This is a genomic window from Pseudomonas sp. 67(2021) (genome assembly GCF_017491835.1).
Classification (GTDB): Bacteria; Pseudomonadota; Gammaproteobacteria; order Pseudomonadales; family Pseudomonadaceae; genus Aquipseudomonas; species Aquipseudomonas atacamensis.
In genome coordinates, this window is record NZ_JAFGYL010000002.1 from 225352 (window position 1) to 438233 (window position 212882).

Annotated in this window: 187 protein-coding genes, 10 tRNA genes and 1 pseudogene (1 of these 198 running past the window's edge); 86 read left to right on the plus strand and 112 right to left on the minus strand. The window is 60.3% G+C overall.

Annotated elements, in window-relative coordinates:
* From J5M66_RS04670 to J5M66_RS04705, 8 genes are all read left to right on the plus strand, one after another.
* On the plus strand, window positions 1–1299 hold the 3' portion of the coding sequence (locus J5M66_RS04670) for a transglycosylase SLT domain-containing protein (RefSeq protein ID WP_207807310.1). The gene continues 165 nt to the left of window position 1, outside the view; 1299 of the gene's 1464 nt are visible here — the last part of the coding sequence; the start codon falls outside the window, past its left edge; its stop codon occupies window positions 1297–1299.
* A gap of 332 nt (window positions 1300–1631) precedes the next feature.
* Window positions 1632–3464: an extracellular solute-binding protein gene (locus J5M66_RS04675; RefSeq protein WP_207807311.1), complete on the plus strand. Its 1833-nt coding sequence runs from the start codon at window positions 1632–1634 to the stop codon at window positions 3462–3464.
* Window positions 3461–5302 (plus strand): extracellular solute-binding protein, encoded by a 1842-nt coding sequence (locus J5M66_RS04680; RefSeq protein WP_122506907.1) that lies wholly within the window; start codon window positions 3461–3463, stop codon window positions 5300–5302. The genes J5M66_RS04675 and J5M66_RS04680 overlap by 4 nt, the downstream gene beginning before the upstream one ends.
* A 4-nt stretch (window positions 5303–5306) precedes the next feature.
* Window positions 5307–6380, plus strand: coding sequence for a microcin C ABC transporter permease YejB (locus J5M66_RS04685; RefSeq protein ID WP_016774154.1), 1074 nt, complete (start codon window positions 5307–5309; stop codon window positions 6378–6380).
* Between the two features lies 1 nt (window position 6381).
* Window positions 6382–7401 carry an ABC transporter permease gene (locus J5M66_RS04690; protein WP_016774153.1) on the plus strand — a complete coding sequence of 340 codons (1020 nt, stop codon included), beginning with the start codon at window positions 6382–6384 and terminating at the stop codon, window positions 7399–7401.
* Window position 7402: 1 nt separating this feature from the next.
* Window positions 7403–9013, plus strand: coding sequence for an ABC transporter ATP-binding protein (locus J5M66_RS04695; protein ID WP_039763245.1), 1611 nt, complete (start codon window positions 7403–7405; stop codon window positions 9011–9013).
* A 19-nt stretch (window positions 9014–9032) separates the two neighbouring features.
* Entirely contained in the window at window positions 9033–9827 is a 795-nt protein-coding gene (gene fabI / locus J5M66_RS04700; RefSeq protein ID WP_014339032.1) for an enoyl-ACP reductase FabI, read from the plus strand.
* Between the two features lie 150 nt (window positions 9828–9977).
* Window positions 9978–13100, plus strand: coding sequence for a hypothetical protein (locus J5M66_RS04705; RefSeq protein WP_207807312.1), 3123 nt, complete (start codon window positions 9978–9980; stop codon window positions 13098–13100).
* Window positions 13101–13339: 239 nt separating this feature from the next.
* Here the strand turns inward: J5M66_RS04705 and J5M66_RS04710 are convergent, their stop codons facing one another.
* From J5M66_RS04710 to J5M66_RS04725, 4 genes are read right to left on the minus strand one after another with little or no spacing between them, the layout of a single operon-like run.
* Window positions 13340–14302 carry a sensor domain-containing diguanylate cyclase gene (locus tag J5M66_RS04710; RefSeq protein ID WP_123441689.1) on the minus strand — a complete coding sequence of 321 codons (963 nt, stop codon included), beginning with the start codon at window positions 14300–14302 and terminating at the stop codon, window positions 13340–13342.
* Window positions 14303–14356: 54 nt separating this feature from the next.
* Entirely contained in the window at window positions 14357–14935 is a 579-nt protein-coding gene (locus J5M66_RS04715) for a hypothetical protein (protein WP_016774149.1), read from the minus strand.
* A 1-nt stretch (window position 14936) separates the two neighbouring features.
* Window positions 14937–17099: a xanthine dehydrogenase family protein molybdopterin-binding subunit gene (locus J5M66_RS04720; RefSeq protein ID WP_207807313.1), complete on the minus strand. Its 2163-nt coding sequence runs from the start codon at window positions 17097–17099 to the stop codon at window positions 14937–14939.
* A 22-nt stretch (window positions 17100–17121) separates the two neighbouring features.
* Window positions 17122–17577 carry a (2Fe-2S)-binding protein gene (locus J5M66_RS04725; protein WP_007937751.1) on the minus strand — a complete coding sequence of 152 codons (456 nt, stop codon included), beginning with the start codon at window positions 17575–17577 and terminating at the stop codon, window positions 17122–17124.
* Between the two features lie 248 nt (window positions 17578–17825).
* Between J5M66_RS04725 and J5M66_RS04730 the strand changes: the two genes are divergently transcribed.
* Window positions 17826–18656: an alpha/beta hydrolase gene (locus tag J5M66_RS04730; RefSeq protein WP_122746957.1), complete on the plus strand. Its 831-nt coding sequence runs from the start codon at window positions 17826–17828 to the stop codon at window positions 18654–18656.
* Window positions 18657–18966: 310 nt separating this feature from the next.
* On the opposite strand, the gene J5M66_RS04735 is transcribed toward J5M66_RS04730, so the two are convergent.
* Window positions 18967–19359 (minus strand): GFA family protein, encoded by a 393-nt coding sequence (locus J5M66_RS04735; RefSeq protein ID WP_206420570.1) that lies wholly within the window; start codon window positions 19357–19359, stop codon window positions 18967–18969.
* A gap of 167 nt (window positions 19360–19526) precedes the next feature.
* Here J5M66_RS04735 and J5M66_RS04740 point away from each other — a divergent pair, with 167 nt between their 5' ends.
* The gene (locus J5M66_RS04740) at window positions 19527–20360 is read left to right on the plus strand and encodes an AraC family transcriptional regulator (RefSeq protein WP_206420571.1); all 834 of its coding nucleotides are present in this window, start codon (window positions 19527–19529) and stop codon (window positions 20358–20360) included.
* A 143-nt stretch (window positions 20361–20503) separates the two neighbouring features.
* Here the strand turns inward: J5M66_RS04740 and J5M66_RS04745 are convergent, their stop codons facing one another.
* From J5M66_RS04745 to J5M66_RS04760, 4 genes are all read right to left on the minus strand, one after another.
* Entirely contained in the window at window positions 20504–21091 is a 588-nt protein-coding gene (locus J5M66_RS04745; protein ID WP_206420572.1) for a LysE family translocator, read from the minus strand.
* A 182-nt stretch (window positions 21092–21273) separates the two neighbouring features.
* A complete protein-coding gene (locus J5M66_RS04750) occupies window positions 21274–23511 on the minus strand; it encodes an ATP-binding protein (protein ID WP_073475323.1) in 2238 nt (745 codons plus the stop codon).
* Window positions 23508–24113: a biliverdin-producing heme oxygenase gene (locus J5M66_RS04755; RefSeq protein ID WP_123441697.1), complete on the minus strand. Its 606-nt coding sequence runs from the start codon at window positions 24111–24113 to the stop codon at window positions 23508–23510. Before J5M66_RS04755 ends, J5M66_RS04750 begins: the two co-directional genes overlap by 4 nt.
* Before the next feature lie 194 nt (window positions 24114–24307).
* A complete protein-coding gene (locus J5M66_RS04760) occupies window positions 24308–24583 on the minus strand; it encodes a hypothetical protein (protein ID WP_071171834.1) in 276 nt (91 codons plus the stop codon).
* A gap of 161 nt (window positions 24584–24744) precedes the next feature.
* Between J5M66_RS04760 and J5M66_RS04765 the strand changes: the two genes are divergently transcribed.
* Entirely contained in the window at window positions 24745–25863 is a 1119-nt protein-coding gene (locus J5M66_RS04765) for a carboxylate-amine ligase (protein WP_123441698.1), read from the plus strand.
* Here J5M66_RS04765 and J5M66_RS04770 read toward each other — a convergent pair.
* A complete protein-coding gene (locus J5M66_RS04770) occupies window positions 25845–26276 on the minus strand; it encodes a VOC family protein (protein WP_123441699.1) in 432 nt (143 codons plus the stop codon). The two genes, J5M66_RS04765 and J5M66_RS04770, sit on opposite strands and share 19 nt — an antisense overlap.
* Window positions 26277–26385: 109 nt before the next feature.
* Between J5M66_RS04770 and J5M66_RS04775 the strand changes: the two genes are divergently transcribed.
* Window positions 26386–27468, plus strand: a complete 1083-nt coding sequence (locus tag J5M66_RS04775) for a trifunctional transcriptional activator/DNA repair protein Ada/methylated-DNA--[protein]-cysteine S-methyltransferase (RefSeq protein ID WP_123441700.1) — start codon at window positions 26386–26388, stop codon at window positions 27466–27468.
* Window positions 27469–27526: 58 nt separating this feature from the next.
* A complete protein-coding gene (locus J5M66_RS04780; RefSeq protein WP_206420575.1) occupies window positions 27527–28144 on the plus strand; it encodes a DNA-3-methyladenine glycosylase in 618 nt (205 codons plus the stop codon).
* 44 nt (window positions 28145–28188) lie between these two features.
* On the opposite strand, the gene J5M66_RS04785 is transcribed toward J5M66_RS04780, so the two are convergent.
* Window positions 28189–29124, minus strand: coding sequence for a LysR family transcriptional regulator (locus J5M66_RS04785; RefSeq protein WP_125915926.1), 936 nt, complete (start codon window positions 29122–29124; stop codon window positions 28189–28191).
* A 296-nt stretch (window positions 29125–29420) separates the two neighbouring features.
* On the opposite strand from J5M66_RS04785, the gene J5M66_RS04790 reads away from it, so the two are divergent.
* Genes J5M66_RS04790 through J5M66_RS04800 form a run of 3 tightly spaced genes read left to right on the plus strand, consistent with a single transcriptional unit; the run spans window position 29421 to window position 31999 of the window.
* Window positions 29421–30119 (plus strand): CoA transferase subunit A, encoded by a 699-nt coding sequence (locus tag J5M66_RS04790; RefSeq protein WP_016774135.1) that lies wholly within the window; start codon window positions 29421–29423, stop codon window positions 30117–30119.
* Between the two features lie 21 nt (window positions 30120–30140).
* Window positions 30141–30806, plus strand: coding sequence for a CoA transferase subunit B (locus J5M66_RS04795; protein WP_016774134.1), 666 nt, complete (start codon window positions 30141–30143; stop codon window positions 30804–30806).
* 11 nt (window positions 30807–30817) lie between these two features.
* Window positions 30818–31999, plus strand: a complete 1182-nt coding sequence (locus J5M66_RS04800) for an acetyl-CoA C-acetyltransferase (protein WP_207807314.1) — start codon at window positions 30818–30820, stop codon at window positions 31997–31999.
* A gap of 220 nt (window positions 32000–32219) precedes the next feature.
* On the opposite strand, the gene cobF is transcribed toward J5M66_RS04800, so the two are convergent.
* Window positions 32220–32975, minus strand: a complete 756-nt coding sequence (gene cobF, locus J5M66_RS04805) for a precorrin-6A synthase (deacetylating) (protein ID WP_207807315.1) — start codon at window positions 32973–32975, stop codon at window positions 32220–32222.
* Window positions 32975–33385 carry a histidine phosphatase family protein gene (locus J5M66_RS04810; protein ID WP_306663001.1) on the minus strand — a complete coding sequence of 137 codons (411 nt, stop codon included), beginning with the start codon at window positions 33383–33385 and terminating at the stop codon, window positions 32975–32977. Before J5M66_RS04810 ends, cobF begins: the two co-directional genes overlap by 1 nt.
* A gap of 477 nt (window positions 33386–33862) precedes the next feature.
* Between J5M66_RS04810 and J5M66_RS04815 the strand changes: the two genes are divergently transcribed.
* From J5M66_RS04815 to J5M66_RS04850, 8 genes are all read left to right on the plus strand, one after another.
* The gene (locus J5M66_RS04815) at window positions 33863–34717 is read left to right on the plus strand and encodes a MurR/RpiR family transcriptional regulator (protein WP_130903236.1); all 855 of its coding nucleotides are present in this window, start codon (window positions 33863–33865) and stop codon (window positions 34715–34717) included.
* A 2-nt stretch (window positions 34718–34719) separates the two neighbouring features.
* On the plus strand, window positions 34720–35364 hold the full coding sequence (locus J5M66_RS04820; protein WP_206420579.1) for an isochorismatase family cysteine hydrolase: 645 nt from the start codon (window positions 34720–34722) through the stop codon (window positions 35362–35364).
* Complete coding sequence (locus J5M66_RS04825; RefSeq protein ID WP_122746967.1) at window positions 35361–36692, plus strand: glutamine synthetase; 1332 nt, start codon at window positions 35361–35363, stop codon at window positions 36690–36692. Before J5M66_RS04820 ends, J5M66_RS04825 begins: the two co-directional genes overlap by 4 nt.
* Entirely contained in the window at window positions 36676–37428 is a 753-nt protein-coding gene (locus J5M66_RS04830) for an N-formylglutamate amidohydrolase (RefSeq protein WP_206422201.1), read from the plus strand. The genes J5M66_RS04825 and J5M66_RS04830 overlap by 17 nt, the downstream gene beginning before the upstream one ends.
* Window positions 37429–37482: 54 nt before the next feature.
* A complete protein-coding gene (locus J5M66_RS04835) occupies window positions 37483–38832 on the plus strand; it encodes an APC family permease (protein ID WP_207807316.1) in 1350 nt (449 codons plus the stop codon).
* Window positions 38833–38950: 118 nt separating this feature from the next.
* The gene (locus tag J5M66_RS04840) at window positions 38951–39967 is read left to right on the plus strand and encodes an arginine N-succinyltransferase (RefSeq protein ID WP_207807317.1); all 1017 of its coding nucleotides are present in this window, start codon (window positions 38951–38953) and stop codon (window positions 39965–39967) included.
* Between the two features lie 49 nt (window positions 39968–40016).
* A complete protein-coding gene (astA, locus tag J5M66_RS04845; protein WP_016774124.1) occupies window positions 40017–41051 on the plus strand; it encodes an arginine N-succinyltransferase in 1035 nt (344 codons plus the stop codon).
* A gap of 154 nt (window positions 41052–41205) precedes the next feature.
* Window positions 41206–42075: an oxaloacetate decarboxylase gene (locus tag J5M66_RS04850; protein WP_024012471.1), complete on the plus strand. Its 870-nt coding sequence runs from the start codon at window positions 41206–41208 to the stop codon at window positions 42073–42075.
* Window positions 42076–42180: 105 nt separating this feature from the next.
* Here J5M66_RS04850 and J5M66_RS04855 read toward each other — a convergent pair whose 3' ends face one another.
* The 3 genes from J5M66_RS04855 to J5M66_RS04865 form a co-directional block, all read right to left on the minus strand.
* Window positions 42181–42483 carry a hypothetical protein gene (locus J5M66_RS04855; RefSeq protein WP_024012470.1) on the minus strand — a complete coding sequence of 101 codons (303 nt, stop codon included), beginning with the start codon at window positions 42481–42483 and terminating at the stop codon, window positions 42181–42183.
* A 392-nt stretch (window positions 42484–42875) separates the two neighbouring features.
* Window positions 42876–44114, minus strand: coding sequence for a M20/M25/M40 family metallo-hydrolase (locus J5M66_RS04860; protein WP_123441712.1), 1239 nt, complete (start codon window positions 44112–44114; stop codon window positions 42876–42878).
* A gap of 208 nt (window positions 44115–44322) precedes the next feature.
* Window positions 44323–45396: a diguanylate cyclase gene (locus J5M66_RS04865; RefSeq protein ID WP_123441727.1), complete on the minus strand. Its 1074-nt coding sequence runs from the start codon at window positions 45394–45396 to the stop codon at window positions 44323–44325.
* A gap of 188 nt (window positions 45397–45584) precedes the next feature.
* Between J5M66_RS04865 and J5M66_RS04870 the strand changes: the two genes are divergently transcribed.
* The 10 genes from J5M66_RS04870 (at window position 45585) to J5M66_RS04915 (ending at window position 56896) form a co-directional block, all read left to right on the plus strand.
* On the plus strand, window positions 45585–47039 hold the full coding sequence (locus J5M66_RS04870; protein ID WP_207807318.1) for an NAD(P)/FAD-dependent oxidoreductase: 1455 nt from the start codon (window positions 45585–45587) through the stop codon (window positions 47037–47039).
* Window positions 47040–47060: 21 nt separating this feature from the next.
* Window positions 47061–47987 carry an alpha/beta fold hydrolase gene (locus J5M66_RS04875; protein ID WP_016774118.1) on the plus strand — a complete coding sequence of 309 codons (927 nt, stop codon included), beginning with the start codon at window positions 47061–47063 and terminating at the stop codon, window positions 47985–47987.
* Window positions 47988–48150: 163 nt separating this feature from the next.
* Window positions 48151–49650, plus strand: coding sequence for a glycolate oxidase subunit GlcD (glcD, locus tag J5M66_RS04880; RefSeq protein WP_207807319.1), 1500 nt, complete (start codon window positions 48151–48153; stop codon window positions 49648–49650).
* Window positions 49650–50699 (plus strand): glycolate oxidase subunit GlcE, encoded by a 1050-nt coding sequence (gene glcE, locus J5M66_RS04885; protein ID WP_207807320.1) that lies wholly within the window; start codon window positions 49650–49652, stop codon window positions 50697–50699. The genes glcD and glcE overlap by 1 nt, the downstream gene beginning before the upstream one ends.
* 2 nt (window positions 50700–50701) lie before the next feature.
* The gene (gene glcF, locus J5M66_RS04890) at window positions 50702–51922 is read left to right on the plus strand and encodes a glycolate oxidase subunit GlcF (protein WP_123441718.1); all 1221 of its coding nucleotides are present in this window, start codon (window positions 50702–50704) and stop codon (window positions 51920–51922) included.
* 88 nt (window positions 51923–52010) lie between these two features.
* Window positions 52011–53390: a VOC family protein gene (locus J5M66_RS04895; protein ID WP_123441728.1), complete on the plus strand. Its 1380-nt coding sequence runs from the start codon at window positions 52011–52013 to the stop codon at window positions 53388–53390.
* Between the two features lie 175 nt (window positions 53391–53565).
* Window positions 53566–54108: a hypothetical protein gene (locus J5M66_RS04900; protein ID WP_148046964.1), complete on the plus strand. Its 543-nt coding sequence runs from the start codon at window positions 53566–53568 to the stop codon at window positions 54106–54108.
* Between the two features lie 257 nt (window positions 54109–54365).
* Entirely contained in the window at window positions 54366–55295 is a 930-nt protein-coding gene (locus J5M66_RS04905; protein WP_123441729.1) for a DUF6708 domain-containing protein, read from the plus strand.
* Window positions 55296–55413: 118 nt separating this feature from the next.
* Window positions 55414–55911 carry a hypothetical protein gene (locus J5M66_RS04910; RefSeq protein WP_123441720.1) on the plus strand — a complete coding sequence of 166 codons (498 nt, stop codon included), beginning with the start codon at window positions 55414–55416 and terminating at the stop codon, window positions 55909–55911.
* A gap of 157 nt (window positions 55912–56068) precedes the next feature.
* The gene (locus J5M66_RS04915) at window positions 56069–56896 is read left to right on the plus strand and encodes a glycosyltransferase (protein WP_207807459.1); all 828 of its coding nucleotides are present in this window, start codon (window positions 56069–56071) and stop codon (window positions 56894–56896) included.
* 324 nt (window positions 56897–57220) lie between these two features.
* Here J5M66_RS04915 and J5M66_RS04920 read toward each other — a convergent pair whose 3' ends face one another.
* The 6 genes from J5M66_RS04920 to J5M66_RS04945 form a co-directional block, all read right to left on the minus strand.
* Window positions 57221–57805, minus strand: coding sequence for a hypothetical protein (locus tag J5M66_RS04920; RefSeq protein ID WP_073474317.1), 585 nt, complete (start codon window positions 57803–57805; stop codon window positions 57221–57223).
* An 86-nt stretch (window positions 57806–57891) separates the two neighbouring features.
* Window positions 57892–58092 (minus strand): hypothetical protein, encoded by a 201-nt coding sequence (locus J5M66_RS04925; RefSeq protein WP_122610224.1) that lies wholly within the window; start codon window positions 58090–58092, stop codon window positions 57892–57894.
* Between the two features lie 11 nt (window positions 58093–58103).
* Entirely contained in the window at window positions 58104–58346 is a 243-nt protein-coding gene (locus tag J5M66_RS04930; protein WP_016774112.1) for a hypothetical protein, read from the minus strand.
* Window positions 58347–59008: 662 nt separating this feature from the next.
* Window positions 59009–60076, minus strand: a complete 1068-nt coding sequence (locus J5M66_RS04935; protein ID WP_207807321.1) for a lipocalin-like domain-containing protein — start codon at window positions 60074–60076, stop codon at window positions 59009–59011.
* Window positions 60066–62537 carry an ABC transporter permease gene (locus J5M66_RS04940; RefSeq protein ID WP_207807460.1) on the minus strand — a complete coding sequence of 824 codons (2472 nt, stop codon included), beginning with the start codon at window positions 62535–62537 and terminating at the stop codon, window positions 60066–60068. Before J5M66_RS04940 ends, J5M66_RS04935 begins: the two co-directional genes overlap by 11 nt.
* Window positions 62534–63187, minus strand: a complete 654-nt coding sequence (locus tag J5M66_RS04945) for an ABC transporter ATP-binding protein (protein WP_016774109.1) — start codon at window positions 63185–63187, stop codon at window positions 62534–62536. The genes J5M66_RS04940 and J5M66_RS04945 overlap by 4 nt, the downstream gene beginning before the upstream one ends.
* A 138-nt stretch (window positions 63188–63325) precedes the next feature.
* Here J5M66_RS04945 and J5M66_RS04950 point away from each other — a divergent pair, with 138 nt between their 5' ends.
* Window positions 63326–65299: an alkyl sulfatase dimerization domain-containing protein gene (locus tag J5M66_RS04950; protein WP_207807322.1), complete on the plus strand. Its 1974-nt coding sequence runs from the start codon at window positions 63326–63328 to the stop codon at window positions 65297–65299.
* A 337-nt stretch (window positions 65300–65636) separates the two neighbouring features.
* Here the strand turns inward: J5M66_RS04950 and J5M66_RS04955 are convergent, their stop codons facing one another.
* Window positions 65637–66488, minus strand: coding sequence for an AraC family transcriptional regulator (locus J5M66_RS04955; protein ID WP_123443226.1), 852 nt, complete (start codon window positions 66486–66488; stop codon window positions 65637–65639).
* A 97-nt stretch (window positions 66489–66585) separates the two neighbouring features.
* On the opposite strand from J5M66_RS04955, the gene J5M66_RS04960 reads away from it, so the two are divergent.
* Both J5M66_RS04960 and J5M66_RS04965 read left to right on the plus strand, forming a co-directional pair.
* Window positions 66586–67530, plus strand: a complete 945-nt coding sequence (locus J5M66_RS04960; RefSeq protein WP_123443225.1) for a LysR family transcriptional regulator — start codon at window positions 66586–66588, stop codon at window positions 67528–67530.
* Window positions 67527–68546 (plus strand): AraC family transcriptional regulator, encoded by a 1020-nt coding sequence (locus tag J5M66_RS04965; protein WP_123443224.1) that lies wholly within the window; start codon window positions 67527–67529, stop codon window positions 68544–68546. Before J5M66_RS04960 ends, J5M66_RS04965 begins: the two co-directional genes overlap by 4 nt.
* Before the next feature lie 140 nt (window positions 68547–68686).
* On the opposite strand, the gene J5M66_RS04970 is transcribed toward J5M66_RS04965, so the two are convergent.
* Window positions 68687–70384 (minus strand): sulfatase-like hydrolase/transferase, encoded by a 1698-nt coding sequence (locus tag J5M66_RS04970; RefSeq protein WP_207807323.1) that lies wholly within the window; start codon window positions 70382–70384, stop codon window positions 68687–68689.
* 388 nt (window positions 70385–70772) lie between these two features.
* On the opposite strand from J5M66_RS04970, the gene J5M66_RS04975 reads away from it, so the two are divergent.
* The 17 genes from J5M66_RS04975 to J5M66_RS05055 all read left to right on the plus strand — a co-directional run bounded on the left by J5M66_RS04975 (window position 70773) and on the right by J5M66_RS05055 (window position 89254).
* On the plus strand, window positions 70773–72125 hold the full coding sequence (locus J5M66_RS04975; RefSeq protein ID WP_123443222.1) for a UDP-glucose/GDP-mannose dehydrogenase family protein: 1353 nt from the start codon (window positions 70773–70775) through the stop codon (window positions 72123–72125).
* Window positions 72122–73156, plus strand: coding sequence for an NAD-dependent epimerase (locus J5M66_RS04980; RefSeq protein ID WP_123443221.1), 1035 nt, complete (start codon window positions 72122–72124; stop codon window positions 73154–73156). The genes J5M66_RS04975 and J5M66_RS04980 overlap by 4 nt, the downstream gene beginning before the upstream one ends.
* A gap of 14 nt (window positions 73157–73170) precedes the next feature.
* Complete coding sequence (locus J5M66_RS04985) at window positions 73171–73917, plus strand: sugar transferase (RefSeq protein ID WP_016774101.1); 747 nt, start codon at window positions 73171–73173, stop codon at window positions 73915–73917.
* The gene (locus tag J5M66_RS04990; RefSeq protein ID WP_024012451.1) at window positions 73917–74564 is read left to right on the plus strand and encodes a CpsD/CapB family tyrosine-protein kinase; all 648 of its coding nucleotides are present in this window, start codon (window positions 73917–73919) and stop codon (window positions 74562–74564) included. The genes J5M66_RS04985 and J5M66_RS04990 overlap by 1 nt, the downstream gene beginning before the upstream one ends.
* Before the next feature lie 21 nt (window positions 74565–74585).
* Window positions 74586–75608: a polysaccharide biosynthesis/export family protein gene (locus tag J5M66_RS04995; protein ID WP_016774099.1), complete on the plus strand. Its 1023-nt coding sequence runs from the start codon at window positions 74586–74588 to the stop codon at window positions 75606–75608.
* Between the two features lie 16 nt (window positions 75609–75624).
* Window positions 75625–77217, plus strand: coding sequence for a Wzz/FepE/Etk N-terminal domain-containing protein (locus J5M66_RS05000; RefSeq protein ID WP_056784537.1), 1593 nt, complete (start codon window positions 75625–75627; stop codon window positions 77215–77217).
* Entirely contained in the window at window positions 77214–78305 is a 1092-nt protein-coding gene (locus J5M66_RS05005) for a glycosyltransferase family 4 protein (RefSeq protein WP_207807324.1), read from the plus strand. Before J5M66_RS05000 ends, J5M66_RS05005 begins: the two co-directional genes overlap by 4 nt.
* Window positions 78302–79669 carry an O-antigen ligase family protein gene (locus J5M66_RS05010; RefSeq protein ID WP_024012448.1) on the plus strand — a complete coding sequence of 456 codons (1368 nt, stop codon included), beginning with the start codon at window positions 78302–78304 and terminating at the stop codon, window positions 79667–79669. Before J5M66_RS05005 ends, J5M66_RS05010 begins: the two co-directional genes overlap by 4 nt.
* Window positions 79666–80634 (plus strand): glycosyltransferase, encoded by a 969-nt coding sequence (locus J5M66_RS05015; protein WP_207807325.1) that lies wholly within the window; start codon window positions 79666–79668, stop codon window positions 80632–80634. Before J5M66_RS05010 ends, J5M66_RS05015 begins: the two co-directional genes overlap by 4 nt.
* The gene (locus J5M66_RS05020) at window positions 80627–81763 is read left to right on the plus strand and encodes a glycosyltransferase (RefSeq protein ID WP_207807326.1); all 1137 of its coding nucleotides are present in this window, start codon (window positions 80627–80629) and stop codon (window positions 81761–81763) included. Before J5M66_RS05015 ends, J5M66_RS05020 begins: the two co-directional genes overlap by 8 nt.
* A 13-nt stretch (window positions 81764–81776) precedes the next feature.
* The gene (locus J5M66_RS05025; protein WP_024012445.1) at window positions 81777–82778 is read left to right on the plus strand and encodes a polysaccharide deacetylase family protein; all 1002 of its coding nucleotides are present in this window, start codon (window positions 81777–81779) and stop codon (window positions 82776–82778) included.
* On the plus strand, window positions 82775–84082 hold the full coding sequence (locus J5M66_RS05030) for an oligosaccharide flippase family protein (RefSeq protein WP_207807327.1): 1308 nt from the start codon (window positions 82775–82777) through the stop codon (window positions 84080–84082). Before J5M66_RS05025 ends, J5M66_RS05030 begins: the two co-directional genes overlap by 4 nt.
* On the plus strand, window positions 84079–85998 hold the full coding sequence (locus J5M66_RS05035; RefSeq protein ID WP_123443215.1) for a hypothetical protein: 1920 nt from the start codon (window positions 84079–84081) through the stop codon (window positions 85996–85998). Before J5M66_RS05030 ends, J5M66_RS05035 begins: the two co-directional genes overlap by 4 nt.
* Window positions 85999–86059: 61 nt before the next feature.
* Window positions 86060–86749, plus strand: coding sequence for an N-acetyltransferase (locus J5M66_RS05040; protein ID WP_207807328.1), 690 nt, complete (start codon window positions 86060–86062; stop codon window positions 86747–86749).
* 4 nt (window positions 86750–86753) lie between these two features.
* Window positions 86754–87944 (plus strand): GNAT family N-acetyltransferase, encoded by a 1191-nt coding sequence (locus tag J5M66_RS05045; RefSeq protein WP_207807329.1) that lies wholly within the window; start codon window positions 86754–86756, stop codon window positions 87942–87944.
* Complete coding sequence (locus J5M66_RS05050; protein ID WP_056784508.1) at window positions 87941–88633, plus strand: hypothetical protein; 693 nt, start codon at window positions 87941–87943, stop codon at window positions 88631–88633. The genes J5M66_RS05045 and J5M66_RS05050 overlap by 4 nt, the downstream gene beginning before the upstream one ends.
* 312 nt (window positions 88634–88945) lie before the next feature.
* A complete protein-coding gene (locus J5M66_RS05055; protein ID WP_016774087.1) occupies window positions 88946–89254 on the plus strand; it encodes an addiction module antidote protein in 309 nt (102 codons plus the stop codon).
* Window positions 89255–89369: 115 nt separating this feature from the next.
* On the opposite strand, the gene J5M66_RS05060 is transcribed toward J5M66_RS05055, so the two are convergent.
* Entirely contained in the window at window positions 89370–90167 is a 798-nt protein-coding gene (locus J5M66_RS05060; protein ID WP_207807330.1) for a class I SAM-dependent methyltransferase, read from the minus strand.
* A gap of 308 nt (window positions 90168–90475) precedes the next feature.
* Between J5M66_RS05060 and J5M66_RS05065 the strand changes: the two genes are divergently transcribed.
* A complete protein-coding gene (locus J5M66_RS05065; RefSeq protein WP_130902641.1) occupies window positions 90476–90667 on the plus strand; it encodes an antitoxin in 192 nt (63 codons plus the stop codon).
* Window positions 90657–90926, plus strand: a pseudogene (locus J5M66_RS05070) (type II toxin-antitoxin system RelE/ParE family toxin). Before J5M66_RS05065 ends, J5M66_RS05070 begins: the two are co-directional and overlap by 11 nt.
* 72 nt (window positions 90927–90998) lie before the next feature.
* On the opposite strand, the gene J5M66_RS05075 reads toward J5M66_RS05070, so the two are convergent.
* The gene (locus J5M66_RS05075; protein ID WP_024012435.1) at window positions 90999–91898 is read right to left on the minus strand and encodes a LysR family transcriptional regulator; all 900 of its coding nucleotides are present in this window, start codon (window positions 91896–91898) and stop codon (window positions 90999–91001) included.
* A gap of 215 nt (window positions 91899–92113) precedes the next feature.
* Between J5M66_RS05075 and J5M66_RS05080 the strand changes: the two genes are divergently transcribed.
* Both J5M66_RS05080 and J5M66_RS05085 read left to right on the plus strand, forming a co-directional pair.
* Window positions 92114–93136: an alpha/beta hydrolase gene (locus tag J5M66_RS05080; protein WP_207807331.1), complete on the plus strand. Its 1023-nt coding sequence runs from the start codon at window positions 92114–92116 to the stop codon at window positions 93134–93136.
* A gap of 108 nt (window positions 93137–93244) precedes the next feature.
* Window positions 93245–94672 (plus strand): mechanosensitive ion channel family protein, encoded by a 1428-nt coding sequence (locus J5M66_RS05085; protein ID WP_073474277.1) that lies wholly within the window; start codon window positions 93245–93247, stop codon window positions 94670–94672.
* Window positions 94673–94715: 43 nt separating this feature from the next.
* On the opposite strand, the gene ycaC is transcribed toward J5M66_RS05085, so the two are convergent.
* The 7 genes from ycaC to J5M66_RS05120 all read right to left on the minus strand — a co-directional run bounded on the left by ycaC (window position 94716) and on the right by J5M66_RS05120 (window position 102249).
* Window positions 94716–95339: an isochorismate family cysteine hydrolase YcaC gene (ycaC, locus tag J5M66_RS05090; RefSeq protein WP_016774080.1), complete on the minus strand. Its 624-nt coding sequence runs from the start codon at window positions 95337–95339 to the stop codon at window positions 94716–94718.
* A 68-nt stretch (window positions 95340–95407) separates the two neighbouring features.
* Entirely contained in the window at window positions 95408–97246 is a 1839-nt protein-coding gene (locus J5M66_RS05095; protein WP_073474275.1) for an amidohydrolase, read from the minus strand.
* A 40-nt stretch (window positions 97247–97286) separates the two neighbouring features.
* Window positions 97287–97913 carry an antibiotic biosynthesis monooxygenase gene (locus J5M66_RS05100; RefSeq protein ID WP_016774079.1) on the minus strand — a complete coding sequence of 209 codons (627 nt, stop codon included), beginning with the start codon at window positions 97911–97913 and terminating at the stop codon, window positions 97287–97289.
* Window positions 97906–98319 (minus strand): DoxX family protein, encoded by a 414-nt coding sequence (locus J5M66_RS05105; protein ID WP_136493985.1) that lies wholly within the window; start codon window positions 98317–98319, stop codon window positions 97906–97908. Before J5M66_RS05105 ends, J5M66_RS05100 begins: the two co-directional genes overlap by 8 nt.
* Window positions 98320–98431: 112 nt before the next feature.
* Complete coding sequence (locus J5M66_RS05110; protein ID WP_207807332.1) at window positions 98432–100174, minus strand: Ig-like domain repeat protein; 1743 nt, start codon at window positions 100172–100174, stop codon at window positions 98432–98434.
* A 113-nt stretch (window positions 100175–100287) separates the two neighbouring features.
* Entirely contained in the window at window positions 100288–101211 is a 924-nt protein-coding gene (locus J5M66_RS05115) for a LysR family transcriptional regulator (protein WP_207807333.1), read from the minus strand.
* A 54-nt stretch (window positions 101212–101265) separates the two neighbouring features.
* Complete coding sequence (locus J5M66_RS05120) at window positions 101266–102249, minus strand: MBL fold metallo-hydrolase (RefSeq protein WP_130899487.1); 984 nt, start codon at window positions 102247–102249, stop codon at window positions 101266–101268.
* Between the two features lie 236 nt (window positions 102250–102485).
* Here J5M66_RS05120 and J5M66_RS05125 point away from each other — a divergent pair, with 236 nt between their 5' ends.
* Together J5M66_RS05125 and J5M66_RS05130 are read left to right on the plus strand one after the other, a co-directional pair.
* Window positions 102486–102917, plus strand: a complete 432-nt coding sequence (locus J5M66_RS05125) for an AraC family transcriptional regulator (protein WP_207807334.1) — start codon at window positions 102486–102488, stop codon at window positions 102915–102917.
* A gap of 134 nt (window positions 102918–103051) precedes the next feature.
* Window positions 103052–105976, plus strand: a complete 2925-nt coding sequence (locus J5M66_RS05130; protein ID WP_207807335.1) for a winged helix-turn-helix domain-containing protein — start codon at window positions 103052–103054, stop codon at window positions 105974–105976.
* Here the strand turns inward: J5M66_RS05130 and J5M66_RS05135 are convergent.
* Together J5M66_RS05135 and J5M66_RS05140 are read right to left on the minus strand one after the other, a co-directional pair.
* Window positions 105941–107413, minus strand: coding sequence for a winged helix-turn-helix domain-containing protein (locus J5M66_RS05135; RefSeq protein WP_207807336.1), 1473 nt, complete (start codon window positions 107411–107413; stop codon window positions 105941–105943). The genes J5M66_RS05130 and J5M66_RS05135 overlap by 36 nt on opposite strands.
* Window positions 107414–107503: 90 nt before the next feature.
* On the minus strand, window positions 107504–108454 hold the full coding sequence (locus J5M66_RS05140) for a GlxA family transcriptional regulator (protein ID WP_207807337.1): 951 nt from the start codon (window positions 108452–108454) through the stop codon (window positions 107504–107506).
* Window positions 108455–108674: 220 nt separating this feature from the next.
* Here J5M66_RS05140 and J5M66_RS05145 point away from each other — a divergent pair, with 220 nt between their 5' ends.
* A complete protein-coding gene (locus J5M66_RS05145) occupies window positions 108675–109397 on the plus strand; it encodes a pirin family protein (protein ID WP_207807338.1) in 723 nt (240 codons plus the stop codon).
* 41 nt (window positions 109398–109438) lie between these two features.
* On the opposite strand, the gene J5M66_RS05150 is transcribed toward J5M66_RS05145, so the two are convergent.
* Window positions 109439–109924, minus strand: a complete 486-nt coding sequence (locus tag J5M66_RS05150; RefSeq protein WP_243432885.1) for a hypothetical protein — start codon at window positions 109922–109924, stop codon at window positions 109439–109441.
* Between the two features lie 181 nt (window positions 109925–110105).
* Window positions 110106–110981 (minus strand): LysR family transcriptional regulator, encoded by an 876-nt coding sequence (locus J5M66_RS05155; RefSeq protein WP_207807339.1) that lies wholly within the window; start codon window positions 110979–110981, stop codon window positions 110106–110108.
* 111 nt (window positions 110982–111092) lie between these two features.
* Here J5M66_RS05155 and J5M66_RS05160 point away from each other — a divergent pair, with 111 nt between their 5' ends.
* The 3 genes from J5M66_RS05160 (at window position 111093) to J5M66_RS05170 (ending at window position 114410) form a co-directional block, all read left to right on the plus strand.
* Window positions 111093–112292 carry a YbfB/YjiJ family MFS transporter gene (locus J5M66_RS05160; RefSeq protein WP_024012420.1) on the plus strand — a complete coding sequence of 400 codons (1200 nt, stop codon included), beginning with the start codon at window positions 111093–111095 and terminating at the stop codon, window positions 112290–112292.
* 61 nt (window positions 112293–112353) lie between these two features.
* Complete coding sequence (locus J5M66_RS05165; protein WP_207807340.1) at window positions 112354–113352, plus strand: NAD(P)H-quinone oxidoreductase; 999 nt, start codon at window positions 112354–112356, stop codon at window positions 113350–113352.
* 113 nt (window positions 113353–113465) lie between these two features.
* Entirely contained in the window at window positions 113466–114410 is a 945-nt protein-coding gene (locus tag J5M66_RS05170; protein WP_016774066.1) for an alpha/beta hydrolase, read from the plus strand.
* 30 nt (window positions 114411–114440) lie between these two features.
* On the opposite strand, the gene J5M66_RS05175 is transcribed toward J5M66_RS05170, so the two are convergent.
* Window positions 114441–114770, minus strand: a complete 330-nt coding sequence (locus J5M66_RS05175; protein ID WP_024012417.1) for a hypothetical protein — start codon at window positions 114768–114770, stop codon at window positions 114441–114443.
* A 186-nt stretch (window positions 114771–114956) separates the two neighbouring features.
* On the opposite strand from J5M66_RS05175, the gene J5M66_RS05180 reads away from it, so the two are divergent.
* Together J5M66_RS05180 and J5M66_RS05185 are read left to right on the plus strand one after the other, a co-directional pair.
* Complete coding sequence (locus J5M66_RS05180) at window positions 114957–115232, plus strand: hypothetical protein (protein ID WP_136493983.1); 276 nt, start codon at window positions 114957–114959, stop codon at window positions 115230–115232.
* Window positions 115233–115359: 127 nt separating this feature from the next.
* On the plus strand, window positions 115360–115575 hold the full coding sequence (locus J5M66_RS05185) for a hypothetical protein (RefSeq protein ID WP_016774063.1): 216 nt from the start codon (window positions 115360–115362) through the stop codon (window positions 115573–115575).
* An 83-nt stretch (window positions 115576–115658) separates the two neighbouring features.
* On the opposite strand, the gene J5M66_RS05190 is transcribed toward J5M66_RS05185, so the two are convergent.
* From J5M66_RS05190 to J5M66_RS05200, 3 genes are all read right to left on the minus strand, one after another.
* Window positions 115659–115946, minus strand: coding sequence for a hypothetical protein (locus tag J5M66_RS05190; RefSeq protein ID WP_207807341.1), 288 nt, complete (start codon window positions 115944–115946; stop codon window positions 115659–115661).
* A 173-nt stretch (window positions 115947–116119) separates the two neighbouring features.
* Entirely contained in the window at window positions 116120–117148 is a 1029-nt protein-coding gene (gene rtcA, locus J5M66_RS05195) for an RNA 3'-terminal phosphate cyclase (protein WP_207807342.1), read from the minus strand.
* A gap of 161 nt (window positions 117149–117309) precedes the next feature.
* A complete protein-coding gene (locus tag J5M66_RS05200; protein WP_123443196.1) occupies window positions 117310–118536 on the minus strand; it encodes an RtcB family protein in 1227 nt (408 codons plus the stop codon).
* Window positions 118537–118731: 195 nt separating this feature from the next.
* Here J5M66_RS05200 and rtcR point away from each other — a divergent pair, with 195 nt between their 5' ends.
* Entirely contained in the window at window positions 118732–120336 is a 1605-nt protein-coding gene (gene rtcR, locus J5M66_RS05205) for an RNA repair transcriptional activator RtcR (protein ID WP_207807462.1), read from the plus strand.
* 417 nt (window positions 120337–120753) lie between these two features.
* On the opposite strand, the gene J5M66_RS05210 is transcribed toward rtcR, so the two are convergent.
* The 10 genes from J5M66_RS05210 to thrS form a co-directional block, all read right to left on the minus strand.
* Window positions 120754–120969: a hypothetical protein gene (locus J5M66_RS05210; RefSeq protein WP_073474334.1), complete on the minus strand. Its 216-nt coding sequence runs from the start codon at window positions 120967–120969 to the stop codon at window positions 120754–120756.
* Window positions 120970–121178: 209 nt separating this feature from the next.
* A tRNA-Pro gene (locus J5M66_RS05215) sits at window positions 121179–121255 on the minus strand.
* A gap of 89 nt (window positions 121256–121344) precedes the next feature.
* Window positions 121345–121701 (minus strand): MerR family transcriptional regulator, encoded by a 357-nt coding sequence (locus tag J5M66_RS05220; RefSeq protein WP_003179985.1) that lies wholly within the window; start codon window positions 121699–121701, stop codon window positions 121345–121347.
* Window positions 121682–121984, minus strand: a complete 303-nt coding sequence (ihfA, locus tag J5M66_RS05225; protein WP_002553164.1) for an integration host factor subunit alpha — start codon at window positions 121982–121984, stop codon at window positions 121682–121684. The genes J5M66_RS05220 and ihfA overlap by 20 nt, the downstream gene beginning before the upstream one ends.
* Before the next feature lie 3 nt (window positions 121985–121987).
* Window positions 121988–124366 carry a phenylalanine--tRNA ligase subunit beta gene (gene pheT, locus J5M66_RS05230; RefSeq protein ID WP_207807343.1) on the minus strand — a complete coding sequence of 793 codons (2379 nt, stop codon included), beginning with the start codon at window positions 124364–124366 and terminating at the stop codon, window positions 121988–121990.
* Between the two features lie 26 nt (window positions 124367–124392).
* Complete coding sequence (gene pheS / locus J5M66_RS05235; protein WP_003226365.1) at window positions 124393–125409, minus strand: phenylalanine--tRNA ligase subunit alpha; 1017 nt, start codon at window positions 125407–125409, stop codon at window positions 124393–124395.
* Between the two features lie 109 nt (window positions 125410–125518).
* Window positions 125519–125875, minus strand: a complete 357-nt coding sequence (rplT, locus tag J5M66_RS05240) for a 50S ribosomal protein L20 (protein WP_002553161.1) — start codon at window positions 125873–125875, stop codon at window positions 125519–125521.
* 27 nt (window positions 125876–125902) lie between these two features.
* Entirely contained in the window at window positions 125903–126097 is a 195-nt protein-coding gene (gene rpmI, locus J5M66_RS05245; protein ID WP_002553160.1) for a 50S ribosomal protein L35, read from the minus strand.
* Between the two features lie 60 nt (window positions 126098–126157).
* The gene (gene infC / locus J5M66_RS05250) at window positions 126158–126709 is read right to left on the minus strand and encodes a translation initiation factor IF-3 (protein ID WP_169432615.1); all 552 of its coding nucleotides are present in this window, start codon (window positions 126707–126709) and stop codon (window positions 126158–126160) included.
* A complete protein-coding gene (gene thrS, locus J5M66_RS05255; RefSeq protein WP_024012407.1) occupies window positions 126709–128631 on the minus strand; it encodes a threonine--tRNA ligase in 1923 nt (640 codons plus the stop codon). Before thrS ends, infC begins: the two co-directional genes overlap by 1 nt.
* Before the next feature lie 370 nt (window positions 128632–129001).
* Between thrS and J5M66_RS05260 the strand changes: the two genes are divergently transcribed.
* Both J5M66_RS05260 and J5M66_RS05265 read left to right on the plus strand, forming a co-directional pair.
* Window positions 129002–129304 (plus strand): hypothetical protein, encoded by a 303-nt coding sequence (locus J5M66_RS05260; RefSeq protein ID WP_016774048.1) that lies wholly within the window; start codon window positions 129002–129004, stop codon window positions 129302–129304.
* Window positions 129305–129594: 290 nt separating this feature from the next.
* The gene (locus J5M66_RS05265) at window positions 129595–129807 is read left to right on the plus strand and encodes a cold-shock protein (RefSeq protein WP_003179963.1); all 213 of its coding nucleotides are present in this window, start codon (window positions 129595–129597) and stop codon (window positions 129805–129807) included.
* A gap of 64 nt (window positions 129808–129871) precedes the next feature.
* On the opposite strand, the gene J5M66_RS05270 is transcribed toward J5M66_RS05265, so the two are convergent.
* Both J5M66_RS05270 and J5M66_RS05275 read right to left on the minus strand, forming a co-directional pair.
* Window positions 129872–130189 carry an I78 family peptidase inhibitor gene (locus J5M66_RS05270; protein WP_016774047.1) on the minus strand — a complete coding sequence of 106 codons (318 nt, stop codon included), beginning with the start codon at window positions 130187–130189 and terminating at the stop codon, window positions 129872–129874.
* Between the two features lie 166 nt (window positions 130190–130355).
* The gene (locus J5M66_RS05275; RefSeq protein WP_123443194.1) at window positions 130356–130658 is read right to left on the minus strand and encodes a hypothetical protein; all 303 of its coding nucleotides are present in this window, start codon (window positions 130656–130658) and stop codon (window positions 130356–130358) included.
* Between the two features lie 130 nt (window positions 130659–130788).
* Here J5M66_RS05275 and J5M66_RS05280 point away from each other — a divergent pair, with 130 nt between their 5' ends.
* Window positions 130789–130989 carry a hypothetical protein gene (locus J5M66_RS05280; protein ID WP_016774045.1) on the plus strand — a complete coding sequence of 67 codons (201 nt, stop codon included), beginning with the start codon at window positions 130789–130791 and terminating at the stop codon, window positions 130987–130989.
* A 34-nt stretch (window positions 130990–131023) separates the two neighbouring features.
* Here J5M66_RS05280 and J5M66_RS05285 read toward each other — a convergent pair whose 3' ends face one another.
* The 8 genes from J5M66_RS05285 to J5M66_RS05320 all read right to left on the minus strand — a co-directional run bounded on the left by J5M66_RS05285 (window position 131024) and on the right by J5M66_RS05320 (window position 138636).
* Window positions 131024–132052: a nucleoside hydrolase gene (locus tag J5M66_RS05285; protein WP_016774044.1), complete on the minus strand. Its 1029-nt coding sequence runs from the start codon at window positions 132050–132052 to the stop codon at window positions 131024–131026.
* 31 nt (window positions 132053–132083) lie between these two features.
* The gene (gene rbsD, locus J5M66_RS05290; RefSeq protein ID WP_123443193.1) at window positions 132084–132488 is read right to left on the minus strand and encodes a D-ribose pyranase; all 405 of its coding nucleotides are present in this window, start codon (window positions 132486–132488) and stop codon (window positions 132084–132086) included.
* Window positions 132485–133402 (minus strand): ribokinase, encoded by a 918-nt coding sequence (rbsK, locus tag J5M66_RS05295; protein ID WP_123443192.1) that lies wholly within the window; start codon window positions 133400–133402, stop codon window positions 132485–132487. The genes rbsD and rbsK overlap by 4 nt, the downstream gene beginning before the upstream one ends.
* 24 nt (window positions 133403–133426) lie before the next feature.
* The gene (locus J5M66_RS05300; protein ID WP_123443191.1) at window positions 133427–134446 is read right to left on the minus strand and encodes a LacI family DNA-binding transcriptional regulator; all 1020 of its coding nucleotides are present in this window, start codon (window positions 134444–134446) and stop codon (window positions 133427–133429) included.
* Window positions 134447–134449: 3 nt separating this feature from the next.
* Entirely contained in the window at window positions 134450–135427 is a 978-nt protein-coding gene (locus J5M66_RS05305; protein ID WP_016774040.1) for an ABC transporter permease, read from the minus strand.
* A complete protein-coding gene (locus J5M66_RS05310) occupies window positions 135424–136977 on the minus strand; it encodes a sugar ABC transporter ATP-binding protein (RefSeq protein ID WP_122610295.1) in 1554 nt (517 codons plus the stop codon). The genes J5M66_RS05305 and J5M66_RS05310 overlap by 4 nt, the downstream gene beginning before the upstream one ends.
* Window positions 136978–137032: 55 nt before the next feature.
* The gene (locus tag J5M66_RS05315) at window positions 137033–137989 is read right to left on the minus strand and encodes a sugar ABC transporter substrate-binding protein (protein WP_122610296.1); all 957 of its coding nucleotides are present in this window, start codon (window positions 137987–137989) and stop codon (window positions 137033–137035) included.
* Between the two features lie 197 nt (window positions 137990–138186).
* On the minus strand, window positions 138187–138636 hold the full coding sequence (locus tag J5M66_RS05320; RefSeq protein WP_016774037.1) for a hypothetical protein: 450 nt from the start codon (window positions 138634–138636) through the stop codon (window positions 138187–138189).
* 336 nt (window positions 138637–138972) lie between these two features.
* Between J5M66_RS05320 and J5M66_RS05325 the strand changes: the two genes are divergently transcribed.
* The 3 genes from J5M66_RS05325 to J5M66_RS05335 all read left to right on the plus strand — a co-directional run bounded on the left by J5M66_RS05325 (window position 138973) and on the right by J5M66_RS05335 (window position 141222).
* Window positions 138973–140061 (plus strand): asparaginase, encoded by a 1089-nt coding sequence (locus J5M66_RS05325; RefSeq protein ID WP_122747214.1) that lies wholly within the window; start codon window positions 138973–138975, stop codon window positions 140059–140061.
* A 197-nt stretch (window positions 140062–140258) separates the two neighbouring features.
* Complete coding sequence (locus J5M66_RS05330; protein ID WP_122610297.1) at window positions 140259–140528, plus strand: DUF1654 domain-containing protein; 270 nt, start codon at window positions 140259–140261, stop codon at window positions 140526–140528.
* 4 nt (window positions 140529–140532) lie between these two features.
* Complete coding sequence (locus J5M66_RS05335) at window positions 140533–141222, plus strand: endonuclease I family protein (protein WP_024012402.1); 690 nt, start codon at window positions 140533–140535, stop codon at window positions 141220–141222.
* A gap of 82 nt (window positions 141223–141304) precedes the next feature.
* Here J5M66_RS05335 and J5M66_RS05340 read toward each other — a convergent pair whose 3' ends face one another.
* A complete protein-coding gene (locus J5M66_RS05340; protein ID WP_207807344.1) occupies window positions 141305–141670 on the minus strand; it encodes an SPOR domain-containing protein in 366 nt (121 codons plus the stop codon).
* Between the two features lie 250 nt (window positions 141671–141920).
* Between J5M66_RS05340 and csrA the strand changes: the two genes are divergently transcribed.
* Entirely contained in the window at window positions 141921–142115 is a 195-nt protein-coding gene (gene csrA / locus J5M66_RS05345) for a carbon storage regulator CsrA (RefSeq protein ID WP_003179932.1), read from the plus strand.
* Between the two features lie 219 nt (window positions 142116–142334).
* On the opposite strand, the gene J5M66_RS05350 is transcribed toward csrA, so the two are convergent.
* Both J5M66_RS05350 and J5M66_RS05355 read right to left on the minus strand, forming a co-directional pair.
* A complete protein-coding gene (locus J5M66_RS05350) occupies window positions 142335–142790 on the minus strand; it encodes a DUF2214 family protein (protein ID WP_122881504.1) in 456 nt (151 codons plus the stop codon).
* Between the two features lie 465 nt (window positions 142791–143255).
* Window positions 143256–143332, minus strand: a tRNA-Val gene (locus J5M66_RS05355).
* Window positions 143333–143515: 183 nt separating this feature from the next.
* On the opposite strand from J5M66_RS05355, the gene J5M66_RS05360 reads away from it, so the two are divergent.
* Window positions 143516–144799: an FAD-binding oxidoreductase gene (locus J5M66_RS05360; protein WP_123443189.1), complete on the plus strand. Its 1284-nt coding sequence runs from the start codon at window positions 143516–143518 to the stop codon at window positions 144797–144799.
* A gap of 129 nt (window positions 144800–144928) precedes the next feature.
* On the opposite strand, the gene J5M66_RS05365 is transcribed toward J5M66_RS05360, so the two are convergent.
* The 23 genes from J5M66_RS05365 to leuC form a co-directional block, all read right to left on the minus strand.
* A complete protein-coding gene (locus J5M66_RS05365) occupies window positions 144929–145900 on the minus strand; it encodes an XdhC family protein (protein WP_123443188.1) in 972 nt (323 codons plus the stop codon).
* A gap of 1 nt (window position 145901) precedes the next feature.
* Entirely contained in the window at window positions 145902–147137 is a 1236-nt protein-coding gene (locus tag J5M66_RS05370; RefSeq protein WP_123443187.1) for a cytochrome c, read from the minus strand.
* 2 nt (window positions 147138–147139) lie between these two features.
* A complete protein-coding gene (locus J5M66_RS05375; protein ID WP_123443186.1) occupies window positions 147140–147679 on the minus strand; it encodes a (2Fe-2S)-binding protein in 540 nt (179 codons plus the stop codon).
* Window positions 147672–150503 (minus strand): xanthine dehydrogenase family protein molybdopterin-binding subunit, encoded by a 2832-nt coding sequence (locus J5M66_RS05380; RefSeq protein ID WP_123443185.1) that lies wholly within the window; start codon window positions 150501–150503, stop codon window positions 147672–147674. The genes J5M66_RS05375 and J5M66_RS05380 overlap by 8 nt, the downstream gene beginning before the upstream one ends.
* A 477-nt stretch (window positions 150504–150980) precedes the next feature.
* Window positions 150981–151057, minus strand: a tRNA-Asp gene (locus tag J5M66_RS05385).
* Window positions 151058–151150: 93 nt separating this feature from the next.
* A tRNA-Asp gene (locus tag J5M66_RS05390) sits at window positions 151151–151227 on the minus strand.
* Window positions 151228–151282: 55 nt separating this feature from the next.
* Window positions 151283–151358 (minus strand) — tRNA-Val (locus J5M66_RS05395).
* Between the two features lie 280 nt (window positions 151359–151638).
* Window positions 151639–152415: an SDR family oxidoreductase gene (locus J5M66_RS05400; protein ID WP_071171659.1), complete on the minus strand. Its 777-nt coding sequence runs from the start codon at window positions 152413–152415 to the stop codon at window positions 151639–151641.
* The gene (locus tag J5M66_RS05405) at window positions 152412–153623 is read right to left on the minus strand and encodes an O-succinylhomoserine sulfhydrylase (RefSeq protein ID WP_016773944.1); all 1212 of its coding nucleotides are present in this window, start codon (window positions 153621–153623) and stop codon (window positions 152412–152414) included. The genes J5M66_RS05400 and J5M66_RS05405 overlap by 4 nt, the downstream gene beginning before the upstream one ends.
* A gap of 71 nt (window positions 153624–153694) precedes the next feature.
* Entirely contained in the window at window positions 153695–155200 is a 1506-nt protein-coding gene (gene purF / locus J5M66_RS05410; protein ID WP_016773943.1) for an amidophosphoribosyltransferase, read from the minus strand.
* A 41-nt stretch (window positions 155201–155241) separates the two neighbouring features.
* Window positions 155242–155802, minus strand: coding sequence for a CvpA family protein (locus J5M66_RS05415; protein ID WP_016773942.1), 561 nt, complete (start codon window positions 155800–155802; stop codon window positions 155242–155244).
* A 98-nt stretch (window positions 155803–155900) separates the two neighbouring features.
* Window positions 155901–156563 (minus strand): SPOR domain-containing protein, encoded by a 663-nt coding sequence (locus J5M66_RS05420; RefSeq protein WP_125918414.1) that lies wholly within the window; start codon window positions 156561–156563, stop codon window positions 155901–155903.
* Window positions 156547–157854: a bifunctional tetrahydrofolate synthase/dihydrofolate synthase gene (gene folC / locus J5M66_RS05425; RefSeq protein ID WP_206420689.1), complete on the minus strand. Its 1308-nt coding sequence runs from the start codon at window positions 157852–157854 to the stop codon at window positions 156547–156549. The genes J5M66_RS05420 and folC overlap by 17 nt, the downstream gene beginning before the upstream one ends.
* Window positions 157851–158771, minus strand: coding sequence for an acetyl-CoA carboxylase, carboxyltransferase subunit beta (accD, locus tag J5M66_RS05430; protein WP_016773939.1), 921 nt, complete (start codon window positions 158769–158771; stop codon window positions 157851–157853). The genes folC and accD overlap by 4 nt, the downstream gene beginning before the upstream one ends.
* Window positions 158772–158970: 199 nt before the next feature.
* Window positions 158971–159603, minus strand: a complete 633-nt coding sequence (locus J5M66_RS05435; RefSeq protein ID WP_206420690.1) for a phosphoribosylanthranilate isomerase — start codon at window positions 159601–159603, stop codon at window positions 158971–158973.
* A 64-nt stretch (window positions 159604–159667) separates the two neighbouring features.
* Window positions 159668–160492, minus strand: a complete 825-nt coding sequence (truA, locus tag J5M66_RS05440; protein WP_016773937.1) for a tRNA pseudouridine(38-40) synthase TruA — start codon at window positions 160490–160492, stop codon at window positions 159668–159670.
* A gap of 266 nt (window positions 160493–160758) precedes the next feature.
* Window positions 160759–163419 carry a FimV/HubP family polar landmark protein gene (locus tag J5M66_RS05445; protein WP_207807345.1) on the minus strand — a complete coding sequence of 887 codons (2661 nt, stop codon included), beginning with the start codon at window positions 163417–163419 and terminating at the stop codon, window positions 160759–160761.
* Between the two features lie 209 nt (window positions 163420–163628).
* Window positions 163629–164639 (minus strand): aspartate-semialdehyde dehydrogenase, encoded by a 1011-nt coding sequence (locus tag J5M66_RS05450; protein WP_207807346.1) that lies wholly within the window; start codon window positions 164637–164639, stop codon window positions 163629–163631.
* Window positions 164640–164886: 247 nt separating this feature from the next.
* Window positions 164887–165999, minus strand: a complete 1113-nt coding sequence (asd, locus tag J5M66_RS05455; RefSeq protein WP_016773934.1) for an aspartate-semialdehyde dehydrogenase — start codon at window positions 165997–165999, stop codon at window positions 164887–164889.
* A 66-nt stretch (window positions 166000–166065) separates the two neighbouring features.
* A complete protein-coding gene (gene leuB / locus J5M66_RS05460) occupies window positions 166066–167148 on the minus strand; it encodes a 3-isopropylmalate dehydrogenase (RefSeq protein ID WP_016773933.1) in 1083 nt (360 codons plus the stop codon).
* A gap of 55 nt (window positions 167149–167203) precedes the next feature.
* Window positions 167204–167971: a class I SAM-dependent methyltransferase gene (locus J5M66_RS05465; RefSeq protein WP_207807347.1), complete on the minus strand. Its 768-nt coding sequence runs from the start codon at window positions 167969–167971 to the stop codon at window positions 167204–167206.
* A gap of 94 nt (window positions 167972–168065) precedes the next feature.
* The gene (gene leuD, locus J5M66_RS05470; protein WP_207807348.1) at window positions 168066–168710 is read right to left on the minus strand and encodes a 3-isopropylmalate dehydratase small subunit; all 645 of its coding nucleotides are present in this window, start codon (window positions 168708–168710) and stop codon (window positions 168066–168068) included.
* 2 nt (window positions 168711–168712) lie between these two features.
* Complete coding sequence (leuC, locus tag J5M66_RS05475) at window positions 168713–170143, minus strand: 3-isopropylmalate dehydratase large subunit (protein WP_116657799.1); 1431 nt, start codon at window positions 170141–170143, stop codon at window positions 168713–168715.
* A 139-nt stretch (window positions 170144–170282) separates the two neighbouring features.
* Between leuC and J5M66_RS05480 the strand changes: the two genes are divergently transcribed.
* The 3 genes from J5M66_RS05480 to J5M66_RS05490 all read left to right on the plus strand — a co-directional run bounded on the left by J5M66_RS05480 (window position 170283) and on the right by J5M66_RS05490 (window position 176301).
* Window positions 170283–171173 carry a LysR family transcriptional regulator gene (locus tag J5M66_RS05480; RefSeq protein WP_024012384.1) on the plus strand — a complete coding sequence of 297 codons (891 nt, stop codon included), beginning with the start codon at window positions 170283–170285 and terminating at the stop codon, window positions 171171–171173.
* Window positions 171174–171236: 63 nt separating this feature from the next.
* The gene (locus J5M66_RS05485) at window positions 171237–174515 is read left to right on the plus strand and encodes a PAS domain S-box protein (RefSeq protein ID WP_123443177.1); all 3279 of its coding nucleotides are present in this window, start codon (window positions 171237–171239) and stop codon (window positions 174513–174515) included.
* 94 nt (window positions 174516–174609) lie between these two features.
* Window positions 174610–176301, plus strand: coding sequence for a molecular chaperone HscC (locus J5M66_RS05490; RefSeq protein ID WP_207807349.1), 1692 nt, complete (start codon window positions 174610–174612; stop codon window positions 176299–176301).
* Here the strand turns inward: J5M66_RS05490 and J5M66_RS05495 are convergent.
* The 13 genes from J5M66_RS05495 to uvrB form a co-directional block, all read right to left on the minus strand.
* The gene (locus tag J5M66_RS05495) at window positions 176298–178988 is read right to left on the minus strand and encodes a DUF805 domain-containing protein (RefSeq protein ID WP_207807350.1); all 2691 of its coding nucleotides are present in this window, start codon (window positions 178986–178988) and stop codon (window positions 176298–176300) included. The genes J5M66_RS05490 and J5M66_RS05495 overlap by 4 nt on opposite strands.
* Entirely contained in the window at window positions 178985–179680 is a 696-nt protein-coding gene (locus tag J5M66_RS05500) for a DUF1266 domain-containing protein (protein ID WP_207807351.1), read from the minus strand. Before J5M66_RS05500 ends, J5M66_RS05495 begins: the two co-directional genes overlap by 4 nt.
* Window positions 179681–179868: 188 nt before the next feature.
* On the minus strand, window positions 179869–180315 hold the full coding sequence (locus J5M66_RS05505; protein ID WP_016773925.1) for an Hsp20 family protein: 447 nt from the start codon (window positions 180313–180315) through the stop codon (window positions 179869–179871).
* Window positions 180316–180434: 119 nt separating this feature from the next.
* Window positions 180435–181394 (minus strand): tRNA-dihydrouridine synthase, encoded by a 960-nt coding sequence (locus J5M66_RS05510; RefSeq protein WP_016773924.1) that lies wholly within the window; start codon window positions 181392–181394, stop codon window positions 180435–180437.
* A 175-nt stretch (window positions 181395–181569) separates the two neighbouring features.
* A complete protein-coding gene (locus J5M66_RS05515; RefSeq protein WP_150635759.1) occupies window positions 181570–182013 on the minus strand; it encodes a thioesterase family protein in 444 nt (147 codons plus the stop codon).
* 46 nt (window positions 182014–182059) lie between these two features.
* Window positions 182060–182893, minus strand: a complete 834-nt coding sequence (locus J5M66_RS05520; protein ID WP_016773922.1) for an alpha/beta fold hydrolase — start codon at window positions 182891–182893, stop codon at window positions 182060–182062.
* Window positions 182894–182923: 30 nt separating this feature from the next.
* The gene (locus tag J5M66_RS05525; RefSeq protein ID WP_016773921.1) at window positions 182924–183463 is read right to left on the minus strand and encodes a TetR/AcrR family transcriptional regulator; all 540 of its coding nucleotides are present in this window, start codon (window positions 183461–183463) and stop codon (window positions 182924–182926) included.
* Between the two features lie 182 nt (window positions 183464–183645).
* Window positions 183646–183721 (minus strand) — tRNA-Glu (locus J5M66_RS05530).
* A gap of 80 nt (window positions 183722–183801) precedes the next feature.
* Window positions 183802–183877, minus strand: a tRNA-Ala gene (locus tag J5M66_RS05535).
* Window positions 183878–183930: 53 nt separating this feature from the next.
* Window positions 183931–184006 (minus strand) — tRNA-Glu (locus J5M66_RS05540).
* A gap of 79 nt (window positions 184007–184085) precedes the next feature.
* Window positions 184086–184161, minus strand: a tRNA-Ala gene (locus J5M66_RS05545).
* A 188-nt stretch (window positions 184162–184349) separates the two neighbouring features.
* On the minus strand, window positions 184350–185831 hold the full coding sequence (gene gltX, locus J5M66_RS05550) for a glutamate--tRNA ligase (protein ID WP_207807352.1): 1482 nt from the start codon (window positions 185829–185831) through the stop codon (window positions 184350–184352).
* A gap of 197 nt (window positions 185832–186028) precedes the next feature.
* Window positions 186029–188044 (minus strand): excinuclease ABC subunit UvrB, encoded by a 2016-nt coding sequence (gene uvrB, locus J5M66_RS05555; protein ID WP_024012378.1) that lies wholly within the window; start codon window positions 188042–188044, stop codon window positions 186029–186031.
* A gap of 337 nt (window positions 188045–188381) precedes the next feature.
* Here uvrB and J5M66_RS05560 point away from each other — a divergent pair, with 337 nt between their 5' ends.
* Both J5M66_RS05560 and J5M66_RS05565 read left to right on the plus strand, forming a co-directional pair.
* Entirely contained in the window at window positions 188382–189578 is a 1197-nt protein-coding gene (locus J5M66_RS05560) for an amino acid aminotransferase (RefSeq protein WP_016773918.1), read from the plus strand.
* Between the two features lie 223 nt (window positions 189579–189801).
* Window positions 189802–190002, plus strand: a complete 201-nt coding sequence (locus J5M66_RS05565) for a hypothetical protein (protein ID WP_016773917.1) — start codon at window positions 189802–189804, stop codon at window positions 190000–190002.
* Here the strand turns inward: J5M66_RS05565 and J5M66_RS05570 are convergent.
* Window positions 189999–190229 (minus strand): hypothetical protein, encoded by a 231-nt coding sequence (locus J5M66_RS05570; protein ID WP_207807353.1) that lies wholly within the window; start codon window positions 190227–190229, stop codon window positions 189999–190001. The genes J5M66_RS05565 and J5M66_RS05570 overlap by 4 nt on opposite strands.
* 219 nt (window positions 190230–190448) lie before the next feature.
* On the opposite strand from J5M66_RS05570, the gene J5M66_RS05575 reads away from it, so the two are divergent.
* A tRNA-Asn gene (locus tag J5M66_RS05575) sits at window positions 190449–190524 on the plus strand.
* 112 nt (window positions 190525–190636) lie between these two features.
* On the opposite strand, the gene J5M66_RS05580 is transcribed toward J5M66_RS05575, so the two are convergent.
* Entirely contained in the window at window positions 190637–192160 is a 1524-nt protein-coding gene (locus J5M66_RS05580) for a nucleobase:cation symporter-2 family protein (protein ID WP_024012376.1), read from the minus strand.
* A gap of 252 nt (window positions 192161–192412) precedes the next feature.
* On the opposite strand from J5M66_RS05580, the gene J5M66_RS05585 reads away from it, so the two are divergent.
* Together J5M66_RS05585 and J5M66_RS05590 are read left to right on the plus strand one after the other, a co-directional pair.
* Window positions 192413–192697, plus strand: a complete 285-nt coding sequence (locus J5M66_RS05585) for a BrnT family toxin (protein WP_024012375.1) — start codon at window positions 192413–192415, stop codon at window positions 192695–192697.
* A 3-nt stretch (window positions 192698–192700) separates the two neighbouring features.
* Window positions 192701–193036: a BrnA antitoxin family protein gene (locus tag J5M66_RS05590; RefSeq protein WP_076567077.1), complete on the plus strand. Its 336-nt coding sequence runs from the start codon at window positions 192701–192703 to the stop codon at window positions 193034–193036.
* On the opposite strand, the gene J5M66_RS05595 is transcribed toward J5M66_RS05590, so the two are convergent.
* The 10 genes from J5M66_RS05595 to J5M66_RS05640 all read right to left on the minus strand — a co-directional run bounded on the left by J5M66_RS05595 (window position 193033) and on the right by J5M66_RS05640 (window position 207594).
* Window positions 193033–193866 carry an arylamine N-acetyltransferase gene (locus tag J5M66_RS05595; RefSeq protein WP_206420697.1) on the minus strand — a complete coding sequence of 278 codons (834 nt, stop codon included), beginning with the start codon at window positions 193864–193866 and terminating at the stop codon, window positions 193033–193035. The genes J5M66_RS05590 and J5M66_RS05595 overlap by 4 nt on opposite strands.
* A 100-nt stretch (window positions 193867–193966) precedes the next feature.
* Window positions 193967–194761 (minus strand): exodeoxyribonuclease III, encoded by a 795-nt coding sequence (gene xth / locus J5M66_RS05600; protein WP_207807354.1) that lies wholly within the window; start codon window positions 194759–194761, stop codon window positions 193967–193969.
* 83 nt (window positions 194762–194844) lie between these two features.
* A complete protein-coding gene (locus J5M66_RS05605) occupies window positions 194845–196287 on the minus strand; it encodes a mechanosensitive ion channel family protein (protein WP_130911611.1) in 1443 nt (480 codons plus the stop codon).
* Between the two features lie 326 nt (window positions 196288–196613).
* Complete coding sequence (locus J5M66_RS05610; RefSeq protein WP_197890945.1) at window positions 196614–197480, minus strand: pirin family protein; 867 nt, start codon at window positions 197478–197480, stop codon at window positions 196614–196616.
* Between the two features lie 158 nt (window positions 197481–197638).
* Window positions 197639–200845: a transporter substrate-binding domain-containing protein gene (locus J5M66_RS05615; protein WP_207807355.1), complete on the minus strand. Its 3207-nt coding sequence runs from the start codon at window positions 200843–200845 to the stop codon at window positions 197639–197641.
* Window positions 200846–200855: 10 nt separating this feature from the next.
* Window positions 200856–201488 carry a response regulator transcription factor gene (locus J5M66_RS05620; RefSeq protein ID WP_206420700.1) on the minus strand — a complete coding sequence of 211 codons (633 nt, stop codon included), beginning with the start codon at window positions 201486–201488 and terminating at the stop codon, window positions 200856–200858.
* A 125-nt stretch (window positions 201489–201613) separates the two neighbouring features.
* Window positions 201614–202048: a hypothetical protein gene (locus tag J5M66_RS05625; protein ID WP_016773907.1), complete on the minus strand. Its 435-nt coding sequence runs from the start codon at window positions 202046–202048 to the stop codon at window positions 201614–201616.
* Window positions 202049–202264: 216 nt separating this feature from the next.
* Window positions 202265–204964 (minus strand): magnesium-translocating P-type ATPase, encoded by a 2700-nt coding sequence (gene mgtA, locus J5M66_RS05630; protein WP_207807356.1) that lies wholly within the window; start codon window positions 204962–204964, stop codon window positions 202265–202267.
* Window positions 204965–205640: 676 nt separating this feature from the next.
* Window positions 205641–206978: a SidA/IucD/PvdA family monooxygenase gene (locus tag J5M66_RS05635; RefSeq protein WP_207807357.1), complete on the minus strand. Its 1338-nt coding sequence runs from the start codon at window positions 206976–206978 to the stop codon at window positions 205641–205643.
* Window positions 206979–207111: 133 nt separating this feature from the next.
* Window positions 207112–207594, minus strand: a complete 483-nt coding sequence (locus tag J5M66_RS05640) for a sigma-70 family RNA polymerase sigma factor (protein ID WP_016773904.1) — start codon at window positions 207592–207594, stop codon at window positions 207112–207114.
* 279 nt (window positions 207595–207873) lie between these two features.
* On the opposite strand from J5M66_RS05640, the gene J5M66_RS05645 reads away from it, so the two are divergent.
* From J5M66_RS05645 to J5M66_RS05655, 3 genes are read left to right on the plus strand one after another with little or no spacing between them, the layout of a single operon-like run.
* Window positions 207874–209037: an efflux RND transporter periplasmic adaptor subunit gene (locus J5M66_RS05645; protein WP_024012365.1), complete on the plus strand. Its 1164-nt coding sequence runs from the start codon at window positions 207874–207876 to the stop codon at window positions 209035–209037.
* On the plus strand, window positions 209038–211008 hold the full coding sequence (locus tag J5M66_RS05650) for a MacB family efflux pump subunit (protein WP_207807358.1): 1971 nt from the start codon (window positions 209038–209040) through the stop codon (window positions 211006–211008).
* 7 nt (window positions 211009–211015) lie between these two features.
* Window positions 211016–212410, plus strand: coding sequence for an efflux transporter outer membrane subunit (locus J5M66_RS05655; RefSeq protein WP_207807359.1), 1395 nt, complete (start codon window positions 211016–211018; stop codon window positions 212408–212410).
* Window positions 212411–212882 lie beyond the last annotated feature (472 nt).

Here is a 212882-nt window from a genome sequence, read left to right on the forward strand (position 1 = left end):
ATCTGGCTGACCGAGAAGCCCACTCCCGTGGCGCCCCAGGACATCTGGGAACGCATGCGCCAGGGCTTCCAGTTGCAGGAAGGCCTTGGCGTCAATCCGCGCATCGAGCAACAACGCCTGTGGTTCGCCAGTAATCCCTCTTTTCTCGAGAATGCCGGCGAACGCGGCAGCCTCTACATTCATTACATTGTCGAACGCCTCGAAGAGCGCAACATGCCGCTGGAACTGGCCCTGCTGCCGGTGATCGAGAGCGCGTACAACCCGATGGCCTACTCCCGCGCCGATGCGGTCGGCCTGTGGCAATTCATTCCGTCCACCGGGCGCTACTTCAACCTGCGCCAGACCCGCTTCTACGACGGTCGTCGCGACATCACCGCTTCGACCACGGCAGCGATGGATTACCTGACTCGCCTGCACGACATGTTCAACGGCGACTGGCTGCTGGCTCTGGCGGCCTACAACGCCGGTGAAGGCACCGTCAGCCGCGCGATCGAGCGCAACGAAAAGCTCGGCCTGCCCACCGACTACTGGAACCTGCCGCTGCCGGCGGAAACCCAGGCCTATGTGCCGAAGTTGCTGGCACTGTCGCAAGTGGTACTGGCGCCTGAAGCCTACGGCGTCAACCTCAACCCGATCGCCAACGAGCCGTACTTCCAGGTCGTCGAAATCAACCAGCGCATGGACCTGTCCAAGGTCGCTGCGGTGGCGAACATCGATGAAGACGAACTGTTCCAGCTCAATCCGGCGTTCAAACAGCGCACCACCATCGACGGTCCGCAGCATTTGCTGGTGCCAACGTCCAAGGCGCAACTGCTGACCGCCAGTCTGCAGACCATGCGCCCGGACGAACTGATCAGCCCGCGCTCGCTGAAACCGGTGTTCGAAGGCGCCGATCCGTCGGAAGTGGCACAGCTCAAACGTGCTTATCGGGTCAAGCGTGGCGACAACCTCGGCTCGATCGCCAAGGCCAACAAGGTCGAAGTCAAGGATCTGCAGCGCTGGAACAAGCTGACCGGCAAGAACCTCAAGGTCGGCCAGACCCTGGTCATGCAGGACAACACCAAGCGTGCACCGGCGCGCAAGTCCGGCCGGGTCAACGCCGTGGTCGCGGCCAATACCAAGAGCAAAGGCAAGGACGAGAGCAAGCAGCAGACCCGGTACAAGGTCAAGCGTGGGGACACTCTGTACGTGGTGGCGAAGCGCTTCAACGTTGAGATGCAACATCTCAAGCGCTGGAACCCGGGTGCGGGCAAGGCACTCAAACCTGGGCAGATGCTCACGGTTTATCAGCCGCACTGATTGAAGAGCCCCTGAATTCAGGGGCTTTTTATTGCCGATTGCTTTGTGCCAGGCGAAACACTGTGGCGAGGGGATTTATCCCCGCTGGGGTGCGCAGCGACCCCGTTTTTTTCGGCATCTTGAAGAAGGGGGACTGCTGCGCCGTCCCAGCGGGGATAAATCCCCTCGCCACAGATAAATCCTCCTCGCCGCAGATAAATCCCCTCACCACAGGAACAAATCAGCTCAACATCGTGTAGCGATTAACCCGGCATTAACCCGCATCTTTTTCCTGTCCAGACAAGCTGTTACTGTACGGCCCACAAAGCCCAAGCCGCTGGATCGGATCTGACTTGAAGCGTGCCCTCTCCCTGCTCCTGATCAGCCTGGCCTTGAGCTCACCCGCAAGCGCGACGATTACCGAAAGTCACGGTTATGCGCAGTTCGGCACGCTCAAGTACCCGGCCAGATTTACCCACTTCGACTGGGTCAACCCGCAAGCGCCCAAGGGCGGTACGTTGCGGGTGATGGCGTTCGGCACCTTCGATACGGTCAATCCGTACACTTTCAAGGGCACCAGCCCGGTCACCACCGCCAATTTTCTCCAGTACGGCATCAACGAGCTCAACGAGCCGCTGATGGTTGGCACCGGGCAGTATTCGCCGTCCGGCGACGAACCCGCGTCGAGTTACGGGTTGATCGCACAATCGGTGGAGTACAGCGAAGATCGCAGCTGGGTCGTCTTCAATTTGCGCCCCGAAGCGCGCTTTCACGACGGCGCGCCTGTCACCGCCTACGACGTGGCGTTCTCCTATCGAACGCTGCTCAAGGACGGTCATCCGCTGTATCGCACGGCCCTGCAGGAAGTGCTGCGGGTCGACATCCTCAACAAGCAGCGCATTCGTTTCGTGTTCAAGCGCTCGGGCAATCCGCTGTTGATCCTGCGCCTGGGCGAATTGCCGGTACTGCCGCAGCATTACTGGAAAGACCGCGACTTCAAAGCCACCACCTTCGAACCGCCGCTGGGTAGCGGGCCGTACCGCATCACGTCGGTCACGCCGGGTCGGCAGCTGATTTTCGAGCGGGTCAAGGATTACTGGGGCAAGGACTTACCGGTCAATCGCGGCAAGTACAACTTCGATCGCATGGAAGTCGAGTTCTACCGCGACAGCGATGTCGCCTTCGAAGGGTTCAAGGCCGGTGAGTTCGACATCTACATCGAGCATCAGGCGAAGAACTGGGTCAACGGTTACAACTTCCCTGCTGTACGTCGTGGCGAAGTGATCAAGGTGCAGATCCCGCATCAGATCCCGACCCAGACTCAGGGCCTGTTCATGAACAGCCGCCGCGCGACCTTCGCCGATGTCAGGACGCGCGAAGCGTTGGGTCTGATGTTCGACTTCGAATGGACCAACCGCGCGCTGTTCAGCGATGCCTATAAACGCACCACCAGCTACTATCCCAACAGTGAATTCAGCGCCTCGGGTTTGCCGGTCGGGCATGAATGGCTGATGCTCAAGCCTTACAAAGAGCAGTTGCCAGCCCGGCTGTTCACCGAGCCGTTCACCCTGCCGAAAACCGACGGCCGTGGCATCCCGCGCGAGACCATGCGTAAAGCCCTCGCCCTGCTCGCCGAGGCCGGTTGGAAGCTCCACGGCCAGCGCCTGCAAGACAAAGACGGCCGACCGCTGCGTTTCGAACTGCTGCTGGTCAATCCGAGCCTGGAGCGGCTTTATCAGCCGTACATCGAGAATCTCAACAGCATCGGCATCGACGCGCGCCTGCGTACCGTCGATCGCGCCCAGTACAAACAGCGCCTCGACCAATTCGATTTCGACATGATCTCGATGACCCTCGGCCAGACCTTAAGCCCCGGTCTTGAGCAGTGGCAGTACTTCCACTCCAGCCAGGTAAACGTCAAGGGCAGCAAGAATTACGCGGGCATCGCCAACCCGGTGGTCGATCACCTGCTCGAACAATTGCTCGCCGCGCGCACCCGCGACGAGCAGGTCGCCGCCGGCAAGGCGCTCGACCGCGTGCTGCTCTGGCAGCACTACAGCATTCCCAACTGGTACCTCAATTATCACCGTCTGGCCTACCGCAACCGGTTGGCCTTTGTCACCACGCCGCCCTACACCCTGGGCCTGAGCGCATGGTGGCTGAAGTCTTCGGAGAAAGATCGATGAACGCTGTTCGCACCCTGCTCGTGCAGGCCAGCGGCTTGCTGTTCGCCGGGCTGGCCTGGGCCGCCCCGCAACACGCCGTGACCCTGTACAACGAGCCGCCGAAATACCCGGCCGATTTCAAGCATTTTGACTATGTGAATCCCGATGCGCCCAAGGGCGGCGTGTTTCGTCAGGCCGGGTTCGGCGGCTTCGACAGCCTCAACCCGTTCATCAACAAAGGCGTGCCCGCCGATGACATCGGCCAGATCTACGACACCCTGACCAAACACAGCCTCGACGAGCCGTTCACCGAGTACGGCCTGATTGCCAGCAAGATCGAAAAAGCCGACGACAACAGTTGGGTGCGCTTCTACCTGCGCCCGGAAGCACGCTTCCACGACGGCCACCCGGTGCGCGCCGAAGACGTGGTGTTCAGCTTCGAGACGTTGACCAAGGAAGGCTCGCCGATGTTTCGCGGCTATTACAACGACGTCGCCGAAGCCATCGCCGAAGACCCGCTGAAGGTCTTGTTCAAGTTCAAGCACAGCAACAACCGCGAGCTGCCGCTGATCCTCGGCCAGTTGCCGGTCCTGCCGAAACACTGGTGGGCCAGCCGCGACTTCAACAAGGGCAATCTGGAAATCCCGCTGGGCAGCGGCCCGTACAAGGTCACCCAAGTGAAGGCCGGCCGTTCGGTACGTTACGAACGGGTCAAGGATTACTGGGGCAAGGACTTGCCGGTCAACCGTGGCTTCTACAACTTCGACACGATGACCACCGACTACTACCGCGACAACACCGTCGCCCTCGAAGCGCTGAAGGCCGGGCAGTTCGATTATTGGCTGGAGATGACCGCGAAGAACTGGGCCAGCGCCTATAACGTTCCGGCGGTCACCGAGGGCCGTTTGATCAAGGAACTGATCCCCAACAGCAACCCGACCGGCATGCAAGGCTTCGTGTTCAACCTGCGCCGCCCGGTGTTCCAGGATGTGCGCGTGCGTCAGGCTCTCGGGCTGCTGTTCGATTTCGAATGGACCAACAAGCAATTGTTCAACGGCGCCTACGTGCGCACCCGCAGTTACTTCGAGAACTCGGAAATGGCCGCCACCGGCCTGCCCGACGCCGAGCAACGGAAGATCCTCGAACCGTTCCGCAGCAAACTGCCGGCTCAGGTATTCAGCGAAGCCTTCGAAAATCCCAAGACCGACGCCAGCGGCATGATCCGCACCCAGCAGCGTGAGGCCTATCAACTGCTGCAAGAGGCCGGCTGGAAAATCGTCGATGACAAAATGGTCGACGCCACCGGCAAACCGGTGGTGATCGAATTCCTCCTCGCCCAGACCGAATTCGAACGGGTGCTGCTGCCGTTCAAGCGCAACCTCAGCGACCTCGGCATCGATCTGGTGATCCGCCGCGTCGACGTCTCGCAGTACATCAACCGCGTGCGCTCGCGGGATTTCGACATGATGGTCGGCAGCTTTCCCCAGTCCAACTCTCCGGGCAACGAGCAGCGCGAATACTGGATGAGCGCCGCCGCCGACAAACCGAGCAGCCGCAACAGCATGGGCCTCAAAGACCCGACCGTTGACCAACTGGTGGAAAGCCTGATCAACGCCGACTCGCGCAAAAGTCTGGTGGCCCACGCCCGCGCGCTGGATCGCGTACTGCAATGGGGCTACTACGTGGTGCCGAACTGGCACATCAAGAGCTGGCGCGTGGCTTACTGGAATCATATAGGCCACCCGAAAACCTCGCCCAAGTACGACATCGGCATCAACACCTGGTGGGTCAAGCCTGACGCCAAGCCTGCCGTAGAAGTCGAAACCCAACTGCAAGCCGACCCTGCGGGCACGGAGTAATCAGATGCTGGCGTATATCTTTCGGCGACTGCTGCTGATCATCCCGACCCTGTTCGGCATCCTGCTGATCAACTTCGTGATCATCCAGGCCGCGCCCGGCGGGCCGGTCGAGCAGATGATCGCCAAGCTCGAAGGTTTCGAAGGCGCTACCAGCCGGATTGCCGGCGGCGGTGCCGAGGTCGCGGTGGCCGGCTCGTCCTACCGTGGTGCGCAGGGGCTGGACCCGGCGCTGATCAAGGAAATCGAGCACATGTACGGGTTCGACAAATCGGCCCCGGAACGTCTGTGGATCATGGTCAAGAACTACGCGCAGCTGGATTTCGGCGACAGTTTCTTCCGCGACGCCAAGGTCATCGACCTGATCAAGGAAAAGATGCCGGTGTCGATCTCGCTGGGGCTGTGGAGCACGCTGATCATGTATCTGGTGTCGATCCCGCTGGGCATCGCCAAGGCCACGCGGCACGGCAGCCACTTCGATGTCTGGACCAGTTCGGCGATCATCGTCGGCTATGCGATCCCGGCGTTTCTGTTTGCGATCCTGCTGATCGTGGTATTTGCCGGCGGCAGTTATCTGGACTGGTTCCCCCTGCGCGGGCTGACTTCGAATAACTTCGATGAGCTGAGCCTGGGCGGCAAGATCCTCGATTATTTCTGGCACCTGGCATTGCCAGTGACGGCGCTGGTGATCGGCAACTTCGCGACCATGACCCTGTTGACCAAGAACAGCTTTCTCGACGAAATCAACAAACAGTACGTGGTCACGGCCAAGGCCAAGGGTCTGACCCGCCATCGCGTGCTTTACGGCCACGTGTTCCGCAACGCCATGCTGCTGGTGATTGCCGGTTTTCCGTCGGCATTCATCGGCATCTTCTTCACCGGTTCCCTGCTGGTGGAAGTGATCTTCTCTCTCGATGGCCTCGGCCTGATGAGTTTCGAGGCGGCGATCAATCGCGATTACCCGGTGGTGTTCGGCACGCTGTTCATCTTCACCCTGCTCGGGCTGGTGGTGAAACTGATCGGCGACCTGACCTACACCTTTGTCGATCCGCGTATCGACTTCGCCAGCCGGGAGCATTGAGATGAACCTGTCCCCTCTCAACCGCCGGCGCTTCGAACTGTTCAAGGCCAACAAGCGTGGCTGGTGGTCGCTGTGGCTGTTTCTGATCCTGTTCGGCCTGAGCCTGGGCGCCGAGCTGATTGCCAACGACAAGCCGCTGGTCGTGCATTACGACAACAACTGGTATTTCCCGGCGATCAAGCGCTACCCGGAAACCGCGTTCGGCGGCGAATTCCCGCTGGAAGCCAACTACAAGAGTCCGTACATCCGCGAACTGCTCAAGGCCAAGGACGCGTGGATTCTGTGGGCGCCGATCCCCTACAGCTACCAGAGCATCAACTACGACCTGAAAGTCCCGGCCCCGGCGCCCCCCTCGGCGGACAACCTGCTGGGCACCGACGATCAGGGCCGCGACGTGTTGGCGCGGGTGATCTATGGCTTCCGCATTTCCGTGCTGTTTGCGCTGACGCTGACCGTGCTGAGCTCGATCATCGGCGTGATTGCCGGAGCGCTACAGGGGTTCTACGGCGGCTGGGTCGATCTCGCCGGGCAACGTTTTCTCGAGATCTGGTCGGGGCTGCCGGTGCTGTATCTATTGATCATCCTCGCCAGTTTCGTCCAGCCGAATTTCTGGTGGCTGCTGGGCATCATGCTGCTGTTCTCGTGGATGAGCCTGGTCGATGTGGTGCGCGCCGAGTTCCTGCGCGGGCGCAATCTGGAATACGTGCGCGCCGCCCGCGCGCTGGGCATGCAGAACGGCGCGATCATGTTCCGCCACATCCTGCCCAACGCCATGGTCTCGACCATGACCTTCATGCCGTTCATCCTCACCGGCGCCATCGGCACCCTGACCGCGCTGGACTTCCTCGGCTTCGGCTTGCCGGCCGGCAGTCCGTCGCTGGGCGAACTGGTCGCGCAAGGCAAATCCAATTTGCAGGCGCCTTGGCTGGGCATGAGCGCGTTTGCCGTGCTGGCGCTGATGTTGAGCCTGCTGGTGTTTATCGGCGAGTCCGCTCGCGATGCCTTCGACCCGAGGAAGTGAAATGAATCAGGACAATCTGATCGAAGTGCGTGACCTCGCCGTCGAGTTCGGTTTCGGCGAGCGCGTCCACCGCGTGGTCGAGGGCGTGAGCTTCGACATCAAGCGCGGCGAAACCCTGGCGCTGGTTGGTGAATCAGGCTCGGGCAAATCGGTCACGGCGCATTCGATCCTGCGCCTGCTGCCCTACCCCATGGCGCGGCATCCGGCCGGCAGCATCAATTACGCCGGGCAGAACCTGCTGGATTTGAGCGAGAAGACCATCCGCCACATTCGTGGCAACCGCATCGCGATGATCTTTCAGGAGCCGATGACCTCGTTGAATCCGCTGCATTCGATCGAGAAGCAGATCAACGAAGTGCTCGGCATCCACAAGGGCCTCAGCGGCAAAGTCGCAACCAAGCGCACTTTGGAGCTGCTGGAGATGGTCGGCATCCCCGAGCCGCACAAGCGTCTCAAGGCCCTGCCCCATGAACTGTCCGGCGGCCAGCGGCAGCGGGTGATGATCGCCATGGCCCTGGCCAACGAGCCGGAATTGCTGATTGCCGACGAACCGACCACCGCGCTGGACGTGACCGTTCAGCTGAAAATCCTCGATTTGCTCAAGGATCTTCAGGCTCGATTGGGCATGTCGCTGCTACTGATCAGTCACGATTTGAACCTGGTGCGAAGAATTGCGCATCGCGTATGTGTCATGCAGCGCGGTTGCATCGTCGAACAGGCATCGTGCGCAGAGCTGTTCCGTTCGCCGCAGCATCCGTACACTCGGGAATTGCTCGGCGCGGAGCCCAGCGGCGGCCCGGCGAGCAATGAAATCGGCGCGCCGCTGCTCGAAGTCGAGGACCTCAAAGTCTGGTTCCCGATCAAGAAAGGCCTGCTCAAGCGCACGGTGGATTACGTCAAGGCAGTGGACGGCATCAATTTCAGCCTGCCGCAGGGGCAGACCCTGGGGATCGTCGGCGAAAGCGGTTCCGGCAAATCCACCCTTGGTCTGGCGATTTTGCGGCTGATCGGCAGCAAAGGCGCGATCCGCTTTGAAGGCAAGCAGCTAGACTGCCTGACGCAGAGTGAGGTTCGCCCGCTGCGGCGGGAGATGCAGGTGGTGTTTCAGGACCCGTTTGGCAGCCTGAGCCCGCGCATGTGCGTCAATGACATCGTTGGCGAAGGCCTGCGGATACACAAGATGGGCACCGCGACCGAACAGGAAGCGGCGATCATTGCGGCATTGAAGGAGGTAGGTCTGGATCCGGAAACCCGGCACCGCTACCCCCACGAATTTTCCGGAGGGCAACGGCAGCGAATCGCCATTGCCCGGGCCTTGGTGCTGAAACCGGCGCTGATCCTGCTGGACGAGCCGACTTCGGCGCTCGACCGCACGGTGCAGCGGCAAGTGGTGGAGCTGTTGCGTTCACTGCAAGCCAAGTACAACCTGACGTATTTGTTCATCAGCCATGACCTGGCTGTCGTCAAAGCGCTGAGCCACCAGTTGATGGTGGTCAAGCATGGCCAAGTGGTCGAACAGGGAGACGCGCAAAGTATCTTTGCCGCCCCCCAACATCCGTATACACAGCAGTTGCTGGAAGCCGCTTTTCTGGCACCAGCCACTGCGCAATAACCTGAAAGAGGAGCAACACATGGGTTTTCTCGCCGGTAAGCGCGTACTGATCGTCGGTGTCGCCAGCAAGCTGTCCATCGCATCCGGCATCGCTGCCGCCATGCATCGCGAGGGCGCTGAGCTTGCCTTCACTTATCAGAACGACAAACTCAAGGGTCGCGTCGAAGAATTCGCACAAGGCTGGGGTTCGAGCCCTGAGCTGTGCTTCCCGTGCGACGTGGCCAGCGATGAAGAAATCGCCAAGGTCTTCGAACAACTGAGCAAGAAGTGGGACGGCCTGGACTGCATCGTGCACTCCGTCGGCTTCGCCCCGGGCGACCAACTGGACGGCGACTTCACCGAAGCCACTACCCGTGAAGGTTTCCGCATCGCTCACGACATCAGCGCCTACAGCTTCGTGGCCCTGGCCAAAGCCGGTCGCGAAATGATGAAAGGCCGCAACGGCAGCCTGCTGACCCTGTCGTACCTGGGCGCTGAGCGCACCATGCCGAACTACAACGTGATGGGCATGGCCAAGGCCTCGCTGGAAGCCGGCGTCCGTTACCTGGCCGGTTCCCTCGGTCCGGACGGCACCCGCGTCAACTGCGTATCGGCTGGCCCGATCCGCACCCTGGCCGCTTCCGGCATCAAGAACTTCCGCAAGATGCTGGCTGCCAACGAAGCGCAGACTCCGCTGCGCCGCAACGTCACCATCGAAGAAGTCGGCAACGCCGGCGCCTTCCTGTGCTCCGACCTGGCGTCGGGCATCAGCGGTGAAATCATGTACGTCGACGGCGGCTTCAACACCACCGCGATGGGCAACATCGAAGAGTGATCTTCCTGTAGCCAATAGAAAAACCCGCCGGATCCGGCGGGTTTTTTTATGCCTGCAGAACGGTTGCCGCACTACATATGTACCGCCACCGACCCTGCCCTGCCTTTGATACTCGGCGCTCGATGCTTATCAGCCGCCAGGGAGGCGCAGATGAACGACACACCGGTACATGAACAGACGCTGATCCACAATCTCATCGCAGAATTGACCGCCGTACCGGTGGTCACCGCCGCCACGCCGGCGCGCACGCTGGAGGTTCCTCGTCCATGCCTGCTGCGCGAATGGATGGAGCTTTACTGGACCGCCCTCGAACGCCCTGAGTTTCTCGACTGGGCCAGTCGCTTTCACATCGACCTGGATACCTTGCAAATCAAAGGCGACGTTCTGCAAGCGCGCACACCAGCGAATGGCACCTCCGACGTACGCACCTTCACCCTGGAGGACGACTCTGGCTGGTGGCAGGTGGCGCCGATGCTGCAATCGATTTCCCAACGCATCGACCCTGCCGGGTTGGGCCTGCCTTATATCGGCGGCAAGTCCGCCAACCCGCTGTATCGCTTTCCACGGCAAGTGGTGCTGGCGTTCTACGGTTACCCGGAACCGCAAAACCAGATTCAGGCCCGCGTCATCCTCACCGAACTGAAGAAAAGCGGGCTGGCTGCCATCGATGAAAACGGCCACAGCACGTCGGCTGTGGTGAAGGAACGCAACGCGCAACTGGAGGACTTTCGGGCGATCGCCGATCGGATCGATGCGGTGTTGCTGGCGAGCGATCCGTTTGAGCAACGAGGCTTTCTCGATACGCCGGTAACGCTTGCTTCGGCCTCTGTTTCCGCTCCTGTCAGAGGCCCGCGTCTGAAATTGGGCGAGCTGCTGCGTCGCTATGAATTTGCGCTGCCGGAAGATGCGGGACAAGCCAAAGCGCTTGCGCAACGCCTGCGACAGCACAGTTGGCCTGAGCTGCCCTACGTCAGTGACTACGTGCAGACCGGCACCCCTATCCGCAGCTATCGCGAAGACTTCGGCGATCTGGAGGACGTCCGGCATATTGGGCGACGCCTGGAAGTTTTGAGCTGGAACAAGGCACCCAAAGCCAGAATCGATTACGAGGAATTCAGCGAGCCCCATCCGGATTCCACGCTCGCGGTGCAGATGGCGCTGGGCCAGGAGCGCTTGCAGATATTCAGCTCCAATGCGGATTTTCAAGCCATCTTGCAACAGCACGGGTTGCCCGCCGACAGTCCATTGCTGGTGACCGAGTCCGGTCATGTCGGCACGGCCAGCGCCAAAGGCTGGGTCAACCTGACGACTGAAGTGGAAAAGCATTCCGATCTGAAACTTCATCGCGACCAGCTTAAAGCTCAGGCAGGCGAAGCCGGCGGCGCCCTGCGCTCGAGCGGTAAAGTCACCCTCGGGCAAATGTTGCGTTTCTACGAGCTACCGTCGCCAAAAACTGTCGAGCAAGCCCTCTCCCTGGCGAAATGGGACAAGATCAATCTGCACATGCGTCCCGGGCACATGAATCAGTGGTATCTGCTGGGTCAACCCTGGACGAAGACCGAGCGGTTCACCGCGCAGCAACGTCAGAGCATCATCGACACCACCCAGGCTTTTTTGCCCGAAGACTCGCCGCCACTGATCGACTACCTCAGTGAAGGGGTCGACACCGATCTGCCGCTCAATACCCTCAAGGCAAAAGCCGACTACCTGATCAGTCGTATCCTGATCACGTCGCGCGCACGGACGCTGGGCAATCAGTTGGTGAAGAACCTCGGAGCGCCGTCTCACAAAAAACGCCTTCTGGCCACCAACCGCGAGCGCCTGTTGCTCGCTGCATTGATTCTCAGCCTGGAACCGAGCGCCGGTGAAGACATAAACCGAATCGTCGCCCAGCGCCTGGAGGGCAGTGATTTCTGGGGCGACAGTTATGACGAAGTGCGCCGGTTCATCGACCGGCAACCCCAACTCGCACTGGTCAAGAACAAGACATTGGCGACCCACCTGTTATTGTCCGGCATCTCGCCGGAGTTTCTCATCCGGGGCATTCCTCGATCACTGCCTTATATGAGTTGCCTGCGCTGGGTGAGGCTGAAACAGGTCGTGCTGTATATCGAAAGACGCCTGCCGGGCGCGGCGCGCTTGATGACCTACGAGCAATTGCGCGAGCTGACGAAAGGCCCGGCGCCGGCTGATTTCTACAAGTTTCTGCGCGAGGAGCCGTGTGCCTCGGTCGTAGTGGACTGGGCGGTTGCACGAGGGCTGATCCAGCGCGATGCCGACTTTCAAGTCACGGTCTATGACGCCGCCACGCTCAAGCAAGCCGATCTGCTCTTTCGCAACCACAATCGTCTGATTTACGATTTTTACCGCCGGGCCTTCCAGTCGTCACCGCCCACCCCCGCCACTATTGCCCTCGCGGATCTGCGCAAGATCTTCGCTGATTCCCCTCACCTGACAGAGAAGGCACTGTTTGTTCCAGCCTCGGACGCTGATACAACCGGGCCACATTATTCCCTGAGCCAATTACACATTGCCGGCAAGCTAACGGGTGACATGCAGGGATGGCAATCGAGCAATGCACAATTGCAACTGCCATCGATGATTGCCTCGCTGCCCAGACTGAACAACGTGGCAAGCGCTTTTCATGCAGCGCTGGCGGCGCGCCTCAAGCATATGAAGGACGCGCATGTCGCGATTCTCAAGGAAGCGTTCTGCCGGTTGCCGTTGGCGCAACGGCTCGACCTCGAAGACAACACGCTGGAATTGCTCGCGCTGCGGCCAGTATCGGCAGCCACGGACAAACTTGCCAAGGCCGGCACGGCGCCGTTTGGCATATTGGCACTGCTGCATGGGCGGCCAACCAGAGTCTTCGAGATTTTCACCAGCAGAGATGAAGTGGTGCTGCGTCGCGATATCGACATTGCATTACTCAAACCATCGGTGGCGAAAGAAGCGGCGAAAACGCTGCCCCTCGACGCCGAAGCCTATAAAAACGGCTCCAAGCCTCGCTTGAACGCCACCTGCAAGGCGTTCATTACTCGCCTCGATATTGAGGGCGCACCACTGGCGCAACAGGCACGCACCGCCGTGCCCGATACCTTCGCCTCCAACAGAGTCAACGCCATTGCCAGCACCGCCGTCCGGCATCTGTTCGATGCTTATGAAGCGAAAGCCTTGCAAGACGCGTTGCGCATGCCCGAACTCGAGGATGCCGCGGCCAGTCACGAGAAATGGCTGGCGTTTTACCAGAAGCTGAGCCCGCCCAAGCGCTGAGCACTGGCGAATCCGGCGATGAATCGGCTGACGCCTTCGCGAGCAGGCTCGCTCCCACAGAGATGGTGCTGAACTGAAAAATTCTCCGCGCCATCGAAACCTGTGGGAGCGAGCCTGCTCGCGAAGACATTCGATCAGCCAGCATCAAATTGCCTGACCCACCGCCATCGCGGGCAAGCCCGCTCCCACGGGATTCAAGGGAGTCTGTGGGAGCTGGCTCGCCAGCGATGGTGGCGGTGCTAGCAGCCTTTCAGAGCTTGCTTGTGCGCATACATCGCGCCATCCGCATCGGCCAGCAGCCGATCAACGGTTTCGTGGCGCGTGGGGTCGTATTCGATCTGGCCGACGCTGAAGCGAATCGCGTAACCGCGGTGCAGTGTGGCGTTGCGCTCTTCGAGGATTTCCTTGAGCCGCGCCATGATCCGCGTGGTTTCAACGTGGCTGGAGCCGGTCAGCAACGCGACAAACTCATCGCCGCCCAGGCGTCCGACCACGTCGCTTTCACGAAAGGCAATGCGCAACACATCGGCGAAGGTCTTCAGCGCACTGTCGCCTTCGGCATGGCCGTACAGATCGTTGATCTGCTTGAAGTCGTTGAGGTCGAAAAACAGCAGCGTCGCCGGCCGGTTCAGGCGCGCGCACGCATCCAGTGCATGCTGGGCCAGTTGCTTGAAACCACGGCGATTGGACAGCAGCGTCAACTCATCCATGCTCGCCATCTGCACCGCCATCAACTCTTGCTCGGCCATCTCCGCGAGGTCACGCAGCAGCGCGCGCTCTTCGTCATCGAGATGGCGAGGTTTGGTATCAATCAGGCACAAGGTGCCCATTTTGTTACCGTCCGGCACGGTCAGTGGGTACCCGGCGTAAAAGCGAATATTCGGCGCGCCGGTAACCAGCGGATTGTCATGGAAGCGCAGATCTTCCAGCGCATCGGGGACCAGCATCAGCTCGTTCTGCAGAATCGCATGACCGCAGAACGAGACATCGCGGGACGTCTCGGTGGCATCCAGCCCCACACAGGACTTGAACCATTGGCGATCCTTGTCGACCAGCGTGACCAGAGCGATCGGCACGTTGAACAAACGCTTGGCCAAGCGCGTAAGGCGATCGAAACGTTCCTCTGGCTCCGAATTGAGATTCAGGCCATGCAGCGCGTCGATACGTGCAGCTTCATTGGCAGGCTTTCCGGGCACCAGCATGCGCACACTCCGTAGACAGTCATGCGTTGAGCGTAGCGCTAAATCGCCGAGGCTTCACATTTGCGCCACCGGACACGGCCCGCCGGCATCGGCCCAGAGTTTGAATTGCGCGACGAAAATATCGTGCGGCACTGGCACCGGTGCGCGCCCTGCCCCGGGATTCCAGCCCCAGAGCACCAGTTTGTCTTCGCTGACGTGTTTTAACAGCGCGGCGAAATCCCGGTCGCCATTGCTCGCGCGGTCCTTGATCATCGCGCAGAGCTTGTCCGATGGCAGGCCGATCCAGGCCATTTTGTGCGCCGCCGGCGGTAGGCTCCAGTGCGGCGCACCCGGCGGCGCATGAGGGCCGTAACTGGCCGGCGGGTTGCTTTCGGCGTGGCAGGTCGCGCAGGGCAAACCGGCAGCGCCCTTGCCGTCCATGCCGCGCACCACATTCATCGCGTGCGGGATGCCGGCGTCGAACTGCAACGGCGAATCGCCGGGAATGTGGCAATTCTGGCAGCGCGGGCTCTGAAAGACTTTCTGCACCGTGCCAAAGGCTTTCAGAGCTTCCTGATCCTCGGCAAACAGGTCCGAGGCGTAGCCACCGAGACCGAGCAACACGACGGTGCCCAACACAAGATGTCGTTTCATCTCACACCCCCGACAGTTGCAGTGGCAGTTCGCGCAGGCGTTGCCCGGTCAAGGCGAACACGGCGTTGGCCACGGCCGGCGCGGTCGGTGGAACACCGGGCTCACCGATGCCGCCGGGTTTTTCGCTGCTGGGGACGATATGCACTTCCACCACCGGCATTTCGTTGAGCCGCAACACCTGATAATCGTGATAGTTGGACTGCACGACGCCGCCGTCCTTGACGGTGAGTTTGCTGTGCAACGCCATGCCGAGACCGAAGGTGATGCACGATTCCATCTGCGCGGCGATGCTCTGCGGATTCACTGCAATGCCGCAGTCCACCGCGCAGACCACCCGATCCACGCGGATCGCCAGATTGTCCTGCGACACCTCGGCGACCTGCGCCACATAGCTGCCGAACGACTCGTGTACCGCCACGCCCAGAGCATGCCCGTCCGGCAACGGTGCGCCCCAATTGGCCTTCTCCACCGCCAGATTGAGCACGCCGAGGTGGCGCGGGTGCGCCTTGAGCAGCGTTCGCCGGTACTCCACCGGATCCTTGCCCGCCGCCGTCGCCAGTTCATCGATCAGCGATTCCATGACGAAACCCGTGTGGGTATGGCCCACCGAACGCAGCCACAACACATTGATGCCGGTCTGCGGCGAATGCAGGTCGACCTGATGATGAGGCAGATCCTTGATGTACGGACTGTCGGCCACGCCCTCGACCGAGGTGGCATCGATGCCGTTCTTGACCATCGTCGCCTCAAGCATCGTCCCGGCCATGATCGACTGCCCCACCAGCACATGCTGCCAGCTCATCGGCAAACCATCAGCGCCCAGCCCGACCTGCGCCTTGTGCAGATACATCGAGCGGTAGTAGCCGCCGCGAATGTCATCCTCGCGCGCCCACACAGTTTTCACCGGCAAGCCCGCTGCTTTCGCCACTTGCACGGCTTCGGCGACGAAATCCGAAGTCGGATTGGCACGGCGACCGAAGCCACCGCCGAGAAATTCCGTGTGAATTTCGACCTGCTCGGGCTTGAGCCCGGTGATCTTACTGGCGACCATTTGGTCGAGGGTCTGAAACTGCGTGCCGGTCCAGATCTCGCATTTGCCGGCGCTGATTTTCACCGTGCAATTGAGCGGTTCCATCGGCGCGTGGGCCAGGTAAGGCACGCTGTATTCGACCTCGATTTTCTTCGCGGCTTTGCCGAAATTGGCCTTGGCGTCCCCCGCCTGCGTGGCGGAAGTACCCGGCGTCGCTGCCAGTTTGCGGAAACTCTCCAGCAGTTTTTCACTGCTCATGTCGGCCAGCGGCCCAAGATCCCAATCGACCTTCAGCGCATCACGGCCCAGCTTCGCCGCCCAGAAATGCTCGGCCACCACCGCTACTCCGCTGGGCACCTGCACCACCTTGTGCACGCCGGGAATCGCCAGCGCTGCGGCGCCTTCGAAGGATTTCACCGTGGCACCGAACACCGGGGCGCGGGCGACCATTGCGGTCATCAGGCCTTCGAACTGCACGTCCATGCCGAACTTGGCGCGGCCGGTGATTTTCTCCGGGGTGTCGAGGCGCTTGGTCGGTTTGCCGATGACTTTCCAGTCCTTGGCTTCCTTGAAAGTGATGGTTTTCGGATCCGGCACCGGCAGTTGCCCGGCGGCATCGGCCAGTTCGCCGTAGGTCGCGCGTTGGTCTCCGGCGATCACCACGCCGGACTCCGTGCGAATCGTCGACGGCGCGACGTCGAAGCGTTTCGCAGCCGCTTCCACCAGCATCTGCCGCGCCGTCGCCCCGGCCAGTCGGTAGCGGTCGAATTCCATCCAGGTCGACGTCGAGCCGCCGGTGATCTGCATGCCGCCAAACGCCGGCAAGCCGTAATCGGCCGCCGAGGCTGGCGAGTGTTGCACGCTGATTTTCGACCAGTCGGCGTCCAGTTCTTCGGCGATCAGCATGGTCAGGCCGGTCCAGATGCCCTGGCCCATTTCCGAATGGCCGAGCAGCACGGTGACGCTGTTGTCCGCCGCGATGCGCAGGAACGCGTTGGGCGCGAAGGTCTTGTTCTGATTTTCTGCCGCGCGGGCAAAGCGATTGGCCCCGGGTACCACGAACGCCACCATCAAGCCGCCGCTTAACAGTGCGCTGCCCTTGAGAAACCCGCGACGCGATACGGGACTGTTCATCGTTCCTCTCCCAGAGAATGACTCAGCCGATTTCGGCGGCGCGTTTGACCGCAGCGCGTATGCGCGGATAGGTGCCGCAGCGGCAGATATTGCCGGAGAGCGCCTGATCGATATCGCTGTCGGTGGGCTTGGGAATTTTCGCCAGCAATGCGGCGGCGGACATGATCTGCCCTGACTGGCAATAACCGCACTGCACCACATCCAGCTCGGCCCAGGCCTGCTGAACCGGGTGCGAGCCATCACTGGACAAGCCCTCGATGGTGAGGATTTTCTGCCCGTGGGCGACGGCAGTCGCCGGGGTGATACAGGAGCGCAAAGGCGCGCCATCAACGTGCACGGTGCAGGCGCCGCACTGGGCCATGCCGCAACCGAACTTGGTCCCGGTCAGGTGCGCGACATCGCGCAGAACCCAGAGCAGCGGCATGTCGGCGGGGACATCGAGCTCCTGATCCTTGCCATTGATATTCAGGGTCAGCATCGGCGGATTTCCTCAGGCTCACGGGGGTGCGAAGGGGCGTCGCTGTGGTCGGAAAAACCTACGGAAGCCCGCGCTTATCCCTTTCAGCAAAGCCTAATTTGCGCTTGAAGCCAGACGTTGTGACCAGCGGTCATGCAGACCCCGGCATTGCTCCTACAGTTGATAACGGCTCGCACTGAGTCGTCGTACCTCTGCGCAAACGGTCCGCGTACATCGCGGTTGTCCATCACAGGTCAGGAGTAACGAATATGGGCTTTGTCACCACTCGAGACGGCGTCGATATCTTCTACAAGGACTGGGGCCCGCGCGACGCGCCGGTAATCCACTTCCACCACGGCTGGCCGCTCAGTTCCGATGACTGGGATGCGCAGATGCTGTTCTTTCTCGCGCAGGGCTTTCGGGTGATTGCTCATGATCGACGCGGGCATGGCCGATCCAGCCAGGTCTGGGACGGCCATGACATGGATCACTACGCCGACGATGTGCTGGCAGTGGTCAATCATCTGGGTACGAGCAACGTTGTGCACGTCGGCCACTCCACCGGCGGCGGCGAAGTGATCCACTACATTGCCCGACATGGTCAGGACAAGGTCAGCAAAGCGGTATTGATCAGCGCCGTACCACCGCTGATGGTGCAGACCGAAAGCAACCCGGGCGGTTTGCCGAAATCGGTGTTCGATGGCTTTCAAGCGCAGTTGGCGGCGAATCGCGCACAGTTCTATCGCGATGTGCCGAGCGGCCCCTTCTACGGCTACAACCGCCCGGGCGCCGAGCCGGCGGAAGGGATCATCGCCAACTGGTGGCGCCAGGGCATGATCGGCGGCGCCAAGGCGCATTACGACGGCATCGTCGCGTTCTCGCAGACCGACTTCACCGAAGACCTGAAAAAAGTCACCGTGCCGGTGCTGGTCATGCACGGCGAGGATGACCAGATCGTGCCCTACGCCAACTCCGCACCGTTATCGGCGAAACTGCTGCCCAACGGCACACTGAAGTCGTATCCCGGCTTCCCGCATGGCATGCCGACGACGCAGGCTGAAACCATCAATGCGGATTTGTTGGCGTTTATTCGCGGCTAACAGAGCTGAGGATGTACCCATAGCAGCGGACACCACAAAACAAATTGTGGGAGCGGGCCTGCTCGCGAAAGCGTTCGTTCAGCCACTTACGTATTGACTGACCCAACGCCTTCGCGAGCAGGCTCGCTCCCACAGTTGAAATTGGGTATACCCGTCAGAGACTGGTCGGCTGGAAGGCCGCCATCGCTGGCAAGCAAGCTCCCACAGGGATCAGGGTAGATCCGCTGCACACTCGTATCTCTGAGATAGCTATCGCGAGCAAGCTCACTCCCACAGAAATTGCAAGCGTGCTGAAGGCTGAATCAATCCCCTACCCCTCTGCCCGCCCTTTGCGTTCACGATCACCACGGTAATGCCTGGCCAGCGGAAAATCCGGCAACCACGATTCACGCCGCACAATCCAGCTCTCATAGGTCGGCTTCAACTGATCCGGCGCATCCAGCGCGCCGAGGTTCACCTCGACCTCATCACCACTGCGGTTGAACACCGAAGAACCACAGCGCGGACAAAAGTGCCGCCCTTGATACTCATGGGTTTCACCGCTGATGGTCACCGCGTCCTCAGGAAAAATCGCCGAGGCATGAAACAGCGCGCCGTGGACCTTGCGACAGTCCAGGCAATGGCACAATCCAACCCGGTAAGGCTCGCCAGAGGCTTGAAAACGCACATCGCCGCACAGGCATCCGCCGGTAAATGCAGTCATGGTTCAGCTCCATCGCGCTCGTGGTGTCATGCCCCCAGAGCCTATAACAGTCGGTGCTGCAATGCAGGCGATGTTTCAGATGAAAAAGCTTGATGTGGCGACACTGCAACGGGCATTCACCGGCCAGAGCTAATACACTCAGACGCTGACCTGCCGGGACGATCACGATGAAACACCCCACAGCGAAAAACCCCGAGAAAGCCCCGCGCTTCTGGCGCGACGACGCCCTGCCCTTCATCGAAGCGCGGGCCATCGCGGATGGGCGTGAAGTCTGTTATGCGCGGCATTCCCATGCGCATTTTTCCATCGGCGCGATCACCGCCGGGCGCAGTACCTATGTGCATGAGCAGGCGCAATTTGAGGTGGCGGCTGGCACCGTGGTGCTGATGAATCCCGGCGATGTGCATGCCTGCAATCCGATCGATGATCAGCCTTGGTCGTATGTGATGTTGTATGTCGAAACGCCGTGGCTGACGGATTTGCAGCATCAATTGGGGTTTGCCGGGGAGCTGGAATTTCGCCGATTTTCCGACACGCATCTGACTGATGCCGAGCTGTTTGGCAAATTGATGGGGTTGTATGAGGTTCTGCTCGACGACCAGGTGGAGGCGCTGGCGAAACACAGCGCAGCGGTTGAGTTTTTCAGTGATTTGCAGGTCCGCCTGAATCCAGCGGACGAGCCCGTTGCCGAGCCGAATTTCAAGCTGGAGCGCGCCGCTGATTTCATCCGTGGACATTGCACCGAAGTGCTGAGCCTCGAGGCAATTTGCGCGGCGGCGCAACTATCGCCGTCATACCTGATTCGTGCGTTCAGGCAGCGTTACGGGATGACGCCCCATGCCTTCCTGGTCAACCAGCGCATCCAGTTCGCCCGCGAGCGCTTGCGCAGCGGCCAGTTGATTGCCGACGTCGCGCTCCAGGCCGGGTTTGCCGATCAGGCGCATTTTCAGCGAGCGTTCAAACAGCATCTGGCGGCAACGCCGGGGCAGTATCGCGGCTGACTTCATACTCGAAGTTGAACCCAGCCCCCCTTGTGGGAGCGAGCCTGCTCGCGAAAGCGGTGTGTCATTCAACACTTCACTGACTGATCCATCGTATTCGCGAGCAGGCTCGCTCCCACAGGGGGTTGTGGTGGGCCTGTGAATCAAGTGAACAGCAAATAAAGCGCACTCACCGCCAGCAACAACGCCATCAATCGATTGAACCAGCGCATCCCCGCTGCATTGCTCAGATACCCGCGCAAGAACGTCCCGGCATACGCCCAGCAGCCCACCGACAGATAGCAGATCACCAGATACACCGCCGCAAACTGCCAGACCAGCCGCGCCTCGCCATCAGCGACAAACGCGCCCATGCCGGCCACGCATGCCAGCCAGGCCTTGGGGTTGAGCCATTGCATCACCGCGCCATAGAGCAGCGACGGCGCGCGGCCGGACTCGCTGGCGTGCAACTGGCCGTCATCGCTGGCCAGTTTCCAGGCCATGAACAACAGAAACGCCACCCCGGCCCATTGCACCACGCGGGTCATGAATGGCCACAACTGCAAGACCTCATGCAGGCCCAGGCCCATCAGCACCAGCAACAGCACAAAACCCAGCGTCGCCCCGGCCACGTGCCGTTGGCTGGCGCGGAAACCGTACTGCGCGCCTGAACTCAAGGCGACGATATTGACCGGCCCCGGCGTGATGGATGCGGCGAGGGCAAACGCCGCCATGGAAAGAATCAGACTCATTGCACACCTGCTTCAAACGAGGAACGAGGTGGCTACGGTAGCAAGCGGGGGATTTGCGGTATTGAAGAAAATGACCCTGAGGCTGCAAATCTGATCGTTCCCACGCTCTGCGTGGGAATGCAGCCCGGGACGCTCTGCGTCCCATTCAGAGCGTGGGAACGATCGAAACCTACAAGGGGCAATCAGGCCAGGCGCGGCACGGTGAAGCGGAATTCGCTGCCCTGCCCCGGCTCGCTCTCGGCGACGATCTGCCCGCCATGGGCTTCGACGATGCCTTGGGTGATGTACAAACCCAGGCCCGTGCCGGTCGGGTTGCCTTCCTTCATCGTCCAGTAACGATCAAACACATGCGGCAAGTGCTCCTTGGGAATGCCTTCGCCACTGTCACGCACGATAAATACAATCTCATCGCCCACCGATTTGGCGTGCACGCCGACCGTGCCCATGCGCGGGGTGAATTTGATGGCGTTGCCCACCAGGTTCGACAGCACCTGAAACAACCGCTCAGGGTCGGCGTGGATGCGCAGGTCAGGATCGGCCTGGAAGGAAATGCTGATGTCCTTGTCATGGGCCAGCGGCGACAGCAACGCTTGGGCCTCTTCAAAGATGTGCCCGACCTCCAGCGCCTGCGGGGTGATGGAGTAGCGCCCGGCGTCGATTTTCGAGGTATCGAGCAGGTCTTCCAGCAACGTGTTCATCCGCGCCGTGGCCTGCTGCATGGTGTCGATTGCAGTGGAGATACGCCGCGAAGTGTGCGCGCCTTCCGAGCTGAAGGCTTTCTGCATCATGCCGCAGAGCATCGAAATCACCGTCATCGGGTTGCGCAGGTCGTGGGAAACCACCGCCACCAGATCATCGCGCGCCTGCACCGCCGCCTGCTCACGACGTACCTGACGGGCCAGATCGTTTTCCAGCGCCGAACGGCGCAGGTCATTGGCGGCGAACCGGTCACCATGGCTCCACTTGGTGGAGATCCCGGCCATCTCGACCTTCCAGATCTCGAACGAGGTACGCGGACGCAAGCGCATCCCGGCGTCGGAGTTTTCCAGATCCAGCGGCTTGCGCGGGTCACCGCTCCAGTTGATGTTTTCCTTCACTTCCGGACGGAACCACAACACGCCGTTGTCCACTGGCTTGGGCAGGCTCATGGCGAGCACACCGCTGGCCACCGACTGATACTGCGCCGCCGGCGGATAAACGCTGGACAGGTGATGGCTGGCAAACACCGGCTCGCCGCGCGCCTGCAACCACTTGTGCAGCGCGCGAATTTCTTCCGGTTCAGGGCAGTTGCCGTAACGATGCAATTGCTTGTCTTCGATGATCGCGATGCCGCCGGCATTGACCAGCGCCATCAGCGTCGCTGGCTGCTGGGCGAGGCCGTCGAAAACATTTTGCGGCGAATCGACCATCGCCTGATTGAGCCGCGCCAGCGCTTCGACCTTCTCTTCACGCTGGCGGGTCAGTTCAAGGGTTTCCATGGCACTGATCTGCAATGAAAGGACCTGGCCGATGGTCTGGCAAGCCATGCGCAATTCATGCGGCACGTGCAGCGGCTGGCGGTTGCCGCAGCTGATCAGGCCCCAGAGCTTGTCGCCCTTGAGCAGGGAAATGCTCATCGACGACAGCACGCCCATGTTCTTCATGTACTGGCAGTGAATCGGCGAGACGCTGCGCAGCGTGGCGAAACTGAGGTCCAGCGGCGTCTGCGTGTCCGGGCGCAGCTTCGGCACCAGCGGCACTGGCTGATAATCGGCGTTGGGGATGATCCGCAGCCAATTGGTGCGATACAGCTCGCGCGCCTGCTCGGGAATGTCCGAAGCCGGGAAGAACAGGCCGTTGAACACTTCCATCGATGGATCGGACGCTTCGGCGATGACCTGACCGTGGCCCTCCTCCTCAAAGCGATAGATCAGCACCCGGTCGTAACCGGTCATCGCCTGGATTTCCTTGACGCTGATGTCGTACAGGGCCTGCAGAGTGGTCGCCGCTTGCAGGCGCTGGAGCATGCGGCCCAAGTGAGTATTGACCCCGGCGACGTTGCGCGGCTGGAAATTCTTCACGTGAATTTCCAGCTCGAGAATCAGCACGCCCTGATGGCGGTGCAGCAAACCTTCGAATTCAGTGCCGTTAAGCTCGAAACGCAGGGGCGCCGCCTCGGAGAACGTCGCCTGTTGCAAGGCTTGCAGCACTTGCGCGGTGTGTTCGGCGCCGATCAGGCTGTGCAGCGGCTGGCCGATCAAGGATTCGGGCGCGCGGGCCAGCAGGGTTTCGACGTTGGCGCTGACCTGGATGATCTGCAGCGCAGGCTCGGTCAGGGTCAGCAGCAGACCATGGGGCTGGATCGCGCCGGGAAAGCGGATCGGCTCGTCGGCACAGTTGGCCAGCAGTTCTTCAAAGGCTTGTGGGTCTTGCGGGTTCATGCCAGTACCTCCTGGCGCTCGAGCCACTGCTCGAAACAGCTGAATGTGATTTGTGCTGCGCTGACCACGGCCGCGCGTTCGCCGGCCGCCATGGGCCGGTTGCTCAGGTATTCGATGAACTCGCGCCAGCGCCGCCCGGTGGCCGCGCCGTAGACATCGAGGAAAGCAGCGCCATTATCGGCGTCCAGATTCAGCCGCGCGGCGATCTCCCGACGCAGGATCTGCCCGCCGAGAGTCGCGCCTTCGAGCACGTACAAAACGCCGAGACTGGCGGCGCTGGAGTCAATGACTGGCAGATCTTCACACAGCGGCAAATCATCAGCGGTTGCCCCCAGTGCGCGCAGGTCCGCACGCAGGGTGTCAGCCTTCAGACGAGGCAGCAGATTGAAATCGTCCGGGACCGCGCCACTGGCGAGCAACGCCTGTTCGAGCGGCTGATAGAACCCGTAATAGGCCTGCATCAAGCGCTCGAAAGCGGGGGTATCGAGGGTGTCGGAGAAAAAAGGAAGGCGTTTTTCCAGTGCAATGTGCAGTTCGGCTGTGCCGGCCCGCAGATCTTGCAGCACCGGTGGCACATAAACCTCACGGGCCTTTGCTTGCATGTAGATCGCTCTTGGTGGGACCCGGCAGGGGCCATTCTGGGTGGGCTCGACGTGGGGGGAATTTATCACGCCACGCAGCTTTTTCTGCCTGCCGAAGCGTTTTTTCTGTCGAATTGCGACCCTATGACAGGTTCAGAGTGGCGCCGGATCAGAAAAGTTCGACCGACGCCATTATCCTGCCACTGCTGACCACCTCAATCAGCGCCGTCGTTCTGCACCGATGGATCGCCGTTGGCCGGTACGCTGCTGTCGACAACGGGTTTCGAAGGATTGTTTTTTTCGGCCCCGGGATAACCGGGCAGACCGCGAGTATCGTCCGGCGTCATGACATCCTCGTTATCGCGGCTGACATCCCAGTCGGTGGTGGCGTTGGGGTCTTCATCGCGCCCGGCCGTGCCGATGGCGAAGCCGTCGTCGTTGGGATTGACGGTTTGGTTAAGCGCTTTGTCGTTGCTGGATGGGTTGCTCATGTCTGCCTCCAGAACACGTTGATCGGACTAGTTTGGAAACGTCCTGGCCGCTCAAGTGCAATGGACAAGACCAACGGTGCATTCGCGGGGCACTGGTCGCCTGGCGTGAACCACCGCAACGGCGCACGGTTCTCAAGAGAAACACTTGCTCGAGCACTGTCATGAGCCACCCGCGATTCGGCATTGAGGAAGAGTACTTTCTCACTGACCTGCAGAGCCTGCGCATGATCGGCAGTCCCCCGCCACAGGCCATCGAGGCTTGCGGGGCGGCGCTGGGTGTGTGGTTTGCCACGGAGATGTTTCAGGGCCAGATCGAAGTGGCTTCGCCGGTATTCAGCGATTTCGAGCACGCCAGCGATTTTCTGCGAGGCAGCCGTCAGGCCTTGCGCGCGGCCCTGGAGCCATTTGCTCTGGGCATGCTCAGCGCCGGCAGTCATCCGTTGGCCGACTGGCGCGAGCAGGTTCCGACCGACGAGGACCATTTCCGGTATCTGTTCGAACGCTACGGCCATGTCGCCCGCCGCAGCGTGCTGTCGGGCCTGCATGTGCACGTCGAGGTGGCAGAGCCGCTGGATCGCATTGCGGTGATGAACGAAGTGCTGCCGTGGACGCCGCTGCTGTTGGCACTGAGCTGTTCGTCGCCGATCTGGGATGGCGCCACCAGCGGCTTCATGAGCTATCGGCAGACCGTGTGTGACGAGTGGCCACGCATGGGCATCCCGCCGCTGTTCGCCGATCAGCGCCATTACGACGAGCACTTGGCGTTTCTCACGCGCATCGGCGCGATCAGCCAGCCCGGCGAGTGCTGGTGGGGCGTGCGCCCGGCCGCGCGTTTTCCGACCCTGGAACTGCGCATGACCGACGCTTGCCCTCGGGTCGATGATGCGCTGACCCTGGCGGCGTTTTTCCGCGTATTGGTGGCTCATGCCAGTGCGCAGCGGCGGCCCGGTTTGCTGTACGACCAGACCGCGCGTTCGATGCTGGAGGAAAATCGCTGGCGCGCCAAACATCAGGGGATTCATGCGCGCTTTCTGGTCGAAGGCATCGACGGCGACTGTTCGCTCGCGCAGTGGCTGGAGCTGGCCGAGCAGCGCTTTGCCGAGACGGCGCAGATACTGGGTGCAGCGCAGTTGTTCGAGCGTGCCCGGGCGATCATCGACAGCGGCACCAGCGCCGATCGGCAACTGGCGCTGTTCAATCTGGCGTCTGAACAAGCGCAAAACGGCCGTTCGGCCCTCGGGCAAGTGGCCGAGCAGCTGCTTCAAGAAACCGCTGGCTGATCGCTCTCGGACGGGCCTTTGAGTTCGACCTGATTGCCGTCCGGGTCAAAACAGTACAGCGACAAGCCGTAACCCTCGGCGCCAAAACGCCTGGCCGCTTGTTCAACGGTCAGCCCGAACGATTGCAGGTGAGCGATGAGCGCGGCTTCGTCGAACGGTTCGATGCGCAGGCAGAAGTGGTCGACATTGCGTCGCTGCGCCTGCGCCGCGCCACCGCCCTTGCGCCCAAGTTCGCCCGCCAAATCGACGAGATCGATCATCGACGTACCGGCCCGCAAATGCACCAGCCCCAGCGCCTGGTTATGCCTGACCACGTCGGCGCCGAACACCCTGGCGTAGAAATCGATGCTGCGTTGCAGGTCGGCGACGCGCAGGACGATGTGATCGATGTGCTGAATGGAAAAGGGATGCATGGTTTGGCTTCCTCGAAAGCGGCGACCCGCTCATTGTGCTGCACAAGGGAAAAAATTCACTGTCGATTTTTCGGTGGAGCCATCGACAAAGCGGATTTACTCTCACGTCATGAACATACCAGCCGCTGCCCTGCCGCCCCACGCCGAAATGGTTCGCGCCATGCTCGAGCGCGACACTGCCTATGAAGGCGTGTTCTTCACCGCCGTGAAAACCACCGGGATCTTTTGCCGTCCCAGTTGCACGGCGCGCAAGCCGAAACCGGAGAACGTCGAATTCTTCGCCCACGCCGACGAGTGCCTGTGCGCCGGTTACCGCGCCTGCCTGCGCTGCAAACCGCTGGACGCAGCGGCCATCGCCCCGGACTGGGTGCAGCGCCTGCTCAATGCGGTGGACGCCGATCCCGAACGGCGCTGGAGCGATGCGCAATTGCTCGCCGAGGGTATCGAACCGCTGAAACTGCGGCGCTGGTTCAAGCAGCATTTCGGCATGACCTTCCACGCCTGGCTGCGCACACGGCGCCTCGGCATGGCCCTGGGCGGGATCAGGCAAGGCACTTCGATCGATCACGCCGCGTTCGACTCCGGCTACGAGTCGCTCAGCGGTTTTCGCGATGCGTTTCAGAAGTCCTTCCACATCACCCCGGGCCGCGCGGCCAATAGTGAACCGTTGCTGTTCACTCGCCTGACCACGCCGCTGGGGCCGATGATCGCCATGGCCGAGCGTCGTGGGCTGGTGTTGTTGGAATTTCTCGATCGCCCGGCCCTGACCCGTGAAGTCGAAGCGCTGCAGGACCGTTATGGCTACGCGGTTGCGCCGGGTCACAACGCCCACTTGCAGCAGATCGAGGTGCAACTGGCGGATTACTTTGCCGGCAAACTCACTCAGTTCAGCGTGCCGCTGCACCTGCCCGGCAGCGCTTTTGCCCGGGAAGTGTGGGCGGCGCTGCTGCAAATTCCCTATGGCCACACCAGCACGTACGGCGCCATCGCGGCAGGCCTGGGCAAACCTGGCGCCAGCCGTGCCGTCGGCCTGGCCAACGGGCACAATCGCCTGTCGATCGTGGTCCCGTGCCACCGAGTGATCGGCGCAGACGGCTCGCTGACCGGTTATGGTGGCGGACAACCGCGCAAGGCGTTCCTGCTCAGGCTGGAAAACGCCGCACTGCAAATGACTCAACAATTGGCTTTTTGAGCCATGCAATCCAACGCGCAAACAGGGATTTCGATGGGTATGTCCGAATCACCGCAACATGGCTGACATGTATGAGATGGCCAGCGCTTTTCTGGCCGCGATAGACACTGACTGGCAGCGCCATGTCAGCGCCGTCGGCCCGTGCCTGCATCAACCACATCCAGCGCGCGATCCCTATGAATCGCTGGTCCGGGCGATTGCCTATCAGCAACTGCACGCCAAGGCCGGCGATGCGATCCTTGGGCGTTTGATGGGGTTGTTCCCCGGCCAGTCGTTTCCGCGTCCGCAGCAGATTCTGGCTACCGAGGTCGAGCGACTGCGTGCTTGTGGCTTTTCAGCGCGCAAGATCGCGACGATTCAAGGGATTGCCCAGGCGACGCTGGACGGCGTGGTGCCCGATTACCCGACTTCACGGGCGATGGACGATGAAACCCTGATCGAACGCCTGACCAGTTTGCGCGGTGTCGGCCGCTGGACCGTGGAGATGCTGTTGATCTACAGCCTCGAACGCATGGACATCCTGCCGGCGGATGATTTTGGCGTGCGTGAGGGATATCGGCGCTTGAAGGGACTGGAGGTGCAGCCGACGCGCAAACAGATGATCGAGATTGGCCAGGCGTGGAAGCCTTATCGGACGGTTGCAGCCTGGTATCTGTGGCGCGTGGCCAAGGCTTAGACCGCGTTATCGTTCTTCGCGAGCAGGCTCGCTCGCACACTGAATCAGCGTTCGGCGCTCTGTTTCCGCGCTTCTGGAGTGAGGGGGAAATCGAACTGGCGCTGCAAATCTTCAGCCTTGAGAATCTCGAACAACGCCTGCGCCGCCGCCGACAGCTCATTGCCCGGCTCGGTCAACACGCCAATCGCCCGTTCGACAGAATCATTCAAGGTCAGGCAATGCGCACCGAGCTCGCGCATCTGCCCCGCGCACAATGCCGGCACCGCGCTGACCCCAAGCCCGCTGGCAACCATTCGCCCGACGGTCGCCAATTGATGGCTCTCGAACTCCACCGGCAACTTCATTCCGCGCGCCTGCAAATGCTCTTCGAGCATGACCCGCACGGTCGATGGCCGCTGCAGGGTGATGAACGGTTGCTCCAGCAAGGTATGCCAATCGATATCGGCGCGACCGGCCAGCGCTGAATCGGCCGGCACCACGGCGACAAAGCGATCGACATACAGCGGCGTGAACGTCATCGATGTGCTCTGCATCGGCGCGAACGCCACACCGAGTTCAACCTGACGATCGCGGACCATTTCCAGCACTTGCTCGTTGATCACGTCGTTTACCGTGACGTTGACGTTCGGATAACGCGCGCGGAAGCTCTTGAGAATCGGCGGCAGCAGATTGCCGGCAAACGACGGCATCGCCGCCAGCGTCACGCGTCCGCGTTGCAGGCTGAAACGCTGGCGCATCTCGTCTTCGGCATTGTCCCAGTCGGCGATCAAGCGGCGCGCCAGCGGCAGCAGGGACTCGCCTTCCGGGGTCAGCGCGACATTACGCGTGTTGCGGCTGAACAAGCGCCCTCCCAGCCCCTCTTCCAGGGCTTTGATGGTCAGGCTCAGCGCTGACTGCGACAGGTGCAGACGCTCGCAGGCCACGGCGAAGCTCAGGCTATGGGCCACGGCGAGAAAGGCACGGATCTGTTTGATGGTCATGGTCGCTTTGCTCCAGTTGCAAGCTGCAAGCGTCAAGCTGCAAGCCGTGATGCGATGGCCCTGATCGTTCCCACGCTCCTGCGTGGGAATGCAGCCCGTGACGCTCCGCGTCACTGGACGCGGAGCGTCCCTGGAGGCATTCCCACGCGGAGCGTGGGAACGATCATCCCCGAACGCGTATTAGTGAGCTTTATCAATCAATCAACCGCAAAAATCAACTTAACAAATATATTCCGCAGAGAGACACTCCAGTCATTCGGCTAGCCAGCCGCCCGCAAATAATAAAAGAGGTGCCTATGGCAGGTTTCGACAAGCGTGTGTATTCCTACGAGGAAGCGATGGCCGGGCTGGAAGACGGCATGACCGTTATCGCCGGCGGTTTCGGCCTGTGTGGCATTCCGGAAAACCTGATCGCCGAGATCAAGCGCAAGGGCACCCGTGATCTCACCGTCGTTTCCAACAACTGCGGCGTTGATGGTTTCGGCCTTGGCGTGCTGCTCACCGACCGCCAGATCAGCAAAGTCATCGCTTCCTACGTCGGCGAGAACAAGTTGTTTGAAGAGCAACTGCTCAAGGGCGAGATCGAAGTCATCCTTACCCCGCAAGGCACCCTCGCCGAAAAAATGCGCGCGGGCGGCGCCGGCATTCCGGCGTTCTTCACCGCCACTGGCGTTGGCACCCCGGTTGCTGAAGGCAAGGAAGTGCGTGAGTTCAAGGGGCGCAAATACCTGATGGAAGAGTCCATCACCGGCGACTTCGCCATCGTCAAAGGCTGGAAGGCCGACCATTTCGGTAACGTCGTTTACCGTCACACCGCGCAGAATTTCAACCCGCTGGCCGCGACCGCCGGCAAGATCACCGTGGTCGAAGTCGAGGAAATCGTCGAGCCCGGCGAACTCGACCCGACGCAGATCCACACCCCGGGCATCTACGTCGACCGGGTCATTTGCGGCACGTTCGAAAAACGCATCGAACAGCGCACCATCCGCAAATAATTCAGGCCTACGGAGAACAACATGGCACTTACCCGCGAACAAATGGCTCAACGCGTCGCCCGCGAAATGCAGGACGGCTACTACGTGAATCTTGGCATCGGCATTCCGACCCTGGTTGCCAACTACATCCCCGAAGGCATGGAAGTCATGCTGCAATCGGAAAACGGCCTGCTCGGCATGGGCCCGTTCCCGACCGAAGAAACCATCGATGCCGACATGATCAACGCCGGTAAACAAACGGTGACGGCACGGATCGGCGCCTCGATATTCAATTCCGCCGAATCCTTCGCGATGATCCGTGGCGGCCACGTCGACCTGACCGTGCTTGGCGCCTTTGAAGTGGATGTTGAAGGCAACATCGCTTCGTGGATGATCCCAGGCAAACTGGTCAAGGGCATGGGCGGCGCGATGGATCTGGTGGCCGGCGCCGACAACATCATTGTCATCATGACCCACGCGTCCAAGGACGGTGAGTCCAAGCTGCTGGCCAAATGCAGCCTGCCGCTGACCGGTGCCGGCTGCATCAAGCGCGTGCTGACCGACCTCGCCTATCTGGAAATCGAAAATGGCGCTTTTGTCCTCAAGGAACGCGCTCCTGGCGTCAGTGTTGAGGAAATCGTCGCCAAAACCGCTGGTAAACTGATCGTCCCGGATCACGTACCGGAAATGCAGTTCGCTGCCCAGTGAGGAATTCGCACATGCAAGACGTCGTCATTGTTGCCGCCACGCGTACCGCGATCGGCAGTTTTCAGGGCTCCCTGGCCAATGTATCCGCAGTAGACCTGGGCGCGGCGGTGATCCGCCAGCTGCTCGAGCAGACCGGCCTCGACGGGACGCAGGTCGATGAAGTGATCATGGGCCAGGTGCTCACCGCTGGCGCCGGCCAGAACCCGGCACGTCAGGCCGCGATCAAGGCGGGGCTGCCCCATGCCGTACCGGCCATGACCCTGAACAAGGTTTGCGGTTCGGGCCACAAGGCTCTGCACCTGGGCGCGCAAGCGATCCGTTGCGGCGACGCCGAGGTGATCATCGCCGGCGGTCAGGAAAACATGAGCCTGTCCAACTACATCATGCCGGGTGCGCGCACCGGTCTGCGCATGGGCCACGCGCAAATCGTCGACACCATGATCAGCGATGGCCTGTGGGATGCGTTCAACGATTACCACATGGGCATCACTGCCGAGAATCTGGTCGACAAATACCAGATCAGCCGCGAACAGCAGGACGCCTTCGCTGCCGCTTCCCAGCAGAAAGCTGCCGCTGCGATCGAGGCCGGGCGCTTCGTTGATGAAATCACGCCGATCCTGATCCCGCAGCGCAAAGGCGATCCGGTGGCGTTCAAGGTCGACGAGCAGCCACGCGGCGATACCAGCGCAGAATCTCTGGCAAAACTGCGTCCGGCGTTCAAAAAGGACGGCAGCGTCACCGCTGGCAACGCCTCGTCGCTGAACGACGGTGCCGCTGCTGTGATTCTGATGAGTGCCGAGAAAGCCAAAGCGCTGGGCCTGCCGGTTCTGGCGAAAATTGCTGCGTATGCCAACGCTGGCGTCGACCCGGCGATCATGGGCATCGGCCCGGTATCGGCGACCCGCCGCTGCCTGGACAAGGCCGGCTGGAACATCGACCAGCTCGACCTGATTGAAGCCAACGAAGCGTTCGCTGCGCAATCGCTGGCCGTGGCCAAGGACCTGCAATGGGATCTGGACAAGGTCAACGTCAACGGCGGCGCCATTGCCCTCGGCCACCCGATCGGCGCATCAGGTTGCCGCGTGCTGGTGACATTGCTGCACGAAATGCTCAAGCGCGATGCGAAAAAAGGTCTGGCAACCTTGTGCATCGGCGGCGGTCAGGGCGTGGCTTTGGCGCTGGAACGCGGCTGATACGGAGTTCAAGGTTGACGGCGGATCCACGACATCCGCTGTTGGCTGGCAACAAAAAACCCGGTGCGATTTGCGTTGCACCGGGTTTCTTTTTGCCTGTCTACGATCGGTGGTGAATGTTCTGGCCCCTTCGCGAGCAGGCTCGCTCCCACATTCTGCAACGCATTTCCCTGTGGGATCGAGCCTGCTCGCGAAAGCGCTTGTTCAGGCAGCCAACCACTCAAGGCTTGCGCAACAGATAGGTATCCATGATCCACCCATGCTCCGCCCGCGCCGCTTTGCGCACCCGTTCGATCTCATCGGCGACATCCGCCAGCCGGCCGCTGAGCAGAATCTCGTCCGGCGTGCCCAGGTAAGCGCCCCAGAAAATCTCGGTCTGCCGATCCGCCACCCGCTGGTAGGAATCCTCGGCATCGAGCATCACCACCAGACTGTCCGCTTCACTCACCTGCCCCGCCGCCAATCGCCGGCCTGTGGTGATTTCTACTGAGCGACCAATCGTGTTCAAAGGTATTTTGTGCTGCGCAGCCAGGGCCTGAACGCTGGTGATCCCCGGTATCACTTCGTATTCAAACTGACAGCGGCCTGATGCCTGAAGCGCCTCAAGAATCCGCAATGTGCTGTCGTATAACGCCGGATCGCCCCATATCAGAAACCCGCCGCACTGGCCGTCGGACAATTCTTCATTGATCAACCGCTCGAAGGTTTGCTGCTTGGCGCGATTCAGTGCATCGACGCTCGCCGTGTAGTCGACATCGCCGCGCTCGCGCTCCGGGCTGCTGGCTTCGACAAAGCGATAAGCGTGGTCGGTGATGTAGCGCTCGCAGATCTCCCGGCGCAGATCGATCAGCGTCTGCTTGCTCTGGCCTTTATCCAGCAGAAAGAACACATCGACCCGATTCAGCGCTTTCACCGCCTGCATGGTGATGTAGTCCGGATTGCCGGCGCCAATGCCGATGACCAGCAGCTGTTTCATCAGAATTCCTCGTCAAGGGCCATGCCCGGCAAGCGTAGTCGCCAGATGCCATTGAAGCGCAAGTCGATCATCCCCAGAGGCTCGATGTCGATTGCATTGAACGCCGCGCCTTGCAGCACCTGCATCAGCGCCGCGCGCATGACGAACGGATGGGTGACCGCCGCTATATGCCCTGGGGTTTCGGCGATGGTGTCCAGCCACATTGAGACCCGCTGCGTCAGTTGCCTGACTGATTCGCCGCCATGGGGCGCCGCTTCAGGATCGGCCAGCCAGGCTTGCAAAGCCTGGTTTTCGTTGGCTTGCAGATCCTTGATCGACTGGCCGTGCCAGCGTCCCCAATCGCAATCGCGCAGGGCTTGATCAATCTGCGCATCGACGCCAAACCATGCCGCCGTTTGCTGAGTTCTCAACTCCGGGGCACACACCAGCCGCCGTGTTACCGCCAATCGCGCCCTGAACGCGTCGGACGGAACAGCCAGATTTTCAACAGGCTCGTCCGTAGGAAAACGCGCTAGTTTCTGTGCGACGGTTCGCGCATGGCAAATCAGTGTCAAACGGCTACTTGGCACAAGCAGGTTCTCGGTCGAAAGATAAAACAAACAATGGCACATGGCCGATATGCGTCGCATTGTGCCGCAAAACCTCGGCGTTCAGGGTTGTCACCGGCCCGTCGCTGAGCTTGGGATAGGCAATGTCTGACACAGCAATCGGCAAAGGACTACAACAGTGCGCTACTTCGACGTAGCCCTTATTACACGGGCACCTTGCACAGTTTTGGTGCTCGAAAAACCTGTACAAAAATTAGCTAGACATGTAACACCCATTACATAAATACTCGTTTAACGGATTGTGAAACGAATTCGACACCCCATCCAGCAGGAGCCCGGATGCCCCCTCTCAGAGACCTGATCACCGATCCCGGCCTGGAACTGACGCCATCGGAGCGCAAAGTCGTTCGCGCCCTGCTCGATCAGTATCCACGCAACGGTCTCGGGCCTATGGCGCGACTGGCCGAACATGCCGGCGTCAGCGATCCGACCATCGTGCGTCTGGTGAAAAAGCTCGGTTTCGGCGGTTATGCCGAATTCCAGGAAGCCCTGCTCAGCGACATGGACCATCGCCTGCGTTCACCGCGCACGCTGTTGCAGCCGCGCTCGCAGCAGAACAAGGACGATGCCTGGGCGCATTACCTGGCGGACAGCCAGCGCTTGCTGATCGACACCCAAGCCCTGACCCAGCCTGAAGATGTGCGCATCCTCGTGGAATGGCTGCTCGACAGCCGCCATCAGGTCTACTGTTTCGGTGGCCGCTTCAGCATTCTGCTGGCCAATTACCTGCTCAACCACTTGCGTCTGCTGCGTCCCGGCTGCTTCGCCCTGGAAGATAACGCCCTGCTGCCCGACCGTTTGTACGATCTGCAACGTCAGGACGTGGTGCTGGTGTTCGACTACCGGCGCTACCAGACCCAAGCTTTGCGCGTTGCGCAGGCGGCGAAAAACAACAACGCGCGAGTGGTGTTGTTCACCGATGTCTACGCCTCGCCGCTGCGCGAATTGGCCGACCTGATCATCAGCGCGCCAGTGGAATCGGCGTCGCCGTTCGACACCATGGTACCGGCGCTGGCGCAGGTCGAGGCGTTGATTGCCTGCCTGACCTTGCGCGTGCCGGACCCGGCCGATCGCCTGGAAGGCATCGATGCCCTGCGCAACGATTTTGCGACTCACCTGCTGGAGGACAAATAAGGATGTTCAGCCTTCCCCACCGCTCGCCTCGGGATCTGCCGTTTGCGACCGACCACACCGCTTTGTTGCTGGTGGACATGCAGCGCGCCTGGCTCGAACCGCAATTCGACCCACACCTGAGCGAGCCGGATGCCGAGTATTTTCTCCAGCGCACGCGCAGCCAAGTGGTGCCCAACCAACAGCGTCTGCTGGGCGCCTTTCGTCAGGTGCAGCAGAACGTGCTGCACACGATTATCGAAAGCCTGACCGCCGACGGTCGCGACCGCTCGCTGGATCACAAACTGTCGGACATGCACCTGCCCAAGGGCAGCGTGCAAGCTGAGGTCATCGCTGAGCTGACCCCGACCGAAAACGAAATCGTGCTGCCGAAGACCTCCTCCGGGGTGTTCAACTCGACCAACATCGATTACGTGCTGCGCAATCTGCAGACCCGCCATCTGATCATCGCCGGCATTGTCACCGACCAATGCGTCGACATGGCCGTGCGCGATGCCGCCGACCGCGGCTATCTGGTCACGCTGGTGGAGGACGCCTGCGCCACTTACACAGCTGAACGCCATCACGCCTGCCTCAACGCGATCAAGGGTTATTGCTGGATCACCGACACCGACACTGTGCTCGGGCGTTTACAGGAGATGCAGCCATGAGCCCGCGCCTGACGCCTTTACCGATGACCACGCTGGTGACAACCGATCTGATCGGCATCACCCGGGGCCGCTCGTTTCCCAGCGATGAGCTGGAGCACTACCAGGCAGCGGGTTGCGGCTGGGTCCCGGCCAACAGCGCGTTGACGCCGCAAGACATCATCGCTTCGAGCAATCCCTGGGGCGCGTATGGCGACCTGCGGCTGATTCCCGATCTGAGCAGCCGCGTCACTGTCGGCAGCGGTCCGGATGCCAATGCGCCGGTGCTGGATTTCATTCACGCCGACATTCGTGAGACCGACGGCCAGGCATGGGGCGCCTGCCCGCGCACATTGCTGCGCGATGAAATCGAGCGCTATCACGATGAGTTGGGGTTGCAAGTCAACGCCGCCTTCGAACATGAATTCAACCTGCACGCAGGTATTGCCGAACACGCGGCGTTCTCTCTCGAAGCGCAGCGTCAGGGCGCCGAATTCGGCGGCTGGCTGCTCAGCGCCCTGCGCGCCGGCGGCGTCGAGCCGGAAATGTTTCTGCCGGAATACGGCAAGCACCAATACGAAATCACCTGTCGACCGACTCTTGGCGTAGCCGCAGCGGATCGCGCAATCAACGTGCGCGAAATCACCCGGGAAATCGCCCGGCAAATGGGCCTGGATCTGAGTTTTGCGCCGAAGACCGCCGCCGAGGCGGTGTGCAACGGTGTCCATCTGCACGTCAGCCTGCTCGATCTGGCCGGCCAGCCGATGCTCTACGACGCTGGCACCAGCAACGGCCTGTCGAGCATCGGTCAGCACTGGGCTGCCGGAGTCCTGCATTTTCTCCCGGCGCTGTGCGCATTCACCGCGCCGACGCCGCTGTCCTACCAGCGTTTGCAGCCGCACCACTGGAGCGCGTCGTACGCCTGCTTGGGGCAGCAGAACCGTGAAGCGGCGCTGCGCATCTGCCCGACTGTGACCTTGGGCGGCAAGTCCGCCGCGCAGCAGTTCAACCTGGAATTCCGCGCCATGGACGCTACCGCCTCGCCGCATCTGGCCATGGCTGCGCTGCTAATTGCCGGGCGACTGGGCATCGAACAGCGTCTGGCGCTGAACGCGGTTACCGATGAAATTCCCGATTCACTCAACGACGAACAACGCAAGGCCCGGGGCATCGTCGCCCTGCCCGCCTCGCTGGCCCAGGCGCTGGATTGCCTGCGTGACAGTGCAGCCTTCAACGAATGGCTGCCCAAGCCGTTGCTCGACACTTATTACGCCCTGAAAACCGAGGAACTGGCGCTGACGGAACAGCTCTCGCCCGCTGACCTGTGTGAGCACTATGCACGCCTGTACTGAATCCGCCGAGCTTGGGTTGTACACCCGCCCGGTCTACAACCTGAGCCGCGAGGACTCGACGAACCCGTTGATCCTGGTGTGCGAACACGCCAGTCGCTACATCCCCGACGCCCTGAACAATCTGGGCCTGGACGAGGCGGCCGCGCGCGAACATATCGCTTGGGACATCGGTGCGCTGCAACTGGCCGAACAGTTGTCGGAACAACTCGGCGCCACGTTGCTCAGCGCCAATTATTCACGGCTGCTGATCGACCTCAACCGCCCGCGCCATGCGCCGGACAGCATCCCGCTGCAGAGCGAGATCTACCCGATACCTGGCAATCGCGAGCTGGATGAGGCGACCCGCGAGTACCGGCGCCAGACGTTGTTCAAACCGTTTCACGCGCGCTTGCAGACCTTGATCGACGAGCGCATTGCCAAAGGTCTGCCGGTGCGGGTGGTCGGTGTTCACAGTTTCACCCCGGTGTATTACGGCCAGCCGCGACCACTGGAAGTTGGCGTGTTGTTCGGCCAGGCCCAGGACTATGCTCAGCGCCTGCTCGACGGGCTGCAAGCGCACCCGCTGAAAGTCGCGGGCAACCAGCCGTACAAAATTGACCCGCTGGGCGACATGACCGTGCCCGTGCACGGTGATGCCAGGGGCCTTGAGGCAGTGCTGATCGAGGTGCGCAATGATCTGCTGCGCAGTCCCGAAGCGGTTTCGCGCTGGGCAGGTTACCTCGCACCTTTGCTGTAAACGATGGACCGATAAAACATAAACCGACCGATGGCTGACAAGGAGTTGCGCTTCATGGAAATTGAAGAATTCGGCTACAAGCAAGAGTTGAAACGTAGCCTGACGCTGACCGATCTGGTGGTGTACGGGATGATCTTCATGATCCCCATCGCCCCGTTCGGTGTGTATGGCTACGTCAACGCCGAAGCACCGGGGATGGTGCCGCTGGCGTACATCATCGGCATGGTGGCAATGCTGTTCACCGCGCTGAGTTACGGCAGCATGGCCAAGGCCTTTCCGATTGCCGGCTCCGTATATTCCTACGCCCAGCGCGGCCTCAATCAACATGTCGGTTTCATCGCTGGCTGGCTGATGCTGCTCGATTACCTGCTGATTCCACCGCTGCTGTACCTGTATTCGGCGATGGCGCTCAACCATTTGTACCCGGACATTCCCAAGGTCGGCTTCATCCTGGCGTTTCTGGTCAGCGCGACGTTCGTCAACCTGCGCGGCATCACCTTCACCGCGCGGATGAACATGCTGTTCCTGCTGGCACAACTGGTGGTGCTGGGCATCTTCCTGTTCTACGCCTGGAACGCCCTGCACAACGGTGGCGGTAACGGTGAGCTGACGCTGGCGCCGCTGTATCACCCGCAAACCTTCAACTTCGCCCTGCTGATGCAAGCCGTGTCGATCGCCGTGCTGTCGTTCCTCGGCTTCGACGCGATCTCCACCCTCGCCGAAGAAATCAAGGAAGATCCGGGCCGCAGTGTCGGCAAGGCAGCGCTGATCACTCTGGCAGTGATGGGCACGATTTTCGTCGTACAGACGTGGATTGCCACCGATCTGGCGGCGGGCATGGGCTTCAAATCCGCCGACACCGCGTTCTATGAAATCGCTGAAATCGCCGCCGGCAGCTGGCTGGCGACCCTGACCGCCGTCGCCACGGCGCTGGCCTGGGGCGTAGCGGTGGCGATCACCTCGCAGGCCGCCGTCTCGCGTCTGCTGTTCGGCATGGCCCGCGACGGCAAGCTGCCGAAGGTGCTGGCCAAGGTCCACCCGAAACACAACACGCCGTACCTGAGCATTTATCTGGTGGCGGTGTTGTCGCTGCTGATCTGCTACCTGTTCATCGACGCGGTCGACATTCTCACCTCACTGATCAACTTCGGCGCCCTCAGCGGTTTCATGCTGCTGCACCTGACGGTGATCAACCACTACTGGCGTCGGCAGAAGTCGGGGCAGTTTGTGCGCCATCTGCTCTGCCCGGTGATCGGCTTCGTCATCGTTGCCGCCATCATGTACAACATGGGCGTCGATGCGCAGAAACTCGGCCTGATCTGGATTGCCTTGGGCCTGGTGTACCTGTTCTTCCTCAACAAGCTCGGCGCCAGCACAGCGCTGCCCGATCCGAGCAAAGGCTGACAAGAAAAAGAGCGGCGTCTGACAACAAATCAGGCGACCGCCGATTCAACGCGTGGAAACCGACAGTGATAGTCAGGTTCGGCGAATGGGCCGAACCTTTTGATACAGGAGTACATCCATGCTGGTCTTACGCCCAGTCGAGCAGAATGATCTGCCCCAGCTACAGCGCCTGGCCCGCGAGAGCCTGATCGGCGTGACCTCGCTGCCGGATGACAGCGAACACCTGCGCGAGAAAATCGCCGCGTCGTGCGCGTCCTTCGATAGCGCCGCCCAGGCGCAGGGGCCGGAGAACTACTTCTTCGTGCTGGAAGATCTCGAACGCCGGCAATTGGTCGGCTGCTCGGAAATCCTTGCCACCGCCGGCTTCAAGGAGCCGTTCTACAGCCTGCGCAACCGCCATTTCACCAGTGCTTCGCGGGAATTGAACATCGAGCACGGCGTACCGGCGTTGTCGCTGTGCCATGACCTCAGCGGGCATACCTTGCTGCGCGGTTTCCACATTGACGCCGCGTTGGTGCGCACGCCGTTTTCCGAACTGCTGTCGCGGGCGCGCCTGCTGTTCATTGCTGCGCATGCACAGCGGTTCTCCGAGGCGGTGATCACCGAAATCGTCGGCTACAGCGACGAGCAGGGTCATTCGCCATTCTGGGATGCGCTGGGCAAGCATTTCTTCGACCTGCCCTACGCCGAAGCCGAGCGTCTGTGCGGTTTGCAAAGCCGCACGTTCCTTGCCGAACTGATGCCGCAATACCCGATCTACGTACCGATGCTGCCGCCAGCAGCGCAGGACTGCATCGGCCGCGTGCACCCGGATGGCCAGGAAGCCTTCGACATCCTCGCGCGGGAAGGCTTCGAAACCAACAGCTACATCGACCTGTTCGACGCCGGCCCGACCCTGTATGCGCGCACCGTAAATATTCGCTCGATCGCTGGCAGCCAAACGGCCATCGTCCGCCAACAAGCATCGACCGACGCCCGTGGCCGTTACCTGCTGAGCAACGACGCCCTGCATGACTACCGCGCGATGGTCACCGAACTCGACTATCACCCCGGTCAGCCGCTGTCCCTGACACCCGCCATCTGCGCGGCGCTGAAGGTCAGCGATGGCAGCTCGATACGGCTGGTCGCTCTGTGAGCCGCGTTAGCCATCCGCGCCTGAATCGGTCCGCCAAAGGAGTTGGAGCATGATTGTCCGTCCGGTAAAAGTCAGCGACCTGCCTGCCTTGATGACCCTCGTCGAACAGGCAGGGCCAGGTTTCACCACCCTTCCTGCCAACGAGGACCGCCTCGCACATCGAGTGCGTTGGGCACAGCGCGCATTCGCCGAACAGGTGGAACGCGCCGATGCCGATTACCTGTTTGTCCTCGAGGATGATGAGCAGCGCGTGGTCGGTGTCAGCGCGATGGCCGGCGCCGTTGGCCTGCGCGAGCCCTGGTACAACTACCGGCTCGGCGTCACCGTCAGTTCGGCGCCAGATCTGGGTATTCAGCGGCAGATTCCGACGTTGTTCCTGAATAACGAGCTGACCGGCCAATCAGAGCTGTGCTCGCTGTTTCTGCGCCATGACCAGCGCAACGGCAGCAATGGCCGCCTGTTGTCGCTGGGTCGTCTGTTGTTCGTCGCCGAATTTCCGCACCTGTTTGGCGAGAAGATGATCGCCGAACTGCGCGGCAGTGCCGATGAAAACGGTTGCTCGCCATTTTGGGACAGCCTCGGCCGGCACTTCTTCCAGATGGATTTCACCCACGCCGATCACTTGTCCGGCCTGGGCAACAAAGCCTTTATCGCCGAACTGATGCCGCGCCAGCCGCTGTACACCTGCCTGCTCACCGAACAGGCGCAGGCGGCGATCGGCCAGACGCATCCGAACACTCAACCAGCGTTGAAAATTCTTCAAGCTGAAGGCTTTGCGCACAAAGGCTACATCGACATTTTCGACGGTGGCCCGGTTATCGAAGCGCCGATCCGCAGCATCCGCACGGTACGCGACAGCCTCGAACTGACCCTGAGCCTCGGCACCCCCGACGAGCAGGCGCCGCTGTGGCTGATTCACAACCGCCGGCTGGAAAACTGCCGCATCACCGCGGCCCACGGTCGACTGGTGGGCAACAGCCTGGTGGTTGATCGTCTCACCGCCAAGCGCCTGCAACTTCAGCCGGGAAATTCGGTGCGCGCGGTGCTCCTGCCCCATCAACAGCAACATGCCGTGGCGGCCTGATATTTCCGGCACGGGAGATTAAACCTTTCAGCCGCCAGTCCTGCCGCGCAAATTCGTCATGATTCTTGACCCATTCGCGTGATAGCCTTTTCATTCTTCGGCGTTGACACCTTTGCTCAAGCCTTTCCATTCCTTATGTATTGGTGGAACTCGTATGACCAGGCTTTCCCATCAAGATTTGCGCCGCAATTTCCGTCAGCTGCTGGCCTCCGACACCTGCTACCACACCGCTTCGGTGTTCGACCCGATGTCGGCCCGCATCGCCGCTGACCTGGGTTTTGAAGTAGGTATCCTCGGCGGTTCCGTGGCCTCGCTGCAGGTGCTTGGCGCACCGGACTTCGCCCTGATAACCCTCAGCGAATTCGCCGAACAGGCCACGCGCATCGGTCGCGTCGCCCAATTGCCAGTGATCGCCGACGCCGATCACGGCTACGGTAACGCTCTTAACGTGATGCGCACCATCGTCGAACTGGAACGCGCCGGCGTCGCTGCACTGACCATCGAAGACACCCTGCTGCCCGCGCAATTCGGGCGCAAATCCACCGACCTGATCACCGTGGCCGAAGGCGTCGGCAAGATCCGCGCGGCGCTGGAAGCCCGGGTCGATACGGAAATGGCGATCATCGCCCGCACCAATGCCGGCATTCTGCCGAACCAGGAAATCATCAGCCGCACCCGCCAATATCAGGCGGCGGGCGCTGACGGTATCTGCATGGTCGGCGTGCAGGACTTCGATCAACTGGAACAAATCGCCGAGCACCTGACCGTGCCGCTGATGCTGGTCACCTACGGCAACCCGGCGCTGCGCGACGACAAACGCCTCGCCGAACTGGGCGTGCGCGTGACCATCGACGGCCACGGCGCCTACTTCGCCGCGATCAAGGCCACCTACGACAGCCTGCGCGAACAGCGACAGATCTTCACCCAGGCCGCCGATTTGAGCGCGACCGAGTTGACCCACACCTATACCCAGCCGGAGGAATACATCCTCTGGGCCAAGGAATACATGAGCGTCAAGGAGTGACGCATACGCTGCACCGGCCCCTTCGCGAGCAGGCTCGCTCCCACAGTTGAAATGCACTCCCCTGTGGGAGCGAGCCTGCTCGCGATAGCAACAGCCGCTACACCGCTAAACCGGCGTCTTGTAAGCCTCTTCCCGCTGCGCCGCCCGCGCCTGAATCACATTCAGAATCGCGCAACCCTCGCGCATCAGCAGATGAACCGCGCTGGTCACCCGCGTCAGATCACAATCGGAGATGCCCTTGAGGTTGAGGCTGGCGAAAGTGTCAGCCAGATCACGCACGACCACAAACCGGTGCATCGCACAGGCGGCCATGTCGCTGAGTTCAGTGTGGGTATTGATGAAGAGCACCGGGGATTCGGCGTCGTAGGTGTCGATGGGGAGATAGCGCGGCATTACTTGGTCGGTCATAAAGTTCACTCCAAAGAGGGGTCTGGTGCTGTATTCGACCGGCCAAGATCGTCGCAGAGTTATCTGCGAACGGAGACTATAAAAGTCGCGCCCAACGGCCGCAACCAGAGCTTCTGTCGGACTTTTCGGTATTTTTTGTACGCCGCCCTCGACTTCCACACTTCCCACAAAAAGCCCCTCACCCTAGCCCTCTCCCAGAGGGAGAGGGGACTGATTGGGGGATGCTCTGGATCTACGCCGACGTGAGAGATCGCGTTGAATGCGAATTTGAATTCAACTTGATCTGGCGGTTGCCACATGGACCACAAACAACGCGGTCAGTCCCCTCTCCCTCCGGGAGAGGGGCCGATTTTTCTGGCACCCCGCCCGGCCTCGTCACACCGCAAACCCCATCACCGCGGCTTCGCCAACTCCATGATCATCCGCGACAACAGATAAATCCGCGGTGCCACACTCGCCACTTCGGCATATTCCTCAGGCGTGTGAATATTGCCGCCGACAATGCCGAAGCCATCCAGCGTCGGCGTTCCTACGCCTGCGGACAAACTGGCATCCGCCGCGCCGCCGCTGCCCTCCTCGGTGAGCTTGCGGCCAATTTCGCCGTAAATGCCTTGGGCCATGGCCATCAAGCGATCCGACTCAGCGGTCTGCGGCATCGGCGGCAATCCGCGCTGCAAGGAGGTTTTCACTTCGGTATCGGCAATCAACTTGTCCTGCGATACCCGCGCCAGATCCTTCTCGATGCGATCAAATTCCTCCGGCACTGCCGCGCGCACATCCGCCTTGGCCGTGGCCTGATCAGGAATCACGTTGGTGCGATCGCCGGCCTTGAGCACGGTGAAGTTGATGGTGGTTTTCTTCGCTTCATCGCCGAGCTTGCCCAGTTGCAGAATCTGATGCGCCGCTTCCATCGCCGCGTTCCGTCCAAGCTCTGGCGCGACGCCGGCGTGGGCGGCCTTGCCTTTGACTTCGACCAGCGCCGTCGCACTGCCCTTGCGCCACACCACCAGGCCATCGGCCGGGCGGCCCGGTTCGAGGTTGAGGGTGACGTCGTGCTGTTTGGCGGTTTTCTTGATCAGGTCGGTGGCGACGTCCGAGCCGGTTTCTTCGCTGGCGTCCAGCAGGAAAGTGATCTGCGCGTAGTCTTTGAAGTCGAGGTTCTTCAGCACTTTAAGCGCGTAGATGCCGGCGACGATGCCGCCCTTGTCGTCCATCACCCCCGGCCCGTAGGCACGCCCGTCCTTGATGTGGAATGGCCGCTCGGCCGCGGAGCCTTCCTTGAACACCGTGTCCATGTGCGCCATCAGCAGGATTTTCGCCTTGCCGGTGCCTTTGAGCGTGGCCAGCACGTGGTTGGATTTTTCCGGGGTGTTTGGCACCAGTTCGATAGTTGCGCCGAGTTTTTTCAGCTCATCGATGGCGATCTCGCTGACCTGTTTCAGGCCCGGTTCATAACCTGAACCGGAGTCGATATTGACCAGCCGTTCCAGTAACTTCAGGGCTTCGGGCTGATACTGCTCGGCATCGGCGAGCACTTGTTTATGCGGTTCGGCGAAAGCGCTTACGGCCGAGAACGCGAGGGACAGACCGAGACTGGCAGCCAGCAGTGAGCGGGGAAATGAGAACGTCATGAAGCAGTCCTTGTTTCGTGTCGGGGGACTTCAACCGTAACCGACATCGGCGCGAGGCTCTATAGCGGATGCGACACTGATCTAACCGACAACACATACCCCGGTGGGAGCGAGCCTGCTCGCGAAGGCGTCGTGGCAAACGATATTGATACCGCCTGACCCAGCGCTTTCGCGAGCAGGCTCGCTCCCACAGGTATCAGCTCGCCCGTTAGACCGAATCCAGCAGCGCCTGCCTCGGCTTGTTGTCGCTGTTGCAGATCACCCGATTGCGCCCACTGGCCTTGGCTTCGTACAACGCCTGATCGGCCTCATCCAGCCAACGCGTGGCGTCGGCATGGCTCGGGTCGTAGGCGGCCAGACCAATGCTCAGACTGACCTTCAACGCCGGGTTCTGCTCGTAGCCCATCACCGCGAAGCGCTCGCGCAAGGCTTCCATGGCCTGAGCGGCATTGAACAGCGGCAGCTCCGGCAGGATCACGCAGAACTCATCTCCGCCATAGCGCCCGGCCACATCCGTGGCGCGCAGATTCTGTTTGAGCAGTTTGCTCAACTGGCGCAGGACGATATCGCCGGCGACGTGGCCGTAGGTGTCATTGATCGCCTTGAAGTGATCGATGTCGATCAAGGCAATCGCCGCGCCCTGCTGCTGGCGTTTGCAGCGCTGGAACGCGAGGTTCAGTTGATCCTTCCACGCGCCGTGATTGAGCAGGCCGGTCAGGCTGTCGGTGCGACTCAACGCCAACAGCTCACGCTTGTGCCGACCGAGGGTCGAGGCCTGACGAAAGCAGATCCAGCCCAGCGCCAGCGGATACAGCAACAGCAGCGGCAAACAGGCGTACAACTGCAGCGGCGTTGTTGGCGGGATGAACGTCGGCGCAAACACCACCAGCCCGACGCCGATGCCCAATAGCTGCGCCGCCGTGCCCGCCAGCAAAAACCGCCCACCGCCAATGGCGACGTTGTTCATCGCCATCATCGAAATCGTGGTCGCGCTGGGCAAGGGATTGAACTGCATGGCGGCGACCCAGAAGCCGCCCATGAATGCGTCGATCAGCAAATTGCGGTGTTCGGCGCGAAACGGCACGCTCGAGCGGCGCGCCCATTGAAACGCCAGATGCGGCCAGATCAGACCATTGAACAGCATCAGGCCCCACACCCACAGCGGCGGATCGAGGGCATACATCGCCACGCTGACACACATCAGCCCGAGCAGCAGCCCGAACACCCGCGACCTGTAAAGCCTCCTGGCCAGTGAAAGTCCCTTTCCTCGCGTATTTCCCATAAGGGCCTCGACCGCGCGATGCATGGTTACATCCCGACAAGGATGTGTCCGGAGTCTATCAGGGCGCCGTTAAATAGCCATCACCGGCCAGCGGCCTGAATAGAGCGCTATCAGCGCCGCACGCGCGGCCCAGAGTTGGCTATAAATGAAAGAGGGGAAATGGAAAAACAACTATAAAAAGGGGGCACATGCATACCTACGCTGTGTTGATCATCGGCAGCGGTTTCGGCGGCCAGTGCGCGGCGGTCAACCTGCTCAAGGCCGGAATCGACGATTTTCGCATTCTCGAGCGACGCGATTTCTTCGGCGGCACCTGGTGCCAGAACACCTACCCCGGCGCAGCGGTGGACGTGCCGTCGCCGCTGTATTCGCTGTCATTCGCGCCCTACCGCTGGTCGCAGATGTTCGCCGAACAGGCGGAACTGCGTCACTACACCGAACAGCTGATCGAGCAGTTCGGTTTACGCGAGCGCGTGGAACTGGGGGCCGATGTCGAGCGCGTCGAGTGGGACGAAGCGGAAAAGCATTGGTTGGTGCACACCCGCGCCAGAGGTACTTTCCGAACCCAATTCCTGATCAATGCTTCCGGGCCATTGAGTCAGCCGGTCATCCCCAACTTTCCCGGGATGGATCGCTTTCAAGGCAAGACTTTTCATACAAATAATTGGGATCACAGCTACGACTATCGCGGTAAACGCGTGGCGATCGTCGGCAGCGGTGCCAGCGCAGCCCAGGTTATTCCGGCGATTGCACCCCAGGTCGAACATCTGCATGTGTTCCAACGCACGCCGCATTGGGTGCTGCCGCGTGCCGATCGCAAATTCGGCCGTTTCCAGCGCTGGCTGCTTGGCCTGAAGCCGGCGTACAAGCTGCTGCGCTGGCTGATTTACTGGCAATTCGAAACCCGGGTGATCGCCTTCAAATACTCGAGACCGGCGATTCATCTGGTCCAGCGACATGCGCTGCGGTTCCTCAAGCGTCAGGTTCCAGACCCGGTACTGCGACAGAAACTCACCCCGGACTTCACCATCGGCTGCAAACGCGTTTTGGTGTCCAGCACGTACTACCCGGCGCTGAGCCGCGCCAACGTCACGTTGCACAGTCGCGAGCACGGCATCGCTTCGATCGACGATAGCGGGATCAACACCGTGGACGGCGAGCATCTCGATGTAGACCTGATCATCTGGTCCACCGGTTACGACGCCACCGACGGGGTGATTTCCTACCCGGTCAGCGGTAAAAACGCGGTGCAACTCAGAGATGTCTGGGCCGAATACCCGCGCGCCTACCTCGGCACCAGCCTGCCGGACTTCCCCAACCTGTTCATCGTCACCGGGCCGAACACCGGCATTGGCCACACTTCGGCGCTGTTCATCATCGAATCGCAGATGAACTACATCCTCGACTGCATCCGCACCGTACGGGCCAAAGGCGTGCGCAGCATCGAAGTGCGCCGTGACGCAGAACGTACCTACACTGCAATGATCCACCGGGAAATGCAGCGCACGGTGTGGAAGTCCGGCGGTTGCCACAGTTGGTACCAGAGCAAGAGCGGTCATGTGATCGCGATGTTTCCCGGCTTCAGTTTCAGCTATCACCTGCTGACCCGGGCGCTGAAACCGGCCGACCATATTTTGTCCTGAACACGTAAAAGGAAGACGTCGATGCTTTTGCTGTTTGTCGCACTCGCGGTTTTCGTGGCCTGGAGCTGGTTGAGTTACCCGGCGGTCGGCCATTGGTTGTACAACCTGGCCATGGCCAGCGAGGCCAGGTTGTACAAATTGCACAAGATCGAAGTGCCGATCGCCGAGATGACCGTGTCGACCTGGCAAGGCGGGCCGTACGAGGCGTCCAGCGCGATCCTGATGCTGCACGGCTTCAGCGCCGACAAAAACCTCTGGCTGCGCTGCGCCCGGCACTTCGTCCGTCAGTATCGGGTGATCATTCCGGATCTGGCCGGCCACGGTGAGACTGGCTTCAAGGCTGGCGGCGGTTATGACATCGCGGTTCAGGCCAAACGCATGATTCAACTGCTCGATGTCTGCGGCGTGGAGAAAGTCCATGTCATCGGCAATTCCATGGGCGGCTATATCGCCGCGTGGCTGGCGGCGACCTATCCGGAGCGGATCGCATCGCTGGCCCTGATCGACCCGGCCGGCGTCACCGCACCGGAGCCGAGCGACATGGAGCGCCATCTGGCGCGCGGGCATAATCCGTTCCTGATCAACTCCCGCGAAGAATTTCAGCGCTTTTATGCGATGACCATGGAGTCGCCGCCGTGGGTACCGAAGCTGGTGCTGGACGCCGTCGCCCAGCGCTATGAGCAACAACGTGACGAGCTCGAAGAAATCTTCCGCGACTTCCGCGCCAGCCCGCCGATGGAGCCGAAACTGGCCGAGATCAAATGCCCGGCGCTGTTGCTGTGGGGGCGCAAGGATCGCCTGATCGACGTCAGCAGCGTGCCGGTGTGGAGCAAAGGCATCGCCAATCTCGAAGTGGATGTGTGGGATCACGTCGGGCACATGCCGATGGTCGAACAGCCGGGAAATACCGCGCGGCTGTACGGGGAGTTTCTGGAACGACAGCGATGAAGATGGATATTCGCAATGCCCCAGGTGGCGCAACTGATCGTTCCCATGCTCTGCGTGGGAATGCCTCAGGGGACGCTCTGCGTCCAGTGACGCAGAGCGTCACGGGCTACATTCCCACGCAGAGCGTGGGAACGATCAACGGAGACAGAAGGTTGGCGTTCCCATGAACATTCTTTACGACGAACGCCTCGACGGTCCGTTGCCCAAGGTGAACAAGGGCGAATTGCTCAAGGCCCTGCAACAAGCCCTGCCGGACCTGGACATCCTCTGGCGCGAAGATGAACTCAAACCCTACGAATGCGACGGCCTCTCCGCCTACCGCACCACGCCAATGCTGGTCGCCCTGCCCCGGCGTCTGGAGCAAGTGCAAACCCTGCTGAAACTCTGCCATCAGAACAATGTGCCCGTGGTCGCGCGGGGTGCCGGTACGGGATTGTCCGGCGGCGCGCTGCCACTGGAAAAGGGCCTGTTGCTGGTGATGGCGCGGTTCAACAGCATCCTGCACATCGACCCCGCTGCACGTATCGCGCGGGTTCAGCCGGGGGTGCGCAATCTCGCCATCTCCCAGGCGGCGGCCCCGTTCGGCCTGTATTACGCTCCGGATCCGTCATCGCAGATCGCCTGTTCAATCGGCGGCAATGTCGCGGAAAACGCTGGGGGCGTGCATTGCCTCAAGTACGGCCTGACCGTGCACAACGTGCTGAAAATCGAAGTGCTGACCATCGAGGGCGAACGTCTGACGCTAGGCTCCGAGGCGCTCGATTCAGCCGGTTTTGACCTGCTCGCCTTGTTCACCGGCTCCGAAGGCCTGCTGGGGATCATCACCGAAGTCACGGTGAAACTGCTGCCCAAACCGCAAGTTGCCAAGGTCCTGCTCGGCAGTTTCGACTCAGTGGAAAAGGCCGGCCGTGCGGTTGCCGAAATCATCGCTGCCGGTATCATTCCGGGTGGTCTGGAAATGATGGACAACCTCGCCATCCGCGCCGCCGAAGACTTCATCCACGCCGGCTATCCGGTCGACGCCGAGGCGATTCTGCTGTGCGAACTCGACGGCGTCGAAGCCGACGTGCACGACGATTGCCTGCGCGTACGGGAAGTGATGACAGCGGCCGGCGCCACTGAAGTGCGCCAGGCCCAGGACGAGGCTGAACGCGTGCGTTTCTGGGCCGGACGCAAAAACGCGTTCCCGGCGATTGGTCGATTGTCGCCCGATTATTACTGCATGGACGGCACCATTCCGCGCCGCGAATTGCCCGCTGTGCTGCAAGGTATCGCCAGCCTCGGCGAGGAATATGGCTTGCGCGTGGCCAACGTGTTCCATGCCGGCGACGGCAACATGCATCCGCTGATCCTGTTCGATGCCAACCAGCCGGGGGAGCTGCATCGCGCCGAGGCATTGGGCGGCAAGATCCTCGAACTGTGCGTGAAAGTCGGCGGCAGCATCACCGGCGAGCACGGCGTCGGCCGCGAAAAAATCAATCAGATGTGCGCGCAGTTCAACAGCGACGAGTTACTGCTGTTTCATGCGGTGAAAGCCGCGTTCGATCCGCAGGGCCTGCTCAATCCCGGCAAGAACATTCCGACCCTGCATCGCTGCGCCGAATTCGGCGCGATGCACATTCACGCCGGGCAACTGCCCTTCCCCGAGCTGGAGCGATTCTGATGGCTGATTTCGATGCCGCCAACGCCCTGCTCGATCAGGTCAACGCAGCGCGGGCCAATGCCACGCCGCTGAAGATTCAGGGCGGCAACAGCAAGGCCTTTCTCGGCCGCGAGGTGGCTGGGGAAGTGCTCGACACCCGCGCCCATCGCGGCATCGTTCAGTACGACCCGACCGAACTGGTGGTCACGGTGCGCGCCGGCACGCCGTTGTCCGAGCTGCTCGCGGCGCTGGATGACGCCGGGCAAATGTTGCCCTGCGAACCGCCATCCTTTGCCGACAGCGCCACGGTCGGCGGCATGGTCGCCACGGGACTGTCCGGACCACGCCGGCCGTGGTCCGGCTCGGTGCGCGACTTCGTTCTCGGCACGCGGGTGATCACCGGCCTCGGCCAGCATCTGCGCTTCGGTGGCGAAGTGATGAAAAACGTCGCCGGTTATGACCTGTCGCGGCTGATGGCCGGCAGTTTTGGTTGCCTCGGCGTGCTCACCGAAGTGTCGCTGAAAGTCCTGCCGAAACCACGCCAGTGCCTGAGCATTCGCATCGACATCGACTGCGCTCGGGCCTTGAGCAAACTTGCCGAATGGGGCCAGCAACCGCTGCCGATCAGCGCCGCGTGCCACGATGGCCGGAGCCTGTACCTGCGCCTGGAAGGTGGCGAAGGTTCGGTAACGGCGGCGCATCAACGCCTCGGCGGCGAGCCGCTGGATTCGGTTTTCTGGCGCGACCTCAACGAACAGCGCCTGAGTTTCTTCGACGAAGGTTTGCCGCTGTGGCGCCTGTCATTGCCGAACAACCTCGGCCCGCTCGAGCTGCCCGGCGAGCAACTGATCGACTGGGCCGGTGCGCAACGCTGGGTGAAATCCGAAAACCCTGAGATTCACGCACTCGCCCATTCCTTGGGCGGCCATGCAACGTGCTTTACCCACGGGGCCACCGATTCGCCGTTCCAACCCTTGGCGCCAACCCTGCTGCGCTACCACCGGCAACTCAAGGCGCAACTCGACCCGCAAGGGCTGTTCAACCCCGGACGAATGTACGCGGAGGTCTAGCCATGCAAACCACCCTGAGCGAGCAATCGCGGCAATTGCCCCGGGCTGGCGAAGCGGAAAAGATCCTGCGCACCTGCGTGCATTGCGGTTTCTGCAACGCGACATGCCCGACGTATCAACTGCTCGGTGATGAACTCGATGGGCCGCGCGGACGCATTTACCTGATCAAGCAAGTGCTGGAAGGCGCACCGGCCACCGAGCAGACGCAACTGCATCTGGATCGTTGCCTGTCGTGCCGCAACTGCGAAACCACCTGCCCGTCCGGGGTCGATTATCACAACCTGCTCGACATCGGCCGTGCGGTGGTCGACAGCGCGGTGCCGCGCCCGGCCGCCCAGCGCTTGCTGCGCGAAGGCTTGCGCGCGTTGGCGCCGAATCCGGCTGTGTTCAAAGGCTTACTGCGCATGGGCGCGACCTTTCGGCCTCTGCTGCCGCGCCTGCTGGAAAGCAAACTGCCGCAGCGCTTGGGTGTTATGGGAGCGCGCCCTGCTCCTCGGCATGCGCGCCGGGTGTTGTTGCTCGAAGGTTGCGTGCAACCGGGTCTGTCGCCGAATACCAATGACGCGACCGCGCGGGTGCTCGATCGCCTGGGCATCAGCGTCACCCCGGTGAGCGAGGCCGGTTGCTGCGGCGCGCTCGACTATCACCTCGACGCTCAGGGCAAAGGTCTCGACCGCGCTCGGCAGAACATCGACGCCTGGTGGCCGCATCTGCAGAACGGCGCTGAAGCCATCGTGCAGACGGCCAGTGGTTGCGGCGCGTTCATCAAGGATTACGGGCATTTGCTTGCGGACGATCCGATCTACGCGTTGAAAGCCCGGCGGATCAGCGAAATGACTCGGGATCTGGTGCAAATAATCGCTGAGGAACCACTGGAGCAAGTATGCGCCGCCAGCGAACGGCGCATCGCCGTGCATTGCCCGTGCACCTTGCAGCACGCACTGAAACTCGGCGGCGCCGTGGAAACAGTGCTGACCCGACTCGGCTTCAACCTCACATCGGTGCCGGACGGCCATTTGTGCTGCGGCTCGGCGGGCACCTACTCGCTGACCCAACCGGTGCTGGCGCGGCAACTGCGCGATCAGCGCCTCAACGCCCTGGAAAGCGGCCGGCCTGAGTTGATCGTCACTTCCAACGTGGGCTGTCAGAGCCATCTGGCCAGCGCCGGGCGCACGCCGGTCAGGCACTGGATCGAACTGGTGGATCAGTCGTTGGCAGAATGAAGTTCGTAGGATTCTTCGTTTGCCCGCCTGGGCGAAGGCTGCGATCTTTTCCGGCATCCATTTCGTCACCGTGGCAGGAATTTTTTTCATGACCGTGCAGCCGTTCGTCAGCCCCGACCTGATCCGCCAACGCTTCTCCCGAGCGATGTCCGACATGTACCGCGAAGAGGTGCCGCTGTACGGCGCGCTGATGGAACTGGTGGAGAAAACCAATCGCGAACTGCTGGCACGTCAGCCTGAGATTGCCAGACAGCTCAAGCGCACCGGCGAAATCGAGCGGCTGGACATGGAACGCCACGGCGCCATTCGCGTCGGCACCGCGAGCGAACTGGCCACCCTCGCCCGCCTGTTCGCGGTGATGGGTATGCAACCGGTGGGTTATTACGACCTGACCCCGGCCGGTGTGCCGGTGCATTCAACGGCGTTTCGCGCGGTGCATGAAGAAGCGCTGCAGGTCAGCCCGTTTCGCGTGTTCACCTCGTTGCTGCGCCTGGAGCTGATTGAAGATCCTGAATTGCGTTCGTTTGCCAAGTCGGTACTGGCCCGTCGTTCGATTTTTACTGAAGAGGCGTTGCGCCTGATTGAACAGGCGGAAACGGCAGGCGGACTGAATGAAGCGGAGGCCGTGGAATTCGTCCGACAGGCACTGGAGACTTTTCGCTGGCACCACAGCGCCACGGTCAGCGCCGCGCAATACCAGAAACTCAGCGCCCAGCACCGCTTGGTCGCCGATGTCGTTGCGTTCAAAGGCCCGCACATCAACCACCTGACCCCTCGCACGCTGGACATCGACACCGTGCAGGAGCAGATGCCTGCCCATGGCATCACACCGAAAGCGGTGATCGAAGGCCCACCGCGCCGCGACTGCCCGATCCTGCTGCGCCAGACCAGCTTCAAAGCGCTGGACGAGCCGATCGCCTTCACCGATCAGCCCGAAACCCGTGGCAGCCACAGCGCGCGTTTCGGCGAAATCGAACAGCGTGGCGCCGCCCTCACGCCCAAGGGTCGCGCGCTGTATGACCGCTTGTTGAATGCCGCTCGCGATGAATTGGGCGACTTCCCTAACGAAGCCAATGCCGCACGCTACGACGCGCTGATGACTCAGCACTTTGCCGAATTTCCTGACAGCATCGAGGGCATGCGCGAACAGGGGCTGGCGTACTTTCGTTATTTCGCTACGGAAAAGGGCTTGGCCGCTGAAGGACTTGGTGAGTCGTCCCTGGAGGACTTGCTGCGCGATGGCTATGTGAAAGCGGAGCCGCTGGTGTACGAAGATTTCCTGCCGGTGAGCGCAGCGGGGATTTTTCAGTCGAACCTCGGCGATTCTGCGCAGACGCATTACGGCGAACACTCCAATCGACAGGCTTTCGAACAGGCGCTGGGGCGTTCGACCATTGATGAGCTGGGGTTGTATGCCGAGACGCAACGGCGGTCGATTGAGGAGTGTTTGACCCGACTCGCGCGTTAAACATTAAAAGATCGCAGCCTACGGCTGCTCCTACAGGGGAAACGCATTCCAAATGTAGGAGCTGCCGCAGGCTGCGATCTTTTGATCTGAAGCTATGAGGCAATCTTTGCCTCTGGACGACTTGCAAAAATGGATGGAGTCCAGCGTCTGGGGGAACAAAACTAAGAATCGCAGCATGCAGGACGAATGGAACGAACTGGCAAAGGTCGTGCAAAAACCTACTTGTGAAATGATTCGCGATGCCAAGCAGACCTATCTGAAGTTTATAATTCCAGGCGTTAGCACGCAGGAAATGGATACTCGAAAATTGCAATTGAAAGCGTACCAGCAATATCGCGATGCTCCAAAGAAAGGGGGTTACGCGCCCGGCCCTTTTCCCTTGAGATGGCGGGAGTGCACGACAACCTGGATTAGTCGATTAGTCGTAGCCAGTAAAGGCAGCGAAGCGTTGACAATTCATTTGCCGATCAGTGACTCATTGCAGACCACAGATTTTTCCTTGGCATTGACCATCGCTTATCAATTGGAAGCTGAACGTGACGTAATGCACGAAACCTGCTTTGTGCTGCGTGACCTGCATATTGTTAGCTCACCTTATAGGCGCGATCCAACGCGCGGTGTCTTTAAGCTTGATTCTGCTGACTCGTTGCCGATTGGCACAAGTAAATCCCAATTCATATTGTTCAAAAAAGAAGATTTGGGGACCATCGATGCTTAAAAGCCTTTTCAAGCGCGGCGCTAAATTCACTACTTCTGAAGCCGCAGCGGACATCCGTAGCGAGAGGCCAAGGGCTGGAGAAGTCCGCGTCCGTGGAATGAATGAAACTCTGTTTCTATCGCCATTACCGGTCTATACAGGGCAAACTCAATCCTCTCGCCGGAATTTTTCAGGGATGAACGAAGTATTCCTGGAACTCGGTGGAAGTAATTGCGGAATGGTTGAACAAGGAAAAGTAACTTGCCGCTGGAATTTGGATGGCATTGACGACAGCATTCATTGCTCCGGTGCTTATCTGTGCTTGGCTCGCACTTTTCAGCCCTCACGGAATAGATCGAAGGTTCGTCGACCTAATTGGTGACTCGTTACTGGTTTTTGCTAGCGGCTCTCTACTGTTTATTCTCCCTCTTGGTGCGTACTTATACGGAATGCTCTCCGGCGTCTTTAAAGCAGCAAAAACCTACCCCGTCCGCTTCAACCGCCAACGCCGCGAAGTCTGCTACATCGACAGCAAAACCCGCCGCGTCCTCATCGTACCTTGGGAAAGCGTCGTCGCCTGGGTCTCCAACACTCAGGGCGTGACCAGTTATGGCGCTACTCGCCAGTACACGTTCGGCATGGGTCTGGAGGATGAGGAGCAGGACAAAGGGCAATTCCTCCTGCTACCACAACCCAGCGATGCACATGCTTTAGGGATGTGGACTTCAATTCGTAATTACATGGAAGACGGTCAGCTGGTAGATGCTCCAAACCCGATGCTCAAGGCACTGGGTTTGACTCCATCCGGTGATCGGCTCAAACCGTACGAAGGCCTACACACTTTTGAAATCGAACGCGAAGACGCACGCGCGATGGGGTCGCTGGACGAGGGTGGCGACGAACTGACGCCCGAGCAGCGCGAGCATTACGGTTACTCGAAAAAATCCCGTTGGCCACTGCGCCGCTGGTACATGTGGCGCGTGCTGAGCTTCTGGAAGATGCCTTACATGCTAGCCGAATGGGCGCATCGCAAAGGGCGGCCTACCCTTCCGGAGCAAGTGCAGACATGGTCTGAGGCGTTGCCACCAGAGCAATGGGCCAAGCCCACCGCTGCATTGGTGAAAGCCAATCAAATGGTCAAGACTGCCATGGACAAAAAAGGCACCACGTTCGTCGAAGCGTGCAAAGCGGCGGGTTTGCATGGATGAAATGTGAGCAACCAAGTTCGTCTATTTCTTTGGATTTTTAACATCTGTTAAAACGTAAAGCCGATTTTTTTCGGTTTATCCGACACCATAAATCGGAAATCTCGAGTCTGAAAACCCAATGAATACCCGTCAGATAACGCTTGCCAATCGATGGACCGCAACCTTTCAAAACATCGGCGAGTTTCGCATGGGCGTCGAGGGCTGGGGCTTGCTTCTACAGGGGCCGAATAACCAGACGATCAAATACTTCGCAGACCAGATTGTTCTAGCGAACGACGAGGACGGCAACCAAGCCAACACCTGCATCCTGCTCTCGGTCGATGGTGTTTACGGCTGTTTGCATACGGCCGTAGACGGCGACTGGGTGATCGATTTTGCGCGAGGGATGATTGCCCCTCATCGAGTAACGATTCGCCACCATCACGATGCTTACGACGAAAGCCTTTCAGTATACGAACAGCCGGCCTTCAAACGTGCGCGCCAGTACGTCAGTGTTGTCGGAAAACACATCTACCTGACTTTTCCGCTAACCAGAGATGAGGACTTTCCCAAGGTATGGGACGAATACCTGGCAATCCGCAAGCGCCAACTGGATGAGCTTTACTTCGCAACCTGATGAACGCATGGCTACATCCGGTACGCATCCCAACCGTTTTACGTCCTCACACTTCTCCAGTGTCCGACCCTGCCAAATTAAGCTTCACCTAAGCTTCCCCCGCTAGCATCCCGGCTCATCAACCTGTCGTCTTGAGCCGTGGATGAGTCCCTCCGACATGAAAGCCTTTGATCTACCTACCCGACCGCATCCCAACTTCAGTCTTGTTCTGGTCAATTACAAAACCCCGGACATTACCCGCATGTGTCTGGAGCTGTTGCGCGAGCATGTTCAGGCGCAGGGCATTGCAGTGTGGGTGGTGGACAACGATTCGGCGGATGCCAGCCTCGATTATTTGCGTTCGCTGGACTGGATCAATCTGATCGAGCGGCCGTCGCCGGGCAAGGAAATGGGGCATATCGCCCATGGCAAGGCGTTGGATCTGGCCTTGGCGAAAGTTGAGACCGATTACTTGTTTCTGCTGCACACCGACACCTTTGTCTACGACATGGAAGTGTTTGCGATGATGTTGCGCGAATGCACGAAAAATGCGGACATGGCGGCGGTGGGTTGTGTTGAGCAACTTGATCGTGGGTTACTGCGTGATACCTGGCGTTTAACTTCGCGGTTCTGCAAACATCATGTTCGTCGGCTCAAAGTTCATCTTGGCCTGCGTTCGAAGCCGCCACGCCCGTATATAGAAACCCATTTGAAAAGTTTCTGCACGCTGTGGAATGCGCGGCTGATGAAGTCGCTGGGTTTGCACTTCTGTATGGATGAGGAGGTGCCTGGTTACACGCTTCAGGATCGAATGGTCGGGTTGGGCTATGGCGTCAGGTTCCTCTCGCCGCGGAAGATTTTCCGCTATCTGGACCACATTCAGGCCGGCACCGTCGCGGCGGCGGGCACGTATGGCAAGGATCATCGCCGCACAAAAATGTACCAGCAGACCCTCAAACGCTTGCAGGGGCAGCACGGCAAAGCCGGCATGCAAGCTTCGACTTGATCGAAAACAATAAAAAAAGGGCGACTAAAAAGTCGCCCTTTTTGTTTGCAGATTCTGTATACAACTTTTGCAAGTAATGGAGTTCGCCCAGTGTAATGGCCTGGCAATCCTTGCACCGGTAAAGAGCCCTGACACTGGGCGAACGCCGAGGATTTTAATTCAAACAAGTGGACCTGTCGTCATGGGCAAACATGAAATTTTTGGACTGAAAAGTTAAAAACTGTGTTTTGCCGATTTATCCCGGGAATTGTCTTACAAAAACCTTTATATGATTGCTCTCATACATAAAGTTGTACAAGAGCAATAAACTTGTAGAGTTAATACTCAACTATCGTGCTGACTGGTCACTTTCAGGATATCGGTATAAGTGACAATAACGCTCTGCCCTACTTTCAGATCTTTCAACTTGGCCTGAATCTCCGGCTTCTTCACATCGAGCGTCTTCGATTGTCCGGACGGATCTTGGAGGGTGACCTGATTGGTCTTCAAATCGATTTTGCTGATTTTCAGCTGCACCTGAACCTGACGATAGGCCTCGCCGCCCGGGTTATCGCTGCCCGGGGCCTTGCGCAGTTCGCCGGTACGTTCGGTGGTGCCTGGCAGACCTTTATCCACGTCTGTATCGAGATAAGCGGCGACAGATCGCTGCACTTCGATCTTCACCAGGTCCCCTACTTTGAGATTGGCGAGATTTTTCGCTTTGTCGCTGAGCTGAACGTGGACCTGGCGTCCCTCGGGGCCTTCCAGCACGACCTGGTGATTGGCCGGGTCGACGGCGAGCACTTTGGTGGTAACGGAATCGGCCTCAACGACGGCGGATAACGGAATGTCGGCAGCCAGAGCGCCGAAACTCGTGACAGAAAGCAGCGTTGCGAGAGTGATGGCCTTGGCCAGAGCGTCGAGCTTCATATGCATTACTTTCCCTGTGATGAAATGGCGACACCCGCCACCGAAAACACTTCAGCGGCGGGCGTGCCAGTGAGCATAGACGCTGTTCAGGGCTTGACTTGGGTTTGTGGGCCTCGGGTGTGTGGCTTGGCGGTCTCCTGCGCAGTGGATTCGCCACTCGGCGTGCCTTTGCCGCTGTCCTGCCGCTGCTTGGGATCGGTCGGGCGCAGCGCATCGTTATCGCGTTCGGTTTCGCCGGCCGGGCGCGGTTCGTCGGGATTGTCGTTCTGGTTGCTGGTCTTGTTCATGGCAGAAGTCCTCAGGCTTCGGGATCGTCGAGTTCGCGGGCGACGTTGACCTCGGGTGACTGCTTGTGCAGATCATCGGCTTTGGCGCGCAACAACTGCCATTGCTCAAGATCAATCGCGCCTTGGCCGAGCAGGTCATCGGCGATGCGCTGCAGATCGAAATAGTGAGCGTCGGGCGATTGCTGCCAAAGCGTCTGATCGTCGAACAGGCGTTGCCAGGTGTTGAGGTCTGGGAGTTGCACGTCGTCGCTCATGGGTGAGTCCGAAAATGGCGGGTTTCTGGGTAGAGCCTTTTGGCGAAGGGAGAGTTCCGAGCGGTTTGATTAGTGGCGACCTTGCTGACGCCATCGCTGGCAAGCCAGCTCCCACAGGGATTGGGGTTAAGCTGTAATTCATCGGTGTTTTTGAGATAGCTATCGCGAGCAGGCTCACTCCTACAAGAGCAAGAGCAAGAGCAAGAGCAAGAGCAAAAGCAAAAGATCGCAGCCTTCGGCAGCTCCTACAGTCCCACGTTCACCTATAGGCCGAGTGTCAGCTCGCCTGCTCTTGATCTTGATCTTGATCCACCGGCGACGTCGGAAGGCTGAGTGGAGGGATTGATCCGGGCGCGGGAGTGCAGCGACCGTCTGGCGAAGCCAGACACAGCGGAAGGAGGTGCAGCGAAGCAAACCGTAGCCGCTACGCCCGGATCGATCCCGCAGCGAAGGAACCCGAGCCTGCGAGGGCCGAACGTAGGAGCTAGCGTTTTTTGCTTACTTTTTTTGGCGCTTGTAAAAAAGTAAGTCGCCGTAAGGGCGAAACCCTAAGCAGCCGTTACCGCAGCAACGGATATGTACCCGGTCAAGCAGAACAAATCATCGCTCGACAAAAAGCCTTCGCGAGCAAGCTCGCTCCTACAGGGAAACTGCACCTACCGTTAATATCCGGTCATTTCCAGATAGCCCTGGCCAGGATGGCTGCCGTCAATCTTCACCGGCCCCTCCCAATACGGAATACGCAAATCCATCCAGGCATTGCGGTTGATCGCGTCAACGCTGATATCGAGTTGCTTGTCGGGAATGCGGATCGACCATTTCACCGGCATCGGTCGATCAGCCACCTTGGCCGTATCCTGAGGAACGAGGCTGATCTGCTCGCTGTGCAATGTCTGAATCTGCCCGTCAGCGGCGATCCAGGTGCCGGTCAGATAAGGCGCGCCGTCCTTCTGCCGCATGCGGTAAAGCATCACATGTTCGCCGCTGTCCAGATGCAGGGAGAACCAGTCCCAGCCCGTCTGATTGGCGGTGAGTGGCTGACTGCTCCACTCGCGATCGAGCCACGCCGGGCCGCTGACGCTGTAGGTCTGGCCGTCGATCTGCAGCGTGCCGCTGGCCTGGAAAAATGGCTGGCTGTAGTAATACGAGGCCTGACCTTCTTCGGATTTCTGGCTGAAACCGTTGTCGCCTTGCAGCACCAGCGGGCGGCTGGAGGTGAGGCGCAGTTGATAAGCGAAATTCTTGTCACGAGCACTGAGTTGCATATCGCGCAACGGATCCTGCGCCTGACTGGCAAACATCCAGTCATCGATCCACGCCTCGAACGGCGCCAGGCGCACGCCGGCCTGGCCTACTCCGCCCCGGGCGTAGCGCTCGGCGGCGTGGTGCACCGAGGGCGAGGTGACTGCCGCATGGCCCAGCCAGATCGTTTGGTTGCCCCAACCGGCCTGCTCAGCGACTGGTTTCAGGGCGCTACGGAACAGCGTCCATTGCACGCCAAAATCATTGCCCTGTTGATCCTTGAGATTGGCGGTGACGTACCACCACTCGATGCGAAAACCATCATGCGCGCCGTGATCGGCCGGGAAGCTGAACACCCGACCGGGCACCACCGGGGTGAACGATTGCGCCTGATCGCCCATGCCGGCAAAACCCTTCTCCTCGGGTGCAGGCTGATCGCAGCCAGCGAACAGCAGCGCAATCATCAGCACGAGCCATTTAGTCCTCATGGGCAAACGTCCTCAGCAAGTCCGCCGGTTGCGTGCGGTACAGCGAATACAGCGGCCATGCCGAGGCCAACAGAGTCGCCAGCAAGGCCAGGCCCATCAGTTGCAACAACTGCAAAGGAAACACCCGCAACGGCAAGCGCCAGCCGAATGCCTGCACATTGATCACCGCATCCAGGCACCACGCCAAAGCAATGCCCAACGGCAGCGCCAACAGCAACGTCAATACGGCGAGCAGCCAGGTCTGGCCGAGGTTGAGCAGCATCAATTGTTTGCGCGTCACGCCCAGCGCCCACAGCGGTGCGAGTTGACTGAGGCGACTCTGGCTCTGGGTCAGCAGACTGATGAACAGCGCCACGCCAGCCACGGCCAAGGTCAGGCTGTTCAACGCCGCCGTCGCGGCAAAGGTGCGTTCGAAGACCTGCACCGACCAGCCCTTGAGCCGCGCCTGATCGACGATGCGGTTGTCATCCAGCGCAAAACGCGCCTGCAAGGCGTTGAGCAGCGCCGGAATCTGTGCTGGATCGATACGCAAATTGAAGCGATTCGGCGTGAGTTGCGGCCAGCCGCGCAGCAGGTGCTCACTGCTGATCAGCAGGTGCCCTTTCGGATTGCCGTAGTCAGCGTAGATGCCGACGATACGCGGCGACCACGTACCGTTTGGCGTGGGAATGTTCAGATGCTCGCCCGGCCGCAACTTCAGGCGTCGTGCCAGTTGTTCGCTGAGCATCACCGCATCATCCGTGGCCAGTTTGCCCCACGGATGGCTGCCACTGCTGTCGAGCAACGGCCAATGCTGGCGATAGTAAGAGTGGTCGATGATGCCGTAAACATCGGCCGGCCAGCCTTGCAGTGTCACCGAAACCTGCCAGTTGGGCAGCACCGCGGTCACATTGGGCTGCTGCTTGAGCCAATTGTGCATCTCGCGGGCCTGCGCCGGATTGGCGGGGTTGATGTACAACTCGGCGCTCAGGCGTTGTTCGAGCCAGTCGTTGAAGGTCTGGCGAAAGCCGGCGGTCATGCTGCCGGCGCCGATGTTGGCGGCGAGCGCCAACAGCAGCGCCATCAGCGCCAGACTCAGGGCTGGCAGTTGCTGGCGGCAGTCGGCGAGAAACCATTGGCCGAGCACCGACCGACTGCGCCCGAGCAACGGGTTCAACAACGCGCTGAGCAGCACCGGCAAGGCCAGCGCGGCACCGAGCAACAGCCCGGCCATCAACACGAAACCGCTGCTCAGGCTGTCGCCCCAGATCAGCGCCGCCAGCGCAATCGCCAGCAGCACCATCGCCAGCCAACCCTGCCGGCGCAACCAGCGCGAATACTGTTGATGCCAGGCCTGCGGATCGGCCACCGCCAGCAACGGCAGGCGCGCCGCCCGCAGCAGACTGTTGGCCCCGGCCAGCAAGGCGCCAAGCAGGCTCAGACCGATGCCGCTGAACCACCACCAGGGGCTCAAACGCAACTGCCCCGCCACTTCCGCGCCATACAGACCGCGCAGGCTGGCGGCGACGTCCGGCAGCAGCACGCTGGCCAGCCAATAGCCGCTGATCACACCGAACAATCCACCGATCAGCGCCAGCACACCCAGTTCAACCACCAGACACGCAATCAGCATTCGCGCACTGACGCCACAGGCACGCAACGTGCGCAGCAAGCCTCGACGCTGTTCCAGAGCGAGGCCGATGGCGGCGTGGACGATAAACAAGCCGACTAGAAACGATAGAAATCCAAGGGCATCGAGATTGAGGTGAAAGCTCTCGGTCAGCCGCGCGAGATTGTTTTCTTCACCGCTGCTTTTGAGCTGCAAGCGATCGGTGAAACTCGCTGGTAATTCTTGATGAAAGTCCTTGGGCAGCAGCAATCGCGACAATTGCTCGGGTTGGTCGAGCAGTCTTTGCGCTGCGCCGATGTCGACCAGTAACAGGCCCGGCGCCATGTCCTTCTGCGCGAGCAGCGGCGGCAGGGTCTGGCCGTTCACGGTTTGCGGTGTATCGCCTTCGCGCAAGCCGAGCATTTGCATCGTGTCCGGGGAAATCCAGGTGCTGCCCGGCGGGCTGAAAAATTCGACGATGCGCTCGATCGGCATCGCCTGCCCGGCTACCGCGGAATCCGACGGCAGCGACACCGGCTCGATGCCCATCACCTGAATCCGCTGGTCTTCGTGGCCCTTGAGCGTCAGCCGGCCCTGCAACACCGGTGACACCGGCCAGCCCTGACGGCGCAGCTCGATAAACCAGCGCTGGGGAAACAGTGCCCCATTCGGCGTGCTGAGGCTGGCCTGTGGTTCGCCGCCGATCATCTGGCTGGCCCGCGCGTAGCTGTCGCGCGCCTGACTGTTCAGCGCCTCGACGCCAGTGAGCAGACTAGTGGCCAGCCACAGCCCGGTCAGCACACTGAAAAACTGCACGGGATGGCGCCGCCAGTGGCTGAGCAGCGCGCGCAGGGTTTGCCGCCAGATCATCAGGCGACCCGTCCGTTCGACAACACCACGCGCTGAGCCAGACGCGCCGCAACGCGCTGACTGTGAGTGACCATCAACAAAGTCGTCGGCGTGTCATCGAGCAATTCCAGCAACAGCCGCAGCACTTCATCGCTGGTCGCTTCATCGAGGCTGCCGGTGGGTTCATCGGCCAAGAGCAATTTCGGCTGCGAAGCCAATGCGCGGCCCAATGCGACTCGTTGCTGCTGGCCGCCAGAGAGTTGCTCGGGATACCGCGAGAGCAGATCGCCCAGACCCAGACGCTGCACCAGATGCGCTTGCCAGCGCGGCTCATGGCGCCCGGCGAGGCGCGCCTGAAAGGCCAGGTTGTCTTCCACGCGCAGGCTGCCGATCAGGTTGAACTGCTGAAACACCAGACCGATTTCCGTGCGCCGCCAGTTCGCCAGTTGCGCTTCGCTCATGGCTTCCAGGCGATGTTCGCCGCTGCGAATGCTGCCGCTGTCGACCTTGTCCAGCCCCGCCACCAGATGCAGCAGCGTGCTTTTGCCACTGCCCGACTCGCCCATCAGCGCGAGGCTGCCACCGGCCTCCAGCGTCAGGTCGACGCCTTGCAGCACCGGCAACAATCCCTGTGGCGTGGCATAGCTTTTGAAAACGTCGCGAACCTCAAGCATGGGCAAACCCGATCAGTGAACCTGGGCCTAGGATAGCGGCCCTGAATGGTTTTTGTCCGCTGATGATCATCGCCAACTCCGGGACGCGCCATACGCTGCTGGCTGTTCGGCCATAACGATAAAAAACCGGAGACACCCATGCCCCGTTTCATCCTGAGCCCGCGCGGCCTGCTGACCTGCCTGATCACCGCTTGCCTGAGCCAACCGTTGCTCGCTGCTGACGGTCCGGTTGCGCCGAGCATGCAAACCGCCGCAAGCAACGCTGCCGTGCTGCAAACCCTGCCTTTCAGCGACCGCACCGATTTCGAATCCGTCAGCAAAGGCTTGATCGCACCCTTCAAGGGTCAGATCAAGGACGCTGCCGGCAAAGTCATCTGGAACGTCAATGCCTATGATTTCCTCGCCAAAGACAAGGCGCCGGAATCGGTCAATCCAAGCCTGTGGCGACTGGCCCAGCTCAATGCCCACGCCGGTCTGTTCGAGGTCAGCCCCAAGCTCTATCAGGTGCGCGGCCTCGACCTGGCCAACATGACCATCATCGAAGGTGACGACGGGCTGATCATCATCGATCCGCTGACGATGGCCGAAACCGCCAGGACTGCGCTGGATCTGTACTACGCCCATCGCCCGCGCAAACCGGTCGTCGCGGTGATCTACAGCCACACCCATGTCGATCATTTCGGCGGCGTGCGCGGGGTGATCGACGAGGCCGATGTCAAGTCCGGCAAGGTCAAGGTCTACGCGCCGGTCGGCTTCATGGAACACGTGATGAGCGAGAACGTCATGGCCGGCAACGCCATGAGCCGCCGCGCGCAGTACCAGTTCGGCAGCCTGTTGCCGCGCAGTGAAAAAGGTCAGGTCGATGCCGGCCTCGGCAAGAGTGCGCCCAGCGGTGGCACGGTCACGCTGATCGCGCCTACCGATCTGATTGCCGAACCGTTGGAAACCCGCACCATCGCTGGCCTGCAAGTCGAATTCCAGCTGACCCCAGGCACCGAAGCGCCAGCGGAAATGAATCTTTATCTACCGGGGTTGAAAGCCTTGTGCATGGCCGAAAACGCCACGCAGATGATGCACAACATCCTCACCCCGCGCGGCGCGCAAGTGCGTGATGCCAAAGCCTGGTCGCAATACCTCGACGACAGCCTCATGCGCTACGGTGACAAGGCCGACGTGCTGTTCGCCCAACACAACTGGCCGACCTGGGGTGGCGAGCGGATTCGTACTTTGCTCGCCGATCAGCGCGACATGTACGCGTTCATCAACGACCGCACCCTGCACTTGCTCAACCAGGGCCTGACGCCGCTGGAAATTGCCGAAGCAATCAAGAAACTGCCCGGCTCGCTCGATCAGAAGTGGTACACCCGTGGTTATTACGGCTCGCTGAGTTTCAATACGCGCGCGGTGTATCAGCGCTACATGGGTTTCTACGACGGCAACCCGGCCAACCTCAATCCGCTGCCCCCGGTGGATGCGGCTAAACGCTCGGTCGAGGCCATGGGCGGTACCACGTCGGTGCTGGAGAAAATGCGCAGTGCGATGGCCAGCGCTGACTACAGCTGGGCCGCGCAGTTGGGCAACCAGTTGCTGTTCGCCGATCCGGACAACGCGGATGCCCGCACCGCTCAAGCCGAGACGCTGGAGCAGTTGGGTTATCAAAGCGAGAACGCCACCTGGCGCAACATGTACCTGACCGGTGCGATGGAACTGCGCAACGGCGTACCACCGCAGTCTGCCAATACCGTATCGGTGGACATGGTCCGGGCGATGAGTCCGGAAATGTTCTTCGACTACCTCGCGGTACGCCTGGACAGCGACAAAGCCGTGGCCCATGACCTGACGCTGAACTGGACGTTCGACGATGTGCAAAGGGATTTCACCCTGACCTTGCGCAACGGCGTGCTGACTCACCGCGCCGGCTTGAATCCGGCGGCGGATGCGAGGGTAAGCCTGAGCCGCGATACGCTGGAGAAGATCAGCCTGAAACAATTGGACTTCCCGACGGCGATGCAAAAAGGACTGGTGAAGTTGCAGGGCAATGGTCAGAAATTCGGATTATTGATGGGCAGCCTGGATACGTTCGGGCCGCAGTTCAATATCGTCACGCCTTAAGTCAAAAGCCCCTCACCCTAGCCCTCTCCCGGAGGGAGAGGGGACCGACCGAGTTGCATGTACGAGATACGCCGACGTGGGATAACGAGTTGAATGCAATTTTGAATAACACGCACATCAGCTCCCATGATTCATAAGCCCCCTTCCCGGAGGGAGAGGGGACTGACCGTGTTGGACGTACGAGATACGCCGACGTGGGATACCGAGTTGAACTCAGATTCCGACCGCCATGAAGATCGGCTCCCTTTCCCCCTCGCCCCCTTGGGGGAGAGGGCTGGGGTGAGGGGGTAAATCTTGCTGACACCCTCGATAACGATCAATCACCTCAATCCTGCTTTCAACAAACCTGCCCCGGATTCAACCGAAACTGCTTCGGCGTAATCCCGAACTGTTTGCGAAACGCGCGGATAAAGTTGCTCGGCTGGCGATAACCCAGCCGCTCAGCTATCCGTTCGATCGGTTGATCACCCGCCGTCAGCCAGTGCCGCGCCATTGTCAGATTGTCCTCACGCGCAGGTGCGCGAGTTTCAGCGTGCCAGTGACGCAGCATGCTCTGGTGCAGAAACGGGTTGGTGCCCAGCAAGACCTGATCGAGGCTATATCTCGGCAAGGTCAGGCACAGATGTTCGCCCTGCTCCACCGCGATACCCACTCCACGCAGCCAGCCACCGGCCAATTGCGCCGGGCGCAGGCTGACACTCACAAACAAATCTCCAGGCGCCCCGCCCAATCGACGGGCAATGTTGCGCACCAGCGTTATCACTGCCGCATCCAGAGCGAAATGATGCAAATGCCCCTGCTGCGAACGCAGGCGCAAATGAGCCACGTCGCCCGCCTCGACGAGTTCCACCGCAACGTAATTGATCACCCTTGGCAAGCAGTCGATGAAGCACTTCAGACTGGCCCGCAAGGTCGCGGACGAGTCGAGCAGGATATTCAGTCCTTGCAGGCAATCGGTCGCCATCCCGTCGGCCAGTTCACAGCCAAACGTCGGCGCTACCCCTGACCACTCACACTCACACCACAACTGTTCAAGCGCTTGTGCGGCGATCAATTGATGCTGCCCGGCGAGCACTGACGGGCAGATCCCGACGCGCGCCATCAAGCGTTGCGGGCACAGTCCGGACTGGCGAGCATGCGCGAGAATCGTGCGGGTAAAGGCGCTTGAGGCGAACAGAGGCTGAGACATGAAGGCGTGCCATCGAAGAACAGGCGTGTACTTATGCCAGCGGACGTGCTATCGATCCAATGCATTAAAAGTATCCGCAAAATGCAGGAGACGCATGATGGATCTTCGCCAGCTTCGCCACTTGGTCGCCCTCGCTGATTACCGCAACTTCGGGCGCGCCGCCGAGGCGATCAACCTCAGTCAACCGGCGTTCAGCCGCAGCATCCAGACTCTGGAGCGTGATCTTGACTGCGAGCTGGTCGAGCGCAGCAGCCGCGAATTTCGCCTGACCGGGCAAGGCGAGCTGGTGCTGCAACATGCGCGGCGCCTGCTCGCTGGCAGTCAGGCGCTGCACAACGAATTGACGCAATACAACGGCCTCACCGGCGGCGAACTGCAATTCGGTTGCGGTCCGTATCCGGCGCAGGTGCTGGTGCCGGAAGCGCTGGCCGACTTCATTGATGCGCATCCGGCGATTCGCACGCGGTTTCATCAGGGCGACTGGCAGCAATTGACGCTGTGGTTGCGCGAGCAGCAGATCGAGTTTTTCGTCGCGGACGCGCGGCACTTTGTCAGCGATCCGCAGTATCAGGTGCACCTGCTGCGCACGCGGCCGGGACGGTTTTTCTGTCGCGCCGGCCACCCGCTCCTCGCGCAACGAGACCTGCGATTGCGCGCCCTGCTCGATTACCCGATCGTCGGCACGCGCATTCCACCGATGATCCGCAAGGTGCTCGCCGATATCCTCGGTGAGCAGGACTTTACCCCGAGCGTCGAGTGCGCACAATTTGACGCGATCCAGCGCGTGGTCCTGCGCTCCGATGCCGTGGGGCTGGCCACGCTGGAGTCCTTGCGTGAACAACTTGATCGCGGCCTGATCGAGCTGCTCGACTTTGTCGACGTCCCCCATGACGAGCCGGCGCTGCAACTGGGTTATGGCATCGTCAGCCGCGCCGGTTTTACCCTGACGCCAGCAGCGCGGGCGATGATCGAGGCGATCCTCAGCGTCGATCAGCGTTTGCTGGCGGCTAACGGAGCGACGGGAGACGCGCGCACAACATGAGCAAAATCCATCCGCAACCCGCCAACGCTTTTTACGCGCCGACCCTGCTGCCGGCCATTGAAGAATTGCTCGCGCGCGGCATTAGCCAAGGCGCAATCGAAGCACAACTGCGCCGCAGCCTGTCCGATCTGCGCACGCCGTTCACGCGCATGCCGCTGCTGATGTCACGGCGCTTCTGGGCGTTTGCCGTGGAACAGAGCGGCGATCCACTGATCGGTCTGGCGGCGGGTGAACGCTTCGTTTCGACGGCCACCAATGGACTGACCTATCTGTTCGATGTCGCCGTGTCGCTGGAACGTGCCTGTGAGTTTTTCGCCGAGTACTTTGCGTTTTTCAACGGACACTTCCGTGTGCAAATCCTGCGTGAAGATGGCGGCGTAACACTGCGCCTGGTCGAAGCCGGCAGTCTTGATGCTCCGGCGGCGCTGACCGATTACATCCTCGTCAGCCTTTGCAGTCTGGTGCGGCGCAAGTTGCTCGCCAGCGGCGTGCCCGATGATCCGGTGCTGGGTGTGGCACTGGCATCGGCAAGCCGCGAGGAACATGCATCGGCGTTGCGCACCCCGGTGAGCGCAGAGCAGTCATGGGCGGCGATTTATCTGGATCCTCAGCTGTTCGTAATGCCGTTGACACCGGGTAATCCGGGATTGGAAACAACGCTTGTCGATCTGCTGGAACAGACCCGACGTCTCAGTGAATCGACCTTCCTCGGACAGCTCAGCGATTATCTGATCGAAGATCTGGCGACAGCGGATTGGCAGCAGTTCTGTGTTACACAGCATGTGCTTGAGCGCACGGCGGCAAGGCGTTTGAAGGCGTTGGGCTGGACTTTCAGCGAACTGCTTGATGAGCATCGCCGCTATCGTGCCGAGGACCTGTTGCAATCCGGGGCGCTGGAGCTGGTCGAAGTGGCGGATCGGTTGGGTTACAGCGATGTGCAGGGATTCAACCGGGCTTTCGCGCGCTGGCTGGGGTGCGCGCCTGGGGAGTATCGGGCGCGGTGGCTGAAGCTTTGAATTGGCTGATGTCAGTGCTGGTCCCATCGCTGGCAAGCCAGCTCCCACAGAGGCCAGTGCTGACACAGGATTTGTGAACAACCTCGAACCCTGTGGGAGCTGGCTTGCCAGCGAAGAGGCCCGCCCGAGCAACCCAAAACTCACTGCCCCGAAGCCACACTCGCCGGCGCCCGCTCAGGCGTAACGATGCTGCCCAGATCGATATGCTTCCACTCAGGCTTGGCGCCCAAACGCGCATTGAAGCGGTAGTTGAAGGTGAACTCATCCGCCGTCGGCACGCTCAGCGGTTTGCCATACACCGCTTCGATTGCGCCCAAGTCGTAGCCCATCACCTGCAACAGTGTCGGGAAGATGTTGTAGTGGCTGGAGCGGTCCTTGTTTGCCGGCAGATTCGCCGCCCAGTCCGGCGCCTGCAATCCACGACCCTGGATCACCACCAGCGGCACCAACCCCTCCTCTTCCACCGGGTCGCCGCCGCAATGGGTATTCAAGCCCGGGTTGCCGCGCTCATGCAGATCCTGGCCATGATCGGAGGTGTAGATCAGCAGCGCGTTGTTCAGGTTGGCCTGGGCAAAGACCCTGGCGAAGAACTCGCCGACGTTCCACAACAGCGTGTTCTTGTAGGCGTTGCGATACAGCACCCAGTCATCCGGATGGCCGTTGAAACCGGTGCGTTCGCCAGTGTCGGCGACTTCGGTGAACTGTCCGCGGGGCAGCGTCGGCCGGTAGGCCATGAACGCGTCCGGGTATTTGTCATGCACCGGAAAATGCGCGCCGACCTTGTTGATCACGATCAGCTCGGGGCGATTGTCGTTGAGCAGTTCAATCAGCTTCGCCGCTGCCGCCATGTCGCGGTCGCGCACGCTGGTCTGGTCGAATTGCACGAAACTGTCGATGTCGTTTTTCTCGGCAGCGGTCATCAGGTTCTGCAGGTTGCCGGCGGTGCGCTGGGCATCGATGTAGACCGTGCCGAGCCCGGCCTTTTTCGCGTACTGCCAGATCGACGGCAACGTGCTGTTGATGCGTCTGTAGTCGGCGCGGGTGCCGCCGTAGCGCAAGGTGACGTTGGTGTCGGCGCTGCAATTGGCAATGGACGCGGCATAACCGAAGTTGAAGACATCGACCCCGGCCGGCGCTTGCTTGAGGTTGCTGTGCACGCCGAACGGCGCGTTGATGTCGAGGTAATTGCCGGAAATGCTTTCGTCAATGATCAGCACAATGTCATGGCCGACGGCGGGCGTGGCGCGCGCAAGCGTCACCGCTTCACGGGGGCCAACGGTATCGTGTAGCGCCTCGTAGGCAAACAGGTTCAGGTAGGCCAGCGGCGTGTACATGATCGGCAGGCCACGTGCGCCCTCACCCGCTCGTACAAACAATAATCCGCTGAGCATCAATACGCCGACGAGGGGCGCCGCGACCCGCAACGTGTTGGGTATGAACAGCGCATGACGCGGCTTGAGTCCGATGCCGAACAACAGCAGCAAGCCACTGAGCACCGCGCGCAGGATCGCATCGCGATACTGATAGGCCGCTTCCTGAATGAAGCCGCCGGAGTACACCAGCGAGACAAAATCGCTGTACCTCAGGTAATCCGCGGTGACACGGGTGTAAACATCAAAAAAAACTGCTGCGGCAAACATCGTTAATGCGAATGCATGTCGAACGAGAGCCTGACGTATATAGGCAGTTAGATATAAAGCAAAAGTAAGCGCCAAAAACATCGCGCCAAAAACAAGTACATTCAAACCCCACCCGATAGCATTTAACCGATCAAGGTAATAGTCGGAAAAGAGCAATAGATAGGCAACTAAAAGCAGTTCCTTGGCGTATTTGAACATGGCGATACCGGCCGTCCGAAATGGGAGGTTGTCAAAGCTTTGTCGGTCAGAACCTGACACTAGCACCCGGCCATCAAAGCGCAAGAAATGACTGATAGCCGGATAAAGCGTCAAAAAAACGGTGACTCAAATCTGACACACCTGTAGCGATTAAAGCCTTTGATTTCGGGGACTTAGACCGTCTGTCGGTTAAATAAAATCTGAACAAATCTGCAAGAAAACAACAAATTCAATCGCAGCAATGACTTGATGGCCAATCGCCAAAAACGCCTCAAGTGTTATACCCGTGCAACATGTCATTTTGCTGACACGCTTTCCAAACCCTGCGCTATACCCCTTTAACAATCTCATCCGTAATTAACTTTTCTGGTTTTATTGAGGTGCGCAGATGGACGTGAGCGTATTTGGCACTGGCTATGTCGGACTTATACAAGCCGCTGCACTTGCCGATGTCGGCCATCGGGTTTTATGCATTGATATTGATCCGAACAAGATCAAACAACTGCAACAAGCGGTGCCGCCCATCAGTGAACCAGGCCTGTCCGCAACACTTGAAGAAAACATCAAGGCCGGGCGCTTGTTGTTCAGCACTCAGGCCAGTGACGCGGTGGCTCACGCCGAGCTGATTTTCATCGCCGTCGGCACCCCGGCGGACGAAGACGGCTCTGCCGACCTCAGCCATGTGCTCAACGTCGCCCGGCAGATTGCCGGCCTGATGGAGGCTGATCGCACGCTGATCATCAAATCCACGGTGCCGGTCGGGACTGCCGATCAGGTTCTGGCCACGGCCACCAGCGAATTGCTGTTGCGCGGCAAAACCGAGCTGCAGGTGCGGGTGGTATCCAACCCGGAATTTCTCAAGGAAGGCAGCGCCCTCGCCGACTGCATGCGCCCGGACCGGATCATCATCGGCACCCGCGACGACGCTGCCCGCGAGCAGATGAGCGAGCTGTACGCGCCGTTCTGTCGCAACCACGAAAAACTGATGTTCATGGACAACCGCAGCGCCGAGCTGACCAAGTACGCGGCCAACGCGATGCTCGCCACCCGCATCAGTTTCATGAACGAACTGGCCAATCTCACCGAGCTGCTCGGCGCCGACATCGAAGCGGTGCGCAAAGGCATCGGCTCCGACCCGCGCATCGGCTACCACTTCATTTATCCGGGCTGCGGCTTCGGTGGCTCGTGCTTTCCCAAGGATCTGCGGGCCTTGCTGCACACCGCCGAACACAACGGCATGCCGCTGAAATTGCTGCGCAGCGTCACCGACGTCAATGACAGCCAACGGCACATCCTGTTCAGCAAATTGCGCGCGCAGTTTCCGCAAGGCCTGGCCGGCAAATCCATTGCGGTCTGGGGCCTGGCGTTCAAACCGAACACCGACGACATGCGCGAAGCCCCCAGCCGTTATCTGATGGATGCATTGTGGGCCGAAGGCGCCAGCGTGCAGGCCTACGATCCGGAAGCCATGTCCGAGTGCCGGCGCATCTACGGCTACCGCAACGACCTGCATCTGTGCGCGACCCGCGACGACACCCTCGAAGACGCCGACGCGCTGGTGATCTGCACCGAGTGGAAAAACTTCCGGGTGGTCGATTTCGAGCTGCTCGCCGAGAAGCTGCGTTCGAAGGTGATCATCGATGGGCGCAACCTGTATAACCCGGAACAGGTTGCCGCCGCCGGCCTGCATTACAGCGGCATCGGTCTGCGCCACATCGCCCCTGAAGGGCTGCGGCCATGAAGATTCTGGTGACCGGTGCCGCCGGTTTCATTGGTGCCCATTGCGTCCTGCGCTTGCTGCGCGACGGGCATTCGGTGGTCGGCCTGGACAATTTCAATCACTACTACGACCCGCAGCTCAAGCACGACCGCGTGCAGTGGGTGCGCGAGCAGGTCGGCGATTTTCCGCTGGCCACGGTGGATCTGGCCCACGCTTCGGCGATCGACGCATTGTTTGCCCGCGAGCAGCCGCAAGTGGTGATTCATCTGGCCGCGCAGGCCGGGGTGCGTTATTCGCTGGACAATCCACGGGCGTATCTGGACAGCAACCTCAACGGTTTCCTGAACATTCTCGAGAGCTGCCGGCACCACCCGGTCGAGCACCTGATCTACGCCTCGTCGAGTTCGGTGTACGGCGCCAATCAGCACACGCCTTACTCGGTCAAGGATGGCGTCAACCATCCGCTGTCGCTGTACGCCGCGACCAAAAAAGCCAATGAACTGATGGCGCACAGTTACAGCCATCTGTTCGGCATTCCCTGCACCGGCCTGCGTTTTTTCACCGTGTACGGGCCTTGGGGCCGGCCGGACATGTCGCCGATCCAGTTCGCCCGGGCGATCAGCGAAGGCGAGCCGCTGAAGCTGTTCAATTACGGCGAGCATCAGCGCGATTTCACCTACATCGACGACATCATCGAAAGCATCGCTCGCCTCATCGATCAGCCACCGCAAGCCAATCCGCAGTGGGATCGCGAGCAGCCCGACCCCGCCAGCAGCATGGCGCCGTGGCGCCTGTTCAACATCGGCGGGCAGCAGCCGGTCACGCTGAAAACCTACCTCGCGCTGATGGAAAAACATCTCGATCAGCAAGCCATTGTCGAGCTGCTGCCACTGCAACCGGGCGACGTGCTCAACACCTGCGCCGAGGCCAGCGATCTGGCCCAGGCCACCGGATTCCAGCCCCGGATAGAACTGGATGAAGGACTGGGCCGCTTCATCGCCTGGTTCCGCGACTACTACCCCACTGCCCGTGCGCCGCTTGCGGCTGATTGAATGCGGAGGACGCCATGACTGGACATGAAAGAAGTGTGTCGATTGCACAGATGCGCCCTGACAAGCGCGTCGACCCGGAACATCGCATGCGCCTGGACGCGGCGATCCACCGTCAGGGTCGCGGCTGGCTCAGCGGCCGCGATGGTGGCCGCCCATGGCAGCTGTCGCGGACCAACCGGGTGGTCGCCTGCCTCGGCGCGCTGACGATTCTCGTGCTGATCTCGCCAGTGCTGCTGGGCCTGGCCCTGGCCATCAAGCTCACCAGCCCGGGGCCGGTGCTGTTCGTGCAGAAACGCACCGGTTATCGCGGGCGCAAGTTCGGCATGTTCAAGTTCCGCACCATGGTCAGCAACGCCGAAGAACTCAAAGAGTCGCTGCGCCACCTGAACAAGCACGGTGCAGACGCCATCGACTTCAAGATCGACAAAGACCCGCGCGTCACCGGCATCGGCAGTTTTCTACGGCGCACCAGCCTCGATGAGCTGCCGAATCTGATCAACGTGGTGACCGGCGACATGCGCCTGGTCGGCCCTCGCCCGACCTCGTTCAACGCTTACCGCTACAAGGACAATCACCTCGCGCGTCTGGCGATCTACCCCGGCATGACCGGTCTGTGGCAGATCTCCGGACGCAGCAACATCGACTTCGACCAGCGCGTTGAGTTGGACCTCAGCTACATCGCCGAGCAGAGCCTTCTGCTTGATCTGAAGATTCTGTTGAAAACCCCCTTCAAAGTATTCAGCGGCCACGGAGCAAGCTAATGGACGGTTCAACCAATAAAAGCCTGAGCATCGCCAGCCCCAGCGAATCGAATCTGACTTCGACCGTGCTGGATCTCGATCTGCGCATTCTGTTCCTGACCGCCGCCAACCCCGGCGCCGGCACCACCACCAGCGCGCTGGCACTGGCCAGTCAACTGGCGCAGATGAGCAGCGGCCAGGTGCTGCTGGTCGATGCCAGCCAGTCGGCGAACAACCTCACCCAGCAGATGAACCTCGGCAAGGAGCGCGGCCTGCGCGACCTGCTGTTCAACCCGGGCAACCCGCCGCTGTTGCAGGACTGCGTGGTGCAGGTCTCGAGCCTGCCCTTCCATGTGCTGCCCAACGGCCGGCCGATCCGCACGCTGGAACACCTGACCGCCGAGCGCCTGAGCCCGTTGCTCGACCAGTTGGGCAGCCAGTACCGCTTTGTGGTGATCGACGGCGACGCGGTGTATTCCGCCGCCGACACCCTGGTCATCAGCACTCAGGTCGACGGCGTGGTGTTTGTCGTACGCGCCGAAGACACCCGCTGGGAAGTCGCCCAGGCCGCTGTGCAACGCCTGACTCAGGCCGGGGCGAAAGTGGTCGGCAGCGTGTTCAACCGGCGTAAGTACTACATGCCCAAATGGCTTTACAAAAACCTGTAAGCGAACGCAAAGGATGACGCCATGAACGCCAGAATGCTTGTCCTGCTGTTGCTGCCGCTTGCGGGCTGCACCAGCACTTCCGAGACCCGCAACATGCCGGTGAATATTCTCACCGCCACACCGGCCAACGCCCAGGCCACCGACATGCCGCGGGTCGAACAGACCCTGCGCCCGAAAGACGTGCTGGATGTGATCTTTCACATCAGCACCAGCGGTTCGGACGCTTACCGCGTGCAATCAGGTGACCAGATCGGCCTGAATTTCACCGCCGCCAGTCAGCTCAACGGCACGCAACTGGTGCTGCCCGACGGCACTATCGAACTGCCGGGCGCCAACACCTCGGTGAAAATCGCCGGGCTGACCAGCGAAGAAGCCCGTCAGGAAATCCAGCGTGCGTATCAGCGCAAGCAACTGTTCCAACCCAACCGCAATCAGCTCTCGGTACAGATTCTCAGCCCGCTGAGCAACGAGCAGAACCTTAAAAGTGCGCTGAACCATCCGGCCACCGGCATGAGCCGCGAGATCACCGTCGGCACTGATGGCTACGCGAGTTTTCCGGAAATCGGCGCGGTGCCGCTGCAAGGCATGACCGTCAATCAGCTGGAAACCTTCCTCAATCAGAGATACGCGCAACTGCCGGGCCGCATGACTGTGGATGTGCTGCTCAAGTCCACCGCCGGCAACGAGATCTACGTGCTCGGCGAAGTCGCACAACCGGGCTCCTACCCGATCCGCCGGCCGGTGTCAGTGCTCGAGGCGCTGACTCTGGCGCGCGGCACCAACGTCAAGGCGCGGCTGGATTCGGTGGTGATCATGCGGCGCAACGGCAATCAGGTGCAGGCGATGAACTACGACGTCGAAAAGGCCTTGTCCGGGGACGCGCCACAAATCGCCTATCTGCAGCCGGACGACATGCTCTACGTGCCAAAAACCAAACTGGCCAGCGCCGGCGAACTCGCCCGCCAACTGGCTGATGTGGTGCTGTTCCAGGGCGTCGGTTTCAGCTTCGGCTACCGCGTCGACAACAAAGGCAGTGACAACTGACTCTCAGGTGACCGACATGAACCCAAAAGAAAATTACCTGCACGAGTTCTTCAGGATTTTCTTCGCCAACAAGCAAACGGTGAAGCGCATCTTCCTGACCTTTGCAGTGATCGCCCTGCTCCTGCCGTTGTTGCTCAAACAGAGCTTCGATATCACCGCGCAGGTCATCGTGCAGTCGAAAAAGCTGTCTCAGGGCGATGCGACCACCTCGCTGACCCAGGACAGCGCCACCTTCATTCCGCCGTCGCTGGCGGACATGGAAACCGAAAGCAACATCCTCCGTTCGCCGGCGCTGATCCGTCAGACCATCAGCGAACTGCGCGACATGGGTCAGTACAACCCGCCGCCGGGGATGCTCAGCAAGCTGGCGGGCGAGCCGTTCAAGCGTTACGTCAGCACGCCGCTGCGCGAATACGTGATCAATCCGCTGCGTGATGCGCTGGGCATGCAAACCGATCCGGTGCGCGACACGGCACTGGACGGTTTGACCCAGGACGCCATCGACAACCTGAAGATCGAAACCCTGCCGGGTTCCAATGTGATCTCGATCGTCTACAGCTTTCCCGATCCGGCCCAAGGCACAACGTTTGTTGCCGCGTTGCTGCAGAACTATCTGGTCGATCGTCAGGCGTTGCAATCGATCGAGCTGCCGCATTCGTTCTACGAAACCAAGAAGCATCAGTATCAGGTGCGGCTCGATGGTCTTGAAGGCGCGCGGCTGAGCCTGCTGGAAAGCGTCGGTTCTTCCGACCCGAAAGAGGAAATCACCTTTCGCCTCAACGCGATCAACACCGAAGAGCAGGCACTCAACCTGTATCGCGATCGCTTGCTGCAGAGCCAACGCTGGCTCGATTACCTGAAAACCAGCCTGGCCGCCGCCAACACCAACAAGCTCAACGACTACACCTTCCCGTTCACCTTCACCACGACGGTGGACAACATTGCCTTCGAGGACCGCGAGATCAGGCAGATGGGCGAGGCGCTGACCACTCAGGTCAGCCGCTATATGAATGACCTGGCGGTATTCCAGCCTGGCAGCGAGCCGATGTTGCTGGCCCGCGAGCAAATTGCCCGCACCCGCCAACAGTTCCTCAAAGTGGTCAACAACCGCATCCAGGAACGCACGATCGACCTGTCGGTGGTGAGCCAGGTCATCGAGCAGAAAACCGCGCGCATTGCCGAGTTCAAGAATCGCATCCATCAGTTGCAGCAGACCCAAAGCAAGCTGCGCCAGATGGACACCGAGATCGGCGCCTTGCACGCAGCGTTTTCCACCTATGCGCAACGCTTTGCCGAAAGCAGCACGACACGCGCTTTGGACAACGACTTGTCCAACGCCCGGGTATTGAGTCCACCGTTCGAGCCGACCGAAGCGGCTTTTCCCAAGCCGATGCTGATCATTCCATTCGGGCTGTTCACCGGGCTGCTGCTGGCAATCGCGTTCGTCTATGTGCGTGAGTTCTTCGACCATCGCTTCAAGCATCCGGCGCAAATCAGCCATGAACTGGGCGTGCCAGTGTTGTTGGTGCTCAACGAAGAAACGTCGCAGCCGGGCAATCCGCACAAGAACTGGACCATGCCGAGCCTGGTTCACTGGGTGCGCAATTGAACGCGGTGTCCACCCCAATCGTCGCCCTGCCGATCATTCATTTGCTCAGCAGCGGCGGCTTCTACGGGGCCGAACGGATGTTGCTGGATCATTGCCTGGCCACGCCGGGGCAGCACCAGGTGCTGTTCCTCGACGCGCCGCCAGAACTGATCGCGCGCTTTCGTGAGGCCGGGGTGGACGCTCGCGCTTGTGCCGGGCTCGGCGAATTGCTGCGGCACTTGCGTCAGCGCCGTGGCGACAAACCGTTGCTCAACACCCACAACTTCAAAGGGCTGTTGTTCGGCTGGGTCAGCGCCACGCTGTTGCGCCTGCCGCTGGTGATCACCCAGCACGGCTTCACGCCGCGCAGTCGCAAACAGAAGTTCTACACCTGGCTGAGCCTGCAACTGTGCCGCACGGCGTCGGTGAAACGGGTGGTTTGCGTGGCACAAAGCATCGCCACGCTGCATCTGAAGGCCAGCGTCAGCGCGGAGAAGTTGCAGGTGATTCCCAACGGTTTGCCAGCGGCGCCAGCGATGCCGCCGCTGGCAGAGCGGCAACGCTGGCTGGCCGGTTACGTCGGGCGGTTGAGCAGTGAAAAAGGCCCGGATCTGTTTCTCGATGCGCTGATTGCGTTGTGTCACCAGCATCCGCAACTGGACGCGGTGATGCTCGGTGACGGCCCGGAACGCGAGGCCTTGCAGGCGCGTATCGACGCTGCCGATTTGCAGCAGCGGATTCGCCTGCCGGGCTATCAGACGGCGATGCAAGGCTGGTGGCAACAACTCGATGCGCTGGTGATCAGCTCGCGCACCGAGGGCACGCCGATGATTCTGCTCGAAGCGATGCAGGCCGGCGTGCCGGTGGTGGCGTTCGCGGTCGGCGGCATTCCTGATGTCCTGCAGGACCGTCACAACGGCCTGCTCGCGGCGCCGACGGATACCGCCGCCCTCGCCCGCCAGCTCGACACACTGCTGGCCGAACCGAAGCTGGCCGCGCAGTTGCGCGACAACGCCAGACGCACCCAACAGGAGCGCTACGACCTCAAGGCTTTGGCCGAACGCTGGTCGCAGCTGTACATCCACACGGCACGGGAGACACGCGCATGATTTTCCCGCTCTCGATCGTCAGTCTGTTCGCCCTGGTCAGCCTCGGTCTGCTGGCCAGTCCCTGGCCGTATCTGGCGCCAGGGGCGGTGATTGGTCTGGTCGGTTTCACCGTTCTGTACCGCAAGCCGACCTGGGGCCTGCTCGGCATTGCTGCGCTGGTGCCGTTCGAAGGTTTCTTCAAGGACAGCTCGGTATCGGGCAGCAAATTGATCGGTGCTTCGCTGGCGGTAATCGTGATGCTGCAACTGGCGCTGCATCAGATTCCGTCGCAGCGCCTGCGCAGCAATCTGTGGCGCTACCTGATCGGTTTCATGGCGCTTTACCTGCTGAGCCTGTTCGCCAGCGACAATCTGGGCATGTCGCAAACTCATCTGCGGGAACTGAGCGTGGGTCTGGTCCTGTTCGTGATCACCCTGTTGATCGGCCGTGAGTTGAATCTGGATCTGTTCGCCCGACTGGTCACGCTCAGTGTCAGCGCGACCTGCGCGATGGCGATGTTTTCCAGCCGATTCCAGGACAAGGGCCGCGCCGCCGGCCTGCTCGAAGACCCGAATGCCTTTGCCCTGCTGATCGCTTTCGCCGTGCCGCTGGGCCTGCTGCTGGTGATTCGCAGCCCGAACCTGCTGCACCGTTTGTTCTGGGCTGGCTGCTGCCTGTTGCTGCTCGGCGGCATGACCAAAACCGAGTCGCGCTCAGGGCTGGTCGTACTGGCGTTGAGTCTGGCAATCGGGGTCTGGCACTACCGCCAGCAGTTGACCCGCATTCGTCCACGACATTTCGGCTTCGCCATGCTCGGTGCTGCGATCATCCTGCCCTTGGCGATCTATGCGATGCCGGCCGGTTATCTGGCACGTATTCAATCGCTGAGCATCCTCAGCGCCGGGGCCAAGGCCCAGGACGAATCCCTCGGCCGTCGCGCCTCCTACATTGTCGTTGGCAGCCAGATCATTCGCGAGCATCCGCTGCTCGGCTCCGGCCCTGGCACCTTCCCGCTGCACTACGCGACCACCGGTTATGCCAAGGCGTTCTCGGCCAACCGCAAGATCGGCGACCTGTATCGCCGGGCGCATAACACTTACCTGGAGATCTTCAGCGAACTGGGGATCCCCGCCGGCCTGCTGTTTGTCGGCATGCTGGTGCAGGGTTTCTACAACCTGATCCGTGCACGACGCACGTGGTTGCAACGGCGCGAGTGGCAGCACGCAGGCATGGTTACCCATCTGGGCATGAGCTTTCTGTCATTGACGCTGTTCCTGATGTTCCTCAGCGCGCCGAACCTGAAATACCTGTGGATCATGCTGGCGCTGACCTGGGTGCTGCGCCTGAAAGCCGAGCAGGCAGCGCTGACGGAGGCCAAAGCATGAGCCGGATCAGCATTGTCATTCCGATGTACAACGAAGCCCGGCACATTGGCCGAACGCTGCTGGCCGCCAGCAAGGCCGCGCACGCAGCCGACATCGACTGTGAACTGATCGTCGTCGACAACGGCTCCACCGACGAAGGGCCGCAGATTGCCCGCGCATTCGGCGCGCAGGTTCTACTGCTGCCCGGGCTGCTGATCGGCGCCTTGCGCAATCGTGGCGCAACGGTTGCCCGTGGTGAATGGCTGGCGTTCATTGATGCCGATATCGAGATGCCGGAAGACTGGCTGAAGCAGATGTTGGCTTTGGCTGCGGACGACCGGGGCGACGTCTTCGGCCTCGACCTGCACACCCCTGCCGCCGCGCCATGGTTCGCCGCCGCGTGGCAGCGCCGCTCTTTGCGGCCGTCGAGCCGCGCCACGCGCACCGTGCAATGGCTGCCCAGTGCCAACCTGCTGATGCGCAAACAGTGGTTCGACAAGGTCGGCGGTTTCAACGAAACCCTGCGCACCGGCGAGGACAAGGAATACACCCTGCGCCTGCACAGACACGGTGCTCGCCTGCTGTCGGTCAATACCAGCGTCGCTCTGCATTGGGGCTACGAAATGACCTGGCGCGAGTGGGTCGGCAAGGAACTGTGGCGTCAGGGCAGTCATCTGCAATTGGTCCGGGCCCACGGCATGAGCTTGCGTCTGCTGCGGTTTCCGCTGCTCTCGTTACTGGTGTGGCTGCTTGATGCTCTGGCGATTCTTGCGTTGCTGGGCGGCTACGCGCAGCAGGCGTTACTGCTGCTGATGGCAGGCCTGCTGCCCAGTCTGCTGCTCAGCCTGCGGCAAAGCATTCGCCAGCATAACCTCAGCCTGACCTTGCAGCTCTGGGGCCTGCACTGGGTGCGCCTGCACTTGGCAAGCGCAGCATTGATTCTCGGTCTGTGTCATTGGAATGCAAGGAGGCCTGCCCGTGGCTGAACTCATTTTTTGCCTGTGCCTGTTGTTGCCAGCATACGCCTACATCGGCTATCCGCTGCTGCTCACCTTGCTCGCGCCACTGTTCCCGGCCTGGCGACATGCCCCCGCACCGCCGCTGAACGTCAGCATCGTGATCGCCGCGCACAACGAGGCACGCCATATCGAGCACAAGCTGCGCACGCTGCTGGCTCAGGACTATCAGCCGGCCGCGTTGCAGATCATTCTGGCCAGCGACGGTTCGACCGATGACACCGTGGCTTGCGCGCACAAAGTGATTGATCCGCGCATCACCGTGCTCGACCTGCCGCGCCAGGGCAAAGCCGCCACCCTGAATGCCGGCGCCGCCCTGAGCACCGGCGACATTCTGGTGTTCACCGATGCCGACAACCAGTGGTCGCGCGACACCCTCGGCCACTTGCTCGCGCCCTTGAGCGATCCGCAGGTCGGCGCCTGCGCGGGGCACATGGTGATCCCGGTTACCGGTGGCGGCCTGAGCATCGGCGACAGTCTGTATCGGCATTACGAAGGCTGGTTGCGCCGGGTCGAGAATCGCACCGGCTGCATGGTCTCCGCCGACGGCGCCCTGCTCGCCTTGCGTCGCGAGCTGTTCCAGACCGTGCCGGCCGAGGTCAACGATGATTTCTTCATCAGTACCTGCGCACCGGTGGCGCATAAACGCATCGTCTACGTGCCCGAGGCGCAGGTGATCGATAAGGGCGTCGACGAAGCGGACAAGCAATGGCGTCGTCGCCAGCGGGTCACCGTCGGTGGCCTGCAGAGCCTGGCGCAACGCCGTGAACTGCTCAATCCCTTCAAGCACGGCCTGTATTCGATCGCGTTGATCAGCCACAAACTGATTCGTCGACTGGCGCCGGTGCTGTTGCTGCCGCTGCTGCTGAGCAATTTCTGGCTGTGGAACCAGCACGGTTTCTATCGCCTGAGCCTGATCGCGCAATTGCTCGGTTACTCGATTGCCATCGCCGGCCTGCTGGATTCGCAACACCGTTTACCGAAACCGTTCCGCCTCGCGGCCTTCCTGCTGGTGACGCTGGCAGGCATGAGCGTCGGCCTGTGGCAGTTCCTGCGCGGGCAACGGTACGCACAGTGGAATCCTGACCAGAATCGTTGAGAGGGCGCATGCCATGGCTATCAAACAACTGATAAAACGCACCAGCGGCTGGCTCTATCTCAACTCGTCCGTGGGGCGCAGCCAGTTGCACGGGGCCGGGGTCATCCTGATGCTCCACCGAGTGCTGGCCAACGACCGTGCGGCCAACCTGCCGCACCGCAATGAACTGTGTGTCGGCCCGCAGGCGTTCGAACACTTGCTGATATGGCTGCGCAAGCATTTCGATTGCGTGCCGCTGATGGAGTTGTTGCAGCCCAACGCCCTGCGCACCGAGCGCCCGCGCGTGGCGCTGACATTCGATGACGGCTGGCGTGACAACGCGGTCAATGCCTATCCGCTGTTGCAGAAATATCAGGTGCCGGCGAGCATTTTTCTTTCCACCGATTTCATTGGCAGCCGGCAACGTTTCTGGTGGGAAAGCGTCGGTGAAACGCTGTGGGGCAGCCATGGCGAAAAGGCCCGTATGCACCTGATCGAGCACCTGCGCATCACCGGTCATCCGTTGCCGGTGTTGCTCGACGATATCGATGTCGACCGGCGCAGCCTGGCGCTCCTGCATTACCTGCAAGGGCTGAAGAGCCTCGATCCGCAGGAGCTTGAACGTCTGACCAATGAGTGTCCGCCGGATTCTCTGCCGCAAGCGCTGGACTGGCATCAGGTGCGCGCCATGGAAGCGTCCGGTCTGGTGCGCTTCGGCCCCCACGGCGCCAGTCATGCGATCCTCACTGGCCTGGATGACATGCGTCTGCACGAAGAAATCAGCCGCAGCCGCGACGCCCTGCACAACGGCTGCAATCGGCCACTGCCGGTGTATTGCTACCCCAACGGCGACAACGATGAGCGCGTGCGCGAGCAGGTCGCCAATCACGATTATCCGTTTGCCCTTGGCACGTCCACCGGACTCTATCGCGGCGCCGGCGATCCGCTGAACCTGCCGCGCTTCGGCGTCAGCCAACGCACCGCGCGCAATCCGGAGCTGCTGTCGCTACGGATCTTTCGCGGGGCACGGCCATGAGTCGCGGCAGCTACATCAAGCACCTCGCCCTGAGCATGGGCACCAAACTGGCGATGATCGCCCTGCGCCTGCTGCGCAATGTGTTGCTGGCGCGGATTCTCGGGCCGAGCGAACGCGGTCTGTTCGCCCTGCTCAGCACCCTGCCGGATCTGATCAGTGCGGCCACCAGCGGCGGCTTGAATTCGGCAGTCGGTTATCAAGCGGCCAACCAGCGGCCGATGGGGCTGTTGCTCGCCCAGGTGCTGGTGTTCGGTTGTCTGCTGGCCGGGCTGCTGACGTTGCTGGTGGTGGCGCTGGCGCGAGAATTTGGCAGCGAACTCGACGTCACGATGCAGCTCGGTCTGCTGGCGTGGCTGTTGCTGCTGGCGGTACCGCTGACCGTGCTCAAAAGCGGCCTGCTGACCTTGCACAACGCGTCGGGTGGCGTGGTCGCCTTCAATGTCCTGCGCCTGATCGAATCGCTGGCACCACTTCTGCTTTTTATTGCGCTGTTCTGGATGTGGAAAGAGGCGGCACTCGAAGCGGCGCTCATCAGTTGGCTGGCCGGTATCAGCCTGGTGGTGCTGGTGGGCTGGATGTGGCTCAAACGCGCTCAGCCGCTGCAACTGCAATGGGATCGTGCAAGCCAGAAGGAGCTGCTGAAATTCAGTGCACGCAGCCATCCGGACCTGCTGTTCCAACAGGTGATCCTGCGCTCCGATTACTTGTTCATCGGCGCCCTGCTCGGTAGCAGCGCGCTCGGCCATTACGCCATGGCCAGCGCCGCTGCTGAACTGTTGCTGATCGTTCCGGAAGCGGTCACCACACCGCTGATGAAGCGTCTGCTGCAACAGGACAAGGGCATGGACAAGGTCACGCCGCTGGCGCTGCGCCTGACCGCGACGGTAATGCTTTGCGCCTGCATCACCATGGCGCTGATCGGCGAATGGCTGATCATCACCCTGTTCGGCGTCGCCTACCAACCCGCGTATCCGGCACTGCTGGCTTTGCTGCCGGGGCTGTTGGGCCTGTGCTACGCAAGCATTCTGCGCCTGGACCTGATCGGCAAGAACCGCCCTGCCACGGTCTCGCTGATGATGGGGGTTGGGGCGTTGCTTAACCTGGGCCTGAACCTGCTGCTGATCCCCAGCTACGGCATCGTCGGAGCAGCGGCGGCGTCCTCGATCGCCTATCTGGCAGTGACCCTGGCGATGCTGGTGCTTTATTGCAGGCTGAGCGGCGTGCCGTTCTGGCACACGCTGTTCATTCTGCCCGGTGACCTCAGCCCGATGTGGCTGATGCTGCACCGCAGGAAAGCCGCATGAAGCGCCTGGCCCTGCTGCTCGGACTCGGCATGACGCTGAACGCCTTCGCTGCGCCGATGCAGTGGGGCGACATTCGCGACGGCAGCCTGTATCTGCAAGCCGACCGCCCGGATACAGTCACCGTGCGCTGGGTTCCGGCGTGGCAGGCCGAGGCCAATGAAGAGCATATCTATCTGCTGGACGGCTATGGCCGCTTGCAAGGTGATCGCTTCATCAAGGCCAGTGAGGTTCGCGGTTCGCAAAGCTGGCCGCTGGTGCCGGGAGCTGCCGGTTATCGCCTGGAGATTCCCGGCTACAGCTTCCGTAGTTACCGCGTCGAGCATGACGCAACCACCGTGGCGCTGTTCAGTCCGGCCAAAGTGCATTTCAGCGTCGAAACCCGCAATGGTACTGAGCTGTTTTTCCAGGTCGCACCGGGAGAGCATGCGGTGCTGAACGGCAAATACCATGGCGGCGTCAACGCGCTGCAAGCACAGCGTGTAGACGATGGACAACAGCTGTCGCTGGCCCTTAAGCCCCACCGCGCCTATTGGCAATTCGATCAAGTGGCCTTGCCGGTCAGTGACCGGCCTCAGACCTGGCGCTTGCGCCTGCAGGGCAGCGGCAAAGCGGCGTTCTGGCTCGATGGCACGGCCAACCTGTTTGCGCAGAATCCGCAGCAGCTGCAGCCAGTGCATGAAGAATCGGGTGAGGTCAGCCTGACCCTGCACGCCAAGGTACTCGGGCGCACTCCGGACTTGGGCATCGCGCTGCCCAATCTGATGCCGCCCGCAAGTAGTCATGCCGTACTGGATGCGTTGAAACCGAGCGCGGCGAGCTACTACAGCTACGTTGACATAACGTCGAAAAGTGCCCGCTTCGAAGACCCGGTTCGCCAGCTTTATCAGACGCGCTTCGGCATCCGCCAGGACATCACCCTGCTCGCCGGCACCGGGCGTCAGGCCAATCTGCGCGCCGATGTACAAAGCAGCAGCGGCCTTGAGACATGGCTCGCCGGTACTCGTGCCTTGGGTGGTCAAGGCACGCACTACATCGGCTTCGCCGACGAGCCGAACCTCAACTATTCGAGCTACGACGAATACCGCTCGATTTTTGTCAGCATGGCCCGCCAGGTGCGCAGCAATCCGGCCAATGCCAGCGCCGGTGTGCGCATCGCCATGCCGGCCACTTCGCGCTTGGTCAACGGCCCGTTCGCCAATAACGCCGCAGACAAACGCGGGATCGATTGGGCACGGCGTCTGCTCAGTGAAGCGCCCGATCAGATTGACGCGTTGGCCTGGCACGAGTGGATGATCCGCGACCTGCTCGCCACTCGCGTCTACCGCGACAGCGTGCGCCGCGCCGCGCAACTGGTCGGCCTCGACGCAAAGGGTCAGCCGCGCAAAGCATTGCTACTCGATCAGACCAATCTGTCCAGTGGCTCAAGCCTGAGTCCGTACGACCAGGAAACTCATTACGCCGCGCTGTGGTGGGCATCGGTGGTCATCAATGCTTCTCAGGACGGCTTGCTGAGCATGCTCAACTGGTTTCAGGCGGCCGACGAACCGCCCTACGCCAAGGGCATGGTGCGCGTATTGGGCGGCGATCGCTTCGAGCTGAAACCGGTGGGCCTGGCCCAGCAATTCATCGCCCGGCATTGGCTGCCGCACGTGCTGCAACTGGATAACGACGCCTTCGAAGTGGACGTACTGGCGATGGCCGGCGACGAGCAGCGCACGTTGCTCGGGGTGAACAAAGGCACGCGCCTGCAACGCGTTGCTCTGAGCGGTGCCAAGTGCCCGCTCAACCAAGGCGCCCTGCATTTCTTCGGCGCTGACAATCGCGCCCGCGACGCACCATTTGCCTGCGAACACGGGCGCGTGCGTTTCGAATTACCCGGGCAAACCCTGTTTGCCCTGAACTGGAACGCTTCATGAACCGCCCCTCCGCCCTGCGAGCGTGATGCTGCGCGCGGCACTTTCATCAGGAGAAGAGACCATGGATATCTTTAAAAAACTCAGCGGACATATCCGTCGCAAAGGTCTGCGAGCGACCTTGGCGAAGATCCGCAGAATGTACATTTTTTCCCATCGGCAACTGCTGTGGATGGAACGGGATCTGGTCAGCCCCGTGCCGCCGCACAACCTCAAACCATACCCGCCACTGCGATTAATGCGGATCACCGCAGACAACGCCAGCGCCTTCACCCGTTACTTCGGCGACCGTGTCGGCGTCATGGCCGAACTCGCCAATGAAGGTCACACCGGGCATATGCATGTCGACGAGCATGGCGATGCCGTGGCGTTTATCTGGGGCTCGCCGCGTGATTATTTTGATCGGCATTACTACGGTTGCCGGTTCCCGGTGAAACCTGGCGAGTTTTTCGAGTTCGGTGGCGAACTGACTCGCGCCTACTGGGGCACCGAATTGTCGGTAGATCTGCAACTACGCTTATGGAAAGCCATGGCCGTGAAAGGCTGCCGCAAAGTGGTCGATGTCTGTGAATCGACAAACATCCCGGCGCTCAAGCTGCACCTGCGCATGGGCTATACCGAACAACAGCGGATCATGAATATCTACACGCTGTTCGGTCGCTGGCGCTTTTATCGCGAAACCCGCTACAGCGGCTCGCGCCTGGAGGCACTGCGGAAAAATTCTCGTCCACCTGTCCCAGCAACGGCGGTCTGAACCTATGGTGATGCGATTTGAATGGCGCACCTCCCTGTGCGCTGCCGACTTCCCGGCAACCGCGTATGAAACGCTGCGCCTTCACGTAGCCGATCACACGCCGTTCAACCACCTCGGCTGGTTGTGCGCAGCAGAGCAGGCGTTGGAAGAGAATCAGTGCCTGCACGTTCTGCTCGGCTGGGAAGCAGAGGCTTTGCGCCTGTGCCTGCCCCTGGTGTCCAGCCGCGAACGCTTCGCGGGCGTGCCATTTCGCGTCTTGCGCCACTTGGGTTATCCGCTGGCCGATCGGTTGGCCCTGCTGTCGTTGCTCGGCGCAGAGGATATGCGCGATGCGCTGATGCTGATCCGTCAGCGCCTGCCCCATGCGCTGCTGCAACTCAACGAACTGTCGGAACCTGCCGGGGAAGAAAGTGCCCTCACCGATTGGATGGCGCGTAGCTCCACCGCTGAACGGCGCCTGAGTTGCCGGGTGCCGGTGCATCTGATCAGCGACGCCGACCAGCAGGAAGTTTCCGGCGACCCGCGCTACAAACTGCGTCGTGCGCGCAAACGGATTGCCGCGTGCGGCGCCCAAGTGCGGCGAATCACCCCCGATGCGCTGTCGATGCCTACGGTTTTACAGGCGTTGCAAGAAGTCGAGTCGGTCAGTTGGAAAGGTGACGAGGGCGTCGGCATTTTCGCAACTGACCACAGCCGTCAATGGATACAGAGCGCCTTCACCGCCCTTGCCGCTCAAGGGCTGGTGCGAGTGGTGACACTGGAGCTGGACGGCCGCTGCATAAGTTATCGGCTGGGCCTGCTCGAGCAGGGCCGCCTCTACGACTACAACCTGGCGTTCCTGCCGCAACATGCCGATCTCGGCAGCGGTCGAGTGCTGCTGGAGGAATGGATTCGCTGGGGCCTGGACGAGCAATGGCACTGGATCGATGCCTCGCGGGTCAGCCTGGATAACTCCAGTCATCAACTGCACGAGCGCATGACCGGACAACTGGAACACTGGCGCTGGAGCTTCTACTCATGGCGCCCCAGTGGCTTGCTGCTGGGCCTGGGCCTGCGTCTTTGGTACTGCGTCAAACCGGCCCTGCAAAAATGGCGCGCACAGCGTGCCGGCAAACCGAAAGCGGCAAATACCTGCGCAACTCAACCGGCAACATCATCCACCACACCAGGGCTAGCGCCTCGGAGAGCATCATGAACGTCATCGACAAACTGCTTCTGCGCATCAAACAAAAAGGCCTGCGCCGCACCCTTGGCGCTTTCGGCAAACGTTATGTCTTCGCTCACCGTGAATTGCTGTGGATGGAGCGCGATCTGGTCACGCCGATCGCGCCAAACAAACTGCGCCCCTGTGAAGGTTTACATAGAGTCGACATCACCGAGGACAACGCCAAGGCTTTCGGCAAGTACTTTGGTGACCGTGTGCAGACCATGGCCGAATTGGCCGCTGAAGGGCACACGGGGCACATGTACCTGGACCAGGAAGGCCACACCGTCGGGTTCGTCTGGGCCAGTACCCGCGACTATTACGATCGGCACTTCTACCGCTACACGTTCACGATCCAGCCCGGTGAGTACTTCCAGTTCGGTGCCGAAATTGCCCGGCCCTATTTCGGCAGCACCTTGACCGTCGACGCACAGACCGCACTTTGGCAAGTCATGGACGCCGGGGGGTATAAAAAGGTGGTGGATATCTGTGACAACGCCAATATCCAGGCCCTGAAGATGCATGTGCGCCTGGGCTATAAGGAACAAGGGCGGATCACGCATGTTTACGACCTGTTCGGCCACTGGCGCTTCTTCCGCGAAACGCGCTACAGCGAGTCGAGGCTGGAGGCGCTGCGCAAGCCGGAAAGACCAGTAGTAAGTACGCCCGCGCAGGCTTGATTCAGGCTGAATATTTGCGGCGGTTTTGATACCGCCATCGCGAGCAGGCTCGCTCCCACACTGAAATGCGTTTCCCTGTGGGAGCGAGCCTGCTTGCGATGAGGCCAGTAGCTGCACCCGCAGCTCTCACAAGCGATTGGCTGGTTGCCTACAAACTGTGACGACACTTCCAACATCCAGTAAAGATCTGGCCGACTGATTATCCATGGCCATCTGGTTAAAGTCGGCCAGCTACGCAACTGTCGGAGGCGACAAATCCTCACAAAGCGCAGACATCCGACGCGCACAAAAAATGGCAAAGGAGGTTTAACCATGAGCCAGACTTTGACGAATTTCGACATGGTCGCGCTGCTCGACAGTGATGAAGCCATCAGTGAGTACCTGTCACAGGTTCTTGCAGACGCAGACAGCGAAGAATTCCTTCGCGCAATCGGTTACGTTTTGAGAGCGCGAGGAATGACGCAGATCGCCAAGAATTCAGGCATGGGTCGCGAAAGTTTGTACAAAGCTTTTGCTCCCGGAGCGAAGCCGCGCTTTGACACAGTGTTGAAGGTGATTCATGCGCTGGGCATTGATCTTTATGCGCAGCCGGGGCACGTAGTCAATCACGCCGTTCCCTGAATTTTCTGGCGGTCACAAGGCCGCCATCGCGAGCAGGCTCGCTCCCACACTGGAATGCGTTTCCCTGTGGGAGCGAGCCTGCTCGCGAAGAGGCAAGCCGTCGCAAAAAAGGTTTTCAGGCCTTGCTCGCCACCAGGCTAAAGCACATCGGCAGCTGCGCCTGCTGGTTCAGGTAGCAGTCATACACCTCTTCCCGGTTCGAATGCGCATATTCCTGAAAATCAACGATGCTCAGCCCCGCTCCAATGGCGCCGCTGAAGATCGCGCCCAGCGTATGCACGTACCAGTACGACTTCGCCGCCGGCTGCTCGACCTTGCCGACATACACAATCGGTTCTTCCTGCACAAACGGCTCGACACGGAAATACGAGCTGGCGAGGCGGTAGGGATCTTCAGCCTGCGGATCAACCATTTCCAGAAAAGGATGGGTTTCGTAGATCACCAGTTTGCCGCCTGGCTTCAGCACCTGCGCGACATGATGGAAGAATTCGCCGATGTCAGGCATCCAGTTGAGTACACCAATGGTAATCAGGGCTACGTCGAAGCGGTTATGCAGCGATGCGGGCAGATGGTGGATGTCGCTCTCGACGAATTCGGCAGTATGCGGCGAGCGGCTGTTGAACTCGCGGGCCTGCTCAAGAAACGCTGCCGATTGATCGACGCCGACGACACTGCGCGCACCCAGCGCAAACAGCGACAGGCTCTCCCGACCGTTATTGCAGCCCAGTTGAATCACGTCTTTGCCGTCGACGTCCAGCAAGCCGCGCAAAGTGTCATCAAGGCAGCAAAACTCTGCCTGCGCGACATCGTTGAGCAATGCCTGCCAGTCCGGCGAATCCTGATGATGACGGGCAGAATCGTTCCACGCCTGTCGATTGCTTTCGATGGCGGTTTTGGGGTTGGGCACTTCCATGGCGCTACTCCGGGTGAGGCTCGTGATTGAGCGGCGTGAGTCTAGAACAGACCCGGGGTGGCGGTTGTTCCAATGTTGTAATCACACTGCGCAGTCCTCTTCAGCGAGTCCTACAGAAAAAGGAAGGAACTCGGGAAACCCCAACCGCTTTCCTACATCTTCCGTCGGTTGGCCGTCGGAAGCGCTCAGTCTAGGATTTGTCGAACTACAAGTACTCATGGAGCTCGACCCAGATGCAGTTCATCCAGACAACGACGACAGCAATCCCTGTACCGAATAGACTGCCAGGCATTGAACCCGGAGGCACTATGGACGGCAAAATCTTTCCCGACGATTCAGGGTTTGAAAACGACAAGCAGGCTGCCAGTCATGATCGCTGGTTGCGAGCCAAGGTGCAGGCGTCCAGAGATGATCCCCATCCGAGTCTCCCCCATGAGGACGTGATGGCGGACATGCATGCCTTGATCGAATCCATGCGAAAAAAGGCCGATGCAGATTGAGTGGCGGCCCGAAGCCAAGGCCGATCTTTCGAACATCCTCAGATACATTGGCTAGAGAAACTTTGCAGCCGCAGTGAGTCTCTCGAAATCCATCGAAGAATCCACAACCTCACTCTCCGTACATCCCCATCTCTACCGTAAAGGTCGATCTCCCGGCACCCGGGAAATCGTTATACATCCTAACTACGTAGTGACTTATGAGGTGACGGATCGAATCGAGATACTTAGCGTTTTGCATACCCGACAGGAATATCCATAAAGACATCGCAGGAAATAACGGTGTGACGTTTGCCCGATCGATAACACGCCGTTTGCCCAGCAGGAACCACTATCAAAGATTCACATGACTCTGGTTAAGCCGCTCACGCAAAAACTCCACCAGCGCCTGCACCGGCCGTGAAGCCTGGCGATGCTGCGGATAAACCGCCGACAGGGTCAGCGGCTCCGGGCGCAGGTCATCCAGCACCGGCACCAGCCGCCCGTCCTTCAACGCCGCACCGACGATGAAGGTCGGCAGATAGGTAATGCCCATCCCCTGCACCGCTGCGTCTCGCAGCAGTTCGCCGTTGTTGACGCGCATGCGCCCGGTGACGTTGATCAGCAGCGGTTTGCCCGGTGCTTCGTTGAAGCGCCATTGCACCGAGCGACCGTGGCCGTAAGGCAGGCAATCGTGGCTGTGCAGGTCTTCGGGTTTGAGTGGTGTGCCGCGTTCGGCGAGGTAAGCCGGGCTGGCGCAGTAGACCCGTTCGATGCTGGCGATGCGCCGGGCGATCAGTGTCGAATCTTCCAGCACGCCGATGCGCAGGGCCAGGTCGTAACCTTCGCCGAGCAGGTCGACCGGGCGATCGCTTAAATCGACCTCGACGGTGACTTCGCGATAACGCTGCAGGAACAACGGCAGCAGACAACCCAGATGCGCCACCGCGAACGACAGCGGCGCGCTGAGGCGAATCGTGCCGCGCGGCTCGGCGGTTTCGCCGGCGATGCCCTGCTCGACCTGTTCCACCTCACCCAACAAGCGCAACGCCGATTCGTAATAGCTCTGCCCCAGCGGGGTGACGTCGAGGCGGCGGGTCGAGCGGTTCAACAAGCGCACACCGAGGCGCTCTTCCAGTTGCATCAAACGGCGGCTGACGAATTGCTTGGACAGGCCCAACTGATCGGCCGCAGCGGTGAAGCTGCCGGAGTCCATCACCTGGCAAAAAATACGCATGTCTTCGAACGGGTTCATTGTCACTCTCTGGTGGACAGTTAAACGCTTTATAGCCGCTTTTTCGCTTTTCAGCAGCCCATTAATCTGTGCTCACGGTTTGAAAACAACCCTGAACACAAAGAGCTGCCGAAGGCAGCCATCTGATCGTTGGGACGCGGAGCGTCCCCGGCTGCATTCCCACGCAGAGCGTGGGAACGATCAGAAAATCAAAATCATTCAAAAGGATTTCCACCATGAACATCGTCAAGAAAACCCTCGCCGCGTCCCTCCTCGCCCTGTCCGTCAGCAGCGCTTTCGCCGCTGGCAGCCCTGGCGTCGAACACAACACCCAAGCGTTCCTCGATGCCCTCGCCGCTGGCGGTGGTCGTCCGCTGGAGCAACTGAGCCCGAAAGACGCCCGTGCGGTACTGACCGGTGCGCAGGCTTCGGTGAACGTTGATCTGTCCGGTGTGGAAGTCAGCGACAAGGCGATCAAGGTCGATGGCCAGACCCTCAACCTGAAAGTGGTGCGCCCGGCCAAGGTCAAAGGCGAGCTGCCGGTGTTCATGTTCTTCCACGGTGGCGGCTGGGTACTGGGCGATTTCCCGACGCACCAGCGCCTGATCCGTGATCTGGTGGTCGGCTCGGGCGCTGTTGCGGTGTATGTCGATTACACGCCATCGCCGGAAGCGCAGTACCCGACCGCGATCAACCAGGCGTACGCCGCGACGAAATGGGTGGCCGAGCACGGCAAGGACATCGGTGTCGATGGCAAGCGGCTGGCGGTCGCCGGCAACAGCGTCGGCGGCAACATGGCGGCGGTCGTGGCGTTGATGGCCAAGGAGCAGCAAACCCCTGCCCTGCGCTTCCAGCTGTTGATGTGGCCGGTGACCAATGCGCAGTTCGACGACGGTTCGTACCAGCAATTTGCCGAGGGCCATTTCCTCACCAAGGGCATGATGCAGTGGTTCTGGGACAACTACACCACCAACCCGGCCGAGCGTGCGCAGATCCATGCCTCGCCGCTCAACGCTAGCAGCGAACAGCTCAAGGGCCTGCCCGCTGCGCTGGTGCAGACCGCCGAGTTCGACGTGCTGCGTGACGAAGGCGAAGGCTATGCGCGGCATCTGGATGCAGCCGGCGTGCCGGTGACCTCGGTGCGCTACAACGGGATGATTCATGACTTTGGCCTGCTCAATCCGCTGAGCCAGATTCCGGAAGTCAAAGCAGCGGTGCGTCAAGCGGCGGCTGAACTGAAGACTCATCTGAATCCATAAAAGCGAAAGATCGCAGCCTGCGGCAGCGCCTACCCTGGAATACGATTCCCTGTAGGAGCCGCCGCAGGCTGCGATCTTTTTTCTCATCAGCGTCGCGGAGTACCGGTCATGACTCTTTTCTACGCCCACCTGCTGTCCTGGAGCGCCGTCCTGCTCCTGCTCGACGCCGCACTCTGGCACTTCTCGCCTTTCAGCCACCGCGCGCCGCGAGTCGGCGTGCGTCTGGCGCTGTTTCTGGCGTTCAGCGCGCTGGTGATCAATGCCGGTGTCAGCCCGTTGCAGGCTCCGCTGTTCGCTGATGATCGCGTGGCACAACTGGGGGCGACAGCGCTGGGGATTCTCTGGTGGCTGTATGCAGCACGGGTGCTGACCGAAGTGATTGGCCTGGCGCTGATGCGCCGCATCGGTCACAGCGGACGCTTGTTGCAGGATGTCATCGGCGCGCTGGTGTTTCTGGTCGCGATTGTCGCGGCGGCCGGTTACGTGCTGGAACTGCCGGTCAAAGGTCTGCTGGCCACTTCCGGGGTAGTCGCCATCGTGGTCGGTCTGGCGCTGCAAAGCACCCTCGCCGACGTGTTTTCCGGCATCGTCCTCAACACCACCAAGCCGTATCAGGTGGACGATCTGGTGATGATCGACGGCGTCGAAGGCAAGGTCTTCGATATCGACTGGCGCGCCACGCACCTGCTGACCAGCGCCGGCACCATGGCCGTCGTACCGAACTCGGTGGCGGCCAAGGCGAAAATCGTCAACCTCAGCCGGCCGAGCAACATGCACGGCGTCTCGATCAGTATCAAAGTGCCGAACCACATTCGCCCGCGGCGGGTATTGGATGCCCTTGATCGTACCTTGCAGGGCAGCAGTTCGCTGCTGCTCAGCCCGGCACCGAAAGCCGTGCTCAAAGAGGCCGGCGAAACCATGTCGGAATACGTTGCCAGCGGTTTCATCGCTGAGCTGGGCAAGAAGAGCGAAGTGCGCAATCAACTGTTCGACCTCGCCCACCGCCATCTCGAAGCGGCGGGTATTTCGCGCCATCCCGACGGCGTGATCGAACCGTCGAGCCGTGCTCGTGCATTGCTGGATGAGGTGAAGATTTTCCGCTCGCTGAGCAGTGAAGAACGCGATCGCCTCGCTGAGTCGATGGTCGCGCAGCAGTACACGGCCGGTCAGGTGGTGCTGGATCTGGACGAGGTGCCGGACAGTCTGTTCGTGATCGCCACGGGCGTGGTCAGCGCGACGGTGCCGGACGGCAATGGCCAGACCGAGGCCGGGCGCATGGGGCCGAGCGAAGTCATGGGCGAACAGAGCATTCTTGCCGATACTCCGTCGCAGGCGACGTTCACAGCGCTGACGTCGAGCATCATCTATCGTCTCGACAAACAGTTGACCCGTGAGTGCATGGACAAGCGCAGCGAAGTCGGCCGGGCCTTGAACAAGTTGCAGGCGGTGCGTCAGCAGAACAGTCGCCTCGCGTTGATGGCCAAACCGGTGGCGGTGAAAAAAGGTGGTTTTTTGGGGTGGTTGCAGAAGCGTTGAAAGCAATAGATCGCAGCCTGCAACAGGCTGCGATCTTTTTGTCTTACTTGGCAGTGAACTTGGTGTAGCTGTTGATCAGGTTGCGATAGTTAGGCAGACGCTCGGACAGCAGATGCGCCAGGCCTTCCATGTCGTTGCGCCAGTCGCCCTGCAGCTCGCAGGCCACAGCGAACCAGTTCATCAGATGTGCACCGGCGGCGGACATCCGCGCCCACGCCGCTTGTTGCACGGTGGTGTTGAAGGTACCCGACGAGTCGGTGACGACGAACACTTCGAAGCCTTCAGCGATCGCCGACAGGGTCGGGAAAGCTACGCAAACGTCGGTCACTACACCGGCGATGATCAGTTGCTTGCGGCCGGTGGCCTTGATCGCTTTGACGAAGTCTTCGTTGTCCCAGGCGTTGATCTGGCCTGGACGCTGGATGAACGGCGCGTCAGGGAATTGCTCGAGCAGCTCTGGCACGATCGGGCCGTTTGGACCTGCGTCGAAGCTGGTGGTCAGAATGGTCGGCAGCTTGAAGAACTTGGCGATGTCGCCCAATGCCAGCACGTTGTTCTTGAACTCGTTCGGCGAGAAATCCTGCACCAGCGAGATCAGACCGGTCTGGTGGTCGACCAGCAGGACGACGGCATCATCTTTGTTCAGACGCTTGTAAGGAACGCTCATGGCAAAACTCCTGGATGGATGGTTGTTGCGGTAAGCGCCGGCCCTGATGACCGGCGCTTTTTTCAAACTCAGAACGCGAAGCAGGAACAGCCGAACGCGCCCCAGAAACCGGCGAAATCGCTGACCGGCGCATTCGACATCCGCGCTTTTTCATGGCTGTGGGTGTGCACGGCGCATGGCCCGCTGCACTGGTGAACCTGCGCTTGCAACGGCGAGTTCGGGCGCCAATGGCCCGGGACTTTGACTACCGGCGACCAGTCCGGCAGCACCGGAATCGAGCGCGGGCCGAGGTCTTCGAAGTCGCCGGCGGCGTAGACAATCTTGCCGCCGACCACCGTCATCACCGACTCGATCCACTTGATCGCTTCTTCTTCAACGCTGAAGAAGTCCGCGCTCAGTGCAGCGAGGTCTGCCAGTTGGCCGACACGGATCTGGCCTTTTTTGCCCTGCTCCGAGGAGAACCAGGCGCTGCCGTGGGTGAACAGTTCCAGCGCGGTGCTGCGTGGCAAGCCTTCTTCGTAGAGGGCCAGACCGCCAACGGTGCGGCCGCTGACCATCCAGTACAGCGAGGTCCACGGGTTGTAGCTGGACACGCGGGTGGCGTCGGTACCGGCGCCGACCGGCACGCCTTCGGCGAGCATGCGCTTGATCGGTGGCGTGGCTTCGGCAGCTTGTTTGCCGTAGCGATCGACGAAGTATTCACCCTGGAACGCCATGCGATCCTGAATCGCAATGCCGCCGCCTAGCGCCTTCACGCGCTCGATGTTTTGCGGGGTGATGGTTTCAGCGTGGTCGAAGAACCACGGTAGACCGTTGAACGGAATGTCGCGGTTGACCTTCTCGAACACATCGAGCATACGGCTGATCGATTCGTTGTACGTGGCGTGCAGACGGAACGGCCAGCGCTGTTCGACCAAGTGGCGCACCACCGGCTCGAGTTCCTGTTCCATGGTTTGCGGCAGGTCCGGACGCGGTTCGAGGAAGTCTTCGAAGTCGGCGGCGGAGAACACCAGCATTTCGCCGGCGCCGTTGTGGCGCAGGTAGTCGTCGCCCTGATGCAACTTGACGCTGCCGGTCCAGTTCTGGAAATCGGTCAGCTCTTCTTTCGGCTTCTGGGTGAACAGGTTGTAGGCGATGCGAACGGTCAACTGGTCGTCTTTGGCCAGTTGTTCGATTACTTGGTAATCGTCCGGATAGTTCTGGAAACCACCGCCGGCGTCGATCGCACTGGTCAGGCCGAGGCGATTGAGTTCGCGCATGAACTGGCGGGTCGAGTTGACCTGATATTCCAGCGGCAGCTTCGGCCCTTTGGCCAGGGTCGAGTAGAGAATCATCGCGTTCGGCCGCGCGACCAGCATGCCGGTCGGGTTGCCGTTGCTGTCGCGCACGATTTCGCCACCCGGCGGGTTTGGCGTGTCGCGGGTGTAACCGGCCACCCGCAGGGCGGCGCGGTTGAGCAGCGCGCGGTCGTAGAGGTGCAGGATGAACACCGGAGTATCCGGCGCGGCCTGGTTGATTTCTTCCAGGGTCGGCATGCGTTTTTCGGCGAACTGGAACTCGTTCCAGCCACCGACCACGCGCACCCACTGCGGGGTCGGCGTGCGATCGGCCTGGTCCTTGAGCATACGCAGCGCGTCGGCGAGCGATGGCACACCTTCCCAGCGCAGTTCGAGGTTGTAGTTCAGACCGCCGCGAATCAGGTGCAAGTGCGAGTCGTTGAGGCCAGGGATGACGCAGCGGCCCTTCATGTCGACCACTTGTGTGGCGTTGCCTTTGAGGGCCATGGCCTCGGCATCGTTACCGACGGCGACGAAGCGGCCGTCCTTGATCGCCACCGCACTGGCCAGTGGTTTTTCCCGGTCTACGGTATGAAACTGGCCATTGAATAAAATCAGATCGGCGCTCATCGCAGTTCCTCAAGCGAAAGTGAAAAGAAGCAAACCCCGCTCAACGCGGCGAGGTTTCTTGGGAATCGAGGTGTTCATGGGCCTGACTGGCTTCCAGCCACGGGGTGAACAGACGGGTGACCGGCGGCATCACCACGTAGACCACCGAGAGGACGATGGTCAGGGTGATCAGGAACGTGGCGACCACGTAGTTGGACAGAAACGGATGCAGCGCCAGCAGCGGGCCCCAGATCAGCGGCACCAGCAAGGTGTGCGGCAGAATCACCAACAGCGTGACTACGGCCTGCTTCCAGCGCGGCGGTGGCGAGCCGGCTTCGGCCAGCGGTGTGAACCAGAACTCATTGACCGGCGCGACTTCGGTCTGATCGCCGTCGGCCAGCATCGGTGCGGCTTCAGCCACCAGCGCCTGACGCTCGGAGGATTCCAGCCAGCCCTGCATCGCTTCGGTGGAGCTGAAGCGCAATACGCACGTGTAAAAATCCAGACGCCCGCGCTTGCCGCGCACCACGTCCACCCCCAGATGCCCTTCGCGCTGCCCGGCAACGCGCACGATGTTGCGCAGCCATGCTTCATACGCCGATTCGAAACCGGCCTTGACCGAGTGTTTGATGATCAACGTGACGGTCTCATCGGCCCCCGGTGCTTGTGAATTGAGGACTTCAGGCATAACGCAGCACTCCGGGCAAACGAACAGGAATCGCCAGCCGTCCGGGCCCGGCGATCAATACGGTGGTGAAAAGAATCAACAGCAACCAGCCGAACTGCCCTTCGGCCACACTCCATTGCGGGTGCACGACCAGCAGCGCCACGAGCAGTACAAAGAGAATAGGCAGGCAGGCCAAACGCGCCAGCACACCGGCGACGATCAGCAACGGGCAGAGGACCTCGGCGAAGATCGCCAGGATCAGCGTCAGGTGGGCGCCGAGGTGGAACGGGTCTTCGATCAGTTGCAGCTGCGCGGTGAAGTCGAGCAACTTGGGCAAGCCGTGCACCCACAACAGAAACAACCCGCTGCTGACCCGCAGGAACAGCAACCCGATGTCGCGCGCCTGTTCATCCCTCGTAGCAATCATGACCCGACCCTTTGAATGTCATTGACGGGAAGCATGCCAATGACGGGCGCAGTTAAATTGCATGAATGTGCTCAGTTGCTACAGGTATCGAGACTGGCGGGTGGCGTCGGTTTCAAGGTAGTGAGCGAATGGTGTACTCCCGCGTTTGAAAGACCGTTGCCGCAGCCTCGTTCGGCACCTGATCCAGATTGACCATGAACCGGATTGAAAGCTTGCTGCCATCTTTGAGTAACCGCAGATAATTTGCCGAGATAGAAGCCACATAGCCGCCGTTTGTAACCCATGCTGCATGTACCATATTCGTAGTCACCACCCACATTCGCAGGTTATGCGCGCCAGTTGCGCTCTGCCCTTCCAGATAGAGCGAGATTCGCTGACTCCGGGAAATGTGCGGCCAGACTCCAAACTGCAGACTCCCCCCCGCTTGTACGTCTTTCAGATCAAGAATGTCACCATTGGCCTGAGTAATCACCGGCGCTACAAGATGTTCCAGTGCAATTGGCAGCACGTTGAGACGCAAGGGTCTTGAGGTCACCGGATCAGCACTGCCTCTTATGTACGAAAAAGTAACATTCATTATTTTTCCGATGCTGAATGCCACCAGCGATACAGGCAGCACCGTGCGGATCGGACGCGCAGTGCCGGCCGCAATCGGCGTGGTGCTGTGTGAGCCCGCAGCGGGCGTGCCCTCAGCAGCTGTTACCGTCACGAAAACCATGTCAGTGGGCAGCAAGTCGTCATTGACCACCGCTGTGAAAGTCGCGACTGCTCTCAGCGGATCAAGGGTGATGTTGTCGGGAGCCTCGGCAATCATCAGCGTCAGGTTTGACAGCACGACATTGATTCGCCTCGGACTTGAGGCACTTCCGGTTCCATCTGCCAACCGGACCGTAAATGCATGAGATCCCGCGTCCAGGTCAGCCGTGTTGTACGTCCAGTTACCGGCGACAGGATCGACCGTGTCGATGCGAACAGGACCATCGAACACATCGATTGCGCCAGGGGCACTGCCGCTTAGAGTGACACGGGTGTAACGGGTATCCGCGCCATCGGGTACTTCTCCGTCCTGATCGCGTACCGACAATATTTGCGGCGCATCGGACGATTCTGTGAGGACGATGTAGTTACGATGGGCAAAGGGTTCGGCAAGGGATAGCTCCTCGCTGCCCTGCAGGCCGGCCATGAACTCCAGCGTCAGCACGCTGCGGTTTGCCAATCCTTGCAGTGGTGCGGCGGGAAAGTTCTGTTCGAAAAAACCATAGCGGTTGAATTCGTCATCGACCTTATTTTCCGGTGTTCGCCAATAAGGCGCCTCGAAATCGCTGCCATCGGCATTTGTGCCCTTGAGCCTTAGCCAGAAGGGGTTGCCGCGCCTGCCCAGCAGCCACGCATTGATACGCAAGGTGAAGTCGACCAGATCAATGACTTTCAGCTCGCGTCCCTGCCCGTCGTCTTCGGCCTGGCGGATGAACGGACGTGGTAGATCCAGTTGATTGATACGGGTTATGAACAGCGCTAGAGGCTCTGAAACAACGGGCGTCTCGGTGCCACGATAAAGGGTATAAGTGAAGCTGACCGTTCGGTTGAAGTTGAAGGCGATCAGGAGGTTATCAATGTGGGTCTGAAAGGGCCGTGCAAACCCTCCGATCGGTATCTGCGGAGACAGGTAAGACCCGAGGCCTGGCGTACCAGCGCACTCAATAGTAATGACGTCTCCTTTCTGCCAGGGAAAGTCCACGCCCACCGTCAGGTTAGATCGAGCAGCATGCGGATCCAGCAAACCGTCCGGGCGACTTTCCTTGATCGAGGGTGGCGGCAAGTGGTCACTGTCAAGTGCAGGAATCAACGTGTCCATGTTCATGTCCTTTGAGGGCTAGCCTTCGGGGCTTCAGCCATCAGACATCGGAAGACAAAAATGCGCCACTGTCAGAACTAACAGGTTAAGCCGCCTTTCAGACGAGCGGTTGTTTACGCCACAGGAATATCCAGCGGCGCCGACATGAACTGGCTAATGCGCGAGCGCAGCCATTTCTCTGCCGGGTCGTTGTCGTGCACCCCGCTCCACGCCATGGACAATTGCGCGGCATCGATCGGGAATGGCGGGTCTTCGGCACGCAGGGCGCAGCCTTCGACCAAGGCACAGGCGGCGTAATCCGGCACCGTGGCGATCATCTCGGTACCGGCGAGCAAGGCGCGCAAGCCGCTGAACTGCGGCACACCAAGAACTACCCGGCGGCAGCGGCCGATCTTGGCCAGATCCAGGTCGATATTGCCGCTCAGATCACCGGAGAACGACACCATTGCATGCGGACGCGCGCAATATTCGTCCAGCGTCAGCGGCCCCGGACGGTCGTCGCCGCGCAGCACTTTGCAGGGAATATCACGCAGCTTCTTGCGCTTGGCATTGGCCGGCAGATCCGTGGTGTAGCTGACGCCCACGGAGATTTCGCCAGAGGCCAACAGCGCCGGCATCAACAGGTAGTTGGCGCGGCGTACCACCACGACAATCCCCGGCGCCTCCTGCTGAAGCTGGCGCAACAGCGGCGGAAACAGACCGAACTCGGCGTCGTCCGACAGTCCGATGCGAAACACATCGCAACTGCTCGCCGGTTCGAATTCCTTGGCGCGGCTGACTGCACCGGAAATCACGTCCATCGCCGGTTGCAGCTCCTTGAGGATCGCCAGCGCCCGCGCCGTCGGTTCCATACCGCGACCGTTGCGCAGCAGCAACGGATCGTCGAACAGATCACGCAAGCGCCCCAGCGCAGCACTGACCGCCGGTTGGCCCATGAACAGTTTTTCGGCAACGCGGGTCAGGTTCTTTTCGAACATCAACGCTTCGAAAATCACCAGCAGGTTCATGTCGACGCGGCGCAGATCGTTACGGTTCATGGGCGTGGTTTCCTTATCGGTGTCAGACGCTTTTTGCCACTGGCGCTGGGCACTTTACTCGATCAACGGCACTTTCGCCGCGCGTTTGTAAGGGCCGTATTCCACCGGCACCCACTGGAAATGTTTGCCCTCGGCGGCGATGTGGCCGATGCCCGGGAACGGCAGATGCGCTGCCGTCACCCAGGTCTTGCTCGCTGCCGCAGCACTGAACACTGCCTGCCGACTGGCGATCGCTTGCTGACTGTTGACGTCGAAACCGATCGAGACTTCCGGGTGCAAGAACTGCACCGCGAGGTTGTGCACCAGATCGCCCATGAACACGATGCTCTGCTGCTGCGAGGTGAGGCGGTACGTGGTGCTGCCCGGCGTATGCCCGGCTTCGAGGGTTGCTTCGACCAGTCCCGGCAATGGCGACTGCCCGGCGGCGAACGTCTTGAAGCGGCCAGCGGCAACATAGGGCGTCGTAGAGTCCTGGGCTATCTTGAAAAACTCTTTGGCGCCGGCCGGAGCCTTGGCCAATGCTGCCGGATCAAGCCAGTAATCGGCCTCTGCCTTGGCCGCATAGACGGTGGCATTGGCGAACAGCGGCTTCTTCTCTGCATCGACCAGACCACAGACGTGATCAAGGTGCAGGTGGGTCAGCAGAATCGTGTCGACCTGCTCGGGCTTGTAACCGGCGGCCTGCATGTTGGCCGAGAGTTGGCCTGCGGTGGCGCCGATGCACTGCCCTGCGCCGGTGTCGACCAGAATCAGTTGTGTGCCGGTGTTGACCAGAAAGGCATTGAACGCCGTCTGCACGCCCGGGGTTTCAATCGAACGGCGTGCGAGCAGCGCGCGAATCTGACTCTGGCTCATGCCCTGCAACAACTTCGGCGACAAATCGTTGTAACCGTCGAACAACGCGGTGACTTCGTAATCGCCCACCGCCAAGCGGAAATAACCCGGCGCCTGAGTGCCCACCTGCGGTGCCTGCGCCATGGCGCCGGACATTGCCAGCATGACCGCCAGGGTCGTTGCTGCTTTCACCAAGCCTTTCATTGCATTCCCCTTTGAACCTAGCCAACGGCGGCCGTGCTTTGTCGACATCGTCGCGCAAAGCACCGGGCGCTGACTTGCAAGGATGTGCTGAGTTCCAGCCTGAGCGAGGAAATTAACAACGATTAACTCGTCAGCCTCACGCCCTCGCCCAACAATGAAGCTCTCTGCGCAGCGTTGCTTTTTTGACCTGAGGGAATGCGCCGACCGTGCCTTCCCCACCGACACGGACCTTGGCCATGGCTTATCTACAGCAAACCGTCGCCCTCGCCCCTGCCTGCGAACCGCGGAAAAACACGACTGGCGGACTCAGTCCGCAGCGCGAACGCCAGATCAAACAGTTGATCCTCGATCGACTGGGCGAAAGCCTGGAAGTGGCGGAACTGGCCCGTGCCTGCTCACTGTCACGCAGTCATTTCTCCCGCGCATTCAAGTGCAGCACCGGCCTGTCGCCACAGGACTGGATCCGCGCCCAGCGCCTGGCCCGGGCCAAGTTGCTGATCCAGCACACCGACCTCAGCCTCACGCAAATCAGCCTGGAATGCGGCTTCTGCGATCAGGCGCACTTCTGCCACATGTTCACCCGCAGCGAGGGCATCAATCCCTTCGCCTGGCGCTGTCGAGTCATGGATAAACCGAAAAACACCGCAGCACAGCCTGCGGTGTTTTGACTGCTGCCGTTACGCCACCCGTTGCACTGATGCTCAAACCTGAGGATTATGCCCGGACACCCCGGATCAGAAGGCCTGCGCATGCGCCAGGGACTGATTCGCCCTGTCCGCCGCATCACCGCAGGAGCGCGCTGTTGAGTTTCTCCCCGAATCAGGCCATTGCGTTTGGCCCCTATCGGATTCATCCCGGGCAACGACTGCTAATTGAAGGCCAACAGCCTCTGCGCCTGGGACGGCGGGCGATGGATATCCTCCTGATTTTGCTGGCCCACGCCGGTGAAGTGGTGAGCAAACAGCAATTGATGGCCGGCGTCTGGCCAGACAGCGTCGTCGAAGACATCAATCTGCGCGTGCACATGGCGGCCCTGCGCAAAGCGCTTGGCGACGGGCAGAACGGCCAGCGCTACATCGTCACCGTGGCGCAGCGCGGCTACAGTTTTGTCGCACCGATCGTGCTCGACAGCATCGAACAAAAACCGGCGATGCCCGTCGCCAGACACAACCTGCCGCTGCGTCGTACGCGGATGATTGGGCGCCAGCCCGTGATCGATCACCTGATCGCGCAACTGCCGCGCCGACGCTGCATCACTCTGGTCGGTCCCGGCGGCATTGGCAAGACCACCGTCGCCCTGCGCGTCGCCGAACAATTGCTCGACCAGTATCGCGACGGCATCCGCCTGGTGGACTTGGCGCCCATCGCCGATCCCGCGCTGATCGGCTCGCATCTGGCGACGCTGCTTGATCTGTCCGCGCCAGAAGGCGATGCGCAGGCTGGTCTGGTCGACGGCCTGCGAGAACGGCAAATGTTGTTGGTGATCGACAACTGCGAGCACTTGATCGATGCGGTCGCGTCGCTCAGCGAGCAGATTCTGCGGGGAGCGCCAAAGGTGCATATCCTCGCCACCAGCCGCGAGAGCCTGCGCGCGGAGGGCGAGTTCGTGCAGCGTCTGGAATCGCTCGAATGCCCGTCAATGTCGACGCCGATGGAGCCGGCTCAGGCGCTGGGCTTTGCTGCGCTGCAACTGTTTGTCGAGCGCGCCACCGCGGCGCGGGAAAGCTTTCAACTGAGTGGCGCCGAGCTACCGCAGGCGATCGAAATCTGCCAGCGCCTGGACGGCATTCCGCTGGCGCTGGAACTGGCCGCCGCACAGGTCAGCGAATTGGGCATGGACGGATTGCTCAAGCAATTGCGCGAGGGTTTGCCGCCATTGTCGGCCGGACACCACAGCAGCGCCGAGCGCCACCTGACCCTGCGCGCAACGATGGACTGGAGCTTCAACCTGCTCAACGCCTGCGAGCAAACCTGTCTGCGGCGACTGGGAATTTTCCGTGGCAGCTTCACCCTCGCCTCGGCGGCAGCGGTGGTCATCGGCCAACAGATCGACCCCGGCGCGGTGTTCACCGCTGTCACGCAACTGGTGGCCAAATCCCTGCTGAGCGTCGAAGTGGGCGACGAAGATGTTTTCTACCGGTTGCTCGACACCACGCGCCACTACGCACTGGAAAAACTCGAACAGGCCAACGAGCTCAGCGCAACCCGCCAACGCCACGCCGAGCGCTGCCTGACACTGATGCAGCAGGCGCAGGCGGATTGGGACAATACTCCAACTGTATTGTGGATGGAGCGCTATGCTAGGGGGCTGGAGGATTTGCGCGCGGCGCTGGACTGGAGCCTCGACGGGCCGGGACCGGATGAGCTGGGCGTGCAACTGGCAGCCGCGTCGGCACCGTTGTGGCAGGAGCTGTCGTTGCTGCGCGATTACAGCCGCTACGTGCGCCGGGCACTGAGTCTGCTGGAGGCTTCGCCAGCAGGCTCGCTCCTGCCGCCCTGCCCTCGCCTGCAAATCGCCTTGAAACTGGCGCTCGGCAGCGCCAGCTATCACACCTGGGGCGGCACGCCACAAACCATCCAGGCCTTCATCGACGCCTGCCGCTTGGCCGAAGAACACGGTGACTTGGCCGGGCAACTGCGTGCGATATCGGGGCATATGGCGGTCAATCTGAGTTGCGGGCATTACCGCATGGCGCTGGCGCAGAGTGAGCAATTTGATCGCATCGGCGTGCACGGCGAGCCATTGCTGTCGCTGAGCACGCATCGCTTGCGCGTGCTGGCCCTGCATTACGCCGGCGACCAACCGCAGGCCCGCGTACATGCCGAGCAAGTGCTGCAACGCATGGCCCACAGCGGCCATCTCAATCGTTTCACCCATGGCTTTGGCGTGCAGTACGACCAGAGCGTCGCTTCGCTGACGGTACTGGCCCGCGTGCTATGGCTGCAGGGTCTGCCAGAACAGGCATGGCGCGCGGCACGGCAGGCGCTGGATATTGCCGTGCAGATCAATCACGGCACATCGATCTGCTACACCCTGGCGCTGGCCAGTTGTCTGATCGCCCATTACAACGGCGACGCCGCTAACGCCCGCGCGCTCCTGCAATTGTTGCTGGAGCAGTCGCAGAAGCATTCGGTGCTGCTGTTCAATAATTGGGCGCGGCACTACGCGCAGGTGATCGATCCGGATAATGCCGCGCCGATATCGACGCAGAGCAGCGGTCTGATCCGGGAAGTGATGGTTACGCTGGATGAGCGTTTTGTCGATGAGGCACTGGTGGAGCGCGCGCGCACCGGGGATGCGGGCTGGAGTGCAGCGGAGATATTGCGGGCACGGGCGGCGGCATTAGTGAAGGGTTCAGAGTGGCCCCTTCGCGAGCAGGCTCGCTCCCACAAGGGGTCGGTGTCGGGCGCAAATTCCGAGTTGTGCTCTGTTTCCTGTGGGAGCGAGCCTGCTCGCGAATCGGCCCGTTCAGACACCGCTGAAACTCGAGAAGCCGAACAAATCCTGCAACAAGCGCTGACCATCGCCAGAAGCCAAGGCGCGTTGGCCTGGGAACTGCGCAGCGCCACGGACCTTGCTCAGTTATGGCAACGCCAGTCCCGCCATCGCGAAGCTTTGGATTTGCTCAGCCCCCTCTACCAGCACTTCACCGAAGGCTACGCCACACCGGACTTGCGCAAGGTCCGCCTGCTACTCGACAGCCTGCGCGAACAGTGTCCGGCCTGACGCATTGCGCGTGTGGCTGAGATAGCGCGCATGACGCTGTTGCAGTTCGAGCCTGTCGTCGCTGCGCTCAAAGCGATCACGGGCATAGCGGCGCACGGTGTTGAGCATCCAATAGCGCGCCGTTGCCCGGTTGGGTTCTTGAATGAGCAACGACTTGCGCGCCAACCCTTCGATAATTGCGCTCAACCTGGATCCCGCCAGATCCACGCTGCTGATCACGCTAAGTGCAGCCTCCAGAGTAAAGCCCGTGCTGAACACCGACAGACGCAGCAGAACACGCTGTTCCATTTCCGTCAGGTACTGGAAGCTCCAATCGATCGCAGCAGCCATCGACTGATGGCGCGGCTCCGCGGTGCGCCGTCCTTGGCCAAGCAACTGCAGACCGTTTTCAACCTGTGCCTGTAAACCGATCAAGCCCAGCGCGTCGATCTGCGCAGCGGCGAGCTCGATCGCCAGCGGCAGACCGTCCAGTTGACGGCAGATCTCGCGCACGCCTGACAAATCCTGTTGACGCAAACTGAAGCCCTGTTGCCGCGCTCGCGCGCGATTGACGAACAACTGCACCGCCGGATAGCCCATGGCTTCCTCGACGGAGTTCAATGTAGAGCGCTTGGGAATCGCCAGCAGCGGCACGTAATGAACGGCTTCCTGTGGAATGTGCAAGGCTTCGCGGCCGGTGACCAGAATCGACAGGCGAGGCGCGGCATGCAACAGGGTCTCTACCAGAGTCGCGCAACTGTCGCGCCGGTGATCGCAGTTATCCAGCACCAACAAGGCGTGCCGACCGGACAGTGTGAAAAAGTCTGTATTCAGGGCGTGCAACAGGTGGTCGAGCAAGGGTTTGTCATCTTCGAGCATGGCAAGGTCGACCCACCAGGCGCCATCACGAAAGTATTGCAGCAGCAACTCCGCCACGCGCAGTGCCACAGTGGTTTTGCCAACACCCGGCGCACCGGTAATGGTCATCAAGCGGCACACCGGCATTTGTCGAACCAGACTACCGATCAGGGCGTCGCGCCCACTGACTGGCGTCAGTCGTGCCGGAAGATTGTGCAGTGGCGTGAGGGCGGCAGCGGGCATGTGCAGCGCATCACTTGTGCCCTGCTCCACCGGGGCGACAAAACTGTAGCCGCACTGCGCCACGTGAATGATGTAACGCTGGCCGTTGGTGCCGTCGCCCAGTGCGCGGCGCAACGCCGCGATGTGCACCCGCAGGTTGATCTCTTCAACGATCGATGTCGGCCACACACGAGCAATCAACTGCTCTTTGCTGACTACCTCGCCCGCGTGTTCGAGCAGCACCTGCAGAATGTCCATGGCGCGCCCGCCCATGCGTAGCGGCTGCTCCCCTGCAAGGACCAGACGCTGGCGCACATGAAAGGCGTAGGGGCCAAAACGCAGCACCGAACCTTGGCTTGTGTCGTTGTGATTATTCATGCCAAACATCTTGGCACTGTTGCGTGACGATACAACCGCCGGAGCCGACGCAGCACGGACATCCGACTGCGTCAGACGGACAGAACCGCTCTAGCTGAACTGTTCGCGGTATTGTAACGGCGTAAGACCGAGCTTTTCGGCGAACAGCGAGCGCATGTGCCGGACGCTGCCGAAGCCGCTTTTGTAGGCGATGGTCTTGAGCGGCAGATCGCTGGTTTCCAACAGGTTTCGCGCGCAGTCAATGCGGGCATTCTGCAGAAACTCCATGGGAGTCATGTTGACGTCACGGGCGAACAGGCGAGCAAAGTGCCGTCCGCTCATATTGGCCAATCCGGCCATGCGCTCCACTGTGAAGGGCTCATCCAAGTGTTCAAGTACGTAATTCTGCGCGCGGGTGATGGGCGTTTCTTGCGGTGAGACTGCCGCCATCAACGGGCTGAACTGCGCTTGCCCGCCCTGGCGCTTCATGACCACCAACAAGACCTTGGCGACGTCCTGGGCGATTTTCTTGCCGTGATCCCTGGCCACCACCGCCAGCGCCAGATCGATGCCAGCGGTCACGCCCCCCGAAGTGATGAGATTGCGATCCTCAACGTAGATCTGGTCGGTGGTCACCGTGGTTTTCGGGAAAGCCTTGATCAGGCGCTCGGTGTAGTTCCAGTGCGTGGTGACGCGATAACCATCAAGCAGGCAGGCATGGCCGAGGATGAATGCGCCGGTACAAATCGAACCGTAACGCTCCGCGCGCGGCACGGCTTTTTTCAACCAGCCAAACAGCTCGGGAAATCTCTGGTTATAGGCGCCGGGGCCGCCGGGCACCAATAACAGGTCATAGCGCTCCGCCGCTTCGTCGATGTGCAGATCAGCCTGAACCTGTACCCCATTGGAAGCCTTGAGCAAGCCGCGCTCCGTCCCTAGTGTCGTCAGTTGATAGTGCAAATCAGGTTTCAGATAACGGTTGGCGACTGAAAACACTTCCAGCGGCCCGGCCATGTCGAGCATCAGAAAGTCGGGGAACAGCACCATTGCCACGGTTTTCATGGGAGGCATCACACATATTCAAGGGTCAAGACGCACGTTACAGCCGGGACATTATGGCCAACTGAGTCGTGATGAGCGTAATCGAATACGTGAACCATAACGCAAAACTGTCAACCTGAGCCGGACAGTCTTTCAATTTCCATCTACTTATTGCCTCCCAAGGTAACCAGTAACCTTCTCCTCACTCGGACGAATTCACGTCCAGCCAGGAGATTTCATCATGCTGACTCTTCGCAAAGCCTCCGATCGCGGCCTCGCCAATCACGGCTGGTTGAAGTCGTTTCACACCTTTTCTTTCGCCAGCTACCGCAACCCGCGTGAACAGGGTTTCTCCGATCTGCTGGTGATCAACGATGACCGGGTCGCCGCCGGCAAAGGTTTTGGCCAGCACCCGCACCGCGACATGGAGATCTTTTCCTATGTGCTCGAAGGCGCGCTGGAACACAAGGACACCCTCGGCACTGGCTCGGTGATCCGTCCCGGCGACGTGCAATTGATAAGTGCCGGCAGCGGGGTGGCGCACAGCGAGTTCAACCACTCGGCCACCAAGCCCGTGCACTTTCTGCAAATCTGGATCGTGCCGGATGTCAGTGGCGCCAAGCCGCGCTATCAACAGGAACACTTCAGCGCGCAGAAAAAACGTGGTCGCCTGCAACTGATCATCTCGCCGGACGGTAGCAACGGTTCTCTGAAAGTCCGTCAGGATGCGCGGGTCTATGCCGGATTATTCGACGGCAACGAGAGTGCCACGCTGAAATTGCCGGCCAATCGTTACGCCTACGTCCACGTTGCGCGTGGCAGCGTCGAACTCAATGGCCAAGCCTTGCAGGAAGGCGACGGCGTGCGGGTTCGTGAAGAACAGCTGCTCACTTTGAGCAACGGGGTCGATGCCGAAGTGCTGGTGTTCGACTTGCGCCCTCAGGAGTTGCCGGAAATGCCATGATCTGGCGCGATGCAGAACGGCCTTCCAATGAAGGCCGTTTTTTATTGCGGCGGCACTGTTGAGGGCTGTACGACAGGTTTGGGTGACGATACCTCTTTGCCAATCTGAATCGCTGCCAGCGTGGTCTGTATGGTGGTCAACACCGCCGCCTGATTGGCGAAATGTGCGCCAACCAGTGAGGAAGCCACGCCGAGGAAATGCACAGTGGTGGCCGCCCAGTAATTGGCCTTTACCGTCGATGCCTGCCTGATCGCTTCCCGCGATTCGTCGGCAATTTTCTGCACGCCCATCCACATCACGTCATAACGCTTGTCCCGCTCCTGCAGGGCCTTGTCCCGCTCTGCCTGAGCAGCCAGGAACCCGCGAATGTCGGCGCGCATTTCTGCCACGCGGCCGTCCATCCTCGTCTCGATGGTCTCTATCCTGGCATCGAATTCTTCGCGACTTATGCTGCTCATGGTTTGCCTGTCCCGCCCTGCATTCGATCTGTCCGTGACCGCATATTGATTCACTTCCCTGATTTTCAATTCGGCACCTTTCTATGGCTACGCGGCCTTCCCTGGCTCTTCGTTTCGATGCGTAACTGAGGTCTGCATCGAGCTGTAGTGACAATAGAACTCATCACGGACTACAACAAGCCGGCCCATTCTGTCTCGGACGTAGGCTGTTTCGTCAGCAGTTGTAGCCTCGGGCAAAACCCTGAACCACTTATTCGTTTTCCAGCGCAAAGGCCTCAACGATCTGCTCGATGACCGCCCGTACCCGCGCGGTGTGACGCAGGTCGGCATGGGTGACCAGCCACACTTCATACGGCAGCGGCCGGGTCCGCTCCGGCCAGAGTCTGACCAGGCCGTCGCGTTCGCCCATGTACACAGGAATCTCCCCTACCCCGAGGCCGGCGGCAAGGGATCGACGCACTAGAAGGCTGGAGCTGAGCGTGGCGACGATGCGTCCGCGGGTCAACGGTTCAGAGACCAGCGTAAGGTCTTTTTTGCTCTGTAAGTACGGCTGATAGACCACCAGATCATGGCCCTCGAACGCGCTGCCGGGCTGCGGTTCTCCATGGCGATCGACATAGGCCTGCGCAGCGAAAAGTCCTACAGGCCAACGGGCGATCCGTCGAGCGATCAGATCAGGGTTATCCGGCCGGGTATTGCGCACCGCGATATCGGCCTCGCGCTTGGCCAAACTGAGGATTTGCGTCGACGCATCCAGCTGGATCTGCACATCTGGATGTTGATCATGCAGGCGCGCCATCGCCGGAATGATGAAGTCAATGGCCATCGAGTCGGTGGTGCTGACCCGTACGTTACCGGTAAGACGGTCATCCAGCCCGTGGATGTGTCGCTCCAGTTCCAGCGCCGAATGCTCCATTTTTTCCACACTTTCACGCGCCGCTTCACCAACGGCGGTCAGCGCATAACCGTCGGAGGTACGCAGGAACAGCGTCGCGCTCAATGCCTTCTCCAGCGCAGTAATGCGCCGTCCGACCGTGGCCTGATCGACGCCCAGAACACGCGCAGCCCCGCGCAATGTCGACTCGCGACAGACCGCCAGAAACACTCGCGCATCATCCCAATTCATACGGATCCTCTTTGAAGCATTTTTGCATCATTGTGCCGCTTAATCGCTGCATATGCGCAGCAACGATAGCCGATAAGCTGAGCGCCATACACCTCTTGTGAGATCGCGATCATGCGTACTGCAAACTCTACCGGCATCTGGCTGCCGATCTTCGCCGGACTTTGCGCCAGTCTGGTCAGCATTGGTCTGGCGCGTTTCGCTTACACGCCATTGATCCCTTCTCTGATTCAGGCGCAGTGGTTTTCGGCCAATGATGTCGTCTACCTCGGCGCGGCCAATCTGGTCGGCTACTTGATCGGCGCCCTGCTCGGTCGGCCCATGGCTCACCGAACAGGCAACCGCAACGCCTTGCGCCTGATGATGCTGGCGGTCACGGCGGCATTTTTTGCCTGTGCTTATCCGCTGTCGGTAAGCTGGTTCTTCGGCTGGCGTTTGCTGTCCGGGATTGCTGGTGGCGCGATCATGGTGCTGGTGGCGGCAACCGTGCTGCCTCACGTTCCGGCTGCTCGCAGAGGCTTGGCCAGTGGCGCAATCTTCCTCGGCATCGGCCTGGGGATTGCCGGCTCCGGCACCATCGTGCCGCCACTGCTGACTCTTGGCTTGCAGGCAACATGGCTGGGACTGGGCGCGCTGGCGTTGTTGCTGACCGCGGTGAGCTGGTTCGGCTGGCCTGCGGATACCACGCATGCCGTGGCTGCGCACGCAACGTCGGCTGATGAGCCAACACCGTCGGGCGTTTACCTGTTATTCGCTCAATACGCGTTCATGGCCGCCGGGCTGGTGCCTGCAATGGTGTTTCTGGTGGATTACGTAGCGCGCGGATTGGGTGCCGGGGCGCATATCGGCGCAATGGTCTGGGTCATGTATGGCCTGGGGGCGATTGTAGGGCCGGTGACTTACGGGTTTCTGGCTGACCAGCTTGGCGCCCGTACTGGTATTCGACTGGTGTTGGTAGTGCAAGCCATCGCCCTCGGTTTGCTGGCCGTCTCCCATTCATTTCTGGCGCTGGCTTTACTGGCGGTGATTCTCGGCTCGTTCCCGCCGGGCATCGTGCCGCTGGCCTTGGCCAGGGTGCATGAACTGGTGCCGTCGCATCACCGTCAGCAGATCGCCTGGAGCCGCGCCACTGTGTCATTCGCAACCTTTCAGGCGCTGGCCGGGTTTGCCTATTCGGCATTGTTCAATGCCTCGGGCGGCCAGCACACGCTGCTGTTTGTGATCGCCGCTGGCGCGATCGTCGTCGCTCTACTGCTGGAGCAAGCCATGCGCTGGCTGCCCTCTACAACTGAACCCCGTTGCGCGGCGAACTGAAGGGAATCATTGCGCGCTGCCAGCGCTCCCATCTACACGACCTTTTTCACAGGAATCGACAATGTCACTGCCCAACGAAATGACCCGTATTGAAATCACCGAACCCGGCGGCCCTGAAGTATTGCAAGCCAGGCGCGTGCCTCTGCCGACCGTTGCCGAAGGCCAAGTGCTTATCCGCGTTCACGCTGCCGGCATCAATCGTCCGGATGCCTTGCAGCGCGCCGGCAAATATCCGATGAAACCCGGGATGGACCCGATTCCCGGCCTGGAAGTGGCTGGCGAAGTGGTTGCACTGGGTCCCGGAGTAACGCGGTTCGCGGTCGGTGATCGAGTCTGCGCACTGACCAATGGCGGCGGCTACGCGGAGTATTGCGCGGTACCAGCCGGCCAGACTTTGCCTGTGCCGGATGGAGTCGATTGGGTCCAGGCCGCCGCGATTCCGGAAACGTTTTTCACCGTCTGGGCCAACCTGTTTGGCCTCGGCGGTGCCAAGGCCGGCCAGCGCGTGCTGATTCACGGCGGCACCAGCGGCATCGGTACCACCGCGCTGATGCTCTGCCGTGAATTCGGTATTGAGGCGTTCGCGACCGCCGGCAGTCCTGAAAAATGCGCCGCAATCAGCAAACTTGGCGGGCAGCCGATCAACTATCGGGAAGAAGATTTTGCCAAGGTCATTGCCGAGAAGACCGCAGATCAAGGCGTGCACGTGATTCTCGACATCATGGGTGGCTCGTATCTGAACGGTAACATCAGCGCACTGGCGATGGACGGCCGACTGGTGATGCTCGGTTTCCTCGGCGGCGCCCGCGCCAACGACATCGATCTGCTGGCGATCCTCGGCAAACGCGCGGTGGTCACCGGTTCGCTGCTACGCGCGCGTACCGCTGCGGAGAAAGCCGCCATCGCCGATCAACTGCAAGAACACGTTTGGCCTGCCCTCAGCGCCGGGCGCTGCCTGCCGATCATCGACAAAATTTACCCGCTGGCTGACGCGGCTCAGGCCCATGCCCGCATGGAGGGCGGCGATCATATCGGCAAGATCGTACTGCAAGTGGCGTGAGTGATTGCAGCATCTTGTAATCGTTGCACATGAACGGTGGTCGAAAATAATCACGCGCAGACCGAGGCATCTGGTAAAAAGCGTTCTTTGTCTGCGCCGTGGTGAAACGATTAATGTTCCTGTCCTTGCTGACTCGTCTGCGACGCCGCCGCCTGGCGTTCGCCATGATGGCCGCGCTGATCATCGGCGTGCCGACGAGTTGTGCGGTGCTGGAACACACCGAGCGCAAACTGCTTTTTCGCATTGAGCCGGGCACTGCCGGCTGGTATCGCGGACTGCCCGGGAGCGTTCAGGAACTCGATCTGCAACCGAAGAGTTTCAAAGCCGGGCAGAACATCCATGCCTGGTGGTGGCCGGCTGAACGTGCCAATGCCCCGGCAATCCTTTACTTGCATGGCGTGCGCTGGAACCTCACCGGGCAACTGTTTCGCATCGAACAACTGCGAGCGGCGGGCTATTCGGTGCTGGCCATCGATTATCGAGGGTTCGGCCAAAGTAAGGGTGATTTACCATCCGAAAGCAGCGTTTATGAGGATGCCCGCGTGGCGTGGGAGCGCTTCCAGTTGCTGCAACCGGACCCGAACAAGCGCCTGATCTACGGCCACTCTCTCGGTGGCGCGGTGGCGATTGATCTGGCGGCCGAACTGGGACAGAACGCGGCGCGCAACCACACACCTCTGCCGGTTCGCGGTCTGGTCATTGAATCGACCTTCACTTCTCTCGCCGACGTAGCTGCCGCCGTGGCCAACACCTCGCTCCCGGTGCGCTGGTTGCTGTCGCAGAAATTCGATTCCATCGACAAGATCGCCGATATTCATATGCCGCTTTTGGTGGTGCATGGCCTGGCTGATGCCTTCGTGCCGCCGCGCTTCAGCGAGCAGCTGTTCAATGCCGCTGAGCAGCCCAAGCGCCTGTTGCTGGTGCCCGGAGCTACGCACAACAACAGCATGGCGCTTGGCGGTCAGGGGTATCGCAAGGCTCTGGATGCGTTGATGCAGAGCAAGCCGTTGCCGCGGGTGGCCGGGCCGGCAGTCGCCAAGGGTTCTGGCGATTCCTAAGCTGTGTTCCCAGCGCTGGATAAAGGGGCATCAGCGCCGAGCCAATTCGTGGCGTACGCATTGCTCATAATAGGTCTGCTTGACCGCTGCCGGTTTGAGCTTGGAACTGCTGTTGTAGGTCTGCTCGGTAATCCCCATCGCGGTCATGCGCATCCATGGCTGCTGGAACCGGCGAACCTGCAATTGCTTGCGCGCGCCATACAGTGAAACTCCAGACAATTTCGATCGCTGCGCCCCGGCAGCGATATCCGAGCCCCAAGTGCAGGCAAAGCGATGGCCCTTGCTTAACTCTTTTGCCTGCACTCCCGAGGCGATCAAAGCCAGGGAAAGCATCGCAACGGTGATGACAATCGTCCGCATATAGCCAACCTAACCTTTTGAAAAAAGGCGATTTTGCCGGGGCGAAATGTCTCTGGGGGCCAGCAATTTGCCTGCTGTCGGGATTTTTTTCATCAGGGTGAAATTCGCCGCTCGTCCAGTACCGCGCACCTTCGCCAGACAGGCCTATCCAACGCTGTACATCCCACCGCGCAGAAGGCCCACGTGATGAACAAGAAAATTTTCGCCCTGTCGTTTTTCAGCCTGTGCCTGATCGGCCCGATTCATGTTTCGGCAGCCGAATCTACGGCGGGCGCCGCCACCCCTGCTACGGCCCTGCCCGGCGTCAATCATGCAGAAAGCTCTCGCGACCATGACGAGAAGGCGAACAAGAAAGGCGAAGAATCCTCAGGCGCCAACGCGGGATCAGAGCCGCATGAGACAGAGAAGGATGCGGCGACGTCGAGCGATTCCGAAGACCTGGATAAAGAACCCGCTCAGTAAAGGTGGATTCGCTTTTAGTAACGAAAATCCGACAGCGAAACTAGCGCAACACCGGGTGATATCAATATGATGCGCGCACTGGCCGCCATAGAGGGCGGCCAGAGGAAAATACATCCAAGGAATGCAAATGAAAGATTTCGTCATCGGCGTCAACAACATCGTTCTTTACATCGCATTGGCGGTCATCCTGATCGTTTCCCTCTTCATGATGAGCCAGAGCTTTCTCTCGGGTCTCGGTATGTTCGTAGGCGGCACCCTGGGCTGGTGCATCGTCTCCGGCTTCTGGTTCGTGCAATCGGCAACCTATGAAGAACTGCGCAAGTTGAACTCGAAAACCAACTGATCTGCGCCGAGTATTCGTTAAAGAAAAAGGCCAATGTCATCGACATTGGCCTTTCTTTTTTTAGCGGCGAAGAGACTGGTTCGTCATTGCTTGGTGCACTGAGCGCCCAGTCCCATGCCCATGGAACCCAGAGCTACCATCGGGCCGCTCGGCAGCTCGCACGTATATTCACCGCTTTCGGTTTGAGCGGTATAGAACGTTGTATTGAAGTCGCTGCGGATGTTGGAAACCTTGATCACGGGTTTGCCGATAGTGGTCTGTGCGCGATTCTTGAGATCACTCTCCCCCGGCTTTACGGTCTGGCATCCAGTGACCGCGAGGACCATTGTTGCGAATAAAGCGAGAACCGGAATAGTCCTTGATGAGTTCATTGCAGATCGACCTTTTTGATTTCGTACCGGAAAAATTTGACAGTCAGCTGCCAAGCGACAGGACTTTAAGGTCGAGCCGGAACAGGGGCAATTAGGTCGGATGTGCTAATGGCTGAAGGCTAGTGGCGCTCTCAGTGAAGTTTTGCGACTGCCTTCGGGATCGCAGGTCGCTACTAATGAGTTTGTGAAACTGCTATCCGCAAGCGATCACCGCCCCCCTCCTGGCAATCGATACGGACGGGCAAAAACAGCTGGATGACTTCAATGTTGCTGCGCAAATGATCAGTCATGCGCGGCGTGGTGAACGATCCACCGCCGGCCAGCGCCATCGGCAACAGCAACTGATCGGCCAAGTGCTCAGCGACCGCAGCATCACTGCGCAGCCAGTCAGCAGCCTGATTGATCGCGGCATCCGCTACTTTCTCAGCGCGTAACGACACTTGGCCAAATGCGCTGAACACTTCAGTGACGTGTTCGAAAACGTACTCCAGCAATAACACATTGCCCGGGCCGCGCGCCGGATCAAGCGTCACCGCTTGCAGCGCCTCCGCAAGCCAGTTCAACCGCTTGGCCACTTGGCTCAGTTCTCGCTGAGCGACGGTAGGCGCAAGTCCGGCAGTCAGCGCCAGAGCCTGCCGTGAAATCGCCTCGCCGCGCTCACACACATCCAGTCGCGTCAGGCGCGACGGCTGCACCGTCACGGCAATCTCGCCACCGCCAGCCGGTACGAAACCATGACGCAGCAACTCCAGCTCGACATTGCCGCCCATGCGCCGCAGCAGCGGTAGCCAACTGCGCGAGAGGAAATCCGTCGGCGGTGCCAGCGGATTGTGGGTGCCACCGGAGATCGTCACTCGGCTGGCCTGCGGCGCCTGCAACAAGGCTGGCAACAGCGTCTGTAGCACCAGCGTGCAACTGCCCGCCGTGCCAATAGCGAACTGAAAGTTGCCTCCGCGAATCTCGCCCGGTTCGAAGCTCAGGGCTTGCGACCCCAGATGCGCACCAGATATCTCTGCACCACAAACCTCGGCCGCCGCCATCACGGCTGTCAGATGCTGACGCAGCAATCCCGGACGACTGCGTCTGGCGCGGATCTGTTTAATGCGAAACGCCCGGCCTGTCACCATCGACAGGCTCAGCGCACTGCGCAACACCTGGCCACCACCAATGGCGCCGTCCAGTTCAATTACATCCTTTTTCATTGCAATTCCTTACGCGTACAGCCTGACGGTGTTCCTGAGGTACCGTTTAGCCGTCGTGGGTCTTCCTGAGTTTTGACCAAAGTTCGTCATTCGCGCTTCAGCTCAGCCGTGATGAACCGGCGTATTGAACGATGACGTGCTCTCGCCAGCGCCGCAGTTCCTTATCCTTTGACGCACACCACCTGACGCAGGGTGTGCAGCACTTCCACCAGCTCACGCTGGGCGTGCATGACTTTGTCGATGTCCTTGTAGGCCATCGGAATTTCGTCAATCACCGCTTCGTCCTTGCGGCATTCCACGTGGGCCGTGGCGCGAATCTGATCGGCGACGGTGAAGGTATTCTTGGCCTTCGTGCGGCTCATGGTGCGCCCAGCGCCATGGCTGCAGGAACTGAATGACTCTTCATTGCCCAGACCGCGAACGATGAAGCTCTTGGCGCCCATCGAGCCTGGAATAATCCCCAGCTCGCCCTTCTTCGCTGACACGGCGCCTTTGCGGGTAATCAGCACGTCTTCACCGTAATGCCGTTCCTTCTGCACGTAGTTGTGATGGCAATTGACCGCTTCGAGCGCGACCTCGAAAGGCTTGTGGATGATCTGCCGCGTGGCCTGAATCACTGCGCGCATCATCAGTTCACGGTTCTGTCTGGCGAAGTCCTGCGCCCAGCCAACCGCCTCCACGTAATCATCAAAATGCTGACTGCCCTCTTCGAAATAGGCCAGGTCACGGTCCGGCAGGTTGGCAATGTGCTGGCGCATATCGGCTTGGGCCATCTGGATGAACAGGTTGCCGATAGCGTTGCCGACGCCACGCGAACCACTGTGCAACATGAACCACACCCGGTTGGCTTCATCCAGGCACACTTCGACGAAGTGATTGCCACTGCCGAGCGTCCCCAAGTGCGCCCGGTTGTTGGTATTGGCCAGTTTCGGATACTTGTCGGTGATCAATTTGAAGCGCGGCTGCAACCCCGCCCAGGCCTGATCGGCTTGCTGCGGAACCTCGTCCCAGGCGCCTTTGTCTCGCCGCGAACGATTCGAACTGCGGCCGTGCGGCACCGCTTTTTCGATTGCAGTACGCAATCCATGCAGGTTGTCTGGCAGATCTGCGGCCGTCAGCGACGTACGCGCAGCGATCATGCCGCAACCGATGTCGACGCCCACCGCTGCGGGAATGATCGCGCCGACCGTTGGAATCACGCTGCCAATTGTCGAGCCCTTGCCCAAGTGCACATCGGGCATCACCGCCAGATGCTTGAAGATGAACGGCATTTTTGCCGTATTCATCAACTGTGCGCGGGCTTCGTTTTCAACCGGGACACCTTCGGTCCAGAGTTTGATGGGCTTGCCGTTGGCGACTTCGAGAAGCTGGTAGGTTCGGTCTTTCATATCTTGGTGTCCATGTTCGTTTCCGTCAGCATTGCAGACGCTGTGCCAGCTTTGGATGCGGCTATGGTTGTTTCTGCTATGCTTTTGATTTCAATAGCTTTTATCTTTGATACGACGTGTCTCGATAATCTATGGAAGACAATTCAGACCAGCAAAATTATCATTGCATATCGTCATTTATCTTATGAGATAAGCATGCCCAACAAACGCACGGTCGCCATCGGATTTATCGGAGCCACCCTCGATCGTGTCGGCAAAGGTGCCAGCCGGTGGAATTATTGGCGACCAAGCGTAGGTCTGTGCCAACAAACAGACCTCCCTATCCATCGGCTTGAATTGATTCACGGCCTCGACGCGCGCGACGTCAGCCTCGCCGAGCGCGTCCGAGCGGACATCCAGCAGATTTCTCCGAGCACCGAAGTGCGCCTGCATCCAATGTCGCTGCGCAACCCTTGGGATTTCGAGGAGGTGTACGGCGCCCTGCACGACTTCACCACTGCGTACAATTTTGACACCGAGCACGAGGATTACCTCGTCCACATCACCACCGGCACCCACGTCGCACAGATCTGCTGGTTCCTGCTCACCGAGGCGCGTTACCTGCCGGCCCGGCTGATCCAGACCTCCCCCGCCAAGCGCAAGAACGATAACGAACCCGCCTGCGGCACTCATGCGCTGATCGATCTCGATCTGTCGCGCTATGATCGGATTGCTTCACGCTTCGCCAGCAAACGTCTCGAAGGCCTGGAATTTCTCAAGTCCGGCATCGCCACGCGCAACCCGGCCTTCAACCGCTCCATTGAGCAGATCGAGCGCGTTGCGCTGCGCTCCAAAGCCCCCATGCTGCTGATCGGCCCGACCGGCGCCGGCAAATCCTTCCTGGCGCGGCGCATCTACGAACTCAAACGCAATCGCCATCAGATGCAGGGACGCTTTGTCGAAGTCAACTGCGCCACTTTGCGTGGCGACGGCGCGATGTCGGCCTTGTTCGGCCACGTCAAAGGCGCCTTCACCGGCGCGCAGAACGCTCGCGATGGCCTGCTGCGCGCCGCCGATGGTGGCATGTTGTTTCTCGATGAAATCGGTGAGCTCGGCGCAGACGAACAAGCGATGCTGTTAAAAGCAATCGAAGAGAAACGCTTCTTCCCGCTGGGCTCGGACAAGGAAGTCGAGAGTGATTTTTTGATCATTGCTGGCACCCACCGCGACCTGCGCAGCCGGGTCGCCGAAGGCGCGTTTCGCGAGGACCTGTACGCTCGGATCAATCTATGGACGTTCGACCTGCCCGGCCTCGCCGGGCGCCGCGAAGACATCGAGCCGAACATCGACTTCGAACTGGAACGCCATGCTCGAGAACAGGGTGAACGGGTGCGCTTCAATCTCGAAGCACGCCGACGCTACCTGGCCTTCGCCAGCTCACCTGCAGCAGCCTGGCTGGGCAACTTTCGCGAGCTGTCCGCATCGATTACGCGGATGGCGACTTTGGCCGACAGCGGGCGCATCGATGAAGCGCAGGTCGATGATGAGATCGAACGATTGCGATATGCGTGGGGCTTGGCGCATCCCTCTGCGCTATCGACTGAGTTGCCAGGAGATGGCGAGAGCATGGACTTGTTCGATCGCTTGCAATTGAAGGCTGTCATTGAGGTGTGCCAGCAGGCGGACAGCCTGTCGGATGCCGGCCGACGGTTATTCGGGGTTTCCCGGCAGGCCAAGGCGCAACCCAATGATGCCGATCGCTTGAGGAAGTATCTGGGGCGGTTCGGGCTTGAATGGGGTGAGGTAGTTGGCGCGAAGTAACGCTGTGTTCCTGCTTATGCGGCGCTAATGACTACTGTAGAAAAAATGAATTAGCCGCCTGATCTCTCGGTCAAGAATTATGAACGCAGTAAATCTGACGAGGTGACAGCAATGACTATCCAGGCAGAGACACTCGTACAACTGACCGAAGCGCTTCAAGAGCGAGGCATGAAAATGGTCTCAGACGTCCATTTCACCCGCGCACCCTATCGATACAACCATCGCTGGATCTGCATCGTAGAGTGAACATGCTTGTTGCCGGCGCCTGGATCGAAGCTTCCAGCCGCCGGCGCCGCTCGGCTTCGCCCACCCAAGCCCAAATAACCGTCTGCGCCCGGGGATGTTGATAGAGGGTTGGGCGGCAATAAAAACCCGGCGCGATGGCCGGGTCTCGTGAACTATTACAATTGATCGGGCTTACTTAGCGCCGCCATTATCTCGGCCCGTCTGGGCGTCCTGATCAGAGCCAGGATTGCCGGGTGGCGGATTCCAGTCCTCTGGTCGTTCGTCGGTGCCCTGCTTCGGCTCAGAATCAGCCTGCTCCAGGCCGGAATCATGACCCTCGCCAGTGTCAGGGTTTTGCTCACTTGGTCCCGGATATGGCGCTTCAGGGCCATTGTTGTCGTCGATCATCATTCTCTCCCGTCAGTGGCGCAGGGGCTGCGCTTAATAAGTGAGAGGAGATCGGCGCACAGAGAGTGCTATTTGCTCGACGAGCGGACATTCTGACCAACCCAAACACTTGGTAGTGCGAGTCGCAGGCGTGATCGAGCAGCCCCGCGCATCTCAAACACATGAAAAAGGCCAATGCTGTGAACATTGGCCTAAGTCATTGAAAAATATGGTCGGGACGGAGTGATTCGAACACTCGACCCCTAGCACCCCATGCTAGTGCGCTACCGGACTGCGCTACGCCCCGACTGATGTTGCATCTCGCTCTTCACCTCGAAGAGCGCTCAAGAATATATCGCAAGCGTTTGAAAACTGGAAGTATTCAAACGCCGCTTTTTATTTCTTGAGCACCACCAGGACATCTTCCAATTCGGCAATCATCTGCCGAATCATCTGTTTGTACTGGGTGGTATCGTCTTTGGCTTCGTCGCCGGACAGACGCAGACGTGCGCCGCCGATGGTGAAACCCTGATCGTAAAGGAGCGCGCGGATCTGCCGGATCATCAGCACGTCCTGGCGCTGATAATACCGGCGGTTCCCGCGGCGTTTGACGGGGTTGAGCTGAGGAAACTCCTGCTCCCAGTAGCGCAGCACGTGTGGCTTTACGGCACACAACTCGCTGACTTCACCAATGGTGAAGTAGCGTTTGCCCGGGATGACAGGTAGCTCGTCGTTATGACTTGGTTCCAGCATAAGCCTCAACTCGGGCCTTCAACTTCTGCCCTGGACGAAAGGTGACCACACGGCGAGCCGTGATCGGGATTTCTTCCCCCGTTTTCGGGTTGCGGCCAGGCCGCTGGCGTTTGTCCCGAAGGTCGAAATTGCCGAAACCGGACAATTTGACCTGCTCGTTGTCTTCAAGAGCATGCCTGATTTCCTCGAAAAACAGTTCTACCAATTCCTTGGCTTCCCGCTTGTTCAGGCCCAGCTCTTCATACAGACGTTCCGCCATCTCAGCTTTCGTCAAAGCCCCCATACGTCACTTCCTTAACGTGGCGTTCAACCTTTGTTCGAGCGAGGTGAGGATATTTTGCGTCGTCGAATTCACCTCATCGTCATTAAGAGTGCGCGATGGATGCTGCCAGGTCAAGCCAACTGCAAGGCTTTTTCTATCAGGATCAATACCTTTACCCTGATACACGTCAAACAGCCTGAGCTCTGTGAGCCATTCGCCTGCATTTTCACGGATTACGTCCAGTACAGCCGAGGCCGCGACGTCTTTGTGCGCGATCAGTGCAAGGTCACGACGCACTTCAGGAAAGCGCGACAACTCGTGGAATTTCGGCATTTTACCGAGCGCCACTTCAGCCAGAACCAGCTCGAAGACGAACACCGGACGATCCAGCCCCAAAGCTTTCGACAATTCTGGGTGGATCGCACCAATGAAGCCTACTTCGCGACCTTCACGCTCGATGCGCGCGGTCTGCCCCGGATGCAGCGCCGGGTGTTTGCCTGCAGCAAAGGTGAACGAATCCAAGGCACCAGCGAAACCCAGTACCGCTTCCACGTCAGCCTTGACGTCGAAGAAGTCAACGGTGTCGCGACCCTGCGCCCAGCCTTCCGGCAAGCGGCTACCGCAAACAACCCCGGACAGCATCGGCTCTTGCTTCAAGCCTTCAAGCTGACCAACGAAGCGCAGGCCGCTCTCGAACAGACGCACGCGATCCTGCTGACGATTGAGGTTGTGCTGCAGCGCTTTGACCAGACCTGGCCACAGAGACGAACGCATGGCCGCCATGTCATTGGAGATAGGGTTGGCCAGCAACAGCGGCTCGACACCTGGATTGAACAGTTCGAACTGACGCGGATCGATGAAGCTGTAAGTGATCGCTTCCTGATAACCACGAGCAACCAGCAGACGACGCAGCTCAGGCAGATCACTACGCGCTTCGGCCTTGGCTTGGGGTGCCAGACGCGCTTGCGGGTAGCGAACCGGCAGACGGTTGTAACCGTACAGACGAGCCAGCTCTTCGATCAGGTCGACTTCCAGACTGATATCAAAGCGGTGGCTTGGCACTTCAACGCGCCATTGTCCTTCAACGTCAGCGGTAATGCTCAGGCCCAAGGCACTGAGCAGACGCTCGACCTGTGCCGAATCCATCTCCATGCCGAGCATCTGAGTGATGCGCTGAGCGCGCAGAGTGATCGGTGCAATCGATGGCAGATGTTGCTCGCTGACGGTCTCGATGATCGGACCAGCTTCGCCACCAGTGATTTCCAGCAGCAGGCCAGTGGCGCGCTCCATGGCTTCACGGGCCAGTTGCCAGTCAACGCCACGCTCGTAGCGATGCGAAGCGTCGGTATGCAAGCCGTAAGAACGTGCCTTGCCGGCAACCGCAATCTGATCAAAGAACGCAGATTCGAGGAACACATCACGGGTGGTCGCGGAAACACCGCTGTGCTCGCCACCCATGACGCCGGCGATCGCCAGTGCACGAGTGTGGTCAGCGATGACCAGCGTATCGCTACGCAGGCTGACTTCCTGACCATCAAGCAGAACCAGCTTCTCGCCCTCTTCCGCCATGCGCACACGAATGCCGCCATTGATTTCGGCGAGATCAAAAGCGTGCAGCGGCTGACCCAGCTCGAGCATCACGTAGTTGGTGATGTCGACCGCAGCGTCGATGCTGCGCACGTCGGCGCGGCGCAGACGTTCAACCATCCACAGCGGCGTAGGCTTGGACAGGTCGACGTTACGGATGACCCGGCCCAGATAACGCGGGCAGGCCGCTGGGGCCAGCACCTCGACCGAACGGACTTCGTCGTGTACCGCTGCAACCGCAGCCACCACAGGACGGGTTACCGGCACGGCGTACAGCGCGCCGACTTCACGGGCCAGACCGGCCAGGGACAGGCAGTCACCACGGTTCGGGGTCAGGTCAACCTCGATGCTGGCGTCTTCCAGATCCAGATACACACGGAAATCTTCGCCCACCGGCGCATCGGCCGGCAGCTCCATCAGACCGTCGTTGCCCTCACCAACCTGCAATTCGGCTTGCGAGCACAGCATGCCGTTGGACTCGACGCCACGCAGCTTGGCCTTCTTGATCTTGAAGTCGCCCGGCAGCTCTGCGCCAATCATGGCGAACGGAATCTTCAGGCCCGGGCGCACGTTTGGCGCTCCGCACACGACCTGGAAGGTTTCCGCGCCATTGCTGACCTGGCACACGCGCAATTTGTCGGCGTCCGGATGCTGCTCGGTGCTCAGCACCTCGCCCACCACAACACCACTGAAGACACCGGCGGCCGGCGTAACGCTATCGACCTCAAGACCGGCCATCGACAGACGAGCAACCAGCTCATCGCGATCTACCTGCGGGCTAACCCAGCCACGCAGCCATTGTTCACTGAATTTCATCCTGCTCTCCTAAGAATTCGTTACGACTAGCGAAATTGCGCGAGGAACCGCAAGTCGTTGTCGAAGAACAGACGCAAGTCGTTCACGCCGTAACGGAGCATGGCCAGACGCTCGACGCCCATGCCGAAGGCAAAGCCGGAGAACTCTTCCGGGTCGATGCCGGACATGCGCAGCACGTTCGGGTGAACCATGCCGCAGCCCATCACTTCCAGCCAGCCAGTCTGCTTGCAGACACGGCAGCCTTTGCCGCTGCACATCACGCATTCCATGTCGACTTCGGCGGATGGCTCGGTGAACGGGAAGTACGAAGGACGGAAACGCACGGCCAGTTCTTTTTCGAAGAACACCCGCAGGAATTCTTCGATGGTGCCTTTGAGATCGGCAAAATTGATATCGCGATCAACCAGCAGGCCTTCGACCTGGTGGAACATCGGCGAATGGGTGATATCGGAGTCGCTGCGATAGACGCGGCCCGGGCAGACGATGCGGATCGGCGGCTGCTTGGATTCCATGGTGCGGACCTGTACCGGGGAGGTATGGGTGCGCAGCAACATGTTGGCATTGAAATAGAAGGTGTCATGCATCGACCGGGCCGGGTGATGGCCTGGGATGTTGAGCGCTTCAAAGTTGTGGTAGTCGTCTTCGACCTCAGGGCCTTCGGCGATGCCGTAGCCAATGCGGGTGAAGAACTGCTCGACGCGCTCCAGAGTCCGGGTGACCGGATGCAGACCGCCAGAGGTCTGGCCACGGCCCGGCAATGTCACGTCGATGGATTCGGCAGACAGCTTGGCAGCCAGCTCGGCTTCTTCAAACAATGCCATGCGCGCATTGAGAACGCCTGTAACACGTTCCTTGGCAACATTGATCAGCGCACCGACTTGCGGACGCTCCTCTGCCGGCAGATTCCCCAGGGTCTTCATCACCTGAGTCAATTCGCCCTTCTTGCCAAGGTATTGAACCCGGATTTGCTCCAGGGCATTGATATCTTCAGCGCTTTGCACAGCCTCTAGTGCTTGAGAGACCAGCGCATCCAGGTTTTCCATGTACAGACTCCAGATACAAAATAGGGGAAGAGCTTGAAGGCTCTTCCCCTATTTATGACGTTTAACACCTGACCCCACAGAGGTGAGACCGGGTGACTGTCGGGGGTACTTAAGCCAAGGTGGCTTTAGCTTTCTCGACAATCGCAGCAAACGCCGCTTTTTCGTTCACTGCCAGATCAGCCAGAACCTTGCGGTCGATCTCGATGGACGCTTTTTTCAGGCCAGCGATGAAACGGCTGTAGGACAGACCGTTAACACGAGCACCAGCGTTGATACGAGCGATCCACAGAGCGCGGAACTGACGTTTTTTCTGACGACGGTCACGGTAGGCGTATTGGCCTGCCTTGATTACCGCTTGCTTGGCAACACGGAATACGCGGGAGCGTGCGCCGTAGTAGCCTTTAGCAAGTTTCAGAATTTTTTTGTGACGCTTACGGGCAATGACGCCACGCTTTACACGAGCCATGAGTTACTTCCTCTATTCTTGACTAAATTAACGAAGGCGCAGCATGCGCTCGACTTTTGCCACGTCAGACGGATGCAGCAAGCTGCTACCGCGCAGTTGACGCTTACGCTTGGTCGACATTTTAGTCAGGATGTGGCTCTTGAAAGCGTGCTTGTGCTTGATGCCGTTAGCAGTTTTCAGAAACCGCTTGGCAGCACCACTTTTGGTTTTCATTTTTGGCATGTTCGGATACTCCGCATTCAGTTGATAAACATAATCAGAAGGCCTGCCGTGCCCTGTTGATTACTTCTTCTTTTTCGGGGCGATGACCATGATCAGCTGGCGTCCTTCCATCTTAGGATGCTGTTCGACCGAACCGTACTCGAGCAGGTCTTGTTCAACCCGCTTGAGGAGTTCCATCCCCAGCTCCTGGTGGGCCATCTCACGGCCGCGGAATCGCAAGGATACCTTGGCCCTGTCCCCGTCACTCAGGAAACGTACCAGGTTGCGCAGTTTTACCTGGTAATCCCCTTCCTCCGTCCCTGGACGAAACTTGATTTCTTTAACCTGAATCTGCTTCTGGTTTTTCTTCGCCGCGGCAATCTGCTTCTTCTTCTCGAAGATCGATTTGCCGTAGTCCATCACCCGGCAAACAGGCGGGACTGCATCGGCGGAGATTTCCACCAGATCAAGCTTTGCTTCTTCAGCGATACGAAGCGCTTCATCAATCGAGACGATGCCAATCTGCTCGCCATCAGCGCCAATTAACCGAACCTCGCGTGCCGAGATATTCTCGTTGATCGGGGCTTTCGGTGCAGCTCGTTTATCTTGTCTCATTTCACGCTTAATAATAATTACTCCGAATCTGGGCGACCACGCCGGGAAACCGCTTGCGCGAGAAACTCAGCGAACTGGGCGACGGGCATCGAGCCCAGGTCAGCACCTTCACGAGTACGCACAGCGACAGTCTGCATCTCGACTTCCTTATCTCCGATAACCAAAAGATAGGGAACCTTGAGCAAAGTATGCTCGCGGATTTTAAAGCCGATCTTTTCATTTCTCAAGTCGGACTTGGCACGAAATCCGCTTTCGTTGAGAGTTTTTTCAACCTCTGCAACAAAATCTGCCTGTTTATCAGTGATATTCATGATCACCGCCTGGGTTGGCGCGAGCCACGCAGGGAAGGCACCTTCGTAGTGCTCGATCAGAATCCCGACGAAACGCTCGAACGAACCGAGGATCGCGCGGTGCAACATCACTGGGTGTTTGCGGCTGTTGTCTTCGGAGACGTATTCAGCGCCCAAACGGACAGGCAGGTTAAAATCGAGCTGCAAGGTACCACACTGCCAGACGCGACCGAGACAATCTTTCAGCGAGAACTCGATCTTCGGCCCGTAGAAAGCACCCTCGCCTGGCTGCAGATCGTACGGCAGGCCAGCAGAATCAAGGGCTGCAGCCAATGCTGCTTCAGCGCGATCCCACAGCTCATCGGAGCCGACGCGTTTTTCCGGACGAGTGGACAGTTTCATCTCGACTTCGGTAAAGCCGAAATCGCGATAGACGTCCATGGTCAGCTTGATGAACGCAGCGGACTCGGCCTGCATCTGCTCTTCGGTGCAGAAGATGTGCGCGTCGTCCTGAGTGAACGCTCGCACACGCATGATGCCGTGCAACGCACCCGACGGCTCGTTACGGTGGCAGGCACCGAACTCGGCCAGACGCATCGGCAACTCGCGGTAGCTTTTCAGGCCCTGATTGAACACCTGCACGTGGCACGGGCAGTTCATCGGCTTGATGGCGTAGTCGCGGTTTTCCGACTGAGTGGTGAACATGTTGTCGGCATAGTTGGCCCAGTGCCCGGATTTTTCCCACAGGCTGCGGTCGACGACTTGAGGAGTCTTGATCTCAAGGTAGCCGTTGTCGCGCTGGATCTTGCGCATGTACTGCTCGAGAACCTGGTACAGAGTCCAGCCGTTCGGGTGCCAGAACACCATGCCCGGCGACTCTTCCTGAGTGTGGAACAGGCCCAGGCGCTTGCCGATCTTGCGGTGATCGCGCTTCTCGGCTTCTTCAATGCGCTGGATGTACGCCGCCAGCTGTTTCTTGTCCGCCCAAGCGGTGCCGTAGACGCGCTGCAATTGCTCGTTCTTGGCGTCGCCACGCCAGTAGGCGCCCGACAGCTTGGTCAGCTTGAAGGATTTCAGGAAACGCGTGTTAGGCACGTGCGGACCGCGGCACATGTCGACGTATTCTTCGTGATAGTACAGACCCATGGCCTGCTCGTTCGGCATGTCTTCGACCAGGCGCAGCTTGTAGTCTTCGCCACGGGCCTTGAACACTTCGATCACTTCGGCGCGCGGAGTGACTTTCTTGATGACGTCGTAATCCTTCTCGATCAGCTGCTGCATGCGCTGTTCGATGGCCGCCATGTCTTCCGGCGTGAAAGGACGCTCGTAGGCGATGTCGTAATAGAAGCCTTCGTCGATGACCGGGCCGATGACCATCTTCGCGGTCGGGTACAGCTGTTTGACCGCGTGGCCAACCAGGTGCGCGCAAGAGTGGCGAATGATCTCCAGCCCCTCTTCATCCTTAGGCGTAATGATTTGCAGGGTCGCGTCGCTGCTGATGATGTCGCTGGCGTCGACCAGTTGGCCATTGACCTTGCCGGCGAGCGTGGCCTTGGCCAGACCCGCACCAATGGATGCGGCGACCTCGGCTACGGAAACCGGGTGATCGAATGAACGTTGACTGCCGTCGGGAAGAGTAATAGTTGGCATGGCGCCTCCTCTCCTAGTGGTGACCCCTACCAAAGGTCACGTGGGTTGGGATGAGCCAGTACAAGATCCGATCCAGGCCATTCAATGACGAACGCCTGCCTTACAGCGGCAGGAGCCTTGCGGCCAACCGGAAAACCGAACCAGAGTGACTGGGATTCAAATCGGAAAAATTCGCACGCCGACCGCTTCGGGACTGAAGGTCATCCGAAGCCTGAGAACGCTTGAGCCCGGCATGCTAGCACAGATGAGCGGTCGCCTACGCCCTGATTTGGCAGAAGGCCAAATGTCCGTTTTTATGCCAGAGTGCTGAACTTGATAGGCCGTTGCGCCCTCAGATAACAAGACATTGACCCACAAGGAGCATCCTCGCATGCGTCTGAAAAGCTTATTCGCCGTCGTCGCCCCCGTCGTCCTGCTGCTGCCACTGAGCGCCCATGCCGACTGGCCGAAAGGCGAGCGCGAAAAGTACATGGCCCAGTGCACTCAGGCTGCGACCCAGCAAATCGGTGCTGCTGCGGCGAAATCCCACTGCGCTTGCGGAGCTGACGCCATCAAGTCCTATCCGGCCAGCGACATTCAGGCGCTGATGGACAACAAGGCGACTCCTGAATTGCAACAGAAAGCCCTTGGCCAGATCGCCAAATGCAAGGCAAATACCGCCCCGAAAAAATAAGAAAACCGGGTATTAATATCGGCTGAAAGGCGGAAAAAAGTGCTGGAAATGAGCCATTTCAGACGATTTATGCAGGTTTTACAGGTTTTTTTATCGTCTTTACGTTTCGCTGAAAGCCTTTCAAACCGGGGCTTTCAGCAGAAACGGGTGGTAAAGAAAACACGACTGATTGGCAAACAGCACGTCCGGGGGGCTCCCAAAGCGAACATTTCGACTATGATACCCGGGTGTGCCCAGTTGGCCTGAGCAGCACAGTACTACTGAAAATATATGTTTCTTGGAGATACACCATGTCTAATCGCCAAACCGGCACCGTTAAATGGTTCAACGATGAAAAAGGCTTCGGCTTCATCACTCCTCAAGGTGGCGGTGACGACCTGTTCGTACACTTCAAAGCTATCGAATCCGACGGTTTCAAAAGCCTGAAAGAAGGCCAGACCGTCTCTTTCGTGGCTGAGAAAGGCCAAAAGGGTATGCAAGCTGCACAGGTTCGCCCAGAGTAATTTCTCGGTGCACTAAAAAAACCCCGTCCAAGTGACGGGGTTTTTTATGTCTTGAACAAAGTGTTCAGCCGCAATTGACGCGGGTAACCACCAAGTTGTTGTCGGTGTTCAGATTCAGGCGATCGGAGCGGTATTCCAGGGTGATCATGTCGTTTGGCTTGAGGAAACGCGCATTTTGCGCCCCAGCCTTGGCACGTGCCTGATCCAGCAATTCAGGGGATGCCTTCTTGCCGATGGCGAATTGCGCTGCCGATGCTTCGCAGCGGCTGTTCCCCGATTCAGCAGCCACGGGTTCCTTTGCCGACTCGCTGGAGGTTGTGCTGCAACCAGCCAACAGCGCAGCGGCCATCAGTGCACCCAGTGTCGCGAACTTCAAAGGCATGAAGCCTCCTTGTTTTCAAATGTTTAAGCAGAGATCGTGCGACCGCCAATGCGGCGTTTGGTTTCAAGGCTCAAGCCATGCCCTGCCCCACGAGCGGAAAAATGCCGAGTTTGCCTGAGCTGCGCGCGGCGACTCAGCAAACAATCGTGACTGAATATTAACGACCTCAATATACGTCGATGTAGTCATACGGCGGACTCGGCCAGTTGTCCTTGAGCGCGTTGAAAATCTGCATCACCCAGACTTCATCGCTGGCTGCGACGTTACCCACATAGCCGGAGCCCTTTGCCCAGGTTTCCAGGCGAAACAGCAGACCGTCGATATCCTGCCCACCGGTCACGGTGGACAGATAGGCGATGCCGTCTTTGGTCACGCGCAATTGGTTGTGTACGTCGTCACTGGCCGACGCGAGCAATTGGCGCACTGCATCGAGTGTGAGGCCGTCAGGGCTATTCAGATCGATCTGCACAACAGGGTCCTTGGTAAGCCGGAAAAGACCAAGTGTCGCATAGCGCTCCGCTCATGCCTAAGTCGCAGTGCCAAACGCCGCGCAAAATGGTTAACTCGAAAAACAGACATCCTGACCTTTCGAGCCTCCCATGACCAGTGTAAGCATCGACGCCGCCATCAACGCCAAATGGGCCGAAGGACACAGCTCTTACAGCCCCGGCACGACGGAAGAACTGGCGCTGATCGGCATCGATCTACTGGTCAAGGAGTTGGGAATAGAAGCGGCGCAGCATTTTATCAATCAGGTATTCGAACGCTATCCGATCGGCCAGGCCGAGCAGCCGCAGTGAAAACCCGCAGGCAAACTGCCTGCGGGTCTACGACTTATTTCAGGCGTTTCAGGCGCTCGGTCAGCAGATCAAAGAATCCCTGGGCGTCGCCATTTTCGACCCAGAATGCATTCTTCGGTGCTTTCAGGCCGTCATACCAGTCAACGATGGTCTGGCCGAATGTCGGTCCTTCACGGCTATCCACCACGACGTTGACCGCCCGACCGGTAAACAACTCAGGCTTGAGCAGATACGCCACAACGGTGGCGTCATGCACCGGGCCGCCGGGAATGCCGTAGTGCTCCATATCGCCTTTGATGTATTCGTTGAGAATGTCGCCGACGATCTTGCTCGCATTGTTGTTCAGCGCGGCGATCTGCTTCAGGCGCGCGTCACTGGTCAAGATCTTGTGGGTCACGTCCAGCGGCAGATAGGTGAGTTTCACCCCGCTCTTGAGCACCACCTCGGCAGCCTGCGGATCGGCGAACAGGTTGAATTCAGCCACAGGGGTGATGTTGCCACCGTTGAAATGCGCCCCGCCCATGATCACCACTTCCTTGATGCCCTGAACGATCTCCGGTTCCTGGATCAACGCCAGAGCCAGGTTGGTCTGCGGGCCGAGCATGGCGATGGTGATGCTGTGCGGTTTGGCCGATTTAAGAGTGTCGATCAGATAATTGACCGCATTACCTTTCGCCAGGCCTTTCTTCGGTTCGTGAACCGTGACGCCCGACAAGCCTTCCTTGCCATGAATGTTCTCGGCGTAGATCGGCGTGCGCATCAGTGGCTTCGGTGCGCCAGCGTAAACCGGCACATCTTCGCGCCCTGCCCATTCGCGAGCCAGCCGCGCGTTACGCGAAGTCTTGTCCAGGCGCACGTTGCCGGCCACGGTAGTCAGAGCGCGAATATTCAATTCATCCGGCGAAGCGAGGGCAAAGAGCAAGGCGACCACGTCGTCAGCGCCCGGATCGGTGTCGATGATCAGGTCGATCTTTTCCGCCGCCTGAGCGCCGGTCGCAGTTATCACGGACAAAAGCAGCAGACCCCGAAGCAGTTGATGGAGTTTTTCAGCATAGCGTTGCATAGCGCATTCCTTGTGCAGGTGAAATCGGAAATCAGAATGTAACCCCGGCGACCAGAACGATGTTGCAGTACGGCTGACATTCTCCTGTACGAATGATCGCCCTGGCTTGTCGGCTCAGTACCTTGAACTGCTCGTGAGTGAGCAGATCCCTACGGCCCAGCGCGCCCTCTTCGTTCATCGCGTCCAGATCGGCCAGCGCCGAGGGCTGCTTATCGAAGATCTCTTTGGCCAACACATGGCTTTCCACCTGCATCTCGCTGAGTACGACTTTCAGCGTGCTGACGAAATCAGGGATGCCATGGGTCAGTGCCAGATCAATCAGCTCGACACCCGGCGGCACGGGCAAACCGGCGTCGCCAATCACGACCATGTCACCGTGGCCAAGCGAAGCGATCAGTCGCGACAGCGCGACGTTGAGCAAAGGAGTCTTTTTCATGCGGGTCTGAACGCCTGTACTTCGGACATGGTTGGAATCGACGGTTGCGCACCGGCGCGGGTAACCGACAGTGCAGCGGCGATCTGACCGTAGCGGATCGCCTCGTCCTCGGATTTGCCATCGGCCAGCGCTGCGGCGAAACCGCCGACAAAGGTGTCGCCTGCGGCCGTGGTATCGACCGCCTTCACGGTCGGCGCGGGGAAGTGTTCGAAGCCCTTGCCATTGGCGAACAACGAACCCTGCGCGCCCAACGTGACAATGACTTTACCGGCGCCCATGGCAATCAATTGAGTGGCAGCCGTTTCTGCCGACTGCAACGAGTCGACAGCGAGCCCGCTCAATGCGGCCGCTTCGCTCTCGTTGGGAATGAGATAGTCGATCGCCGCGAACCAGTCTGCCGGCAAAGGACGGCTCGCCGGCGCCGGGTTGAGGATGACGGTCTTGCCCAGTTCACGTGCACGCTTGAGCGCATGCCCGACCGTCGCATCGGGAATCTCGAGCTGACAGATCACCACATCGGCGGCCTGTAAAACCGCGTCAAAACGGTCGATCACTGCTGGCATCATCGCGCCGTTGGCACCGGCGACAATCACAATGGCGTTCTGGCTGTTGTCATCCACCACAATCAGCGCCACGCCACTGGAATCTTCTACGACGCTGACAGCCTGGCAGTCGATGTGCTCGGCGAGCAAGGCATCGCGCAATCGCACACCGTAGTCGTCATTTCCCACACAACCGATCATCGCCACCTGCGCGCCCAGACGAGCAGCGGCAACTGCCTGATTGGCGCCCTTGCCGCCCGACACAGTGGCAAAGGAATGACCGATCAGCGTTTCACCGCCGCGCGGCAGCCGTGGCGCCCGGGTGACTAGGTCCATGTTCAGGCTGCCTATTACCACTACATTTGCTGGCATACATCACTACTCATCAATTCGGTTTCAGCGATATTCGGTGAACACGCCGGACAGCGGCGCGGTCGACTCGCGCAGGACAATGCTCGGGGTCACGATGCGTTGATCGGTACCCGAATCGGGCGCAGCAATTCTGCGCAACAGCACTTCGGCGGCCATCTCGCCCAGTTGCAGGATCGACTGGCCGACCGTGGTCAGCGCCGGATAGACATAACGGCTCATCTGAATGTCATCGAAGCCGATCACCGACAGCTCGGCCGGCACCCGGACATTACGTTCAGCCGCCGCACGCAGCACACCGATGCCAATCATGTCGTTGCCGGCAAAAATCGCACTGGGCGGATGGCTTTCAAGCAGCCGGGCAGCGGCGTTGTAACCGCCGGTGCTGGTGAAGTCGCTTTCCAGCATGCGCTCTTCGCGTACCTCGATTCCCGCCTCTTGCAGCGCTCGGCAATAACCGGCCTGACGCATTTGCGCCACGCTGGTACTGGCCGGACCGCCGATCATGGCGATGTCGCGATGCCCCAACTCAAGCAGGTGACGGGTTGCCAGATAAGCACCGTATTCGTGGTCGATGCGCACCAGATCGGCATTTACACCTTCCAGGCCCCGGTCGACGATGACCATCGGCGTCTTCACGCCTGCCAGCCCTTGCGCCAGACCAGTGTCACCGCCGGCGGAGGCGACGATCAAACCGTCGATGCGCTTTTCCAGCAACACACGCAAATAACTGCGCTGCTTGTCCGGGTTGTCGTCGGAGTTACAGAGGATCACGCAATAGCCGTTGCGCTCGCAGTAATCCTCGATTCCGCGCGCCAGTTCGGCGAAGTACGGGTTGAGACTGTTCGGTACCAGCAGGCCGATGGTCGCGGTGGTCTTGGCTTTCAGCGAGCGCGCCACGGCACTGGGCACGTAGTCGAGGCTCTTGATCGCCGCCTCGACTTTGCGCCGCACTTCCTGACTCACCGGGCGGGTGTTGTTCACCACGTGCGACACGGTCGTGTAGGAAATACCCGCAAGCGCCGCTACATCCTTGATCGTTGCCATGGTTCAGCCCCGGCGACTGGCGCGTTGACTGCGATAGGTGTCGAGCACCACAGCGATAACGATTACCGCACCGGTGATGATGCGCTTGGTCGGCTCCGTCGCACCAATCTGCGCGAGACCGGCCGCGAGCACGGAAATGATCAACACACCAAAGAAAGTGCTGATCACCGAACCGCGTCCACCCATCAGGCTGGTACCGCCAATAACCACCGCCGCGATCACTTGCAGTTCCAGGCCCGAACCCGCGTTCGGGTCAGCCGCCTCCAGACGCGAAATCTGAAACAGAGCGGCAATGCCCGCCAGCAGCCCCATAAGGCTGAACACCAGAATCTTGTAGGGCTTGGGATTGATCCCGGCCAGCCGCACGGCTTCTTCGTTGGTGCCGATGCCGATCAGGTAGCGGCCGAAAACCGTGCGGGTCAAAACTGCCTGAGCGATGAAGATCACCAACAAAGCGATGATGAACGACGGGGAAATGCCGAACGCGATCGGATTCGACAGCCAGGCGAACGCATCGCCAATGTAGGCAGTGCGCGACCCGGTCATCTGATACGCCACACCGCGGGCCATTTCCAGCACGCCGAGGGAGACGATGAACGACGGAATCCGCCAGGCCACGGTGATCGAGCCAGTGATGGTGCCGGCCAGAGCCGCCACCGCCATGCCGAGCAGCGCCGCTGGCAAAACGCTCCAGCCCCAGCCGAGAATCGCAACGCTGACCGTCGATGCGGCCAGCGCGAGGACCGAGCCGACGGACAAATCGATGCCGCCGATGATCAGCACAAAGGTCATGCCTACCGCCAGCACCATCAGGTCGGGAATCTGGTTGGCCAGGGTGCTGAAAGTGTTGTACGAGAGAAAATGGCTGCTCAGGACCGAGAACAGCGCAATCATCGCCAGCAAGGCACCGGCCAGGCCCAGATAAGTACCCAGGCCAAAGAAATTGCCACTACGTTTACTGGCAGAAGATGCAGTTTTCATGGGAGATCCCTAGGCGCTGCTTCATTGAGCAACGCATCACGTTTCTGGTAGCCGGCGAAAGCGGCGGCAAGCAAATCATCCTGGGTCCAGCTGTCGCGCTCGAAGGTGTCGATCAGACGTCCCGCCGAGAGCACGCCGATCCGGTCGCAGATCAGCATCAACTCACGCAAGTCACTGGACACCACGACCAATGCCTTGCCCTGGCGGGTCAACTCGCCGAGCAAACCGTAAATATCGAACTTGGCGCCGACATCAATCCCGCGAGTCGGCTCGTCGAACAGCAGTACCGAACAGTCGCGCTCCAGCCAGCGACCGATCACGACCTTCTGCTGATTGCCGCCGGACAGTTCCGAGACCAGCTGCGTAGGGCTCGAGCTGCGGATACGCATGGCTTCGATCTGACGCTGCGCCAGGGAGATTTCGTCGCCGTTGTTGACGAAACCACCACTGGAGATTTCCGGCATGTTGCCCAAGGCGATGTTGGCGCTGATCGACTGACTGAGCAGCAGCCCTTCGCCCTTGCGATCCTCGGTGATCAGCGCAATGCCGTTGCGTACGGCATCCACTGGCGAGCGGACACTCACGACCTTGGCCGGCGAGCCGAGCGCGATGGTGCCGCTGTCGGCAGCATCGGCACCGAATATCAGCCGCAGCAATTCCGTGCGCCCTGCCCCGATCAATCCGGAAATGCCGAAAATCTCCCCGGCACGCACTTCGAAGGAGACGTCGCGGACTTTGTCCGAACGCGTCAGGCCGTTGACCGTCAGCGCCGGAGCGCCGATCTTGCGCGGCCCCATGTCGATGTGTTCACCCAGTTCGCGACCGACCATCAAGGTGACCAGTTGCTCGCTGTTGTAGTTGGCCATCGGCTCGACGCAGACCAGATTGCCGTCACGCAGCACAGCAATACGCTGCGCCACCCGCGCCAGTTCTTCGAGACGATGAGAGATATAGATGATGGAAACGCCGCGAGCCTGCAATCGGGTGATCTGCTCGAAGAGCATTTCGACTTCGCGCGCCGTGAGCATCGCGGTCGGCTCATCAAGGATCAGCACGTGGCAATCGCCAATCAGGTTGCGCGCGATTTCGACCATCTGTTGATGACCGATACCCAACTCGCCAACCAGTGTGTCCGGGTCGATCGCATCGAGGCCGACCTGCGCCATGGCTTCGATCGCCGCCTTGCGCAACTGCTTGCGGCTGATCCAGCCCGCGCTGCTCGGCAGATTATCCAGAAACAGGTTTTCCGCCACCGACAGCGTCGGCAACAGATTGAGTTCTTGCATGACCATGCGCACGCCAAGCTCTTCGGCCTGGGTACGGCTGCCCGGGCGATAGTCCTTGCCGTGGAATTGCATCTGGCCGGTAGTGGGCGTGACCAGACCACCAATGATCTTCGACAGGGTACTTTTGCCGGCACCGTTTTCGCCGGTCAGCGCCAGTACTTCACCGCGCATCAGCGTCAGATCGATGCCGGTGAGCACCGGTTGCGCATAGGTCTTGCCGATACCGCTGACCGAGAGGACAGCGTTCGGGGCGGAAACTGACATAGAAATCTCCATGCGCTCGCCCGGACGGACGAGCGCCGTTGTGTCGCCAGATGACTTACTGGGTGACCAGCTCGACCGGTGTTTCGATCACGCCGTTGGCACCGCTGTCGACTTTCTCGCCCTTGATGATCTTCAGTGCGGTTTCGATGCCGAACACGGCCTGCTTGGCTGCAAACTGGTCAGCCGTCGCCAGCACACGACCGTCCTTGAGCATTGGCTTGATCGCATTGATGTTGTCGTAACCGACGACTTTTACCTGCCCTGCCTTGCCAGCGGCACGGACTGCGGAAACGGCGCCGACCGCCATGCTGTCGTTACCGGCCAGCAGTGCTTTGACATCGGGGTATTCACTGAGGATCGAAGCGGCAACCTTGTTGCCCTTGTCGATTTCCCAATCACCGGATTGCAGCGAGACCACTTTGATCTGCGCGGCTTCCATCGCGTCCTTGAAGCCGGCCGTGCGTGCCTGCGCGTTGGTGGTGGTGGACACGCCTTCGATGATGCCGACCTCGTCGCCCGCCTTCAGTTGCTTGGCCAGGTATTCGCCGACCAGACGTGCACCCTTGCGGTTGTCCGGACCTACGAAAGGCACGTTGATGTTTTTGCTTTTGACTACGGCGGGATCGAGCTGGTTGTCGATGTTGATCACCGTGATACCGGCGTCTACGGCCTTCTTGATAACCGGCACCATGGCTTTGGAGTCAGAAGGCGCGATCACCAGCGCATTCACCTTGGCCAGTATCATCTGTTCGACGATGCGAGTCTGGCCGGCGGTGTCGGTTTCGTCCTTGATGCCGTTGGAGATCAGATCGAAATCGGCGGAGTGTTCTTTCTGGTAGGCCTTGGCGCCGTCTTCCATGGTCAGGAAGAATTCATTGGCCAAGGATTTCATGACCAGCGCGACTTTGGGCTTTTCTACAGATTCGGCGAATGCCGAGGAGACAGGCAGTGCGGCGGCTGTGGCAGCCAGCATAGCGACAGCAAGAAGACGTCCGGCGAATGGCAGCTTCATGGGTTCACTCCGATCTTATGATTATTGTGAGCAACGTTTGCGCTGACGTAAGCTACGTCACGGCTCCGGGAGAAAATCCCTTCCAAGCCGCGCAAACGTTTGCGTAGACCGAACTATGAGAATCCCGCCGACATTTGTCAACAATCAGAAATCGTCTTTTGTTGTAGGCCGAATCGCCGAATTGGCAATTTGGCGCTTCAGGCAGTCGTGTTGACCAAGCCGCCGCTGGGAGCGCTTTTCGACATCTCCTTGACCAACGCACCCGCCACTTCCGCCAGTGCGGCGCTGGTTTGCGCGATCTGGCCCTGAATCGACATCACTGCCTGGGATTTCGCTTCGGGAGTCGGATAGCTTGCGGCCTGAGCCGCAGCCAGTTGTTGCTGCTGCTCCTGAAGTTGTTTTTGCAACTCCTTCATCCGCTTGAGCAGTGTCTTGACGGTAATGCTGAGATTGCTGTCAGCCTCGGTTTCACTGTTTTCCTGCACAGGACCACCACCGGTTCTGACCTGATTCTTCTCAGTCTTCTCGGTACCCAGCGCCTGCGCCGATGCCTCATTGGTCGCGTCATTCAGGGTGTTGATAGTCGCTGCAGTTTTACCGCCGATGGTGACTGCAGCGGGATTGGCAAAACCGACCGTCAATGACATGTGAACTCCTAAGATTTGGTTTCCTTGAGGACGCATCGGCCTGGGAGCACATTTCTTTAGCAGGGATTTGTCTCCCGCCTGGCTTTTCAGAGATTGTCCATCGGCGAGCCGAACAAGAATCCCGCTGTCGTTCGGAATCCCGGATGGATGGGTCCTCAACGATGCTCCAGCCACCGACAAATGTTGATTTAAATCATTGGGTTAAACATTTTCCGCCAGCACATTACGCATGGTATGAATCCTGCTCCCGTCCTTGCACCTCAAGCATTCAGATCGGCTTGGGGCGCATCTAGATGAACCTGCATCAGCACCGTCTCACGACTAGAGAGAAAAATAATGAAATCTGCTTTCAATACCTTGATTCCGGGCGCATTGGCCCTCCTCCTGCTCCTGCCTACTGCCCTTCAGGCAAAAGAAGTCGAAACCCAGACCAAACTGGCCAACGTCGTTGTTCTCGCCACCGGCGGTACCATCGCCGGCGCTGGCGCCAGTGCCGCCAACAGCGCCACTTACCAGGCAGCGAAAGTCGGTATCGAGCAACTGATTGCCGGCATTCCCGAGCTGAGCAAACTGGCTAACGTGCGTGGCGAACAAGTCATGCAGATCGCTTCGGAAAGCATCACCAACGACAACCTGCTGCAATTGGGTCGTCGCGTTTCCGAACTGGCTGACAGCAAGGACGTCGACGGCATCGTTATCACCCACGGTACCGACACCCTCGAAGAAACCGCGTACTTCCTGAACCTGGTCGAGAAAACCGACAAGCCGATCATCGTCGTCGGTTCGATGCGTCCGGGCACTGCCATGTCGGCAGACGGCATGCTCAACCTGTATAACGCCGTCGCCGTGGCGAGCAGCAAAGAAGCGCGCGGCAAAGGCGTGCTGGTGACCATGAACGACGAGATCCAGTCCGGTCGCGACGTCAGCAAAATGATCAACATCAAGACCGAAGCATTCAAAAGTGCTTGGGGCCCGCTGGGCATGGTGGTCGAAGGCAAATCCTACTGGTTCCGCCTGCCGGCCAAGCGTCACACCATGGATTCGGAATTCGACATCAAAAACATCAAGAGCCTGCCTGACGTAGAAATTGCCTACTCCTACGGCAACGTCAGCGATACCGCCTACAAGGCACTGGCGCAAGCCGGCGCCAAAGCCATCATCCACGCCGGCACTGGCAACGGTTCGGTATCCTCTCGTGTGGTTCCATCCCTGCAAGCGCTGCGCAAGGATGGCGTGCAGATCATTCGCTCGTCCCACGTCAACGCTGGCGGCTTTGTCCTGCGTAACGCCGAACAGCCTGACGACAAATACGACTGGGTTGTCGCTCACGATCTGAACCCGCAAAAAGCCCGCATCCTGGCGATGGTCGCGCTGACCAAGACCAACGACAGTAAAGAGCTGCAACGGATGTTCTGGGAATACTGATTGAACATCGCCTGATCACGTCTCGATCGGGCAATTGCGCATCACCTGCCAGCTTGGCAGGTGGTGCCCCGCTTACACCCTTCCAATACTTTTCCCACAAAAATCTCGACAAGCCCTACACCAAAACCGGAAACACGCTGTCAGAGGATTTTCTTGAATTTTAAGCAGTTGCGAAATCGCCTACAGTTAAATACTGTATGCACGTACAGCTTAATAAGGATAACCTCGTGGCCACCTCTCCTGCTGCTCCTGACGCTTACGACCGCATGGGTATGCGCGTTCAGAAAATCATCAATTCCCCCACCGCACAAAAAGCCAAAGCCGCACTGATTTTCCGTCTGCCGGATGAGCCGATGGACGACTGGGAGCGCTTGCTCGAGGAAATCGACGAGAACGACAACGTTACCCTCGCTTATCGCGACGACGGTGGCGTGCAGATTTTTTGGGTTGTGCCGAAGGAAGATTGATTCAATGAGTGTCCGCTGTGTTGCTTTGCTGTTGTTGTTTTTCGCCATGGGTGCCCAGGCTGGCGCCCCACGTACATTTTCCGAAGCCAAGAAAGCCGCGTGGAAACTTTATGCACCGCAGTCCACGGAGTTTTACTGCGGCTGCAAGTACACAGGCAACAAGGTCGACCTGAAGGCTTGCGGCTATGTGCCGCGCAAGAACGCCAAGCGTGCATCGAGAATCGAATGGGAGCACATCGTGCCGGCCTGGCAGATCGGCCATCAGCGACAGTGCTGGCAGCAAGGCGGACGCAAGAATTGCACGCGTTACGATCCGGTTTATCAAAAGGCCGAAGCTGATTTGCACAATCTGGTGCCGAGCATTGGAGAGGTCAACGGTGACCGCAGCAATTTCAGCTATGGCTGGTTGCCGGTGCAGTCCGGCCAGTACGGCTCCTGCCTGACGCAGGTCGACTTCAAGGCCAAGAAGGTCATGCCCCGCCCTTCGATTCGCGGCATGATCGCCCGCACGTATTTTTATATGAGCAAACAATACGGACTGCGCCTGTCGAAGCAGGATCGGCAGCTATACGAAGCGTGGGACAAGACCTATCCAGTGCAGGATTGGGAACGTCAGCGCAACCAGAGCGTGGCGTGCGTGATGGGGCGCGGCAACGAGTTTGTCGGCTCGGTAAATCTGAAAGCCTGCGGCTGATTGCATCACAAATAAAAAGGCCTCGAGCGTTATGCTCGAGGCCTTTTTAATGTCTGTTCAGCGTGTTTTGAAGGCGCTTCGCTTAAGGCGTTAGCGGATGCTCGATCACCACCGACTCGATATTTTGTTTTTTGGCTTTTACCAACGCCGCATCCACCTGCACCTTGCGCGCCTCGGCGTCAGCCTGGGAATTGAACGGACCGATCAGAATTCGTGTTTTACCGCTGCCGTCCTTGACGACCGTCGGAACGAAAGCGTGCTCGATCAACCAGCCGCTCAGGTCACTGACGGCCTGAGGAGTCTCGCCACGCACTTCCAGATCCCACTGTGGCGCGGCGGCCGCCGGCGCTGCCGCGACCTTCGTCTCAGGCTTCGGCGCATTTACATTCTTGCCTTCACCGCAGCCTGCCAATGCCAGTGCCGCTACCAGCCAAACCAATTTGCGCACAACGCTTCCCTCGGAATTCGTAAAGCGGCGATCTTATCATTCAAAAATACTTCGCGAGCCCCGCAAAATGGGCACAAAACAACGAGAATGATGATTGCAGCCTCTGTATAGTTACGCCCTGGGAATTAATGCCGCTTCTGCGCGTCAGAAAGAGGCACCCAAACCGTGAGACTTCGCACTAATCTATAGATACCACCGACCTCTGCACTGTCTGAATCAGGTGCCCTACAAAGCAATCAAGGAGAAGACCATGCTGATACTCACCCGCAAAGTCGGTGAAAGCATAAACATTGGTGATGACATCACGATCACCATCCTCGGAGTCAGCGGCCAACAAGTCCGCATCGGTATCAACGCTCCGAAAAACGTGGCAGTGCACCGTGAAGAAATCTACCAACGCATCCAGGCCGGCCTGACCGCTCCGGACAAGCCGCAAACGCCCTGAGCCACTTTGCATTACGTAGCCAGTCCTATTGCCGTCGCGCAAGACTGGCTAAAGATTCACGCGCCGTTTAGCCATCCGCATTTCACCCCGCTGGGCACGGCGCCTGAAGCATGCTGACTCCTTTCACTTGCCCCTCCCTCCTTTCTTGCGCCGATATTACCTTTCACTCCTGGAGCTGGCTGTCGGACGTTTCCGATAGAGCACGGCGAATTTCGCCTTCTAAGCGAATATCACGCCACGCGCCATGCCTGTCGCCGCGACCATCATCAGGATCAGCAGCAGCGCTTCAACATGACTGATTCGCGCGTACAACTTCGCACGTCCGCTATCAAGCGCCGCACCGCGCGAGGATGCGATGCGGCATTTGATCAGCGTGATCATCGGTGCCAGCTCCATCAGCAGGATCAGCAAGAACAGCGTCATCTTCAGATGAAACAGCGGCTGATGCAGGTAATAGTCAGAGCCTTTCTCGTAACCACCAAAAGCACGCATCGCTCCGGTGATAAGCAGCGTCAAAGCTGAAAGCCCCCACAAGTTATCCGCGAGCAGAACGTACTTGACCTCTCCCGTGCCCGCCGAGAGCTTTCGGAAAGCTGTGCCGCGCGTCAGCGCCGCCCAGAAAGCCAAGGCAAACGCGAATAGATGAATAGCGGCAAGGACCCACTGACTCAGCATCGACGCACTCCCTTATAAAGAGTTGAAAATCGGCCAGTCAGTAGTAGACGAAAAAACCGCGCCTCGCTTGGAGGTGATGGAGGGATAGGCGCCCAAACGCCAAATCGCAGGCAAAAAAAATCCCAAGCAGCTGATGGAAGCTTGGGATTTAAAAATGCATAAACCGTGGTGGTGAACGCGGAACGGATGTTACTTAAATTCCCAACATGCAACAAGGCTTTTTCGATAACCGGTTGGAGAAAAAGAGCTGTAAGCCTTTGGATATTCAGGTGTTTTCAACAACGAAATGGAAGAAGAATGCACCAAAATGGCGCTTGATCATTTTGCGCAAACAGTAATGAATGGAGAGCTGATCAGAACGAAGCGGAAAGGACCGGTAACAGACGTTGCGCAAATCGCAGACAACAAAAAAGGGCTCACCTTTCGGTGAGCCCTTCTAGACCGCCCAGCAGAGCGGATTTTGTTTGGTAGGCGCGATTGGACTCGAACCAACGACCCCCACCATGTCAAGGTGGTGCTCTAACCAACTGAGCTACGTGCCTGCTGTGAGGCGGCATTCTACGGAATTCCGGAGGGGTGTCAACACCTTTTTTTCACCTAACCCTATGAATATGCAAAATATTTAATTTCGCCTCAGCGACGAAGAGTTTCCGGTGGCTGGCGGAGGTTTTTCAACTCGGGTAGGATCGACGCACTCGTAAAATATATTAAACAGAGGCGGCAGGATGGCGAACACCCAATACCCAGAGTCTTATTACGCTGCGTCGGCCAATGCCGTACCACCACGCCCTGTGCTGCAGGATGATGTGGAGACGGACGTCTGTGTGATCGGCGCCGGGTATACCGGGCTGTCGTCCGCCCTGTTCCTGTTGGAGAACGGTTTTCGCGTAACCGTGCTGGAAGCGGCGAAAGTCGGTTTTGGCGCCTCGGGCCGAAACGGCGGGCAGATCGTCAACAGCTATAGCCGCGACATCGACGTCATTGAACGCACGGTCGGCCCCAAGCAGGCGCAACTGCTCGGCGAAATGGCCTTTGAAGGTGGCCAGATCATTCGCGAGCGCGTGGCCAGATACAATATTCAGTGCGACCTGAAGGACGGCGGTGTATTCGCCGCCCTTTCCGCCAAACAAATGGGGCACCTAGAATCGCAAAAGCGCCTGTGGGAGCGCTTCGGCCACACCCAGCTGGAATTGATGGATCAACGCCGCATTCGTGAAGTGGTGGGTTGCGATCAGTACGTCGGTGGCATGCTCGATATGAGCGGCGGCCACATCCATCCGCTGAATCTGGCGCTCGGAGAAGCGGCGGCAGTCGAGTCTCTCGGCGGCACCATCTATGAGCAATCACCTGCCGTGCGCATCGAGCGCGGCGCCAATCCGGTTGTGCATACGCCGCAGGGCAAGGTCAGGGCCAGGTTCATCATCGTCGCCGGCAACGCCTACCTCGGTAATCTGGTACCGGAACTGGCGGCCAAATCGATGCCGTGCGGCACTCAAGTGATCACTACCGAGCCACTGGGCGATGAGCTGGCGAAGGCGCTATTGCCGCAGGATTACTGCGTAGAAGACTGCAACTATCTGCTCGACTACTATCGCCTGACCGCCGACAAGCGCTTGATCTTCGGTGGCGGCGTGGTTTACGGCGCTCGCGATCCGGCGAACATCGAAGCGATCATCCGCCCGAAGATGCTCAAGGCTTTCCCGCAACTCAAGGATGTGAAGATCGATTACGCCTGGACCGGCAACTTCCTGTTGACCCTTTCGCGCTTGCCGCAGGTCGGGCGCCTGGGCGACAACATCTATTATTCGCAGGGTTGCAGCGGTCACGGTGTCACCTACACGCACCTGGCGGGCAAGGTCCTCGCCGAAGCGTTGCGCGGTCAGGCCGAGCGCTTCGATGCCTTTGCCGACCTGCCGCACTATCCCTTCCCCGGCGGGCAATTGCTGCGCACACCGTTTGCCGCGCTGGGTGCTTGGTATTACGGGCTGCGCGATAAGTACGGCCTATAAACACCATTGTGGCGAAGGGATTTATCCCCGTTGGGGGTGCGCAGCGCCCCCTCTTGAGCAGGAGGGAACTGCTGCGCAGTCCAACGGGGATAAATCCCCTCGCCACAGTAGATTCAGCAAGGCTTAGGATCAGAGCTGATCCCGAGCGATCCCGCTACGAATCCGCAGGATATCCGCCAGCACCGCCAGCGCAATTTCCGCCGGTGTCTTGCTGCCGAGGTTGAGGCCGATCGGCGCATGAACCCGCGCCAGCTCTGCCTCACTCAAGCCACCAATGCGGCGTAAGCGCTCGAAGCGTTTCTGCGACGTCTGCTGCGATCCCATCACACCGATGTAAAACGCTTCGGTGCGCACCGCTTCCATCATCGCCAGATCGTCGATGCGCGGATCATGGGTCAACGCCACTACCGCCGTATCGCGATGACAACCACCGTCGGCAATGAACACCGAAGGCAACTGTCGACGGATTTCCACGCTATTGAGCACCACGCCTTCAAGCACTTCATCACGCGGATCGCAGAGAATCACTTCGAAGCCAAGCCCTACCGCGAACTCGGCACAGGCCTGCGCCACACTGGAGTACCCGGCGAGCAACAAGCGCTGTGCTGCACCGACACGAATGCGCACCCGATCGATCTCACGCTCGATCCGCGCGCCCTGCTCGCGATCAGCAAACAGAGTGCGCGCACCGCTGGCCAGATCAACTTCGCGAAGCAGACGACGCTGACCCAGCAGCGCCGATTCCAGTTCACGCAGGTGCGCCTGCACCGCGCAGTCGGCGTCAAGTTTCTCAACCAGCACATCAAGAATGCCGCCGCAAGGCAGACTGACCCGCGAGCGCGGATCATCGCCTTCGCCGTAACGCACGACGCTTACCGCTTCGAGAAACGCACCTTCGGCGACGCGCTCAAGGAAATCCTCCTCGACGCAACCGCCCGATAGCGAACCGATCCACTGCCCGCCTTCGTTCACCGCGAGCAGCGAACCCGGCGCGCGCGGTGCCGAGCCGTAAGTGGTCAGCACCGTGCACAGCCAGATTCGCTGCCCGGCCACCGACCATTCCAGCGCCCGACGCACCACTTGCAGATCGAGATGCTGCATATCAGTGCGCCTTGTGCTCGACGCTCGGTGCGTCGGCTTGCAGCTTCTGCACTTCGCTCACCGCCAGTTCAGCGCCCTGCCCGCCCCAACCCTGACGCAGGTAGTTGAGCAGATCAGTCAATTGCTCAGGACTGAGCTTTTCAGCAAAACCCGGCATCGGCTGCATGTGCTCGAACCCGGAGAACTTCTGTTCGCCGATGCCGTCCTCGATCACTCGCAACAAGTTGCGCGGATCTTCCAGGCGCAACGTCGTGTTGCCACGCATGGCCACTGCAATGTGCGGTTTGCCTTCACCGCCAACCGCGTGACAACCGGCGCAGACGTTCAGATATTCCTGACGGCCGCGCTGGGCACTCGCGCTGAGCTTGTCCAGCGGTACTTCGACGAGCTCTTTGGCTGGTGGCGGTTGCTCGCCAAGGAGGAACGTCGCCATTGCCGCCAGGTCAGCATCGCTCAGACCTTGAGTGCTGTTGTGAAACACCGGGAACATTTCGTTGAACATCGTTCCTTGCGCGCTCATGCCGTGCTTGAGAAACGTGCCCAGATCCTGCTGATTCCAGCCGCGCGCGGCCAGGTCGGTGGCCAGCAGGCTCGGTGCCAGATAACCATTGAGAATGCCGCCGGTCATGCGCTTGTCCATTTGCATCGCGCCGGGCAGGCCGCGTGGCGTATGGCATTCGCCGCAGTGACCGAGAACGTCGACCATGTACTGGCCGCGCTTCCATGCCTCACTTTTGCCTTCGGCCGGCTCCAGCTTGACGTCTTTGCCGTAGAGCATGTTCCAGCCGGTCAGGCCCAGACGCACATTGAACGGAAAGCTCAGGCTGGTCACCGGTGCGGCGCGCTCGATCGGCTCGATGGTTTTCAGGTACGCGTGAATCGCATCGGAATCGGCGCGCGGCATCAGGTGATACGAGGTATACGGCATCGCTGGATACAGATTCGCACCGTCGCGACGCTTGCCTTCGGTCAACGCAGCGAAGAACTCGTCATCATTGTACAGGCCGATGCCGTGCTCTTTGCTCGGGGTGATGTTGGTGCCGTAGATCGTGCCGAATGGCGAGACAATCGGCAGGCCACCGGCATAGGGCGCGCCACCCGGTGCAGTGTGGCAGGCCATGCAGTCAGCGGCGCGGGCGAGGTATTCGCCGCGCTTGACCTGATCCTCGGCGTGGGCCGCCAAAAGCGGCGCAGCCAGTCCGACCGCGAAAGCCAGGCGGGTCAGTAAACGCTTCATGCTCAACCCTCCTTGACCAGACCGAGATCGGTCAGCACGTTGCGCGTGGCGTTGTAATAACGCACGTACCCGGTGCAGCGGCAGACGTGATGGCCGAGGCTGTCCTCGATCACCTGTTCCAGCTTGCTGTGTACGGTTGGCTGACGCTGCAGCTTCTCCACCAGCACGGTGGCAGCGTTGACGAAGCCTGGCGCGCAGTAGCTGCACTGGAAGGCAAACTCGTCGACGAAGCGCTGCTGGATCGGATTGAGCTCGGTGACCTGGCCCTGCTCGTCGCGAGTGGCGTGGCCTTCGATGGTGCGGACTTTCTTGCCCTCGAAGTAGTGCGCGCCGGTGATGCAGGTGCGCACTTCTTCGCTGGTACCGTCGGGGTTATCGACGATCACCACACAGGCGTGGCAGATCCCCTGACCGCAGCCCAGCCGCGAGCCGGTGAGGTTTTTGTATTCGTGCAGATAGTCGATCATCGGCAGATCATCAGGGATGTCCACCGGGCCGACGGATTGACCATTGAGGGTCAGTTGAAGCGGACGGTTAGCCATTGAGGGCCTCCTTGATGCGCGCAGCAGTGATGGGCAGGTCGCGAACACGTTTACCGATGGCATGCGCCACGGCGTTACCGATGGCACCGACAATCGGGATCATCACCACTTCGGCGATGCCCTTGGACGGATCGCTCGGCGACAGCGGCGGCAGGATCTCCGCAGTCTGCTTCCACACCGCTACGTGACGGGCCATCGGCAGACGGTAACGGTTGAAGTTCCAGTCACCCTCCCCCGGCCCGCCTTCGTACAGCGGCATCTCTTCCATCAGCGCATGACCAATACCCATGGCGATGCCGCCTTCAAGCTGGCCCTTGACCAACTCTTCAACCAGCACCCGACCGCACTCGATCCACGAATGGTGGTTGAGCACTTGGACTTCCGCCGAGCCTTTATTGACCTTCAACTCGACTAGCGTCGCGACCGGGCTGTAATAGGTCACGGCAGCGTTGTTCAACTGCACTACCGGGTAGTTGACGTTCTGCCGATCAAGCAAGTGGAAGCCGGCGCTGTTCATCTGCGCTTTCTTCGCTTGCGGCGCGCCATCGCCGTATTTCACCGCCAGACCGTCGAGCGGCAGGCGCTCGCGCACGCCGTCGATGCTGTACTCGGCCTCGGCCCAGCTCCAGCGGTTGAAACCGTGCACCGTGGCGCCTGTCACCAGACCGCGTTCATGGGCGCGCTTGGCCAGCTCTTCGAAGCTCAGCGGTTGCATGCCGTTGGCGGTCAGCTTGCCGTCGACCCAATGCGCATCTTCGCGGCGCACTACGTAAGGGTTGGCCTGGCCGCCGTACGGACCCTGGCGCCAGATCTCCAGCGCCGCCGGCCACAAGCCGTGGTTGAACAGCACACGCGCCGCTTCACGGGTCGCGTGGCTGAAGTAATAGGCGGAGTTGGTCGCCGAAGACGCCGACGCCAGCTTGCCGACCCAGCGCGGGTTGCGCAGCAGATTGTCCTGCTCGGCCTGACTCATGATGTAAGGGTTACCGCTGCTGATCAGCTGCATTTCCTGCCATTCGGTTTCGCCGGTCTTCACCTCGTGCGCCGGGCTGCCGAGGAAATCGGCAACGACCAAGGCTTGCGAGGTGGACATCCCGGTACCGATTTCGATACCGATGTGGCGCAGGGTAATGCGCCCGTCTGCGGTGAATTCGATGCTGGCCATAGGCGCTTCGGAGCCGGTGCCGAAGTCTTTCTGGCAGATGGCGAAACCGACGCCGTACCAGTTATCCGGGTCTGCCGCTTCACGTTGCTGCTTGATCGTGTCGCGATTTTTCCAGACTTCGTGCACCGAGGCCTTGTCGAGAATTTCGTGCAGGCGCAGTGCACCGGCCGGGATTGCGCCCTGGGTGTTTTTCATGCCGGAGCGCAGGGCATTCCTGCGGCGCAAATCGATGGCGTCGACACCCAGGCGATTGGCGATCTCGTCGACCATCATTTCGGTCGCCGCCATGCTTTGCAGAGTGCCGTAACCGCGCATCGAACCCGCTTCGACTGCGCGCGAGTGGTACGCGGTGACCTGCAGGTCGTTCTGCGGCATGTAGTAGATCGACTGCGCTGCGGTGGCGCCAACCGCCGCCACCGATGGGCTGTAGTTGACCCGACCGCCGCCGTCGACGCTCATTTCCGCGCGAAAAATCTTGAAGGTGTAGTCATTCTTGTCCACGGCCAACTGGTAGCGGATGTCGAACGGGTGACGCTTGATGCCGCTCTGGAACTGCTCGTAGCGGTCGTTGGCCAGACGCACCGGCACACCGGCGCCGTACAGCGCAGCCAGGGCTGCGTAGTAGACAAAAATGTTGTGGTCTTTGGAGCCATAGCCGACGGTATAGCCCGGGTGCATGTTCAGATTGGACAAGCCGAAACGCGACGGCCCGATCATCTTCGCGGTCTCGGTCGCGACTTCCAGCGGGCACTGCGTCGCCACGACGAAATGCAGGGTTTTGGTTTTCGGGTCGTACCAGCCGTTGCCGTTGTCCGGCTCGAGGGCGGCCGGTTCGATCGACGGCGTCTTGTAGCGCTCATCGAACACCAGCCAGTTGTCTGGCGGCGTGTCGATTTCCTGCTTCATGCGGTCGGCGTAGAACAGGCCGCGCTCGGTGAGGTTGCCATGCAGGTTCGGCGATGCATTCCAGACTGGACGGCGGTTCTTCAGCATCGGGAACAGGATCGAATCCTTGAGGCTGGCGAACTCGTCTTCGTCCGCCGAGGTCGCGCCGCCGACGCGCACGTAGCGGAAGCTGCCGTAGGGATCGCCTTCGTAGAACGGCACCTTGGCGCCGTAACGAATCGCTTTGTCATTGAATTTGAGTTGATTCTTGGCCTGACGGAAACGCTCGAAGTCGTTCCAGATCAGAATCGCTACCGGGTGACCGATGAACATCGGCACTTTGCCTTCCGGCAGCAATGGATCAGGCGCGTGCTCTTCGGGGAAGACGATACCGTCCTTGTCCAGATCGGCAGCGGTAACGATGCGGTCCGGCTGCAGATCGGCGCCGAGCCACGACAGGTCGTAACCTGCGTAGATACGGTCGGCCTTGATGGTTTTCAGCAGCATCGCGTGGCCTTGTTGCTCAGGCCAGCCAGGCATGTCTTTGGCGCGGATGTCGCGGGCAAACACCTTGCTGCCGCAGACCTTGGACAAGGCATCGTTGCGTTGACGGGCCTTGCCGTTATTGCCGAGCCATTTCTCGGACGGCACGGTGACGCTGTTTTCCATCAAGGCAGCCAGCGCCTGACTGCTGAGCGGCGTGAGCGTAACGCTCACACCCGCCACCAGCCCGCCCTGGAGGAACGAGCGCCGGGATATTTCACGGTTGGACATGGATCATCCTCTGGGCGGTTATAGGTCCGCCCTTGTGGTTATCTACTGGGGATCTCGAGTCGTGCAGAAGCTCTTTCTGGCGAAGCAAAGAGCTGTGTTGACAGTGCAAAGCTGACCGAAAGGTTAACTTTAAAGGTTTCTGCGCCCACAGCAAACAACCAGTTACAAAAACCTGACTAAATAATCAAAAAAATCAATGCGACGTGGCACCGCAGTAGGCTTGCAGAGATTCTTGCAGGAGCTGTCGAGTGAGACGAGGCTGCGATCTTTTGATCTGGATTTTTTAAGAGCAAGATCAAAAGATCGCAGCGTGCCGCAGCTCCTACAGGACGATTTGCGCGGGAGTTCGAGAGGGGAATAACCAAATTTCAGACACAAAAAACCCCGGTCTTTCGACCAGGGTCTTTGCTATCGATCCGATCCAGCCTATGACTGGTTTCGGCGCTTCAAGGCGTTCAGTGATCCTTGAAACAGATATGGCGCAGCGGACGGGACTCGAACCCGCGACCCCCGGCGTGACAGGCCGGTATTCTAACCGACTGAACTACCGCTGCGTATCGCTTTGAGCTTGCGCTCAAGTAACTCGTTTTGATTACCGGCTTCGGTGCCTGGTAATCGCGAACCAGATGAATCTGACTCGTAAAATATGGCGCAGCGGACGGGACTCGAACCCGCGACCCCCGGCGTGACAGGCCGGTATTCTAACCGACTGAACTACCGCTGCGCGTCGGTGCAGGCACTTTCAGCCTACTCTCTTGCTTGCGCAAGCTTCTCGGGAGTGGTGGGTGATGACGGGATCGAACCGCCGACATTCTGCTTGTAAGGCAGACGCTCTCCCAGCTGAGCTAATCACCCGTTTGCATCTCCGAGGCCGCGAAATTTACGCAGGTGGCGAAGCTAAGTCAATAGCAGGATTGGAGTTTTTTTCAAAAACGGCTTCAAGCTTCAAGCTTCAAGCTTCAAGCTTCAAGCTTCAAGCTTCAAGCTTCAAGCTTCAAGCTTCAAGCTTCAAGCTTCAAGCTTCAAGCTTCAAGAAAAGGATGATCACCTAAAGCAGGCAGACCAGCGTCTTGCTTTAACTTGCAGCTTGCAGCTTGCAGCTTGCAGCTTGAAGCTTGAAGCTTGAAGCTGCCTTTCACTGCTCGTAGATCATTTTCTTGGTCATGCCGCCATCGACGACAAATTCCTGCCCGGTGACAAATCCCGCATTCCTCGACAGCAACCACGCCACCATCGCCGCCACGTCCTCGACAGTCCCTACCCTGCCCGCCGGATGCTGAGCATGATCGGCATCGGCCAAAGGTTCGGCGCGACGCACCGAGGGATCACGGGCATCAATCCAGCCAGGACTGACTGCGTTCACGCGGATTTCCGGTCCAAGGCTGATTGCCAGCGCATGGGTCAGCGCCAACAGCCCGCCCTTGCTCGCCGCATACGCCTCGGAGTCCGCCTCCGACTGTCGCGCGCGGGTCGAGGCCAGATTGACGATCGAACCGTTGTGCGCACGCAGATACGGCGCACAGTGCTTGGCCAGTAACATCGGCCCGCTCAGATTCACCGCCAGCACCCGATTCCAATACGCCAGATCGAGGCTTTCCAGGGTGATGTTGTGCGGATCGGCGACCGCCGCGTTGCAGACCAACGCATCAAGGCGACCAAACTGCCCCAATACCTCGGCCACGCCCAGCGCGACCTGATTTTCGTCGGCGACGTCCATGGCGATGAACCAGGCGTTCTCGCCGAGCACCTTCGCCACTTTCGAACCACGCACCCGATCAAGATCGGTCAGCACCACCTGCCAGCCTTCGCTGATCAGCCAAGCGGCGATTCCGAGGCCGATACCGCGTGCAGCGCCAGTGACCAGCGCCACGCGGCCATGGGTGTTGGCCGCGGGTGTGGACAACTCGATCACAATGCCGCCAGACCGCGCGCCAGGTCAGCTTGCAGGTCAGCCACATCTTCCAGACCGACCGCAACGCGGATCAGACTGTCACGAATGCCTGCCGCTTCACGCTCCTGTGGCGCCAAACGGCCGTGGGAGGTGGTGCTTGGATGGGTGATCGTGGTTTTGCTGTCGCCGAGGTTGGCGGTGATCGAAATCAACCGCGTGGCATCGATAAAGCGCCAGGCGCCTTCTTTGCCGCCCTTGACCTCGAAGCTGACCACCGCACCGAAGCCCTTCTGCTGGCGCTGGGCCAACTCGTGCTGCGGATGGCTCTTCAGACCGGCGTAATGGACCTTCTCGATGCCGTCCTGCTGCTCCAGCCATTCGGCCAGCGCCTGAGCGTTGGCGCAATGCGCTTTCATGCGCAGGTTGAGGGTCTCGAGGCCTTTGAGGAAGATCCACGCGTTGAACGGGCTGAGGGTCGGCCCGGCGGTCCGCAGGAAACCCACCACTTCTTTCATCTGTTCACCGCGACCGGCGACAACGCCGCCCATGCAGCGACCCTGACCGTCGATGAACTTGGTCGCCGAGTGCACGACAATGTCCGCGCCGAGCTTCAGCGGCTGCTGCAACGCCGGGGTGCAGAAGCAATTGTCGACCACCAGCTGCGCGCCCTTGGCATGCGCGATTTCTGCCAGTGCGGCGATATCCACCAGTTCGGCCAAAGGATTGGACGGCGACTCGACAAAGAGCAGTTTGGTGTTGGACTTGATCGCCGCGTCCCAGGCTGACAGATCGGCCAGCGGGACGTAATCGACTTCGACGCCGAAGCGTTTGAAGTACTTCTCGAAGAGGCTGATGGTCGAGCCGAACACGCTGCGCGACACCAGCACATGATCGCCAGCACTGCACAGGCTCATCACCACCGCCATGATCGCGGCCATGCCGGTTGCCGTGGCGACGGCTTGCTCGGCGCCCTCCAGCGCGGCAATGCGTTCTTCGAACGCGCGCACGGTCGGGTTGGTGTAGCGCGAATAGACGTTGCCCGGCACTTCGCCGGCAAAGCGCGCCGCTGCATCGGCAGCGGTGCGGAACACGTAACTGGAGGTGAAGAACATCGGGTCACCGTGTTCGCCTTCCGGCGTGCGGTGCTGACCGGCACGGACGGCCAGGGTATCGAACGCTACGCCTTCGAGGTCGCTGTCCAGCCGACCGGCATCCCATTCCTGACTCATGCTGTCTCTCCTTGCTGTTCTCGAACAATGAATATCAGATACAAAACCGGCCCCTCAGGGCCGGTGGAAACTCAGTTGTTGTACAGATCGATGATCGCACTGACTGCCTGGGTCTTGACCTTCGAGGCATCGTTGCGCGCCTGTTCGATCTTGTTCAGGTAAGCCTCGTCGACGTCACCGGTCACGTACTTGCCGTCGAACACCGCGCAATCGAAGTGCTCGATCTTGATCTTGCCGCCACCGACCGCTTCGATCAAGTCAGGCAAGTCCTGATAGATCAGCCAGTCAGCGCCGATCAGATCGGCCACGTCCTGAGTCGAACGGTTGTGCGCGATCAGTTCGTGAGCGCTCGGCATGTCGATACCGTAGACGTTCGGGAAGCGCACCGCAGGTGCCGCCGAGCAGAAGTAGACGTTTTTCGCGCCGGCTTCGCGGGCCATCTGGATGATCTGCTTGCAAGTGGTGCCGCGCACGATCGAGTCATCGACCAGCATGACGTTCTTGCCGCGGAATTCCAGCTCGATGGCATTGAGCTTCTGGCGTACCGACTTCTTGCGTGCGGCCTGGCCCGGCATGATGAAGGTGCGACCGATGTAACGGTTCTTGACGAAGCCTTCGCGGAATTTCACGCCAAGGTGATTGGCCAGCTCCAGCGCGGCAGTACGGCTGGTGTCCGGAATCGGGATGACCACGTCGATGTCGTGCTCAGGGCGCTCGCGCAGGATCTTCTCGGCGAGCTTCTCGCCCATGCGCAGACGCGCTTTGTACACCGACACGCCGTCGATGATCGAATCCGGACGCGCCAGGTAGACGTGTTCGAAGATGCACGGGGTCAGCGACGGGTTGGTTGCGCACTGACGGGTGTGCAGCTTGCCATCTTCGGTGATGTACACCGCTTCGCCTGGCGCGAGATCGCGGATCAGGGTGAAACCGAGCACGTCCAGGGAAACGCTTTCCGAGGCAATCATGTACTCGACGCCTTCGTCAGTGTGACGCTGGCCGAACACGATCGGGCGAATGCCGTGCGGGTCGCGGAAACCAACGATGCCGTAACCGGTGACCATCGCCACAACGGCGTAACCACCAACACAACGGTTGTGCACGTCGGTCACAGCGGCGAACACGTCCTCTTCGGTCGGCTGCAGCTTGCCGCGCTGGGCCAGCTCGTGGGCGAACACGTTGAGCAGCACTTCCGAGTCGGAACTGGTGTTGACGTGACGCAGATCGGATTCGTAGATCTCTTTGGCCAACTGTTCAACGTTGGTCAGGTTGCCGTTGTGCGCCAGGGTGATGCCGTACGGCGAGTTGACGTAGAACGGCTGGGCTTCGGCCGACGTCGAGCTGCCGGCAGTCGGGTAACGGACGTGGCCGATACCCATGTGGCCGACCAGACGCTGCATGTGACGCTGCTGGAACACGTCACGCACCAGGCCATTATCCTTGCGCAGGAACAACCGGCCATCATGGCTGGTCACGATACCGGCAGCGTCCTGGCCGCGGTGCTGGAGCACGGTTAGCGCGTCATACAGCGCCTGATTGACGTTCGACTTACCGACGATACCGACGATGCCACACATGCGACGCAACCCCTACTTAATGGATCTGAACTGAACAGCACTCACTGAGGCGTTTTCGCCGTCGGCAAGAGCTGCTCCTTGAACGGAATCTCAGCGGGTACGCTGATTCCGCTGGCAAGCCACTGACTGCTCCACCCGAGTATCAGGTTTTTGGACCAGTCGGCGACCAATAGAAACTTGGGCACGAGCTGTGATTCTTTCCACCACCCGTCCTGCTGTACCGGCCCCAGGCTCAACAGCCCGACCGCCACGACCACCAGCAACACGCCACGCGCTGCGCCGAAGGCCATGCCGAGGAATCGGTCGGTCCCGGACAACCCGGTGACGCGAACCAACTCGCCGATAAGATAATTGATCATTGCGCCCACGATCAGTGTGGCGACAAACATGATGGCACAGCCCGCGATCACGCGAGCCGATGGGGTTTCGATGTATCCGGCGAGGTACTCGGACAGTGAGCCACCAAACATCCAGGCAACCGCTCCTGCGATGATCCAGGTCAGCAGCGATAACGCTTCCTTTACGAAGCCGCGGCTCAGACTGATCAATGCGGAGATGGCGATGATTGCAACGATCGCCCAGTCAACCCAGGTAAATGGCACAGTGCAGCCTACAGACGGATAAGGCGGCGCATTTTAGCAGAGCGCATGGCTGTCGGTAAGCTGCGATTGTCAGTGCTTTTCAATCGAGGTGATAGATTTCAGCCACGTTCAGGCTGAAAACGGACAACGAAGCCCTTGAGGTTCTGTTGACGGCTCAGCAGATCACGCAGACGATCGGCCTCGGCACGCTCGATCAGCGGACCGACGAACACCCGATTCTTGCCATCGGCCGAACGAATGTAGGCGTTATAACCCTGGCTGCGCAGGTTCTTCTGCAGGCTTTCGGCGCTGGCGCGGCTCGACAGACTGGCCAGTTGCACCGACCAGCTCACCGACAGACCGTTGGCATCGACGCGGCTCTGCGTGGTGTCAGGCTTGCTGGTTGCGGAGGTGATTGGCTGAGCCGGCGCCGGAATCGGCTTGGCCACCGGTGGCGGCGTTGCCGGGCGGGCAATCTGCGCCGGGATGGTCGGTGCCGGGGCGGCCGGAGCAGCAGCCGGAGCAGCAGGCACCGCTTCTTCAGCGACCTCTTCGTCCGTTGGCACCGGCTCTTGTGGCAAAGCCTGGGGCTCAGGCACGGCGACCGGGTCCATTTGCACTTGCGGCATGGCCGAAGGCTGAGGCGCAGCCGGGGCCTCGACGGTCACCTGACGCTGCTCATCCTGACGGGAAAACAGCATCGGCAGGAAGATCACCGCCAGCGCCACCAGCACCAGCGCGCCAACCATGCGCTGCTTGTACGCTTTATCCAGCAAAGCCATTTGCCGCTTCCTCCGTGGAGCGCCGGGCCAGCCATTCAAGGGCCTCGGCGACACAATAAAATGATCCGAACAACAGAATCTCGTCGTCGCTGGTTGCTATAGCGCACTGCCCTTCCAGAGCGGCCGCAACGCTGGCGTAAGACGTAACCGAAGCACCAAGGTTCTGCAGCGCTGCCTCAAGCTCAGCCACCGGACGCGCGCGCGGCGAATCCAGCGGCGCGACAGCCCAATGCGCGACACTAGCATTCAATTCGCCAACAACACCATCCAGATCCTTGTCCGCCAGCAACCCGAACACCGCCAAACGCTTGCCAACCGGCGGCCGCGCACCCAGACGTCGCGCGAGATATTCAGCGGCATGCGGATTGTGACCGACATCCAGCAACAGGTTCAGGCGCTTGCCGTTCCATTCGAACGAACGACGATCGAGGCGCCCGACCACGCGCGTCGCCTGCAATGCAGATACGATCTGTTCGGCATTCCACGGCAAACCTGTCAGCAGATAGGCTTGCAGCGCCAGCGCGGCGTTTTCCATCGGCAGATCAAGCAGTGGCAAGTCACGCAGTTCGACCGCCTCGCCCTGTGCATCGGTACCGCGCCACTGCCAATGCTGCTCGGTGGTGCCAAGATCGAAATCGCGTCCACGCAGAAAAAACGGGCAAGCCAGTTCACGCGCCTTGTCGAGCAGTGGTTGCGGCGGATTCAGGTCGCCACACAGGGCCGGTTTGCCCTGGCGGAAGATACCGGCCTTCTCGAAGGCGACGGATTCGCGGGTGTCGCCCAGATAATCGGCGTGATCGACACCAATGCTGGTGACCAGCGCGATGTCGGCATCGACCACATTGACCGTGTCCAGACGCCCGCCCAGACCCACTTCAAGCACCACAGCATCAAGCGCGGCCTGCTGGAACAGCCAGAGCGCTGCCAGAGTGCCCATTTCGAAGTAAGTCAGGGAAGTCTCGCCGCGGCCCGCCTCGACCGCAGCAAAGGCTTCGCACAGCTGGACGTCAGTGGCTTCGACGCCATTGAGTTGCACCCGCTCGTTATAACGCAGCAGGTGCGGAGAATTGTAGACGCCAACGCTAAGGCCCTGCGCACGCAGCAAAGAAGCCACGAACGCGCAGGTCGAACCCTTGCCGTTGGTGCCGGTGACCGTGATCACCCGAGGCGCCGGCTGGCCCAGCCCCATGCGGGACGCTACCTGTTGCGAACGCTCCAGGCCCATGTCGATGGCCGACGGATGCAACTGCTCGAGGTAGGCGAGCCATTCACCAAGGGTGCGCTGGGTCATACGTTGGCAGGCACCGGCGGAACCACGATCGGCTCGATCGGCGCGGCGACGAACTTCGGCGTCGGCTTGCCGGTCATTTGTGCCAGCAGGTTACCCAGACGTGGGCGCAGTTCCTGACGGTGGATGATCATGTCGATGGCGCCGTGTTCCAGCAGAAACTCGCTGCGCTGGAAGCCTTCTGGCAGTTTTTCGCGCACGGTCTGCTCGATTACCCGCGGACCGGCGAAGCCGATCAGGGCTTTCGGTTCGCCAACGATGACGTCACCGAGCATCGCCAGACTGGCGGAAACACCGCCGTAGACCGGGTCGGTCAGTACGGAGATGAACGGAATGCCTTCTTCACGCAGGCGCGCCAGCACGGCCGAGGTCTTGGCCATCTGCATCAGCGAGATCAGCGCTTCCTGCATGCGTGCGCCACCGGAAGCGGCGAAGCAGATCATCGGGCAGCGGTTTTCCAGTGCGTAGTTGGCAGCGCGAACGAAGCGCTCACCGACGATGGCGCCCATGGAACCGCCCATGAAGTTGAATTCGAATGCCGAAACCACTACCGGCATGCCCAGCAAGGTACCGCTGACCGAGATCAGCGCGTCTTTTTCGCCGGTCTGCTTCTGCGCAGCAACCAGACGATCCTTGTACTTCTTGCCGTCGCGGAATTTCAGACGGTCAACCGGCTCCAGGTCAGCACCCAGTTCGTTGCGGCCTTCCGGGTCGAGGAAGATGTCGATGCGCGCACGTGCGCCGATGCGCATGTGGTGGTTGCACTTGGGGCAAACGTCCAGGGTCTTTTCCAGCTCCGGACGGTACAACACCGCCTCGCAGGACGGGCATTTGTGCCACAGACCTTCAGGCACCGAGCTCTTCTTGACCTCCGAGCGCATGATCGAAGGGATCAGTTTGTCTACTAACCAGTTGCTCATGCTTTCTTTCTCCAGTACCGGCGGCCCGAACGCTCTGGTTCGCAGCCCCGCGTATGCCCTTGAGCTAAATTCATGTGTGTGGCGATGGTTGATGAAGAGTCGCGGTCAGCGCGGAACATGACCTGCGTACGATTCAGCAACCCTCAGCCGCGCCTGCTTTGTGCAAGTGCATTGATGGACGGCGGCAGACTGCCAGCCGTCACATCGACAATGTATTGCCGCGCACCGCGTTGATGAATGCGCGAATCTTGTGGTGATCCTTGATGCCTTTGCTCGCTTCTACCCCGCCGCTGACATCCACCGCGTAGGGCTTGACCCGCGCTACCGCATCAGCAACGTTCTCCGGCGTCAGGCCACCGGCCAGAATCAGCGGCTTGCTCAGGTGTTGCGGAATCAGTGACCAGTCAAACGCCTCGCCGGTTCCGCCAGGCACCCCTTCGACATACGTGTCGAGCAGTACGCCACTGGCGCCGGGGAAGGCATCGCAGGCAGCGGCAATGTCATCGCCAGCCTTGACCCGCAGCGCCTTGATGTACGGACGATGCCAGCCTTCGCACTCCTGCGCGCTTTCGTCGCCATGGAATTGCAGCAGATCAAGCGGCACCGCATCGAGGATTTCTCCCAGCTCGCAACGACTGGCGTTGACGAACAGCCCCACGGTGGTGACGAACGGCGGCAACGCCTTGATGATCGCCCTTGCCTGCTGCACATTCACTGCACGCGGGCTCTTGGCGTAAAACACCAGACCGATCGCATCGGCACCGGCTTCGACGGCGGCCAGTGCATCTTCGATGCGGGTAATGCCGCAGATCTTGCTGCGAACAGCTGACATGTCAGGAAAACCTCAAGGCAAAATCCGAAAACGTCCCGGATGGTAACAAAAGCGTCCGAGGGCGTCAGCCGTCAAGTTCGGAGAAACCCGTAAGGAAATGTGGCCCGATAAAGCGCTCGGGTAACGGGAATTCGTCGTGGTACTCGACCTGCACCAGATAGAGCCCATATGGATGCGCCGTCACCCCGCCGGAACGACGCTCGCGACTCTCCAGCACTTCTTTCATCCACTCCACCGGGCGCTCCCCGGCACCGATGGTCATCAGCACACCGGCAATATTGCGCACCATGTGATGCAGGAAGGCATTGGCACGAATGTCGAGCACGATCATCTTGCCGTGACGGGTCACGCGCAGGTGATGCATCTTCTTGATCGGCGACTTGGCCTGGCACTGACCGGCCCGGAACGCGCTGAAATCGTGAGTACCGATCAGGTACTGCGCGGCCTCGGCCATACGCTCGGCGTCGAGCGGACGGTGATTCCAGGTGATTTCTTCATTGAGGTGCGCCGGCCGAATCTGATCGTTGTAGATCACATAGCGATAACGCCGGGCAATGGCCTTGAAGCGCGCATGAAAATGCGCCGGCATGACCCTGGCCCAACTGACGCTGATGTCGTGAGGCAGATTGATGTTGGCGCCCATGACCCAGGCTTTCAGCGAGCGATCAACCTGGGTGTCAAAGTGCACCACTTGGCCGCAGGCATGCACGCCGGCGTCGGTACGCCCGGCGCATTGCAGGGAAACCGGTGAATTGGCGACTTTCGACAGAGCTTTTTCAAGCTCTTCCTGCACCGTCGCCACACCGGTCAACTGACGCTGCCAGCCGCTGTAGCGCGAGCCTTTGTACTCAACGCCCAGCGCGACGCGGTAAAAGCCGTCGGGCGCCATTTCGGCGACCGGGTTATCTATGTTTGCCAAGGTGGGACAGCCTGCTGATTTGCAAAGGCGGGCATTATAAGGCGGTGGGCTGGGGATGCCAGAGTTCTCTATCGGCAGTACCGCCCCCTTCGCGAGCAGGCTCGCTGCCACATTTGCAATGCGTCCCACTGTGGGAGCGAGCCTGCTCGCGAAAGCAATCGTTCAGACACCGCCGAATCCGGCACAAACAAAAACGGCAGCCCCACCGGGCTGCCGCTTGTTGTTTACCGCTGAACTTACGCCAGGTTGGAAAGCATTTCCTTGGCCTCGCCCCGCTGCTTCTCGTCACCCTCGGTCAACACTTCGTTGAGGATGTCACGGGCACCGTCGGCGTCGCCCATGTCGATGTAGGCCTGGGCCAGATCGAGTTTGGTCGCCGCTTCGTCGGTGCCGGCGAGGAAGTCGAAATCGTCTTCGCCCAGATCGTCACCCATCGCCGCGTCCGCTTCGGTGAAGCTCGGCTCGGCCATGCTTTGCGACAGGCGATCCAGCTCGGCATTGACGTCGTCCAGCTCGGCCGCAAAGGCGTCCGGCTCAGCAGCTGGGTTGCTGTCCATTTCGTCCGCCAGCGACAGGTCGAAATCGGCTGGCAGCTCCAGATCGTCCTGCGGCACGTCAGCGACAACCGGCGTCTCGACCGGCGGCAAGTCCTTCACGCCGTCGTCCAGATCCAGCAGGAAGTCATCTTCAGCCAACGTGGCCGGCGATGGTTCGGCGCCCAGATCCATATCCAGATCGAAGTCCGACAGATCGTCGAGATTGTCTTTCATCTCGGTCTGTTCTTGCAGCACCGAAGCGAAGCTCAGATCGTCTTCGGCCGGAAACGCGTCGAGCTCGACAGGCGCTTCTGGCTCGACCGCTGGCGCAGGATCGACCGGGGTGATGTTGTCGAGGTCGTCCAGGCTCAAATCGAACGCGGTGTCGAGGTCGTCAGCGGCGGTCTCGGGCGCTTGCGGCTCGTCTTGCAGCAGTTCCTTGACGTACTGCGCGTCCAGCTCGGCAGCGACGGCGGCAGCCGCCAGCCCACCGGCAGCAACCACGGCCATGGCCGGGAAGCGGCTCTTCAGTGCTTCGACCTTGGCGAAGTTATCGCCATTAGCCACCAGTTGACGCTCCTGCGCGACGAACGCATCACGGTCGCCCTGCTGGCCGTAGACTTCCATCAGCTTCAGGCGCAGATCGCTGCGTTCCGGCTCAAGGCTGACGCCCTCTTCCAGCAGCGCGGCGGCTTGATTGAGGCGACCGGCATTGATGTGCGATTGCGCTTTGTCGAGCACATCATCAGAGCGCTCGCCGGCCGGGGCCACCAGAGGTGCGGCAATCGGCGCAGCCATCACCACCGGAGTGACGACCGGTGCAGGGGCTGGCGCAGGTGCCGGAGCTGGCGTATTGAGTTTGACGCTGGCCGCTGGGGTTTCGAGACCAGAGAAGCTGCTTTCCGGCAGTTCCTGCTCAGCGGAGAATTCTTGCTCTTCAGCCAGAGCGCGGGCCATGCGCAGGTGCTTTTCGGCTTCCTGCTGGGCTTTGCGACGACGCGCCAGCAGCAACAGCAGAAGCAGGAGAACCACCGCACCGCCGCCGATCAGGCCGAGCAGGATCGGATTGGTCAGCAGTTCATTGAAGGCTTTGTCGTCATCGGCGGCAGCAGGCGGCGTAGTTTCGACCACCGGCTCGACGACTGGCTCAACCGGGGTTTCCGCTGGCGGCGCGATGGCCGACTCTGGAGTCGGTGAAGCCGCTGCGGCGTCGGCCGGGGTGGCTGGCGGGGTCGCCGCCAGTTCGGCAGTAATCGCCGGCACCGGCGGCACAGCAGCAGTGGCGCCAGGCGCGGCGCCGGCGCCGTCGGCCTGCATCTTCGCCAGTTGATTGTTCTTCAGCTCGATCAGCTTTTGCAGCTTGTCCAACTGGCTCTGCAGATCCGCCATGCGGCTTTTCAGTTCCTCGTTGTCACGACGGGTCGTGTCGAGGTTTTCCTGGGTGATTGCCAGTTTGTTGCTCAGCGCCTTGGCGTCGCCGGCCGGGCCTTTCGCACCGGGCTTGGCGCTTTCCGCCGAGACCAGGCTCAGATTGTCCTGAGTGTTGGCCGCTGTACCGGTATTGCCACGACCGCGATTGGTTGCATCCAACTGCTGCTGACCGGTGCCAGGCTTGGCCGCGTAACGACGGCCCTGACGCCAGGCTTCGTTCTGCGCCGCCACTTCAGCGATGGCCGCCGACTGCGGCAGCGCGGTGCTTTGTACCGGATCCGGCAGACGCAGCACCTGACCGGTTTTCAGACGGTTGATGTTGCCGTCGATAAAGGCATTCGGATTAAGCGCCTGAATCGCCAGCATGGTCTGCTGCACCGAGCCACCGTTGCGTGCCTTCGCGGCGATTTCCCACAGGGTGTCGCGCGGCGTGGTGGTGTATTGATTGCGATGGGTGGCGCCAGTGGTTGGCGCGGTGATGGTCTGCGACGGCGCCGGTTGCGCGGCGGCGTCAGCGGTCTGCGGCGAGAACTTCGACGGATCGAGCAGCACGCTGTAATCACGCAGCAGGCGGCCATTGGGCCACATCACCTGCACGAGGAACTTCACCATCGGTTCCGACAGCGGTTGGCTCGAGGTCACGCGCAACACGCTTTTGCCGCTGGCGTTGAGTACCGGGGTGAACGTCAGGTCATTGAGAAAGGCCTGCCGATCGACGCCAGCCTTGGCGAAGTCTTCAGGGGAAGCCAGGCTCGGCACCACCTCGGCGGCGGTGAGATCCTTGACGTCGAGCAGCTCGATTTCAGCCACCAACGGCTGGTTCAGGGTCGACTTCAGGGTCAGCTCCCCGAGCCCGAGGGCATGCGCCATACCGGAGGACAGCGCCGAGGCGGCCGCTATTGCTAACACCAGTTTGCGAACTTGAACCATAGCCTCATCCTTTGTTTGAACGTTCCTCGGCCAGCGAGAAGCTTTTGAATACCGCTGCCGTAAGGCATTGCGCGCGACGACGGGGGTCGCCGCGCGCGATCATTTCGGTGCTGCCCCGGAAAGTCCCGGAGGGTGACTCGTCATCGACGCGCTTCGGGCAAGCATAGCGCTCACCTAGAATCAGTCGACAAATTGTTGCCAAGTATCTTTTACAGCAGGTCTTTTATCAACAACTCAGCCAGTTGCACGGCATTGAGCGCCGCGCCTTTGCGTACGTTATCTGACGTCAGCCAAAGATTTAGTTCCGCCGGGTCGTCGACACCACTGCGCACGCGGCCTACGTAGACCACGTCCTGCCCCACCGCATCGCCGACCGCGGTCGGATAATCGCCGGCCTCGACCAGCTCAATGCCCGGTGCTGCCTCGAGCGCGGCGTTGATCTTTTCCAGGTCAACAGCGCTGCCTGACTGCAAGGTCACGCTAAAGCTATCGCCAAAAAACACCGGGGCTTGAACGCAAGTGGCAGAAATCTTCAACAAAGGTTTTGCCAGGACCTGACGCAACTCGCGTACCAGACGCTTTTCCAGCAGCGTATGGCCTTGCGCATCAGGCGCACCGACTTGCGCCAGCAGGTTGAACGCCATCTGCCGGTCGAAGAACGTCGGTTCCAGCGGACGCATGTTGAGCAGCTCGGCGGTCTGCCGCGCGAGCTCGGTGACCGCCTCGCGGCCTTGCGCGGAAACGGCCAGGTTGGCGGTGACGTTGACGTATTGCAGATCGAGCAGATCGAGCAACGGCGCCAGCACCACGGCAAGCGTAGTGGCCGACGGGCTTGGGCTGCTGACCTGGAACGGGCTTTTCAGACTGGCGAGAATATCGGCATTGGCCTCGGGCACCACTTGTGGCGCCTGATCGGCAGGCAAGGCGCCAGACAGGTCGATCAACGAGCAACCGGCAGCATGGGCGCGAGCGGCGTAGCTCAGCGACACCGCAGCGCCAGCGGCGAAGAACACCAGTCTGACCTTGCTGAAATCGAACTCGTCGACCTCGCGCACGCGGACGTTTTTGTTGCGGAACAGTACCGAGCTGCCGGCCGATTCGCTGCTGGCCAGCAGGTGCAGATTGCCGACCGGGAAGTCGCGCTCTTCGAGAATCTGTACGAGGGTTTCGCCGACAGTACCGGTGGCGCCGATAACGGCGATATCGAAAGTCTGGGTCATGGAGCTACCTCTGGCAAAACGGGGGGAGCGGCACTTTACCGGGTGGGTGGCGCACAGGCAATTTCTGCCCGTACCGATCGTTCCCACGCTCTGCGTGGGAATGCCTCAACGGACGCTCCGCGTTCTGCTTCGGAAGGGACGCAGAGCGTCCCGGGATGCATTCCCACGCGGAGCATGGGAACGATCATTGCGCATAAAAAAACCCGCACCTCTCACAAGGCACGGGCTCTTTCATTGCTTCAAGCGATCAACGCTCCAGCAGGATCCGCAGCATGCGGCGCAGCGGTTCGGCCGCGCCCCACAGCAGTTGGTCGCCGACGGTGAAGGCGCCGACGAATTGCGAACCCATGTTCAGCTTGCGCAGACGACCGACCGGCACATTCAGGGTGCCGGTGACCTTGGTCGGGCTCAGCTCCTGCATGCTGATCTCGCGGTTGTTCGGCACCAGTTTGACCCAAGGGTTGTGCTGGCTGATCAGCCCTTCGATATCGGCGATCGGTACGTCTTTGTTCAGCTTGATGGTCAGCGCCTGGCTGTGGCAGCGCATGGCGCCGATGCGCACGCAGATACCGTCGACCGGGATCGGGCTCTTGAAGCGACCGAGGATCTTGTTGGTCTCGGCCTGGGCCTTCCACTCTTCGCGGCTCTGGCCGTTCGGCAGTTCCTTGTCGATCCACGGGATCAGGCTGCCGGCCAGCGGTACACCGAAGTTCTCGGTCGGGTACGCGTCGCTGCGCATGGCTTCGGCCACGCGACGGTCGATGTCGAGGATCGCGCTGGCCGGGTCGGCCAGTTGATCGGCGACAGCGGCGTGGGTCGCGCCCATCTGCTTGATCAGTTCACGCATGTTCTGCGCGCCGGCACCGGAAGCCGCCTGATAGGTCATGGCGCTCATCCACTCGACCAGACCGGCCTCGAACAGACCGCCCAGACCCATCAGCATCAGGCTGACGGTGCAGTTGCCGCCGATGTAATTCTTGGTGCCCGCGTCCAGTTGCTGGTCAATGACCTTGCGGTTGACCGGGTCAAGAATGATCACCGCGTCATCGTTCATGCGCAGGCTCGACGCCGCGTCGATCCAGTAGCCCTGCCAGCCGGCTTCGCGCAGCTTGGGGAATACTTCGCTGGTGTAGTCGCCGCCTTGGCAGGTCAGGATCACGTCGAGGGTCTTCAGCTCGTCAATGCTGTAAGCGTCCTTGAGCGGAGCAATGTCCTTGCCCACGGACGGGCCTTGGCCACCGACATTGGACGTGGTGAAAAACACCGGCTCGATAAGATCGAAATCCTGCTCTTCCAGCATCCGCTGCATGAGCACGGAACCGACCATCCCGCGCCAACCGATCAGACCTACACGTTTCATCGCAACTACACCTTCTTGAAAAGTGGGCCGCTGCTTTGTATTGAATTTCGCAGCGGGCCCGAGAGATTACAGATTCCGCAGCGCGGCGACTACTGCGTCGCCCATTTCCTGCGTACCGACTTTGGTACAACCGGCCGAGTGGATGTCACCGGTGCGCAAGCCCTGATCGAGCACCACACTGACAGCTTTTTCGATGGCATCGGCAGCGTCGTGCAGATTGAAGCTGTAACGCAGCATCATCGACACCGACAGGATCGTCGCCAGCGGGTTGGCAATGCCTTTACCGGCAATGTCCGGCGCCGAACCGTGGCACGGCTCGTACATGCCCTTGTTGTTGGAGTCCAGCGAGGCCGACGGCAGCATGCCGATCGAACCGGTGAGCATCGACGCTTCGTCGGAGAGGATGTCACCGAACATGTTGTCGGTGACGATCACGTCGAACTGCTTGGGTGCGCGCACCAACTGCATGGCGGCGTTGTCGACGTACATGTGGCTCAGTTCGACTTCCGGGTAATCCTTGGCCACCTGCTCGACCACTTCACGCCACAACTGGCTGGACGCCAGGACGTTGGCCTTGTCCACCGAGCAGAGCTTCTTGCCTCGAACCATGGCCATGTCGAAACCGACACGTGCGATGCGGCGGATTTCGCTTTCGCTGTACGGCAGGGTGTCGTAGGACTGACGCTCGCCATTGTCCAGCGTACGGGTGCCACGCGGCGCGCCGAAGTAAATGCCGCCGGTCAGCTCACGGACGATGAGGATGTCCAGACCGGCGACGATTTCCGGCTTCAGGCTCGATGCGTCGGCCAGTTGCGGATAGAGGATCGCCGGGCGCAGGTTGCCGAACAGGCCCAGTTGCGCACGGATTTTCAGCAGACCGCGTTCAGGGCGGATATCACGCTCGATGGTGTCCCATTTCGGGCCACCGACAGCGCCCAGCAGCACGGCGTCGGCAGCGCGGGCGCGATCAAGGGTTTCGTCGGCCAGCGGCACGCCATGCTTGTCGATGGCCGCGCCACCGATCACGTCGTGGCTCAGCTCGAAGCCCAGGCTGTACTTGTCATTGGCCAATTCCAGCACCTTGACCGCTTCGGCCATGATTTCCGGACCAATACCGTCACCCGGGAGAATCAGAATCTGCTTGCTCATGCTTTCCTCGTGTCTTCAAGCGGTGCGCCAGTGAACGGCGCGCCGGGAAAAATTCTTATCGCTCGGCCATCAGTACGATCACATCGGTACTGAACGAGCCGTCGGCATCTATCTCAAAATACTCACGCACTTCGTTGCCCATCGACTGCTGCAACTGGCGGATCGCCGCGCGCATCACGTCAGGTGTGCGCATGCGCTCCACCCAACTGCTGTACTCCAGACGCAGGCGCTGCCGGGTGGTACTGCGCACATGCAGACCGGCTTCGCTGACCTGGCGCAGCCACTCGGCTGCGGAGTAGTCGCGGACATGGCTGGTGTCGCGCAACACCTCAACGCTTTGCAGGTAAGTGTCGAACAACGCACTGCCCGGTGACAACACATCAACGAACGCCGCCACCCCGCCCGGCTTCAGCACCCGGCGCACTTCGCGCAAGGCCAGACCGAGGTCGCTCCAGTGATGCGCCGAATAGCGGCTGAACACAAAATCGAATTCGCCATCGGCGAACGGCAAGCGCTCGGCAGCACCGTTGACGGTAATGATGTTGCTCAAGCAGCGATCGACGGCAGCGCCGGCAACCACATCAAGCATTTGCTGCGACAGGTCGTAAGCCACCACTTCCCTGACCAGCGGCGCCACATGAAAGCTGACATGACCGGCGCCACAACCCAAGTCCAGCACCCGCGCCTCGCCCTGCCCGGCCAGCTCAGCTTGTAGCAGTGCGAATTCGGTGCCTTGAGCGTGAACGGCGCTGCTGAGGTAAGCGGCGGCCTGTTCGCCGAATTGCTTCTGGACGACCTGGGTATGCTGGGCGGTGCTGGTCATGGGTCACATCCTGTAAGCAGTGTTGTTTGAAACACATTCCCTGTGGGAGCGAGCCTGCTCGCGAAGAGCCCGCCCTGACTACATCAATCCCGAGTCAGGCGTCGCGAAACAACCACGGCTGGCTAACACGATGCCTGGCCTCGAACGTCGCAATCGCATCGCCGTCCTGCAAGGTCAGGCCGATATCGTCCAGACCATTGAGCAGGCAGTGCTTGCGGAACGCGTCGACCTCGAAGCTGTAGACCTTGCCATCCGGGCGGGTCACGGTCTGCGCTTGCAAGTCGATCTGCAATTGATAACCCGGCTCGGCTTCAACCTGCTTAAACAGTTCATCAACTTCTGCATCGCTGAGGATGATCGGCAGCAGGCCGTTCTTGAAACTGTTGTTGAAGAAAATGTCGGCGTAACTCGGCGCGATGATGCTGCGGAAACCGTACTCTTCCAGCGCCCACGGCGCGTGTTCACGGCTCGAGCCGCAGCCGAAGTTCTCGCGGGCGAGCAATACGCTGGCACCCTGATAACGCTCGGCGTTGAGGACGAAATCCTTGTTCAACGGGCGCTTGGAGTTGTCCTGATAAGGCTGGCCGACATCCAGATAACGCCACTCATCGAACAGGTTCGGACCGAAACCGGTGCGCTTGATCGACTTCAAGAACTGCTTGGGAATGATCTGATCAGTGTCGACGTTGGCACGATCCAGAGGCGCAACAAGACCAGTGTGCTGAGTAAATGCCTTCATCTTTACTGTGCTCCTTGGATCAATTCACGAACGTCAATGAAACGGCCGTTCACTGCTGCCGCCGCCGCCATGGCCGGGCTGACCAGGTGGGTACGGCCACCGGCGCCCTGACGGCCTTCGAAATTACGGTTGGACGTCGACGCGCAATGCTCGCCGGACTCCAAACGGTCCGGGTTCATCGCCAGGCACATCGAGCAGCCCGGCTCACGCCATTCGAAACCGGCCTCGAGGAAAATCTTGTCGAGCCCTTCGGCTTCGGCCTGCGCCTTGACCAGACCCGAGCCCGGCACGACGATCGCCTGCTTGATGGTCGAGGCGACCTTGCGGCCCTTGGCGATCACCGCAGCGGCGCGCAAGTCTTCGATGCGCGAGTTGGTGCAGGAACCGATGAACACGCGATCGAGCTGAATGTCGGTAATCGCCTGATTGGCGGTCAAACCCATGTATTTCAAGGCGCGGACGATCGAGTCGCGCTTGACCAGATCCATTTCCTTGGCCGGGTCCGGCACGTTCTGATCAACAGCCAAAACCATCTCAGGCGAAGTGCCCCAGCTGACTTGCGGCTTGATCTGCGCGGCGTCGAGCTCGACCACGGTATCGAACTTGGCATCGACGTCGGAGACCAGGTCTTTCCAGGCTTCGACGGCCATGTCCCACTGCTCGCCTTTCGGCGCGAATGGACGACCTTTGACGTAGTCGATGGTCTTCTGATCCGCCGCCACCAGGCCGACGCGGGCGCCGGCTTCGATGGACATGTTGCAGATGGTCATGCGGCCTTCAACGGACAGATCGCGGATCGCGCTGCCGGCAAATTCGATGGCGTGGCCGTTACCGCCGGCGGTGCCGATCTTGCCGATCACCGCAAGGACGATGTCCTTGGCGGTCACGCCGAACGGCAATTGGCCTTCGACGCGCACCAGCATGTTTTTCATTTTCTTGGCCACCAGGCACTGCGTGGCGAGCACGTGCTCGACCTCGGATGTGCCGATGCCGTGGGCCAACGCACCGAATGCGCCGTGGGTCGAGGTGTGCGAGTCACCGCAGACCACGGTCATGCCCGGCAAGGTCGCGCCCTGCTCCGGACTGATGACGTGAACGATGCCCTGACGCACGTCGTTCATCTTGAACTCGACGATGCCGTATTCATCACAATTGTCGTCGAGGGTCTGCACCTGCAAACGCGAAACCTGATCGGCAATGGCTTCGATGCCGCCCTTACGCTCAGGGGTGGTCGGTACGTTGTGATCCGGGGTCGCAATGTTGGCATCGATGCGCCAAGGCTTGCGCCCAGCCAGACGCAGGCCTTCGAAAGCTTGCGGCGAAGTCACTTCGTGGATGATGTGACGATCGATGTAGATCAGCGCCGAGCCATCGTCGCGCTGCTTGACCAAATGCGAATCCCAGAGCTTGTCGTAGAGCGTTTTGCCGGCCATCAGACGGTTCCTCATCAGCTTGTTTCTATGCCCTGGGCTTATCAATAACCCTTTGGCTTGTGAGGCCGATCCTATGGGGTTAGATTAAATAACTCAAATTCATATTTTTTATGCTTTGGATAACCAACTGGAATGCGACATGGACTTGGCTAACCTCAACGCTTTTATTGCCATCGCCGAGACCGGCAGCTTCTCCGGCGCCGGCGAACGGCTTCATCTGACCCAACCGGCGATCAGCAAGCGCATCGCCGGTCTTGAGCAGCAATTGAAGGTACGCCTGTTCGACCGCTTGGGCCGCGAAGTCGGCCTGACCGAGGCCGGTCGCGCCCTGCTGCCACGGGCTTATCAGATTCTCAACGTGCTCGACGACACCCGCCGCGCCCTGACCAACCTGACCGGTGAAGTCAGCGGCCGCCTGACGCTGGCCACCAGTCACCACATCGGCCTGCACCGCTTGCCGCCTCTATTAAGGGAGTTCACCCGCCGCTACCCACAGGTTGCGCTGGATATTCAGTTTCTTGATTCGGAAGTGGCCTACGAGGAAATTCTCCACGGCCGCGCAGAACTGGCAGTCATCACCCTCGCGCCAGAGCCGCATACCTTGGTCAAAGCCACGCCGGTGTGGGACGACCCGCTGGATTTCGTCGTCGCCCCGGAGCATTCGCTGATCAACAACGGTGCCGTCAGTCTGGCGGACATCGCCGGCCATCCGGCGGTTTTCCCCGGCGGCAACACCTTTACCCACCACATCGTCCAGCGTTTGTTCGAAGCTCAGGGCCTGACGCCGAACATCGCCATGAGCACCAACTATCTGGAAACCATCAAGATGATGGTCTCCATCGGCCTGGCCTGGAGCGTGCTACCGCGCACCATGCTCGACGAACAAGTGGCAAGCATCGCATTGCCGGGCATACAGCTCACTCGCCAGCTAGGCTATATCTTGCACACCGAACGGACGCTATCGAATGCAGCAAGAGCCTTCATGGCCCTGCTGGATGCACAAATCGATCGGCCAGGGATCCCGGCCTGACTTGTGCTACTCCTATAGCGCCGCTCCTGTGCCTAACGCCACTCAGCTCAAGGCCCGCTGACAATGCCGAAATCTGTTGACCGAACTCCGCCGATGCCGCGAATCCAGGCCGTCGATCCGCGCCATTCCGAGCAGAGCTGGGAAAGCGCGCCGCAATTGCTCGCCGCGCTCAACGGCGCGCGGCTCGGTGCCTGGTATTGGGACATCGAGCGCGGGCAGATCAGCTGGTCGCGGGGCACCCAGGCGTTGTTCGGTTTCGATCCACGGCAGCCGTTGCCCGCCGATTTGGAATACCTCGACCTGTTGCCGCCGGAAGACCGCGCGAAAACCGTGCGTGCTTTCCACGCGGTGATCGCCGGCGCCCCTCTGGAGCAGGCGATGCATCACCGCATCCGCTGGCCCGACGGCAGCCTGCACTGGCTGGAGATCAGCGGTAGCCTGCTGCCAGACAAGAACGGCCGGCCCCGAATGATCGGGGTGATTCGCGAAATCACCCACCAGCGCCAGCGCGAGCAGGCCTTGAGCAGCTCGGAGAAACGTTTCGCGACACTTTTCCACCTATGCCCGAACATGGTTCTGCTGACCCGACAGGAGGACGGCCTGATCAGCGAGGCCAACCAGTATTTCGAAAGCCTGTTCGGCTGGCCGGTGCAAAGCGCAATCGGCCGCACCACCCTGGAACTGGGCTTGTGGGTGCACCCCGAGCAACGCGCCGAACTGGTGAAAAAAACCAAAGCCAAGGGCGAGCTGATCAGCATGGAAGTGCAGTTTCGCGCCAGCAATGGCCAGGTGCACGACGGCATCCTCAGCGCGCAGAAGGTCGAGCTCGAAGGTCAGCCCTATCTGCTCAGCACGTTTCTCGACACCACTGAACGCAAAGCCGCCGAACTGGCCTTGAAGGACAGCCAGGAACGCCTCGACCTGGCGCTGGATTCGGCGCAACTCGGCACCTGGGACTGGCACATCCCCAGCGGCATGCTTTACGGCTCGGCGCGCGCTGCGCAATTGCACGGGCTGGAGCCGATTCCATTCCACGAATCATTCGAGGAGTTTTTCGAAGGCGTGCCGGGCGAGGAACGCGACAGCATGCGCGACGCGTACCGCAGCCTGCGCGAAGGCCCCGCCGGCAATTATCAACTGACCTATCGGGTGCAATTGCCCGACGGCAGCTCGCGCTATCTGGAAAGCCGCGCGCGTCTCTATCGCGACGACAACGGCGCACCGCTGCGAATGGCCGGCACGCTGCTGGACATTACCGATCAGGTCGAGCGCGAACAGCGTCTGGTCGCCTCGGAAGAGAAATTCGCCACGCTGTTTCAGGTCAGCCCCGATCCGATCTGCGTCACGCGCCAGGAAACCGGGGAGTTCATCGAGATCAATTCCAGCTTCAGCCAGACCTTTGGCTGGAGCGCCGCCGATGTGATTGGCCACACCGCCGAGGAAATCGGCCTGTGGGACGCCTCGGCGAAAAGTCTGCAACGCATCGAACGGGTGATTCGCGAACAAGGCCTGAGCAACGTGGCCATTCTCGTCCAGCACAAGGACGGCCAGTCGCTGACGTGCGTGATTTCCAGCCGGCAGATCAGCGTCGGCGACCAGCCGTGCATAGTCACCACCCTGCGCGACATCACCCAGCAACAACGCTCGGAAGCAGCGCTGAAGGCCAGCGAAGAAAAATTCGCCAAGGCGTTTCACTCCAGCCCCGACGCCATCACCATCACCGAGCGCGACACCGGGCGTTATCTTGAGGTCAACGATGGCTTCTGCCGCCTCACCGGCTATCGCGCCGACGAAGTGGTGGGCAAAACCGTTTATCAGGTGGGGATCTGGGCGGAAGAGAAACAACGCTCGACCTTACTCGCCGAGTTGCAGATCAAGGGCCGCGTGCATCATCAGGAAATGCTCGGGCGCAACAAGCGCGGCGAGTTGCTCACCGTTGAGGTCTCGGTCGAGCCGATCACGCTCAATGAAACCGCGTGCCTGCTGCTGACCGCGCGCGACGTCAGCCTGTTGAAGAACGCCGAAGCGCAGATTCGTCACCTGGCCTATCACGACCCGCTGACCAACCTGCCCAACCGCGCCTTGCTGATGGATCGCCTGAGTCAGCAGATCGCCCTGCTCAAGCGCCACAATCTGCGCGGCGCCTTGCTGTTTCTCGACCTCGATCACTTCAAGCACATCAACGATTCCCTCGGCCACCCGGTCGGCGACACCGTGCTGAAAATCATCACCGCGCGGCTCGAAGCCAGTGTGCGCATGGAAGACACCGTGGCGCGCCTCGGTGGCGATGAGTTTGTGGTGTTGCTCAGCGGCCTCGAAGGTTCGCGCAGTGAAGTCAGCGAACAAGTGCGCGCGCTGGCCGACACCATTCGCGAATTGCTTTCGGAGCCGATGTTCCTCGATGGCCAGCGCCTGCAAGTGACGCCGAGCATTGGCGTGGCGCTGATTCCCGATCACGGTTCGACCCCGACCGACCTGCTCAAACGCGCCGACATCGCCCTGTACCGGGCCAAGGATTCCGGGCGCAACACCACGCAGATGTATCACAACACCATGCAGAAAGCGGCCAGCGAGCGCCTGCGCATGGAGACCGACCTGCGCCTGGCGCTGTCGCGCGGCGAGTTCAACGTGCACTTTCAGCCACAGGTCGATGCCCGCGACAACCGCATCATTGGCGCCGAAGCCCTGGTGCGCTGGAACCATCCCGAACTCGGCGCGCAATCTCCCACCGAGTTCATCAAGGTACTGGAAGACAGTGGCCTGATTCTCGAAGTCGGCACGTGGATCCTCGATGAAGCCTGCAACGCCTTCAAACAACTGATCGCGTTGAAACTGGTCGACCCGCTCAACTTCAGCCTGTGCGTGAACATCAGCCCCCGGCAGTTCCGCCAGAACGATTTCGTCGAACGCATCGAACACAGCATGACCAGCCACGGCCTGCCCTGCTCGCTGCTGAAACTGGAAATCACCGAAGGCATCGTCATCCAGAATCTGGAAGACACCATCAGCAAAATGCGTCGTCTGAAAAAGCTCGGCGTGAGCTTCGCCATGGACGACTTCGGCACCGGTTATTCGTCGCTGACTTATTTGAAGCGCCTTCCGGTAGACACCCTGAAGATCGACCAGTCGTTTATCCGCGATGCGACCACCGATTCCAATGTTGCCGAGATCATTCGCGCAATTGTCGCGATGGCGCGCAGCTTGGAATTGGAAGTGATTGCCGAAGGCGTGGAGACGCCAGCACAGCTGGCGTTTTTGCAGGGACTGGAATGCCATTTGTATCAGGGTTATCTGCACAGCCGGCCGGTGGGGTTGGAGGATCTGAAAAAACTGCTGCCCTGAATCGGCGGTCGCACAGACTGGCAACAGAGCAACGATTGCCACGGTTTGCGTCAGCCTGTAGGGTCGCGTTTTTTGCGCCGCTTCGAGATCAACCATGCAGGATGCATCCCTTCCCCGCCCGGCCCTGCTGGGCATCGACCTTGGCACCACCAACAGCCTGATCGCCGTCTGGCGTGAAGGCCGCGCCGAACTGATCCGCAACGCCCTCGGCGATGTGCTGACACCGTCGGTGGTCAGCCTTGATGAAGACGACACGATTCTGGTCGGCAAAGCCGCCCGCGCCCGCCTGACCACGCACCCGGAACGCACTGCCGCCGCGTTCAAGCGCTTCATGGGCAGCGACAGGCAAATCCAGCTCGGCTCTCGCCAGTTCAGCCCGCAAGAGTTGTCGGCGCTGGTACTTGGCTCACTCAAGCAGGACGCGGAAGCCTTTCTCGGCCAGGCGGTCACAGAAGCGGTCATTTCCGTACCGGCATATTTCAGTGACGAGCAGCGCAAGCGCACCTTGTTCGCCGCCGAACTGGCCGGGCTGTCCGTGACGCGCCTGATCAATGAACCGACCGCTGCCGCCATGGCGTACGGCCTGCACGAACAGAAGTTCGAACGCACGCTGATATTCGATCTCGGCGGCGGCACGTTCGACGTCACCGTGCTCGAATACGCATTGCCGCTGATCGAAGTGCACGCCTCCACTGGTGACAACTTTCTTGGCGGCGAAGACTTCACCGCCGCCCTGTTGCAGGCCTGCCTGAAACACTGGCAACTCACCCCCTCAACGATCGATGCACAAGCCATGGCCAGCCTCGGTGATGCGCTCGAACAGCTGAAATGCAAACTCGGCGAAGGCGCGCAGCACTTGAGCTGGCGGTATGCCGAGCAGACATTCGAATGGGAACTGGATGAGGCCGCTGCGGTGAAAATCTGGGAGCCGTTGCTGGCCCGCTTGCGCGCACCAATCGAACAGGCTCTGCGCGATGCCCGACTGAAACCGCGCGACCTCGACAGCCTGGTGCTGGTCGGTGGCGCCACGCGCATGCCGGCGGTACAGCAAATGGTCGCCACGTTGTTTGGACGCCTGCCTTATCGGCATCTTGATCCGGACACCATCGTGGCTCTGGGCGCAGCGACGCAGGCGGCATGCAAGGCGCGGGACGGTGCGGTCGAGGAATTGATTCTGACCGATGTCTGTCCGTATACGCTGGGGATTTCGACCAATCGTGGCGAAGGCGTCAGTGGCGCGTTCTCGCCGATCATCGAACGTAACACGGTGATTCCAACGTCACGGGTGCAGCGTTACTCGACGACGTTTGCGCAACAGACTGAAATCCGTGTCGCGGTGTATCAAGGGGAACGCCCGTGGGTACGCGACAATATTTTCATCGATTCTTTCGACATCCAGTTCACCCCTAGTGAGCAGCTGCAGAGCCTCGATGTGCGTTTCAGTTATGACATCAACGGCCTGCTGGAAGTAGACGTCACGCTTCTGGAAACCGGCGAACGTTACGGCCACAGCATCGACCGCAGCCCGACCGGACTGGATGAACAGGCGCGCAGAGACAGCCATGCCCGGCTCGCGACGCTCAAAGTCCACCCTCGCGACGCCCTGCCCAACCGCACCCTGCTCGCACGCCTGGAGCGAGCATGGATGCAAACTCTGGGCGACGAGCGTGCGCGCATTGCCGAGTGGATGGACACCTTCAACACCGTGCTTGCCGGCCAGCAAGCCAGCGAAATCGCCAGCCACCGCTCAGCGCTGAATGATGCGCTGGATCAGATGCGTCTTTAACCGTTCAGTTGCCGTAAAGCAGCCTGCAACCCGCCGGACAACATATCTGCCCCACTGTCCGGCGGCACGCCATAGCGGTTAGGCAGTTTGTCTCCCGGAAAGCCGAACAACACCAGCGGCAGGAATGGCAGAAACGGCGACAATCCAAGAAATATCAGCAGTGTCGGTATGCCCCGGCCCATATCGTGCAACCGCCGTAGAACTGCCGCGAACAACAGCAGCACGCCAAGCAAAAAGATGACCAACCCGCCAATCGTCGTGCCCGTTATCAGCCCCGCTATTGGGGTTACCACTACGCATCCCAGGACCTGAGCGATAAAAGCCTTGCGCCCCAGCCGTGATCCGAGGCGCCAGAAAGCTTTCGCTGGTACTGGCTGGACATCACTGTTGGCTAACAGCAACCGCTCCGACCACGACAGCAACGCGCACAGTGCCAAGCGCAAACCGACGCTGTTCTGCACGTCATCCTTACCCTGCTGCAGTTGCCGCAACACTCGCGTTTTCGGCACACCGGCAGCGCCGTAGCGAATCAAGCTGTTGAGCGCATCCAGCGCCTCATAGGCCAATAGTTTGTCGACACCGAAATCCGTCAACACCTTGCGCGGTGGCCACACCGGTTCGCCCTTGATCAGACCGTCGCGAAAGCCTTCGAACCAGTCATCCTCGCAACTGACCGCTTCAATCGACCGCAACAACGCCCGGTGCTGCTCGGCGCTCAGGCCTGGATCGTGGTAGAGCACGCCCCAGAACATCAACAAGCCCAGCAGATCATCGCCGCACGCCGCACGGTCACTTTCGACGCAGGTGTAAAGCAGGGTATTGGCGGGCAGCCTGGCGCTGTCGAGAGCCTGCTCGACACTGAACAACTGTTGCACCAGCAAACCGTGCACAGGATCGTCACCCTGCAGCCAGCCCAGCAAACCGGCGCCATTGCCCTGCTCACGCAGCAAGCGCCGCAATAGCGGCTGCAGTCGGCTCAAAGGATGCGCAGGATTGAACGGCAAACGCTCCAGACACTGCGCATCAATCAATTGCAACCAGCGCTCGGGTTGTTCCAGCAATGCCAGAAAAAACACGGTTTGAGCGTGCCAATCCCAGATGGCCGCTCCCAACCCGATCGGCGGCAAACCTGTCGCGCGCCGACTCAACTGGAGCATAAGATCAAGCTCCGAGAGGTCATTGCCGTCTTTGACCGCACTCAGCTCGAACGCGTCGGCGATGCGTGCAAGCGCCGTGTCGCTATAGGGCCGCAAGCGCTGCAACCACAGACGACAAACCTTGTGCAGCGCACCTTCGGACAACGCGAGCGGCAATTGCGGTGAACGTGTTTGCGAGTCAGTGAAAGCGCTCATGGCCTGCGCAATAGGCGCCTTGGCCAGCCAATGCAGATGTTGCCTGGCCTGATACTTCAGGCCGCTCAAAACCAGGCATTCCAGCGCGTCCACCGGCAGCGGTTCGTCGACAATCTGCTGCAACAAGGCCGAATCACCACGATGCAGCGCCCAGGCGTGCCGGTACAGACGCAGCAAACGGCTGTCGTGGTTTTCGCCGATCAACTGCGCGAGCAATGGCAACTCGTCGCCCGCCATGCGCCAATCAACAAAGCTTTGCGCCAGTGCATCAAGCTTGAGCCGTCCGACACCCAACCAACGGGTCAAGGTCTCGGGCCGTTGTGACGGACTGCCATACACTTGGCACTCAGCACCCAGTTCGTCCGGCCAAACGGCGCAGTCCTCCAGACGATCGAACGCCTGAATCAGCAACGGCAGAAAGGTCGGCTGACGCTTGGCACACAGCTCCAGCAAGCGACTCTCTGCCGCGGGATGGCGATGTTCGCTCCAGAGCCGAATCCAGCATGGAAACGCTTGATCGTCGTGCCCCAACAGACTGTACTGACACGCCAGCAGGTACAGCCAGTCGACGTTATCCGGCGCGGCATCGTGCTGTTCGGCACAGCACTGCAGGAACGTCGGCGCGCCCATCCCCGCTTGGGTGAACTGCACCAGCAACCGCTTGAGGTACGCGGCATCGTTGGGCAACGGCAAGCACGTATGCCGACTGGCGAACTCGGCGAACTCGTGAAGCGGACGCTGAGTAAAGATGAAATCGAGGCTACGGGCATACCACAGCGACTCGGTCTGTGCCGGCTCTGACCAGGCGCTCATCAGATCCGTGTCGAACGGGTCGGGCGTCTTGATGCGCTGCAAAAAGCTTTCTACCGCTTGCGCATCGTCGAATGCCAGATCGAGCAATTGCTGGTCCCAGGCCATGCGTTGCGCCAACAGATTCGCACAACGGTAGGACAACGGACCGGCGCCGGACAGTCGGTGGTACAAGCCCCAGTTGAGGTCATCGAAAACCTCCAGTGACAAGGCATCCAGCGTCCGGACAAATGCCTGCCATGCCGAGTAGTTGAAGCGTCGCGCGGGATCATCCAGCAGCGCACAGAAATCCAGGAAAGCTTGAGGCGCCCGAACGACATCGGCTTGTGCAGCGTCGATCTCGTCTCCAGCCTCTTCCTCCTCTTCACGGGCCAGACGCAGGGCACTCTCGTAGGCCATGCGTAGCGCTTGAAAACCTTCCGGATCGGTTTCCGGATGGTGCGCCGGCAAACGGGCGCGATAGGCGCTGCGAATCAGGGTTTCGTCAGTAGTCGGTTCAATGCCCAGTCGAATCCAGCAACTCATGACCAGTCGAACTCCCCAAGCGATGCCGGACGAGAGGGCGGATCAATATCCATGTGCCATGGCAGATCGGCGAGAAAGTGTGGAATGTTTTGCGCAAGGCCTCGGGCAATCCTGGTGTTGAAAGCGCTGGTGCCCTCACGACTCATCTCGACCGCCAGTTCACCATCGCTTTTGCTCATGCAGTACCAAAAAGTTCGTCCCACCAGAAAGCCGTTGAAATAAGCCATCCAGCTGCCGTAATGAAACTGCGCCCTCAACGCCAGACGACTGTGCAACCAGTTGCTCTCGTCCAGACCGATCCATTGATTACGCACGGCGCAGCGCAACAGAAAGCCCATCCGGCCGTAATCCCAGGACAAGATGCCGCCGGGACCACAGCTGCCGAAGGTACGGCTGGCAAATTCATGCAGGACGCGCTCGCGCGGGCTCAGCTCATTGAGCAACGACTGCCATTCACTGGGCAGGCATCGCTGCCACGCCAGATAGGCCGCACTGAGGTGTTTGGCATGGCCGTCGTCGGTCATCCATCCGAGCATGTCGAACAACTGTTGCCGATCATCGATACCCCAACTTTCCTTGAGGTTGATGTAACGATCGTTGCAGAACGCCGGGTCGTCATACCCGGCGCCGGTGTTGAGCGCGGCCATTGGTGCGGACAACGCGCACAGCCAGCGCTGTTGAATCTCGTCCATGAAAAAAGGCTCCAGGCCGACCGCTGGGAAATGGGGGCCGGCAAAACTGCGCCGATTGTAAAGAGCCCCGCCGACAGCGGCAAACCCTGCATCGCTTTGACTGCGCGCACAAAAAAGGCCCCGACGTATCGGGGCCTTTCGTTCAGCGGCTTATCGCCGGTTCGGGCGATTGTGTGTCAGCACATGAATCAATGCTGCAACGCCGGCTGCTGCGCTCCATTGATCGGGATGCGCTTGGCTTTCGCTTCTTCCGGGATCACACGGAGCAGGTCGATGCTCAGCAGGCCGTTGCGCAGGGCAGCGTCCTTGATCTCGATGTGATCGGCCAGACGGAACGACAGCTTGAAGGCTCGCTGGGCGATGCCTTGATGCAAGAACGTGACGCTCTCGTCAGTGTCACGCTTGCCGCCACTGATGGTCAGCACACCCTTCTCGACTTGCAGGTCCAGGTCTTCTTCCTGGAAACCGGCGGCCGCAACGACGATACGGTATTGGTCATCACCGTGTTTTTCGACGTTGTAAGGTGGGTAGCTGCTGCCTGGCTCGTTGCGCAGGGCGGTTTCGAACAGGTCGTTGAAACGGTCGAAACCGACCGAGGAACGGAACAGTGGCGCGAGAGAAAATGCAGTACTCATGATTCAAATCTCCTGAAAACAATCAGCAAGGTTTTGTGTCTCCGCGACCCGAATTCGGCATCGCGTAACCCTTAGATAGGGACCACTGTTTTGATTTCAAGAGATTATTTTGAGATTTTTTATGCGGCCTCGACGAGCGGCAATCCGAGCAAACGCGAGACTTGATCCGGCTCGGTTTCACGGCGCAGAACGGTGAAAAGCTCGGCGGCTTCCGGGTAGTTCCGTGTCAGCATGGCCAGCCATTGCTTGAGGCGACCGGGCGATTGCCGGGCGGTCATTTGCGCCTTGGCCTGCAGCCAGAAGTCCTGAATCAGCGGCATCAGCTCGGCCCAGGTCATCTCGACGACCTCTTCGCCAGCGCGCGCCGCAGCGATCTGCCGAGCGAGATCCGGGCGGGAGACCAGACCCCGACCGAGCATGATGTCTTCGACACCACTGATTTCGCGGCAACGGCGCCAGTCTTCGACGCTCCAGATGTCGCCGTTGGCGAACACCGGCACCTTGACCACGTCCTGCACGCGCGGGATCCACTCCCAATGTGCCGGCGGTTTGTAGCCGTCCATTTTCGTCCGCGCATGCACGACGATGTGCTCTGCCCCGCCTTCGGCCAGCGCCGTGGCGCAGACCAGCGAGCCGTCAGGACTGTCGAAACCCAGGCGCATTTTCGCGGTGACCGGGATGTGCGCCGGTACGGCGCGACGGACATGCTCGACGATCTGATTGAGCAGCTCCGGCTCCTTCAGCAGCACGGCGCCGCCGCGGGATTTGTTGACGGTCTTGGCCGGGCAGCCGAAGTTGAGGTCGATCACTTCCGAGCCCAGCTCGCAGGCCAGCGCGGCGTTTTCCGCCAGGCAAACCGGATCGGAACCGAGCAACTGCACGCGCAGCGGCACGCCGGACGCGGTGCGAGCACCGTTGAGCAGCTCGGGGCCGAACTTGTGGAAGTACGCCGGAGTTAGCAACTGGTCGTTGACCCGAATGAATTCGGTCACGCACCAGTCGATGCCGCCAACGCGGGTCAGCACGTCGCGCAGGATGTCGTCGACCAACCCTTCCATGGGCGCCAGAGCAATTTGCATGGGGAAACACTACTTGAAGAAAAAACGTGCGGCAGTTTACTGGATATCGCACAAATCCGCAGAACAACACATATCTCTGTGGGAGCGAGCCTGCTCGCGAAGACGGTCTGTCAGTTCATGCATGCGTGACTGACCTGACGCTTTCGCGAGCAGGCTCGCTCCCACAGGGTGAGATTTACATTGCCTCTGCGATCTGGATCGCCGGGCCATAGCCTTCGATAAATTCCGCCGGCATACGCTTGGGCTTGCCGGTCGACAGCTCGATGCAGACAAATGTGGTCTGCGCGCGCAGCAGGGTGGCGTCGTCACTGGGGCGTTTGAGCTGGAAATGCCGGGTCATTTTCAGGCGCTGATCCCAGTCGACGATCCAGGTCGCCAGTTGCAGTTCATCGCCTTCGTAGGCCGCGGCCAGGTAATCGATTTCGTGACGGACAACTGCCATCGCCCGATCCAGCCGCCGGTATTCGACCAGATCCAGGCCGAGGCGCTGCGAATGGCGCCAGGCGCAGCGCTCGAGCCAGGTCACGTAAACGGCGTTGTTGGCGTGCCCGAGCCCGTCGATGTCTTCGGCGCCTACTTGCAGATCAATGGTAAACGGCGTTGCCCGATCCCAGCCCATGCCCCACTCCCGGTCAAAGTATTCAACCGGGGCAGTGTAACGGAGCTCAGGCTGATTGGCGCGCCTGAAGGCTGCGACCGGCAAGCAGTGATAACACACCATCAATCACTCGAGGGTCGGCCAGCACGCGTTGATGGCCGCCGCTTTCCAGGCGCAGCAGGCGGCTGTCGAACCAGGCTTCGTGAATCAATTGCGATTCTTTGACCGAGACGAAGTTGTCGTCCTCGGCGTGCACGATCAGGCCGGGCATATCCAGTTGATAGTGGGCCACGTCCAGCGTTGCGGCGCGCATGCCGACGTCCTGCTCGACCTGACGAATAAACGCCGAACGCGCGCGCGGCGGCATGCCCACCATTCGCGCGAAACCGCGCAGCACGCCGAGAATCCGCGACGGTGCGGCGATGCTGACCAGAGTTTCGGTGCGCAGACCCAATTGCACGGCGAGCATCGCGCTGGCGCCGCCCATGGAATGCCCGATAACCGCTTGCAGCGGCGGCAATTCGGCAGCGGCTTCGAGCATGGCGCGGGCGAACAGCACTACATTGGCTTCTCGCCCAGGGGAGCGACCGTGGGCCGGGCCATCGAGCGCGACGACGGTATAACCGGCATCGACCAGCGCATTGATCAGCGAGGCGAATTGCGTTGGCCGCCCTTCCCAACCATGCATCAGCAACACCGTAGGGCCTTGACCCCAGCGCAGCGCCGACAGGCCGAAGCGCAACGTGATGCGTTCGGAGCTGGCCAACAGCGGCAGCTCCCAATCGCGCAGCGGTAGCGCGCGGGGCGTCATGAACGCCAGACGCATTTTGCTTGCCACCAGTTTCGGTGCAAACCAGCCCAAGGTACCGTTAACGCCACGAACCCACTTCAACGCGTTCATCGCACTCTCCTCAGGCTTGTTGCCTTCAGGTCAACGCACCGCCGACTTGGCGGCGCGCAGCAATCGATCGGATAACTCTCCCGGACCCAGCGCTCTGGCCAAGGCCAGACCACCAACCATCAACGCGACATCGGCCAAAGCCTTGTCGGTGTCTTCAGGGCTGGCCGCCAGTTGCGCGACCATCAGCTCCAGATGCTCGTTCAGCGCGATGCGGAACGACTCCGGCAAACGCCCCAATTCGCCAATCGAGGCCGGAATCGGACATGCGGCTTCGCTGGAATCCCGATGTTTGCGCGACAGGTAGAACGCAGCGACCAAAGCGCGACGCTCTTCGCCGGTCAGATCGGCGTCCATGTCGGCAATCAGGTCGCGACGCCGGCCCAGCAGTTGCTTGAACGCTTCGAGCATCATCGCGTCCTTGCTTTCGAAGTGTGCGTAGAAGCCGCCGACGGTCAGGCCGGCTGCGCCCATCACTTCGCCCACGCTCGGGTCAGCCGGGCCGCGCTGAATCAGTGCGGCGCTGGCAGCCTTGAGGATGCGCTCGCGGGTTTGAGCTTTTTTATCGTTCATCGTTGCCTCCGAATATTACGACTAGAATATTATTCGCATAATAATATTCCGCAAGTCATGAATATGACCGCTGGTCTGAAGCACAGTGTAAGGAAAAAGGAGAGTTGGCCAAACGCCAGACAAACAAAAGGGCCATTCAATAATTGAATGACCCTTATAAAATCCCGCAGAGCGGGTAATCGTGGCGTCCCCTAGGGGACTCGAACCCCTGTTACCGCCGTGAAAGGGCGGTGTCCTAGGCCACTAGACGAAGGGGACACAAACCCTTCTATACAACTGATCAGTGCTGAGAGCTGATCGATTCAAGGCCGGTGTGGCCAGACCTTGAACTGTAAAATTGGTGGAGCTAAGCGGGATCGAACCGCTGACCTCCTGCATGCCATGCAGGCGCTCTCCCAGCTGAGCTATAGCCCCGGATTTTTCGCCTCGCGGCGGAGTGATCTCTTGCAACATCACTTCTGTAAAACTGGCGTCCCCTAGGGGACTCGAACCCCTGTTACCGCCGTGAAAGGGCGGTGTCCTAGGCCACTAGACGAAGGGGACGCAAACCCTTCCATACAACTGATCAACGCTGAGTGTTGATCGCTTCAAGGCCGGTGTGGCCAGACCTCGAAGTGTAAATTGGTGGAGCTAGACGGGATCGAACCGTCGACCTCTTGCATGCCATGCAAGCGCTCTCCCAGCTGAGCTATAGCCCCTCATCGCTGAGGACGGGGCGAATCTTAAGGGCGTATCGAAAGCCTGTCAAACTTATTTTTGAAAAATTTCAAAATTTTTTGCCGGGATAACAATCACTTACCGCCCTCCCCCGTAAATTCGGGAGAAACGCCGAAGGCAGGATCAAAAGATCGCAGCCTTCGGCAGTCCTGCAAAGAAGCAAAAGCAATCAGGCGATGGCGCCCAAGAGCTTTTCCCACTCCTTGTTTTCTTTCTTCGACACGCCGCCCAGCAGGTCAATCGCCTGGCGCAAGCGGAAACGGGTGAGATCCGGGCCGAGGATTTCCATCGCATCGAGTACCGACACCGAACTCGCCTGCCCGGTGATCGCAGCAAACATCAGCGGCATCGCGTCGCGCAGTTTCAGCTCCAGAGATTCGACCACCGCCTGAATCGTCGCGGTGATGCTGTCCTTCTCCCACTGCCGCAGGCTTTCCAGTTTCCACAGGATCAACTGCATCAACTGGCGAACCTGATCGCCGGAGAGTTTTTTCGACTCAAACAGCTTGGCATCCGGATTCACGCCGCCAGCAAAGAAGAACCCCGCCAGCGGTGCGACCTGGCTGAACGTTTCAACCCGGCCCTGCACGTGCGGCGCGATCTTCATCATGTAGTCGGAGTTGAACGCCCACTTCTGCACGCGGGCGGCAAACTCTTCCACCGGCAGATCGCGCAGCCACTGGCCGTTGAGCCACGACAACTTCTCGATATCGAAGATCGGCCCGCCGAGGGAAACGCGCTTGAGGTCGAAGTTGTCGACCATTTCCTGCAGCGAGAACTTCTCGCGCTCGTCCGGCATCGACCAGCCCATGCGCCCGAGGTAGTTGAGCATCGCTTCCGGCATGAAGCCCATGCGCTCGTAGAACGTCACCGAGGTCGGGTTCTTGCGCTTGGACAGCTTGCTCTTGTCCGGATTACGCAGCAGCGGCATGTAGCACAGCTCTGGTTGTTCCCAGCCGAAGTATTCGTAGAGCAAGATCAGTTTCGGTGCCGATGGCAGCCACTCTTCGCCACGCAGCACGTGGGTGATGCCCATCAGGTGATCGTCGACGACGTTGGCGAGGAAGTACGTCGGCAGGCCGTCGGTCTTCATCAGCACTTGCATGTCCATGCGATCCCACGGGATCTCGACGTCGCCACGCAGCATGTCCGGCACTACGCAAACGCCTTCGCTCGGCACCTTCATACGAACCACGTGCGGTTCGCCAGCAGCCAGGCGCGCGGCGACTTCTTCCTTCGACAGCAACAGTGCGCGGCCGTCGTAACGTGGAGTTTCGCCGCGAGCCATTTGCTCGGCGCGCATCTGATCGAGTTCTTCAGCAGTGCAGAAGCACGGGAACGCATGGCCCATGTCGACCAGTTGCTGGCAGTACTTCTGATAGATGTCGCCGCGCTCGCTCTGCCGATAAGGGCCGTGCGGGCCGCCGACATCCGGGCCTTCGCTCCAGTCGATGCCGAGCCAGCGCAGGGCGTCGAAGATCTGCTGTTCGGACTCGCGGGTCGAACGCAACTGATCGGTGTCTTCAATGCGCAGGATGAACTCACCGCCGTGCTGCTTGGCAAAGCAGTAGTTGAACAATGCGATGTAAGCGGTACCTACGTGGGGGTCCCCGGTAGGCGATGGCGCGATGCGAGTGCGGACGGTGGTCATGGCTTGTCTCGAAAAAATGAAGAGCAGAACAATCAAGCGGCGAATGGTAACAGGCGACACCCGCCCGGCTCCAGCGGGCAGGGTATTTAAGCCAGATGCCCTAAGCCCTTCAGATGGTGTGAAGGCCATTCGCGAGCAGGCTCGCTCCCACAGGGATACCCAATGATCGTTCCCACGCTCTGCGTGGGAACGATCCCTTATACCGTAAGCAATCGTTCGCGCAGTTTGGCAATCTCGTCACGCATCTGCGCCGCCGCTTCAAACTCCAGATCCCGCGCCAGTTGGTACATCTTCTCTTCCAGCGCGCGGATGCGTTTGGTGATTTCGCTTGGCGAGCGCAGCTCGGCTTCGTACTTGGCGTTCTCTTCGGCGGCCTTGGCCATGCCTTTGCGCTTCTTGCTGCGCGAACCCGGCACGGTGGCGCCTTCCATGATATCGGCGACGTCCTTGATCACACCTTTCGGGGTAATGCCGTTCTCAAGGTTGAAGGCGATCTGCTTCTCGCGACGGCGCTCGGTCTCACCAATCGCCCGCTCCATCGAACCGGTCATGCGATCAGCGTAGAGAATCGCCCGGCCATTGAGGTTACGCGCCGCGCGACCGATGGTCTGGATCAGCGAGCGCTCGGAACGCAGGAAGCCTTCCTTGTCGGCATCGAGAATCGCCACCAGCGACACTTCCGGCATGTCGAGGCCTTCACGCAGCAGGTTGATCCCGACCAGCACATCGAACACGCCGAGGCGCAAATCGCGGATGATCTCGACGCGCTCGACGGTGTCGATGTCCGAGTGCAGATAGCGCACGCGCACGCCGTGGTCGGCGAGGTAATCGGTCAGGTCTTCGGCCATGCGCTTGGTCAGCGTGGTGACCAGCACACGTTCTTCGATCGCCACACGCTTGGTGATTTCCGAGAGCAAGTCATCGACCTGGGTCAGCGCCGGCCGCACCTCAACCTGCGGGTCGACCAGGCCAGTCGGCCGCACCACCTGCTCAACCACGCGCCCGGCGTGCTCGGCTTCGTAGTTGCCGGGCGTTGCCGAGACGAAAATGGTCTGCGGGCTGACCCCTTCCCACTCGTCGAAACGCATGGGCCGGTTGTCCAGCGCCGAAGGCAAGCGGAAGCCGTACTCAACGAGGGTTTCCTTGCGTGAGCGGTCGCCCTTATACATCGCGCCGACCTGCGGCACGCTGACGTGGGATTCGTCGATCACCAGCAAGGCGTCGGCCGGCAGATAGTCGTAAAGGGTGGGTGGCGCCGCGCCGGCCGGACGCCCGGACAGGTAGCGCGAGTAGTTTTCGATGCCGTTGCAATAGCCCAGTTCGAGGATCATCTCCAGGTCGAAACGGGTGCGCTGTTCCAGACGCTGGGCTTCCACCAGTTTGTTGTTGCTGCGCAGGTATTCGAGGCGCTCCTGCAATTCGACCTTGATGCCTTCGATGGCGTCGAGCAGGGTTTCCCGAGGCGTCACGTAGTGACTTTTCGGGTAGAAAGTGAAGCGCGGCATCTTGCGGATGACTTCGCCGGTCAGTGGGTCGAAGGCAGAAATGCTCTCGACCTCGTCATCGAACAGCTCGATGCGGATCGCTTCGAGGTCGGATTCCGCCGGGAAGATATCGATCACATCACCGCGCACGCGGAACGTCGCCCGGGCGAAATCCATGTCGTTGCGGGTGTATTGCAGGTCGGCCAGGCGCCGCAGCAGCGCACGCTGATCAAGCTTGTCGCCGCGATCAACGTGCAAGACCATTTTCAGATAGGTTTCCGGGCTGCCCAGACCATAGATGCATGAGACCGTGGTGACAATGATCGCGTCCTTGCGCTCGAGCAACGCTTTGGTTGCGGACAGGCGCATCTGCTCGATGTGGTCGTTGATCGAGGCGTCCTTCTCGATGAAGGTGTCGGACGACGGCACATACGCTTCGGGCTGGTAGTAGTCGTAGTAGGAAACGAAGTATTCAACGGCGTTGTTCGGGAAGAACGCCTTGAACTCCCCGTACAACTGCGCGGCCAGGGTCTTGTTCGGCGCCAGTACGAGCGTCGGCCGCTGGACCTGGGAGATGACGTTGGCAATGCTGAAGGTCTTGCCCGAACCGGTCACACCGAGCAGTGTCTGGTGCGCCAGCCCGGCGTCAATGCCCTCAACCAACTGGCGAATGGCTTCCGGCTGATCGCCGGCAGGCTCGAAGCGGGTGACTAGCTGGAATTCCGACATACACACCTCTGGAATCGCGGCGTTCCGCGTCAGGCGGAGCACCACGAGGACGACCGCAAACGACCGATGTCGCGCAAGAAAAAACCTGGATTGTGCTGAATGTGGTGGCGATTGCCTGACCTTTCAAGGCAAACGTCCTACATCCGGTAAAGAGTCTGACAAAGTCAATCGACTAACGGTCAAGAAATAATCGGAAAAACTTACCCTAAAAGCCGATTCGCCTGTCGCCATTGCGCGGTGATGGCCTCTATACTAGCTCCCCGTTTGTGCACCGCTCTAGTGCATTCGGCTGGAGCGCGACACGTCCCTCCACTCTCCATTCAGAGCCGCCGTAATAATGAGCCTGTTCTCCGCTGTCGAAATGGCACCCCGCGATCCAATCCTGGGCCTCAACGAAGCATTCAACGCCGATACCCGGACCACCAAGGTCAACCTGGGCGTGGGCGTGTACTGCAACGAAGAGGGGCGAATTCCACTGCTGCGCGCGGTGATCGAAGCCGAGACGATTCGCGTCGCGCAACACGCTTCGCGCGGTTACCTGCCGATCGATGGCATCGCTGCCTACGACCAGGCCGTGCAGAAACTGCTGTTCGGCAACGACTCGCCGCTGATCAGTGCCGGTCGCGTCATCACCACTCAGGCCGTCGGCGGGACCGGCGCACTGAAAATCGGTGCCGACTTCCTCAAGCAACTGCTGCCGAACGCCGTCGTGGCGATCAGCGACCCGAGCTGGGAAAACCACCGCGCGCTGTTCGAAACCGCTGGTTTCCCGGTGCAGAACTACCGTTACTACGACGCTGCCACCCATGACGTGAACCGTGCCGGCATGCTCGACGACCTCAACGCCCTGCCGAACGGCTCGATCGTTGTCCTGCATGCTTGCTGCCACAACCCGACCGGCGTCGACCTGACCCCGGCGGACTGGAACAAGGTGCTGGAAGTGGTCAAGGCCAAAGGTCACGTGCCGTTCCTCGACATGGCTTACCAGGGTTTCGGCGACGGCATCGACGAAGACGCCGCCGCTGTGCGCCTGTTCGCCGAATCCGGCCTGACCTTTTTCGTCTCGAGCTCGTTCTCCAAGTCGTTCTCGCTGTACGGCGAACGCGTTGGCGCACTGTCGATCATCAGCGAATCGAAAGAAGAAAGCGCGCGCGTGCTGTCGCAGGTCAAGCGCGTGATCCGCACCAACTACTCCAACCCGCCGACCCACGGCGCCAGCATCGTTGCTGCGGTGCTGAACAGCCCGGAACTGCGCGCGCAGTGGGAAGCCGAACTGGCCGAGATGCGTCTGCGTATTCGCGGCATGCGCGAGCAGATGGTTGCCCTGCTGGCGGAAAAAGCGCCGGGCCGCGATTTCAGCTTCGTCGGTCGTCAGCGCGGCATGTTCTCCTACTCCGGCCTGACCACTGAACAAGTGCATCGCCTGCGCAACGAGTTCGGCATCTACGCCCTGGACACCGGCCGCATTTGCGTGGCCGCGCTGAACCAGAGCAACATCAAGGCTGTGACGGACGCGATCGTTCAGGTCATCTGATTTCGGCCAGTGATGAAAAACGGGAAGCCTTTTGGGCTTCCCGTTTTTATTTGTCTCTGGAAACGCCTCGCAACCTCTAGACTGCACACAATTCAAAGTGTAGGAGCTGACGAGTGCAACCAGGCTGCGATCTTTTGATCTTGTTTCTAAGATCAAAAGATCGCAGCGTTCCGCAGCTCCTACCGGTTTTGTGTACACCCGAGATTTTTTGAAGAGAACCCACATGAAAAACGACAACCTGCGCGCTGACCGTGACGACCTGGATGATTTCATCCCGCGCGCTCCGGCCAAGCGTGAAAAGAGCCTGGTGCTGCAAGTCGCCACCGGGGTATTCCTCGGTGGCCTGGCCCTGTGGCTGGTGCAACTGGCGGCGACGGCGGCCTATGCCAAGCTGATGCTCGGCACGATTACCTTCGGCAGTTAAGCCAGCTCGGCCGAGCGTTGAGTGGCAGCATCGTCATAAATCACATACAGCGATTCGGCGACCTGGCTCTTGATGGCCTTGCTGCTTTCGAGACCGAGGACGAAACCTTCGGCCTTGCCGCCGGCGCGGTTCAATTCTTCGGCAGTACTTGCCCCGGTGATTGCATCCAAAAGTTTTTCGGCGTGCGGGCCGATCCCTTTGGGCAGGCTGATCTGTGCAGTGCTCATGCGAGCACCTCGGTGTTACGGGTGATTTGATTCATGGCGCGTACCTTTGCGGCGAATGGCCGGCAGCGCGTGTGACCACTTCCGGGCTGCCATGGTAGACCTCTGAGGCCTTTCTGGTAACCGCCAATCGCTGACAAAATGCCGTCCGTCCCGACGAATCGCAAAAGTTGCCAGGCGATGCTTGACTTCTCTTTTTGAATCAGTAACATACGCACCAATTCCGCAATAGCTCAGTTGGTAGAGCAAGTGACTGTTAATCACTGGGTCCCTGGTTCGAGTCCAGGTTGTGGAGCCAAATAGCAAAGCCCCTGAATCGCAAGGTTCAGGGGCTTTTTTGTGGGCGCACGAAAAATACAAAAAGGCCGATCTGTTGGGCAGATCGGCCTTTTCCGTTTCAGACGCAGCAGTCAGACATGTTCGCTGCTTTTCACCTGCACCTTCGGCGCGCCGTGGCCATGATCATGGTCATCCGGCTCGATCACCGGCACTTCCTTGCCATCGCAATCATGCAGCTTGCCGTCGCTGAAGTAATCGCCTTCACGCAGCGCGGCGAGATCGCGATAACGCAGCGTGCGCTCTTCGGCTGCGGCGAACACCGACTGTTGATCCGAGTTGCCGGTCGTGAAGTGGTTGAAGGCCAGATTGAGCAGGATCGCCATGATTGCCGATGAACTGATGCCCGAATGGAAAATCGTCGCGAACCAGCTCGGGAAGTGATCGTAGAAGTTCGGCGCTGCGATCGGGATCATGCCGAAACCGATCGAAGTGGCGACGATGATCAGGTTGACGTTGTTGCGGTAGTCCACCTTCGACAACGTGCGAATGCCGCTGGCGGCCACGGTGCCGAACAGCACGATCCCTGCGCCGCCGAGGACAGAAGTCGGCACGGCGGCAATCACCCGGCCCATGAACGGCAGCAGGCCGAGCACCACCAGGAACAGGCCGCCGGTGGCGACCACGAATCGGCTCTTGATCCCGGTCACCGCCACCAGGCCGACGTTTTGCGCGAAAGCACTTTGCGTAAACGAACCGAAGATCGGCGCAAACATGCTCGACAGCATGTCGGCGCGCAGGCCGTTGCCCAAGCGTTTGGAATCTACCTTGGTGTCAATGATTTCGCCCACGGCAAGGATGTCTGCCGAGGTTTCCACCAGCGTCACCATGACCACAATGCACATCGACAGGATCGCGGCGAAATGGAAGGTCGGCATGCCGAAGTGGAACGGTGTCGGGAAGCCGAACATGGGGCCGGTGGTGACACTGGAGAAATCCGCCATGCCAAGGAACACCGCCAGCACCGTGCCGATGACCATGGCCAGCAGAATCGACAGCCGAGAAATGGTCGCGCTGCCAACCTTGCTCAGCAGCAACACCAGCACCAGCGTGACCGCCGCCAGACCGATGTTCTGCATGCTGCCGAAGTCCGGCGCGTGGCTGTTGCCGCCCATCGCCCAGCGTGCGGCCACCGGCATCAGCGTCAGGCCGATGGTGGTGATCACAATGCCGGTGACCAGCGGCGGAAAGAACTTGGTGATGCGTGAGAATACCGGCGTGATCAGCAAGCCGATCAACGAGGCGGCAATCACCGCACCCAGCACCGATTGGAAACCGCCCTCCCCGCCGCTGCTGACGATCGCAACCATGGTCGCCACGCCGGAGAACGATACGCCCTGGACCAGCGGCAGCTGACAGCCAAAAAACGGCAGACCCAGGGTTTGCAGCAACGTCGCCAGCCCCCCCGCAAACAATGAAGCAGCAATCAACAGACCAATGTCCGCCGGCGACAGACCGGCCGCCTGGCCAATGATCAGTGGCACCGCAACGATACCACCGTACATGGTCAGAACATGTTGCAGGCCGTAAGCCATATTCGCGCCGACCCCGAGGTTTTCGTCCTCGGGCCGTTGGTGTGAAACATGGGGCGTTTTCATGGTGGGGGGTTCCCTGGTTTTTGTTATGCGCACACTGTATTCAATACTCAGGACAAATGTCCATAGAGTTGTATACAACTTATCAGTCACATAATGGTTAGGTAGCCATCCAACCTTCTAGCCTGCGCTTCTTGCCCTAACAAATCCGGCAACACATCCCCGCTGCGTCCGCGCCAGTGCCCACCAGGCTGAAGTGTTCACGGCGACCGACGGTGCAGTCGCGCCCTTTTTTATACATATAAAGTATGCATAATGAAGTCATTCAAGATTCAGTACGACAAAAGCAAAAACGCAGCCAACAAACTCAAGCACAAAGGCATCAGCCTCGCCGAAGCCGAACCGGTTTTCCATGACGAATGCGCACTGACACTTGAGGACAACGACCATGACGAACAACGCTGGATCACCCTCGGCCTCGATGCCAAAGGTCGTGTGCTTGCCGTTGCTTACAGCTATCGCGAAGCCAATGTTGTTCGAATCATTTCCGCACGTCTCGCCACACCCAGCGAACGGCGCGCGTATTTTCAGGAGGCTTGAACGATGAAAGACGAATATGACTTTTCCGCAGGTAAACGCGGCGCAGTAGCGCCGAGCAAGGGCAAGACCCGCATCACCATCATGCTTGATGACGCGGTGATCGAAGCGGCGCGTACTGCCGCAGAAACCGAGGGCTTTGGCTATCAGACCGTGATCAACAACACTCTGCGCCATGCGCTGCTTGATGGCCCACGCCAGCAGGAAAGCGCTGATGATTCAGGTCTGACGGGACAATTCAAGAAAGGCATCACCGCCACCGATCTCAAGAGTCTCGAGCGAAAGCTGTCAGCGGCCATCGGCGAAATCCGTCGCGTATTGGAGCCTGATGTAAAGCCTTAGATGGAGGCTGGCGCGATGACCCGAGCCAGCGCTTGTCGCACACGCGGTGAATCAGGCACCTGAAGATCGAACTCGCGCCGCAGCAACTCCATCAGCTCGTCGACATCCGCGACTTCGCGCCGCTCACTGTCCGCGCCCATGTGATGAATGGCAAAACTGCCGTTGTTCAGGGTTTTGCGCCAGCCAGCGCCGGTGCGCGCGACCATCAGGCGCTGGGCAAAGGGTGACTCGGGATGGGTGGAGACGTACCAGTTGCCGACGGTGTAATCGATGTCTTCCTGGCGCTGCAAATCGAACAGGTACATCGGCCGCCATTCGCCTGCGACTTTGGCGCGCAGCAGATAGCCATCCGCTTGCTTGTCGATGCGGTAAGGTTCGTGCGGGGTGGGTTGCTCATCTTCACTGTCGAGCAACAGCGGCGCGGTGGGCACCATGCCACCGAAGCCGACATCGGTGATGTAACGCACTCCGTCGATGGTCACCAGACTCAAACGATGGGTTCGCGCCGTCCAGCTGCCTTCCGGCTGATTCATCACCACGCGCCCGCTGATCGCCCGTGCGTCGAAGCCCAATTCAAGCAGCAGCGCATAGAACAAATGATTGAGCTCATAGCAGTAGCCGCCCCGCCCCTGCTGCAACACCTTGTCTTCGATGGAGACCAAGTCGATCAACACCGGCTCTGCACTGATCGTTGCCAGATTTTCGAAAACAAACTCGGCGGTATGGCGCAGTTGCAACTGACGCAACGTATCCAGTGTCGGTGGCGGCGGCGCATCGAAACCCAGACGTTGCAGGTACAGATTGGTATTGGTCAGCCGTGCCACACTCATTGCTCGATCCTTATGCATGGGCCGCAGAACACTGCGTTGATGTTGCCCTGTATACGGGATCAAGCACGGCTTCCGACAATTGATTTCGCCAATCGCCCGCTCAGCGCTTTTTCCGCGAAGCGATCCGAATCCATGTCGGTGCATGGTCACTGGCGTGCGGTTCGTTGCGCACCCAGGCGTCAACACCGGCGTCGTGCAGATACGGGCTCAATGCCGGGTTGAGCAACAGGTGGTCGATGCGCAGGCCGGAATTGGTTTGCCAATGGTTACGGAAGTAATCCCAGAAGGTGTAGAGGCGCTCTTCGGGATACACGTGGCGCAGAGAATCGGTCCAGCCCTGGTCCAGCAGCCGCTGGTAGCACTCGCGGCTTTCAGGTTGCAACAAGGCGTCCTTGAGCCAGGAACGGGTGTTGTAGATGTCCATGTCGGTGGGCACGACATTGAAGTCACCGGCCAGGACCACCGGGTGATCGCTGCTTTGCAGGTCTTTGGCGTAATTGATCAGACGCTCGAACCAGGCCAGTTTGTAATCGAATTTCGGCCCCGGCTGCGGGTTGCCGTTGGGCAGATACAGGCAACCGACCAGCACACCGTGCACCGCCGCTTCGATATAGCGGCTGTGGGTGTCATCGGGCTCGCCGGGCAAACCGCGTCGACTCTCCAACGGCTGCGCATCACGCGCCAGAATCGCCACGCCATTCCATGACGCCTGGCCCTGCCAGATTGCGCCGTAACCGGCGGCCTCCAATTCGGCGGCGGGAAATGCGCTGTCCACTGACTTGAGCTCTTGCAGGCAGACGATGTCCGGTTGCTCGCGCTTGAGCCATTCCAGCAGATTCGGCAGCCGCGCGCGCATGCCGTTGACGTTGAAGGTGGCGATTCGCAGGTTTTTCATCGTCTGCAACTCCTGCCCGGTGGGATTGCAAATTGTGACCCTGAGAACGCCGCGCAGGTTGCATCGAATCACAAAGCGACAGCTCAGACTCGGTTACGCAGCCATTGCAGAAAGCCTCTTTTCGGCGCGACCACAGGCGTTTCCTCGGTCAGCGACTGCGCCTTGTGCAGACGGAAATCGAGCAATGCCTGCATCGCATCGTGGATGTCATGGCGCGCGTCCAGGCACGGTTTCAGGTAGGACTTCTCGATGCGATACAGGGCGCAGAAAGTCTTCGCGGAAAAATCCGCCGGCAGCGCGGTGTCGGAAAGAATCCCGGCCTCGCCGATCACCTCGCCCGGCCCCATGCGCCCGGATTCCAGTGGCGCACCATGGCGCTTGAGCGTCACCGATACCACGCCGGATTCAATGATGAACAAATGATCGCTGACCTCCCCGCCCGCGAGAATCGTTTCGCCGACGCGGAAAGTTTGCAGAGTCATGTTCTGGCTGAAGGTGTCTTTTTCTTCTTCACGCAGAGTCGAGAAGATCGGTGAGCTTTCCAGCAGCGCCCGTGGCCGCGACAACTGCGGTGCGGCGCTGGTCTCGTTGCTCGACAGCAGGTTGACCCCGGAGGCCTGCAAATGCCGGTACGCGAGATCGAACAACTGATTGCGCACCACGCGCTTCTCGCCCATCGAGGCGACAAACCCGCTGATTTCGTATTCCGCGCCGCCGCTGGCAGAACTCTTCAACGACACGCTCGGCGCCGGTGTGTCGAGCAATTGCCGGCAGCCTTGCATCGCCCGCTCCAACGCCTCGATCACTGAGCTGGGCCGGGCATGGGGGCTGACGGGCACGCTGACGGAAACGCCGAACATATTGCTCGGTCGGCTGAAGTTGATGATTTTGGCTTTCGCCGCCAGCGAGTTGGGAATCACGGCCATGCTGCCCTGACTGGTTTGCAGACGCGTGGCGCGCCAGTCGATGTCGGTGACGCGGCCCTCGGTGCCGTCGATGGAGATCCAGTCATCGAGTTGATAGGGCTTGGTGGTGTTGAGGACGATGCCGGAGAACACGTCGCTCAAGGTGCTCTGCAAGGCCAAGCCGACGATGATCGCCAACGCGCCGGACGTCGCCAGCACGCCTTTGACCGGCAGATCGAGCACGTACGCCAGCGCCGCAATGATCGCGATGAGGAAAATCACCGCGCCGAGCAAGTCCTGCAACAGCCGGCCGGTATGGCCGACCCGCTGCATCATCACCGCGCCGATCAACACCGTCAGGGTGCGCGCACCAAACAGCCACCAGCCGATCTGCAACCCGGTCGCCGCCAGATGCAGCGGCACGTTGTCGGCCCACGGCGCCGGCTCCATCGGGTTGAGGCCTTCGTTGAACAGCACAATGCTGAACAAGGCGAAAATCAGCACCCGCACCAACAGCTTCCATTCGCTGCCGCGAGAGCTGATCAGCCGCCACAGGCCAAGATCGAGCAGGATCAGGATCAACGCGCTAAACAACGGGTGTTCGGTCAGCAGAGACAGCATCAAACAACTCCGACAAAGGCCAATCGCGAGAAGATCGCACAGATTGGCACAGTGTAGGAGCAATTGATTTCGGTGGATGAGCACCGGCTTACAAACACTGCAAAACCCTGAGCTGACGAAGGCTGCGATCTTGAGGCTGTGGGACGCGGAGCGTCCCCGGCTGCATTCCCACGCAGAGCGTGGGAACGATCAGACGCTGAACAACCTGTGGGAGCGAGCCTGCTCGCGAAGGCGTCATGTCAGTCACTACTTCTTCGACCGAATCAGAGCATTCGCGAGCAGGCTCGCTCCCACAGGGAAGTTTCAGTTGGCGGTAAAGCTCGGGGTCAGGCGTGCATCTGGCCAAAGCGCCCGGACTGGAAGTCGGCAAAGGCCTGATGGATTTCCTGCTCGGTGTTCATCACGAACGGGCCGTGGCCAACGATCGGTTCGTCGATCGGCTCGCCACTGAGCAGCAACACCACCGCGTCTTCGCTGGCCTGGAGGGTGAGTCGATCACCGTCGCGTTCGAACAGCGCCAACTGCCCTACCCCAACCGATTCCGCACCGTTGACCAGCACCGAACCTTTCAACACCACCAGTGCGGTGTTGCGTCCTTCGTGCAGATCAAGCGTCAGCAACTTGCCGGCATTGAGGCGCAGATCCCACACGTCGATTGGCGTAAAAGTCCGCGAAGGTCCGGTGTGCCCATCGAATTCGCCGGCGATCAGACGCAGGCTGCCGGCGTGGTCCTTGAGCGCGATGCTCGGAATGTCGCGGTCGAGAATGGTCTGGTAACCCGGCGCGGCCATTTTGTCCTTGGCCGGCAGGTTGACCCACAGCTGGACCATTTCCAGCTTGCCGCCGGTTCGGGCGAAGTTTTCCGAGTGGAATTCCTCATGGAGGATGCCGGACGCTGCGGTCATCCACTGCACATCACCCGGGCCGATGGTGCCGCCACTGCCGGTGGAATCGCGGTGCTGCACTTCGCCGTCGTAAACGATGGTCACGGTTTCGAAACCACGGTGCGGGTGCTGGCCGACGCCACGCTGTTCAGTGGTCGGGGTGAATTCGGCGGGACCGGCGTGATCGAGCAGCAGAAACGGGCTGATGTGCTTGCCCAGGTTGTCGTAGGAAAACAGCGTGCGCACCGGGAAACCATCGCCGACCCAATGGCCGCGCGGGCTGGTGTAAATGCCGATGATGTTTTTCATGGGGTCTCCAATGGGTGAATGCATTGGATTAAGCCTAAAGGCATATCGAATATTCGACTAGATGGTGGAAATCGGCTTGAGTGTTCCATATGCAGAACAATTGAGTCAGCGGCGCGCATTTCGCGAGCAGGCTCGCTCCCACAGGAATCTGCAATGGTTCAGAGGCAACGTGCGAGGCCGTGCATGGCTTCGCGCAACCTGTCGATGGCGCGGTCGATGACAGCGCTGTCACTGTCTCGGCACGCCGTGTCCAGATCTGCACACGCCGCAACAACCCGCGCAGCCCCAACCATTTGCGCACCGCCCCTGATGCGATGGGCCAGCTCACGCAGGCCGTTGCGGTCGCCGACGTGGGTCTGATCCAAAGCTTGCAGATCGTCGCGCAAGCTATTGCCGACTTCCTTGCGCAAACGCTCGATCAACGAGTGATCGGCACCGGCCATCTGCTCCAGGGCACTCAGATCAATCTCGACGGGCTCGGCACTTGGCGGTTCATCTTCGTGGCGCTCGCAACGCTGAGCGCCTTTCAGGGCTTCAGCCAGATCATGCAAACGAATCGGTTTGAACAGGCAACCGTCCATGCCAGCGTCCAGACAACGCAAACGCTCTTCGACCTGCGCATTGGCCGTAAAACCGAGGATCAGACAGGGTGCGCGGCCGCCGGCGGCTTCTTCGTTGCGAATCGCCTGTGCCAGCTCATAGCCATTGCGTCGCGGCATGTTGCAGTCGGTAATCACCACATCGAAGGCCTGGGTTCGCCAGCGGTCCAGCCCCTGTTCGCCATCGCCCACATCTACCGAGCGATGCCCCAGTTCGCTCAATTGCCAGCACATCAGCAAGCGGTTGACCGGGTGATCGTCCACCACCAACACGCTTAATACACAGGTAGCGGCTGCCGCCTCGGGCGTTGCCAGCGTGGTCGTCACAGCTGTCAACAGCGGCAAGGACAGATTCATTTCCACTCGCGTGCCTTGCCCGAGATCACTATCGAGACCCAGCGTGCCGCCCATCATTTCGCAGAGGTTACGGCTGATCACCAGACCCAGGCCGGAACCGCTGCGCGCCGCTTGAAGACTATTGCTCGCTTGAACGAACGGGCTGAACAGGCGCTTTTGATCTTCGCCGCTGATGCCGATGCCGTTGTCTTCGATGCGCAACAGCAAGTCCACTTCAGCGTCGGTCATGGCGATGACCTGCAAGCGCAAACTCACCTCGCCCACCTCAGTGAATTTGATCGCATTGCTCAACAGGTTCGACAGCACCTGTTTGAAGCGCGTCGGATCAATCAGCACATCCACGTCGGCGCGCGGATCAAGTTCGATGCGCCACGAGAGCCGTTTCTGCCGCGCCAGCCCTTCGAACACTCGGCATACCGATAACACCGTCTCGCGTAAATTGGCCCGCTCGGGCGAAAGGGACAAATGCCCCGACTCGATACGGGCGATGTCGAGAATGTCGCCAATCAACGCCAATAATTGCTGGCCGGCATTCGACGCCACCTGAATTGCCAGTCGATCAGTCACGCCCTCCTCTGCGCGCTTGAGCGCCAGTTCGAGCATGCCGATCAAGGCGTTCATCGGTGTGCGAATCTCGTGGCTCATGGTCGCCAGGAAAGTGCTTTTGGCCCGATTGGCCTCATCCGCTGCGTCCTTGGCCTGTTGCAGTTGCAACAACCATTGCTGGCGCTGATGGATCTGCCGACGCTGCCAGCCGATCCAGATCAGGGCCAGCAGCAGCAAGCCTGCGGCGCCGGCAAAACCAAGCAGAATTTCGCGGCGATGGCGCGACCAATAGCTGTCCTCCACCACCACATCGTGGCTCCAGCGCTCGACCAGTTCATCCATTTGCTGCGGCGCGATGCTCAGCAACGCCTTGTTCAGGATCGAGTGCAGCAGCGCCGACTGCGGCGCCGTGGCCAAAGCGATGCGCGCCGGCTGATCGCCTACGGTGCCGGTAATACGCAGGCGGTCGCGGTATTGGCGGGCGATCAGAAAACGCGCCACCAGCAACGAGCTTACCGTCACGTCGACCTGTCCACGGGCAATCAGCGCCATGCCTTCGGCGGGGCTTTTGACTTCGACCAGACGCAGGCCGGGAACCCGTTGCAAGAGGTATTCGCGCAACGGGTGGCCGCGATAGATCGCCAGGCGTTTGCCCGCCAGTTCGTCGAGCGGCAATGGATGTGGTCCGTTCGCTGCGCTGACTAGCACGAACGGATTGTTCAGATAGGCGCGGGTGAATTGCAGCTGCGCTTCCCGCTCGGTGCTCGGCGTCACCACGGGCAAAATATCGAGTGCGCCGGCCTGAAGTTGTTCGAACTGGTCGTTCAGCGAGGTGCCACGCACGATCTCGAAATTCAGCCCGCTGCGCTGCGCAATCAGGCTCAGCAACTGCGCTGCCAGCCCGTTGAAGCGTCCATCAGCATCGAAAAACGCCAACGGCGCGAAGTCTTCGACAGCGCCGACCCGCACCACCGGGTGCTGATCCAGCCACTGCTGCTCGGCGGCGCTGAGCTGTACCCGCGACTGTTCGGCCATCTCGGCGAGGCCGACGCTCCAGCGCTGTTCGATCAGATGGCGACGCTCCATGGGCACGGCCAGCAAGGCCTTGTCGACGATGCGTTTGAGCACCACATCGCTGCGCAACAACGCAAAGGCGAACGGATTGGCATCAAGCCCCGACGGCCCGGCCAGTTGCAGGTCGTTGCGATAATTGGTGTTGATCAGGTAGTTGGCGCTGATGAAGTCGCCCAGGTACACGTCGTCGGCACCGAAGGCGACCGCGCCGAGTGCATCCATGGCCGAAGCATAAAGCTGTACGTGGGCGCCGGGGTAGAACGCCTGAACATGGGCCAGTGGCAGGTAATCCTCGACCATGGCGATGCGTTTGCCTGCAAGGTCAGCAGGCAGTTTCTCGTCATGACGCGTCACCAGCATCGGCTGATCTTCAGCATACGGCCGCGACAGAACAAAGGCCGGATCCGCCGCTTCGAAACTGTTCGAGGTGCCCAGGAGTTCGACGTCAGCGCGCTTGAGTGCGGCCATCAGTGCGGGACGATCGGCGAAACGCCGCACTTCGATCCTGATGCCGAGCAGTTGCGCCAGCAGATCGGCGTAATCGGCGGTCAGCCCTTCCAGCTCATGCTGATTGCGGGTGATTTCGAAGGGCGGGTAATCCGGGCCGGAGATGCCCATGCGCAAGACTGGATGCTCACGCAGCCACTGGCGCTCCCGATCATCGAGGCGCACCTGGATACTTCCCGGTTCGAGGCGCGCCAGCACCTCCAGCGTCTGCGGCTGGTCATTCGCCCCGACCGAGGCAACAAGCCCCAGCCACAGCAATAAAACCCGCAGTCCCTGCATCATGTCGGGGTACTCAGATCAAGTGATTGCGCTTGGCGAACTCACGCAGAAGCACCAGCGAACCCAGGCCAAGTTTCGCCATCATGCGGGTCTTGTAGGTGCTGACGGTTTTGTGACTCAGGTGCATTTCCAAAGCGATGGCCTTGTTCGGTTTGCCCAGCGCCAGATTCACGAAAATGCATAACTCTCGATCGGACAGCTGCGCGATCAGCTCCTTTTCCGTGCGTTGCACGGCGTTGTACAGACCGTTGGTATTGGGCAATGCGGAGAAATAAGTATGGCCGGACATCAATGCCTTGATGGCTTCGTGCAGCAGAGTCAGTTGATTGCTCTTGGTCACGTAGCCCCGTGCGCCGGCGCGCAGACAGCGCTCCTGGTAATGCGTGGGCTCATGCATGCTGAACACCAGCACCCGGCAACGCGCCGTTGGCGCCTTGATCTGGATTCGCGTCAGCACTTCCAGACCGTCCATCGATCCCAGCCCCAGATCGAGCACAACCAGGTGCGGATCATGCGCGCAGATCAACGGCACGACTTCATTGCCATTGGACGCTTCATGAATCTGCGTGAAGCCTTGAGCCTGCAGAACGATCCGAATGGCCGCGCGCACGACTGGATGGTCATCGACGATCAGCGCTGACTTCATTGGGACTCCTGCAAAATCGAAGACACCGCAACAGTCTGTCCCGGAGTCGGTGGCTGCGCCGGCACTGTTACATGGATGGGCAAGAGAATCACCTGTCAGGTCTGACAGTTGTGCAGAGTGTTTTTTTATGCATTGGCATGGCGCAACGATGCGTGGGCGTCAGGCGCTGCCTGGGGTTCGTCGCAAGTTTCGACTCTCGCCATTACCTGCCCGATGAGCTGTGAATTGGGCAATGGCGTCGGGCTGATCTGCGCGTTTTCCTGAGCAAACCCGGCAGCCGCCTGCAAAGGTGCCGACGGTTCGTTGTAGATCAGAGCATGGCGAACCTGTGGGTTATCGAGCAGAAAGCCCAGCAGATCGAGAGAGCCTGCCGCCAGTTCGGCATTGATCACCAGCACATCGAACGGCTCGCAGCCATAGTCGACCAGGGTCAACAGTTCGCCGAGAGTCTGCACCGGGGCGACGCGGTAGTAGCCGAGCGCGTTGAACAGGCGCTCGATTTTCATGCGATGAAAATGCTGCGGGTCGGCGATCAGGATGCGCAACGCTTTGTTGCTCATGGTCATTCTCCCGGTGAGGTTTGGGGAGGGCAAGACTACGCAAGCGTCGGCGATAGCTCTGTAGGACTTTTCCTAAAAATTTGGTCATTCATCCGGCGGCCCTGACGCACCAATATCCCCTGCTCGCGAAGGCGGTATACCTGTCAGAAATTTATTGACTGACACGACGCCTTCGCGAGCAGGCTCGCTCCCACAGGGGAAAGCATTCCATGGCGGTTATTGCCAGCCGAACCGGCGGATGTAGAAGCCTTTAACGGCTTGGGTCAGCGCCATGTACGCCAGCAGAATCACCGGCAGAAACACGAAATACAGCGACGGCAGCGCCTGCAATTTGAAGTAATGCGCCAGCGGCCCCATTGGCAGGAAGATGCCGACCGCCATGATGACCCCGGTCATCACCAGCAGCGGCATGGCCGCGCGGCTTTGCAGGAACGGGATCTTCGGCGTGCGGATCATGTGCACGATCAGCGTCTGTGTCAGCAGACCGACCACGAACCAGCCGGACTGGAACAGCGTTTGGTGATCCGGGGTGTTGGCGTCGAACACGTACCACATCAAGGCGAACGTCGTGATATCGAAGATCGAACTGATCGGGCCGAAAAACAGCATGAAGCGCCCGACGTCAGCCGGCTGCCAGCGCTGCGGCTGTTTCAGCATCTCGTCGTCGACGTTATCGAACGGAATGGCGATCTGCGAAATATCGTAGAGCAGGTTCTGCACCAACAGGTGCATCGGCAGCATCGGCAGGAACGGGATGAACGCGCTGGCAACCAGCACCGAGAACACATTGCCGAAGTTGGAGCTGGCAGTCATCTTGATGTACTTGAGCATGTTGGCGAAGGTGCGCCGCCCTTCGAGCACGCCCTCCTCCAGCACCATCAGGCTTTTTTCCAAGAGAATGATGTCCGCCGCTTCCTTGGCGATGTCCACCGCGCTGTCCACGGAAATGCCGATGTCGGCGCTGCGCAGCGCCGGCGCGTCGTTGATACCGTCGCCCATGAATCCGACCACATGGCCGTTGCCCTTGAGAATGCCGACGATGCGCTCTTTGTGCGCCGGCGTGAGCCTGGCGAAGACGTTGGTCGTCTCGACCGCCATGGCCAGGTCAGCATCACTCATGCGCTCAATGTCATTGCCCAGCAGCAAACCCTGTTGGGCGAGGCCTACCTCACGGCAGATTTTCGCCGTCACCAGTTCGTTGTCACCGGTCAGCACCTTGACCGCCACGCCATGCTCGGCCAAGGCCTTGAGCGCTGGCGCGGTGCTTTCCTTCGGTGGATCGAGGAACGCCACGTAACCGATCAGCGTCAGTCCCTGCTCATCAGCCAGGCTGTAAATCTCGCGCCCTTCTGCCATTGAGCGAGCCGCGACCGCCACCACGCGCAGACCTTCAGCGTTGAAGGCTGCGGTGACCTGACTAATCCGCGCCAGCAATTCATCGCTCAAAGCCTCATCAACTTCGCCGTGACGCACCCGGCTGCACACCGCCAGCACTTCTTCCACCGCGCCTTTGCAGATCAGTTGATGGGGCTGACCGCGGCCCTCCACCACCACCGACATGCGCCGGCGATTGAAATCGAAGGGGATCTCATCGACCTTGCGAAACACGCTGCCGACCTTGAGTTCGCGATGGACTTCCACGTGTTCGAGCACGGCGACATCCAGCAGGTTTTTCAGGCCGGTCTGGTAGTAGCTGTTGAGGTAGGCCAGTTCCAGCACAGCGTCAGAATCCTCACCCCAGACGTCGACATTACGCGCCAGAAAGATCTTGTCCTGAGTCAGGGTGCCGGTCTTGTCGGTGCACAGCACGTCCATGGCGCCGAAGTTCTGGATCGCGTCGAGGCGTTTGACGATGACCTTTTTGCGCGACAGAAACACGGCGCCTTTGGCCAGGGTCGAAGTGACGATCATCGGCAGCATTTCCGGGGTCAGGCCCACGGCAACCGACAGCGCGAACAGGAGCGCTTCGCTCCAGTCGCCCTTGGTGAAACCGTTGATGAACAGCACCAGCGGCGCCATGACGAACATGAAGCGGATCAGCAGCCAGCTGACCTTGTTGACGCCCTGCTGAAACGAGGTCACCGCGCGGTCCGTCGCGCCGACCCGTTGCGCCAGCGCACCGAAGTAGGTGCTGTTGCCGGTGGTGAGAATCAGTGCAATCGCGCTGCCGGAGACGACGTTGGTGCCCATGAACAGAATGTTGTCCAGCTCGAGCGGGTTACGCGTGTCGCGATCGGTCTGCCGGGTGAATTTCTCCACCGGCATCGACTCACCGGTCATTGCTGCCTGGCTGACGAACAGGTCCTTGGCGCTGAGCACGCGGCAATCGGCGGGAATCATGTCGCCGGCCGAGAGCACGATGAGATCGCCGGGCACCAGTTGCTTGATCGGCAGCTCGCGGCGTGGGCCATCGCAGCGCAGCACCGTAGCGGTGTTGCTGACCATGGCTTTGAGCGCATCGGCGGCCTGATTGGATTTGTTCTCCTGCCAGAAGCGCAGCAGCGTCGACAGCACCACCATGGAGAAAATCACCACGGCCGCCTTGAGGTCTTCTGTCAGCCAGGAGATCACCGCGAGCAAGGTCAGCAGCAGGTTGAACGGGTTTTTGTAGCAGTGCCACAGATGAGTCCACCACGGCAGCGGCTGCTCGTGCTCGACCTCGTTGAGGCCATGTTGCGCGCGCAGTGCATCGGCCTCGACCTCGGTGAGCCCCTCGCCATGCGTGCCCAGCGATGACAGCAACGCAGCGCTGTCTTCATGGGCGGCAGCGACCAGCGTACTGGCCAGCGTCGGCGGCACTTCACGGCTGACCGTGGTGTCATTGATCGAATCCAGCAGCGCCAGACGACGGAAGTGCCGGGCGATGTGGCGGCTGCGCAGAAAGCCTGCGAAAAATTCCTTGAGCGTGAGTTTCATGGCTGTGTCCCCTGTGGTCAGCCGGGAAACCGTCGGGCAGGTACCGCCGCGCCCTGGCACCGGGACAACCGGCACGGCCAGACGTGGCACGCCGGTCGGGAACGACAGGCGTGTCGATAGGCTGCGATGACGACTGAGGTCGCCATCACGCCTGGTTCAGCGTCGATGAGAAGGACGTCGAGACACGATCCAGAACTGGCCGTGCACGGGATGCCGCTGCTCGCTGTTACGGCGAGACAACGGCAGGGAAAGACTGCGCGTTATCTTGCCGAGAATCTGCCGGTGATCGAGACCGGCCGACAACTGTCACTCGAACAAGTACCCACTGTGGGTCTCCGCAATTGATGAAAACGCGCGAAGCTTACGCCCGCAGCGAAACGGCTGGAAGAGGTGTTTTCGGCGAATGTGGGGGGTGTTCAGGAAGGGTTCAGAATTTCCCCGCGATCGTTCCTGCGCTCAGCGTAGGAACGCCTCATCGGACGCTCCGCGTTCGGCTTCTGAAAGGGACGTGGAGCGTCCCGGGCGGCATTCCCACGCAGAGCGTGGGAACGATCATATGTGGGGCTTTCCATGGCCCCTTCGCGAGCAGGCTCGCTCCCACATTTTGCCCTGCGTTCACAGAACCATTGTGGGAGCGAGCCTGCTCGCGAAAGCGGTGTGACAGGCGCCGCATACTTCAGCTGGCAGTCGCCAACAACAGCTCCGCCACCGAGCGGCTGTGCCCGCGCTGTTTTCCATGCTCGTACAGCGAGCCGGCGATTTCGTCGGCGCGAATCGGCAGCACCGACAGCAGCGTATCGCTCAGGCCATGGCTGGCCTGGCAGAAGCCCTGCATATAAATGCCGGCCTTGCAGCGCTCGTCGGTGATCAGTTTGTAGTTGCGATCGACCTCGAACTCACCGAGGTACTCCTCCAGCGGCGCGAGCAACTTGCGGTGCATCTGCCGCTCGTAACCGGTGGCCAGCACCACGGCGTCATAGATTCGCACCGTGACTTCGCCGGTGGCGTTGTTGCGCACGGCCAGTTCGATGCCGTTTGCCGTGGCAGTGGCGCTCTCGACGGTGGTCAGGGTGCGGAACGCATGGCGGGCAATCCCGGAAACCTTCTGCCGGTAGAAGATGCCGTAGATGCGTTCGATCAGGTCGATGTCGACCACCGAATAGTTGGTGTTGTGGTACTCGTTGACCAGACGCTCGCGCTCGACGCTGTTCTGCTGGAACACCAGATCGGTGAACTCCGGCGAGAACACCTCGTTGACGAACGGGCTGTCATCCGCAGGCTTCAAGGCCGAGCCGCGCAGGATCATGTCGACCTGCACCGACGGGAACGAATCATTCAGGTCGATAAAGGCTTCCGCCGCGCTCTGCCCGCCGCCGATGATGGCGATGCTCATCGGTTGGTTGTTCACGCACGGCTGCCTGGCCATTTGCGACAGGTATTGCGAATGGTGAAACACCCGATGATCGCCCTTCAGTGCCTTGAACGCTTCTGGAATACGCGGCGTGCCGCCAGCGCTGACCACCACCGAACGCGTGGTGCGCACGAACTGCTGGCCGTCGCTGCCCCGGGAAATCACCCGCAAGGCTTCGACCTGCTGGCTGTGCAATACCGGTTCGATGAATTGCACTTCTTCGCCATAACGGCTCTGCGCGGTGAACTGTCCGGCCACCCAGCGCAGGTAGTCGTTGTACTCCATGCGGCATGGATAAAAAGTGCCGAGGTTGATGAAATCGACCAGACGCCCGTGGTGCTTGAGGTAGTTGACGAACGAGTAAGGGCTGGTCGGATTGCGCAGGGTCACCAGGTCCTTGAGGAAGGAAATCTGCAACTCGCTCTGCGTCGACAAGGTGTTGCCGTGCCAGCTGTAAGTGGCCTGCTTGTCGAGGAACAGCACATCCAGTTCGCCTTGGATCCGGCCGCGCTCCTGCAGAGCGATGGCCAGTGCCAGGTTCGAAGGGCCGAAACCGACGCCGATCAGGTCGTGAACGATGGGCGATGCAATTGCCTGTGTCATTTCCAGTGTCCTCTGGATGAACCCCTCAACGCGGGGAAATAAAGCCTGGGTGGCCTGACCGGCCTGAATCAGGTCAGCAGGTCGTCTGTTGAGTAGGAACGAGGACGATGAAAGGAAATTTAACCGGCGCGGCTCACTGGCCATCCCATTGCTGGATGCGCAAGCGGCAATGCTTCATGGCGTTGACGATGTGTTTTTCCACCAGTGCCCGGGAGATGCCGAGGGTCTGAGCGATTTCCGGATGGGACATTCCTTCGATCTTGCGCAGCAGAAAACTGTCGCGGCACAGCGGCGGCAGCTCGGCCAGTGCGCGCTGGAGCATTTCCAGGCGCTGGCCGTGATCGAGGGTGCCGTGGGGGGACGGGGTGAAATAGCGCTCTTCGTTATCCAGCACGTCCAGCGATTCGACCTGGCGCAGCGCGTTGCGGCGATGATCGTCGATAACCAGGTTCAACGCGGTGCGATAAAGAAAGGCCCGGGGTTGTTCGATCGGCACCTCGCTGGAGCGCTCCAGCACCCGTACATAGGCGTCATGCACCACATCCTCGGCGACCTGACGGTTGCCCAGTCTGGCGTTGAGGAAACACACCAGCTCACGATAGTAGTTTTCCAACATGACTCCCGACCGCATCGATGCCGTTTCTGTCCTTGAGCGCACTGATCAGACCTGCGAATCACGCAGTAGCAAGATAGTGGCAACTTGAGGTGCGTAATTTATAGTAATTCTCATATAGATTTAAAGAGTTGATTCCATATCCAGGACAAATAGTCGTGGCCCGGCTACGGTAACTCGATGTGTCTGCGGCTAAATTCCGTCGCCCATGCCTCGTTTACAGGACAGCCCCTGTGTCTGTCGTGCCTTGCGACGGGCCGCAACCACTGGCCGGAACCCTGCATGAATCGTCCCCGCCCCGCCCGTCGCGCGCTGTTTGCCGCCCTCTGTCTGATTCCCGTGATCGCCGTCGCTGCCTGGCAAGTCTTGCCACCCGGTCGCGACGCCGTTGCCACTGTGCAGGTCAGCCGCGGCGATATCGAAAACAGCGTGACGGCGCTCGGCACCTTGCAGCCGCGCCGCTACGTGGATGTCGGAGCACAGGCTTCGGGGCAGATTCAGAAGATTCACGTCGAGGCCGGCGATACGGTCAAGGAAGGCCAGTTGCTGGTGGAAATCGACCCGTCGACACAGAAAGCCAAGCTCGATGCCGGGCGCTTTTCCATCGAAAATCTCAAGGCGCAGTTGCAGGAGCAACGTGCCCAGCACGATCTGGCGCAGCAGAAATACCAGCGCCAGCAGAAACTCGCCGCCGGTGGCGCCACCCGCGAAGAAGACGTGCAGACCGCGCGCGCCGAGGTCCGCGCAACCCAGGCGCGCATCGACATGTTCCAGGCGCAGATCCGTCAGGCCCAGGCCAGCCTGCGCAGTGACGAGGCGGAACTCGGTTACACGCGCATCTACGCGCCGATGAGCGGCACCGTGGTCGCCGTCGGTGCGCGCGAAGGCCAGACCCTCAACGCGCAACAACAGACCCCGCTGATCCTGCGCATCGCCCGACTGTCGCCGATGACCGTGTGGGCCGAGGTTTCAGAGGCCGACATCGGCCACGTCAAACCCGGCATGACCGCCTACTTCACCACCCTCAGCGGCGGCACTCGGCGCTGGAGCAGCACCGTGCGGCAGATCCTGCCGGTGCCGCCGCGTCCGCTTGAACAGAATCAGGGCGGCAGTCCAACCAGTGGTCGCAGTGGCAGCGAACGGGTGGTGCTGTACACCGTGCTGCTCGATGTCGATAACGCCGACAACAGCCTGATGACCGACATGACCGCGCAGGTGTTCTTCGTCGCCGAACAGGCGCAAGACACCCTGACCGTACCGACTGCTGCCCTGCAACCGGGCTCGCGTCCGCAGTGGCAGCGAGCGCAGATCGTCGCTGCCAACGGTGAAATTCAGGCGCGCGAAGTACGCACCGGCATCAGCGATCGCCTGCGCACCCAGGTGCTGGAAGGTCTGGCCGAGGGCGAGCATGTTCTCAGCGCGCCGGCCACTGGTCATGGAGGCTGAATGCACACGCCCCTGATCGACCTGCGGCAGATCCGCAAAGCCTATGGCGGTGATGACAGCCCGCTGGTGGAAGTGCTGCGCGGGATCGATCTGTCGATCCATGCCGGCGAGTTCGTTGCGATTGTCGGCGCCTCCGGTTCGGGCAAATCGACGCTGATGAACATCCTCGGTTGCCTCGACCGCCCCACCAGCGGCGAGTATCTGTTCGCCGGGGAAAATGTCGCGCAGCTGGACAGCGATGAACTGGCCTGGCTGCGCCGCGAAGCCTTCGGTTTTGTCTTTCAGGGCTATCACCTGATCCCGTCCGGCTCGGCCCAGGAAAACGTCGAGATGCCAGCGATCTATGCCGGCACCCCGGCCGCCGAGCGGCATGCCCGAGCTCACGCGCTGCTGCAACGTCTTGGCCTCGGCACTCGCACCGGCAATCGCCCGCATCAGCTTTCCGGCGGCCAGCAACAGCGGGTGTCGATCGCCCGTGCGCTGATGAATGGCGGCCATATCATCCTCGCCGACGAGCCGACCGGCGCCCTCGACAGCCACAGCGGCGCCGAGGTCATGAGCCTGCTCGACGAACTCGCCGATCAGGGTCATGTGGTGATCCTCATCACCCACGACCGCGAAGTGGCGCAACGGGCCAAACGCATCATCGAAATCCGCGACGGCCTGATCATCAGCGACAGCGCCGGGTACGCGTGCGCGCCGCCTTCGGCCAATCCCGGCGCGTTGCAAGCGGTCGACCTGCGCCAGCGCCTGAGCAACGGCAGCAGCCAGACCGGCGCCTGGAAAGGTGAACTGCTCGACGCTGTACAAGCGGCGTGGCGGGTGATGTGGATCAACCGCTTTCGCACGGCGCTGACGCTGCTGGGCATCGTCATTGGCGTGGCCTCGGTGGTGGTCATGCTCGCCGTCGGCGAAGGCAGCAAGCGTCAGGTCATGGCGCAAATGGGTGCGTTCGGCTCCAACATCATTTACCTCAGCGGCTCGGCGCCGAACCCGCGTACGCCGGAGGGCATCATCACCCTCGACGACGTTGCCGAACTGTCCACCCTGCCCCAGGTGGAACGGATCATGCCGGTCAACGGCTCGACCGCTGGGGTGCGCTTTGGCAATGCTGACCACAGCAGTTACGTCGGCGGCAATGACACCAACTTTCCGCAGATTTTCAACTGGCCGGTGATCCAGGGCAGTTACTTCACCCAGGCCGACGAGGACAGCGCCGCCGCCGTCGCGGTGATCGGCACCAAGGTCCGCGACAAATTGCTCAAGGATGTCGCCGACCCCATCGGTCAATACATCCTCATCGAGAACGTGCCGTTCCAGATCCTCGGCGTGCTCGCCGAAAAAGGCGCCAGCTCCGGCGACTCTGATAGCGACAACCGCATTGCCGTGCCCTATTCGGCGGCGAGCACGCGACTGTTCGGCAGCCGCAATCCGCAATACGTGGTGATTGCCGCCAAGGACGCGCGCAAGGTCAAGGACGCCGAACAGGCCATCGAGCAGGCGATGTTGCGCCGGCACCACGGCAAGAAGGATTTCGAGCTGACCAACAATGCCGCGATGATCCAGGCCGAAGCGCGCACGCAAGGCACACTGTCGCTAATGCTGGGGGCAATTGCGGCGATTTCCCTGCTGGTCGGCGGTATCGGCGTGATGAACATCATGCTCATGACCGTACGCGAACGCACCCGCGAGATCGGTATTCGCATGGCCACCGGCGCCCGTCAGCGCGACATCCTCCGTCAGTTTCTCACTGAAGCGCTGATGCTCTCGGTGGTTGGCGGAATCGCCGGAATCGGCCTGGCGCTGCTGGTCGGCGGCGTGTTGTTGCTCAGCGGCGTGGCGATCGCCTTTCAAGGGCTGGCGGTGATCGGTGCGTTTGCCTGTGCGCTGGTCACCGGCGTCATTTTCGGCTTCATGCCGGCCCGCAAAGCTGCCCGGCTTGACCCGGTCACGGCCCTTACCAGTGAATGATCGACCTATGAAAGTGCGACTGACCTTCCTCGCCGCCAGCCTGTTGCTGGCGGCCTGCAGCAGCCCGGCGCCGCGCCTCGACAGCGGCGTGCAGCCACCGAGCGCGTGGCAGTCCGCCGACACCCCCGGCGCGCTGCAGAGCAATCGGCAATGGTGGACGCAATTCGGCAGCCCCGAACTGGAGCGGCTGGTGGAACAGGCGCGGCTGGGCAGCTACGACCTCGCCGCCGCCGTGGCGCGGGTCAGACAGGCCGAGGCCAGCGCAACCATCGCCGGCGCCCCGCTGCTGCCCGAGCTCAAGGCCGGGCTGAATGCCAACCGGCAGAAACTGATTCACGGCAAGGGCTACAGCCAACTGGATGTCAGCCCGGAGAGTCGTTCGCTGGACTATTACGATGCCGAGCTCAGCGCCAGCTACGAAGTCGATTTCTGGGGCGGTAAGCGTGCCGCCCGCGACAGTGCCGTGCTCGGCGTACAGGCCAGCGAGTTCGACCGCGCCACTGTTGAACTGACCTTGCTCAGCGGCGTCGCCAACAGTTACACCCAGGCCCTGGCCCTGCGTGAGCAGGCGCGCATTGCCGAACTCAATCTGGCCAATGCGCAGAATGTGCTGCATCTGGTGCAGACCCGTTTCGACACTGGCAGCGCCACCGCGCTGGAACTGGCCCAGCAGAAAAGCCTGGTGGCCGAACAACAGCGTCGTCTGCCGCTGGTGCAACAACAGGCCCGCGAAGCACTGATCAGCCTCGCCTCCCTGCTCGGCCAACCGGTGCAAGCGTTGCCGTTGCCCACGCAATCCTTCGCTCAATTGCACTGGCCGGACATCGCCAGCGGCGTGCCGAGCGACTTGCTCAGCCGGCGTCCGGACATTGCCAGCGCCGAGGCCAAGCTCGCCGCAGCCCAGGCTGATGTCACCGTCGCCCGCGCCGCGATGCTGCCGAAAATCACCCTGACCGCCAGTCTCGGCAGCGGCGCTGATCTGGCCGCCGATTTGCTGCGCACGACGTTCTACAACCTGTCCTCGGGGCTGACCGCGCCGATCTTCAACAACGGCCGCCTCAGCGCCGAACGCGACAAGGCCAAGGCGCGGCAGGACGAATTGCTGGAGACCTATCGCGGGGCAATCATCAACGGCTTCGCCGACGTCGAAAAAGCCCTCAGCAGCATTCGTGGCCTCGATGAACAACGGCAATGGCAAAGCGAAGAACTGAACCAGGCACAAACCGCCTTCGACATCGCCCAGAGCCGCTACCAGGCCGGCGCCGAAGACCTGCTCACCGTCCTGCAAACCCAGCGCACGCTGTATGCGGCGCAAGACCTCAACGTGCAACTGCGCCTGTCGCGGTTGCAGGCGAGCATTGCCTTGTACAAAGCGTTGGGGGGTGGCTGGGAGGTGATCTGACAGAGATGCGTCGAATGGACTGACGCATTCGCGAGCAAGCTCGCTCCCACAAATGGAATTCGGTCTGGACCGAAATCTCCGGCACGATCAAGGCCCGATGTGGGAGCGAGCTTGCTCGCGAAGAGGTCCTGTCAGGCACTGATGCATCTGAATGAGACACCGCATTCGCGAGCAGGCTCGCTCCCACAAATGGAATTCGGTTTGGACCGAAATCTCCGGCACGATCAAGGCTCCCTGTGGGAGCGAGCCTGCTCGCGAAGAGGTCCTGTCAGGCACTGATGCATCTGAATGACACACCGCATTCGCGAGCAGGCTCGCTCCCACAAATGGAATTCGGTTTGGACGGAAATCTCCGGCACGATCAAGGCTCCCTGTGGGAGCGAGCCTGCTCGCGAAGAGGTCCTGTCAGGCACTGATGCATCTGAATGACACACCGCATTCGCGAGCAGGCTCGCTCCCACAAATGGAATTC

What these genes read in the sequence shown, in the direction of transcription:
- J5M66_RS04680 (WP_122506907.1), top strand. Translation starts at nt 3,461, where the DNA reads ATGAACGCTGTTCGCACCCTGCTCGTGCAGGCCAGCGGCTTGCTGTTC.
- J5M66_RS04685 (WP_016774154.1), top strand. Translation starts at nt 5,307, where the DNA reads ATGCTGGCGTATATCTTTCGGCGACTGCTGCTGATCATCCCGACCCTG.
- J5M66_RS04690 (WP_016774153.1), top strand. Translation starts at nt 6,382, where the DNA reads ATGAACCTGTCCCCTCTCAACCGCCGGCGCTTCGAACTGTTCAAGGCC.
- J5M66_RS04695 (WP_039763245.1), top strand. Translation starts at nt 7,403, where the DNA reads ATGAATCAGGACAATCTGATCGAAGTGCGTGACCTCGCCGTCGAGTTC.
- fabI (WP_014339032.1), top strand. Translation starts at nt 9,033, where the DNA reads ATGGGTTTTCTCGCCGGTAAGCGCGTACTGATCGTCGGTGTCGCCAGC.
- J5M66_RS04705 (WP_207807312.1), top strand. Translation starts at nt 9,978, where the DNA reads ATGAACGACACACCGGTACATGAACAGACGCTGATCCACAATCTCATC.
- J5M66_RS04710 (WP_123441689.1), bottom strand. Translation starts at nt 14,302, where the DNA reads ATGCTGGTGCCCGGAAAGCCTGCCAATGAAGCTGCACGTATCGACGCG.
- J5M66_RS04715 (WP_016774149.1), bottom strand. Translation starts at nt 14,935, where the DNA reads ATGAAACGACATCTTGTGTTGGGCACCGTCGTGTTGCTCGGTCTCGGT.
- J5M66_RS04720 (WP_207807313.1), bottom strand. Translation starts at nt 17,099, where the DNA reads ATGAACAGTCCCGTATCGCGTCGCGGGTTTCTCAAGGGCAGCGCACTG.
- J5M66_RS04725 (WP_007937751.1), bottom strand. Translation starts at nt 17,577, where the DNA reads ATGCTGACCCTGAATATCAATGGCAAGGATCAGGAGCTCGATGTCCCC.
- J5M66_RS04730 (WP_122746957.1), top strand. Translation starts at nt 17,826, where the DNA reads ATGGGCTTTGTCACCACTCGAGACGGCGTCGATATCTTCTACAAGGAC.
- J5M66_RS04735 (WP_206420570.1), bottom strand. Translation starts at nt 19,359, where the DNA reads ATGACTGCATTTACCGGCGGATGCCTGTGCGGCGATGTGCGTTTTCAA.
- J5M66_RS04740 (WP_206420571.1), top strand. Translation starts at nt 19,527, where the DNA reads ATGAAACACCCCACAGCGAAAAACCCCGAGAAAGCCCCGCGCTTCTGG.
- J5M66_RS04745 (WP_206420572.1), bottom strand. Translation starts at nt 21,091, where the DNA reads ATGAGTCTGATTCTTTCCATGGCGGCGTTTGCCCTCGCCGCATCCATC.
- J5M66_RS04750 (WP_073475323.1), bottom strand. Translation starts at nt 23,511, where the DNA reads ATGAACCCGCAAGACCCACAAGCCTTTGAAGAACTGCTGGCCAACTGT.
- J5M66_RS04755 (WP_123441697.1), bottom strand. Translation starts at nt 24,113, where the DNA reads ATGCAAGCAAAGGCCCGTGAGGTTTATGTGCCACCGGTGCTGCAAGAT.
- J5M66_RS04760 (WP_071171834.1), bottom strand. Translation starts at nt 24,583, where the DNA reads ATGAGCAACCCATCCAGCAACGACAAAGCGCTTAACCAAACCGTCAAT.
- J5M66_RS04765 (WP_123441698.1), top strand. Translation starts at nt 24,745, where the DNA reads ATGAGCCACCCGCGATTCGGCATTGAGGAAGAGTACTTTCTCACTGAC.
- J5M66_RS04770 (WP_123441699.1), bottom strand. Translation starts at nt 26,276, where the DNA reads ATGCATCCCTTTTCCATTCAGCACATCGATCACATCGTCCTGCGCGTC.
- J5M66_RS04775 (WP_123441700.1), top strand. Translation starts at nt 26,386, where the DNA reads ATGAACATACCAGCCGCTGCCCTGCCGCCCCACGCCGAAATGGTTCGC.
- J5M66_RS04780 (WP_206420575.1), top strand. Translation starts at nt 27,527, where the DNA reads ATGGCTGACATGTATGAGATGGCCAGCGCTTTTCTGGCCGCGATAGAC.
- J5M66_RS04785 (WP_125915926.1), bottom strand. Translation starts at nt 29,124, where the DNA reads ATGACCATCAAACAGATCCGTGCCTTTCTCGCCGTGGCCCATAGCCTG.
- J5M66_RS04790 (WP_016774135.1), top strand. Translation starts at nt 29,421, where the DNA reads ATGGCAGGTTTCGACAAGCGTGTGTATTCCTACGAGGAAGCGATGGCC.
- J5M66_RS04795 (WP_016774134.1), top strand. Translation starts at nt 30,141, where the DNA reads ATGGCACTTACCCGCGAACAAATGGCTCAACGCGTCGCCCGCGAAATG.
- J5M66_RS04800 (WP_207807314.1), top strand. Translation starts at nt 30,818, where the DNA reads ATGCAAGACGTCGTCATTGTTGCCGCCACGCGTACCGCGATCGGCAGT.
- cobF (WP_207807315.1), bottom strand. Translation starts at nt 32,975, where the DNA reads ATGAAACAGCTGCTGGTCATCGGCATTGGCGCCGGCAATCCGGACTAC.
- J5M66_RS04815 (WP_130903236.1), top strand. Translation starts at nt 33,863, where the DNA reads ATGCCCCCTCTCAGAGACCTGATCACCGATCCCGGCCTGGAACTGACG.
- J5M66_RS04820 (WP_206420579.1), top strand. Translation starts at nt 34,720, where the DNA reads ATGTTCAGCCTTCCCCACCGCTCGCCTCGGGATCTGCCGTTTGCGACC.
- J5M66_RS04825 (WP_122746967.1), top strand. Translation starts at nt 35,361, where the DNA reads ATGAGCCCGCGCCTGACGCCTTTACCGATGACCACGCTGGTGACAACC.
- J5M66_RS04830 (WP_206422201.1), top strand. Translation starts at nt 36,676, where the DNA reads ATGCACGCCTGTACTGAATCCGCCGAGCTTGGGTTGTACACCCGCCCG.
- J5M66_RS04835 (WP_207807316.1), top strand. Translation starts at nt 37,483, where the DNA reads ATGGAAATTGAAGAATTCGGCTACAAGCAAGAGTTGAAACGTAGCCTG.
- J5M66_RS04840 (WP_207807317.1), top strand. Translation starts at nt 38,951, where the DNA reads ATGCTGGTCTTACGCCCAGTCGAGCAGAATGATCTGCCCCAGCTACAG.
- astA (WP_016774124.1), top strand. Translation starts at nt 40,017, where the DNA reads ATGATTGTCCGTCCGGTAAAAGTCAGCGACCTGCCTGCCTTGATGACC.
- J5M66_RS04850 (WP_024012471.1), top strand. Translation starts at nt 41,206, where the DNA reads ATGACCAGGCTTTCCCATCAAGATTTGCGCCGCAATTTCCGTCAGCTG.
- J5M66_RS04855 (WP_024012470.1), bottom strand. Translation starts at nt 42,483, where the DNA reads ATGACCGACCAAGTAATGCCGCGCTATCTCCCCATCGACACCTACGAC.
- J5M66_RS04860 (WP_123441712.1), bottom strand. Translation starts at nt 44,114, where the DNA reads ATGACGTTCTCATTTCCCCGCTCACTGCTGGCTGCCAGTCTCGGTCTG.
- J5M66_RS04865 (WP_123441727.1), bottom strand. Translation starts at nt 45,396, where the DNA reads ATGGGAAATACGCGAGGAAAGGGACTTTCACTGGCCAGGAGGCTTTAC.
- J5M66_RS04870 (WP_207807318.1), top strand. Translation starts at nt 45,585, where the DNA reads ATGCATACCTACGCTGTGTTGATCATCGGCAGCGGTTTCGGCGGCCAG.
- J5M66_RS04875 (WP_016774118.1), top strand. Translation starts at nt 47,061, where the DNA reads ATGCTTTTGCTGTTTGTCGCACTCGCGGTTTTCGTGGCCTGGAGCTGG.
- glcD (WP_207807319.1), top strand. Translation starts at nt 48,151, where the DNA reads ATGAACATTCTTTACGACGAACGCCTCGACGGTCCGTTGCCCAAGGTG.
- glcE (WP_207807320.1), top strand. Translation starts at nt 49,650, where the DNA reads ATGGCTGATTTCGATGCCGCCAACGCCCTGCTCGATCAGGTCAACGCA.
- glcF (WP_123441718.1), top strand. Translation starts at nt 50,702, where the DNA reads ATGCAAACCACCCTGAGCGAGCAATCGCGGCAATTGCCCCGGGCTGGC.
- J5M66_RS04895 (WP_123441728.1), top strand. Translation starts at nt 52,011, where the DNA reads ATGACCGTGCAGCCGTTCGTCAGCCCCGACCTGATCCGCCAACGCTTC.
- J5M66_RS04900 (WP_148046964.1), top strand. Translation starts at nt 53,566, where the DNA reads ATGCAGGACGAATGGAACGAACTGGCAAAGGTCGTGCAAAAACCTACT.
- J5M66_RS04905 (WP_123441729.1), top strand. Translation starts at nt 54,366, where the DNA reads ATGGCATTGACGACAGCATTCATTGCTCCGGTGCTTATCTGTGCTTGG.
- J5M66_RS04910 (WP_123441720.1), top strand. Translation starts at nt 55,414, where the DNA reads ATGAATACCCGTCAGATAACGCTTGCCAATCGATGGACCGCAACCTTT.
- J5M66_RS04915 (WP_207807459.1), top strand. Translation starts at nt 56,069, where the DNA reads ATGAAAGCCTTTGATCTACCTACCCGACCGCATCCCAACTTCAGTCTT.
- J5M66_RS04920 (WP_073474317.1), bottom strand. Translation starts at nt 57,805, where the DNA reads ATGAAGCTCGACGCTCTGGCCAAGGCCATCACTCTCGCAACGCTGCTT.
- J5M66_RS04925 (WP_122610224.1), bottom strand. Translation starts at nt 58,092, where the DNA reads ATGAACAAGACCAGCAACCAGAACGACAATCCCGACGAACCGCGCCCG.
- J5M66_RS04930 (WP_016774112.1), bottom strand. Translation starts at nt 58,346, where the DNA reads ATGAGCGACGACGTGCAACTCCCAGACCTCAACACCTGGCAACGCCTG.
- J5M66_RS04935 (WP_207807321.1), bottom strand. Translation starts at nt 60,076, where the DNA reads ATGAGGACTAAATGGCTCGTGCTGATGATTGCGCTGCTGTTCGCTGGC.
- J5M66_RS04945 (WP_016774109.1), bottom strand. Translation starts at nt 63,187, where the DNA reads ATGCTTGAGGTTCGCGACGTTTTCAAAAGCTATGCCACGCCACAGGGA.
- J5M66_RS04950 (WP_207807322.1), top strand. Translation starts at nt 63,326, where the DNA reads ATGCCCCGTTTCATCCTGAGCCCGCGCGGCCTGCTGACCTGCCTGATC.
- J5M66_RS04955 (WP_123443226.1), bottom strand. Translation starts at nt 66,488, where the DNA reads ATGTCTCAGCCTCTGTTCGCCTCAAGCGCCTTTACCCGCACGATTCTC.
- J5M66_RS04960 (WP_123443225.1), top strand. Translation starts at nt 66,586, where the DNA reads ATGGATCTTCGCCAGCTTCGCCACTTGGTCGCCCTCGCTGATTACCGC.
- J5M66_RS04965 (WP_123443224.1), top strand. Translation starts at nt 67,527, where the DNA reads ATGAGCAAAATCCATCCGCAACCCGCCAACGCTTTTTACGCGCCGACC.
- J5M66_RS04970 (WP_207807323.1), bottom strand. Translation starts at nt 70,384, where the DNA reads ATGTTCAAATACGCCAAGGAACTGCTTTTAGTTGCCTATCTATTGCTC.
- J5M66_RS04975 (WP_123443222.1), top strand. Translation starts at nt 70,773, where the DNA reads ATGGACGTGAGCGTATTTGGCACTGGCTATGTCGGACTTATACAAGCC.
- J5M66_RS04980 (WP_123443221.1), top strand. Translation starts at nt 72,122, where the DNA reads ATGAAGATTCTGGTGACCGGTGCCGCCGGTTTCATTGGTGCCCATTGC.
- J5M66_RS04985 (WP_016774101.1), top strand. Translation starts at nt 73,171, where the DNA reads ATGACTGGACATGAAAGAAGTGTGTCGATTGCACAGATGCGCCCTGAC.
- J5M66_RS04990 (WP_024012451.1), top strand. Translation starts at nt 73,917, where the DNA reads ATGGACGGTTCAACCAATAAAAGCCTGAGCATCGCCAGCCCCAGCGAA.
- J5M66_RS04995 (WP_016774099.1), top strand. Translation starts at nt 74,586, where the DNA reads ATGAACGCCAGAATGCTTGTCCTGCTGTTGCTGCCGCTTGCGGGCTGC.
- J5M66_RS05000 (WP_056784537.1), top strand. Translation starts at nt 75,625, where the DNA reads ATGAACCCAAAAGAAAATTACCTGCACGAGTTCTTCAGGATTTTCTTC.
- J5M66_RS05010 (WP_024012448.1), top strand. Translation starts at nt 78,302, where the DNA reads ATGATTTTCCCGCTCTCGATCGTCAGTCTGTTCGCCCTGGTCAGCCTC.
- J5M66_RS05015 (WP_207807325.1), top strand. Translation starts at nt 79,666, where the DNA reads ATGAGCCGGATCAGCATTGTCATTCCGATGTACAACGAAGCCCGGCAC.
- J5M66_RS05025 (WP_024012445.1), top strand. Translation starts at nt 81,777, where the DNA reads ATGGCTATCAAACAACTGATAAAACGCACCAGCGGCTGGCTCTATCTC.
- J5M66_RS05030 (WP_207807327.1), top strand. Translation starts at nt 82,775, where the DNA reads ATGAGTCGCGGCAGCTACATCAAGCACCTCGCCCTGAGCATGGGCACC.
- J5M66_RS05035 (WP_123443215.1), top strand. Translation starts at nt 84,079, where the DNA reads ATGAAGCGCCTGGCCCTGCTGCTCGGACTCGGCATGACGCTGAACGCC.
- J5M66_RS05040 (WP_207807328.1), top strand. Translation starts at nt 86,060, where the DNA reads ATGGATATCTTTAAAAAACTCAGCGGACATATCCGTCGCAAAGGTCTG.
- J5M66_RS05045 (WP_207807329.1), top strand. Translation starts at nt 86,754, where the DNA reads ATGGTGATGCGATTTGAATGGCGCACCTCCCTGTGCGCTGCCGACTTC.
- J5M66_RS05050 (WP_056784508.1), top strand. Translation starts at nt 87,941, where the DNA reads ATGAACGTCATCGACAAACTGCTTCTGCGCATCAAACAAAAAGGCCTG.
- J5M66_RS05055 (WP_016774087.1), top strand. Translation starts at nt 88,946, where the DNA reads ATGAGCCAGACTTTGACGAATTTCGACATGGTCGCGCTGCTCGACAGT.
- J5M66_RS05060 (WP_207807330.1), bottom strand. Translation starts at nt 90,167, where the DNA reads ATGGAAGTGCCCAACCCCAAAACCGCCATCGAAAGCAATCGACAGGCG.
- J5M66_RS05065 (WP_130902641.1), top strand. Translation starts at nt 90,476, where the DNA reads ATGGACGGCAAAATCTTTCCCGACGATTCAGGGTTTGAAAACGACAAG.
- J5M66_RS05075 (WP_024012435.1), bottom strand. Translation starts at nt 91,898, where the DNA reads ATGAACCCGTTCGAAGACATGCGTATTTTTTGCCAGGTGATGGACTCC.
- J5M66_RS05080 (WP_207807331.1), top strand. Translation starts at nt 92,114, where the DNA reads ATGAACATCGTCAAGAAAACCCTCGCCGCGTCCCTCCTCGCCCTGTCC.
- J5M66_RS05085 (WP_073474277.1), top strand. Translation starts at nt 93,245, where the DNA reads ATGACTCTTTTCTACGCCCACCTGCTGTCCTGGAGCGCCGTCCTGCTC.
- ycaC (WP_016774080.1), bottom strand. Translation starts at nt 95,339, where the DNA reads ATGAGCGTTCCTTACAAGCGTCTGAACAAAGATGATGCCGTCGTCCTG.
- J5M66_RS05095 (WP_073474275.1), bottom strand. Translation starts at nt 97,246, where the DNA reads ATGAGCGCCGATCTGATTTTATTCAATGGCCAGTTTCATACCGTAGAC.
- J5M66_RS05100 (WP_016774079.1), bottom strand. Translation starts at nt 97,913, where the DNA reads ATGCCTGAAGTCCTCAATTCACAAGCACCGGGGGCCGATGAGACCGTC.
- J5M66_RS05105 (WP_136493985.1), bottom strand. Translation starts at nt 98,319, where the DNA reads ATGATTGCTACGAGGGATGAACAGGCGCGCGACATCGGGTTGCTGTTC.
- J5M66_RS05110 (WP_207807332.1), bottom strand. Translation starts at nt 100,174, where the DNA reads ATGGACACGTTGATTCCTGCACTTGACAGTGACCACTTGCCGCCACCC.
- J5M66_RS05115 (WP_207807333.1), bottom strand. Translation starts at nt 101,211, where the DNA reads ATGAACCGTAACGATCTGCGCCGCGTCGACATGAACCTGCTGGTGATT.
- J5M66_RS05120 (WP_130899487.1), bottom strand. Translation starts at nt 102,249, where the DNA reads ATGAAAGGCTTGGTGAAAGCAGCAACGACCCTGGCGGTCATGCTGGCA.
- J5M66_RS05125 (WP_207807334.1), top strand. Translation starts at nt 102,486, where the DNA reads ATGGCTTATCTACAGCAAACCGTCGCCCTCGCCCCTGCCTGCGAACCG.
- J5M66_RS05135 (WP_207807336.1), bottom strand. Translation starts at nt 107,413, where the DNA reads ATGAATAATCACAACGACACAAGCCAAGGTTCGGTGCTGCGTTTTGGC.
- J5M66_RS05140 (WP_207807337.1), bottom strand. Translation starts at nt 108,454, where the DNA reads ATGAAAACCGTGGCAATGGTGCTGTTCCCCGACTTTCTGATGCTCGAC.
- J5M66_RS05145 (WP_207807338.1), top strand. Translation starts at nt 108,675, where the DNA reads ATGCTGACTCTTCGCAAAGCCTCCGATCGCGGCCTCGCCAATCACGGC.
- J5M66_RS05155 (WP_207807339.1), bottom strand. Translation starts at nt 110,981, where the DNA reads ATGAATTGGGATGATGCGCGAGTGTTTCTGGCGGTCTGTCGCGAGTCG.
- J5M66_RS05160 (WP_024012420.1), top strand. Translation starts at nt 111,093, where the DNA reads ATGCGTACTGCAAACTCTACCGGCATCTGGCTGCCGATCTTCGCCGGA.
- J5M66_RS05165 (WP_207807340.1), top strand. Translation starts at nt 112,354, where the DNA reads ATGTCACTGCCCAACGAAATGACCCGTATTGAAATCACCGAACCCGGC.
- J5M66_RS05170 (WP_016774066.1), top strand. Translation starts at nt 113,466, where the DNA reads ATGTTCCTGTCCTTGCTGACTCGTCTGCGACGCCGCCGCCTGGCGTTC.
- J5M66_RS05175 (WP_024012417.1), bottom strand. Translation starts at nt 114,770, where the DNA reads ATGCGGACGATTGTCATCACCGTTGCGATGCTTTCCCTGGCTTTGATC.
- J5M66_RS05180 (WP_136493983.1), top strand. Translation starts at nt 114,957, where the DNA reads ATGAACAAGAAAATTTTCGCCCTGTCGTTTTTCAGCCTGTGCCTGATC.
- J5M66_RS05185 (WP_016774063.1), top strand. Translation starts at nt 115,360, where the DNA reads ATGAAAGATTTCGTCATCGGCGTCAACAACATCGTTCTTTACATCGCA.
- J5M66_RS05190 (WP_207807341.1), bottom strand. Translation starts at nt 115,946, where the DNA reads ATGAACTCATCAAGGACTATTCCGGTTCTCGCTTTATTCGCAACAATG.
- rtcA (WP_207807342.1), bottom strand. Translation starts at nt 117,148, where the DNA reads ATGAAAAAGGATGTAATTGAACTGGACGGCGCCATTGGTGGTGGCCAG.
- J5M66_RS05200 (WP_123443196.1), bottom strand. Translation starts at nt 118,536, where the DNA reads ATGAAAGACCGAACCTACCAGCTTCTCGAAGTCGCCAACGGCAAGCCC.
- rtcR (WP_207807462.1), top strand. Translation starts at nt 118,732, where the DNA reads ATGCCCAACAAACGCACGGTCGCCATCGGATTTATCGGAGCCACCCTC.
- J5M66_RS05210 (WP_073474334.1), bottom strand. Translation starts at nt 120,969, where the DNA reads ATGATCGACGACAACAATGGCCCTGAAGCGCCATATCCGGGACCAAGT.
- J5M66_RS05220 (WP_003179985.1), bottom strand. Translation starts at nt 121,701, where the DNA reads ATGCTGGAACCAAGTCATAACGACGAGCTACCTGTCATCCCGGGCAAA.
- ihfA (WP_002553164.1), bottom strand. Translation starts at nt 121,984, where the DNA reads ATGGGGGCTTTGACGAAAGCTGAGATGGCGGAACGTCTGTATGAAGAG.
- pheT (WP_207807343.1), bottom strand. Translation starts at nt 124,366, where the DNA reads ATGAAATTCAGTGAACAATGGCTGCGTGGCTGGGTTAGCCCGCAGGTA.
- pheS (WP_003226365.1), bottom strand. Translation starts at nt 125,409, where the DNA reads ATGGAAAACCTGGATGCGCTGGTCTCTCAAGCACTAGAGGCTGTGCAA.
- rplT (WP_002553161.1), bottom strand. Translation starts at nt 125,875, where the DNA reads ATGGCTCGTGTAAAGCGTGGCGTCATTGCCCGTAAGCGTCACAAAAAA.
- rpmI (WP_002553160.1), bottom strand. Translation starts at nt 126,097, where the DNA reads ATGCCAAAAATGAAAACCAAAAGTGGTGCTGCCAAGCGGTTTCTGAAA.
- thrS (WP_024012407.1), bottom strand. Translation starts at nt 128,631, where the DNA reads ATGCCAACTATTACTCTTCCCGACGGCAGTCAACGTTCATTCGATCAC.
- J5M66_RS05260 (WP_016774048.1), top strand. Translation starts at nt 129,002, where the DNA reads ATGCGTCTGAAAAGCTTATTCGCCGTCGTCGCCCCCGTCGTCCTGCTG.
- J5M66_RS05265 (WP_003179963.1), top strand. Translation starts at nt 129,595, where the DNA reads ATGTCTAATCGCCAAACCGGCACCGTTAAATGGTTCAACGATGAAAAA.
- J5M66_RS05270 (WP_016774047.1), bottom strand. Translation starts at nt 130,189, where the DNA reads ATGCCTTTGAAGTTCGCGACACTGGGTGCACTGATGGCCGCTGCGCTG.
- J5M66_RS05280 (WP_016774045.1), top strand. Translation starts at nt 130,789, where the DNA reads ATGACCAGTGTAAGCATCGACGCCGCCATCAACGCCAAATGGGCCGAA.
- J5M66_RS05285 (WP_016774044.1), bottom strand. Translation starts at nt 132,052, where the DNA reads ATGCAACGCTATGCTGAAAAACTCCATCAACTGCTTCGGGGTCTGCTG.
- rbsD (WP_123443193.1), bottom strand. Translation starts at nt 132,488, where the DNA reads ATGAAAAAGACTCCTTTGCTCAACGTCGCGCTGTCGCGACTGATCGCT.
- rbsK (WP_123443192.1), bottom strand. Translation starts at nt 133,402, where the DNA reads ATGCCAGCAAATGTAGTGGTAATAGGCAGCCTGAACATGGACCTAGTC.
- J5M66_RS05300 (WP_123443191.1), bottom strand. Translation starts at nt 134,446, where the DNA reads ATGGCAACGATCAAGGATGTAGCGGCGCTTGCGGGTATTTCCTACACG.
- J5M66_RS05305 (WP_016774040.1), bottom strand. Translation starts at nt 135,427, where the DNA reads ATGAAAACTGCATCTTCTGCCAGTAAACGTAGTGGCAATTTCTTTGGC.
- J5M66_RS05310 (WP_122610295.1), bottom strand. Translation starts at nt 136,977, where the DNA reads ATGTCAGTTTCCGCCCCGAACGCTGTCCTCTCGGTCAGCGGTATCGGC.
- J5M66_RS05315 (WP_122610296.1), bottom strand. Translation starts at nt 137,989, where the DNA reads ATGAAGCTGCCATTCGCCGGACGTCTTCTTGCTGTCGCTATGCTGGCT.
- J5M66_RS05320 (WP_016774037.1), bottom strand. Translation starts at nt 138,636, where the DNA reads ATGTCATTGACGGTCGGTTTTGCCAATCCCGCTGCAGTCACCATCGGC.
- J5M66_RS05325 (WP_122747214.1), top strand. Translation starts at nt 138,973, where the DNA reads ATGAAATCTGCTTTCAATACCTTGATTCCGGGCGCATTGGCCCTCCTC.
- J5M66_RS05330 (WP_122610297.1), top strand. Translation starts at nt 140,259, where the DNA reads ATGCACGTACAGCTTAATAAGGATAACCTCGTGGCCACCTCTCCTGCT.
- J5M66_RS05335 (WP_024012402.1), top strand. Translation starts at nt 140,533, where the DNA reads ATGAGTGTCCGCTGTGTTGCTTTGCTGTTGTTGTTTTTCGCCATGGGT.
- csrA (WP_003179932.1), top strand. Translation starts at nt 141,921, where the DNA reads ATGCTGATACTCACCCGCAAAGTCGGTGAAAGCATAAACATTGGTGAT.
- J5M66_RS05350 (WP_122881504.1), bottom strand. Translation starts at nt 142,790, where the DNA reads ATGCTGAGTCAGTGGGTCCTTGCCGCTATTCATCTATTCGCGTTTGCC.
- J5M66_RS05360 (WP_123443189.1), top strand. Translation starts at nt 143,516, where the DNA reads ATGGCGAACACCCAATACCCAGAGTCTTATTACGCTGCGTCGGCCAAT.
- J5M66_RS05365 (WP_123443188.1), bottom strand. Translation starts at nt 145,900, where the DNA reads ATGCAGCATCTCGATCTGCAAGTGGTGCGTCGGGCGCTGGAATGGTCG.
- J5M66_RS05370 (WP_123443187.1), bottom strand. Translation starts at nt 147,137, where the DNA reads ATGAAGCGTTTACTGACCCGCCTGGCTTTCGCGGTCGGACTGGCTGCG.
- J5M66_RS05375 (WP_123443186.1), bottom strand. Translation starts at nt 147,679, where the DNA reads ATGGCTAACCGTCCGCTTCAACTGACCCTCAATGGTCAATCCGTCGGC.
- J5M66_RS05380 (WP_123443185.1), bottom strand. Translation starts at nt 150,503, where the DNA reads ATGTCCAACCGTGAAATATCCCGGCGCTCGTTCCTCCAGGGCGGGCTG.
- J5M66_RS05405 (WP_016773944.1), bottom strand. Translation starts at nt 153,623, where the DNA reads ATGAGTCAGGAATGGGATGCCGGTCGGCTGGACAGCGACCTCGAAGGC.
- purF (WP_016773943.1), bottom strand. Translation starts at nt 155,200, where the DNA reads ATGTGTGGCATCGTCGGTATCGTCGGTAAGTCGAACGTCAATCAGGCG.
- J5M66_RS05420 (WP_125918414.1), bottom strand. Translation starts at nt 156,563, where the DNA reads ATGGCTTTGCTGGATAAAGCGTACAAGCAGCGCATGGTTGGCGCGCTG.
- folC (WP_206420689.1), bottom strand. Translation starts at nt 157,854, where the DNA reads ATGACCCAGCGCACCCTTGGTGAATGGCTCGCCTACCTCGAGCAGTTG.
- accD (WP_016773939.1), bottom strand. Translation starts at nt 158,771, where the DNA reads ATGAGCAACTGGTTAGTAGACAAACTGATCCCTTCGATCATGCGCTCG.
- J5M66_RS05435 (WP_206420690.1), bottom strand. Translation starts at nt 159,603, where the DNA reads ATGTCAGCTGTTCGCAGCAAGATCTGCGGCATTACCCGCATCGAAGAT.
- truA (WP_016773937.1), bottom strand. Translation starts at nt 160,492, where the DNA reads ATGGCGCCCGACGGCTTTTACCGCGTCGCGCTGGGCGTTGAGTACAAA.
- J5M66_RS05445 (WP_207807345.1), bottom strand. Translation starts at nt 163,419, where the DNA reads ATGGTTCAAGTTCGCAAACTGGTGTTAGCAATAGCGGCCGCCTCGGCG.
- J5M66_RS05450 (WP_207807346.1), bottom strand. Translation starts at nt 164,639, where the DNA reads ATGACCCAGACTTTCGATATCGCCGTTATCGGCGCCACCGGTACTGTC.
- asd (WP_016773934.1), bottom strand. Translation starts at nt 165,999, where the DNA reads ATGAAACGTGTAGGTCTGATCGGTTGGCGCGGGATGGTCGGTTCCGTG.
- leuB (WP_016773933.1), bottom strand. Translation starts at nt 167,148, where the DNA reads ATGAGCAAGCAGATTCTGATTCTCCCGGGTGACGGTATTGGTCCGGAA.
- J5M66_RS05465 (WP_207807347.1), bottom strand. Translation starts at nt 167,971, where the DNA reads ATGACCAGCACCGCCCAGCATACCCAGGTCGTCCAGAAGCAATTCGGC.
- leuD (WP_207807348.1), bottom strand. Translation starts at nt 168,710, where the DNA reads ATGAAGGCATTTACTCAGCACACTGGTCTTGTTGCGCCTCTGGATCGT.
- leuC (WP_116657799.1), bottom strand. Translation starts at nt 170,143, where the DNA reads ATGGCCGGCAAAACGCTCTACGACAAGCTCTGGGATTCGCATTTGGTC.
- J5M66_RS05480 (WP_024012384.1), top strand. Translation starts at nt 170,283, where the DNA reads ATGGACTTGGCTAACCTCAACGCTTTTATTGCCATCGCCGAGACCGGC.
- J5M66_RS05485 (WP_123443177.1), top strand. Translation starts at nt 171,237, where the DNA reads ATGCCGAAATCTGTTGACCGAACTCCGCCGATGCCGCGAATCCAGGCC.
- J5M66_RS05490 (WP_207807349.1), top strand. Translation starts at nt 174,610, where the DNA reads ATGCAGGATGCATCCCTTCCCCGCCCGGCCCTGCTGGGCATCGACCTT.
- J5M66_RS05495 (WP_207807350.1), bottom strand. Translation starts at nt 178,988, where the DNA reads ATGAGTTGCTGGATTCGACTGGGCATTGAACCGACTACTGACGAAACC.
- J5M66_RS05500 (WP_207807351.1), bottom strand. Translation starts at nt 179,680, where the DNA reads ATGGACGAGATTCAACAGCGCTGGCTGTGCGCGTTGTCCGCACCAATG.
- J5M66_RS05505 (WP_016773925.1), bottom strand. Translation starts at nt 180,315, where the DNA reads ATGAGTACTGCATTTTCTCTCGCGCCACTGTTCCGTTCCTCGGTCGGT.
- J5M66_RS05510 (WP_016773924.1), bottom strand. Translation starts at nt 181,394, where the DNA reads ATGCAAATTGCTCTGGCGCCCATGGAAGGGTTGGTCGACGACATCCTG.
- J5M66_RS05515 (WP_150635759.1), bottom strand. Translation starts at nt 182,013, where the DNA reads ATGGGCTGGGATCGGGCAACGCCGTTTACCATTGATCTGCAAGTAGGC.
- J5M66_RS05520 (WP_016773922.1), bottom strand. Translation starts at nt 182,893, where the DNA reads ATGAACGCGTTGAAGTGGGTTCGTGGCGTTAACGGTACCTTGGGCTGG.
- J5M66_RS05525 (WP_016773921.1), bottom strand. Translation starts at nt 183,463, where the DNA reads ATGAACGATAAAAAAGCTCAAACCCGCGAGCGCATCCTCAAGGCTGCC.
- gltX (WP_207807352.1), bottom strand. Translation starts at nt 185,831, where the DNA reads ATGACCACCGTCCGCACTCGCATCGCGCCATCGCCTACCGGGGACCCC.
- uvrB (WP_024012378.1), bottom strand. Translation starts at nt 188,044, where the DNA reads ATGTCGGAATTCCAGCTAGTCACCCGCTTCGAGCCTGCCGGCGATCAG.
- J5M66_RS05560 (WP_016773918.1), top strand. Translation starts at nt 188,382, where the DNA reads ATGAGCCTGTTCTCCGCTGTCGAAATGGCACCCCGCGATCCAATCCTG.
- J5M66_RS05565 (WP_016773917.1), top strand. Translation starts at nt 189,802, where the DNA reads ATGAAAAACGACAACCTGCGCGCTGACCGTGACGACCTGGATGATTTC.
- J5M66_RS05570 (WP_207807353.1), bottom strand. Translation starts at nt 190,229, where the DNA reads ATGAGCACTGCACAGATCAGCCTGCCCAAAGGGATCGGCCCGCACGCC.
- J5M66_RS05580 (WP_024012376.1), bottom strand. Translation starts at nt 192,160, where the DNA reads ATGAAAACGCCCCATGTTTCACACCAACGGCCCGAGGACGAAAACCTC.
- J5M66_RS05585 (WP_024012375.1), top strand. Translation starts at nt 192,413, where the DNA reads ATGAAGTCATTCAAGATTCAGTACGACAAAAGCAAAAACGCAGCCAAC.
- J5M66_RS05590 (WP_076567077.1), top strand. Translation starts at nt 192,701, where the DNA reads ATGAAAGACGAATATGACTTTTCCGCAGGTAAACGCGGCGCAGTAGCG.
- J5M66_RS05595 (WP_206420697.1), bottom strand. Translation starts at nt 193,866, where the DNA reads ATGAGTGTGGCACGGCTGACCAATACCAATCTGTACCTGCAACGTCTG.
- xth (WP_207807354.1), bottom strand. Translation starts at nt 194,761, where the DNA reads ATGAAAAACCTGCGAATCGCCACCTTCAACGTCAACGGCATGCGCGCG.
- J5M66_RS05605 (WP_130911611.1), bottom strand. Translation starts at nt 196,287, where the DNA reads ATGCTGTCTCTGCTGACCGAACACCCGTTGTTTAGCGCGTTGATCCTG.
- J5M66_RS05610 (WP_197890945.1), bottom strand. Translation starts at nt 197,480, where the DNA reads ATGAAAAACATCATCGGCATTTACACCAGCCCGCGCGGCCATTGGGTC.
- J5M66_RS05615 (WP_207807355.1), bottom strand. Translation starts at nt 200,845, where the DNA reads ATGATGCAGGGACTGCGGGTTTTATTGCTGTGGCTGGGGCTTGTTGCC.
- J5M66_RS05620 (WP_206420700.1), bottom strand. Translation starts at nt 201,488, where the DNA reads ATGAAGTCAGCGCTGATCGTCGATGACCATCCAGTCGTGCGCGCGGCC.
- J5M66_RS05625 (WP_016773907.1), bottom strand. Translation starts at nt 202,048, where the DNA reads ATGAGCAACAAAGCGTTGCGCATCCTGATCGCCGACCCGCAGCATTTT.
- mgtA (WP_207807356.1), bottom strand. Translation starts at nt 204,964, where the DNA reads ATGAAACTCACGCTCAAGGAATTTTTCGCAGGCTTTCTGCGCAGCCGC.
- J5M66_RS05635 (WP_207807357.1), bottom strand. Translation starts at nt 206,978, where the DNA reads ATGACACAGGCAATTGCATCGCCCATCGTTCACGACCTGATCGGCGTC.
- J5M66_RS05640 (WP_016773904.1), bottom strand. Translation starts at nt 207,594, where the DNA reads ATGTTGGAAAACTACTATCGTGAGCTGGTGTGTTTCCTCAACGCCAGA.
- J5M66_RS05645 (WP_024012365.1), top strand. Translation starts at nt 207,874, where the DNA reads ATGAATCGTCCCCGCCCCGCCCGTCGCGCGCTGTTTGCCGCCCTCTGT.
- J5M66_RS05650 (WP_207807358.1), top strand. Translation starts at nt 209,038, where the DNA reads ATGCACACGCCCCTGATCGACCTGCGGCAGATCCGCAAAGCCTATGGC.
- J5M66_RS05655 (WP_207807359.1), top strand. Translation starts at nt 211,016, where the DNA reads ATGAAAGTGCGACTGACCTTCCTCGCCGCCAGCCTGTTGCTGGCGGCC.